At 68.0% G+C, this 228650-nt stretch carries 215 protein-coding genes, 3 pseudogenes and 1 riboswitch (1 of these 219 running past the window's edge); of the genes and pseudogenes, 155 read left to right on the forward strand and 63 right to left on the reverse strand.

Annotated elements, in window-relative coordinates; all coding sequences use genetic code 11:
* On the forward strand, positions 1–667 hold a 667-nt coding region (locus AC37TH_RS08200), incomplete at its 5' end, for a TetR/AcrR family transcriptional regulator C-terminal domain-containing protein (RefSeq protein ID WP_490763877.1).
* A gap of 16 nt (positions 668–683) precedes the next feature.
* Here the strand turns inward: AC37TH_RS08200 and AC37TH_RS08205 are convergent.
* The 3 genes and pseudogenes from AC37TH_RS08205 to AC37TH_RS08215 form a co-directional block, all read right to left on the reverse strand.
* A pseudogene (locus AC37TH_RS08205) lies at positions 684–953 on the reverse strand (DUF3566 domain-containing protein); the annotation flags it as partial.
* Positions 954–1089: 136 nt separating this feature from the next.
* The gene (locus tag AC37TH_RS08210) at positions 1090–1677 is read right to left on the reverse strand and encodes a ScbR family autoregulator-binding transcription factor (protein WP_490763878.1); all 588 of its coding nucleotides are present in this window, start codon (positions 1675–1677) and stop codon (positions 1090–1092) included.
* Positions 1678–1872: 195 nt separating this feature from the next.
* Positions 1873–2220 (reverse strand): VOC family protein, encoded by a 348-nt coding sequence (locus tag AC37TH_RS08215; RefSeq protein WP_490763879.1) that lies wholly within the window; start codon positions 2218–2220, stop codon positions 1873–1875.
* A gap of 137 nt (positions 2221–2357) precedes the next feature.
* On the opposite strand from AC37TH_RS08215, the gene poxB reads away from it, so the two are divergent.
* The gene (gene poxB / locus AC37TH_RS08220) at positions 2358–4091 is read left to right on the forward strand and encodes a ubiquinone-dependent pyruvate dehydrogenase (RefSeq protein ID WP_490763880.1); all 1734 of its coding nucleotides are present in this window, start codon (positions 2358–2360) and stop codon (positions 4089–4091) included.
* Between the two features lie 16 nt (positions 4092–4107).
* On the opposite strand, the gene AC37TH_RS08225 is transcribed toward poxB, so the two are convergent.
* From AC37TH_RS08225 to AC37TH_RS08235, 3 genes are all read right to left on the reverse strand, one after another.
* Positions 4108–5907 carry an LCP family protein gene (locus AC37TH_RS08225; RefSeq protein ID WP_490763881.1) on the reverse strand — a complete coding sequence of 600 codons (1800 nt, stop codon included), beginning with the start codon at positions 5905–5907 and terminating at the stop codon, positions 4108–4110.
* Positions 5908–6008: 101 nt separating this feature from the next.
* A complete protein-coding gene (locus tag AC37TH_RS08230) occupies positions 6009–6575 on the reverse strand; it encodes a MarR family winged helix-turn-helix transcriptional regulator (RefSeq protein ID WP_490763882.1) in 567 nt (188 codons plus the stop codon).
* 43 nt (positions 6576–6618) lie between these two features.
* A complete protein-coding gene (locus AC37TH_RS08235) occupies positions 6619–7158 on the reverse strand; it encodes a hypothetical protein (RefSeq protein WP_490763883.1) in 540 nt (179 codons plus the stop codon).
* Positions 7159–7326: 168 nt separating this feature from the next.
* Between AC37TH_RS08235 and AC37TH_RS08240 the strand changes: the two genes are divergently transcribed.
* Both AC37TH_RS08240 and AC37TH_RS08245 read left to right on the forward strand, forming a co-directional pair.
* Positions 7327–8058, forward strand: a complete 732-nt coding sequence (locus AC37TH_RS08240) for a hypothetical protein (protein WP_490763884.1) — start codon at positions 7327–7329, stop codon at positions 8056–8058.
* Positions 8059–8140: 82 nt separating this feature from the next.
* Positions 8141–8716, forward strand: coding sequence for an NADPH-dependent FMN reductase (locus tag AC37TH_RS08245; protein ID WP_490763885.1), 576 nt, complete (start codon positions 8141–8143; stop codon positions 8714–8716).
* A gap of 95 nt (positions 8717–8811) precedes the next feature.
* Here the strand turns inward: AC37TH_RS08245 and AC37TH_RS08250 are convergent, their stop codons facing one another.
* The 3 genes from AC37TH_RS08250 to AC37TH_RS08260 form a co-directional block, all read right to left on the reverse strand.
* On the reverse strand, positions 8812–9588 hold the full coding sequence (locus AC37TH_RS08250) for a DNA-formamidopyrimidine glycosylase family protein (protein WP_490763886.1): 777 nt from the start codon (positions 9586–9588) through the stop codon (positions 8812–8814).
* Between the two features lie 45 nt (positions 9589–9633).
* A complete protein-coding gene (locus tag AC37TH_RS08255; RefSeq protein ID WP_490763887.1) occupies positions 9634–14382 on the reverse strand; it encodes an Lhr family ATP-dependent helicase in 4749 nt (1582 codons plus the stop codon).
* Between the two features lie 73 nt (positions 14383–14455).
* Positions 14456–15106: an alpha/beta hydrolase gene (locus tag AC37TH_RS08260; protein ID WP_490763888.1), complete on the reverse strand. Its 651-nt coding sequence runs from the start codon at positions 15104–15106 to the stop codon at positions 14456–14458.
* Between the two features lie 118 nt (positions 15107–15224).
* Here AC37TH_RS08260 and AC37TH_RS08265 point away from each other — a divergent pair, with 118 nt between their 5' ends.
* Together AC37TH_RS08265 and AC37TH_RS08270 are read left to right on the forward strand one after the other, a co-directional pair.
* On the forward strand, positions 15225–15800 hold the full coding sequence (locus AC37TH_RS08265; protein WP_490763889.1) for an NUDIX hydrolase family protein: 576 nt from the start codon (positions 15225–15227) through the stop codon (positions 15798–15800).
* A 17-nt stretch (positions 15801–15817) separates the two neighbouring features.
* Positions 15818–16177: a UBP-type zinc finger domain-containing protein gene (locus AC37TH_RS08270; RefSeq protein WP_490763890.1), complete on the forward strand. Its 360-nt coding sequence runs from the start codon at positions 15818–15820 to the stop codon at positions 16175–16177.
* 78 nt (positions 16178–16255) lie between these two features.
* Here AC37TH_RS08270 and AC37TH_RS08275 read toward each other — a convergent pair whose 3' ends face one another.
* From AC37TH_RS08275 to AC37TH_RS08285, 3 genes are all read right to left on the reverse strand, one after another.
* Positions 16256–17077, reverse strand: coding sequence for an alpha/beta fold hydrolase (locus tag AC37TH_RS08275; protein ID WP_490763891.1), 822 nt, complete (start codon positions 17075–17077; stop codon positions 16256–16258).
* 125 nt (positions 17078–17202) lie between these two features.
* Positions 17203–17736, reverse strand: coding sequence for a GNAT family N-acetyltransferase (locus tag AC37TH_RS08280; protein ID WP_490763892.1), 534 nt, complete (start codon positions 17734–17736; stop codon positions 17203–17205).
* A gap of 7 nt (positions 17737–17743) precedes the next feature.
* Positions 17744–18316 carry a M15 family metallopeptidase gene (locus AC37TH_RS08285; RefSeq protein WP_490763893.1) on the reverse strand — a complete coding sequence of 191 codons (573 nt, stop codon included), beginning with the start codon at positions 18314–18316 and terminating at the stop codon, positions 17744–17746.
* 223 nt (positions 18317–18539) lie between these two features.
* Between AC37TH_RS08285 and AC37TH_RS08290 the strand changes: the two genes are divergently transcribed.
* Positions 18540–20009 (forward strand): alpha/beta fold hydrolase, encoded by a 1470-nt coding sequence (locus AC37TH_RS08290; protein ID WP_490763894.1) that lies wholly within the window; start codon positions 18540–18542, stop codon positions 20007–20009.
* A 129-nt stretch (positions 20010–20138) separates the two neighbouring features.
* Here AC37TH_RS08290 and AC37TH_RS08295 read toward each other — a convergent pair whose 3' ends face one another.
* A complete protein-coding gene (locus tag AC37TH_RS08295; RefSeq protein ID WP_490763895.1) occupies positions 20139–21866 on the reverse strand; it encodes a DEAD/DEAH box helicase in 1728 nt (575 codons plus the stop codon).
* 276 nt (positions 21867–22142) lie between these two features.
* Between AC37TH_RS08295 and AC37TH_RS08300 the strand changes: the two genes are divergently transcribed.
* Positions 22143–24365, forward strand: a complete 2223-nt coding sequence (locus AC37TH_RS08300; protein ID WP_490763896.1) for a HelD family protein — start codon at positions 22143–22145, stop codon at positions 24363–24365.
* Between the two features lie 21 nt (positions 24366–24386).
* Here the strand turns inward: AC37TH_RS08300 and AC37TH_RS08305 are convergent, their stop codons facing one another.
* The 4 genes from AC37TH_RS08305 to AC37TH_RS08320 form a co-directional block, all read right to left on the reverse strand.
* Positions 24387–25058 (reverse strand): DUF1684 domain-containing protein, encoded by a 672-nt coding sequence (locus AC37TH_RS08305; RefSeq protein ID WP_490763897.1) that lies wholly within the window; start codon positions 25056–25058, stop codon positions 24387–24389.
* Complete coding sequence (locus tag AC37TH_RS08310; RefSeq protein WP_490763898.1) at positions 25055–25663, reverse strand: hypothetical protein; 609 nt, start codon at positions 25661–25663, stop codon at positions 25055–25057. Before AC37TH_RS08310 ends, AC37TH_RS08305 begins: the two co-directional genes overlap by 4 nt.
* Before the next feature lie 78 nt (positions 25664–25741).
* Positions 25742–27061, reverse strand: coding sequence for an RNA polymerase sigma factor (locus tag AC37TH_RS08315; protein ID WP_490763899.1), 1320 nt, complete (start codon positions 27059–27061; stop codon positions 25742–25744).
* Positions 27062–27064: 3 nt separating this feature from the next.
* Positions 27065–27481: a YciI family protein gene (locus tag AC37TH_RS08320; protein ID WP_490763900.1), complete on the reverse strand. Its 417-nt coding sequence runs from the start codon at positions 27479–27481 to the stop codon at positions 27065–27067.
* 233 nt (positions 27482–27714) lie between these two features.
* Between AC37TH_RS08320 and AC37TH_RS08325 the strand changes: the two genes are divergently transcribed.
* Positions 27715–28215, forward strand: a complete 501-nt coding sequence (locus AC37TH_RS08325; RefSeq protein WP_490763901.1) for an EVE domain-containing protein — start codon at positions 27715–27717, stop codon at positions 28213–28215.
* Positions 28216–28320: 105 nt separating this feature from the next.
* Positions 28321–28884, forward strand: coding sequence for a hypothetical protein (locus tag AC37TH_RS08330; protein ID WP_490763902.1), 564 nt, complete (start codon positions 28321–28323; stop codon positions 28882–28884).
* Positions 28885–28922: 38 nt separating this feature from the next.
* Here the strand turns inward: AC37TH_RS08330 and AC37TH_RS08335 are convergent, their stop codons facing one another.
* Positions 28923–29522, reverse strand: coding sequence for a hypothetical protein (locus AC37TH_RS08335; RefSeq protein WP_490763903.1), 600 nt, complete (start codon positions 29520–29522; stop codon positions 28923–28925).
* A 187-nt stretch (positions 29523–29709) separates the two neighbouring features.
* Between AC37TH_RS08335 and AC37TH_RS08340 the strand changes: the two genes are divergently transcribed.
* The 3 genes from AC37TH_RS08340 (at position 29710) to AC37TH_RS08350 (ending at position 37366) form a co-directional block, all read left to right on the forward strand.
* A complete protein-coding gene (locus AC37TH_RS08340; RefSeq protein WP_490763904.1) occupies positions 29710–30348 on the forward strand; it encodes a 2-phosphosulfolactate phosphatase in 639 nt (212 codons plus the stop codon).
* A gap of 43 nt (positions 30349–30391) precedes the next feature.
* Complete coding sequence (locus AC37TH_RS08345) at positions 30392–30694, forward strand: DUF427 domain-containing protein (RefSeq protein ID WP_490763905.1); 303 nt, start codon at positions 30392–30394, stop codon at positions 30692–30694.
* A gap of 237 nt (positions 30695–30931) precedes the next feature.
* Entirely contained in the window at positions 30932–37366 is a 6435-nt protein-coding gene (locus AC37TH_RS08350) for a DUF5979 domain-containing protein (RefSeq protein ID WP_490763906.1), read from the forward strand.
* A 33-nt stretch (positions 37367–37399) separates the two neighbouring features.
* Here AC37TH_RS08350 and AC37TH_RS08355 read toward each other — a convergent pair whose 3' ends face one another.
* Positions 37400–37624 (reverse strand): hypothetical protein, encoded by a 225-nt coding sequence (locus AC37TH_RS08355; protein WP_490763907.1) that lies wholly within the window; start codon positions 37622–37624, stop codon positions 37400–37402.
* Between the two features lie 65 nt (positions 37625–37689).
* Between AC37TH_RS08355 and AC37TH_RS08360 the strand changes: the two genes are divergently transcribed.
* From AC37TH_RS08360 to AC37TH_RS08370, 3 genes are all read left to right on the forward strand, one after another.
* Positions 37690–38637: a PQQ-dependent sugar dehydrogenase gene (locus AC37TH_RS08360; RefSeq protein ID WP_490763908.1), complete on the forward strand. Its 948-nt coding sequence runs from the start codon at positions 37690–37692 to the stop codon at positions 38635–38637.
* An 82-nt stretch (positions 38638–38719) separates the two neighbouring features.
* Entirely contained in the window at positions 38720–39298 is a 579-nt protein-coding gene (locus tag AC37TH_RS08365) for a hypothetical protein (protein ID WP_490763909.1), read from the forward strand.
* A 129-nt stretch (positions 39299–39427) separates the two neighbouring features.
* Entirely contained in the window at positions 39428–39946 is a 519-nt protein-coding gene (locus tag AC37TH_RS08370; RefSeq protein ID WP_490763910.1) for a SprT-like domain-containing protein, read from the forward strand.
* A gap of 34 nt (positions 39947–39980) precedes the next feature.
* On the opposite strand, the gene AC37TH_RS08375 is transcribed toward AC37TH_RS08370, so the two are convergent.
* Entirely contained in the window at positions 39981–40409 is a 429-nt protein-coding gene (locus AC37TH_RS08375) for a GNAT family N-acetyltransferase (RefSeq protein ID WP_490763911.1), read from the reverse strand.
* Positions 40406–40591 carry a hypothetical protein gene (locus AC37TH_RS08380; RefSeq protein ID WP_490763912.1) on the reverse strand — a complete coding sequence of 62 codons (186 nt, stop codon included), beginning with the start codon at positions 40589–40591 and terminating at the stop codon, positions 40406–40408. Before AC37TH_RS08380 ends, AC37TH_RS08375 begins: the two co-directional genes overlap by 4 nt.
* A 123-nt stretch (positions 40592–40714) precedes the next feature.
* On the opposite strand from AC37TH_RS08380, the gene AC37TH_RS08385 reads away from it, so the two are divergent.
* Complete coding sequence (locus tag AC37TH_RS08385; RefSeq protein WP_490763913.1) at positions 40715–41344, forward strand: CGNR zinc finger domain-containing protein; 630 nt, start codon at positions 40715–40717, stop codon at positions 41342–41344.
* A gap of 33 nt (positions 41345–41377) precedes the next feature.
* Here AC37TH_RS08385 and AC37TH_RS08390 read toward each other — a convergent pair whose 3' ends face one another.
* Positions 41378–42454 (reverse strand): hypothetical protein, encoded by a 1077-nt coding sequence (locus AC37TH_RS08390; protein WP_490763914.1) that lies wholly within the window; start codon positions 42452–42454, stop codon positions 41378–41380.
* A gap of 93 nt (positions 42455–42547) precedes the next feature.
* Here AC37TH_RS08390 and AC37TH_RS08395 point away from each other — a divergent pair, with 93 nt between their 5' ends.
* From AC37TH_RS08395 to AC37TH_RS08410, 4 genes are read left to right on the forward strand one after another with little or no spacing between them, the layout of a single operon-like run.
* Positions 42548–42994: a MarR family winged helix-turn-helix transcriptional regulator gene (locus tag AC37TH_RS08395; RefSeq protein ID WP_490763915.1), complete on the forward strand. Its 447-nt coding sequence runs from the start codon at positions 42548–42550 to the stop codon at positions 42992–42994.
* Positions 42995–43038: 44 nt separating this feature from the next.
* Positions 43039–43788, forward strand: coding sequence for a LamB/YcsF family protein (locus AC37TH_RS08400; RefSeq protein WP_490765089.1), 750 nt, complete (start codon positions 43039–43041; stop codon positions 43786–43788).
* Positions 43785–44402 carry a 5-oxoprolinase subunit PxpB gene (gene pxpB, locus AC37TH_RS08405; protein ID WP_490763916.1) on the forward strand — a complete coding sequence of 206 codons (618 nt, stop codon included), beginning with the start codon at positions 43785–43787 and terminating at the stop codon, positions 44400–44402. Before AC37TH_RS08400 ends, pxpB begins: the two co-directional genes overlap by 4 nt.
* Complete coding sequence (locus AC37TH_RS08410; RefSeq protein ID WP_490763917.1) at positions 44399–45301, forward strand: 5-oxoprolinase subunit C family protein; 903 nt, start codon at positions 44399–44401, stop codon at positions 45299–45301. The genes pxpB and AC37TH_RS08410 overlap by 4 nt, the downstream gene beginning before the upstream one ends.
* 6 nt (positions 45302–45307) lie before the next feature.
* On the opposite strand, the gene AC37TH_RS08415 is transcribed toward AC37TH_RS08410, so the two are convergent.
* Positions 45308–46174 (reverse strand): spermidine synthase, encoded by an 867-nt coding sequence (locus AC37TH_RS08415; RefSeq protein WP_490763918.1) that lies wholly within the window; start codon positions 46172–46174, stop codon positions 45308–45310.
* A gap of 142 nt (positions 46175–46316) precedes the next feature.
* On the opposite strand from AC37TH_RS08415, the gene AC37TH_RS08420 reads away from it, so the two are divergent.
* From AC37TH_RS08420 to AC37TH_RS08515, 20 genes are all read left to right on the forward strand, one after another.
* Positions 46317–46838, forward strand: a complete 522-nt coding sequence (locus tag AC37TH_RS08420) for a hypothetical protein (RefSeq protein WP_490763919.1) — start codon at positions 46317–46319, stop codon at positions 46836–46838.
* Between the two features lie 34 nt (positions 46839–46872).
* Complete coding sequence (locus AC37TH_RS08425; protein ID WP_490763920.1) at positions 46873–48045, forward strand: sensor histidine kinase; 1173 nt, start codon at positions 46873–46875, stop codon at positions 48043–48045.
* Positions 48042–48746, forward strand: a complete 705-nt coding sequence (locus AC37TH_RS08430; RefSeq protein WP_490763921.1) for a response regulator transcription factor — start codon at positions 48042–48044, stop codon at positions 48744–48746. Before AC37TH_RS08425 ends, AC37TH_RS08430 begins: the two co-directional genes overlap by 4 nt.
* 22 nt (positions 48747–48768) lie before the next feature.
* Positions 48769–49794: an SDR family oxidoreductase gene (locus AC37TH_RS08435; RefSeq protein WP_490763922.1), complete on the forward strand. Its 1026-nt coding sequence runs from the start codon at positions 48769–48771 to the stop codon at positions 49792–49794.
* A gap of 298 nt (positions 49795–50092) precedes the next feature.
* Positions 50093–53590, forward strand: coding sequence for a DNA-directed RNA polymerase subunit beta (gene rpoB, locus AC37TH_RS08440; RefSeq protein WP_490763923.1), 3498 nt, complete (start codon positions 50093–50095; stop codon positions 53588–53590).
* A 45-nt stretch (positions 53591–53635) separates the two neighbouring features.
* Positions 53636–57511 carry a DNA-directed RNA polymerase subunit beta' gene (gene rpoC, locus AC37TH_RS08445; protein WP_490763924.1) on the forward strand — a complete coding sequence of 1292 codons (3876 nt, stop codon included), beginning with the start codon at positions 53636–53638 and terminating at the stop codon, positions 57509–57511.
* A 110-nt stretch (positions 57512–57621) separates the two neighbouring features.
* Positions 57622–57852 (forward strand): hypothetical protein, encoded by a 231-nt coding sequence (locus AC37TH_RS08450; protein WP_490763925.1) that lies wholly within the window; start codon positions 57622–57624, stop codon positions 57850–57852.
* 292 nt (positions 57853–58144) lie between these two features.
* A complete protein-coding gene (locus AC37TH_RS08455) occupies positions 58145–59815 on the forward strand; it encodes a GspE/PulE family protein (protein ID WP_490763926.1) in 1671 nt (556 codons plus the stop codon).
* Between the two features lie 8 nt (positions 59816–59823).
* Positions 59824–61461, forward strand: coding sequence for a type IV pilus twitching motility protein PilT (locus AC37TH_RS08460; protein WP_490763927.1), 1638 nt, complete (start codon positions 59824–59826; stop codon positions 61459–61461).
* Positions 61461–62687 (forward strand): type II secretion system F family protein, encoded by a 1227-nt coding sequence (locus AC37TH_RS08465; protein ID WP_490763928.1) that lies wholly within the window; start codon positions 61461–61463, stop codon positions 62685–62687. The genes AC37TH_RS08460 and AC37TH_RS08465 overlap by 1 nt, the downstream gene beginning before the upstream one ends.
* A gap of 173 nt (positions 62688–62860) precedes the next feature.
* Entirely contained in the window at positions 62861–63292 is a 432-nt protein-coding gene (locus AC37TH_RS08470) for a type II secretion system protein (RefSeq protein WP_490763929.1), read from the forward strand.
* Positions 63293–63395: 103 nt separating this feature from the next.
* Positions 63396–64733: a type IV pilus modification PilV family protein gene (locus AC37TH_RS08475; RefSeq protein WP_490763930.1), complete on the forward strand. Its 1338-nt coding sequence runs from the start codon at positions 63396–63398 to the stop codon at positions 64731–64733.
* The gene (locus tag AC37TH_RS08480; protein ID WP_490763931.1) at positions 64730–65410 is read left to right on the forward strand and encodes a PilW family protein; all 681 of its coding nucleotides are present in this window, start codon (positions 64730–64732) and stop codon (positions 65408–65410) included. Before AC37TH_RS08475 ends, AC37TH_RS08480 begins: the two co-directional genes overlap by 4 nt.
* On the forward strand, positions 65410–67170 hold the full coding sequence (locus AC37TH_RS08485) for a hypothetical protein (protein WP_490763932.1): 1761 nt from the start codon (positions 65410–65412) through the stop codon (positions 67168–67170). Before AC37TH_RS08480 ends, AC37TH_RS08485 begins: the two co-directional genes overlap by 1 nt.
* The gene (locus AC37TH_RS08490) at positions 67167–68027 is read left to right on the forward strand and encodes a prepilin peptidase (protein WP_490763933.1); all 861 of its coding nucleotides are present in this window, start codon (positions 67167–67169) and stop codon (positions 68025–68027) included. Before AC37TH_RS08485 ends, AC37TH_RS08490 begins: the two co-directional genes overlap by 4 nt.
* 19 nt (positions 68028–68046) lie before the next feature.
* Positions 68047–69096, forward strand: a complete 1050-nt coding sequence (pilM, locus tag AC37TH_RS08495) for a type IV pilus assembly protein PilM (RefSeq protein ID WP_490763934.1) — start codon at positions 68047–68049, stop codon at positions 69094–69096.
* Positions 69093–69860, forward strand: coding sequence for a hypothetical protein (locus AC37TH_RS08500; protein ID WP_490763935.1), 768 nt, complete (start codon positions 69093–69095; stop codon positions 69858–69860). The genes pilM and AC37TH_RS08500 overlap by 4 nt, the downstream gene beginning before the upstream one ends.
* 2 nt (positions 69861–69862) lie before the next feature.
* Positions 69863–70585, forward strand: a complete 723-nt coding sequence (locus AC37TH_RS08505; protein WP_490763936.1) for a hypothetical protein — start codon at positions 69863–69865, stop codon at positions 70583–70585.
* 105 nt (positions 70586–70690) lie between these two features.
* Positions 70691–71881 carry a hypothetical protein gene (locus AC37TH_RS08510; protein ID WP_490763937.1) on the forward strand — a complete coding sequence of 397 codons (1191 nt, stop codon included), beginning with the start codon at positions 70691–70693 and terminating at the stop codon, positions 71879–71881.
* A 20-nt stretch (positions 71882–71901) separates the two neighbouring features.
* A complete protein-coding gene (locus tag AC37TH_RS08515) occupies positions 71902–72402 on the forward strand; it encodes a DUF6121 family protein (protein ID WP_490763938.1) in 501 nt (166 codons plus the stop codon).
* A 3-nt stretch (positions 72403–72405) separates the two neighbouring features.
* Here AC37TH_RS08515 and AC37TH_RS08520 read toward each other — a convergent pair whose 3' ends face one another.
* A complete protein-coding gene (locus AC37TH_RS08520; RefSeq protein ID WP_490763939.1) occupies positions 72406–76890 on the reverse strand; it encodes a type VII secretion EssC family protein in 4485 nt (1494 codons plus the stop codon).
* Positions 76891–77000: 110 nt separating this feature from the next.
* Between AC37TH_RS08520 and AC37TH_RS08525 the strand changes: the two genes are divergently transcribed.
* The 40 genes from AC37TH_RS08525 to AC37TH_RS08720 all read left to right on the forward strand — a co-directional run bounded on the left by AC37TH_RS08525 (position 77001) and on the right by AC37TH_RS08720 (position 104183).
* The gene (locus tag AC37TH_RS08525; RefSeq protein WP_490763940.1) at positions 77001–77324 is read left to right on the forward strand and encodes a hypothetical protein; all 324 of its coding nucleotides are present in this window, start codon (positions 77001–77003) and stop codon (positions 77322–77324) included.
* 9 nt (positions 77325–77333) lie between these two features.
* Positions 77334–78743: a putative T7SS-secreted protein gene (locus AC37TH_RS08530; RefSeq protein ID WP_490763941.1), complete on the forward strand. Its 1410-nt coding sequence runs from the start codon at positions 77334–77336 to the stop codon at positions 78741–78743.
* Positions 78744–78777: 34 nt separating this feature from the next.
* Positions 78778–79416 (forward strand): hypothetical protein, encoded by a 639-nt coding sequence (locus AC37TH_RS08535; RefSeq protein ID WP_490763942.1) that lies wholly within the window; start codon positions 78778–78780, stop codon positions 79414–79416.
* Entirely contained in the window at positions 79413–80030 is a 618-nt protein-coding gene (locus tag AC37TH_RS08540; RefSeq protein WP_490763943.1) for a hypothetical protein, read from the forward strand. Before AC37TH_RS08535 ends, AC37TH_RS08540 begins: the two co-directional genes overlap by 4 nt.
* Entirely contained in the window at positions 80027–80917 is an 891-nt protein-coding gene (locus AC37TH_RS08545; protein ID WP_490763944.1) for a hypothetical protein, read from the forward strand. The genes AC37TH_RS08540 and AC37TH_RS08545 overlap by 4 nt, the downstream gene beginning before the upstream one ends.
* A gap of 121 nt (positions 80918–81038) precedes the next feature.
* The gene (locus tag AC37TH_RS08550) at positions 81039–81335 is read left to right on the forward strand and encodes a WXG100 family type VII secretion target (RefSeq protein WP_055894741.1); all 297 of its coding nucleotides are present in this window, start codon (positions 81039–81041) and stop codon (positions 81333–81335) included.
* A 388-nt stretch (positions 81336–81723) separates the two neighbouring features.
* Positions 81724–82098: a 30S ribosomal protein S12 gene (gene rpsL, locus AC37TH_RS08555; protein WP_055787040.1), complete on the forward strand. Its 375-nt coding sequence runs from the start codon at positions 81724–81726 to the stop codon at positions 82096–82098.
* Positions 82098–82568, forward strand: a complete 471-nt coding sequence (rpsG, locus tag AC37TH_RS08560) for a 30S ribosomal protein S7 (RefSeq protein ID WP_490763945.1) — start codon at positions 82098–82100, stop codon at positions 82566–82568. Before rpsL ends, rpsG begins: the two co-directional genes overlap by 1 nt.
* Positions 82569–82686: 118 nt before the next feature.
* The gene (gene fusA, locus AC37TH_RS08565) at positions 82687–84801 is read left to right on the forward strand and encodes an elongation factor G (RefSeq protein ID WP_490763946.1); all 2115 of its coding nucleotides are present in this window, start codon (positions 82687–82689) and stop codon (positions 84799–84801) included.
* A gap of 113 nt (positions 84802–84914) precedes the next feature.
* Entirely contained in the window at positions 84915–86108 is a 1194-nt protein-coding gene (gene tuf / locus AC37TH_RS08570) for an elongation factor Tu (RefSeq protein WP_490763947.1), read from the forward strand.
* Between the two features lie 1072 nt (positions 86109–87180).
* Positions 87181–87489 (forward strand): 30S ribosomal protein S10, encoded by a 309-nt coding sequence (gene rpsJ / locus AC37TH_RS08575; RefSeq protein ID WP_005050520.1) that lies wholly within the window; start codon positions 87181–87183, stop codon positions 87487–87489.
* Positions 87490–87500: 11 nt separating this feature from the next.
* Positions 87501–88160, forward strand: coding sequence for a 50S ribosomal protein L3 (gene rplC / locus AC37TH_RS08580; RefSeq protein ID WP_490763948.1), 660 nt, complete (start codon positions 87501–87503; stop codon positions 88158–88160).
* Positions 88161–88164: 4 nt separating this feature from the next.
* Positions 88165–88815 carry a 50S ribosomal protein L4 gene (gene rplD / locus AC37TH_RS08585; RefSeq protein ID WP_490763949.1) on the forward strand — a complete coding sequence of 217 codons (651 nt, stop codon included), beginning with the start codon at positions 88165–88167 and terminating at the stop codon, positions 88813–88815.
* The gene (gene rplW / locus AC37TH_RS08590; protein WP_490763950.1) at positions 88815–89111 is read left to right on the forward strand and encodes a 50S ribosomal protein L23; all 297 of its coding nucleotides are present in this window, start codon (positions 88815–88817) and stop codon (positions 89109–89111) included. Before rplD ends, rplW begins: the two co-directional genes overlap by 1 nt.
* A 26-nt stretch (positions 89112–89137) precedes the next feature.
* Positions 89138–89977 carry a 50S ribosomal protein L2 gene (gene rplB, locus AC37TH_RS08595; RefSeq protein WP_490763951.1) on the forward strand — a complete coding sequence of 280 codons (840 nt, stop codon included), beginning with the start codon at positions 89138–89140 and terminating at the stop codon, positions 89975–89977.
* Between the two features lie 9 nt (positions 89978–89986).
* On the forward strand, positions 89987–90268 hold the full coding sequence (gene rpsS, locus AC37TH_RS08600) for a 30S ribosomal protein S19 (RefSeq protein WP_055894775.1): 282 nt from the start codon (positions 89987–89989) through the stop codon (positions 90266–90268).
* A 24-nt stretch (positions 90269–90292) separates the two neighbouring features.
* Positions 90293–90685 carry a 50S ribosomal protein L22 gene (gene rplV / locus AC37TH_RS08605; protein WP_490763952.1) on the forward strand — a complete coding sequence of 131 codons (393 nt, stop codon included), beginning with the start codon at positions 90293–90295 and terminating at the stop codon, positions 90683–90685.
* Entirely contained in the window at positions 90685–91461 is a 777-nt protein-coding gene (rpsC, locus tag AC37TH_RS08610; protein ID WP_490763953.1) for a 30S ribosomal protein S3, read from the forward strand. The genes rplV and rpsC overlap by 1 nt, the downstream gene beginning before the upstream one ends.
* Before the next feature lie 2 nt (positions 91462–91463).
* Positions 91464–91883, forward strand: a complete 420-nt coding sequence (rplP, locus tag AC37TH_RS08615) for a 50S ribosomal protein L16 (protein WP_490763954.1) — start codon at positions 91464–91466, stop codon at positions 91881–91883.
* A complete protein-coding gene (gene rpmC / locus AC37TH_RS08620; RefSeq protein WP_490763955.1) occupies positions 91883–92212 on the forward strand; it encodes a 50S ribosomal protein L29 in 330 nt (109 codons plus the stop codon). Before rplP ends, rpmC begins: the two co-directional genes overlap by 1 nt.
* On the forward strand, positions 92212–92517 hold the full coding sequence (gene rpsQ, locus AC37TH_RS08625) for a 30S ribosomal protein S17 (RefSeq protein ID WP_490763956.1): 306 nt from the start codon (positions 92212–92214) through the stop codon (positions 92515–92517). The genes rpmC and rpsQ overlap by 1 nt, the downstream gene beginning before the upstream one ends.
* Positions 92514–92882 (forward strand): 50S ribosomal protein L14, encoded by a 369-nt coding sequence (rplN, locus tag AC37TH_RS08630; protein WP_490763957.1) that lies wholly within the window; start codon positions 92514–92516, stop codon positions 92880–92882. The genes rpsQ and rplN overlap by 4 nt, the downstream gene beginning before the upstream one ends.
* 3 nt (positions 92883–92885) lie before the next feature.
* On the forward strand, positions 92886–93245 hold the full coding sequence (gene rplX / locus AC37TH_RS08635) for a 50S ribosomal protein L24 (protein ID WP_490763958.1): 360 nt from the start codon (positions 92886–92888) through the stop codon (positions 93243–93245).
* Positions 93245–93832 (forward strand): 50S ribosomal protein L5, encoded by a 588-nt coding sequence (gene rplE / locus AC37TH_RS08640; protein WP_490763959.1) that lies wholly within the window; start codon positions 93245–93247, stop codon positions 93830–93832. Before rplX ends, rplE begins: the two co-directional genes overlap by 1 nt.
* 103 nt (positions 93833–93935) lie before the next feature.
* A complete protein-coding gene (gene rpsH / locus AC37TH_RS08645; protein WP_490763960.1) occupies positions 93936–94334 on the forward strand; it encodes a 30S ribosomal protein S8 in 399 nt (132 codons plus the stop codon).
* Positions 94335–94340: 6 nt separating this feature from the next.
* Entirely contained in the window at positions 94341–94877 is a 537-nt protein-coding gene (rplF, locus tag AC37TH_RS08650; protein ID WP_490763961.1) for a 50S ribosomal protein L6, read from the forward strand.
* Between the two features lie 3 nt (positions 94878–94880).
* Positions 94881–95252, forward strand: coding sequence for a 50S ribosomal protein L18 (gene rplR, locus AC37TH_RS08655; protein WP_490763962.1), 372 nt, complete (start codon positions 94881–94883; stop codon positions 95250–95252).
* A gap of 29 nt (positions 95253–95281) precedes the next feature.
* On the forward strand, positions 95282–95968 hold the full coding sequence (gene rpsE, locus AC37TH_RS08660; RefSeq protein ID WP_490763963.1) for a 30S ribosomal protein S5: 687 nt from the start codon (positions 95282–95284) through the stop codon (positions 95966–95968).
* Positions 95968–96153 (forward strand): 50S ribosomal protein L30, encoded by a 186-nt coding sequence (gene rpmD / locus AC37TH_RS08665; protein WP_085368811.1) that lies wholly within the window; start codon positions 95968–95970, stop codon positions 96151–96153. Before rpsE ends, rpmD begins: the two co-directional genes overlap by 1 nt.
* Positions 96153–96884 carry a 50S ribosomal protein L15 gene (rplO, locus tag AC37TH_RS08670; RefSeq protein ID WP_490763964.1) on the forward strand — a complete coding sequence of 244 codons (732 nt, stop codon included), beginning with the start codon at positions 96153–96155 and terminating at the stop codon, positions 96882–96884. The genes rpmD and rplO overlap by 1 nt, the downstream gene beginning before the upstream one ends.
* A gap of 84 nt (positions 96885–96968) precedes the next feature.
* Positions 96969–98291, forward strand: a complete 1323-nt coding sequence (secY, locus tag AC37TH_RS08675; protein ID WP_490763965.1) for a preprotein translocase subunit SecY — start codon at positions 96969–96971, stop codon at positions 98289–98291.
* Positions 98288–98896, forward strand: coding sequence for an adenylate kinase (locus AC37TH_RS08680; protein ID WP_490763966.1), 609 nt, complete (start codon positions 98288–98290; stop codon positions 98894–98896). The genes secY and AC37TH_RS08680 overlap by 4 nt, the downstream gene beginning before the upstream one ends.
* 6 nt (positions 98897–98902) lie before the next feature.
* Positions 98903–99733: a type I methionyl aminopeptidase gene (gene map / locus AC37TH_RS08685; RefSeq protein WP_490763967.1), complete on the forward strand. Its 831-nt coding sequence runs from the start codon at positions 98903–98905 to the stop codon at positions 99731–99733.
* Positions 99734–99919: 186 nt separating this feature from the next.
* Positions 99920–100141, forward strand: coding sequence for a translation initiation factor IF-1 (gene infA / locus AC37TH_RS08690; RefSeq protein WP_021759551.1), 222 nt, complete (start codon positions 99920–99922; stop codon positions 100139–100141).
* Between the two features lie 78 nt (positions 100142–100219).
* Positions 100220–100333, forward strand: coding sequence for a 50S ribosomal protein L36 (gene rpmJ, locus AC37TH_RS08695; RefSeq protein WP_021759549.1), 114 nt, complete (start codon positions 100220–100222; stop codon positions 100331–100333).
* 170 nt (positions 100334–100503) lie between these two features.
* On the forward strand, positions 100504–100878 hold the full coding sequence (gene rpsM, locus AC37TH_RS08700; protein ID WP_055894822.1) for a 30S ribosomal protein S13: 375 nt from the start codon (positions 100504–100506) through the stop codon (positions 100876–100878).
* 41 nt (positions 100879–100919) lie between these two features.
* Entirely contained in the window at positions 100920–101318 is a 399-nt protein-coding gene (gene rpsK / locus AC37TH_RS08705; protein ID WP_055821293.1) for a 30S ribosomal protein S11, read from the forward strand.
* A gap of 125 nt (positions 101319–101443) precedes the next feature.
* The gene (locus AC37TH_RS08710; RefSeq protein ID WP_055894825.1) at positions 101444–102439 is read left to right on the forward strand and encodes a DNA-directed RNA polymerase subunit alpha; all 996 of its coding nucleotides are present in this window, start codon (positions 101444–101446) and stop codon (positions 102437–102439) included.
* 69 nt (positions 102440–102508) lie between these two features.
* Positions 102509–103072, forward strand: coding sequence for a 50S ribosomal protein L17 (gene rplQ, locus AC37TH_RS08715; protein ID WP_490763968.1), 564 nt, complete (start codon positions 102509–102511; stop codon positions 103070–103072).
* Between the two features lie 79 nt (positions 103073–103151).
* The gene (locus tag AC37TH_RS08720; protein WP_490763969.1) at positions 103152–104183 is read left to right on the forward strand and encodes a GNAT family N-acetyltransferase; all 1032 of its coding nucleotides are present in this window, start codon (positions 103152–103154) and stop codon (positions 104181–104183) included.
* A gap of 30 nt (positions 104184–104213) precedes the next feature.
* Here AC37TH_RS08720 and AC37TH_RS08725 read toward each other — a convergent pair whose 3' ends face one another.
* The gene (locus AC37TH_RS08725) at positions 104214–106265 is read right to left on the reverse strand and encodes an acyltransferase family protein (protein WP_490763970.1); all 2052 of its coding nucleotides are present in this window, start codon (positions 106263–106265) and stop codon (positions 104214–104216) included.
* A gap of 89 nt (positions 106266–106354) precedes the next feature.
* Here AC37TH_RS08725 and truA point away from each other — a divergent pair, with 89 nt between their 5' ends.
* Complete coding sequence (gene truA, locus AC37TH_RS08730; RefSeq protein ID WP_490763971.1) at positions 106355–107224, forward strand: tRNA pseudouridine(38-40) synthase TruA; 870 nt, start codon at positions 106355–106357, stop codon at positions 107222–107224.
* Between the two features lie 33 nt (positions 107225–107257).
* Here truA and AC37TH_RS08735 read toward each other — a convergent pair whose 3' ends face one another.
* Complete coding sequence (locus AC37TH_RS08735) at positions 107258–107917, reverse strand: response regulator (protein ID WP_490763972.1); 660 nt, start codon at positions 107915–107917, stop codon at positions 107258–107260.
* Positions 107914–109119 carry a sensor histidine kinase gene (locus AC37TH_RS08740; RefSeq protein ID WP_490763973.1) on the reverse strand — a complete coding sequence of 402 codons (1206 nt, stop codon included), beginning with the start codon at positions 109117–109119 and terminating at the stop codon, positions 107914–107916. The genes AC37TH_RS08735 and AC37TH_RS08740 overlap by 4 nt, the downstream gene beginning before the upstream one ends.
* 259 nt (positions 109120–109378) lie before the next feature.
* Between AC37TH_RS08740 and rplM the strand changes: the two genes are divergently transcribed.
* The 3 genes from rplM to glmM are packed head-to-tail and all read left to right on the forward strand — an operon-like array spanning position 109379 to position 111758.
* Complete coding sequence (rplM, locus tag AC37TH_RS08745) at positions 109379–109825, forward strand: 50S ribosomal protein L13 (RefSeq protein WP_460630871.1); 447 nt, start codon at positions 109379–109381, stop codon at positions 109823–109825.
* A 46-nt stretch (positions 109826–109871) separates the two neighbouring features.
* The gene (rpsI, locus tag AC37TH_RS08750; protein WP_490763974.1) at positions 109872–110369 is read left to right on the forward strand and encodes a 30S ribosomal protein S9; all 498 of its coding nucleotides are present in this window, start codon (positions 109872–109874) and stop codon (positions 110367–110369) included.
* A gap of 27 nt (positions 110370–110396) precedes the next feature.
* A complete protein-coding gene (gene glmM / locus AC37TH_RS08755; RefSeq protein ID WP_490763975.1) occupies positions 110397–111758 on the forward strand; it encodes a phosphoglucosamine mutase in 1362 nt (453 codons plus the stop codon).
* Between the two features lie 30 nt (positions 111759–111788).
* Here the strand turns inward: glmM and AC37TH_RS08760 are convergent, their stop codons facing one another.
* From AC37TH_RS08760 to coaA, 3 genes are all read right to left on the reverse strand, one after another.
* Positions 111789–112094 (reverse strand): helix-turn-helix domain-containing protein, encoded by a 306-nt coding sequence (locus tag AC37TH_RS08760; RefSeq protein ID WP_490763976.1) that lies wholly within the window; start codon positions 112092–112094, stop codon positions 111789–111791.
* A 13-nt stretch (positions 112095–112107) separates the two neighbouring features.
* Positions 112108–112371, reverse strand: coding sequence for a helix-turn-helix domain-containing protein (locus tag AC37TH_RS08765; protein WP_490763977.1), 264 nt, complete (start codon positions 112369–112371; stop codon positions 112108–112110).
* Between the two features lie 126 nt (positions 112372–112497).
* Positions 112498–113463, reverse strand: a complete 966-nt coding sequence (gene coaA / locus AC37TH_RS08770) for a type I pantothenate kinase (protein WP_490763978.1) — start codon at positions 113461–113463, stop codon at positions 112498–112500.
* Between the two features lie 43 nt (positions 113464–113506).
* Here coaA and glmS point away from each other — a divergent pair, with 43 nt between their 5' ends.
* From glmS to AC37TH_RS08810, 8 genes are all read left to right on the forward strand, one after another.
* Positions 113507–115357 carry a glutamine--fructose-6-phosphate transaminase (isomerizing) gene (gene glmS, locus AC37TH_RS08775; protein WP_490763979.1) on the forward strand — a complete coding sequence of 617 codons (1851 nt, stop codon included), beginning with the start codon at positions 113507–113509 and terminating at the stop codon, positions 115355–115357.
* Between the two features lie 10 nt (positions 115358–115367).
* Entirely contained in the window at positions 115368–115724 is a 357-nt protein-coding gene (locus AC37TH_RS08780; protein ID WP_490763980.1) for a holo-ACP synthase, read from the forward strand.
* Complete coding sequence (gene alr, locus AC37TH_RS08785) at positions 115721–116899, forward strand: alanine racemase (RefSeq protein WP_490763981.1); 1179 nt, start codon at positions 115721–115723, stop codon at positions 116897–116899. The genes AC37TH_RS08780 and alr overlap by 4 nt, the downstream gene beginning before the upstream one ends.
* Entirely contained in the window at positions 116896–117426 is a 531-nt protein-coding gene (tsaE, locus tag AC37TH_RS08790) for a tRNA (adenosine(37)-N6)-threonylcarbamoyltransferase complex ATPase subunit type 1 TsaE (RefSeq protein ID WP_490763982.1), read from the forward strand. Before alr ends, tsaE begins: the two co-directional genes overlap by 4 nt.
* A gap of 9 nt (positions 117427–117435) precedes the next feature.
* Positions 117436–118056, forward strand: a complete 621-nt coding sequence (tsaB, locus tag AC37TH_RS08795; protein WP_490763983.1) for a tRNA (adenosine(37)-N6)-threonylcarbamoyltransferase complex dimerization subunit type 1 TsaB — start codon at positions 117436–117438, stop codon at positions 118054–118056.
* Positions 118053–118538: a ribosomal protein S18-alanine N-acetyltransferase gene (gene rimI / locus AC37TH_RS08800; protein WP_490763984.1), complete on the forward strand. Its 486-nt coding sequence runs from the start codon at positions 118053–118055 to the stop codon at positions 118536–118538. The genes tsaB and rimI overlap by 4 nt, the downstream gene beginning before the upstream one ends.
* Positions 118535–119605 (forward strand): tRNA (adenosine(37)-N6)-threonylcarbamoyltransferase complex transferase subunit TsaD, encoded by a 1071-nt coding sequence (gene tsaD, locus AC37TH_RS08805; RefSeq protein WP_490763985.1) that lies wholly within the window; start codon positions 118535–118537, stop codon positions 119603–119605. The genes rimI and tsaD overlap by 4 nt, the downstream gene beginning before the upstream one ends.
* Positions 119606–119798: 193 nt before the next feature.
* Positions 119799–120488: a DUF4190 domain-containing protein gene (locus tag AC37TH_RS08810; RefSeq protein WP_490763986.1), complete on the forward strand. Its 690-nt coding sequence runs from the start codon at positions 119799–119801 to the stop codon at positions 120486–120488.
* Positions 120489–120566: 78 nt separating this feature from the next.
* On the opposite strand, the gene AC37TH_RS08815 is transcribed toward AC37TH_RS08810, so the two are convergent.
* Entirely contained in the window at positions 120567–121757 is a 1191-nt protein-coding gene (locus AC37TH_RS08815) for a THUMP-like domain-containing protein (RefSeq protein WP_490763987.1), read from the reverse strand.
* Between the two features lie 150 nt (positions 121758–121907).
* Between AC37TH_RS08815 and groES the strand changes: the two genes are divergently transcribed.
* The 3 genes from groES (at position 121908) to guaB (ending at position 124889) form a co-directional block, all read left to right on the forward strand.
* Positions 121908–122204, forward strand: a complete 297-nt coding sequence (groES, locus tag AC37TH_RS08820) for a co-chaperone GroES (RefSeq protein ID WP_055894868.1) — start codon at positions 121908–121910, stop codon at positions 122202–122204.
* A gap of 107 nt (positions 122205–122311) precedes the next feature.
* Positions 122312–123283: an EamA family transporter RarD gene (rarD, locus tag AC37TH_RS08825; protein ID WP_490763988.1), complete on the forward strand. Its 972-nt coding sequence runs from the start codon at positions 122312–122314 to the stop codon at positions 123281–123283.
* Positions 123284–123386: 103 nt separating this feature from the next.
* A complete protein-coding gene (gene guaB / locus AC37TH_RS08830; protein ID WP_490763989.1) occupies positions 123387–124889 on the forward strand; it encodes an IMP dehydrogenase in 1503 nt (500 codons plus the stop codon).
* A 78-nt stretch (positions 124890–124967) separates the two neighbouring features.
* On the opposite strand, the gene AC37TH_RS08835 is transcribed toward guaB, so the two are convergent.
* Positions 124968–126113 (reverse strand): MalY/PatB family protein, encoded by a 1146-nt coding sequence (locus AC37TH_RS08835; protein WP_490763990.1) that lies wholly within the window; start codon positions 126111–126113, stop codon positions 124968–124970.
* 44 nt (positions 126114–126157) lie between these two features.
* On the opposite strand from AC37TH_RS08835, the gene AC37TH_RS08840 reads away from it, so the two are divergent.
* The 13 genes from AC37TH_RS08840 (at position 126158) to AC37TH_RS08900 (ending at position 140526) form a co-directional block, all read left to right on the forward strand.
* On the forward strand, positions 126158–127276 hold the full coding sequence (locus tag AC37TH_RS08840) for a GuaB3 family IMP dehydrogenase-related protein (protein ID WP_490765090.1): 1119 nt from the start codon (positions 126158–126160) through the stop codon (positions 127274–127276).
* Positions 127277–127312: 36 nt separating this feature from the next.
* A complete protein-coding gene (locus AC37TH_RS08845) occupies positions 127313–129100 on the forward strand; it encodes a glycerol-3-phosphate dehydrogenase/oxidase (RefSeq protein ID WP_490763991.1) in 1788 nt (595 codons plus the stop codon).
* Between the two features lie 87 nt (positions 129101–129187).
* Positions 129188–129718 carry a cation:proton antiporter regulatory subunit gene (locus AC37TH_RS08850; protein WP_490763992.1) on the forward strand — a complete coding sequence of 177 codons (531 nt, stop codon included), beginning with the start codon at positions 129188–129190 and terminating at the stop codon, positions 129716–129718.
* A 2-nt stretch (positions 129719–129720) separates the two neighbouring features.
* Positions 129721–131067 carry a cation:proton antiporter gene (locus AC37TH_RS08855; RefSeq protein WP_490763993.1) on the forward strand — a complete coding sequence of 449 codons (1347 nt, stop codon included), beginning with the start codon at positions 129721–129723 and terminating at the stop codon, positions 131065–131067.
* A gap of 45 nt (positions 131068–131112) precedes the next feature.
* Positions 131113–131907 carry an SURF1 family protein gene (locus AC37TH_RS08860; protein ID WP_490763994.1) on the forward strand — a complete coding sequence of 265 codons (795 nt, stop codon included), beginning with the start codon at positions 131113–131115 and terminating at the stop codon, positions 131905–131907.
* Between the two features lie 4 nt (positions 131908–131911).
* A complete protein-coding gene (locus tag AC37TH_RS08865; protein WP_490763995.1) occupies positions 131912–132361 on the forward strand; it encodes a DUF3817 domain-containing protein in 450 nt (149 codons plus the stop codon).
* Between the two features lie 22 nt (positions 132362–132383).
* On the forward strand, positions 132384–133970 hold the full coding sequence (gene guaA, locus AC37TH_RS08870; RefSeq protein ID WP_490765091.1) for a glutamine-hydrolyzing GMP synthase: 1587 nt from the start codon (positions 132384–132386) through the stop codon (positions 133968–133970).
* Positions 133971–134141: 171 nt separating this feature from the next.
* Complete coding sequence (locus tag AC37TH_RS08875) at positions 134142–136019, forward strand: polysaccharide biosynthesis protein (RefSeq protein ID WP_490763996.1); 1878 nt, start codon at positions 134142–134144, stop codon at positions 136017–136019.
* The gene (locus AC37TH_RS08880) at positions 136016–137377 is read left to right on the forward strand and encodes an aminotransferase class I/II-fold pyridoxal phosphate-dependent enzyme (RefSeq protein ID WP_490763997.1); all 1362 of its coding nucleotides are present in this window, start codon (positions 136016–136018) and stop codon (positions 137375–137377) included. Before AC37TH_RS08875 ends, AC37TH_RS08880 begins: the two co-directional genes overlap by 4 nt.
* A complete protein-coding gene (locus AC37TH_RS08885; protein ID WP_490763998.1) occupies positions 137374–137778 on the forward strand; it encodes a sugar transferase in 405 nt (134 codons plus the stop codon). The genes AC37TH_RS08880 and AC37TH_RS08885 overlap by 4 nt, the downstream gene beginning before the upstream one ends.
* Positions 137775–138434, forward strand: a complete 660-nt coding sequence (locus AC37TH_RS08890) for a NeuD/PglB/VioB family sugar acetyltransferase (RefSeq protein ID WP_490763999.1) — start codon at positions 137775–137777, stop codon at positions 138432–138434. The genes AC37TH_RS08885 and AC37TH_RS08890 overlap by 4 nt, the downstream gene beginning before the upstream one ends.
* A complete protein-coding gene (locus tag AC37TH_RS08895; RefSeq protein WP_490764000.1) occupies positions 138431–139372 on the forward strand; it encodes an NAD-dependent epimerase/dehydratase family protein in 942 nt (313 codons plus the stop codon). Before AC37TH_RS08890 ends, AC37TH_RS08895 begins: the two co-directional genes overlap by 4 nt.
* Positions 139369–140526 (forward strand): glycosyltransferase family 4 protein, encoded by a 1158-nt coding sequence (locus tag AC37TH_RS08900; protein ID WP_490764001.1) that lies wholly within the window; start codon positions 139369–139371, stop codon positions 140524–140526. Before AC37TH_RS08895 ends, AC37TH_RS08900 begins: the two co-directional genes overlap by 4 nt.
* Here AC37TH_RS08900 and AC37TH_RS08905 read toward each other — a convergent pair.
* The 5 genes from AC37TH_RS08905 to AC37TH_RS08925 form a co-directional block, all read right to left on the reverse strand.
* The gene (locus AC37TH_RS08905) at positions 140499–141566 is read right to left on the reverse strand and encodes a glycosyltransferase (RefSeq protein ID WP_490764002.1); all 1068 of its coding nucleotides are present in this window, start codon (positions 141564–141566) and stop codon (positions 140499–140501) included. The two genes, AC37TH_RS08900 and AC37TH_RS08905, sit on opposite strands and share 28 nt — an antisense overlap.
* 8 nt (positions 141567–141574) lie before the next feature.
* On the reverse strand, positions 141575–142780 hold the full coding sequence (locus AC37TH_RS08910; RefSeq protein WP_490764003.1) for a hypothetical protein: 1206 nt from the start codon (positions 142778–142780) through the stop codon (positions 141575–141577).
* Complete coding sequence (locus AC37TH_RS08915) at positions 142780–144192, reverse strand: hypothetical protein (RefSeq protein ID WP_490764004.1); 1413 nt, start codon at positions 144190–144192, stop codon at positions 142780–142782. Before AC37TH_RS08915 ends, AC37TH_RS08910 begins: the two co-directional genes overlap by 1 nt.
* 99 nt (positions 144193–144291) lie before the next feature.
* Positions 144292–145389, reverse strand: a complete 1098-nt coding sequence (locus AC37TH_RS08920) for an acyltransferase family protein (RefSeq protein WP_490764005.1) — start codon at positions 145387–145389, stop codon at positions 144292–144294.
* Positions 145390–145428: 39 nt separating this feature from the next.
* Entirely contained in the window at positions 145429–146697 is a 1269-nt protein-coding gene (locus tag AC37TH_RS08925) for a nucleotide sugar dehydrogenase (RefSeq protein WP_490764006.1), read from the reverse strand.
* A gap of 228 nt (positions 146698–146925) precedes the next feature.
* On the opposite strand from AC37TH_RS08925, the gene AC37TH_RS08930 reads away from it, so the two are divergent.
* Positions 146926–148746 carry a DUF4012 domain-containing protein gene (locus AC37TH_RS08930; protein WP_490764007.1) on the forward strand — a complete coding sequence of 607 codons (1821 nt, stop codon included), beginning with the start codon at positions 146926–146928 and terminating at the stop codon, positions 148744–148746.
* An 83-nt stretch (positions 148747–148829) separates the two neighbouring features.
* Here the strand turns inward: AC37TH_RS08930 and AC37TH_RS08935 are convergent, their stop codons facing one another.
* Positions 148830–149627, reverse strand: a complete 798-nt coding sequence (locus tag AC37TH_RS08935) for a Bax inhibitor-1/YccA family protein (RefSeq protein WP_490764008.1) — start codon at positions 149625–149627, stop codon at positions 148830–148832.
* A 61-nt stretch (positions 149628–149688) separates the two neighbouring features.
* Positions 149689–150222: a hypothetical protein gene (locus AC37TH_RS08940; protein WP_490764009.1), complete on the reverse strand. Its 534-nt coding sequence runs from the start codon at positions 150220–150222 to the stop codon at positions 149689–149691.
* Between the two features lie 64 nt (positions 150223–150286).
* On the opposite strand from AC37TH_RS08940, the gene AC37TH_RS08945 reads away from it, so the two are divergent.
* The 3 genes from AC37TH_RS08945 to AC37TH_RS08955 all read left to right on the forward strand — a co-directional run bounded on the left by AC37TH_RS08945 (position 150287) and on the right by AC37TH_RS08955 (position 154935).
* Positions 150287–151351, forward strand: a complete 1065-nt coding sequence (locus tag AC37TH_RS08945; protein WP_490764010.1) for a glycerophosphodiester phosphodiesterase family protein — start codon at positions 150287–150289, stop codon at positions 151349–151351.
* A 66-nt stretch (positions 151352–151417) separates the two neighbouring features.
* Entirely contained in the window at positions 151418–153904 is a 2487-nt protein-coding gene (locus AC37TH_RS08950) for an ATP-dependent helicase (RefSeq protein WP_490764011.1), read from the forward strand.
* The gene (locus tag AC37TH_RS08955; protein ID WP_490764012.1) at positions 153901–154935 is read left to right on the forward strand and encodes an FUSC family protein; all 1035 of its coding nucleotides are present in this window, start codon (positions 153901–153903) and stop codon (positions 154933–154935) included. Before AC37TH_RS08950 ends, AC37TH_RS08955 begins: the two co-directional genes overlap by 4 nt.
* A gap of 17 nt (positions 154936–154952) precedes the next feature.
* Here the strand turns inward: AC37TH_RS08955 and AC37TH_RS08960 are convergent, their stop codons facing one another.
* Entirely contained in the window at positions 154953–155753 is an 801-nt protein-coding gene (locus AC37TH_RS08960) for an oxygenase MpaB family protein (RefSeq protein WP_490764013.1), read from the reverse strand.
* Between the two features lie 72 nt (positions 155754–155825).
* Entirely contained in the window at positions 155826–157466 is a 1641-nt protein-coding gene (locus AC37TH_RS08965; protein WP_490764014.1) for a hypothetical protein, read from the reverse strand.
* Between the two features lie 262 nt (positions 157467–157728).
* Between AC37TH_RS08965 and sucC the strand changes: the two genes are divergently transcribed.
* The 11 genes from sucC (at position 157729) to AC37TH_RS09020 (ending at position 172627) form a co-directional block, all read left to right on the forward strand.
* Entirely contained in the window at positions 157729–158892 is a 1164-nt protein-coding gene (sucC, locus tag AC37TH_RS08970; RefSeq protein ID WP_490764015.1) for an ADP-forming succinate--CoA ligase subunit beta, read from the forward strand.
* Positions 158893–158906: 14 nt separating this feature from the next.
* On the forward strand, positions 158907–159794 hold the full coding sequence (gene sucD / locus AC37TH_RS08975) for a succinate--CoA ligase subunit alpha (RefSeq protein ID WP_085370209.1): 888 nt from the start codon (positions 158907–158909) through the stop codon (positions 159792–159794).
* Between the two features lie 140 nt (positions 159795–159934).
* Positions 159935–161341 (forward strand): hypothetical protein, encoded by a 1407-nt coding sequence (locus AC37TH_RS08980; protein ID WP_490764016.1) that lies wholly within the window; start codon positions 159935–159937, stop codon positions 161339–161341.
* A 55-nt stretch (positions 161342–161396) separates the two neighbouring features.
* A complete protein-coding gene (locus AC37TH_RS08985; RefSeq protein ID WP_490764017.1) occupies positions 161397–162647 on the forward strand; it encodes a cell division protein PerM in 1251 nt (416 codons plus the stop codon).
* Positions 162644–163966, forward strand: coding sequence for a threonine/serine exporter family protein (locus AC37TH_RS08990; protein WP_490764018.1), 1323 nt, complete (start codon positions 162644–162646; stop codon positions 163964–163966). Before AC37TH_RS08985 ends, AC37TH_RS08990 begins: the two co-directional genes overlap by 4 nt.
* Positions 163967–163997: 31 nt before the next feature.
* A complete protein-coding gene (gene purN, locus AC37TH_RS08995; protein ID WP_490764019.1) occupies positions 163998–164591 on the forward strand; it encodes a phosphoribosylglycinamide formyltransferase in 594 nt (197 codons plus the stop codon).
* On the forward strand, positions 164588–166183 hold the full coding sequence (gene purH / locus AC37TH_RS09000; protein WP_490764020.1) for a bifunctional phosphoribosylaminoimidazolecarboxamide formyltransferase/IMP cyclohydrolase: 1596 nt from the start codon (positions 164588–164590) through the stop codon (positions 166181–166183). The genes purN and purH overlap by 4 nt, the downstream gene beginning before the upstream one ends.
* Before the next feature lie 96 nt (positions 166184–166279).
* Positions 166280–167359: a Glu/Leu/Phe/Val dehydrogenase family protein gene (locus AC37TH_RS09005; RefSeq protein ID WP_490764021.1), complete on the forward strand. Its 1080-nt coding sequence runs from the start codon at positions 166280–166282 to the stop codon at positions 167357–167359.
* A 25-nt stretch (positions 167360–167384) separates the two neighbouring features.
* A complete protein-coding gene (gene ddaH / locus AC37TH_RS09010) occupies positions 167385–168590 on the forward strand; it encodes a dimethylargininase (RefSeq protein WP_490764022.1) in 1206 nt (401 codons plus the stop codon).
* Between the two features lie 381 nt (positions 168591–168971).
* On the forward strand, positions 168972–170816 hold the full coding sequence (locus AC37TH_RS09015; protein WP_490764023.1) for an ABC transporter ATP-binding protein: 1845 nt from the start codon (positions 168972–168974) through the stop codon (positions 170814–170816).
* A complete protein-coding gene (locus AC37TH_RS09020; RefSeq protein ID WP_490764024.1) occupies positions 170813–172627 on the forward strand; it encodes an ABC transporter ATP-binding protein in 1815 nt (604 codons plus the stop codon). The genes AC37TH_RS09015 and AC37TH_RS09020 overlap by 4 nt, the downstream gene beginning before the upstream one ends.
* A gap of 77 nt (positions 172628–172704) precedes the next feature.
* On the opposite strand, the gene AC37TH_RS09025 is transcribed toward AC37TH_RS09020, so the two are convergent.
* Positions 172705–174129, reverse strand: coding sequence for a hypothetical protein (locus tag AC37TH_RS09025; RefSeq protein WP_490764025.1), 1425 nt, complete (start codon positions 174127–174129; stop codon positions 172705–172707).
* Between the two features lie 227 nt (positions 174130–174356).
* On the opposite strand from AC37TH_RS09025, the gene AC37TH_RS09030 reads away from it, so the two are divergent.
* Positions 174357–175760: a sugar transferase gene (locus AC37TH_RS09030; protein WP_490764026.1), complete on the forward strand. Its 1404-nt coding sequence runs from the start codon at positions 174357–174359 to the stop codon at positions 175758–175760.
* A 48-nt stretch (positions 175761–175808) separates the two neighbouring features.
* Positions 175809–176255 carry a DUF3060 domain-containing protein gene (locus tag AC37TH_RS09035; RefSeq protein WP_490764027.1) on the forward strand — a complete coding sequence of 149 codons (447 nt, stop codon included), beginning with the start codon at positions 175809–175811 and terminating at the stop codon, positions 176253–176255.
* Positions 176256–176339: 84 nt separating this feature from the next.
* Here the strand turns inward: AC37TH_RS09035 and AC37TH_RS09040 are convergent, their stop codons facing one another.
* Entirely contained in the window at positions 176340–177437 is a 1098-nt protein-coding gene (locus AC37TH_RS09040; RefSeq protein ID WP_490764028.1) for a type III PLP-dependent enzyme domain-containing protein, read from the reverse strand.
* Between the two features lie 204 nt (positions 177438–177641).
* Here AC37TH_RS09040 and AC37TH_RS09045 point away from each other — a divergent pair, with 204 nt between their 5' ends.
* From AC37TH_RS09045 to AC37TH_RS09055, 3 genes are read left to right on the forward strand one after another with little or no spacing between them, the layout of a single operon-like run.
* Positions 177642–177974: a response regulator transcription factor gene (locus tag AC37TH_RS09045; RefSeq protein ID WP_490764029.1), complete on the forward strand. Its 333-nt coding sequence runs from the start codon at positions 177642–177644 to the stop codon at positions 177972–177974.
* A 4-nt stretch (positions 177975–177978) separates the two neighbouring features.
* Positions 177979–178662 (forward strand): LuxR C-terminal-related transcriptional regulator, encoded by a 684-nt coding sequence (locus AC37TH_RS09050; RefSeq protein ID WP_490764030.1) that lies wholly within the window; start codon positions 177979–177981, stop codon positions 178660–178662.
* A 17-nt stretch (positions 178663–178679) separates the two neighbouring features.
* The gene (locus AC37TH_RS09055; protein WP_490764031.1) at positions 178680–180464 is read left to right on the forward strand and encodes a sensor histidine kinase; all 1785 of its coding nucleotides are present in this window, start codon (positions 178680–178682) and stop codon (positions 180462–180464) included.
* Here the strand turns inward: AC37TH_RS09055 and AC37TH_RS09060 are convergent.
* The 3 genes from AC37TH_RS09060 to AC37TH_RS09070 all read right to left on the reverse strand — a co-directional run bounded on the left by AC37TH_RS09060 (position 180461) and on the right by AC37TH_RS09070 (position 181788).
* Positions 180461–180880 carry a hypothetical protein gene (locus AC37TH_RS09060; RefSeq protein ID WP_490764032.1) on the reverse strand — a complete coding sequence of 140 codons (420 nt, stop codon included), beginning with the start codon at positions 180878–180880 and terminating at the stop codon, positions 180461–180463. The two genes, AC37TH_RS09055 and AC37TH_RS09060, sit on opposite strands and share 4 nt — an antisense overlap.
* Before the next feature lie 85 nt (positions 180881–180965).
* Positions 180966–181352, reverse strand: a complete 387-nt coding sequence (locus AC37TH_RS09065; RefSeq protein WP_490764033.1) for an MGMT family protein — start codon at positions 181350–181352, stop codon at positions 180966–180968.
* Positions 181336–181788 (reverse strand): GNAT family N-acetyltransferase, encoded by a 453-nt coding sequence (locus tag AC37TH_RS09070; protein WP_490764034.1) that lies wholly within the window; start codon positions 181786–181788, stop codon positions 181336–181338. The genes AC37TH_RS09065 and AC37TH_RS09070 overlap by 17 nt, the downstream gene beginning before the upstream one ends.
* A 146-nt stretch (positions 181789–181934) precedes the next feature.
* Between AC37TH_RS09070 and AC37TH_RS09075 the strand changes: the two genes are divergently transcribed.
* Entirely contained in the window at positions 181935–183149 is a 1215-nt protein-coding gene (locus AC37TH_RS09075) for an NADP-dependent isocitrate dehydrogenase (protein ID WP_490764035.1), read from the forward strand.
* A gap of 110 nt (positions 183150–183259) precedes the next feature.
* Positions 183260–183721, forward strand: coding sequence for a hypothetical protein (locus AC37TH_RS09080; protein WP_490764036.1), 462 nt, complete (start codon positions 183260–183262; stop codon positions 183719–183721).
* A gap of 80 nt (positions 183722–183801) precedes the next feature.
* Here AC37TH_RS09080 and AC37TH_RS09085 read toward each other — a convergent pair whose 3' ends face one another.
* Complete coding sequence (locus AC37TH_RS09085) at positions 183802–184980, reverse strand: amidohydrolase (protein WP_490764037.1); 1179 nt, start codon at positions 184978–184980, stop codon at positions 183802–183804.
* Positions 184977–186398, reverse strand: coding sequence for an MFS transporter (locus tag AC37TH_RS09090; protein WP_490764038.1), 1422 nt, complete (start codon positions 186396–186398; stop codon positions 184977–184979). Before AC37TH_RS09090 ends, AC37TH_RS09085 begins: the two co-directional genes overlap by 4 nt.
* Before the next feature lie 101 nt (positions 186399–186499).
* Between AC37TH_RS09090 and AC37TH_RS09095 the strand changes: the two genes are divergently transcribed.
* The 11 genes and pseudogenes from AC37TH_RS09095 to AC37TH_RS09145 all read left to right on the forward strand — a co-directional run bounded on the left by AC37TH_RS09095 (position 186500) and on the right by AC37TH_RS09145 (position 199734).
* Positions 186500–187522, forward strand: a complete 1023-nt coding sequence (locus tag AC37TH_RS09095) for an Lrp/AsnC family transcriptional regulator (protein WP_490764039.1) — start codon at positions 186500–186502, stop codon at positions 187520–187522.
* A gap of 83 nt (positions 187523–187605) precedes the next feature.
* Positions 187606–188816 (forward strand): annotated as a pseudogene (locus tag AC37TH_RS09100) (ROK family transcriptional regulator).
* 102 nt (positions 188817–188918) lie between these two features.
* Positions 188919–189683 carry an extracellular solute-binding protein gene (locus AC37TH_RS09105; RefSeq protein WP_490764040.1) on the forward strand — a complete coding sequence of 255 codons (765 nt, stop codon included), beginning with the start codon at positions 188919–188921 and terminating at the stop codon, positions 189681–189683.
* Between the two features lie 43 nt (positions 189684–189726).
* The gene (locus tag AC37TH_RS09110) at positions 189727–190272 is read left to right on the forward strand and encodes a type 2 periplasmic-binding domain-containing protein (protein ID WP_490764041.1); all 546 of its coding nucleotides are present in this window, start codon (positions 189727–189729) and stop codon (positions 190270–190272) included.
* 94 nt (positions 190273–190366) lie between these two features.
* Complete coding sequence (locus AC37TH_RS09115; protein WP_490764042.1) at positions 190367–191320, forward strand: carbohydrate ABC transporter permease; 954 nt, start codon at positions 190367–190369, stop codon at positions 191318–191320.
* A gap of 50 nt (positions 191321–191370) precedes the next feature.
* On the forward strand, positions 191371–192213 hold the full coding sequence (locus AC37TH_RS09120; RefSeq protein ID WP_490764043.1) for a carbohydrate ABC transporter permease: 843 nt from the start codon (positions 191371–191373) through the stop codon (positions 192211–192213).
* The gene (locus AC37TH_RS09125; protein ID WP_490764044.1) at positions 192210–193763 is read left to right on the forward strand and encodes a glycoside hydrolase family 3 protein; all 1554 of its coding nucleotides are present in this window, start codon (positions 192210–192212) and stop codon (positions 193761–193763) included. Before AC37TH_RS09120 ends, AC37TH_RS09125 begins: the two co-directional genes overlap by 4 nt.
* A complete protein-coding gene (locus tag AC37TH_RS09130; protein ID WP_490764045.1) occupies positions 193760–194656 on the forward strand; it encodes an ROK family protein in 897 nt (298 codons plus the stop codon). The genes AC37TH_RS09125 and AC37TH_RS09130 overlap by 4 nt, the downstream gene beginning before the upstream one ends.
* Complete coding sequence (gene nagB, locus AC37TH_RS09135; RefSeq protein WP_490764046.1) at positions 194657–195442, forward strand: glucosamine-6-phosphate deaminase; 786 nt, start codon at positions 194657–194659, stop codon at positions 195440–195442. It abuts the gene before it with no gap.
* Between the two features lie 315 nt (positions 195443–195757).
* Entirely contained in the window at positions 195758–197872 is a 2115-nt protein-coding gene (locus AC37TH_RS09140) for an Ig-like domain-containing protein (RefSeq protein WP_490764047.1), read from the forward strand.
* A 284-nt stretch (positions 197873–198156) separates the two neighbouring features.
* Positions 198157–199734 (forward strand): Ig-like domain-containing protein, encoded by a 1578-nt coding sequence (locus AC37TH_RS09145; protein ID WP_490764048.1) that lies wholly within the window; start codon positions 198157–198159, stop codon positions 199732–199734.
* Between the two features lie 45 nt (positions 199735–199779).
* Here the strand turns inward: AC37TH_RS09145 and nagA (AC37TH_RS09150) are convergent.
* The 3 genes and pseudogenes from nagA (AC37TH_RS09150) to purU form a co-directional block, all read right to left on the reverse strand.
* Positions 199780–200935: pseudogene (nagA, locus tag AC37TH_RS09150) on the reverse strand (N-acetylglucosamine-6-phosphate deacetylase).
* Positions 200932–201294: a YrdB family protein gene (locus tag AC37TH_RS09155; protein ID WP_490764049.1), complete on the reverse strand. Its 363-nt coding sequence runs from the start codon at positions 201292–201294 to the stop codon at positions 200932–200934. The pseudogene nagA (AC37TH_RS09150) and the gene AC37TH_RS09155 overlap by 4 nt, the downstream one beginning before the upstream one ends.
* A gap of 19 nt (positions 201295–201313) precedes the next feature.
* Positions 201314–202186: a formyltetrahydrofolate deformylase gene (gene purU / locus AC37TH_RS09160; RefSeq protein WP_490764050.1), complete on the reverse strand. Its 873-nt coding sequence runs from the start codon at positions 202184–202186 to the stop codon at positions 201314–201316.
* Positions 202187–202252: 66 nt separating this feature from the next.
* Here purU and AC37TH_RS09165 point away from each other — a divergent pair, with 66 nt between their 5' ends.
* The 4 genes from AC37TH_RS09165 (at position 202253) to AC37TH_RS09180 (ending at position 205878) form a co-directional block, all read left to right on the forward strand.
* Positions 202253–202495 (forward strand): FitA-like ribbon-helix-helix domain-containing protein, encoded by a 243-nt coding sequence (locus AC37TH_RS09165; protein ID WP_490764051.1) that lies wholly within the window; start codon positions 202253–202255, stop codon positions 202493–202495.
* Positions 202492–202926, forward strand: coding sequence for a type II toxin-antitoxin system VapC family toxin (locus AC37TH_RS09170; RefSeq protein ID WP_490764052.1), 435 nt, complete (start codon positions 202492–202494; stop codon positions 202924–202926). Before AC37TH_RS09165 ends, AC37TH_RS09170 begins: the two co-directional genes overlap by 4 nt.
* A 64-nt stretch (positions 202927–202990) precedes the next feature.
* On the forward strand, positions 202991–204463 hold the full coding sequence (locus AC37TH_RS09175) for a purine-cytosine permease family protein (RefSeq protein WP_490764053.1): 1473 nt from the start codon (positions 202991–202993) through the stop codon (positions 204461–204463).
* Between the two features lie 170 nt (positions 204464–204633).
* Positions 204634–205878: an MFS transporter gene (locus AC37TH_RS09180; RefSeq protein ID WP_490764054.1), complete on the forward strand. Its 1245-nt coding sequence runs from the start codon at positions 204634–204636 to the stop codon at positions 205876–205878.
* Here the strand turns inward: AC37TH_RS09180 and AC37TH_RS09185 are convergent.
* The 7 genes from AC37TH_RS09185 to AC37TH_RS09215 form a co-directional block, all read right to left on the reverse strand.
* Entirely contained in the window at positions 205865–208015 is a 2151-nt protein-coding gene (locus tag AC37TH_RS09185; protein ID WP_490764055.1) for a sigma-70 family RNA polymerase sigma factor, read from the reverse strand. The two genes, AC37TH_RS09180 and AC37TH_RS09185, sit on opposite strands and share 14 nt — an antisense overlap.
* 297 nt (positions 208016–208312) lie before the next feature.
* On the reverse strand, positions 208313–209473 hold the full coding sequence (gene nagA, locus AC37TH_RS09190) for an N-acetylglucosamine-6-phosphate deacetylase (RefSeq protein ID WP_490764056.1): 1161 nt from the start codon (positions 209471–209473) through the stop codon (positions 208313–208315).
* A complete protein-coding gene (locus tag AC37TH_RS09195; protein WP_490764057.1) occupies positions 209474–210259 on the reverse strand; it encodes a DeoR/GlpR family DNA-binding transcription regulator in 786 nt (261 codons plus the stop codon).
* Complete coding sequence (locus AC37TH_RS09200) at positions 210256–211125, reverse strand: class II fructose-bisphosphate aldolase (protein ID WP_490764058.1); 870 nt, start codon at positions 211123–211125, stop codon at positions 210256–210258. Before AC37TH_RS09200 ends, AC37TH_RS09195 begins: the two co-directional genes overlap by 4 nt.
* Before the next feature lie 25 nt (positions 211126–211150).
* Positions 211151–212065, reverse strand: a complete 915-nt coding sequence (locus AC37TH_RS09205) for a 1-phosphofructokinase family hexose kinase (protein ID WP_490764059.1) — start codon at positions 212063–212065, stop codon at positions 211151–211153.
* Positions 212062–213063 carry an ROK family protein gene (locus tag AC37TH_RS09210; RefSeq protein ID WP_490764060.1) on the reverse strand — a complete coding sequence of 334 codons (1002 nt, stop codon included), beginning with the start codon at positions 213061–213063 and terminating at the stop codon, positions 212062–212064. The genes AC37TH_RS09205 and AC37TH_RS09210 overlap by 4 nt, the downstream gene beginning before the upstream one ends.
* On the reverse strand, positions 213060–213938 hold the full coding sequence (locus AC37TH_RS09215) for an SIS domain-containing protein (RefSeq protein WP_490765092.1): 879 nt from the start codon (positions 213936–213938) through the stop codon (positions 213060–213062). Before AC37TH_RS09215 ends, AC37TH_RS09210 begins: the two co-directional genes overlap by 4 nt.
* A gap of 349 nt (positions 213939–214287) precedes the next feature.
* Between AC37TH_RS09215 and AC37TH_RS09220 the strand changes: the two genes are divergently transcribed.
* The 4 genes from AC37TH_RS09220 to AC37TH_RS09235 all read left to right on the forward strand — a co-directional run bounded on the left by AC37TH_RS09220 (position 214288) and on the right by AC37TH_RS09235 (position 218793).
* Positions 214288–215532 (forward strand): extracellular solute-binding protein, encoded by a 1245-nt coding sequence (locus AC37TH_RS09220; protein WP_490764061.1) that lies wholly within the window; start codon positions 214288–214290, stop codon positions 215530–215532.
* A 10-nt stretch (positions 215533–215542) separates the two neighbouring features.
* The gene (locus tag AC37TH_RS09225) at positions 215543–216502 is read left to right on the forward strand and encodes a carbohydrate ABC transporter permease (RefSeq protein WP_490764062.1); all 960 of its coding nucleotides are present in this window, start codon (positions 215543–215545) and stop codon (positions 216500–216502) included.
* Positions 216499–217395 (forward strand): carbohydrate ABC transporter permease, encoded by an 897-nt coding sequence (locus tag AC37TH_RS09230; protein ID WP_490764063.1) that lies wholly within the window; start codon positions 216499–216501, stop codon positions 217393–217395. Before AC37TH_RS09225 ends, AC37TH_RS09230 begins: the two co-directional genes overlap by 4 nt.
* Positions 217396–217557: 162 nt before the next feature.
* Positions 217558–218793: a hypothetical protein gene (locus tag AC37TH_RS09235; protein ID WP_490764064.1), complete on the forward strand. Its 1236-nt coding sequence runs from the start codon at positions 217558–217560 to the stop codon at positions 218791–218793.
* Between the two features lie 535 nt (positions 218794–219328).
* On the opposite strand, the gene AC37TH_RS09240 is transcribed toward AC37TH_RS09235, so the two are convergent.
* Positions 219329–220840, reverse strand: coding sequence for a beta-N-acetylhexosaminidase (locus tag AC37TH_RS09240; protein ID WP_490764065.1), 1512 nt, complete (start codon positions 220838–220840; stop codon positions 219329–219331).
* Between the two features lie 145 nt (positions 220841–220985).
* Positions 220986–221081, forward strand: a riboswitch (ZMP/ZTP riboswitch).
* Positions 221082–221156: 75 nt separating this feature from the next.
* Between AC37TH_RS09240 and glyA the strand changes: the two genes are divergently transcribed.
* The 3 genes from glyA to AC37TH_RS09255 all read left to right on the forward strand — a co-directional run bounded on the left by glyA (position 221157) and on the right by AC37TH_RS09255 (position 223945).
* Positions 221157–222482, forward strand: coding sequence for a serine hydroxymethyltransferase (gene glyA, locus AC37TH_RS09245; RefSeq protein WP_490764066.1), 1326 nt, complete (start codon positions 221157–221159; stop codon positions 222480–222482).
* A 108-nt stretch (positions 222483–222590) separates the two neighbouring features.
* On the forward strand, positions 222591–223472 hold the full coding sequence (locus AC37TH_RS09250; protein ID WP_490764067.1) for a bifunctional methylenetetrahydrofolate dehydrogenase/methenyltetrahydrofolate cyclohydrolase: 882 nt from the start codon (positions 222591–222593) through the stop codon (positions 223470–223472).
* On the forward strand, positions 223469–223945 hold the full coding sequence (locus AC37TH_RS09255; protein WP_490764068.1) for a YbaK/EbsC family protein: 477 nt from the start codon (positions 223469–223471) through the stop codon (positions 223943–223945). Before AC37TH_RS09250 ends, AC37TH_RS09255 begins: the two co-directional genes overlap by 4 nt.
* An 18-nt stretch (positions 223946–223963) precedes the next feature.
* Here the strand turns inward: AC37TH_RS09255 and AC37TH_RS09260 are convergent, their stop codons facing one another.
* The 4 genes from AC37TH_RS09260 to galT are packed head-to-tail and all read right to left on the reverse strand — an operon-like array spanning position 223964 to position 227666.
* Positions 223964–224479, reverse strand: coding sequence for a gamma carbonic anhydrase family protein (locus AC37TH_RS09260; RefSeq protein WP_490764069.1), 516 nt, complete (start codon positions 224477–224479; stop codon positions 223964–223966).
* A 38-nt stretch (positions 224480–224517) separates the two neighbouring features.
* Positions 224518–225300 (reverse strand): MBL fold metallo-hydrolase, encoded by a 783-nt coding sequence (locus AC37TH_RS09265; RefSeq protein WP_490764070.1) that lies wholly within the window; start codon positions 225298–225300, stop codon positions 224518–224520.
* A 3-nt stretch (positions 225301–225303) separates the two neighbouring features.
* Positions 225304–226464, reverse strand: coding sequence for a galactokinase (galK, locus tag AC37TH_RS09270; protein WP_490764071.1), 1161 nt, complete (start codon positions 226462–226464; stop codon positions 225304–225306).
* On the reverse strand, positions 226461–227666 hold the full coding sequence (gene galT / locus AC37TH_RS09275) for a galactose-1-phosphate uridylyltransferase (RefSeq protein ID WP_490764072.1): 1206 nt from the start codon (positions 227664–227666) through the stop codon (positions 226461–226463). The genes galK and galT overlap by 4 nt, the downstream gene beginning before the upstream one ends.
* An 84-nt stretch (positions 227667–227750) precedes the next feature.
* On the opposite strand from galT, the gene AC37TH_RS09280 reads away from it, so the two are divergent.
* A complete protein-coding gene (locus tag AC37TH_RS09280) occupies positions 227751–228545 on the forward strand; it encodes a DeoR/GlpR family DNA-binding transcription regulator (RefSeq protein ID WP_490764073.1) in 795 nt (264 codons plus the stop codon).
* 15 nt (positions 228546–228560) lie between these two features.
* On the forward strand, positions 228561–228650 hold the 5' portion of the coding sequence (locus AC37TH_RS09285; protein ID WP_490764074.1) for an aldose 1-epimerase family protein. 825 nt of this gene lie beyond the right edge of the window; the window shows 90 of its 915 coding nt (coding positions 1–90); the start codon lies at positions 228561–228563; its stop codon lies off the right edge, out of view.

Consider the following 228650-nt stretch of genomic DNA (forward strand, 5'->3'; position numbering starts at 1 on the left):
CACCCGCGACGACGTGGCTCGCACCGCCCTGCGCATCCTGGACGACCACGGCCTCCCCGACCTCACCATGCGCCGCCTGGCCGCGGCGCTCGACGTGCAGCCGAGCGCGCTCTACTGGCACTTCCCGAACAAGCGACCCTTCTGCTCGCCGACCTCGCCGACCGCATCGTTGCGCACGGCAGGCCACCCGCCAGTTACCGCATCCGGTCCCGACGCCGCCTCCGACCAGTGGATGCACGCCGTCCGCACCGAGTCCGCCACCCTCCGCGACGCGCTCCTCGCCTACCGCGACGGCGCCGAGGTGGTCTCCAGCACGTTCGCGCTCGGCCTCGGCTCCACCGCCGCCGTCGACCGCCTCGCCGCGGCCGCCGCGCTCGGCGGGTTCGAGCGGAACCAGCAGGAGGCGACAGCGCTGCTGCACTTCGTCCTCGGGCACGTCGCCGAGCAGCAGCGGATGCAGTCCGACGGCAGCGGCGGGCTCGCCGACGACCCGGTGCGGTGTCCCCGCTGGACGAGGACGACCCTGCCGCGGCCTTCGGGTTCGGCGTCGACCTGCTGGTCGGCGGGCTGGAGCTCCGTCGCTCCCGAGACGCCGGCGGTTCCAGAGCGGTCAGTCGCTCCCGAACGTGAGCTTCCCAGCCGCCGACGACTCTGGTGGCGAGGTTGAAGAGCGCGGCGAAGATCGCGCCGAGCGCGGACACGACGATGAGTTCGAGCAGTGCGACCACCAGCGTGAAGGTGATGACGTTGGCGAACGTCAGGTCGGCGACCAGGGCGGACCCCTGCGATCCGGCGATGCTCTCGAGGAACGTGCGCAGCGATCCGATCGCCCCGAGCTTGTCCAGGACGCTCCACGCCAGCAGGGCGATCACGACGGTGATCAGCGCCACGATCAGCGCGACCAGGAACGACATCTTGAGCGCGGACCAGAAGTCGATGTAGACCATGCGCATCACCGCGCGTTTCGCCTTCACCTTGCGTGCTGCCACATCGGCCTCCCCGTGTCACTGGTCGCCCGATGACTCGATGGCGATCCCCCGCAGTCAGTGTAACCGCGAGCGGGGCGCATCCATGGCGTGGCCTGCCGGGCTACTCCGTGACGATCAGCTCCGGCAACTGCGAGAGGGCGTCGTATCTCTGCGGCGGCACGATGCCGGGGAGGAGCACGATCCACATCTCCCTGACCCGCTGCAGCAGGTCAGCGCGGTCGCTGAGCGTCTCGGAGACGAGCTGGACTCCGGTGAAGGTCGGGATGACGAAGTGCGCGAACATCGACGGGTCGAGGGTCGGCACGATGTCCCCCTCGTGGATCGCCCGGACGGTGAGTTCTTCGTAGGTGCGCAGCCAGTCGTCGTAGGGGCCGTCGATCGGCCGCTCGAACCCCGAGCGGTCCGTCGTCAGCCGGATTCCCGCCTTCACGACGGGGTCGGTCAGCAGCTGGTTGGCCAGGCCGGCGCAGAGCAGGACCATGGTCTGCAGGGCGGGCAGGTTCCGGCCGAGCACTTCCGCGCCGGAGATCATGGCGCGCTCGTGCTGGGCCTCGATCACCGCGCGCGCGATGTCGTCTTTGGATTGGAAGTGGAAGTACAGTGCGCCTTTAGTGACCGAGGACGCCGCGGCGATGTCGGCGATGGACGCCAGGCCGTAACCTGACCGCTCGAACGTCTCGGGCGGCACCGCGGATGATGGCGTCTCTGGTTGCTTGGGCTCGCGCCTGTTTGACCATGAGTTGGGGATCTCCTGAGGGGAGGACGACGGCAGAGTCGTGGGGAGAATAACGGGGGTAAGCACACCGTAATCGAGACTTACTTGTAATCTCTGTATGTCCGCGCGGACCGCCTCGTCTAGCGAAACGACCTGTCTGTCGTCTGCTCAGTCGGTGTTGTTGGGCCGCCAGACGGCGAAGCGGTTCCCTGTCGGATCGAGCAGATGGGCGAACTGGATCGACCCGTTGTCGACGAGGGGGAGGGCGACCGTCGCGCCGAGCGCCGTCGCCCGCTCGACGGCAGCGGCCACATCGTCCACGTGCACGTAGAAGACGGCCCACGATCCGCCGCCGATGGCGCTCGTGTCCCACAGTCCGCCCGCGTCGCCGCCGACCATCCGGTACCCCGCGGGAGATGGCGGCCCGATCGGCCAGCCGAACATCCCGGAGTAGAACGCCGTGCTCGCCTCTGGATCGGGCGTGCCGATCTCGAAATAGTCCACTTCGTTGCTCATGCAGCGATTGTCCGCGCATGTGCGCCCAGGGGCAATGGATGCGCGTGAGAGCCTGCACATCGGCTCAGCCCCCTCCCCGCCCCGGCCTCTCCCCGGCGTACGTTGGTCGCATCCGACCGTTTTCGAGGGAGTCCAGCATGCCGACCGTCGCCGACACCATCGTCGAGATCATCAAGGACGCGGGGGTGAAACGCGTCTACGGGCTGCCAGGCGATTCGCTCAACGGGTTCACCGACGCCCTCCGCAAAGACGGCACGGTGGCCTGGTCGCACGTGCGGCACGAGGAGGCTGCCGCCTTCGCCGCGGCGTCCGAGGCCGCGCTGACCGGTGAGCTCGCCGTGTGCGCCGGCAGTTGCGGTCCAGGCAATCTGCACCTCATCAACGGCCTGTTCGACGCGAACAGGAGCAGGGTGCCCGTGCTCGCCATCGCGGCGCAGATCCCCGGCCCGGAGATCGGCAGCACATACTTCCAGGAGACGCACCCGCAGGACCTCTTCCGCGAGGCGGCCGTCTACACGGAGCTGGTGAGCATCCCGGAGCAGCTGCCCCGCGTGCTGGAGATCGCCATGCGCACCGCCATCGAGCGGCGGGGTGTCGCCGTGGTCGTCATCCCCGGCGAGATCTTCCTGAAAGACAGCGCCGGTCGCCGCAAGTCGGCCCCGATCACCTTCTCGCCGCGCGTCACGCGCCCGGAGGACCAGGAGCTGCAGGCGGCAGCCGACCTGCTCAACTCGGCCAAGAAGGTCACCATCCTCGGCGGCGCCGGCGTGGAGGGCGCGCATCCGCAGCTGGTCGCCGTCGCGCAGAAACTGCAGGCTCCCGTCGTCCACGCCCTCCGCGGCAAGGAGTTCATCGAGTACGACAACCCGTACGACGTGGGCATGACCGGCCTGCTCGGCTTCTCGTCCGGCTACCGGGCGATGGAGAGCTGCGACGTGCTGCTGATGCTCGGCACCGACTTCCCGTATCAGCAGTTCTACCCGTCGAAGGCGAAGATCATCCAGGTCGACATCCGCGGCGAGAACCTCGGCAGACGCACCCCCGTCGACCTCGGCCTGGTCGGCAGCGTCCGCGACACCGTGGATGCGCTGCTCCCGCTGCTCAAAGACCGCACGGACACCAAGCACCTCGACTCCTCGACCGCTCACTACCGCAAGACCAGGAAGAGCCTCGACGAGCTGGCGACCAACGATCGCAACCGCACGCCCATCCACCCGCAGTACGTCGCCAAGCTGATCAGTGAACTGGCGACGGACGACGCGGTGTTCATCCCGGATGTCGGCTCGCCCGTGGTGTGGGCGTCGCGCTACTTGGAGATGAACGGGAAGCGCCGCCTGATCGGCTCGTTCTCGCACGGAACCATGGCGAACGCCGTGCCGCACGCCATCGGAGCGCAGTCGGCGTTCCCGGACAGGCAGGTGGTGGCGCTCGCCGGGGACGGCGGACTGGCGATGCTGCTCGGCGAACTGCTCACCCTGCGCCAGATGAAGCTGCCGGTGAAGATCGTGGTGTTCAACAACTCGTCGCTGAACTTCGTCGAGGTGGAGATGAAGGCGGCGGGCTTCGTTAACTTCGGCACAGGGCTCGACAACCCGAACTTCGCCGACGTCGCCACCGCCATCGGCCTGCACGGCCAGCGGGTGGAGAAGCCGGACGACCTGCCCGGCGCCCTGCGCGCCGCGTTCGACCACGACGGGCCCGCCCTGGTGGACGTGGTCACGGCCAGGCAGGAACTGTCGATCCCACCGGCGATCACGGCGGAGCAGGTCAAGGGCTTCACCCTCTATGCGCTCCGCACGATCATGTCCGGCCGGGGCGACGAACTGGTCGATCTCGCGGACACGAACGTGTTCCGGCGGCTGTTCGACTAGAGCCGGGAACCCGGCGTCAGTTGATGCAGACGGTGTCGCTGTAGTTCTTCGCCGGCGATGACGGGGTCGGAGCGGGAGCCCCTCCCGACGCCGGCGCGCCGCCTGCGGCCGGTGCGGCCGGCATGATGCCGTCGTCGCCGAGGACGACCGTGACCCCGGACACCGACGACGTCTCCTGCACCGACGCCCCGGCCAGGTACGCCGCGACGGCCTTGGCCTGCGCCTCCTGGCCGCTCGGGTACTGGATGACCGTGGTCGGGACCGTGCTCGAATCGCCGGGCGTCCCCGTCTTGAAGCCGGCCGCGGCGAGCGTCTGCGTCGCCGTCCCCGCTGCGCCGTTCGAGGAACCGCCGTTCAGGACGGTCACCGTGGTGTCGGCGGGCTTGGCCGCTGTCGCCTTGTCGTAGGCGTCGGGCGTGCCCATCAGGCTCTGCACGAACGCGGGCATCGCCGCGGTGTCCACCTGGACGATCGACACGTCCTGGCCGTCGACCGTGATCGTCGGGGTGCCGGAGATCGGGATGGTCGCCGACTGGATCTTGCCGCCGGTGAGGCCCTGCATCTGTGTCGCGAGGGAGAGGAAGTTGAGGCCGGGGTCGGTCTCCAGGGAGCCGCTCACCGCATCCAGGACCTGCGACAGCTTGCCCGGATTCAGCAGCGTTCCGGCGGAGAGGAACTTGTGCGCCTCCACCGACAGGAAGTACTGCTGCCGCACCACGCGGTCGAGGTCTCCCTGCGGCAGACCGTGACGCTGGCGGACGAAGGCGAGAGCCTGGTGGGCATCCAGTGTCGAGACGCCCGCGGGGAAGTTCGCCTGCGAGTACGGGTCGTCGACCGCGTTGTTCAGGCACACCTGGATGGGGCCCAGCGCCTGGGCGATGTCGTAGAAACCGAGCAGGGAGACGCGAACATAGTGGTCGATCGTCAGCCCGGTGAGGTTCTGCACGGTCTGGATGAGCAGCTTCGCGCCAGCGGTCGGATCGGTCGCGCCGCCGCCGAGCGAGAATGCCGCGTTCAGCTTGTTCATGCCCTGACCTGGCACATTCACCCACGAGTCGCGGGGGAGGGAGATGAGGGTCGCCGACTTCCCGTCCGCCGGGATGTGCAGGATCATCATCGTGTCGGTGTTGGTGCCACCGCCGTCGGAGGTGGTGCCCAGCTGGTCCAGTTCGGCCTGCGATGCGTTGTCCGGCCGGTGGTCGTCTCCGACGAGCAGGATGTTCTGGGCCGAGCCGTCGACGTCGTTCTTCGGCTTGTTCTGCTCCGAGATGACATCGACGTGCTTCACGTTGTTCACGAAGCGGAAGTAGCTGTACGCCGCGTAACCGCCGACGACGATCAGAATCACGGCGAGGCCGAAGGCCGTCCAGCCGATGATGCGCTTGGTGCGGCGCTTGCGCGGGGTGCGCCCGCCAGGGGTGCCGGGGCCGCCGGGCGTGCTGCCGTCGCCGTTTCCACCGTTTCCGCCTGAGCCGTTGCCGCCGCTTCCGCCGGAACCGTTGCGGCCGGAGCCGTTGCCGCCGCTTCCGCCGGAACCGTTGCGGCCGGAGCCGTTGCCCGCTGAGCCGTTGCCTGCGCCGTTGCCGCCGAATAGCTCGTCCATGCCGCTCCCGGCGGCTGCGCCGCTCCCGGCCGCCGCCCCGCTTCCAGCTGCCGCGCCGCCGTACCGGCTGCCCGCCGGTCGCGTCGCACGGACCGGCCGTCGGGGATCCGGCTGCGGCACGCGCCCGAAGACCTCGGTGGCCGGTTCACGGTCATCGGGGTGCTCCCGAGGGTCGCGGGGCTCCTCGGGGCTGGGGAAGGTTGGGCGTCGCACACGGAAACGCTAGGGGTCCAACCCTGCAAGAGCCCTGGCCATCCATGCATTTCTCGACGAATAGTCAGGCTTTCCGGCCTTGTCTCCCAGATCGGAGCCCGTCAGGAGGCGAGGCCGCTGTGAACCTCTTCACGCTGAGGCTCCGGAGGCGCGTCATCGCCTTCGTCCTCCGTGCAGTCCTCCGCACCGCTGTTCTCGGACTCGTTCGCCGCGATCATGCGCTTCGAGATCTCCAGGAACTCCGCCTGCTGGTCGTCGGACAACGCGTCGAACAGCACCCGCCTGATCGTCGCCGTGTGCTCGGGGAGCGCCCGCACCACCACGCGCCGCCCTTCTCCGGTGAGGTGGACGTAGCTGGCGCGCCGGTCCTCCGCGCACTCCTGCCGCTCGACGAAACCGCGCGCCGCCATCCTGGTCACCTGGTGCGATACCCTGCTCTTCTCCCAGCCGGTGACGTCGACGAGGTCGCGCACCCTCAGTCGTCTGCCCGGCGCGCGCACGAGCGCCATGAGCACTTCGAGCTCGGAGATGGAGATGCCGTGGTCCCGCTGGAGCTGCGCATCGAGGGTCCGGTCGAACCCCCTGCGCATCACGTAGAACGCGTTGAAGAGCTCGATCTCCCCGGTGCTCAGCTTCCTCGGGTCTGGCCGCTGGCGGACGTGGGACATGCGGTCATCCTCCCACGCCGTCGCGCCGCCGCGGGAGATCCCGTCAGTGCGCCAGCTGCTCCAGCGCGACGACCACGATCCCGAGCGCGACGATCCCGGCCAGCACCAGGATGCGCTTGACCATCGTGAGCGTGGTCCGCTTCACCGCGAGCCAGGCGATCACGGCGAGAGAGACGATGAGGGCGATGACGGAGACGAGCATCGACGTCCTCACCGAGACCACGTCCGCTGCGGCCAGCAGCAGCATCACCGTCGGAACGCCGAGCACGCTCAGCGCCCGGGAGGCGACGGCCACCAGGTGCCGGAACTCCAGCCCGCTCGGCAGGTTGTTGTGCACGATCATGTGCGACACCAGGTCGGAGGCGAGACCGGCCAGCAGCACGCCGCAGACCGAGATGACCAGGGTGAGCAGCACATCCAGTGGTTCGAGGGCGTCGCCGTGGGCGTACAAGGCCATCAGGATGGCGAGCGCGGTGAACGTGGCGTAGATGCGTTCGCGCAGCCGATCGCCCGCCTGACGGCGTTCGTCGGGGGTGGCGTCGTCCGGGAGCCGGGTGTCGCTCGGTTCGTCTCTCCGGGCCATGCGTCACCTCGCCTCTCCGCGCTACCCGCTCGCGGGACGAGCCTAGCGGGAGGGCGTTCCGCGGACACAGCGGTCGCCCAGCCGTGCACGGAACACTTCTCTGTACAGATTCACATACTCGTGCCGTCCGCGTTCCGATGCGCGGCGCCGCCCCGAACGGAGATCACCATGGGATTCCTCGACCGCCTCTTCGGCCGCGACGAGCAGCCGTCCGCGGCTGCGTCTGCGCCCCGACCCGCCGCTGCGCCCGCGCCCGCCCCTGCGTCCGCGCCTGCCCCTGCTCAGCGTTCGGACGACGAGATCGCGGTCGAACGCTACCGCTACCTGCTGCGCACCGCGCCGCCGGAGACCATCGAGCAGGTGCACGAGGAGGCGTTCTCGAAGCTGACGCCCGAGCAGCGGTCCCTGCTGTTCCAGCAGCTCTCCGAGAACGCCCCGGCCGGCGAGCAGCCGCGTGGCGACGACCCGCGCTCGCTCGCACAGTCGGCCACGCGCGCCGAACTGCGGCAGCCGGGCACCCTGGAGCGTTCGCTCGGCGGCGGCGGCGGCGGTGGCCGCGGTGGCGTCGGGTTCGGCGGGATGTTCGCCAGCTCGCTCCTCGGAAGCGTGGCGGGCTTCGTGATCGGCTCTGCGCTCGTGAGCGCCTTCATGCCCTCTCCTGTCGACCAGCAGGCCGGGGATGGGGGCGCCGGCGACAACGGCGACGCCTCGGGCGACAGCGGCTCGGCCGACGCGGGTTCCGGTGACGCGGGTTCCGGAGACGCCGGTGCCGGTGACGCGGGCGGCTGGGGCGGAGACGCCGGAACCGTGTCCGCGGACGGCGGTGGCTGGGGCGGCGACAGCGGCTTCGGCGATTTCGGCGGCGGAGGGGACTTCGGCGGCGGAGGAGACTTCTTCTAGAGGGTCGCACGGTGCGCGGGAATGTTCCCCGCGCATCCCGGGTTCGTGTTGGGTGACACGTCATCAACACGAAAGGCATGACATGACCACGATCGGGATCATCATCGGCAGCACGCGCCCCGGACGCAACGGCGAGGCCGTCGCCCGCTGGGTTTACGACCACGCCGTCCAGCGCAACGGCGTCGAATACGAGCTCGTCGACCTCAAGGACTGGAACCTCCCGCACCTCGACGAGGCCATGCCCGCCGCGATGGGCCAGTACGCCAACGACCACACCAAGGCGTGGGCGGCCAAGATCGACGAGTTCGACGGCTACATCTTCGTGACCCCCGAGTACAACCACAGCACCTCCGGTGCGCTCAAGAACGCCATCGACTTCGTCGGAGCCGAGTGGAACAACAAGGCGGCCGGTTTCGTCAGCTACGGCGTCTTCGGCGGGGCGCGTGCCGTCGAGCACCTGCGTCTGGTGCTGTCGCAGCTGCAGGTCGCGACCGTCAGCGCGCACGTCGGTCTCAGCCTCGCGCACGACTTCGAGAACTGGTCGCTCAAGCCCACCCCGCAGCAGGACGCCGCCCTCACCCCGCTCTTCGACCAGGTCGAGTCCTGGTCGGAGGCCCTCGCCGCCCTCCGCGCCCCCGCAGCCGCCGTCGCCGCCTAACCCCCTCGCCCAATAATCGAGTCCGGACTTATGCACGCGACACGCCGCGTGCTCCGTGCATAAGTCCGGACTCGATGATCAGGGGACGGGATCGGTCAGGTCTGGCAGGAGGGGCAGAAGTAGGTGACGCGCTCCTCGAGGTCGGTGCGGCCGAGCGCCGACCGGTGGATGCGCGTCCCGCAGCGGCGGCACGGCTCGCCGCGTCGGCCGTAGACCCAGGACGTGCGCCCGCGACGGGTGTCGCCGGTCGTCACTCGCGTCGGCCGGTCGCGGTTGGCGACGATGAGCCGCCGGGCGAGCGACACCGCCGCGGGCAGGTCGGCCTCGGCGACCGGCCGCGTCGGCAGCATCCCGCGCAGGAAGCACAGCTCGTTGACGTATTCGTTGCCGAGTCCGGCGAGGTTGCGCTGGTCGAGCAGTGCCACAGCGATCGGCTGCTCGGGATGCGCTGCCAGCCGTCGCACCGCCTCCTCGGTGTCCCAGTCCGGGCCGAGCAGGTCGGGGCCGAGGTAGCCGACCACGTCGTCCTCCCTGTCGCGCGGGATCACTTCGAGCACGCCGAGCAGGAAGCCGACCGCGCACACGTCCTCCGTGCGCAGGACGGCGCGTGCCTCGAACGCCGGGTGCCTCCACCGCGCCCCCGGGGCGTACAGCTCCCACGACCCCTCCATCTTGAGGTGGCTGTGGATGGTCGCATCGCCCACCCGCATCAGCAGGTGCTTCCCACGGCTGACCACGCCGTCGACCGTCCGGCCGGACAGGTCGACGGTCGCGTACGCGGGCACCCGGAAGTCGGTCTCGGTCAGGACCTTCCCGGCGAGCGCGCCGTCAAGACGCTTCGCGGCACGCCAGACGGTGTCGCCCTCAGGCACGATGGCATCCGCTCACGGCGCGCACCCGGTCACGACCGCAGCCGGTCACGACCGCAGCCGGAGCCCGCGCGGGGTCGGAAGGAAGCCCGCTTCGCTGAGCGCCTCGCCCAGCGGCGTCCCGAGCACGAACGCGCCGTTCACCGTCTCGATCGCGAGCTTGTCGACGCGTCCTCGGGTGATCAGCGCTGCGAGCGCGCGGGCGGCGGCGAGCAACGCGGGCTTCGCCTCGGGCTTCTCCTGGTCGGCGAAGCAGAGCAGGCTCTTGCCTCCGCGCTCCACGTAGATGGTGAGCGCGCCGTCGACGATCACGACGAGCGCCCCGGCCTTGCGTCCAGGGCGGTGCCCGGTGCCCGCATCGCCGGGCACGCCCGGCCAGGGGAGCGCGGCGCCGTAGGCGTTGGCCGGGTCGGTCGCGGCCAGCGCGACCGTGTCGAGCGGCGCATCCTGCGTGTGGTCGCGCACGAACGACCGCAGCCGGTCGACCGTCGCCCCCGTCGCGAACTGCGCGCCGCCGAGCGTCTCCACGAAGTATCCCCGGCGGGCGCGGCCGGTCTCCTCGAAGCCGCTGAGCACCTTGTACGCCAGCGCGAATCCTCCGGGGGACCCCTCGTTCATCACCGAGCCGCGCGTGACGACCCCGTAGCGGTCGAGCAGTGTCTCCGCCTGCCCGTGCGCGCGCACCGTCGACGCCAGGTCGCGCTCCGGCAGCAGCGACCAGCGCCCGGCGACGGTCGGCGGCCCCATCCTGGTGACCATCGCCGACCTGGCGGCCGTGCGCCCGCGGTACATCCGGGAGCGCGGAGCCTGTTTGGGCCGCTTGTGAGCCCCGGATCCGCCGGTCATCGTGCGCAGCGGAGCGAGAGTGTCGTTGGTGATCACCCCGTCCCAGACCAGATCCCAGAGAGCGGTCACGAGGGCGGTGTCGTCCACGGGAGAGCCGGCCGCGGCCCCGAGCGCGTCGGAGAGCTGACGGAAGAAGTACCCGCCGCCTCTGCTGAGCGCTTCCAGGACGGAGCGCTGCAGCTCATCGGTCTCGTGGTCGCCGGGAGGGGCGAGGGTGAGCGGCGCGGAGTCTGCCAGGTGCAGGCTGATCCAGCCGTCGCTGCCGGGAAGGGCGCCGTCTCCGGCCCAGATCACCTCGCCGGTCGCCGTCAGCTCGTCGAGCATCGTCGGGCTGTAGTCGGTGACGCGGCTCGGAAGGATCAGCGACTCCCACGCCGACGCCGGGATGCGCGCCCCCGCGAGCTGTTCGACCACCGACGCGACAGCATCCACGCCGCGCAGCGTGCCGCCGATGTGCTGCCAGTCGGGCAGGAATCGCGCGAACGTCGCGGTGTCGACCGGCTCGACCTCGTGGCGGAGAGCGGCCAGCGACATGCGCCGAAGCCGCCGGAGCACCTCGGCGTCGCACCACTCCGAACCGTGGGCGTGCGGCCGGAACTCGCCGTCGACCACGCGCCTGTCGTGCGAGAGGCGGCGGAGCACATCGTGCACGATGGCGGCGCCCAGCCCGAATCGGTCCGCGACATCGGCCGTCACGAACGGACCGTGCGTGCGGGCGAACCGGCTGACCAGGTCGCCGAGCGGATCGTCGACAGGCTCGATGAAGGCGACGGGCACGCCGATCGGCAGCGGGACCCCCAGCGCGTCGCGCAGCCGCGCGGCGTCTTCGATCGTGGCGAACCGCTGCACGCCCGCGATGTGCACGGACAGCGCGCGCTTGGTCTCGACCAGGGTGGCGAGGTGCGCTGCGGCGGTGCCGAGGTCGGCGGCGGGCGGGGGTGTGGGTTCTTCGTCCGGCTCGGCACCGGCCCCGGCACCGCTACCCGCTCCGGCCTCCGTCGCGACCACGGCGACTGCCGCTCCCTGCAGCCGCTCAGCGACCTCCTCCACCGAAAGCGGGCCGAGCATCCTGAGCAGATCGGCGACGCCCTCGACGCCGCGCACACGCCGCTCCGGCGCGAGACGCTGCAGCTCCCGCTCCACCCGCTCGATCACCGCCGGGTCGAGCAGTTCGCGCAGTTCGGCGCGCCCGAGCAGTTCGGCCAGCAGCCCGGCATCGAGCGACAGCGCGGCAGCGCGACGCTCGGCCAGCGGGCTGTCGCCCTCGTACATGAACGCGGCGACATAGCCGAACAGCAGCGAGCGCGCGAACGGCGACGCTGACTCCGTGCTCGCCTCCACCAACCGGATGCGCCGCTGAGCGATCTGCTGGGTCACGTCGTCCAGCGCCGGCAGATCGTAGACGTCTTGCAGGCACTCCCGGATCGTCTCCAGGATGATCGGGAAGCTCGGGTACTTGCGCGCCACATCCAGCAGCTGCGACGCCTTCTGCCGCTGCTGCCAGAGCGGCGACCGCTTGCCTGGATTGTATTTGGGCAGCAGCAGGGCCCGGGCGGCGCACTCGCGGAATCGTGCGGCGAAGAGTGCGGAGCCTCCCACCTCCTCGGTGACCAGCGCATCCAGTTCCTGCGGCTCGAACACGAACAGCTCGGCGCCGGGCGGCTGGGATTCCGTGTCGGGTATGCGAACGATGATCCCGTCGTCGGCCGCCATGGCGGCGCCGTCGATGCCGTAGCGGTCGCGCACCCGCGACTGCACGGCCAGCGCCCACGGCGAGTGCACTTGCATTCCGTACGGGGAATGCAGCACGACACGCCAGTCGCCCAGTTCGTCCCTGAACCGTTCCACCACGAGCGTGCGGTCGGTCGGGACGTGCCCTGTCGCCGTCTTCTGCTCGCTGAGGAACGCGAGCAGGTTGCCCGTCGCCCAGTTGTCGAGCCCGGCCTCGACGCAGCGCAGTTCGGCATCCGCTGGGGAGGCACTGCTCACCTCGCGGATGAACTCCCCGACGGCGCGTCCCAGCTCGGCGGGCCGGCCGAGCCCGTCGCCCTTCCAGAACGGTAGCCGCCCCGGCTCGCCGAAGGCGGGCGTGACGAGCACGCGGTCGTGCGTGATCTCCTGGATGCGCCAGCTGGTCGACCCGAGCGCGAACACGTCTCCGACGCGCGACTCGTAGACCATCTCCTCGTCCAGCTCGCCGACCCTGCTGGCCTTCTCTCCGACCATGTACACGCCGAAGAGCCCGCGGTCGGGGATCGTTCCTCCGCTCGTCACCGCGAGGCGCTGCGCTCCCGGCCGTCCGGTGAGCGTGCCGGCGTCCCTGTCCCAGACGATGCGCGGCCGCAGCTCGGCGAACTCGTCGGACGGATACCGCCCGGCGAGCAGATCCAGGGTGGCGTCGTACGCGCTCCGCGGCAGCGTCGCGAACGGTGCGCTGCGGCGGACGGTGTCGAACCACTCGTCCGCGTCGATCGGTTCGAGCGCGGTCGCCGCGACGGTCTGCTGCGCCAGAATGTCGAGCGGGTTGGCCGGAACGCGGAGCGTCTCGATGAGCCCGGACACCATCCGCTCGCTGGCGACCGCCGAGTGGATGAGGTCGGCCCTGTGCTTGGGGAACACCACGCCCCTCGACACCTCGCCCACCTGGTGACCTGCGCGGCCGACGCGCTGCAGCCCGCTGGCGACGGACGGCGGAGACTCCACCTGCACCACCAGGTCGACCGCGCCCATGTCGATGCCGAGCTCCAGGCTCGACGTGGCGACGACGCAGCGCAGGCGACCGGCCTTCAGGTCGTCTTCGATGATGGCGCGCTGCTCTTTGCTCACCGAGCCGTGGTGGGCGCGGGCGAGCACGAGCGATCCCGGCTCGTCGGCGACCGACTCGCGCGAGCCGCGGGTCTGACCGGACGCGCCGAGCAGTTCGGCCGGAGGGCGCGCTAGCGGGAGGAAGCCGTCTGCGGGGGCGGAGTCGCCGCTGCCCAGGACGCGCTCCTCATAGATTTCGTTGAGTCGCGCGGTCAGGCGTTCGGCGAGTCGGCGCGAGTTCGTGAACACGATCGACGAACGGTGGTCGAGCACCCTGTCGACGATCGCCTCCTCCACGTGCGGCCAGATCGAGCCGGCCTGCGGGGCGGAGCCGTCGTCGTTGTCGCTGGCGAAGGTGGAGGTGCCGAGCTCGCTCATGTCCTCGACGGGCACCACGACGCGCAGGTCGAAGCGCTTGCCGGACGGCGGCGCGACCACCTCGACCGGGGCGCGACCGCCGAGGAACCGGGCGACCTCCTCCGGCGGGCGGACCGTGGCGGAGAGCCCGATGCGCTGCGCGGGGGAGGCGAGCATCGCATCCAGTCGCTCCAGCGACAGCGCCAGGTGGGCGCCGCGCTTGGTCGCTGCGACCGCGTGCACTTCGTCGATGATGATGGTCTCGACGGAGGACAGCGTCTCGCGCGCCGCCGACGTCAGCATGAGGAACAGCGACTCCGGCGTGGTGATCAGGATGTCCGGCGGCGTCGACACGAGCGCCCGCCGGTCGGCCGAGCTCGTGTCTCCGGAGCGCACGCCGACGGTCACGTGCGGAGGCTCGGCGCCGAGGCGCTTGGCGGTCTGGGTGACGCCGACGAGCGGAGCGCGCAGGTTGCGTTCGACGTCGACGCCGAGTGCCTTCAAAGGCGAGATGTAAAGGACGCGGGTGCCGCGCTTGGCCTGGGTCTTGGCTTTCGTCGACAGTGTTTCGGGGTCGGCATCCGCCGCCCGGTCTGCCGCGGCCAGCCTGTCGATCGCCCAGAGGAACGCGGCCAGCGTCTTGCCCGAACCGGTCGGGGCGATGACCAGAGCGTGACGGCCGCGGGAGATCGCATCCCACGCCCCGATCTGGGCGGGAGTCGGCGCGTCGAACGCCCCGCTGAACCACTCTCGGGTGGCGGGGGAGAACCGGTCGAGCACGTCGCTCATCCCTCCATCCAACACCCGACCGCCGACATCGTCGTCCTGCGCTCTCGCACCATCCGGCCGGTGGATGCGCGGCTCAGCGCCGCAGCCCGCCCCGGATGAACGCGGAGACGTCCGCCAGCTCCGCCGACGAGATGCTGTGCCCCATCCCCTCGTAGATGCGTGCATCCAGTGCGGAATGCTCCGGCAGCCACGTGGACGTGCGGTCGACCGCGTCGGACGAGATCACCTCATCGAGCGTCCCGCGCCCCCAGAACACCGGAACCTGGGCGTCCGCGAGCTGAGTGTCGCCGTCCTGGTCGCCCTGCACGACGAAGCCGGAGAGCTGCACGGCGTAGTCGAAGCGCTCGGGCGCGAGACGGAGCAGCTGCAGCGCCATCGCGCCGCCCTGCGAGAAGCCGAGGAGCCCGGTCGGGGTCTGCGGCTGCTCGTCGAGCCAGTCGAGCACTGCCAGTGCCGCGGCGTCGGCGTTGGCCGCGAGCGGGTCGCCCGGCACGTTCGTGTATCGCGAGAACCACGCGAACCCCTGGCCCTCGGGGATCGGCGCGCGCACAGACGCGATCACCGGCTCCAGTGGCAGGTAGGCGGAGATGCCGAACAGGTCCGCCTCGTCGGAGGCGTAGCCGTGCAGGAGGACGAGCAGCGGGCGGCCGGCTCTGTCGCGCTCCGACGCGGACCACAGCACGGCGTCCCTGTCGATGCGGAGTTCCGGGGTCGGGAAAGGCATCCTTCATTCTGGCGCGCCGTCACGCCGAGTTTCTGCACAGGGCGGCGATCTCCTGCCTTTTCCACAGCATCCGGTCGCAATGGTGTCCGAGCATCCGGCGGTTCCGTAGGATCGTCGCATGAGCGTGCGCACCCCGGACCCAACCCCAGACCCGCTGCCGGACGACGGTCCCCAGCAGGGGCCGGCGTGGCTGAGCGACATCGAACTCGAACAGGTGCGCCGTCGGCTTCCGCTGCTCTACGTCGAGGCGGTGCCCGTGCGGGTGGACGGGCTCGGTCAGGTCACCGAACTCGGCGTGCTGCTGCGCGCGAACGCGGTCGGCGAGATGACCCGCACGCTGGTGTCCGGACGTGTGATGTACGGCGAGACGCTGCGCGAGGCACTGTTCCGGCATCTGGAGAAGGACCTCGGGCCGATGGCGTTCCCGCAGCTGCCCGCCAGCCCCATCCCGTTCCAGGTTGCGGAGTACTTCCCGATGCCCGGAGTCACGCCGTTCACCGACGACAGGCAGCACGCCGTGTCGCTGGCATACGTCGTCCCGGTCACCGGCACCTGCGAACCCAGGCAGGATGCGCTCGAACTCACCTGGATGACACCGCAGGAGGCTGCCTCCCCGTCGGTGTCGGAGGAGATGGAAGGCGGGCGGGGCGTGCTGCTCAAGGCTGCTCTGGCTTCCGTGGGGCGGATCGTCTAGACCGAGAGGGTGTTGCCATGACCGACATCGACCAGAACGTTCCGCCGTCCGGCACCGGATGCGTGGAGTGCGACAGGGACGGAAGCTGGTGGGTGCACCTCCGGCGCTGCGCCGCATGCGGTCACGTCGGCTGCTGCGACGACTCGCTCAACCGGCACGCCACCGCCCACGCCGCGGCAACAGGGCACCGCTACATGCAGAGCTTCGAACCCGGCGAAGACTGGTTCTGGGATTACACGGCTCAGAGGGTCGTCCAGGGGCCGACGCTCGCTGCCCCGACCAGCAGGCCGGAAGACCAGCCGGCGCCGGGGCCGAGCGGGCGGGTGCCGGAGGACTGGCTGGAACTCGTGCAGGCGAACGAGGGCCCGCACACCTGAGACGTGGCGCTGAAAGACGCGCAACCGGCCGGCGTCTCCGCCGACCGGCCGGCGTCTCCGCCGACCGGCCGTCAGGCGTCAGCTCGCGATGAACGCCAGGATGTCCTGGTCGAGTTCCTTCTGGTACGCGCCATAGATCCCGTGCGGGGCGCCGGGGTAGACCTTGAGCGTGCCCTGCGAGACGAGTTCGATGGACTTCTGCGCGGCGTCCGCGATCGGCACGATCTGGTCGTCGTCGCCCTGCGCGATGAAGATCGGGACGTCGAGTGCCTTGAGGTCGTCGGTGAAGTCGGTCTCCGAGAACGCCTTCACGCAGTCGTATGCGGCCTGTAGTCCGACGAGCATCCCCTGGCGCCAGAAGTCGTAGCGAGCGCCGTCCGAGACCTGCGAGCCTTCGCGGTTCGCCCCGAAGAACGCCTTGGACAGGTCGAGGTAGAACTGCGACCGGTCGGCGAGCACTCCGGCGCGGATCCCGTCGAACGCCTCGATCGGCGTGCCATCCGGGTTGCTGTCCGACTTGACCATGATCGGGGGGACGGCGCCGGCCGTGATCACCTTCACCACCCGGCCCTTCCCGTGCTGCGCAGCGTAGCGCACCACCTCGCCGCCGCCGGTGGAGTGGCCGATCACCACCAGGTCGCGCAGGTCGAGCTGTTCGACGAGCTCGGCGAGGTCGCGGGCGTAGGTGTCCATGTCGTTGCCGGTGTACGGCTGCGAGGAGCGGCCGTGGCCGCGGCGGTCGTGCGCGATCGCCCGGTAACCGTTGTCGGCGAGGAGCTTGAGCTCGACCTGCCACGCGTCGGAGCTGAGCGGCCAACCGTGGCTGAGGACCACCGGCTGCCCTTCGCCCTGGTCGGTGTAGTAGATCTGCGTTCCGTCTGACGTGGTGATGTACGGCATGGCTCTCTCCTTGGATTCGGTGCTGTGACGAACTCGGCGCAGGAAGCTGGCGAAGGTGCCGCCAGGGTCGACGCTACGGCCAGGAGCGCTGCTTGGGAACAGCCGTTGTAGAATTCGTGGGATGTTCAGTCCCTGGTGGAGAAGAGCGCGCAGGTCTGGTCGTAGTAGCGGTCGCTGAGACCCTTCGGGTGCATCCCGATGCGGAGGCAGACGCGCTGCGACGCGGTGTTCTCCGCGGCGGTGACGGCGACGACCTCGTCGAGGCCGGAATCGAGGGCGTGCCGCAGCACGGCGGCGGCCGCCTCCGACGCGTAGCCGTGACCCCACGCATCCGGATGGAAGTGCCAGCCGATCTCGGTGTCCTGGACAGCGGCGTCTCCGTGATCCGACCCGGTGGAGAAGGGGATGTGCTTCAGCAGGATCGTCCCGGCGGGTGCGCCGGACTCTCGGACGACGACCACCCAGAACCCGTGCACTGGATGCTCGTGGACGCGCAGGCGGTCGATCAGTGCGACAGCCTGCTCCCGCTCCGTCATCCTCTTCGGTTCGCGGCCGATGTACTGCTGGACCTCCCAGCGGGAGTAGAGGTCGAACGCGAAGTCGGCATCGCCGGGCTCCCATCCGCGGAGGGTGAGGCGGTCGGTCTCGAAGGTGCGCACCGGTCGATTATCCCGCCGACCCGTCGGTCAGCTGTGCCGGGCACGCGCCGGAGCCGTCGCCGAGCAGCTCGAAATGCCACGACTCGTTCGCGTACGTCTGGCAGAGGCCGTACTCGGCTCCGAACCGGCTGAGCCAGTCCATCGCGTCGGCGGTCGCGATGTCGACGGCCTCCCCGCGGACGTGCTTCGACTCGTCTCCGCGTTTCACCCAGCGGCTCGCCTCCTCCTCGCTGCCGTACTTCACGACGGCCTGGTCGAACAGGTACTGCTGGTAGCGCTCGCTGCGCCAGCCGTCGGTGAGAGTGAACGCCACGTCGCGGTCTGCGGCGTCCTCGGCCGCGCGGTCCAGCGCATCCCGGAGGTGCGGGTCGAGCTTGGTGACCGCCGGGACGTCGTCGGTCAGCGCGACCGTGTCGCCGACCGGGATGTAGCCGTCGTCCGGTCCGAGGTCCGCCGGGTTGGTGACCGGCGCGATGGATCCGGGTCCAGCCGCGGAGCCGGGTCCGGCGGCCGTGCATCCGGTGATGGTCACGGCCAGGGCGACGGCGGCGAGGGTGGTGAGGATGGTTCTGCGGGGCACAGCGGTCCTTTCGGTCTGCCTCCAGCCTCGCCCGCCGCGTCCTGGCCGCGAGTCGCCCCAGCGATGCAACCCCGTCCCTCCACAGGATGACCTCGCGCCCTGCGCCACCCACCCCATCGAGTGGTCCCGAATTGCCGCGCGTCACGACCCCGCGCGGCAATTCGGGACCACTCGATAGAATTGGGGGTTGCGGCGCTTGGCTAATGGTATTAGCTTTACGGCTATGAACACTTCCATCGCCAGTGAGGTCCACTTCCTCCAGCGCCCCGAGGGACGCGTGAGCTACACCGTCGAGGGCTCCGGCCCTCTCATCGTCGCCGTGCCCGGCATGGGCGACCTCCGGTCCACCTACCGCGAGCTGGTCGGTCCGCTGGTGCGCGCCGGCTACCGCGTCGCCGTCACCGATCTGCGGGCGCACGGCGACGGCGACACGACGTTCCGCGAGTTCGGCGACATCGAGACCGGTCGTGACGTCATCGCCCTCATCGACGAGCTCGGCGGCCCCGCCGTGCTGCTCGGCAACTCGATGGGAGCCTCCGCGGCCGCCTGGATCGCGGCAGAGCGCCCGGATGCGGTCGCCGGCCTCGCCCTCTACAGCCCGCTGCTGCGCGACCCGGCCATGAGCGCGTTCGCCGTCGCCTCCCTGCACGGGATGTACCGGGTCCTCTTCGCCGGGCCGTGGGGCGCAGGCGCCTGGGCCGGCTACTACCGGAAGTCGCTCAACAAGGGGCACCAGGCGCCCTGGCTCGCCGAGCACGCGGCGGCGATCAAGGCGAACATGAAGGAGCCGGGCAGGCTGCGGTCGTTCCGTCACCTGACGGTGCAGCTCACCCACTCCGTCGTCGAGCCGCGGCTGCCGGAGGTGCACACCCCGATGCTCGCGTTCATCGGCGCACTCGACCCCGACTTCAAGGACCCTGCCGCCGAGCTGGAGTGGGTCGCCTCCCTCGGGGCCGACACGGAGTTCGTCCCGAATCCGGGCACTACCCCCAGGCGCAGCGACCGGACATCATCGTCCCGCGCACGATCGACTTCCTCGCCCGGCTGCGCGACGGATCGGCGGAGGGCGCGAACGACGTCACCGCGACCTGGGCCGCCCGTGCCTAGGGCCGGGCTCACCAGGGCCGCCGTCACCGGGGTCGCGATCGACCTGGTGGATGCGGGGGGAGTGTCGGGGTTCGACCGCCTCACCCTGGCGGCCGTCGCAGGGAGCGCTGGGGTGGCGGTGCCGAGCCTCTACAAGCACGTCTCGTCACTCGACGACCTGCGCCGACTGGTCGCGATCGAGTCGGTCAGTGAGTTGACCAGGGTGCTCGCCGCCGCGACCATCGGCCGTTCAGGGGCGGACGCGCTGCACGAGGCCGCAGACGCGATGCGCGCCTTCGCCCACGCGCATCCCGGCCGGTATACCGCGATTCAGGTCGCGCCGAACCTGGCCGACCCCGGCGACGCGGAGCTCGCAGAGCGGGCGGCGGAGACGATCGCGGTCCTCGCGGGGGCGCTGCGCGCCTTCGATCTGCCGGAGTCGAGCACGGTCGACGCGATCAGGATGCTGCGCAGCGCCATCCACGGTTTCGTGCTCCTGGAGCTGACCGGCGGGTTCGGCCTGCCGGACGACCTCGACCGCAGTTTCCACCTGCTCATCTCCGCCACCATCGCCGGCATCGAGTCCCTCGTCCCCGCCACCCCCTAGCCAGCGGTGCACTCGCGCACCTGGCCCGCGTCCCCACGCAATCGAGCCCAGGCTTCTTCCCGGAATTCCTGTCGGAAACCGGGAGAAAGCCTGGGCTCGATCGTGAGAAGTGCGGGAGAGGCGGAGGGGTCAGCCGCGGGCGCGGCGCGGGCCGTTGCCGCGCTGGGTGCTGCCGCCGACGAGGCTGCCGACGCGGAGGCCGCCGCCGTTGCCGGAGCGCTGGCCGTTGCCGGAGCCGCCGCGCTGGCCGCCGCCGGTGGAACCGGAGCCGGAGCCGTTGCCGTTGCCGCCGCTGCGCTGGCCGCCGGTCGAGCCGGAGCCCGAGCCGTGCGAGGTGGTCGATGCGCCGCCGCGGCCACCGGCCGGGCGACCGGAGCGGTCGCGACGCGGACGCCCGGCCTCACCGGACGCTGCGCCCTGGCCGTCGCGGCCCCGGCCGTCTCCACGACCCTGACCGCCGTTGCCGCCGTCGCGGCCACGGCCGCCGTCTGCACGACCGCCATCTGCACGGGCTGCGTCGCCACCGCGTCCTCCGCGACCGCGACCGCCGCCGCGTCCACCGCGCTGGCCGTCCGCTCCGCCGTCGCGCTGGGCGCGCTTGCGCTGGGCGTTCGCGCCCTGCGACTGCCCGCCGCCGCGCTGCTGCTGCTGCTGCGCGTCCTTCGGAGCCGGCTTCACGTACGCGGCCGTCTCACCGACCAGGGTGACGACAGCAGCGGACTCGGCCGTGACCACCTGCGGGGTGACCGCGATGGCCGCCTTGCGCAGCAGGGTCTTCACGTCCGACTTCTGCGAGGTCAGCATGACCGTCACGACGTCGCCGGAGCTGCCGGCGCGGGCCGTGCGGCCCGAGCGGTGCAGGTATGCCTTGTGCTCCATGGGCGGGTCGACGTGCACGACGAGCTCCACATTGTCGACGTGCACACCGCGGGCGGCCACGTCGGTCGCGACGAGCACGCGCACGTCACCGGCGCCGAACGCCGCGAGGTTGCGGTCGCGGGCGACCTGCGACAGGTTGCCGTGCAGGTCGACAGCCGGGATGCCGGAGGCGGTGAGCTGCTTGGCGAGCTTCTTGGCGTGGTGCTTGGTCCTGGTGAACAGGATGCGGCGGCTCGCGCCGGACGCCAGCTTCTCGACCAGGTCTTTCTTGGCTTCGAGGGAGTCGATCTCGAAGACGTGGTGGGTCATCGCATCCACGTGGCTGGTGGCGTCGTCGACCGAGTGCAGCACCTCGTTGGTGAGGAACTTCTTGACGATCTTGTCCACGCCGTTGTCGAGCGTCGCCGAGAACAGCAGACGCTGACCGTTGGCAGGCGTCTTGTCCAGGATGCGCGTGACAACAGGCAGGAAGCCGAGGTCGGCCATGTGGTCCGCCTCGTCGAGCACGGTGATCTCGACGGCGTCGAGGGAGACGAAACCCTGCTTCATCAGGTCTTCGAGGCGGCCGGGGCAGGCGACGACGATGTCGACGCCGTCCCGGAGCGCTGCGACCTGACGCTGCTGCGAGACGCCGCCGAAGATCGTGGTGGTCTTGAGGCCGTATGCGTCGGCGAGCGGCTGCATCGTCGCGGAGATCTGGGTGGCCAGTTCGCGGGTCGGTGCGAGCACCAGGCCGAGGGGGCGCCCGGCGCGGCGCTTGCCGCCGGCGAGCTTGGTGCCGAGGCGCGCGGCCATCGGCAGGGCGAACGCGATGGTCTTGCCGGAGCCGGTCTTCCCGCGGCCGAGGACGTCGCGACCCGCGAGGGTGTCGGGCAGGGTGTCCGCCTGGATGGGGAACGGATCCGTCTTGCCGTCGGCCGTGAGGACGGCGACGAGGGGAGCCGGCACGCCGAGACCGGCGAAAGTGTTCTGAGACAAAGGTGGTGCCTTTCGGGCATCAGGACCCCGCGCATCCTGGGTGATGCAGGTTCGGGGCAGTAGTGGCGAAGGTGCCGAGCGGCACGATCGTTCGCCGTAGAAAGTGACGCAGGCGGGGCTGATGCCCGGCGCTGTGCGTGGTGCGTTCTGCGACGCAGGGAGTCCGACACGGACTCGCAAGTAATGAAAGCCTACCTGATCAGGCTGTGAACCTGTCGCAAGCGACTTCTCGGCTGGAGGAACTAGACTATCGGACCGAATCGAGAGGTGGTCTGCGTGCAGGAAACGGAACTCGAACGTGAGCGCGCCGTGGTCGCCGGATTGTACGGACGACTGGACGCGCTCCGGGCCGAAACCAAGGAGCTTCTCACCCGTGTGCGGCGCGAAAGTGTGGGCAGCAACCACCAGGCGCGCAGCGAACGGGATGCGTTCGCCCGCCTCTATGAAGACCAGCTGACCCAGCTGCGCGAGGTCGACTCCCGCCTGGTCTTCGGTCGGCTGCTGCTGGAGCATCCCGTGGACGGGTCTGCCCACCGGTACATCGGCCGTATCGGGCTGCGCGACGAGGAGCAGCGGTCGCTGCTCGTCGACTGGCGCGCCCAGCAAGCGAGCGCCTTCTACCAGGCGACCGCGAGCGAGCGCATGGGCGTCCGGGCCCGCCGGCACCTGACGATGACGGGCCGCGAGGTCGTGCGCGTCGACGACGAGGTGTTCGACGAAGCACTTCTCGAGGGCCGCGGCGGAGACACCGAGCAGGTGCAGGGGGAGGGGGCGCTGCTCGCGGCGCTCACCGCGCAGCGCACCGGCCGGATGAACGACATCGTGGCGACGATCCAGGCGGAGCAGGACCGCATCATCCGCTCAGAGCTGCGCGGCGCCCTCGTGGTGCAGGGCGGCCCAGGCACCGGCAAGACGGCCGTCGCGCTGCACAGGGCGGCCTTCCTGCTGTATGCGAACCGCCAGCGGCTGAGCGCATCCGGTGTGCTCGTCGTCGGGCCGTCGACTGCGTTCCTGCGCTACATCGAGGCCGTCCTGCCATCGCTCGGCGAGACCGGCGTGGTGCTGCGGACCCTCGGCGGCATGTATCCGGGCGTCGTAGCGACGGTGGACGACGAGCCGGAGGCGGCGAAGCTGAAGGGGTCGGCGCAGATGGTGCGGCTGCTGGCGCGCGCCGTGCGTTCCCGGCAGACGGCGCCGGACACCGAGCAGACCGTCGTGATCGACAACGAGCGGCTGACGGTGCAGCCCGAGCTGATCGAGCGCGCCATCTCGCGCGCTCAGCGCACAGGCAAGCCGCACAACGTCGCCAGGGTCACCTTCGTGAAGCACGCGCTCGGCGAGCTGGTCGAGCTGCTCGCGGCGCAGTTGCGTGCCGGCGGTTCGACCATCGACGAGGCGGACCTGAAGGTGCTCCGCGAAGACCTGCGCACCTCGTACGACGTGCGCGTGCTGCTCAACACGGCGTGGCTGCCCCTCACGCCGGAGAAGTTCCTCCAGGACCTGTACTCGCGTCCGGCGTGGTTCGCCGAGCTGACGACACGTTGGTCGGACGCGCAGCGGGCGGCGCTGTACCGCGAGAGGACGGAGCCGTTCACGGTCTCCGATGTGCCTCTGCTCGACGAGGCCGCCGAGCTGCTCGGCGAGTTCCCCGGCCGTCCGGACGCCGGCGCCAGGGAGCGCGACCGTCAGCGCAAGCGCGACGTCGAGAACGCCAAGGCCGCCATCCGGAACATGGGCGTGCAGGGGCTGGTGAACGCCGAGCAGCTCGCCGACGGGTTCGCCGAGCGCGAGGACACCGGAACGACCGCCGAGCGTGCCGAGGCGGACCGGCAGTGGACGTACGGCCACGTGGTGGTGGACGAGGCGCAGGAGCTGTCCGCGATGCAGTGGAGGATGCTGGTGCGCCGCTGCCCGATGAAGTCGTTCACGATCGTCGGCGACATCGCCCAGGTGGCGTCCGCCGCCGGTGCGACCAGCTGGGACGAGGCGCTCGGCCCGATCTTCAAGGACGCCTGGCGGCTGGAGGAGCTGACGGTCAATTACCGCACCCCCGCCCAGATCACGCGGGAGGCGGAGCAGCTCGCGAAGGCGGCCGGTCTCCCGATCACGCCGACCAGGGCCGTGCGCGAGGGCGACTGGCCCATCCGGAGGGTCTCCGCGGTGGCCGAGCTGCTTCCGGAGGCGGTCGCGGAGGCGGTCGGGCACGACCGCGGCGTCGACGCGTCTGGCACGGTGGCCGTGATCGCAGCGTCGGCGACAGTGGACGCGGTGGCCGCGGCGGTCACCCGTCGTTTCGGCGACGACGCGGCTCGCGGCGCTGCCGGGTTGTCGCGGCCGATCGCGGTGCTGACGGGCTACGAGGCGAAAGGCCTGGAGTTCGACGCGGTGGTGCTCGCCGATCCGGATGCTTTGGCCGGCGAGTCGCCGCGCGGTGCGGCGTCGCTGTACGTCGCGATGACCCGGCCGACGCAGCGGCTCACGCTGGTGACGCGGGCGTAGCGCCGGTCAGCGCGCGTGTTCTCAGTGCGCGCCCTGGTAGCGCTCGCCGACCGGCACGTCGACGGGCAGGGTGTTGCCCGCTTGCGCGAGCGGGCACGCCCAGGCCGGGTCGTATGCGCAGGACGGGTTGTACGCGAAGTTGAAGTCGAGCACGATGGTCGCCTCGCCGTCCGCGTCCCCGTCGGCGTCGAGGCCGAGGTCGGCGCCTTTGATCGTGTCGATCAGGTAGCGGCCGCCGCCGTACGTCCCGCCCGGCTTGCCGGCCAGTGCGTCCTTCACGGGGACGAAGATCCCGCCGCCGTAGGAGGACAGCCTCCACACGTCGAGGGACCCGGCGAACGGCACTCGCACCACGCCGAGGAGCTGGAACGGGACGACGCCGTCTGTGCCGGTCTCGACATCCATGCGCCGCGGTTCGGTCGGCGGGATGATCGGCAGCTCGAACCGCCAGTCCGGGTCGTAGCCGACCACGGGGAGGCCGGTGAACGTGTCTCTGTCCTCCGGGAGCAGTGGGGTGGCCGGGTGCGAGGAGAACAGGTCGTTGCGGCAGGAGATCCAGTGGGCGTGCGCTGTCGCCGGGTCGGTCGCCGCCATCCGCCGCACGGACGCGTACATCCCGAACACGCGCCGTCGCCAGTCCGCGGTCTGCACGGCGGACACGGCCAGCGCTGCCTGCGGTGTGTCGATCGTCATGGCTGTACCTCCTGCTCGGGAACCGGTGGTTCCGACGCCTCATCATCTCGCGCCGGAGGGTCGTATGCCCAGGTCGGCGCAAGCTGACGCAACCGCAGGCCGCGCCACTGCCAGAACGCCCACATCGTGTACCAGGCGAGCGGGGTGAGGACGCCGGCCTTCACGATCAGCTGATCCCGGTACAGGGTCCGCAGCTTCCCGTCCGCGTCCGGCCCAGCGGGGTCCGGCGCGATCGCCATCCGGTGGTCGAGGTGCGGCATCGCGGCCAGCAGGCCGCCCGTCCCTCCGCCGGTGTCTCTCAGGATGCGGACGCGCCCCTGCGCGCGCTCCTGCCCGCGCCCCAGACCGGGCTCCTGACTGTGCCGCGGCTCGCGCACCTCGCTGGAGCTGAGCCTGATCGCCTGCGTGCCGACCGTGAACGCCCCGAAGGCCCGCACGCCCACCCGGTGCTCGCCGCTACCCCACACGGTGGGGAACCCGGCCGGTTCGTCCGACCGGAAGTCGACCCAGGGCAGCGCGACCTCCCTGAACGCCGTCGGGCTCTGCAGCGCTCGCCAGGCGGCATCCGGATCGCAGTCGAGGAGGAACTTCAGGAGGACCCTCATCCACCCAGTGTCGCACTCACCCCGCTGTCCTCGTCACACCTTTCCCGCCCGCGCCCCACTGCCGTCGGCGCCCCCGATTCAGCACTCCGCCGCCCGCGCGAGCAGCAGGGCGCGCTCCCTCTCGTTGCCCGTGAGCGCCGCCGCCCGCTGGAACTCCTGCTTCGCCTCCGCGAGTCGTCCCAGCCGGACGAGCAGGTCTGCCCGCACCGTCGGCAGCAGGTGGTAGGTGCTGAGTGCCCCGTCGATGACCAGCCGGTCCACAACGTCGAGCCCGGCTTCCGGGCCATACGCCATCGACAGCGCCACCGCCCTGTTCAGTTCGACGATCGCGTTCGGCTGAAGTTCGGCGAGTGCGCCGTAGAGGGCGACGATCTCCTCCCAGTCGGTCGCCGCGGCCGTCGGCGCCGTCGCGTGGCACGCTGCGATGGCCGCCTGCAGCGCGTACGGCCCGCGCCCCCGATCCAAACGCTCCGAGCGCTGCAGAGCGGCAACACCCCGGCCGATCAGGATGCGGTCCCACCTCGACCTGTCCTGGTCCTGCAGCAGCACGGGCTCACCTTCGGGGGTCGTGCGCGCCCCGAGCCTGGACGCCTGGAACTCCATCAGCGCCACCAGCCCGTGCACCTCGGGTTCGCGTGGCGTGAGCTCGGCGAGCACACGGCCGAGTCGCAGCGCCTCCTGGCAGAGGCTCGGGCGCATCCAGTCGTCGCCGGCGGTCGCTGCGTATCCCTCGTTGAAGATCAGGTAGATCACTTCGAGGACCGATCCGAGTCTGGCGGGGAACTCCGACCGGTCAGGCACCTCGAAGGGGACCCTCGCCGCGCTGAGAGTGCGTTTGGCGCGGACGATCCGTTGCGCGATCGTCGGGGGAGGGACGAGGAACGCCCGCGCGATCTCCTCGGTCGACAGCCCGCCGAGGAGTTTGAGGGTGAGCGCCACCCTCGACGGCTTGGTGAGCACGGGGTGGCAGGAGATGAAGACGAGCCGCAGCAGGTCGTCGTCGATGGTCTCCTCGGCGATCAGGGCAGGGTCGTCGACTCCGCGTTCTGTCTCCAGGTCGTGGGCGAGCTGGGTGTACCGGTCACCCAACCTCTCCTGGCGCCGCCAGCCGTCGATCGCCTTGCGCTTGGCGACGGCCGTGAGCCAGGCTCCCGCGTTGCGGGGGACTCCGGACTCCGGCCACTGCTCGAGAGCGGCGACGAGGGCATCCTGAGCCAGTTCCTCGGCCAAGCCGACATCGCCGACCATCCGGGCGAGCACCGCCACCAGCTTGCCGGACTCGATGCGCCACACCGCCTCGACGGTGCGTGCAGCCTCGCTGCCTCCGGCCTCCGCGCTCACAACAGCCGCCGCGCGCCCACCGGCCGCATCACGAGCCCCGCCCTCGACCGCCGCCATCCGTTACGCCGTCCGCGGCTCTCCGCCGGCCTCGCGCCAGGCCTTCTCCTTCTGCACGTATACGTTGTCCTGGTCGAACTCGGCGATGTCGACCACCTTGCGCACCTGCACGCTGCCGGAGGTGAGCGGGATGCGGCGCGCCCACTCGAGCGCTTCCTCCCTGCTGGCGGTCTGGATGATCCAGAATCCTGCGATCAGCTCCTTGGTCTCGGTGAACGGGCCGTCGACGACCGTGCGCTCGTCGCCCGCGAACTCGACGCGCGCGCCCTCCGAGCTGGGGTGCAGGCCCTCTCCGGCGAGGATCACGCCGGCCTTGATCAATTCGTCGTTGTATGCGCCCATCGCGTTGAGGTCGTCTTCGCTGGGCGTTCCGCCCGCTTCGGTGTTCTCGTCTGCGGTGAGGATGAGCATGAACTTCATTGCTGTCTCTTTCTGTGACCGGCGCTTCGACGCCGTTTCTGCTGCCAGGGGCAGTGGGCGATTCCGCCCTTCACCTCCACGTCGAACGACCGGGCCCGGAATCGACATCGGCGGAGCTTTTCATCTGTGCCAGTCTCGCGGGAGGGGTGCCCGCCCGTCGATAACCGCCGCCAATCTGTGGATAAGTCACAGTGTGGCGCGGTTGTGACGGAGGTGTGCGCTAGAACTGGTGCATGGCGATCCGGTACTGGCTGGGAGTGGTGCAGCAGGACCATGTGCTGCGCGGGGTCGCTGCGGGCATCGCGCAGGTCAACCACGGCGCGAAAGCCCCGCTCGAACGCATGAATGCGGCGGACGGCTTCGTGTACTACTCGCCCAAGACGACCTACCCGGACGGCGACCCGCTCAAACAGTTCACCGCGATCGGCCGCATCGCTGACGACGACATCTACCAGACAACGCAGGGCCCGTCGATGCGCGGCCCGGCCGCCGACTTCAAGCCGTGGCGCCGCCGCGTCGACTGGGAGCACGAGGCGGAGGCGACGCCGATCAGGCCACTGCTTCCCGTGCTCGACTTCACCAGGGACAAGCCGGACTGGGGCTACCAGCTGCGCAGGGGGCTCATCGAGATCACCCGCCACGACTTCGAGCTGATCCGCCGCCAGATGCGCCGTCCGTCACCGGACGACCCACACGCCAAGCCGCTCCCGCGCCGGGCTACGATGGCCCGGTGACCCAGCCAGCCACGGCCGAGGCGATGGCGCGCCGCCCCAATCCCGCATCTAATATGTAACCTGGATGATGCCGCGACCGTATAGCGGCGTGTCGTTGGGAGCGGAATGTTCTTTGAAGATCGCTATGAGACCCCCGGCTGGCCCCGGGACATGATCATTCGCGTCTCGACTGGGTCGAACCTGCTGGAACTCCTCTGGCTCCGCCATCATGGGCTCGCGAACACTGAGCCCGCCCTGCCGCAGGCCGATCTTCCCGGCGAACCGGTCCCGTCAACGGACGCCGTCCTCCTCGGGATCTGGGAGAGGCTGTGGAAGGAGTCCCTCGACCATGCCCGCGTTCTACACGAGACCGACTCGGCGTCGATAGCGGATCATGCAGAGTTGTGGACTCCTCCGCGAAGCGCGGTACTCGTCGATGCGCTCGGCCTCGATCCCGCCGAGGGTGTTCGCGACTGGGAGGCGACTCGACCGACGTATCCGGACGCGGAACGTGCTGTAGTCGACGACGTCAGGCGCGCCTGGCTGGCAGGCCTGCGCGTCGTCATCGAGATTCCCCTGCAAGCGCACTACTTCCGCGCCCTCTCTCCGTCGACCATGTTGGTGTCGGCCAGAACCCGACGCGACCGCACGAGTTACATCGACGCCCTGGCCGGTCTCGGCTTGCGGTGACCTTGCGCTGACCCGCCGTGAACTCGCGCCGGCGTCGGTCAGGAGTGGAAATTCTCGCCGGGCGAGCCGGACACGCAGACGGCACCGTTGTTCATGACGACATTGGATCCGGGGAGGACGTTCGCGAAGTCCCCGCCCGACAGCGAGAAGGACCAGCTGCTGCTCCATGATGGCCCGCTTCCGCCCGCCCAGGTGAAGGCAGGAAGCCCACTCCAGCCCCAGACCTGGACGGTCCACGTTTTGGCGATCACGGGTCTCGGGACGACGAAGCCCGTTGAGATGGTTTTCGAGTTGCCCCGCGAGACCGCGTTGATCCAGGAATTTCCACATGGCCCTTGAACCCATGTCGTCCGGGACTGGGCACTGGAGTCCTGCTTCAGCCGGCGTTCGAATTCGACGGCGTCGGCGCTCACGGGAATCGAGTGTTGCCCGCCATGGCCGTCGGCGACGATCGCGTAGCCGTTTGCCTCGGCGACCACGCGATCGAATCCGGCTGGCACAAGTGCCGTCGCGTTCATCAGGGTGGTCGATTCGGTTTCGACTGTCGCGGCCTGGGCCGCTGCTCCGCCTGTCAGGATGAGAGCGGCTGTTACGGCGATTGTCAGGGCCGAGCGCATGCTCCGGTTTCCGCGTTTCATCAGGGGGTCCTTTCGACAGTGAAGTGAGGTACGGGTGGTCGACACATGGTGCGCGCAATCCGATCCACCACAATGTTCGCAGATAAATCAAGAATCTAAAACGCTGACATTTTCAATGGTCGGTGCGCCGCCCGTCACCGGACGACCCACACGCCAAGCCGCTCCCGCGCCGGGCTACGATGGCCCGGTGACCCAGCCAGCCACCACTCCCGTCCCCGCAGCCACCACTCCTGTCCCCGCCCACGCGCAGACCAAATACCAGGTCCGCTTCGACTGGGCAGCCGAGGGCGCAGTCACCGTCGCCTCCGACGCGGACATCGTCGTCTGGGTCGACGTCCTGCCGCCCGTCGACAACGAGAACGCCACAGCCGCGCCCGCCACCCCCGCCACCCCGCAGGATGCACTCCACCTCCTCCCGCAGACCCCAGCCGTCGTTCTCGGCGGCCTGACCACCGCCTCCGCTGTCGCCGCCTGGGTCCTCGCGGAGCAGGTGCGCCTCGGCCGCCGCGCCATGGTGTCCATCGTCGCGGCGGGCGGGACCACCGCGTCCGGTGCTGTGCGGTTCGCGGTGGAGGATCAGCTCGCCGCCGGCGCGATCGTGGATGCGCTCGCCGGGGTCGGCATCGACTACAGCTCGCCGGAGGCGGCCGCCGCGTGTGCAGCGTTCACCGGGCTGCGCGGTGCGGTCGCCCACCTGCTGACGGCGTCCGCGTCCGGTCAGGAGCACGTCGCCGCCGGTCGCACTCCGGCCGAGATCGCCCCGTCCGGGCGAGTGGACAGTGAGTCGACCGTGATCGTTCTGCGAGGCGCAGAAGACACGGAATGATCCACGGAGCCTTCGTGTTCCGCTCAGCAGGAGGTTTGAAACCATGAAAGCTGTTCTGAACGACACGGTGATCGCCGAGGCCCCGGAGTCCGAGCTCGTGCGCATCGAAGGCAACTGGTATTTCCCGCCGGCGAGCGTCAATGCCGACCTGCTGGTTGCGAGTGACACGCCGTACACCTGTCCGTGGAAGGGCGAGTGCCAGTACTTCTCGGTGAAGGACGGCGACGCGCTGCTGCAGGATCGTGCGTGGAGCTACCCGACGCCGTACCCGAGCGCGTTCGACCGGGTCGGGTCGGATTTCAGCAACTACGTCGCGTTCTGGAAGGACGTGCAGGTCGTCGACTGATCGACTCGCCGCACTGAGACACCGCCGGGCCTGTACCCCGGCGGTGTCCTTTTTTTGGGGGACTGTCACCTGAAAGTGGGGTACAACGGTCCTTCCACTCCGCTGTCTGAACGGATATACATGAAGGGCGGAGGAAACTCCCGGAACCCGAACCGGGAGTCGCGCCGCCTGAGCTGACCCGAATCGGCTCGACCGCGCGCGCTTACCCGGCTTCCGCGTACTCAGGAACCCGATTCTGTGACCCGTCGCGTCTTTCGTCGTGCCCTCTTTCCGTTCAGCAACACAGCAAAGCATCGAGACAGCAGTGCTCTCGCCCTCGGGCGACTGAAGCGTCTCGGTGTCGTCGCCGCAGCTCTCGTCGTCGCCCTGGTGGGGGGCAGTGTGCTCGCGGGGCCCGCGTTCGCGGCGACTGCCTCCCTCTCCGTCGACAAGACCGTCGACGGGAAGGGGGCGGTCACCGTGGCGAACGGCGCCGAGTTCACGTACACGGTGATGGTCGGCTGCGACGACAACGACTGCGTCGACGCGAAGCTGGTGGATGCGCTCCCCGCGCAGTTCGCCGGGTTCAGCATCCTGGAGACCAGCGTCTCCCCGAGCTCGAAGCCGTTCACCAAGAACCTGACCGGATGTACGACCACCGTCACCGCGTCCTGCGAGCTCACCGTGCTCTTCACCGACACGGTCGCCGGCGGCGTCGGGATCCCCGCGGGTGGGACCTACCGCGTCACCGTCACGCTAAAGGCCCCGCAGAACCTCGCACCCGACTGGGCGTACAACGGCGTGGCCGTCACGAACACGGCATACGGCACGTCAACGACGGCTCCGGATGCGCACAGCTCGGCCGACGTGACCGTGAACATCCCGATCTCGGTGGACGAGAAGGTCGGCAAGACCTGGGCTCCGGCGAACCAGCAGTTCGCTCCGGGGGCGGCATCGACCATCACGCTCTCCAGCCAGAACACGTCCAACGTCCCCGCCGACTCCCTCTCCGTGCAGGACCCGGCCGTCGCGACCGACGGCGCGACCACTCTCGATGCGGCCAACCCGTTCGCGATCGTCGACTTCGCCGGCTTCGGGGCCGTCGCACTGCCTGCTGGCGCCGACCTGGTCCAGGTCGACGCGTACGTGTACGACAGCGGGTCGAACGCGTGGAAGTGGCAGACAGGTCCTCCGACCGCAGCAGCCGACATCCAGCTCCCCGCCGGTGTCCTCCCGGCCGATGTCGCCGGACTCCGCTTCACATACAGCAGCAGCACCGGCACGACCATCGCCGCGAACGGTGCAGCGGGCAGCATCGCCCTCTCGGTCGCGCAGCGCGCGACTAACCGGATCACCTCCGCGTCGCTCGTCAGCGGCGCGACCGTGACCAACAAGGTCACCGGCACGGTCACCGTCCCCGGTCAGCCGCCGGTCTCGAAGACGGCGCAGGCCCCGTTCACCATCGGCGGCCTCAACGTGGTGGTCAGCGCCGGCAAGACGATCGCCCCCAGCCGCATCCCGGCCGGAACGACGGCCACGGCTGCGATCACCGGCAAGAACGACTCCAACGGGCCCCTCACCTCGCTCACCCTGAGCGACCGCGGTTTTTTCACCGCGTCGCTCGGCTTCGGCGGTTTCGCCGCCCCTCTCGCCTATCCGACCGGCGCGACCGGCGCCTCCGTCGTCTGGTACTTCTCCGACGGAAGCAGTGCCGTTGTGCCGTTCGCCGATGGTGCGACCCCCGTCGCTCCCGCCGCACCGCCCGGTGCGCACCTCACCGGACTCGACCTCACATACACCGGTTCCGTGGCGATCGGCGCCATCGCGGGCGCGCAGTTCCTGATCGCCCCCGCCGCCGATTACGTCGCGGAGACCGACAGCCCGGCCGATGTCAGCAACACCGTGACGGTGACCGGCACCAACCCCGCCGGCACCGCGAGCAAGCCGGCGACGGCGCCGCTGAAGATCTTCTACCCGGAGATCTCCCTGAAGCTGTCCAAGTCGATCTCGCCGTCCGGCGCCGTATCTCCCGGCTCGACAGTCGTGGCGAAGATCCCGGCGACGACCTCCACCGACTCCGCATACGTCCGGCCGCACACCATCGTGGTCGAGGACGTCTGGCGCTCCGGGAAGGCCAACGACTTCTTCAACGCGTTCAACCCGATCGCGATCGCTCCCACCCAGGTTCCGCTCGGTTCGACGATGACGGTCGAGTACTCGACGGACGGCGGAGTGACGTACACCGTCTTCGACACCGTCGATGCGACTGCTGCAGCGCAGAACTACCGCGCGAACCTGCCGGCGGCCATTGTCGGCAGCATCACCGGTCTGCGCTTCACGTTCGCCGACCCGGGCGGCTTCGCCCAGGGCACCACGGTGAGCCCCAACGTCACGGCGCAGGCGCGTTCCGCCCTGCGCGACGGCAGCGGACAGACCTCCGTCGCCGACGCGGGCGCGAGCACCTACCAGAACGAGGCGAAGTCGCACGCGTCCGGCACCATCACCGGAGCGCCGCCGGTCGTGAGCGACGAGCTGACCGCTCACGCCAACGCCTCCATTCAGAGCCACAGCGGCACCGGCTCGCTCAGTGCGGCCAAGAAGTGGACGAAGCCGGACCTCACCGGCGACCTCACCGAACTGCCGTCGCAGTCCGGCCAGCAGGCGGGCACCGTCCTCTCCTGGGGTGTGACGGACACCGGGTACAGCTCGGTGGTCGTCACCGATCCGGCGACGAACGCCACCGATCCGTCGCAGACGGTCTTCCAGGCGTTCGACCTCGTGCGCGTCGCGCCCATCACCTTCGCGGCACAGCCGCTCCTCCAGTGGGACACGGTCAGCCAGGTCCAGCTGTTCCACGACGGCGTGTGGAACACCGTCGCAGCACCCGGCGGCACATGGATGAACGCGACCGGCTTCAAGGGATACACCCTGACCCCGGCCGAGCTGCGCGACACCACCGGCGTCCGCTTCGTCGTCGAGCCGAATGACACCGCTCGCGCGGCGACGACCGACCCGACGGCCCCGCCCGTCGACTCCGGCATCGCGACCGTCGCCGTCAACCAGTCGCGGAGCTTCGGCCTGGTCTGGCAGCTGCGCAACCTGCAGCGCGTGCCCGCCGACGCCACGAACCCGTGGGCGACCGCCGACACCGTGTTCAACGACTCCACCCCCGGCACCATCTGGAACCGCAGCGGCGTCTCAGGCGTGCAGAACGGCACGGCCGTCGGCCCGGTGACCGCCTCGGACAACATCGCGCTGATCGACCAGCCGCCGCTGGTGGACGTGACCAAGACGAGCGAGCGTTCCACCCTGGTGGTGCCGAAGGCGGGCGACGTCGACCCGTCCGGCTATCCGACCAACGACTTCACTATCACGGCGAAGAACGCGGCCGCCGCCCGCGCCTCGTACATCAGGGTGACGGACCCGTCTCCGTGCGACACCGCATCCATCGGCGACTGTCTGTCGGCGGCGAACGCCTGGACGGCCGACCCGTTCGCGGGCAAGACGTACACCACCGCCAGCCCGTTCGAGCGGCTGAACCTGACCAGGATCGCATTCACCGTTCCGGCGACGCAGGTCGACCAGGCGGTCTCGCGGGTCACGCTCTGGCACCGCGACGCCACCGGCGCGCTCAGCACGACGACCGTGTCGATGGCCCAGGCCGCGCTCCTGCTGCCCGCCGATCTGCTCGACGTCGTCGGCGTCAGCGTCGTCTACCAGGGCACGAACCCTGCGGCGAACGGCGGCTCGATCGTGAGCGGCCAGAACCTCGTGATGAAGCTGAGCACGCAGGTCCGCGTGACGCAGCGCAGTGATGCGACGGCGGAGGTGAAGGCCTTCCGGGTCGACAACTACGCGTTCGCGCAGGGCTACGACCCCGTGCTCTACCCCACGGGTCAGGGCTCCCAGCCGAGCGACAGCGACAACGCGAGCCTGACGCTCACGACCGCGACTCTCGATGTGAAGGCCGCGAAGAGCTTCTCCACCCCGTCCATCCTCGAGAAAGACCGCCACGCGCCCGTTGCCGTGACCCTGAGCGCGAACCAGGGGCAGGCGACGGCGGCGACCCACCAGGTGACGCTCACCGACGTGGATCCGGCGTTCTGGAACGACTTCGCGCTCACCGGCCTGGCAGCCGGCGACGTCGCGCTCCCGGCCGGAGCCGACCAGGTGAGGGTCGACGTGCAGACGGGTGGGACCTCCACCTGGATCACCGGCACCACCGGCGCCACGGCGACGCTGCCGACCATCGCCGTCGACCAGATCACGGGCATCCGGTTCGTGTTCAGTCGCGCGGACGGCGGACTGTTCAGCCGCACTGCGGTCCCGGCCGACTTCACCGCCACCGCCGTGCTGCGCGTGCAGCTGCGGGATGCGGCCCGTGACGGTTCCGCCATCGTCTTCCCGAGCTCGGTGGCCGACACGGTGACCGCTCTGACGCACCGGACGGACAACCCGGCGGTCTACGCGGACAGGACGGACGACGCCGGGGCGAGCATCGGCCTCCTACCTGGCACGCGCAGCCTCGACGTCTCGAAGACGCCGCAGAACGGCGTGCACACGGTGAGCATCGGCGACCCGAACCTGTGGACGCTGACCTTCGCGAACACCGGCACGGGATTCATCGACGTGACCGACCTCGTCGACACCCTCCCGAGCGCGCTGGAGTGGGACGGCGAGACGCCGACATACACGACGACGCCGGGCGGGACGCTCTCCGTCACCCCGACGACCGCGTTCGATGCCACGAGCGGGAAGCTCACGCTCACCTGGCCGGCCGGCGGCGCGCGGATGTCGCCAGGCGAGAAGTTCACCGTGCAGCTGAACCTCGTGCTGCAGCCCGGCCTCACCGGCTCGCAGCAGGCGGTCAACCAGTTCGTGGTCGACACGGCGCAGACTCTGACGGCGTGCACGAACACCTCCGGCAACGGTCAGGGCATCCTCTCCGGACTCCCCGCGACCGCCTGCGGCACGAGCAACTACGTTCAGCCGATCTCCGGTCCCTCCCTCTACACGTCCAAGGGCGTGCAGGGCGATGTCGTCGACGGCCTCGTCTCCGGAGCGGTCAACGTGACCAACCCGGCCGCCACCTGCGTCCCGGACGCCGCCGGGTACTACAGCTCGCCGTGCGCGGCGAACACCGTCGTCGGCGGAACGGACCAGTGGCGCCTGCGCGCGACCAACAGCGGAACGGTGACGTACGACGCCCTCGTCTTCGTCGACCCGCTGCCGACCCCCGGCGACCGGATGCTCGCGACCGGTTCCAGCCGCGGCTCCACCTTCCGTCCGGTGTTCGACCAGACGTACGGCCTCACCATGGACGCGCCGGCCGGGACGACCGCCACCTGGGAGGTCACCACGTCGCCGGACGTCTGCGTCGGCGCCGGAGCGACCGCGTGGCCGAGCGACCCGACCTGTTCGGCGAACCCGGTCGCGGCCGAGTGGACCCCGTCGACCGCGTACACCGGCGACTGGACCGCGGTGACGGGCGTCCGGGTGACGCTCGACTTCACCACCACCACTGCTGGCACCCTCGCTCCCGGCGCGACCGTGGGCGTCACGTACCGCACGGTCGACCGTCCGGCGACGACGACCGCACCGGATGGGGCTCCGGTCTCGATCGCGTCGGCCGCGTCGTACGCCTGGAACCAGTTCGGCGCGACCGCCGTGCTGACCGGCGGGGGAACGGTCCGTCGCGCTCCGGTCAAGGCCGGCGTCACGATCGCGACCGGCCCGCTGCAGGTCGACAAGGTCGTCACGGGCTCTGCAGCCTCCGCGGCTCCCACCGAGTTCCAGGCCGACGTGACGTGCTCGGTCGCCGGAACCCCGGTCGATCTGGGCCCGTCCGCGCTGCTCACGCTCGCCAGCGCGAGCGGACTGACCGCCCGCATCGACGGCATCCCGCTCGGAGCGGACTGCACGATCGCCGAGCACGGCGCAGCAGGCAGCTACGGCGAGGCCGACCGCTCGATCTCGGCGGGCACCGTCCGGATCCTGTCGTCCGAGCAGGCGGGCGCCGTCCCGGCCGACCAGACGACGACGATCACGAACACGTACGAGTTCGGCGCGCTGTCCATTGCCAAGACGGCCAAGGCGCTGAGCGTCTCGGAGAAGGAGGCGGTCCAGTACACGATCACCGTCACCAACCAGGGGGCGCTCGATGCGACCGCCTTCACCGTGACGGACACGCTGCCGACAGGGTCGACCTTCGTCTCGGCCGATGCGTCCGGCACGGAGAGCGGGGGCGTCGTGACCTGGCCGATCGCGTTGCTGAAGAAGGGCGCATCCATCGACCTGCACGTCACGCTCACCTTCGCGAAGGCGGGGGCGTACGACAACATCGCGAACGTCAGCACGCCCCCGGTCGGACCGTGGAAGCCGCCGACGACCGGAGGCACGTGCACGGGCCAGCCGACGGCCGCCTGTGTGCAGGTCGTCGTGAACAAGCCGGTGGATCCTGCTGGCCCCGGCGAGCCGACCGGCCCTGGCACGACGCCGACACCGAAGCCGACACTCGACCCCGCTCCCGCACCGGGTCCCGGCCCCAGCTCCGGCCCCGGCTCGAGCCAGGCGGCAGGCGGCCTCGCGGCGACCGGCTCGGCCGGCGACTACCTCCTCGTCGCCGGATGGGCTGCCGTCCTGATGCTGATCGGCGCTGCCCTCATCGCACGCCGTCGGCGCGGGCAGGCATAGCGCGCAGTCTGGACGACTGCTCGGACCGTTGGGTTAATCTGACCCAACGGTCCGAGCGGCCGAAGGGGGAGGCGGCGCGATGAGCCGAGTCGTCGGCGTCAGGCGGAGTGCCTCCGCGTTGGCCGCCATCGCAGCGCTCGCCGTCGGCACGGCGCTCGCCGCCTGCACCGGCCCCTCTCCCGAGCCGTCGCCGACCGAGACCAGGACGCCCACCCAACGGCCGACGCCGAGCGCGAGCGCCCCGGCCGTCGCGGCCATCCCGTGGCAGCCGTCCGGTCAGACCACGGTTCTCGAAGACCGGTCTCGACGCCCCCTGGTCGGTCGTGCCGCTGCCGAGCGGTTCGGCTCTGATCAGCGAGCGCGACAGCGGAACGATCCTCGAACGTCTTCCGCAGGGCGGGATGCGCACCGTCGGCACCGTGCCGGGCGTCGTGCAGTCCGGGGAGGGCGGCCTGCTCGGTCTCGCCGTGGAGAAGGCGTCGGCCCCTGCCTACCTCTACGCCTACGAGACGACCTCGGTCGACAACCGCGTCGTCAGGATGCCGCTGACCGGCGTGCCGGGCAGTTACGCGATCGGCGACCCGGAGAACGTCGTCACCGGCATCCCGAAGGCGTCGAACCACGACGGCGGCCGCCTCGCCTTCGGCCCGGACGGGATGCTCTACATCACCGCCGGCGACGCCTCGGACACCGCCAACGCACAGAACCTCGCCTCCCTCGGCGGCAAGATCCTGCGCGTGACGCCGGAGGGCGGCGTCCCCGGAGACAACCCCTTCCCCGGCTCACCGGTCTGGTCGTACGGGCACCGCAACCCGCAGGGCATCGCCTGGGACGCGCACGGCACGATGTGGGCCAGCGAGTTCGGCCAGAACACCTGGGACGAGCTCAACATCATCACGCCGGGGTCGAACTACGGCTGGCCGGCCGTGGAGGGCATCGGCCATGACCCGAAGTACACGGATCCCGTCCACCAGTGGCCGACCGATCAGGCGAGCCCGAGCGGGCTCGCGATCGTCGGAGACACACTGTTTCTGGCCGGGCTCGGCGGCGAGCGGCTCTGGACGATCTGGTCGACGGCCGGCCACGCCCCGGTGACCGTCGCGCCGTTCTTCGACGGCGACTTCGGCCGGATCCGGGATGCGGTGGTCCAGGGCGACACGCTGTGGCTGCTCACCAACAACACCGACGGCCGGGGAACCCCGCGCTCCGGCGACGACAAGCTGGTGCAGGTCGCGCTCACCCCTGCGCAATCGGCCAAGCTGCCCGGCTGAACCATCAGTCGGGCTAGTCTGGGAGGGTCACACGACCTGGAGCAGAACCCTGAGCATCATCCTCGGCTACGACCCGACCACCTTGCGCGAGCGCGTCGACCTGCGAGCGGCGGGCTTGCGGCTCGACGAACTCGGCGGCCTGCGCAGCCTGAGCGCCCTCAACGAGAAGACCGTGCTGCTCCGGCTGCTCGACCGGCTCGACGAGGCGATGCAGGTCGGCAACGAGGCCGTGCGCCAGGCCAGGTTCACGGGAGACAGAGAACAGCTCGTCGGCGCGCGCGTCCGCCGGGCGCAGGTTCTGCAGTTCCAGGGCAAGCTCGACGAGGCGATCACCGAGCTCACCGGATGCGTCGACGAGGCCCACTCGCGCGAGTGGACGGCACTCGAAGCCTTCGCCACCCAGAATCGCGGCAAGGCATACTTCGACGCCGCCGACTACGACAATGCGCTCGCCGACCTGACCGCCGCCGTCTTCCTCCGGGAGAAGCTGGGGGCGTCGCCGAGCGACATCGAGAGCTCGCTGATCGCGGTCGCCGTCGTCAAGTCGTTCGCCGACGCCAACCGCGGCGCGAAAGACGAGGCGGCGGCAGCGGCGTCGGAGCGACGCGGCCCTGATGCGGCCAACCGTGCGCCGGAGCCGCCGGCCGACGACGCGTCCTGAGCGGCGCATCCAATGCGGTGGTCGACGGCCCCGTGCGGTCTGATCGCCCTCGACCGACGGCGGAACGCGCGTAGGATTCTGGCATGAGTCGTCCGGTCGTCGAGCGCATCCACCCCCCGGTGGGCGCTGATGGCTGATCTCGAACGCGTCAGACGCTGGGCGAACGCGCTGATCGCCCTGCATCTCGATCCCTCGGTGTGGTCGTTCGATTTCGACAACGCGAAGACCAGGGCAGGGCTCTGCAACTACACGGCCAAGCGCATCACGGTGTCCCGTTACCTCGCCGCCCGCTACGACGACGACGAGATCCACCAGATCCTGCTTCACGAGGTCGCTCACGCGCTCGCCGGGTCGCGCGCCGGTCACGGCCCGCGCTGGCGGTCCACCGCGATCGAGCTCGGCTACGAAGGCAAACGGCTCCACGGCGGGGCGATCGCCGACGACCTCGCTCCCTGGGTGGGCACCTGCCCGCGCGGGCACACGCACTACCGCTACCGCAAACCGGCCAGGGCGCTCGCCTGCGGCGCGTGCTCGCGCCGGTTCGACGCGGCCAATCTCATCTCGTGGCAGCACCGCGAGGTCTCGCAGGCTCAGCGGCGCATGGCGGCCTCGGCCGCGAGCGAGCAGGGGATGACCGGCCGAGCCTGAGCGGCACGACGCCCGGCGACGTCAGCCGGCGACGTCAGCCGGCGACGGACCCGAGCCGCGCATCCAGACCGGCGCGCACCTCCGGCCACTCGTCGCGCAGGATGGAGTAGACCGCGGTGTCCCGCCAGGTGCCGTCCGCGCGCAGCTGGACGTGCCGCAGGATGCCTTCCGGCTTCGCCCCCAGACGCTGAATGGCGGCGCGCGAGCGCGTGTTGAGGACGTCTGCCTGCAGCTTGATGCGCTCGAAGCCGTTGTCGAACGCCGTCCCGAGCAGCAGACGCTTGGTCTCGGCGTTGACGCGTGTGCCCCAGACCTCCGGCGCGTATGCCGTCCAGCCGATATGCGCCGACCCGTTCACCAGGTCGAAGTCGCCGAGCGTCGTGGTGCCGACCACGCGGTCGCCTTCTTCGCGCAGGCAGACGACGGTCACGTTGCCCGTGCCCCACTGCAGGTAGGTCATCATGAACGCGTGCCATTCGTCGTAGGTGTCGCGGTACGCCGCTGGTCCGCCTCCCAGCCGCCGGCGAAGACCTCGGGGTGTCCGATCGCGTCGAAGAGGTCGGGCAGATCTTCGCGGGTGAGCGCGCGCAGCCGCACGACGCTGCCGTCGATGATGTGGGTCGGGTCGGGTCGCGTCGCGGACATCCGCTCAGTATCGCATCCGGATCGGGTGGTCCCGAATTGCCGTGCGCCCACATGCGCACGCGGCGATTCGGGACCACTCGATGCCTGGAATCCGGGTGCGCGGTAACCGACTATATTGGTTACATGGCGATCGACGCGATAGTGAGCAAGGGCACCGGGCAGTGGATGGATTCGGCCGACGGTCAGCACTGGTGGTTCGACTCAGGGTCGCTCGCGCTCGACTTCTCCTACACCGGCGGTCTCGACCGCGATGGCGGCGAATGGCAGACAGTCCATAATGCCAAAGAACTGAACGACTGGCTGACCGACCGCTTTCCGGAGGTCGCGCCGACCGTCGGCGACCGCGAGTACCGGGATGCGTCCGGCCTCGGCTCCGCGATCGGACGCCTGGCCAGACTGCAGAGCCAGGGTGAGGCGCTCCGCCCGGACGACGTCGACGTCGTCAACCTCTTCGCAGCCACCCCGGACATCCCTCCGGTGCTCGCCGGGGGAGGGCGCCAGGCCGGTCGCACCAACGCCCGCCCGCACCAGGCGCTCGCCACCATCGCACGGGATGCGGTCCGCCTGTTCTCCGCGGAGGCCGACGGCCGCATCCGCGAGTGCTCCGCCGACGACTGCGATCTCGTCTACCTCGACACCTCCCGCTCCGGAAACCGCCGCTGGTGCTCCATGCAGCGCTGCGGCAACCGCTCCAAGGTCCGCGCCCACCGCGCCCGCGCCGCCGCCACCCCCGCATCCACCCCGGCCCCCTGATCATCGAGTCCGGGCGACGCGGGGCGGGACGGGTCAGGCGGCGATGACGGACTCCTCCTCGGCGGGTGTGACGAGGCGCTGCTCGTCGGCGAGGCGACGGCGGCGCGCGCTCCAGAGGTGGGTCACGGCGATCAGCGCGATACCCGCCACGGCCCACAGGGCGAGGCGCAGCCCGTCGAAGCCGAACGGCTGGCCGGGGAAGTAGGTCAGGGCCTTCGCCGCGTCCAGCCAGGCTGCGCCGTTCCAGAAGGTGTTGAGGCCTGCGAAGAGCGCCGGAGACAGCGAGGCGGCGAAGATCCCGCCCGAGCTGGTGAAGTTGAGCATCACGAACAGCATGGTGAGCACCGGCGTCGTCCACTTGCCGAGCACCGGATGCAGTCCGATGCCGATCGTGACGATGCCGAACACGTACAGCGCGCCGAGCAGCCAGATGCTCCACTCATTGCCGGAGAGGACGCCGTACACCGGCCCGGCCACAACCACGCCGATCCCGGCGACCACGAGGGCTACGCCGGCGGCGATCCCGATCCGCCACCCCATCCCGAGTTTGGCGGTCACCGCGGCGACGGCGATCGCGCTGGCGTACGAGCCGACGCTGAGCGCGACGAGGAGGAAGAAGAGCCCCTGCCCGGTGCCGTCTTTCACGGCGGCCGGGCGGACGTCGTCGATGGTGACGGGCAGGTGCTGCTGGTACGCGATGGGCAGGAACAGCTTCGTCGCCGCCTCCGCCGTGGTCGCCGAGGCGGCCGTCGACACGATGATCGTGGCGTGCGTCGCGTCCGTCTGGTAGGCCGCAGCGAGCTCCTGACGCTCGACCTTCGCGCGCGCCGTCGCCGCATCGGCGACTGTCGTCACGTCGAGTTGTGCGGCAGCCTTGTCGTTGAGGGTCTGGGCGAACACCTCGGACGATGGCCCCGTGCCGACGATGGCGACGGGGAGGTCGTGCGGTTCCGGCTGGTGGAACGCGCCGAGGTAGGCCAGCGCCATGCCGCCGGCGAGGAACAGCGGGATGAGCAGGTGCGACCCGAGCGCCTTCCAGAAGGCGGCCGGCGGCCAGGCGGAGCGGCGGGGCGTGGGGACGGGCATGGGGGAGATGCGGTGGGTGGACATGCGGGGGCTGTCTCGTTTCAGGTGGGAGCGGAAGATACATAGTTGCGCTATGCAACACCTATTGTTGCATAGTGCAACCGATAGGCTGAAACGATGAGCGCACACCAGGACCAGCCCGCCGCGCGCGATGACGTCATCGCACGCATCGGCTCCGAGCTGACCACCGTCGCCCGTCGCGGCACTGCCAGGGTCCGCCGCCAGAACGAGGCCCTCTCCTTCGTCGACCAGTCGCTCCTGTCGTACATCGGGGCCAACCCCGGCTGCCGCGCCGTCGACATCGCGGCGCACTTCCAGCTGAACCGGTCCACTGTCTCCCGCCAGCTCGGCACGCTCGCCGAATTCGGGCTCGTCAGCGCCACCGAACTGGATGCGGCCCGCGGCCAGGCCCTCGGCCTCACCGAAGCAGGTGTCGCGGCCCTGCACGATGCCGCGACCGCTCTGCAGGCAGCGCTCACCGCGCGCCTGTCCACCTGGTCGGCGGACGAGCTGGGGGCCTTCGCCGCCATGCTGTCCCGCTTCAACGACGAACAGGACGCGTGACGCGCACGGCGGAGAGCCGACACAATGGAGGGGTGGAACGTTCGATCGACCTCAACAGCGACCTCGGCGAGTCGTTCGGCGCGTGGACCATGGGCGACGACGCCGCGATGCTGCGGCTGGTGTCGAGCGCGAACGTCGCGTGCGGCTTCCACGCGGGCGACGCCTCCACGATGCTCGCCACCTGCCGGCTCGCCGCCGAGAACGGCGTCGCGGTCGGTGCGCACGTCTCGTACCGCGATCTGGCCGGCTTCGGCCGCCGCAGAATGGATGTTCCGCCCGACACGCTGCACGACGAGGTGCTCTACCAGCTCGCCGCGCTGAGCGGCATGGCGCGCGTCGCTGGCACGGCCGTCTCGTACGTGAAGCCGCACGGCGCCCTGTACAACCGCATCGTCACCGACCGCGAGCAGGCGGAGGCGGTCGCCAGCGCGGTCGCGGCGTTCGACCGAGGGCTGCCCCTGCTCGGTCTCGCCGGTTCCGCCATCGCCGACGCCGCTCAGGATGCCGGCCTCCGCTTCGTGAACGAGGCCTTCGTCGACCGCGGCTACTTGCCGGACGGCTCGCTCGTACCGCGCACCAGCCCCGGCGCCGTGCTGTCCGGCGACGCTGTCATCGCCCAGCGCGCCGTGCGGATGGCGCTCGACGGCCGCGTCCTCGCCGTGGACGGCACCGACCTCCCGGTCACGGTCGACTCGCTCTGCGTGCACGGAGACACCCCCGGCGCCGTCGCCATGGCCGCTGCGGTCCGCTCCGCGCTCGCCGACGCGGGGGTGCGCGTGGAGGCGTGGCGGTGACCGCCCGCATCCTCCCGAACGGAGACAGGGCGCTCCTCGCCGAGGTCGACGACCTGGACGCGGTGCTCGCCCTCTACCGCGCCCTGGAACACACCCGCCCGGCGGGAGTGGTCGACCTCGTCCCGGCCGCACGCACCATCGGCGTCTCCGTCGACACTTCCGTCCTCCCGCTCAGCGTGGCCACGGCCTGGTTGGCGCACGCCGAACCCGAGCCGCCGAGCGCCGATGCGCAGCGCACGGTCACGGTGCCTGTCCGCTACGACGGCGACGACCTGGCCGAGGTGGCGACGCTGCTCGGGATGCGGCCGGCCGAGGTCGTGAAGCTGCACACCGCATCCCCCTGGCGGGTCGCGTTCTGCGGGTTCGCGCCGGGCTTCGGCTACCTGGTCACCGACCACGACCGCCTCGCCGTGCCGCGGCGCGCGACCCCGCGCACCGCCGTCCCCGCCGGAGCGGTCGGCCTCGCGGGCGCCTTCAGCGGCGTCTACCCGCGGTCGAGCCCGGGCGGCTGGCAGCTGATCGGGCGCACGAGCGCGACGATCTGGGATGCGGCGGCCGACACCCCTGCGCTCCTCGCGCCCGGCAACGTGGTGCGGTTCGTGGAGGAGTCGTGAGCGTCGTCATCCACGATCCTGGACCGCTCGCGGTCGTCCAGGATCGTGGACGACCCGGTTTCGCGCACCTCGGCGTCAGCCCGTCCGGTGCGCTCGACCGGGCGGCGCTCGCCCTCGGCAACCGCCTGCTCGGCAACGACAGTGGATGCGCGGGGCTCGAACTCCTCTTCGGCGGGTTCGCCGCGCGGTTCGACACCCCCGCCTGGTTCGCCGTGACCGGAGCAGCGGGCCCGATCACCCTCGACGACCGGCCCGTCGACCCGCACCGTGCGCAGCACGCGGACGCAGGCGCGATCCTCCGCATCGCCCCGCCCTCGGTCGGAGCGCGCAGCTATCTCACCGTGCGCGGCGGGTTCACCGCCGAGCGGGTGCTCGGGTCGCGCTCGTCCGACCTGCTCTCCGGACTCGGCCCCGCACCGCTGCTGGCCGGCGACGTGCTGGCGTTCGGCGCGCATCCGGAGCTGGAGGTGCCGCTGCTCGACTTCGTGCCGGTCGCCGAGCCCGAACCCGGTGTCGTGGAAGTGCGCGCGCATCCGGGGCCGCGCGCCGACTGGTTCACGGCGGCGGCACTCGACGCGTTCTACACGGTGGAGTGGACGGTCAGCGCGTCCAGCAACCGGGTCGGGGCGAGGCTCGAGCCGCCGCGCAGGCCGGCGCACGCCGTGGGCGTCGATCCGCGTTCCGCGCCGCTGCTCGAACGCGCGAACGAGGCGGAGCTGCCGAGCGAGCCGATGGTCGCCGGTTCCGTGCAGGTGTCCCCGGACGGCAGGCCGACCGTGCTGCTGGCCGACCATCCTGTCACCGGGGGATACCCGGTGATCGCCGTGGTGGCGGAGGTGTCACTGGACGCGTTCGCCCAGCTGCGGCCGGGTCAGGCTGTCACCTTCCGGCACGCCTGAGCGTGCTCAGTCTCGCCGGTTCCCGGTCTGGAAGATGCTGCGCGCTGGCGGCGGGGACGGGACGCTGGTCGCGTCCGTGACGATCGGCGCTTTGCCTGCGAACGTCTTCAGTTCTGCACCGGCCACGGCCTTCGCCGGGTGGGGGCCGCTCGCGAGCAGCCGCGGCAGCCAGTCGAGCGGCAGCGACGCGTTCGACCCGACCAGGACGACGTTGCCGAACCTCCGCCCCTTGAGCACCTGCGTCTCCGCCAGCGCCGCCACGTTCTGCACCACGGAGCCGAGCGTCGCGACCTGGCTGCGCGCGAACGCCAGCGGCGGCCCGTCCGCGACGTTGACGAGCACGATCCCGTCCGGAGCCAGCAGCGAAACTGCCGAGCGGTAGAACTCCACGCTCGTGACGTGCGCGGGCGTCCGCGCACCGCTGAAAATGTCGATGACGAGCAGGTCGACGGATCCGCGCAGCCCGGCCGGCAGCTTCCCGACCACCTCGCGGGCGTCTCCGTGCCGGATGCGCACCTGCGCGTAGCGGGGGAGCGGCAGGTTCTCGCGCACCAGATCCACGAGGTCGCTCTCCAGCTCCACCACCTGCTGGCGAGAACCGGGCCGGGTGTACGCGACGTAGCGCGGCAGCGTCAGCGCGCCGGCGCCGAGGTGCACGGCCGTGATCGGCTGACCAGGGTCGCCGATCAGGTCGATGACGTTCCCCATCCGCTGCACGTACTCGAAGAACAGCTGGGACGGGTCGTCGAGGTTGACGTGCGACTGCGGCGTCCCGTCGACGACCAGCTGGTACGAGCCAGGCACGAACCGGTCCGGCTCGATGGTGGCCAGATAGCCGCTCTCCTTGAGGACGACGGACGGGTTCACTGGCACGGCCTCCACCCTAGTCCGGCCGGGTGGACGCGGGATCTCCACCCGCATCTCCACCCCTGGGCTGTGCCGGATGCGCGCCGCCCGCTGCACGCTGGAACAGTGCCGGAACCGCCCGGCGCCGCACGGACACGAAAGGCCCGCCATGACGCTCCAGACGCTCGGGAACGCTCTCCTCATCATCATCGCGATCGGCTGGATCGGCATCAGGCAGATGGCCTGGCGGCCCGTGTCCATCGGCCGGATGTGGCGGATGCCCGCGATCCTCGGCATCGTCGGGCTCGTCCTGATCGTGCAGACCACGAAACCGGCCGCGCTGACCGCCCTCGACATCGGCGTGCTCGTCGTCGAGCTGGTGATCTCGCTCGGTATCGGAGCCTGGATGGGCGCCATCGGCCACTTCCGCGCCCTGTCGGAGCCCATCGAGGTCCGCGGCCGCGACCGCACCGAGCTCGCGACCTACGAGTCGCGCACGGGCGCGTGGGGCCTCGCGCTCTGGGTGCTGGTGATCGTGGTGCGCGTCGGCATCGACGTGCTCGCCGGAATGGCCGGATCGCACCTCGCCGCCTCCACCGGGGTCATCCTGCTGATGCTCGCGGCCAACCGTGCGGCCCGCACGGCGGTCTTCGCCAGCAGGCTCGGCCGCCACGCTGCGGTGACGGTGTGAGCCAGACAGGCCCCGTTCGCAGCATGATGGGATCGTGAACTCGTCCCCACGGCAGAGCCCCCTGGTCTTCGCGCTCAATCTGTTCGGAGCGCTCGCCATCGGCTTCTCGCTGCTCGCCTCGCATCTGGGGGAGCGACCGACCTGGGTGATCGTCGTGGCGCTGGTGTCCGTCGCCGCCTGGATCGCCCGCGCTGCCTTCGCCTACGCCGGGGTGCGCAGGGCCGAGCCGATCGTCCTGGCGATCACCGCCCTGAGCGGAGGACTCGTCGCCGCACCCACCGACGGGCTCTCCGTCGTCCCCGCAGCCATCGCGATCCTCGCCGCGGTCGCAGCTCCCCGCATCCCGGTGCTGGCGGGCTACGGACTGGCGGCCGTGACGCTGGCGCTCGTCGCGATCGGCGCCGTGCCGTTCGGGATCGACCCCGCCGCGGTCCTTGCGATGATGGGCGGCGTCGTGCTCGCGGTCTTCGCCGGTCTCAGCAGGCGGCAGTTCCGCCAGGCGGAGGAGCAGGCGATCCTGCTGCAGCAGCGCGACCTCGAAATGAGGGAGGAGGCGGCCAGGGTCGCCGTCGCTCGCGACCTGCACGACGTGCTCGCCCACAGCCTCGGCGGCCTGGTCATCCAGCTCGACGCCGTCGAGGCGCTGCTCGAAGCGGGGGAGACGGACGCGGCGTCCACCAGAGTCGCGGATGCGCGGGCGCTCGCCGCGAGCGGTCTGAGCGAGGCCAGGCGCGCGGTCGCCGCCCTGCGCGATCCGGACGGCGGCGAAACAGCCCGGAGCGGCGCATCCGGGATGGTCGACACCGCCGCGTTCACGGCGACCGTCGACGACTTGATCGCCGTGCATAGGTCGCTCGGCGGCGTGGTCGACCTGACGGTGCGCGGAGAAGCTGTCGCCCTCACCACCGCGCAGGCCGCGGCACTGCAACGGGCGCTGCAGGAGTCCCTCAGCAATGCGCGGAAGCACGCGCGCGGAGAGCCGGTGCGGGCGGAGCTCGACTGGCAGACTGAGCGCGTGCGACTCACCGTCTCCAACCCGCTCGCCGACGATGCCGCGCTCGCGGCACCAGCGCTCGCCGCAACAGGGGGAGGCCACGGTCTCGCCGGGATGCGCGAACGCTTCGCAGCACTCCCGGTCGGCGGAGCGGCCACGTCAGGTGCCGTCGGCGACCGGTTCACGGTGACGGCCGAGGCGAGGCTCTCATGACGCCGGCGGACACCCGGGCCGGCACGGAAGCGACCCAGCCGGCTATCCGGGTCGTCGTCGCCGACGACCAGGCGATCATCCGGGATGGGCTGGTCACCGTGCTCGGCCTGCTCCCCGACGTCGAGGTGGTCGGGGCGGCGGAGGACGGGGAGCGTGCCGTCGCGCTCGCCGTGGCCGAGCATCCGGATGTCGTGCTGATGGATCTGCGGATGCCCGTGCTCGACGGCGTCGGGGCCACCGAGCGGATCGTGCGCGAGGCGCCGGGCACGGCGATCCTCGTGCTCACGACGTACGCGGACGACGAGTCGATCCTCGGCGCCCTCCGCGCCGGGGCGCGCGGCTACCTCACCAAAGACGCGGGCCGCGCCGAACTCGCCGCCGCCGTGCGCGCCGTGGCCAGCGGCCAGTCGACCTTCGCGCCGGAGGTCGGCGCGCTGCTGGTCAGCACCCTGACCGGAGCAGGTGCGACCCCGGCGACGGCTGCGGTTCCTGCGCAGGAGTCGTCGCTCGCCGCCCGGTTCCCGTCGCTCACCCGCCGCGAGGTGGACGTGCTCGCTCTCGTCGCCGACGGTCTCAGCAACGGCGAGATCGCCTCCGCTCTGTTCGTCAGCGTCGCCACGGTGAAGACCCACATCAACGCGATCTTCGCCAAGCTCGCCGTGCGAGACCGCGCCCAGGCGATCGCCCTCGTCCGCTCCTGATTTCAGGAGGAGGATGGGCCGCATGACACAACGAGTGCTCGTCACCGGCGGCTCCGGGTTCGTCGGTGCGAACTGCGTCCTGCAGGCTCTGCAGGCCGGATACGACGTCCGCGCGACCATCCGCACCCCTGGCCGTGCCGCCGACGTCCGCTCCCAGCTGGTCGCGGGCGGCTTGGAGGACGCGGGAGGCGACCGGCTCACCTTCGCCGTCGCCGACCTCGTCTCGGATATCGGCTGGGACGACGCGGTGGCAGGGTGCGACCTCGTGCTGCACGTCGCCTCCCCGTTCCCCTCCACGCAGCCGAAGGACGAGAACGACCTGATCGTGCCCGCCCGCGACGGCGCGCTCCGGGTGCTGCGGGCCGCACGGGATGCGGGGGTCGCCAGGGTCGTGCTCACCTCCTCGTTCGCGGCGATCGGCTACGGCCATCCGCCGACCGACCGCCCGTTCACCGAGGAGGACTGGACCGACCTCGACAGCGGAATCCCGGTGAGCGCGTACCCGAAGTCGAAAACGCTGGCCGAGCGCGCCGCGTGGGACTTCATCGCCAGAGAGGGAGGAGCGATGCAGCTGGCGACGGTCAACCCCGTCGGCATCCTCGGCCCGGTGCTCGGCCACGACTACTCCAGCTCCGTGCAGCTGATCAAGGCCGTCCGGGATGCTCGGCTCCCTCGCCTGCCCCGTGTCAGTTTCGGCATCGTCGACGTCCGCGACGTCGCGGCTCTGCACCTGCTCGCCCTGACCAGGCCGGAGGCGGCCGGGCAGCGCTTCCTCGCCATCTCGGGGGATGTGATGAGCGCGCAGGAGGTCGCCCTGCTCATCCGGGGTCATCTGGGCGAAGCGGGCGCGCGGATCACGACCAAGACGATGCCGGACGGCGTGCTGAAGGCGCTCGCGCCGTTCAGCAGAGCGGTGCGCGGGTCGCTGCCGGACCTCGGCGCGGTGCGACGGGCGTCCTCTGCGAAGGCCGAGAGGGTTCTCGGGTGGTCTCCGCGGTCACGCGAGGAGGCGATTCTCGCCACAGTCGACTCGCTTCCGACGGGCTGAATCCGCGTCTTTCCGCGGAAATAACGGAGGGTCGTCGCGGGTTATACCGCAAGGATGCGCGTCGGGTCAAGAAAAGAGTGGACACGGCGCGCCCATTTGACATATAGTTGTCTTTTGCGCTCCCAGACAAACATCTGCCTTCATATTGCGGTCGGCCTTGCTTATCTTCCGTGCGCGCCTGGGCCTGATTCACAGGTCAGATGGGCGCCAGCACGATCCCCTGGGAGTTCTCGTCCATACAGTACACACACTGACAGACAGTAACTGAGGCCCGACGGGGCCCACGGAGGTTATTTCCTTGGCTGCTGCGCGCAACGCAACCAACACTGACAAGACACCCAAGAACGGACGAAACGCATCTCGTCTCTCGTTCGCCAAGATCACTGACACCCTCACCGTTCCCGATCTGCTCGCACTGCAGACCGAGAGCTTCGACTGGCTGGTCGGCAACGACGCGTGGAAGACGCGCGTCGCCGAAGCACAGGAGCAGGGGCGCCAGGATCTGCCGAGCAACACCGGGCTCGAGGAGATCTTCGAAGAGATCTCTCCGATCGAAGACCTCGGTGAGACGATGCAGCTCTCCTTCACCAACCCCTTCCTCGAAGAGAAGAAGTACTCGATCGACGAGTGCAAGGAGAAGGGCAAGACCTACTCCGCTCCGCTCTACGTCGAAGCCGAGTTCATGAATCACCTCACCGGTGAGATCAAGACGCAGACCGTCTTCATGGGCGATTTCCCCCTGATGACCGAAAAGGGCACCTTCGTCATCAACGGCACCGAGCGTGTCGTCGTGTCGCAGCTCGTCCGCAGCCCGGGCGTCTACTTCGAGCGCACGCCGGAGAAGACGTCCGACAAGGACATCTACTCGGCACGCGTCATCCCGAGCCGTGGAGCATGGCTCGAGTTCGAGATCGACAAGCGCGACCAGGTCGGCGTTCGCATCGACCGCAAGCGCAAGCAGTCCGTCACCGTGTTCCTCAAGGCGCTCGGTCTGACCTCCGAGGAGATCCTCTCGGAGTTCGCCGGCTACCAGTCGATCGAGCTGACCCTCGAGAAGGACGCCATCCTCACCAAGGAGGAGGCGCTCAAGGACATCTACCGCAAGCTGCGTCCGGGCGAGCAGGTCGCTGCCGAGGCCGCGCGTGCGCTCCTCGACAACTTCTACTTCAACTCGAAGCGCTACGACCTCGCCAAGGTCGGTCGTTACAAGATCAACCGCAAGCTCGGTCTCGACGCCCCGCTGAGCGACTCCGTGCTGACCGTCCAGGACATCCTGGCCACGATCAAGTACCTCGTCGCCCTGCACGACGGCCGCACGACCTTCAACGGCATCCGCAACGGCGAGCCGGTCGAGATCCGTCTCGACGTCGACGACATCGACCACTTCGGCAACCGTCGCATCCGCGCCGTCGGCGAGCTCATCCAGAACCAGGTCCGCACCGGCCTGTCCCGCATGGAGCGCGTCGTCCGCGAGCGCATGACCACGCAGGACATCGAGGCGATCACGCCGCAGACCCTGATCAACGTGCGCCCCGTCGTCGCCGCGATCAAGGAGTTCTTCGGAACGTCGCAGCTGTCGCAGTTCATGGACCAGAACAACCCGCTCGCGGGTCTGACCCACAAGCGCCGCCTCTCGGCCCTCGGCCCGGGTGGTCTGAGCCGTGAGCGCGCCGGTGTCGAGGTCCGTGACGTCCACCCGTCGCACTATGGCCGCATGTGCCCGATCGAGACCCCGGAAGGCCCGAACATCGGCCTGATCGGTTCGCTCGCGTCGTTCGCGCGGATCAACTCGTTCGGCTTCATCGAGACGCCGTACCGCAAGGTCATCGGCGGCAAGGTCACCGAGCAGATCGACTACCTCACGGCGAGCGAGGAGGACGACTACATCGTCGCCCAGGCCAACGCTCCGCTGACCGCCGACAGCCACTTCGCAGAAGACCGCGTCCTGGCACGTCAGAAGGGTGGAGAGGTCGACCTGATCCCGGCCGACGAGATCGGCTACATGGATGTCTCGCCGCGCCAGATGGTGTCGGTCGCGACCTCGCTCATCCCGTTCCTCGAGCACGACGACGCGAACCGCGCGCTCATGGGCGCCAACATGCAGCGTCAGGCTGTTCCGCTGGTGCGCTCGGAGAGCCCGCTGGTCGGAACCGGTATGGAGGGCTACGCGGCGATCGACGCCGGAGACGTCCTCATCAACGACAAGGCCGGCGTTGTGACGGAGGTGTCGGCTGAGGCCGTCACCATCCAGCTCGACGAGGGTGGGACGAAGACCTACTACCTGCGCAAGTTCGACCGCTCCAACCAGGGAACGTCGTACAACCACCGCGTGATCGTCAGCGAAGGCGACCGGATCGAAGAGGGCGAGGTCATCGCCGATGGTCCCGCCACCGAGAACGGCGAGCTCGCGCTCGGCAAGAACCTGCTCGTCGCGTTCATGCCGTGGGAGGGTCACAACTACGAGGACGCGATCATCCTCAGCCAGAACCTGGTGAAGGACGACACCCTCTCCTCGATCCACATCGAGGAGTACGAGGTCGACGCCCGCGACACCAAGCTGGGCAAGGAAGAGATCACCCGCGACCTGCCGAACGTCAGCCCGGACCTCCTGGCCGACCTCGACGAGCGTGGCATCATCCGAATCGGCGCCGAGGTCCGCCCCGGCGACATCCTGGTCGGAAAGGTCACGCCGAAGGGCGAGACCGAGCTTTCGGCCGAGGAGCGCCTGCTCCGCGCGATCTTCAACGAGAAGAGCCGCGAGGTGCGCGACACCTCGCTCAAGGTTCCCCACGGTGAAGAGGGCACGATCATCGGTGTCAAGGTCTTCGACTCGCAGGACGGCGACGACGAGCTCGGCTCTGGCGTCAACCAGCGCGTCGTGGTCTACATCGCCCAGAAGCGCAAGATCACCGCTGGTGACAAGCTCGCCGGCCGTCACGGCAACAAGGGTGTCATCTCCAAGATCCTGCCGGTGGAGGACATGCCGTTCCTCGCGGACGGAACCCCGGTCGACGTCATCCTCAACCCGCTGGGTGTCCCTGGACGAATGAACTTCGGTCAGGTCCTCGAGATCCACCTCGGCTGGATCGCCAAGAACGGCTGGGAGGTCAAGGGCAAGCCGAAGTGGGCTGCAGAGCTCCCGACGGCCGCTTTCTCCGCCGCTCCGAACACCAAGGTCGCGACCCCGGTGTTCGACGGCGCCAAGGAGGAGGAGATCGCCGGTCTGCTCGACTCGACCACCGTCACCCGTGACGGCGACCGCCTCATCGGAAGCTCGGGCAAGACCCAGCTGTTCGACGGCCGCTCCGGCGAGCCGTACCCGGACCCGGTGTCTGTCGGATACATGTACATCCTGAAGCTGCACCACCTGGTCGACGACAAGATCCACGCGCGTTCGACCGGTCCGTACTCGATGATCACCCAGCAGCCGCTCGGTGGTAAGGCGCAGTTCGGTGGGCAGCGTTTCGGTGAGATGGAGGTGTGGGCGCTCGAGGCATACGGTGCCGCGTACGCCCTGCAGGAGCTCCTGACCATCAAGTCGGATGACATCATCGGCCGCGTCAAGGTCTACGAGGCCATCGTCAAGGGTGAGAACATCCAGGAGCCGGGCATCCCGGAGTCCTTCAAGGTCCTCATCAAGGAAATGCAGTCGCTCTGCCTGAACGTCGAGGTCCTCTCGGCCGATGGCCAGCAGGTCAGCCTGCGCGACGCAGACGACGAAGCGTTCCGCGCTGCGGAAGAGCTCGGCATCAACATTTCCTCGCGCTTCGAGTCGTCGTCGATCGACGAAATCTAAGCCGCCAGACCTCACTGACACACTTTTTCCAGGAAAGAAGGAAAATTGATCGACGCAACCACGTTCGATGAACTGCGTATCGGCCTGGCCACCGCTGACGACATCCGTCGTTGGTCATACGGCGAGGTCAAGAAGCCCGAGACCATCAACTACCGCACGCTGAAGCCTGAGAAGGACGGCCTCTTCGGAGAGCAGATCTTCGGGCCGAGCCGTGACTGGGAGTGCTCCTGCGGCAAGTACAAGCGGGTGCGATTCAAGGGCATCGTCTGCGAGCGCTGCGGCGTGGAGGTCACCAAGTCCTCCGTCCGCCGCGAGCGCATGGGACACATCGAGCTCGCCGCTCCCGTGACCCACATCTGGTACTTCAAGGGTGTTCCGTCGCGTCTCGGCTACCTGCTGGACATGGCGCCGAAGGACCTCGAGAAGGTCATCTACTTCGCCGCATACATGGTGATCGAGGTCGACGAAGACGGCCGCCACGCCGACATGCCAGGCCTTGAGAACGAGCTCCGGCTCGAGATCAAGACTCTGTCCGATCAGCGCGACAGCCGGATCGCCGACCGCCTCCAGCGTCTCGAGACCGATCTCGCCGCGCTTGAAGAAGAAGGCGCCAAGGCCGACCAGAAGCGTCGCGTCAAGGACACGGCCGAGAAGGAAATGGGCCAGATCCGCAAGTCCTACGACGAGGACATCGCCCGTCTGGAGCGCGTGTGGGAGTCCTTCCGCACCCTCAAGGTCGGCGACCTCAAGCCGGAGGACGCGGACTTCAACGAGCTCGTCGACCGCTTCGGGCTGTACTTCGAGGCGTACATGGGCGCTGAGGCGATCAAGCGCCGCCTGCTCGCGTTCGACCTGGCCGCTGAAGCCGAGCTGCTCCGCGACCAGATCGCGAACGGCAAGGGACAGAAGAAGATCCGCGCGATCAAGCGTCTGCGCGTCGTCTCCTCGTTCCTCGCCACCGGCAACTCGCCGGCAGCGATGGTCCTGGACGTCGTCCCGGTCATCCCGCCGGAGCTGCGCCCGATGGTCCAGCTCGACGGTGGCCGCTTCGCGACCTCCGACCTGAACGACCTGTACCGCCGCGTGATCAACCGCAACAACCGTCTGCGCCGCCTGCTCGACCTCGGGGCTCCCGAGATCATCGTGAACAACGAGAAGCGCATGCTGCAGGAGGCCGTCGACGCACTGTTCGACAACGGTCGTCGTGGACGCCCCGTCACGGGTACCGGCAACCGCGCCCTCAAGTCCCTCAGCGACATGCTGAAGGGCAAGCAGGGTCGTTTCCGCCAGAACCTGCTCGGAAAGCGCGTCGACTACTCCGGCCGTTCGGTCATCATCGTCGGCCCGCAGCTCAAGCTGCACCAGTGCGGTCTGCCCAAGCAGATGGCTCTGGAGCTGTTCAAGCCGTTCGTGATCAAGCGCCTGATCGACCTGAGCCACGCTCAGAACATCAAGGCGGCCAAGCGCATGGTCGAGCGTTCGCGTCCGCAGGTCTGGGACGTGCTCGAGGAGATCATCCGCGAGCGCCCCGTGCTGCTGAACCGTGCACCAACCCTGCACCGTCTCGGCATCCAGGCGTTCGAGCCTCAGCTCGTCGAGGGCAAGGCCATCCAGCTGCACCCGCTCGTGTGTGCCGCGTTCAACGCGGACTTCGACGGCGACCAGATGGCTGTCCACCTCCCGCTCTCCGTCGAGGCCCAGGCCGAGGCCCGCATCCTGATGCTGGCGTCGAACAACATCCTGAAGCCGTCCGATGGACGCCCGGTCACCCTGCCTTCGCAGGACATGATCATCGGTCTGCACCACCTCACCACCGTTCGCGAGGGTGGGGAAGGTGAAGGCCGCGCGTTCTCGTCGGTCTCCGAGGCGATCCTCGCCAAGGACCAGGGTTCGCTGCACCTCAACTCCATGGTCAAGATCCGCCTGGAGGACTACGTTCCTTCCGACGCGCCCGAGACCGGAACAGAGGGTGTCACGGCCATCGTCGAGACGACCCTCGGCCGCGCCCTCTTCAACGAGGCGCTGCCGGCGGACTACCCGTTCGTCGACGAGGTCGCTGACAAGACGGTCATCTCCGCCATCGTCAACGCTCTCGCGGAGCGTTACCCGAAGGTGGAGGTCGCTGCAGCTCTGGACCGCATCAAGGACGCCGGTTTCTACTGGGCCACCCGGTCCGGTGTGACGGTGTCGCTGAGCGACATCCTGACGCCGCCGAACAAGCCGCAGATCGTTGCCGGCTACGAGAAGAAGGCCGCCAAGGTCACTGCCGAGTTCGAGAAGGGTCTCACGACCGACCTCGAGCGTCGTCAGGAACTGGTGAAGATCTGGACCGAAGCGACCAACGAGGTCGCCGAGGCCATGCGCGCCAACTTCCCGGCAGACAACACCATCAACCGGATGGTCACCTCCGGTGCTCGTGGTAACTGGCTGCAGGTCCGCAACATCGCCGGTATGCGTGGTCTGGTGAACAACCCGAAGGGTGAGATCATCCCCCGTCCGATCATTTCCTCGTACCGCGAGGGTCTGTCGGTGGCGGAGTACTTCATCGCGACGCACGGTGCCCGCAAGGGTCTGGCCGACACGGCCCTCCGTACCGCCGACTCGGGCTACCTGACGCGTCGTCTCGTCGACGTCTCGCAGGATGTCATCATCCGTGAGGACGACTGCGGTACGACCAAGGGTCTCGACCTGCCGATCGCCGAGGCCGGCGCCGACGGCGTGCTGGTGCGCGACTCGAACGTGGAGAACTCCGTGTTCGCCCGGTCGCTCGCCGCCGACGCTGTCGCACCGGACGGCACCGTTGTGGCCAAGGCTCGTGAGGACGTCGGAGACATCCTCATCGACAAGCTGGTCGCCGCCGGTGTCACCGACATCAAGGTGCGCTCCGTGCTCACCTGCGAGTCGGCCGTCGGTGTGTGTGCTGCCTGCTACGGCCGTTCGCTCGCGACCGGCAAGCTCGTGGACATCGGTGAGGCCGTCGGCATCATCGCGGCCCAGTCGATCGGTGAGCCGGGAACCCAGCTCACCATGCGTACCTTCCACACCGGTGGTTCCGCTTCCGCTGACGACATCACGCAGGGTCTTCCCCGCGTGCAGGAGCTGTTCGAGGCTCGCACCCCCAAGGGCGCGTCCCCGATCGCCGAGGCAGCCGGACGCATCACCATCGAGGACACGGACCGCAGCCGCAAGGTGATCCTGACCCCGGACAACGGCGACGAGCCGCACGTCTACCCGGTGCTCAAGCGTTCGACCCTCCTCGTCGAGGACGGTCAGCACGTCGAGCTCGGAACGCAGATCATCATCGGCGCCGTCGACCCGAAGGAAGTTCTTCGCGTCAAAGGTGTCCGTGAGGTGCAGAAGCACCTCGTCGGTGGTGTGCAGGGCGTCTACCGGTCGCAGGGTGTGCCGATTCACGACAAGCACATCGAGGTCATCGTCCGCCAGATGCTGCGCAAGGTCACCGTCGTCGAGCACGGCGACACCGACCTGCTGCCCGGCGAGCTGGTCGACCGCTCGAAGTACAACGAGGTCAACCGCGCCACTCTCACCGAGGGCAAGAAGACCGCGTCGGCTCGCCAGGAGGTCATGGGTATCACCAAGGCATCCCTCGCGACCGAGTCGTGGCTGTCGGCCGCGTCCTTCCAGGAGACCACCCGCGTTCTGACGCAGGCGGCCATGGAGGGCAAGTCCGACCCGCTGATCGGCCTCAAGGAGAACGTCATCATCGGAAAGCTGATCCCGGCCGGTACCGGCCTGGCTCGCTACCGCAACGTGACGGTCGAGGCCACCGAAGAGGCGAAGGCGGAGCGGTACCCCAACCGCATCTTCGCCGACGACTCGGCCTTCAGCGAGAACGACCTGAGCTTCGTCGACTTCGACAGCTTCAGCTCGGACGACTACACCCCGGGAACGTACAACTAAGCGATTCCGTACGACGGACGGCCCCCGGTGCTTCGGCACCGGGGGCCTTCCTCGTTGTGCCTGGATCTGCGGTGGACTGCCGACGACTCCGGATGCGCGACAATGGAAGCATGTGGCGTCACCTCCTCGAATACACGGACTCGACCGGCCGCGCGATGGTCGGTGTCGCCGTGGCGCTGCTGGTGGTCGCTGTCGGCAGCTTCCTGGTAGGCATCGTCCAGGCCACGACCGGTCATGCGGCGAGCACGCTTCCGTTCTGGATCACGACGATGGGCTCCGCCGTCATCGCGGGCGTCCTCGTCTACCTGGCCTCGCGGCGCGCCGACATCCGCCGCCGCTGACGCCGCGCGCACCCGCTGCGCACCCGCTGACGCCGACGCGATCCGTCCCGTAAGTGCGCTCCGCGCCCGCTCGGCTCGTGCCAAAAGTGCGGTCCAGGCGCGCCGCACCGCACTTTTCGCACGAGAACGCGCGGTGACCCCTGTGCGCGTGGCACTCGGATGCGGGAGTGGTGGGGGATGTATGCGTGCGAATAGTGTGACATCGCTTCACCCGAAGAAGTGATATTGCAGTACCGCCGCATCTGCCGAGACCCCCGACCCGCCCCGGCATCATCCTTGCGAGGAGGCTCCCGTGGCGTCGATGACGGAAATCCTGATCCTGCACGGCCACTTGCCGATCGAGTATCTCGACACAGTGACCAGCGAACCCACAGCCGACGAGGCCGCCGTGCGCGACCTGCTGGCACGCGGCGCGATCAACGCCGTGCAACTGGCGCGCGCCCGCGCCGCCCAGACCGGGCTCCCGTTCGTGGAGCTCGCCGACTACCCCGTCGACCGCACAGCCGTGTCGCTGGTGCCCGGTGCGATCTGCCGCCGCCACTCGGTGCTGCCCATCGGCTCGGCCGACGGCACCGTGATCCTGGCGATGGCCGACCCCGGCAACGTGTTCGCGATCGACGACGTGCGCGCCGCCGCCCGGATGAACGTGGCCCCGGCCGTCGCCGAGCTCGGCGAGCTGCTCACCGCCATCGACCGGTACATCCGCGCCGACGACGAGCTGAGCGACCTGACCACCACGCTCGAGGAGGAGTCGGCCACCCCGGACGACTCCAGTCTCACCATCGCGGAGTCGAGCGACGACGACGCCCCCATCGTCCGCTTCGTGAACCTGCTGGTCAGCCAGGCCATCCAGGATCACGCCTCCGACATCCACATCGAGCCCGCCGAGCATGACGTGCGCGTCCGCTACCGCATCGACGGCGTGCTGCACGCCATGCAGAGCGCCCCCAAGAGCATCCAGAACGGTGTCATCTCGCGACTCAAGATCATGAGCGACATCGACATCGCCGAGCGACGCAAACCGCAGGACGGCCGCATGTCGGTCGTGCACGGAGGCCGCCAGATCGACCTCCGCGTCGCAACGCTGCCGACGGTGTGGGGCGAGAAGGTCGTCATGCGCATCCTGGACAACACGAACACCGGGATGACGCTCCGCGACCTGAACCTGCTGGAGCGCAACTTCGAGACCTACCGCACCTCGTACTCCAAGCCGTACGGGATGATCCTGGTCACCGGCCCGACCGGCTCCGGCAAGTCGACGACGCTCTACACGACCCTCAACGCGGTCGCGCGGCCCGAGATCAACGTCATCACGGTCGAGGACCCTGTCGAGTACCGGATGGCGGGCATCAACCAGGTGCAGGTGAACCCCAAGGCCGGCTTGACGTTCGCGAGCGCGCTCCGCAGCATCCTGCGCAGCGACCCGGATGTGGTGCTGCTCGGCGAGATCCGCGACCACGAGACGGCGCAGATCGCCATCGAGGCGTCGCTGACCGGCCACCTCGTGCTCTCCACCCTGCACACGAACGACGCCCCGAGCGCCGTCACCCGGCTCACAGAGATGGACATCGAGCCGTTCCTCGTCGGCTCCGCCCTCGACTGCGTCGTCGCCCAGCGCCTCGCGCGCCGGCTCTGCGACCGCTGCAAGCAGCCGGCGACGTATTCGGCAGCCGACCTGCACCGTCTCCGCTTCCCCGTCTCCGGCGACGACGAGCAGCCGGTGGTGTTCGTGCCCGTCGGCTGCCCGACCTGTTCGAACACCGGATACCGCGGCCGCATCGCCGTGCACGAGGTGATGGCGGTGAGCGAGGAGATCGAGCGCCTCGCCGTCGGCCGCGCCTCCAGTGCGGAGATCGGCAGGGCGGCGAGGGAGCAAGGGATGCTCACGCTGCGTGAAGACGGCTGGGAGAAGGCCAAACTCGGCCTGACCTCGGTGGAAGAGATCCTGCGAGTGGTGGCCTAGGAGGGCTCATGGCATCGGATGCGAGCGACGACACCAGCTGGGGCGGATTCCCTCCGCCAGAGGCGAAGCCGGTCTACGAGATAACAGAGGCGAAGCCGGTCTACGAGATAACAGAGGCGAAGCCGGTCTACGAGATCCCGGTGACGCCGCCGGGATCCACCGCGGGCGGATGGGCGCCGGGGGAGGGGGTTCCGTTGCTCCCGCCGCCCGTGCTGCAGCCGGCGCCGCCGGTGCAGGCCGCGCCGCCGGTGTTCCCGCAGCCGCAGCCGCAGCAGCAGGTGCTCCCGCCGACGCTTCCCGTTCCGGTGTCCGCACCCGTGCAGCTCCCGCCACCCGCGCCCGCGGTCGACGACCTGTATCCGGTTCAGCGGATCATCCCCGCCGGCCGCCGCGCTGCGGAACCCGCGCCGGAGCCGGAGTTCGCCGCCGTGCCGCACCACCACGACCCTGAGCCCATCGACGAGACGCTCACCACGGTGGAGCGCGAGGCCCTCGCCCGCGCAGACGCCGAACTCGTCGCTGCGCTGCACGAGGTCGTCTACCAGGGCGCGTCCGACCTGCACGTGACTGTCGGCACCGCGCCGATGGTCCGTGTCGACGGCAGTCTCCGTCCGGCCGGCGCGACGACCCCGTGGAACCATGACCGCACCAGGGCCGCGCTCGTCAGTCTGCTGACCGACCGGCAGCAGGAGATCTTCGATCGGGAGCTGGAACTCGACTTCGCGTTCACCATCTCGGCCAACTCCCGTTTCCGCGTGAACGTGTACCAGCAGCGCGGCTCCGTCGGTGCAGCGTTCCGTCTCATCCCGACCGAGATCAAGCAGCTGCACGAACTCGGCGTCCCGGATGCGGTCGGCGCGTTCTCTCAGCTGCCGCGTGGTCTCGTCCTGGTCACCGGCCCCACCGGTTCCGGCAAGTCGACGACCCTCGCCGCGCTGATCGACCTCGTGAACACGACCCGTGCCGATCACATCGTCACAGTCGAGGACCCGATCGAGTTCATGCACACGCACAAGAAGTCGATCGTCAACCAGCGTGAGGTCGGGCACGACACGCACAGCTTCGGCGCGGCGCTCAAGCATGTTCTGCGCCAGGACCCCGACGTCATCCTGATCGGCGAGCTGCGCGACTTGGAGACGATCTCCGTCGCCCTCACCGCCGCCGAGACCGGCCACCTGGTCTTCGCCACCCTGCACACCCAGGATGCGCCGCAGACGATCGACCGTGTGATCGACGTCTTCCCGCCGCACCAGCAGGACCAGGTGCGCGCACAGCTCGCCGCGACGCTCCAGGGCGTCGTCTGCCAGACCCTCGTGAAGCGCGCGAACGGCCGCGGCCGCGTGGTGGCGACCGAGATCCTGATGATGACCCCCGCCGTCGCCAACCTCATCCGCGAGGGCAAGACCTACCAGATCGCCTCCATGATGCAGGCCGGCCGCGACTCCGGGATGCGCACGATGGACCAGCACCTGGCCGACCTCGTCAACTCCGGCCAGATCACCCGCAAAGCCGCAATGGACAAGGCACACGACCTGGAGGGGATCACCCGGCTGATCCAGCGGGCGGAGGTTCCGTCGGACGCGTCAGCGATGGCGATCGTGTCCAACGGGCCCGATTTCGGCGACAACTACTCGGGAGTTCACTGATGGCGACGACGCTGGCATACGCATACACCGGCAGGGACTCTGCGGGCAAGGTCGTGAAGGGACGCCTGGACGCCGCAGGCGAGGCCTCCGCCGTCGCCCGGTTGAAGGCGATGGGGCTGTCGCCGATCTCCCTAAAGGAGGCTCCGGCCGGCACAGGACTCAACCGCGAGGTCTCGCTGTCGTTCGGCAGCGGAGTGAAGCTGAAGGATCTCGCCATTCTGAGCCGTCAGATGGCGACGATGATCGGCTCGGGACTCTCTCTGCTGCGAACGCTGAACATCCTGGCCGAGCAGACGGAGAACAAGAAGCTGGCTTCGATCATCGAGGGGGTCCGCGATGACGTGGAGACCGGTGTCTCTGTCTCGGATGCGCTGAAGAAGCGAGGCGATGTCTTTCCGCCCCTCATGATCAATATGATCAAAGCGGGCGAGACGGGTGGTTTCCTCGACGACGCTCTGGAGTCGATTGCGGCGACCTTCGAGAAGGAAGTGAAGCTCAAAGGCACGATCAAATCCGCCCTGACCTACCCGGTGATCGTGTTGATCATGTCGATCGTCGCGGTGATCGCCATGCTCCTCTTCATCGTGCCGGTCTTCGAGAACATGTTCAAAGGCCTCGGGGGACAGCTCCCCTTGCCGACGGAGATCCTCGTGGTGGCTTCGCATGCGATGGTCTGGGTGGCGCCCGTTCTCGTCGTGGGGGGCGTCGTGTTCGGGGTGTGGTGGGGGCGGAACAAGAACAACGAGTCCGTGCGTCGACGCGTGGACCCCATCAAGCTCCGAATACCGGTGTTCGGGTCGCTGCTCAGGAAGATCGCAGTGGCCCGGTTCAGCAGGAACTTCGCCAACATGATCTCGGCCGGTGTCCCGATTTTGCAAGCGCTCCGCATCGTGGGGGAGACGAGCGGGAACTGGGTCATCGAGAACGCGCTCGTCGAGGTGGCGGAGTCCGTCCGGCAGGGCGAATCGATCGCGAAGCCGCTCGCCGCGCAACCGGTGTTCCCCGCGATGGTCACCCAGATGATCGCTGTCGGCGAGGATGCCGGCTCGCTGGAGACGATGCTCGACAAAATCGCCGACTTCTACGAGCAGGAGGTCGAGGCCGCGACCGAACAGCTCACAGCGATGATCGAGCCGCTCATGATCGCGTTCCTCGGGGTCGTGATCGGCGGGATGGTCATCGCGCTTTACATGCCGATCTTCCAGATCGCAACCCTGGTGAAATAACGCGACCGACACGTATCTTTCATGTTTTCTCCCCTGAACTGGGGTGATAAATGAGTGATATTGCCCCCATTCGTGGGATTCTGCCGTGAGTTTTCTCGGAATTACCATCAAGCACCGGACGGAACTCGCACCCGTTCGAACCGAACGATTCACCCGACCGAATGGACACTGCAATGTACTTCCGACTCATGGGCAAACTGAACGCCCGCCGCCAGGGCCTCCTCGAAGAGGACGAAAAGGGCTTCACGCTCATCGAACTCCTCGTGGTCGTCATCATCATTGGCATCCTCGCCGCCATCGCAATCCCGGTGTACCTGGGCATCCAGAACAACGCGAAGGACAGCGCGGCAAAGTCCGACCTGACCAACGCGAAGACTGCGGTGGTCGCGTTCCAGACGACCAACAGCACCCTTCCGCTCACCATCTCGAGCGGCACGCTTGGCACCTTCGGATACAGCGGGACCAGCGTGGCGTGGAGCCCCGCAGCCCCCGCGGCGACCGCGACCTCGTACTGCCTGGTCGCGACCAGCGCCGGCGGGAACAAGTTCTACACGACCGACAACTCGGGCGTCTCCGCGGCGAACACGCCGCCGGCCGGCTGCTGATCCTCCTGACACGCAGCAACTGAGGCGGCGGGCGGAGACCGAAACGGTTCTCCGCCCACCGTCGCCCCGAGTCTCTCCGATACAACCCGATGAGGAGGTGACCGTGACTCGAACAACCCCCGCACCGGACGACGAATCCGGCCTGACCCTCATCGAGGTGATGGTCGCAATGTTCATCTTCGCGCTCATCTCGATCGGGATCGCGCTCTCCATCTCCAGCTCGCTCCTTCTCACGAACGACACGCGAGCACGGGAGACCGCGGCCAACCTCGCAGCACAGGAGATCGACCTCGATCGGTCGGCCAGCAATGTCTTCGCGGTGACCGACACCTCCTGGACCACCGTCGTCAACGGGACGACCTTCACGGTCTCTCGCGGCACTGACTGGGTGTCCACGAACAACAGCTCCGTCGCCTGCGGGGCCGGCGGCGGCACCCTCCAGTACAAGAAGGTCAACATCAGCGTCACCTGGGCCGGTATGCGCGCAGCAACGCAGCCGGTGCGCGCCGACACCTTGATCGCGCCGAACAACCGCATCAACGACCCGGCGCTGGGAACGATCATCGTCTCGGTGAAGTCGGCGTCCGGCGCCGGAACGCCGGGAGTCGTCGTCTCGGTGGCGCCGTCGAGTGTTCCCAATGGTGCGACGGCCCTCACGACGACTCCGGCCGTCACAGACAGCGATGGATGCACGTACGCGTTGAAAGTCACCCCGGGCAACTACGACGTGACTCTGTCGAACACCAACTACCTCGACATCAACCAGAACCCCACTCCGGTTCTCAGCACACTCCAGGTCACGGCAGGAACGGCGGCATCGGCCCCGTTCACCTATGACAACAGCGGAATCTACACACTTCAATACGCGAACCCCACGGCCGTGCGGCCGACGAACCTGAATCTCACGTTCGTCAACTCCGTCGGTGGCGCATACGTGCAGGCGATCGGATCGGCAGCGACGACGCGGCTGTTTCCGTTCTCTGACGGGTATGCGACGCTCGCTGGCCGGTACGTTGCGCCGATCGGAAGCGCGCCCAGTTGCACGAATGTGGACCCCGCGACCTGGACCACCCCCGCACCCGATGGTGCGATCGGAAAACCGGTCCAGGCCGCGTCCCCGACCCTGCCGATCGGCATGGGTGTCGTCACAGTGACGGGCCTTGCGAGCAACAGCTATCTCACGGCTGTATCGCAAGCGCCGATCTCAGGAACGGGAGACCCGGGATGCACAACGTCGAATACCTACACCTTCCCCAAGCTCACCTCGGGATCGTCGATGACGATCGCGCTGCCGTTTGGAGCATGGAAGATCTACACCGGGTCCTCCTCCGGCAGCACGGCGACGACTGTCGCGACAACCTCGATGACCTTCGTCACCCGGGGGGTCGCATCCCCGGCACAGTGGACGATCACGCTCGACCCGCGGACGGTCGGACCGTGAACGGGCTTCGACGCCTGCGCGAGGATGCGGCGGGTTTCACCATCGCCGAGTTCATCGTCGCGATCGCCGTCTTCAGCATCGTGCTCGCCGCCGTCGGTGGCTTCTTCGTCACCGCGACGAAGTCGTTCACCCTCAACCAGTCCGTCGGCACGAACTCCAAGACGGCATCGAACGGGATGAACGAGATCTCGCGGATCCTGCGCGCTGCGACAGAGAATCCCGTGAGCGGTCAAGCGATCAACGATCCCGCCTTCACCACTGCAGCGCCGGAGTCGGTGACGGTCTACGCGTATGTGAACCTTGCATCGTCGGCCGAACAGCCGGTCAAGGTCACCTTCACCGTGGACTCCAATCGCAACCTGATCGAGACCAAGTACAGCGCATACGCGCTGAGCGCCGGCTACTGGGGCTTCTCGTCCACTGCGAGCTCCACACGCAACCTGGGCGGCAAGGTCGTCAACCAGACGGGATCGAACCCGTCTCTCTTCACCTACCTCGGTGTTGACAACCAGCCCCTGCCGATCCCGTCCGGGGGATACACCACGGCGAATCTGCGCAGCATCGCGGCGGTCAGAGTCACCCTGACGTTGAGCGCGACCGCTGCGGGGAACAGTTCGAACGTCACGTTGCAGAACACGGTCGGCATGCCCAACCTGCCCCTGTCGAGGTCGCTGTGATGGGCGTGGGCGGCCGGGCGCAGGCAGGTCGCAGCGGGGCAGCACGCGGCGACGACGGCATGGCGCTCGCGATGGTGATCGGCATCGGAGCGGCACTGATGCTCCTCGTCTCTGTCATGCTCGCATCGTCCCTCGGCGGATTTCAGAAGGCAGACGGCGACCAGGATTGGAACGCGGCGATGTCGGCCGCGTACGCGGGTGTCGAGGATTATCAGGCGAAGTTGGCCAACGACAACACCTACCAGCAGTACGGCACCTCCACGGCGGCCTTCAGCACGACGAGCTCCTTCACCGGGACGAACGGGAACCTGGCGTTCGGAACGGGCGTGAACGGCTCCTGGGCGACCGTCGCCGGAAGCGATGGCCGCGCGAGCTACCGATACGAGGTGGACAACTCCCAATACTCCACCAAAGGCACACTGCGCATCCGGTCGACGGGGAAGGTCGGCCAGACGACGCGTTCGATCGTCGCCGACCTGAAGCAATCGGGCTTCATCGACTTCCTCTACTTCACCGACTACGAGATCCAGGACCCCGCGACGTCGTCGATCTCCTGTGTCCCCGCATACGCATGGGCGGTCGCAAGCCGGCCGAACTGCACGGCGATCCAATTCGCGGCGGCCGATACCATCAACGGCCCCGTCCATTCGAATGACACATTGCAGATCTGCGGCACCACCTTCAACAACATCGTCACGACGGGATACAACCCGTCGTCCGGGCAGGCATACGTGACGCCGAACGGCTGCTCAGCAGGCAACTTCGCGATCTCCGGTTATCCGAGGTACAGCCCCGTCGTCCCCATGCCGTCGACGAACACACAGCTGAAGCAGGAGACGCGAAGCGACCTCACGTCGGTGCCTCGCCCCGGCTGCCTATATACGGGTCCGACCACGATCACGTTCAACGCCGGGGGAACCATGACGGTTCGGAGCCCGTGGACGCGAGCCACCAACGTCGCAGGCGACCCGCCGTCGAGCGGATCGGTGAGCCCACAATGCGGGACGCCGGGGTATGCGGCCACAGGAACCCTCGGGAGCCCGGCAGGGCAGACGATCTCTGTTCCCAGCAACAACCTGATCTTCGTCCAGGGAGTGCCCGGCACCGTCGGCGATCCGAACTATTGGGCTGCCGGCGCGTTCCCGGCGAACTTCACCTGCGCGAACGCGTCGGGCAGCACGGGCACGAGCAACGGACTCGGTTATCCCGCTCCGTCCGAAAAGGCCCCGTCATCGACGACGGCCGCACCGTCGTATGGCTGCAGGAACGGCGACGCCTTCGTGAAAGGGAGTGTGCACGCGGCGGAGACGGTCGCGGCCGACAACTACATCTACGTCGTCGGGCCGGTCACCTACGTCGACCCTCAGACGGACATGCTCGGGTTGGTCGGTCAGAACGCGGTCTGGGTGTACAACCCGGTGGACAGCAACGGCAACCTGCTCGACTCGTCGACGACCGGTCTGGAAATCGATGCGGCGATCCTCTCGGTCGCCCACACGTTCCAGGTGCAGAACTACACGGCAGGCAAGAAGGGGACCTTGACGATCAAGGGGGCCATCGCCCAGAAGTTCCGTGGTCCCGTCGCGCAGTCGTCGGGGACGACGATCTCGACAGGGTACGCGAAGAACTACCAGTACGATGCGCGGCTCCAATACACCGCTCCGCCGAAGTTCCTCTCGCCCGTGTCGACGACCTACGGCACGAGCGCCGTCGTCGAGGTCAAGACGGCCTATGCGCCGAGTGGGGCGGCGATCCCGTGACCTCCGCACAGCTCTCCCTGTCGACCGCGGTCTTCGTGCTCGGAGCGACCGCCGTGTTCGGCCTGCTGATCGGTTCGTTCCTCAACGTCGTCGTGTATCGCGTGCCCGCCGGCCGATCGATCGTGTCGCCGCCGAGCGCCTGCGGGAGCTGCGGGACGGAGATAAAGCCATACGACAACATCCCGGTGCTCTCCTGGCTCGTCCTCGCCGGAAAGTGCCGCTCCTGCCGCAGCGGGATCTCCGTGCGATACCCGCTCGTCGAAGGCGCGACAGGCGTGGTATTCGCCTTCGTCGGCTGGTGGTTCTGGGTGGGTCCCGGAGCAGCGCATCCGCAGGGCGGCGCCGCCACCGTGGCCGCCGTGCTTGTCGTGATCGCGTTCCTCTTCCTCGCTGCGGTCAGCATCGCCCTCGCACTCATCGACGTGGACACGCATCGCCTGCCGAACGCCATCGTTCTCCCGTCTTACGCCGTGGGTGTCGTCCTGCTCAGTGCCGCTGCGCTGCTGAACGGCGACCCGACCGCGCTGGTCAGGGCAGTCGTCGGTGCGGCTTGCCTGTTCGCGCTGTATCTGATCCTCGCCATGATCCGACCGGGCGGCATGGGACTCGGCGACGTGAAGCTCGCGGGCGTCCTCGGACTATTCCTCGGTTACCTCGGCTGGGGTGCGCTCGTCGTCGGCGCCTTCGCCGCCTTCCTGCTCGGCGGTTTGTTCGCCGTCGTCCTCCTGATCACGCGGCGTGCGCGGCGCGGCTCTGGCATCCCGTTCGGCCCCTGGATGCTCGCGGGCGCCTGGGTCGGCGTGCTCGTGGGGAACTCAGTGTGGAGCGCCTACCTGGCGCTTCTCGGAATCGCATAGAAGAACCCAAGGAGATCGAATGGCTACGAGCATCGTCGGCATCGACGTCGGAAGTTCGAGCATTCGTGCTGTGGAAGTCGCAGACCCCGCCAAGGCGCGGCCGACGCTTCTTCGACACTACGAGGTGCCGTTACCGGACGGCGCCGTCAGCCGAGGAGAGGTGATGGAGCCCAACACGGTCGCCGCGAGCCTCAGACGGCTCTGGCATCAGGGCGGCTTCAAAAGCAAGGACGTGGTGCTCGGGATGGGCAACCAGCGCGTGCTCGCCCGTGACCTCACCGTCCCGCGGATGTCGCGCGCACGCATCAGGGAGGCGTTGCCCTTCCAAGTGCAGGACATGCTTCCCGTGCCGGTTGCCGAGGCGCTCCTCGACTTCTATCCCGTGTCCGAGGGGATGAGTGACAACGGGCCCGTCGTCAACGGGCTGCTTGTTGCGGCGGTGAAGGAGGCGGTCCTCGGCAACGTGAAGGCGACGCAGCTCGCCGGACTCACCACCGTGGATGTCGACCTCATCCCCTTCGCGCTGAGCAGGGTGCTGATCAGCAGGGCTCGCGTCGCGGGAACCGTCGCACTCATCGAGATCGGCGCGAACACGACGAGTGTGGTCGTGGCGACCGACGGCATCCCGCAGTTCGTGCGCATCATCCCGGCCGGAGGATCCGAACTCACCCAGGCGCTCCGCGAAGGCCTCGACGTCGAGCTCGGAGAGGCGGAGCGCATCAAGGCCACGATCGGACTCGCCAAACAGGTGACCACCGTGGAGGAGCAGCAGGCGGTCGAGATCATCTACCGTGTCACGAGCGACCTCCTCACCAGCCTCAGGAACACGGTCAGCTATTTCGTCAACACCCGCCCCAACAGCCCGGTCAGCGGAATCGTCGTGACAGGAGGGGGAGCGCAGCTTCCCGGACTGCTCGACGCCCTGAGCGAGATGACCAGACTTCCCGTCACGGTCGGGGACCCCTTTCACGCCGTCGCACTCTCGCGCAGTCTCAACGCGGACGTGCTTCGGCAGAACCGGTCGGCGCTCACCGTGGCGCTCGGCCTTGCACTCGGGAGCGCAGCATGAGCATCACGACCAGGCGTGCGGACGCCCAGGAAACCGAGCAGTTGCCGACCGTCACTCCTGCGACGAAGGGGCGCAAGACCCCGAAGCAGCAGAAGACGCAGAAGCCGGTCGGAAGGGTGGAGAGCCTCGACATCGGCGTCGAGCCTCGCGTCGACCTGCTCCCGCCCGAGGTCAGAGGGGAGCGGAAGAACAAGCGCACCAGGAGGGGCTTCGGCTGGGGCGTTCTCGCCGTGTTGCTCGTCGTCGTCCTCGGCGTCGGCGCGGCATTCGCCTTCAACGTCGCTGCGCAAGCCCGACTGCTGGGAGCACAATTGACGACGGCCGACCTGCTTTCCCAGCAGCAGAAGTTCGCGGGCGTGAGGGCTGTGCAGAACCAGGTCGCGATCGCACGGACGGCGCAGCGAGTGGGGGCATCCACCGAGGTCGACTGGAAGGCCCTGCTCGACGAGATCGGCGCCGTTCAGCCTGCGGGCGTCGCTATCGAGACAGTCGCTGCAGACTCTGCCTCTCCCATCAAGGCCTATGACCAGTCGCCAGATCCCCTGCAGGCGCCAAGGATCGGAACGGTCACTACGGTCAGCCTCAGCCCGACCGTCCCTGACATCACCGCGTGGGTGCGTGCGCTCGCGAAGATCCCTGGCGTGGCTGACGTGGTGCCGAGTGCTCTGACCTTGGACCCGGTGACTGGTCAGAACAAGGTCACCATCACGCTCCATATCGACCAGTCGCGTTACGCGAAGCGCTTCGAGCAGAAGGACAAGTGATCATGGACAAGACCAGACTGTGGATGATCGGCTCCGTAATGGCGATGGTTGCCATCGTCGCGCTCGGTTGGGTTGTCGGCGTGCAGCCGCAACTCGACCAGGCGGCCGCTGCCGACGCCCAGACGACTCAGGCGAATGAGGCGATCGCATCGAACAGAGCCGTTCTCGCCCGCTTGACGAAAGACTCTGCCAACCTGCCTGCCTTGAACAAGGAAGTGGCATCGCTTGCGGCCTCCATGCCCGACCAGTCGGCGAATCCGGCGTTTGTGGACGAACTCAACGGTTTCGCCGTAGCGAACGGGGTCCAGATCTCGGCATGGGCGATACAGGATGCGAAGCCGTATGTCGCCCCAGAGGCGCCAGCATCAGCCGCCGCATCGTCTGGTTCTGGCGGGGGATCGACAGCCGCCCCGTCGCCGACGGCGGCTCCCACGTCCGTTCCAACCCCAGCGCCGACCACTGCCGTTCGCTCGGCCGGAATTCCTCCGGTGATCAGTCCTCTGATCACCGCGAAGAACTTCACCGTCGTCCCTGTCAGTTTCACCGTGACGGGCGCGTATCCGAACGTCGTCTCCTTCCTGCACGCCGCGCAGACCGGCCAAAGGCTGTTTCTGGTCAACAACTTCACCACCGAACCATCGCCCAGCGGCGTCGGCGTCGACGGCAAAGTCAGCGGCTACACCTACGTCCTCACCGTCCCGGAGGCCCCAGCAGCCAAGAAGTGACCTCTCCGCCCGTTCGCCGCCAGCCCTCCCTGGACTTCGACCACCCCGTTGCTACAGTGGGCACCATTGACGGACGCCCGTTGGGGCCGATCGAGGAGTGGCATCATGAGCGAGACGACGCCGGGTTCTGTGCCGGACAACGGCACAGCCGCGGAGCCCGCGGAGGAGAACGCGCCGACGACGGCAGCGACCGCTCCGGCCACGGCGCCCGCCCAGAGCGCAGCGGCCGAGCCTGCTGACACCGACCCCGAGGTCGTCGACCCGCCGTCGAGCCCGGTCTCGGCGCGTGGTCACATCAACCGGCCGGATGCGCCTGCCGCCGACGCGCAGAGCGCTGGGGGCCGGGCCGCAGCAGCACCGTCCACTGCAGCCTCCGAGGTCCCCGCGACACCTGCTCCCGCCGCTCCTGCCAAGGTCACGGAGCCGGAGCCGGTCGTCGCGACCGACGACGACATCGCAGCCGCCGTCGCCCGCTCGAACACGGGTGACGTGCCCGCCGCCGCTGCGGCAGGCACCGCCACCGTCGACACCGCGTCGCCCGCCCAGTCGGCGACGCCCGTCATCGTCGCCGCCGAGGCAGCGACCGCAGCGACCGCCGCGAACGACGCGCAAGCGACGACGGCGTACGCCGCCCAGCCCGCCGCCGGCGAGGCGACCTGGGCTCCAGAGGCCGGCGCCGCGGCGACCACCGCGTACGCTCAGCCGGTCACGCCCATCTACGTCCAGCGTCCCGAGCCGCCCAAGAAGAAGAGCAACAGGGGCTTCGGCATCCTGATCGCGCTCGTGGGCACGGTCGTGTTCGCGGCCCTCTGGGTGCTCGCCGTGCTGGTCGTCGGTTACGCGCTGACGCCGAGCGCGCAGTTCCTCGACTCGCTCGCGACGTTCTTCACCACGCAGATCGCCAGCTGGGTCCCGGTCGTGGCGTTCTTCGTCGGCATGGTCGTGCTGATCCAGATCATCAACCGTGCTCGCTGGTGGGCGTACATCCTGGGTGGCCTGTTCGTCGCCGTCTTCGTCTACGCCGCCTATGTCGGCGCGTCCCTGGTCGACGTGAAGGTCTGGAACCTCACGCCGAACGAGGCGAGCATCGTCCTGCAGCGCCTCTGGGTCGCGCCGTTCGCCGTCCTGGCGGGTGTGATCGCCCGCGAGATCTCGATGTGGACCGGCGCCTGGCTGGCCGCTCGCGGCCGCAAGCTCAAGGTGCGGAACGCCGAGGCGCAGGCCGCGTACGACCAGGCGCTGGCCGACGCGCAGAACCAGGCCGTCGCCGCATACGCCACGCCGCAGGGGTACTGACTGAAGCTCGTGGACCATGCGTGACTCTGACCATGCGTGAGTATCGCGCATACGCGGCCGTCCTCGCGGCCTTTGCCACGTTCCTCTATCTGGCGCTGGTGGTCGCCGCCTTCGGGCTGATCTCCCTGGCGACGAACACCGACGTCATCGCCGACCCGGACATCGGCCCGCTGGTCGGTCCGATCATGACCGGATGCGCGGTCCTGATGCTGTTCGTGTTCCTCCTGGTGATCGGCACGCGCGTCCCGGCGGAGAAGCAGCGGATCTCGCCCGGCGTCGCTCTGGCCGTCGGTTTCGCCTGCTACTTCGTGTTCATCGTCGCCGGTGGTGTCGCCGGGGCCGCAGGCGACCCGTCGCAGCCGTTCGCGTACTTCCTGTTCGCGGTCGGGCAGCTGGGCAGCATCTACGCGATCACCGTCGGCATCGGCGGGTTCGTCGTCACGCTCCTCTACCAGCTCGTGCTCGTCGGGCGCTTCCAGCAGCGCGGGCGTCCGCGCTGGCCGTGGGAGAAGGAGAAGTAGCGATCACGCGTCGACCAGCGGAACCTGCACCCTGGCGAAGCGGCCCTTCGCGATGTACATCCCGCGTCCGGGCGGGAACTCCGAGCGGTTGAGTCTCGGCAGCGGTGTCTTGAGCAGCAGGTCGCCCTCCACCGAGTCCGGCTGCAGCAGCAGGCCGCGGCGACCGTTCTTCACCTCGCCGAGCAGCGGCCACGACGACCCCCAGGCGCTCGTCTCCGCCTCGGCGACCAGCAGGTGGTCGCTGCGGCGCACCGCGCGCACCAACTCGACGATGGGGGAGTCGGCGGGCGTCTGCAGGAAGTCGCCGATGCTCTCGACGATCACGGCGATGCGGCCGTCGGTGTCCGGATCGGCGATGGCGGCGACGAGGTCTTTGGCGAGTGCCGCGGCGGTCTCCGGCGTGGTGGCGGTGTCGGTCCAGTGGGAGGCACGCCCGAGCGGGGAGCGCGGGTTGCCCAGGTAGTAGAGCCGTGCCTGCGGGTCGAATCGGATGACGGACGCGGCCAGCGCGGCGAGCGTCGTCGACCGTCCGCTCGCCGGAGGGCCGGCCACCAGCAGTGTCCCGGTGGGCTCGAACCCGAACGGGCCGAGGTCGAGGTCGCTGACCCCGAGCACCGGGGATCCGTCGTGCGACGACGGCAGCGACTCGATCGCGAACTCCTTCGGCAGCGAACCGATCGGCGGCGTCTGACGCACTCCGGCGCGCACCATCGCCTCGGCGAGCCGCGTCGTCGCGGCCGACTGCTCCGACACCGAGGCGCTCCCGCCGAGCACGGCGAGCTGTGTCTTGTAGCCGTCGACGATCGCACGGCCGGGAGGGGAGGTCGGCCCGAGGATGTCGCTCGGCACGTCGAGCATCCCGTAGCCGTCGTCGGCGAGGCGCAGCACGACTTTGCGCTGCACCAGCGAGCCGATGGAGGTGGGCACGGCTCCCGCCCGGTCGCCGGTGAGCGCGACGTGCATCCCGAGCTGGCGACCGTCGCTGAGGACATCCTTGAACACGTCGTACCACTGCGAGCGTCCGGCGGGGATCTCGAAGTCCTCGCGGAAGTTCGGGAAGCCATCGATCAGCAGCAGGATGCGCGCCTCGTCCTGGCGTCCCGTCAGCCGCCGGTACTCGGTGATGCTGGAGGCGTTGGCCTCGGCGAACCGGGGGCCGCGGTCGTCGAGCTCTTCCTTCAGCATGCGGAACAACCGGATGATGCGCTCCGCGTCGTCGCCAGGAATGATCGAGCCGACGTGCGGCATCTTCTCCAGCATCCTGAGGCTGCCCGCGCCGAAATCGAGCCCGTAGACGCGCACCGGCCCACCGCGGGGCGTGATCGCGGCCGACGATGCCAGAGTGCGGAGGGCCGCCGACTTGCCGGAGCCTCCCGTGCCGTAGATGGCGATGTTGCCGTCGACGTCCGGCTGGAAGTACACCGGCGACTGCTGCTGCCTGTCCGGCACGTCGCTCACGCCGAGCAGCAGCTCGGCGTCCGTGCGCTGGCGCAGCAGCCCGAGATCGTAGACGCTCGCCAGCTCGTCCAGCCACGGCCGCCGCGGCGACGGGATGCGCGCCTCGCCCTGGGCGCGCACGATGGAGGAGACGAGTCGCTGCTGGTCGGTCGGCCCGAGGTCTCGCTCCTCGTCGCCGCCTGTCCCTTCCTCTTCCCAGCGGATCTCTCCACCGAAGCGGAGCTCGGCGACCTCGACGCCCGCGCGCTCCGGTTCGCGGCTGGTCCAGCCTCCCGCGTATGCGGACTGGAACGGCGCGAGCCTGCCCGGCCCGGTCTTCGCCATTCCTCGTCCGGGGATCGCCTGGTCGAAGTGGGCGGCATCCGAGACGCCGACTACGTCCTGGCTGTCCGACTCGTCCGCCATCCGGAGTGCGATGCGCAGGTTGGTGTTCGCGCGCAGGTTGTCCTTGATGACGCCCGCGGGACGCTGCGTCGCCATGATCAGGTGGATGCCAAGGGAGCGTCCACGCTGGGCGATGTCGACGACGCCGTCCACGAACTCCGGCACTTCGCCGACCAGGGCGGCGAACTCGTCGATCACGAGCACCAAGGCGGGAGGACACTCCGGGTCGCCGCGCTTCTCCAGTTCGAGCAGGTCTTTCGCCTTCTTGCGGTTGAGCAGGTGCTCGCGGTGGTGCAGTTCGGCGCGCAGGCTGGTGAGGGCGCGGCGCACCAGGTGCGGGCTGAGGTCGGTGACGAGTCCGACGCAGTGCGGCAGGCTCACGCAGTCGGCGAACGCCGACCCTCCCTTGTAGTCGATGAACAGGAAAGTGACCCTGTCCGGGCTGTATTCTGCGGCCATCCCGAGCACCCACGCCTGCAGGAATTCGCTCTTGCCCGCTCCTGTCGTGCCGCCGACGAGGGCGTGCGGCCCCTGGCTGCGCAGGTCGAGGTGCATCGCATCCACCCCGGCGGAGCCGATGATCGCGCGCAGGCTGCCCGCGCGGCGTTTCACCGGACGCGCGCCCGAACGATCATGGATGGACGCGTTCTGCCGCCAGCGGTCGATCACCGCCCCGGACGACTCGGCCAGGTCGTGCCCGAGCAGACTGACCAGCGAGATGGTGCGCGGCAGGTCGCTCGCGTCGGCGACGAGCGCCCCCGCGTCGACCACCGGAGCCATCCGCTTGGCGTAGTCGAGCGCGGTGACCCGGTCGACCGGTTCGGTGACGACGTCCTCGATGGTCTCGCCGATGCGCACGAAGCCGACCGTCGCGCGGTCGTCGCTTTCGGTGTGGGCGATGTATGTGCGGCACGCGGCAGGGAGGGCTGCGACGTCGGCGTCCAGCCAGATCGGGAAGACCCCGGCATCGGCCGCGGCCTCCACGAGCTGCACGAGCCTCGGCCGGTCGAGCGGTACGTCGCCCGAGATGACGACGACCACCGCGGGGACGGGGGACTGCGTCCCGTCGACGGTCTGCGACTTCCCGACCTCGGCGCCGCGTTCGATGGCCGCGCGCTCCTGCTCCATCGCGCCGCGGCGCTGCGGACCTTTCGCCCGCGCCAGCCGTTCCTCCACGAGTCCTTCCAGTGCGCTGAGCACAGTGGATGCGCTCGACGCGCTGTCCGCGAGGTGGCCCCCGGAGAGCGGACTGTGCGGAGACGACGTGTGCGGCATCCACTTGAGCCATTCCAACTCCCGCGACCAGCGCGGAGACACGAGGGCGGCGACGACGAGCTCTGCGGGGGAGTGCAGGGCGGTGAGCTGCACGAGCGTGGAGTTCACCGAGCCCGCGATGTGCTCGGCGGGGCCAGCGATGCCGAGGGCTCCTGACTCGAACAGGTTGTCGAGCACCGGGACGCCGTCAACCCGTTCGTTGGCGTCGATGACGGCGTCGAGACGCTCCTGGAACTCGACGATCATCTCGCCGCGGTCGGTGCTCGCGATGGTGTTGCGCGACCTCATCGACCCGATGCCGAGCTGCAGGTTCAGGAACGACCAATGCTCCGGCCGCCTGGTCCAGAGCAGTGGTCCGCGCTGGACGGCCTCCGCGAGCGCGGCGTGCGTCGTCGGGGACTCCGCGCGGCGCAGTTCGACCTCGCGGACACGCTCGGCGTCGAGCTTGGCGGTGAGCGCATCCAGTCGTTTGTCGAAGACCGCGATGGCCTTCTTGAGTTTGCGTTTTCCGCGGGTCCGGCCGGTCAGATAGTTGCCGATCAGCATGAGCGGGGAGAGCAGCACGAACAGCAGCGTGGTGGGCTGGTGGGTGAGGGCGAACATCGCGCCGCCGAGCAGCAGCGGCGTGATCATGGCGAGCAGGGGGAAGGGCGGATCGTCCTTCTCGGTCGGCACCTCGGGCGCCTGGAAGACCTGCCCGGCGTAGCGCTGTTCGACGCGAGGGGATCGGTTGAAGAACACCGGACCGGCCTTCGGGGCGGCGACGGGGATGCCGCTGAGCCCGGACACGGCGATGCGCACCTCGGTGTCCCCGATCAGCAGCGTCTCCGCGCGACGCACGGTGAGGCGTGTGACGATGCCGCCGTCGACCACGACGCCGTTGGCGGAGCCGAGGTCGACCACCTCCACTCCGTCTCCGGCCTCCAGACGCACGTGTCTCTTCGACACCAGGGGATCGTGCAGGACGATGTCGCAGTCGTCGTCGCGGCCGATCGTGGTCGTGCCCGGACGCAGGGGGAATTCGCGTCCGGCGTCCGGACCGGTGAGAACCTGGGCGGTGGCGACGGCCGGCGCGTCCCCGAGGTCGTTCGGTGCGTAGTAGACGCCGGCGTCGGCGAGGCTGACTGTCGCGCCGCTGCCGATCCAGGCTTCGCCGATGGGCGCATCCGGTGGCAGCACGAGGGTGTCGGCCTGGCCGGGGATCGCGGCACGCAGTGTCAGCGCCCGGTCGTCGGTGAGCGGGGCTCCGCCGCGCGGGTCGATGCGGCGGATCGTCGCGGCGACCTCCGAGATGCTGGCGGCCGCGTCGGCGGTGACCACGATGTCGTCGCCGGCTCCGGATGGGCGGGCGAGCGTGAGTTTGAGGCGCACGCAAGAACGATACCTATATACCGGTGGGTCCCCGCATGGGGACCGCTCCCCATCGCCTCCCCGCACGGTGCTCGATAGGTTGGCTACAGCCTGAAACGGAGGGGACCGCCATGACCGACCTGAAGCTCGACCTGGATCTGCTCGGACAGTTGAAGTCCGACCTCGAGGCGATCGTCGGCGAGTTCAAGGGCGCCGACGATTTCAGCGATGCCGTGGCGGACGCGACCGGCCACGACGGACTCTCCGGCCATGTGCGTGACTTCGCCCACAAGTGGAACGACAAGCGCAAGAAGATGACCGAATCGGTGGAGAGCCTCTCGAAGTCCGTCGCGGGTGTGACGGACGACTTCACCAAGGTCGACGCAGGACTCGCCACGGCGCTCGAAGACGCGGCGAAGTCGCAGGACTACCCGGCAGCGCCGGCCAAGAACTAGGGGACGCAGATGAGTGACGTCGAATACCAGCCGCTCACGGGCGATCCGGACCTGCTGCTCTCCAAAGCGCGCCACTACGCCGAGATCGCCGACGCCATCCAGCGCTCGGTCACCACACTCAAGAAGATCGGCGACGTGGATGAGATGGTCAGCAAGGCTGTCGACGCGTTCCGCGACTCCGCCAAGGAGGTGGCGGGCGACATCGACAAGGCCCAGGACCGCTACCGGAAGACCGCGGATGCGCTGATCACGTACTCGTCGTCCCTCCGATCCGCTCAGGATGCGGCGACCACTGCCATCGCGCACATCGAGAGCAAGCAGGAGGCCGCGACCACGGCCGCCCACGCGGCGACGACAGCCCAGCACACCGCAGACTCCGCGACCGCCGCCGACAAGGCCACGGCGGCGACCGCCGCCACCAAATCACAGGACGCCTCTGACGCGGCGAACGCCGACCTGCGCGCCGCCCACGCCGAATGGCACACCGCACTGGATGCGAAGAACACAGCAGCAGAGACCGCCATCACCGCGATCGTCAACGTCGTCGACAAGAACAACCACGGACTCCAGGACTCGTTCTGGGACGACTGGGGCGCGACTGTCTTCAGCATCTTCAAGACCATCTGCAAGTGGGCGGGCGTGCTCGCGATCTTCTTCGCCTGGGTGCCGATCCTCGGTCAGATCCTCATCGTGCTCGGTGCGATCGGCGCGATCATCGACCTGGTCGAGTCCATCGTCAAGGTGATCAACGGCGACGGCTCGTGGTGGGATGTCGCGTTCGCGGCGGTCGGCTGCGTGCTCACCCTTTTCGGCGGCAAGATCTTCGCCATGGTCGCCAAGAACCTCCGCGCCACCGCGGTCATCCGCACCGGCATCACCGACAGCCGCCAGCTCGCAGCGCTGCAGGGCGTCGGCGCCCACAGCGAGGACTTCATGAGCGCCACCAAGGCGAGCGAGGCGCTCAGCAAGCCGCTCTCCGACGCCTTCAAGTCCCCCTTCATCCGCACGGACGCCCAGAAGGCGGCGCTCACCGCGTTCCAGTCCGGCACCAAATCCGGGCCGGAGCTCATCAAGGAAGCCGCCCGCGAAGCGTTCCCCGGGCTCAACCTCAGCATCAGCAAAGGTTTCGGCATCAACAAGGACCTCGTCGGTCTCTACAACCTGGCGAAGGCCGACCCGAGCCTTCTCACCAACGGCATGAAGTTCACTGCAGGAGCCGCGACGCTCTACCAGGTGCAGAACACAGTCAAGGTGGTCACCGGCGCCGTCACCGGCTTCAGTTCCAACCCGGTCGGTCAAGCCATCGACACCGGGTCGTCGTTCGTGCCTGGCGACTACGACAAGATCGGCGGAGCGACCAGCAGCACGGTCGGCGTGGTCAAGGACGTCTGGAACGTCGCCAACAACGGCACGAAGTAGCGGGTATGGTTTCGGTGGGCGAAGGGGAGGCTCAGTGACGGCGGACGGAACACGGCGCGACATCGTCGACTTCGGCATCGGCATGCCGGAGCGCTGCTACCCGATTCCGCTCGCGGCGGGGTCGGACCCCGAGTGGGCGACCGCGCTCGCCGCTTCCGTCGTCGCCGACCAGGAGATGCGCGCCAAGCTCGCCGGCGAACTCGCGTTCGCACGCTCCCGCTTCCGCGAGCTGCGCAACCCCGCCTTGACGGCGGCCGTCTGGATCCCCTATCCCGAGATCGGTAGGGCCGGTGCTGCACTCGTCTTCTCGCTGGCCCCGCTCGACGTCGTGGGCACGCCCGACCAGTACCAGGATGCGCTCGCCTCTCCCATCGTCGAACCGGACTCCGGACAAAGCTACTTCGCCGTACAGACCTGGCGCTCGGCGGTCGACGCCGGCGAGCTGGTCGGCTCGCACAACCTCATCGCGCACGCCCTTCCGGACGGAAGCGCCGAGCTGGAGGAGCGCGTCGTTGCCGTCGTCTACCCTCCGGAGGCGGCGCAGGTCGTGCAGTTCGTCGCCTCGGCGGAGAACCTCGGCGTCTTCATCGACATGGCCTCTGACGTCCAAGCGCTGGTCGCGACCCTCAACATCACGCTTGCAGACGCCGCGGTCTCGGAGCGCAGCGCATGACGTTCACCGCCAGGTCTCCGCAGGGCTCGTACTCGATCATCCTGCCCGGCACCTGGGCCGAGATCCCGCTCGCCGACGAGGAGGCCATGCGGGAACGCATCCGGTCGCTCGTGCTGCAACAGGTCGGGCGCAACGACCGGCTGGCCCGAACGCGCAGAGATGCACGGGAAGAACTGGTGAGCACGGCGGAGCGCGCGCGGGCGGCCGGTGCCACCGCGTTCTGGATGTCGCTCGAAGTGCTGCCGGGCATCCCGCTTCCCGCCGCTCTCATCGCCCGCGACCGTGCGTGGCCCGAAGGCGCGGTCGCTGAGGGACTGGGCGGTGCTCGTCCGTTGGCCGAACGGCTGGCCGCAGCGACCCCGGGAGCCGAGATCATCGAGCAGCGCACCGGCCCGGTCGCGCGCCTCCGCGAGATCGGCGATGACGCCATCGGCGAGACGCGCGAGCCGTCCCTTTATCTCGAGTACTCCGTGCCGTATCCGGACGAAGCCGGCTTGCTCACCGTGAGCGTCTCGGCGCCGACCGCTCACGACCCGGAGCTGTATACGCTCTTCTTCGACGCCATCGTCGACTCGCTCACCTGGGCGGAACGGCAGACACAGGAGGCCAAGTGACCGACGGACTGACAGGGGACGCGCTCGCCGCGCGCCGGGAGCGGGTCGCCGCCTCCAACCGGGCGTTCGGAAAGGTGCTCAGCGTCCTCGGCGGAGTGCTCGCCGCAATCGCGTTCGTGCTGCTCGTCGGCGGCGGTCTCGTCATGACCGCCATCGCGAACGGGCAGGACGACGGATCGCTCGACGGCGTCCGCGGCCTCGCGGCGGTCGCGATGGGCGCGACGCCCGGCGTTCTCCTGCTCCTCGCCATGTGCGGACTCGTCGCGGGCGAGCAGTTGCGCAGGGGTGCGATGAAGCGCAACCCTGCGCCACCGGACACGGTGCTCCCGTCGGCGAGCATGGTCTCCCGTTTCCGGGTGCTGCCGATCGGCTGGCACGTCTTCTGGATCGTCATCGGCCTGCTCGTCTCGCTGCTCCTGGTCGGACTTCCGGTGATCTCCTGGTTCACCAGCGGCTGGCCGTCGAGCGTCGGCGACGAGAACGACTTCGCGCGCTACTGGCTCATCTACGGATCCATCGGGTTCGGCGTGACCGTCGCGGCGATCACCTCGCTGATCAAGAAGCTCTCCTTCTATCGAGCCCAGGGCGCAGGGAAGGTGCAGCCAGGGGTGGATGCGCCCGGCCGGAAGTTCTGGCGCTTCTTCGACTACCGCTGGCGCTTCGACCTGTGGCTCGCCGGCCTCGGCGGCGTCATCCTGGTGCTCGCGCTCACGCCGCTGTCGTCCGCGGTCGGCCCGACCGCCTCCGGCACCGAGGCCGCCGACGCCCTCCCGTGGGTCGTCGCATTCGGCGTGCTGGGCGTCGTGATGATCGTCGCAGGCATCGTCTGCGCAACCAATTTCTGGCGCGCCGGCGAGGAATTGGGCTCGGGGGAGTCCGCCGCGTAGCCGGTCACGGGCACCGTATGGGGAGTGCTCCCCATTCCCCTGGCCCACCGTCCGCGGATAGTTTGAAACCACTGGCCGCCCGAGGGGTTGGCCTCTCGGACTACACGAAGGGAACGACCTCATGGCGAACATGAACGTCACGTACGGCGAGATGACCGATGCGGCGAACCGCCTCATCTCCGGCAAGGACGACATCACCGCGAAGCTCCACGAGCTGCAGAACCTGGTCAACGGACTGGTCAACGGCGGCTTCGTCACCGACCAGGCCTCCGGCGCGTTCCACAGCTCGTACGAGCAGTTCACCAAGGGCACCACGGATGCGGTGAACGGCCTCGACGGGATGTCGCAGTTCCTCACCAAGGCGGCGGACGCCCTCCAGAACGTCGACAGCGAGCTCGCCAAGGGCATCGGCGGCTGAGACCCGCTCCTCAGTCTCCGCGAAGCGCGGGCATCCAGCCGGATGCCCGCGCTTCGCCGTATACTCCCAGCCGAGAGGATGCGGTCGGCAGGCGCGCCGGGCATCCCCGCATCCATTTGACCGGGCGCTGCCCGCGAGCTAAGATTTATCGGGTGTGCGCTCTGTCGCGCGCTCGTCTGGTGCCCAGAAATGGCTGCCGCGAGCGGGCAGGCACGTACTCATCCGATGGGCAGGACAACCGCACGGAAGTCCAGCCCCCACGGCATATCGATGACGAACACTTCTGAACGTCGATCGATCCCCCCAAGAACAGACACGCCCAGCAGGGTGTGCGTGGGCTCGGGGAAGCAACACCTGTCACCGTGCAGTCCAAATAAGGAGAAGTTCAGTGCCAACTATTCAGCAGTTGGTTCGGAAGGGCCGCAGCCCCAAGGTCACAAAGACCAAGGCGCCCGCCCTGAAGGCCAACCCCCAGCAGCGCGGCGTGTGCACCCGCGTCTACACCACCACCCCGAAGAAGCCGAACTCGGCTCTCCGCAAGGTGGCTCGCGTCAAGCTTTCGAACGGGACAGAGGTCACGGCCTACATCCCCGGTGAGGGTCACAACCTGCAGGAGCACTCGATGGTGCTCGTCCGCGGCGGTCGTGTGAAGGACCTCCCCGGTGTTCGCTACAAGATCGTCCGTGGCGCACTGGACACCCAGGCCGTCAAGAACCGCAAGCAGGCTCGCAGCCGCTACGGCGCGAAGATGGAGAAGAAGTAATGCCTCGCAAGGGTCCAGCCCCGAAGCGCCCCGTCGTCGCCGATCCGGTATACGGCGCGCCGATCGTCAGCCAGCTCGTCAACAAGATCCTCCTCGACGGCAAGAAGGGCCTCGCAGAGCGCATCGTGTATGACGCGCTCGAAGGCGTCTCCACCAAGTCCGGTCAGGATGCCGTCGTCACGCTCAAGAAGGCGCTCGACAACGTCCGCCCGACCCTCGAGGTCCGCAGCCGCCGCGTCGGTGGCTCGACCTACCAGGTCCCCGTCGAGGTCAAGCCGCACCGCGCGAACACGCTCGCGCTGCGCTGGCTCACCAGCTACGCCAAGGGTCGTCGCGAGAAGACGATGACCGAGCGTCTCACCAACGAGATCCTCGACGCGTCGAACGGTCTCGGCGCCGCTGTCAAGCGTCGCGAGGACACGCACAAGATGGCCGAGTCGAACAAGGCCTTCGCGCACTACCGCTGGTAATCCCGGCTCGCAGGTAATCCCGGTTTCGGGCATTACCGCGCCGGTCCGGGTGTTGCACTCTGCGGAGTGCCCCACCCGGGCCGGCACCCCTCACATTTCTACTTTTCGGAGGAACCCTGTGGCACAGGACGTGCTCACCGACCTGAACAAGGTCCGCAACATCGGCATCATGGCCCACATCGATGCCGGCAAGACCACTACGACCGAGCGCATCCTGTTCTACACGGGCGTCAACCACAAGATCGGCGAGACCCACGACGGCGCTTCGACGACCGACTGGATGGAGCAGGAGAAGGAGCGCGGAATCACCATCACGTCCGCTGCTGTCACCTGTTTCTGGAACAAGAACCAGATCAACATCATCGACACCCCGGGCCACGTGGACTTCACCGTCGAGGTGGAGCGTTCGCTCCGCGTCCTCGACGGCGCCGTCGCCGTCTTCGACGGCAAGGAGGGCGTCGAGCCCCAGTCCGAGACCGTCTGGCGTCAGGCCGACAAGTACAACGTCCCGCGCATCTGCTTCGTCAACAAGATGGACAAGCTCGGCGCCGACTTCTACTACACGGTCGACACCATCGTCAGCCGCCTCGGCGCCAAGCCGCTGGTGCTGCAGCTCCCGATCGGCTCCGAGTCGAACTTCGAGGGCGTCGTCGACCTCATCGAGATGCGCGCGCTGACCTGGCGTGGAGACGCCAAGGGTGACGTGCAGATGGGCGCCAAGTACGCCGTCGAGGAGATCCCGGCCGACCTGGTCGAGAAGGCTCAGGAGTACCGTCAGGCACTGCTCGAGACCGTCGCCGAGACCGACGACGCGCTGCTCGAGAAGTTCTTCGGTGGCGAGGAGCTCACGATCGCCGAGATCAAGGGCGCCATCCGCAAGCTCACGATCAACAGCGAGATCTACCCGGTCCTCTGCGGTTCCGCGTTCAAGAACCGTGGTGTCCAACCGATGCTCGACGCCGTGATCGACTTCCTTCCGTCGCCGCTCGACGTTCCGGCCATCGAGGCCCACGACCCGCGCGACGAAGAGAAGGTCATCCTGCGTCACGCCGACGCCTCGGAGCCGTTCTCGGCTCTCGCGTTCAAGGTCGCCGTGCACCCGTTCTTCGGTCGTCTCACCTACGTTCGCGTCTACTCCGGTCACGTCAACAGCGGTGCAGGCGTCGTCAACTCGACCAAGGGCAAGAAGGAGCGCATCGGGAAGATCTTCCAGATGCACGCCAACAAGGAGAACCCGGTCGACTTCGTCACCGCCGGCAACATCTACGCCGTGATCGGCCTCAAGGACACCACCACCGGCGACACCCTGTGCGACCCGGACAACCAGGTCGTCCTCGAGTCGATGACGTTCCCCGAGCCCGTCATCGAGGTCGCGATCGAGCCGAAGACCAAGGCCGACCAGGAGAAGCTGGGCACCGCGATCCAGAAGCTCGCCGAGGAAGACCCGACATTCCGCACCGAGCAGAACCAGGAGACCGGTCAGACGGTCATCAAGGGAATGGGCGAGCTCCACCTCGATATCCTGGTCGACCGCATGAAGCGCGAGTTCAACGTCGAGGCGAACGTCGGCAAGCCCCAGGTGGCCTACCGCGAGACGATCCGCCGCGCGGTGGAGAAGTACGACTACACGCACAAGAAGCAGACCGGTGGTTCTGGCCAGTTCGCCAAGATCCAGATCACGATCGAGCCGATGGACGTCACCCCGGAGACGAGCTACGAGTTCGTCAACGCCGTGAGCGGTGGACGCGTTCCCCGCGAGTACATCCCGTCGGTCGACCACGGTATCCAGGACGCGATGCAGGTGGGTGTTCTCGCCGGCTTCCCGACCGTGGGTGTCAAGGCCACCCTCGTGGATGGAGCTTCGCACGACGTCGACTCCTCGGAGATGGCGTTCAAGATCGCCGGCTCGATGGCCTACAAAGAGGCTGCGCGCAAGGCGAACCCTGTGCTCCTCGAACCGCTCATGGCGGTCGAGGTTCGCACGCCGGAAGAGTACATGGGCGATGTGATCGGTGACCTCAACTCACGACGTGGTCAGATCCAGTCGATGGAGGACGCGAGCGGGGTCAAGGTGATCCGCGCGAACGTTCCGCTGTCGGAGATGTTCGGGTACATCGGCGACCTGCGGTCGAAGACCTCGGGCCGTGCGGTCTACTCGATGACCTTCGACAGCTACGCGGAGGTTCCCAAGGCTGTTGCCGACGAGATCGTCCAGAAGAACAAGGGCGAGTGACCTCGGTCACCCTCCCGAAGCAGTATCCCGTAACATAGGTAAACAATCCCGTAGAGTTGCCGGCCGAAAACCATCGGCCGGGGCTTCTACATGAGAGTCCTGAGGAGGACCCAGTGGCTAAGGCCAAGTTCGAGCGGACTAAGCCGCACGTCAACATCGGAACCATCGGTCACGTCGACCACGGAAAGACGACGCTCACCGCGGCGATCTCCAAGGTGCTTGCGGACAAGTACCCGTCGGCGACCAACGTTCAGCGCGACTTCGCGTCGATCGACTCGGCTCCGGAAGAGCGTCAGCGCGGTATCACGATCAACATCTCGCACGTCGAGTACGAGACTCCGAAGCGCCACTACGCGCACGTTGACGCCCCTGGGCACGCCGACTACATCAAGAACATGATCACCGGTGCCGCTCAGATGGACGGCGCGATCCTCGTGGTCGCCGCCACCGACGGCCCGATGGCTCAGACCCGTGAGCACGTTCTGCTCGCCAAGCAGGTCGGCGTGCCGTACCTGCTCGTCGCGCTGAACAAGTCCGACATGGTCGACGACGAGGAGATCCTGGAGCTCGTCGAGCTCGAGGTTCGCGAGCTTCTGTCGAGCCAGGACTTCGATGGCGACAACGCCCCCGTCGTTCGCGTCTCGGGCCTCAAGGCTCTCGAGGGCGACGAGAAGTGGGTCGAGTCGATCGTCGAGCTCATGGAAGCCGTCGACAACTCCATCCCGGACCCGATCCGCGACAAGGACAAGCCGTTCCTGATGCCGATCGAGGACGTCTTCACGATCACCGGTCGTGGAACCGTCGTCACGGGCCGCGCCGAGCGTGGAACCCTCGCCATCAACTCCGAGGTCGAGATCGTCGGCATCCGCCCGACGCAGAAGACCACGGTCACTGGTATCGAGATGTTCCACAAGCAGCTCGACGAGGCATGGGCCGGCGAGAACTGTGGTCTGCTCCTCCGTGGAACCAAGCGTGAGGACGTCGAGCGCGGTCAGGTCGTCGTCAAGCCGGGTTCGGTTACGCCGCACACCAACTTCGAGGGCACCGCGTACATCCTGTCCAAGGATGAGGGTGGGCGTCACAACCCGTTCTACGCGAACTACCGTCCGCAGTTCTACTTCCGCACCACCGACGTCACCGGCGTCATCACGCTGCCCGAGGGCACCGAGATGGTCATGCCCGGCGACACCACCGACATGACGGTCGAGCTGATCCAGCCGATCGCCATGGAGGAGGGCCTCGGCTTCGCCATCCGTGAGGGTGGCCGCACCGTGGGCGCTGGTACGGTCACGAAGATCATCAAGTAGTCTTCTCCGACTGCTCGGAAAGGGGCTGGACCGAAAGGTCCGGCCCCTTTCTGCGTTCGCAGGCGCCGCCGCTCCGGCGAATGCCGCCGAGCCGGCGCCCACTGGTCCGGACACGACGACTACGTACCCGTGCCGGCCGACTGGGCGAACGGTCAGACCATCTCCGGCACGCAGCTGTGGCCGGGAGCGGGCGTTGACGCATCCGGTCGGGGCAACGCCTGGCCGGGCTGGCGTCAGCTCGGTGACGGCACGTGGGTGCTCGATCCCGCCGCCCCGTTCTACCCCTGTGGTCGGGGGAGCGGCACTGGTGGCACTCGGACTGGCCTTCGTGCTCTGGATGCGCCGACGTCGGGGAGAGGTTGCCTGAGCCCGGCGCCGATGAGCCCCCTGGACGTTTGCTCCAGGGGGTTTACCTCCCGCTGACCGAAGCGCAGAATTGGGTAACCGTTTCAACCGGACGGTTCCGTCGATGAAGGGAGTGCGTATGGATATCCATCACCTCGCAAACCAGGCCAACCCGCAGACAGGCAATCGGACGGACAGTTCGGGAGCCGCGTAAGCGGTCCCATTGGCGCCAGCAAGGGGCGACGGCGCGAGGCGTCGCCCGAGCGGGGCACCGGCGTTCAGCCGGGCCCCGCTCCTCGTGTTTAAGGGGCCGATCGTCCCCCGGCAGGTGCCCGTCGTGCGCCAACGCCACGCCCGCGACACGCCCGGGTTGCAGATGTGCCGAGAGTCTGGCAAACTTGTCTAGTTCAACATTTCGGAACGAGTGCGCTCATGTGCGCTCCGAACGGATCACTGCCAGGCAGTGCATAGCCCACCGCGAGGCCGTCAGACGGCTTCCGGAAGATGGTTAGGCCGCGGGTAGAAGAAAAGCTTAATCGACAACCTCGAGGACAAGGGGTCACCCATGTCCTCAGTGCGGGCTATACGCCCAAGCGTGGAAGTCGATGAGTTGACAGAAGAATAGTGGCGTTCCCCAACAAGCGTTCGTCGCATCCGCGTCCAATGCGAGTCAGGTTCTCTCGGGAGCCGGTCTCGTACGACGCCATAACAAGAGAGTGAGTCAGACATGGCGGGACAGAAGATCCGCATTCGGCTTAAGTCGTATGACCACGAGGTCATCGACACCTCGGCGCGCAAGATCGTCGACACGGTTACCCGTGCAGGCGCGACCGTGGTCGGCCCCGTGCCCCTTCCCACCGAGAAGAACGTGGTGTGTGTCATCCGTTCTCCCCACAAGTACAAGGACAGCCGTGAGCACTTCGAGATGCGCACGCACAAGCGTCTGATCGACATCATCGACCCGACGCCCAAGGCCGTCGACTCGCTCATGCGTCTCGACCTGCCTGCCGACGTCAACATCGAGATCAAGCTCTAAGGGGGAGTGCCATGTCGAACATTGAAACCAAGACCTCCCGTGGCCTCCTCGGCAAGAAGCTCGGAATGACCCAGGTCTGGGACGAGAACAACAAGCTCATCCCCGTGACCGTCATCGAGATCACGCCGAACGTCGTGACGCAGATCCGCACCCCCGAGGTCGACGGATACAACGCCGTCCAGATCGCCTACGGCCAGATCGACCCGCGCAAGGTCAACAAGCCGTCCGCCGGTCACTTCGACAAGGCCGGCGTCACGCCGCGCCGTCACCTCACCGAGGTTCGCACCGCCAACGCCGCCGAGTACTCGGCCGGCCAGGAGCTCACCGTCGACGCGACCTTCGAGGCCGGCCAGCTGGTCGACGTCGTCGGAACGTCCAAGGGTAAGGGCTTCGCCGGTGTCATGAAGCGTCACAACTTCAAGGGTGTCTCCGCCTCGCACGGTTCGCACCGCAACCACCGCAAGCCGGGTTCCATCGGCGCCTCCTCGACCCCGAGCCGTGTCTTCAAGGGCATGCGCATGGCCGGTCGTATGGGTGGCGAGCGCGTGACCGTCCTGAACCTCAAGGTCCAGGCCGTCGACGCCGAGAAGGGCCTCCTGCTGGTCAAGGGCGCCGTTCCCGGCGCACGCGGCCGCATCGTTTTCGTCCGCAACGCAGTGAAGGGGGCCTAGTCGTATGGCTACCTCGATTGACGTTCTCGATGTCAAGGGCAAGAAGGCAGGCTCTGTCGAGCTTCCCGCCGAGCTCTTCGACGTCCAGACCAACATCCCGCTGATCCACCAGGTCGTCGTCGCGCAGCTCGCTGCGGCGCGTCAGGGAACTCACAAGACCAAGCGTCGTGGTGAGGTCTCCGGTGCCGGTCGCAAGCCGTTCAAGCAGAAGGGAACCGGTCGCGCTCGTCAGGGCTCGATCCGCGCCCCTCAGATGACCGGTGGTGGCATCGTCCACGGACCGGTGCCCCGCAGCTACGCGCAGCGCACCCCCAAGAAGATGATCGCCGCTGCTCTGCTCGGTGCTCTCTCGGACCGCGCACGCGGCAGCCGTCTGCACGCCGTCGAGTCGCTCGCCCTCGGTGAGACCCCGTCGACCAAGGCCGTCGCCGAGTACCTCGCCTCCGTCGCCACCTCGAAGCACGTTCTCATCGTGCTCGAGCGCGACGACCAGGTGAGCCTCAAGAGCGTTCGCAACCTGCCCACCGTCCACACGCTGACCTTCGACCAGCTGAACGCATACGACGTGCTCGTCAGTGACGACATCGTCTTCACCAAGGGTGCGCTCGAAGGCTTCATCGCTTCGAAGTCCAACAAGGAAGAGGTGAACGCGTAATGGCCGTCAACAAGGACCCGCGCGACATCATCATCGCCCCGGTCGTCTCTGAGAAGAGCTACGGCCTGATCGACGAAGGCAAGTACACCTTCCTCGTCGACCCGCGTTCGAACAAGACCGAGATCAAGCTCGCCATCGAGAAGATCTTCAAGGTCGAGGTCGCTTCGATCAACACCCTGAACCGTCAGGGCAAGACCCGTCGCACCAAGTTCGGTGCCGGAAAGCGCAAGGACACCAAGCGTGCCATCGTCACGCTGAAGTCCGGTTCCATCGACATCTTCACGGCAGTTGGCTAAGGCCGGGATCTAGAGGAAAACAGACAATGGCTATTCGTAAGTACAAGCCCACGACCCCCGGTCGTCGCGGTTCGAGCGTTGCCGACTTCGCCGAGATCACCCGATCGACGCCTGAGAAGTCCCTGCTCCGTCCGCTGTCGAAGACCGGTGGCCGCAACAACCAGGGCCGCATCACCACCCGTCACATCGGTGGTGGCCACAAGCGTCAGTACCGCGTCATCGACTTCCGTCGCAACGACAAAGACGGCATCAACGCGAAGGTCGCTCACATCGAGTACGACCCCAACCGCACCGCACGTATCGCGCTGCTCCACTTCGTGGACGGCACCAAGCGCTACATCCTGGCCCCGAACAAGCTGTCGCAGGGCGACATCGTCGAGTCGGGTGCAGGCGCGGACATCAAGCCGGGCAACAACCTGCCGCTGCGCAACATCCCGACCGGTACCGTGATCCACGCGATCGAGCTCAAGCCGGGCGGTGGCGCCAAGCTCGCCCGTTCGGCCGGCGCGTCCGTGCGTCTGGTCGCCAAGGACGGCCCGTACGCGCAGCTCCGTCTGCCGTCCGGTGAGATCCGCAACGTGGATGCACGCTGCCGCGCGACGATCGGCGAGGTCGGCAACGCCGAGCAGTCGAACATCAACTGGGGCAAGGCAGGCCGCATGCGCTGGAAGGGCGTTCGCCCGACCGTCCGCGGTGTCGCGATGAACCCGATCGACCACCCGCACGGTGGTGGTGAGGGCAAGACCTCCGGTGGTCGTCACCCGGTCAGCCCCTGGGGTCAGAAGGAAGGCCGCACCCGCCACCCGAACAAGGAAAGCGACAAGCTCATCGTGCGTCGTCGTACTGTCGGCAAGAAGCGTAAGTAGGAGTAGAAGATGCCACGCAGTCTCAAAAAGGGCCCCTTCGTCGACGACCACCTGCTTCGCAAGGTTGTCGCCGCGAACGAGGCCAACAGCAAGAACGTGATCAAGACCTGGTCGCGCCGCTCGATGATCGTCCCCGCCATGTTGGGTCACACCATCGCGGTGCACGACGGTCGCAAGCACATCCCGGTGTTCGTCACCGAGACCATGGTTGGGCACAAGCTCGGTGAGTTTGCTCCCACCCGCACCTTCCGTGGACACGTGAAGGACGACAAGAAGGGTCGTCGCCGCTAACGCGGTGACGTAAGGAGGAGAGAAATGGTGGAGTCGATCGCACGCGTGCGTCACATCCGCGTGACCCCCCAGAAGGCTCGTCGCGTCGTCAACCTGATTCGCGGCAAGCAGGCACAGGAGGCCCTGGCCATCCTGAAGTTCGCCCCGCAGGGTGCGAGCGAGCCGGTGTACAAGCTCGTCGCCTCGGCGATCGCCAACGCGCGAGTCAAGGCCGACCAGTCGAACACTTACCTGGACGAGCAGGACCTGTACGTGAGCAGCGCATTCGTTGACGAGGGCACGACCCTCAAGCGTTTCCAGCCGCGTGCACAGGGCCGGGCCTTCCGCATCAACAAGCGCACCAGCCACATCACGGTCGTCCTCACGACGCCGGATGAGGCCGCAGCTGCCAAGGCTACGAAGAAGGCGAGCAAGTAATGGGTCAGAAAGTCAATCCATACGGCTTCCGTCTGGGCATCACCACCGACCACGTGTCGCGGTGGTTCTCGGACAGCACCAAGCCGGGTCAGCGTTACAGCGACTACCTCGCCGAGGACGTCAAGATCCGTCGTCTGCTGCAGACGTCGCTCGACCGCGCGGGTGTTTCGCGCATCGAGATCGAGCGCACCCGTGACCGCGTCCGCGTCGACATCCACACCGCCCGCCCGGGCATCGTGATCGGTCGTCGTGGAGCAGAGGCCGAGCGCATCCGCGCCGACCTCGAGAAGCTCTCGGGCAAGCAGATCCAGCTGAACATCCTCGAGGTCAAGAACCCCGAGGCCGACGCTCAGCTCGTCGCTCAGGGCATCGCCGAGCAGCTCTCTGCACGTGTGGCGTTCCGCCGCGCGATGCGCAAGGGTCTGCAGGGCGCCCAGCGCGCCGGCGCCAAGGGTGTCCGCATCCAGGTGTCCGGCCGTCTCGGCGGCGCTGAGATGAGCCGCTCGGAGTTCTACCGCGAGGGCCGCGTGCCCCTGCACACGCTCCGCGCCAACATCGACTACGGCTTCTACGAGGCCAAGACGACGTTCGGCCGTATCGGTGTCAAGGTCTGGATCTACAAGGGCGACATCACGAACAAGGAGCTTGCTCGCGAGCAGGCCAACCAGAAGCCGTCGCGCGAGCGCAACGACCGTGACCGTCCGCGTCGCGGCGGTGGCCGGGGCAACGCCCCTGCCGCCGAGAGCGCGCCGGCCGCAGCAGGAGTTGAGGCATAACCATGTTGATCCCACGTAGAGTCAAGCACCGCAAGCAGCACCACCCCGGCCGTTCCGGCCAGGCCACTGGTGGCACGAAGGTCTCCTTCGGCGAGTTCGGTATCCAGGCCCTGACCCCCGCGTACGTGACGAACCGTCAGATCGAGGCAGCTCGTATCGCGATGACCCGTCACATCAAGCGTGGCGGCAAGGTGTGGATCAACATCTACCCCGACCGTCCGCTCACGAAGAAGCCGGCCGAAACCCGCATGGGTTCCGGTAAGGGTTCGCCGGAGTGGTGGGTCGCCAACGTCAAGCCGGGTCGAGTCCTCTTCGAGGTCTCTGGTGTCGAGGAGCAGCTCGCTCGCGAGGCCATGACCCGTGCAATTCACAAGCTGCCGCTCAAGGCACGCATCATCAAGCGCGAGGAGGGCGACGCGTAATGGCGATCGGATCTAAGGAGCTCGCACCCGCGGAGCTCGACACTTTCGAAGACGAGCGTCTCGTCGACGAGCTGAAGAAGGCCAAGGAAGAGCTGTTCAACCTGCGCTTCCAGTCGGCCACCGGCCAGCTCGAGAGCCACGGCCGCCTGCGCGCCGTGAAGCGCGACATCGCTCGTATCTACACGGTCATCCGTGAGCGTGAGCTCGGTATCAGGGCCACCCCGGCCCCCGCCGAGGTCGCCGACGCGAAGGCCGAGAAGAAGACCAAGGCGAAGAAGGCAGCTCCGGCAGCCGAGGCCGCCGAGACTGAGACTGAGGAGGCCAAGTAATGGCTGAGACCACCAAGGCTGCGGCCGCGGAGTCGGCGGCCGACGAGGCCCTCGTCCGTGGTTACCGCAAGGCCCGTCGCGGTTACGTCGTCAGCGACAAGATGGACAAGACCATCGTCGTCGAGGTCGAAGACCGCGTGAAGCACCCCCTGTACGGCAAGGTCATCCGCCGCACCTCCAAGGTGAAGGCGCACGATGAGAACAACGCCGCCGGCATCGGCGACCTCGTTCTCATCAACGAGACCCGTCCGCTGAGCGCCTCCAAGCGGTGGCGCCTGGTTGAGATTCTGGAGAAGGCCAAGTGATTCAGCAGGAATCCCGCGTCAAGGTCGCCGACAACACGGGAGCCAAGGAGCTCCTCACGATTCGTGTTCTCGGTGGATCCGGTCGTCGCTACGCCGGCCTGGGCGACACGATCGTCGCCACGGTCAAGGACGCGATCCCTGGCGGCAACGTCAAGAAGGGCGACGTCGTCAAGGCTGTCATCGTGCGCGTGGTGAAGAACACCCGCCGCGCGGACGGCTCATACATCAAGTTCGATGAGAACGCCGCAGTGATCTTGAAGAACGACGGGGACCCCCGCGGTACCCGCATCTTCGGACCGGTCGGTCGCGAACTCCGCGACAAGAAGTTCATGAAGATCATCTCGCTGGCTCCGGAGGTGCTGTAACACATGGCGAACATCAAGAAGGGCGACCTGGTCCAGGTCATCTCGGGTGCGTCACAGGCGCGCGGAGGCGACAAGGGCAAGCAGGGTCGCGTGATCGAGGTCCTCGTCGAGAGGAACCGCGTCATCGTCGAGGGCGTCAACTTCGTCACCAAGCACGTTCGCGTCGGACAGACGCAGCGTGGCACGAAGACCGGCGGCATCGAGACGCACGAGGCTCCCATCCACGTCTCCAACGTGGCGCTCGTCGACCCCGAGACCAAGAAGCCGACCCGCGTCGGCTTCCGCAACGAGACTGTCACGAAGGACGGCGTCACCAAGACGGTCCGCGTTCGTTACGCCAAGAAGTCAGGTAAGGACCTGTAATGACCGACACTGCAACCGCTGCTGGCAAAATCCAGCCGCGTCTCAAGCAGAAGTACAAGAACGAGATCGCAGCCCAGCTGTCGTCCGAGCTCGGCTTCACCAACCCGCACCAGGTGCCGACGCTCGTCAAGATCGTCGTCAACATGGGTGTCGGCGAGGCTGCTCGTGATGGCAAGGTCATGGACGGTGCGGTCGCAGACCTCACCAAGATCACCGGTCAGAAGCCGCAGGTCACCAAGGCCCGCAAGTCCATCGCGCAGTTCAAGCTGCGCGAGGGTCAGCCGATCGGCGCGCACGTCACGCTGCGCGGCGACCGCATGTGGGAGTTCCTCGACCGCCTGCTCTCTCTTGCGCTTCCCCGTATCCGCGACTTCCGCGGTCTGTCGGACAAGCAGTTCGACGGCACGGGCAACTACACGTTCGGTCTCACGGAGCAGGCGATGTTCCACGAGATCGATCAGGACCGCATCGACCGCGTCCGCGGAATGGACATCACTGTGGTGACCACCGCGAAGAACGACGAAGAGGGCCGCGCGCTGCTCAAGCAGCTCGGCTTCCCCTTCCGTTCCAACGAGACCGCGAACTAGTCCTCACCCTGTCGGGCCGGCCGATCCGGCCGGCCCGCTTCCACCACAGGTCGTCAGTCGTGTAACGGCTGAACGAAACCTGGTGAACAAAGGAAACACTGCAATGACAATGACAGATCCGGTCGCAGACATGCTGACCAGACTGCGCAACGCGAACTCGGCGCACCACGACACCGTGTCCATGCCGCACTCGAAGCTCAAGGCGCACATCGCCGACATCCTCAAGTCCGAGGGTTACATCGCGAATTGGGAGGTCAGCGACGCCCGCGTCGGCCAGACCCTCACGCTTGGCCTCAAGTTCGGTCCGAACCGCGAGCGTTCCATCGCCGGCATCAAGCGCGTCTCGAAGCCCGGACTCCGCGTCTACGCGAAGTCCACGGAGATCCCGAAGGTCCTCGGCGGGCTCGGCGTCGCCATCCTGTCCACCTCCTCCGGTCTGCTCACCGACCGTCAGGCTGAGAAGAAGGGCGTGGGTGGGGAAGTCCTCGCCTACGTGTGGTAGTTCGTCATGTCGCGTATTGGAAGACTGCCCATCGTCATCCCTACCGGGGTCGATGTGAAGATCGACGGCCAGGCCGTCACCGTCAAGGGGCCGAAGGGTGAGCTCAGCCTCACCGTCGCCACCCCGATCGAGGTCAAGCTGGAAGAGGGACAGGTGCTCGTCACCCGTCCGGACGACGAGCGCGCATCGCGTTCGCTCCACGGCCTGACCCGCACCCTGATCAACAACCAGATCATCGGCGTCACCGAGGGCTACTCCAAGGGACTCGAGATCGTCGGCACCGGTTACCGCGTCGCGCAGAAGGGCGCGGGCGTCGAGTTCGCGCTCGGCTTCTCGCACCCGGTGAGCGTCGAGCCGCCCGCGGGCATCACGTTCACGGTCGAGGGCAACAACAAGCTCACGGTCAGCGGCATCGACAAGCAGGCCGTCGGTGAGGTCGCCGCCAACATCCGCAAGATCCGCAAGCCCGAGCCCTACAAGGGCAAGGGTGTGCGCTACGCCGGCGAGGTTGTCCGCCGCAAGGCCGGAAAGGCTGGTAAGTAAACCATGGCTCTCGGAACCAGAGGAAAGAGCAAGTCCGCAGCGCGTGGACGCCGTCACACCCGCCTTCGCAAGAAGGTCGAGGGCACCGCGGTCCGTCCCCGCCTGGTCGTCAACCGCTCGGCTCGTCACGTCTTCGTGCAGATCGTCGACGACAGCAAGGGTCACACCCTCGCGTCGGCTTCGACGATGGAGGCGGACCTCCGCAGCTTCGACGGCGACAAGACCGCCAAGGCGCGCAAGGTCGGCGAGCTCGTCGCCGAGCGCGCGAAGAGCGCGGGCGTCGAGGCCGTCGTATTCGACCGTGGTGGCAGCAAGTACGCGGGTCGCGTCGCAGCTGTCGCCGAAGGAGCTCGAGAGGGTGGATTGAACCTGTGAGCGACGAACAGAACAACAAGGAGCAAACCGTGGCCTCTGAGCAGACGACCGACGCGCAGGCGCCGGTTGAGACTGCGGCATCGACCACCAGCACCCAGAGCGAGCCCCGTGAGGCACGCCGTGGTGGTCGCGAGCGCAACCCCAACCGTGATCGCGGCAGCCGCGACCAGGACAAGAGCCAGTTCCTCGAGCGCGTTGTGACCATCAACCGCGTCTCGAAGGTCGTCAAGGGTGGACGTCGCTTCAGCTTCACCGCCCTCGTCGTCGTCGGAGACGGCAACGGACTGGTCGGTGTCGGCTACGGCAAGGCCCGTGAGGTGCCGCTGGCGATCTCGAAGGGCGTCGAAGAGGCGAAGAAGAACTTCTTCCGCGTCCCGCGCGTCGGCAACACCATCCCGCACCCCGTGCAGGGTGAGGCCGCCGCCGGTGTGGTGCTCCTGCGCCCCGCCGCACCAGGTACCGGTGTTATCGCCGGTGGTCCTGTCCGCGCCGTCCTCGAGTGCGCCGGCATCCACGACGTCCTGAGCAAGTCGCTCGGTTCGTCCAACACGATCAACATCGTGCACGCGACCGTCGAGGCGCTGCAGCAGCTCGAGGAACCTCGTGCCGTTGCCGCTCGCCGCGGACTCGACTACGACCAGGTGGCTCCGGCTCACCTGCTGCGTGCCGAGGCCCAGGCGGCCGAGGCCGCCGCGACCGCGAAGGCAGGTGCCTGATGGCTGCGCGTCTGAAGATCACGCAGATCAAGTCCAAAGTAAGTGAGAAGCAGTACCAGCGCGACACCCTTCGCAGCCTGGGACTCAAGCGCATCGGTGACGTCGTCGTTCGCGAGGACAACTCGCAGAACCGCGGGTACGTCAAGACCGTCGCTCACCTGGTTAAGGTCGAGGAGATTGACTAATGGCTGACGAAAAGGAAGCAACCACCAAGGCTGCCGCCAAGCCGGCCGCCGAGAAGAAGACCGCTGCCAAGGCTCCGGCCAAGGCAGCAGCCGACAAGGCTCCGGCCAAGAAGGCTCCGGCGAAGGCCGCTGCCGACAAGCCGGCCGCTGAGAAGAAGACCGCCGAGAAGAAGGCTCCGGCTGCCAAGGCTCCGGCCAAGGCAGCAGCCTCTTCGAAGGACGAGACCGTCGCCAAGGCTGAAAAGCCGGCCGCGAAGGCCCCGGCCAAGAAGGCAGCCCCTGCTGAGACCCGCGAGCACGTGCTCAAGGTCCACCACCTGCGCCCCGCCGCCGGATCCAAGAAAGACCGGACCCGCGTCGGACGCGGTGAGGGTTCCAAGGGTAAGACGGCCGGTCGCGGTACCAAGGGAACGAAGGCGCGCTACTCGGTGCGCCCCGGCTTCCAGGGTGGCCAGCTGCCGTTCCACATGCGGGCTCCGAAGCTTCGCGGCTTCAAGAACCCGTTCCGCGTCGAGTACCAGGTCGTGAACCTGGAGAAGCTCGCCGAGCTCTACCCGTCGGGTGGTGACGTCACGGTCATCGACCTCGTCGCCAAGGGCGCCGTTCGTAAGAACGAGAAGGTCAAGGTTCTCGGTAACGGGGACATTGCGGTTAAGCTGAACGTTGCGGTCGACAAGGTCTCCGGCTCTGCCGAGCAGAAGATCGTCGCCGCGGGTGGCTCGGTCAAGTAGCCACACCGTAAAGCTGTACAGTCGGGTGACCGGTATTTCTTCCGGTCACCCGGCTGACTCCTTACAGGAAAGCAGGACGCACTTTTGTTTAGCGCCGTTGCGCGGATCTTCCGCACACCAGATCTTCGCCGGAAGATCGCCTTCACCTTGGGCGTCATCGCCCTGTTCCGCCTTGGCTCGTTCATCCCGGCGCCGTTCGTCGATTTCGGCAATGTGCAGACCTGTCTCAACGCCAACCAGGACACTTCTGGTCTCTACTCGCTCGTCAACCTGTTCTCGGGTGGCGCGCTCCTCAAACTCTCGATCTTCGCGCTCGGCATCATGCCGTACATCACCGCGTCGATCATCGTGCAGCTGTTGCGCGTGGTCATTCCGCGCTTCGAGACGCTCTACAAAGAGGGTCAGGCCGGTCAGGCCAAGCTCACGCAGTACACGCGTTACCTCACGATCGCGCTCGGCGTCCTCCAGTCGACCACGCTGATCACCGTCGCCCGCAGCGGCGCGCTCTTCGGCACCACCGCCGTCTCGCAGTGCACCCAGCTCATCACGGACGACTCCTGGTACGCGATCATGCTCATGGTCATCACCATGACCGCCGGAACCGGCCTCATCATGTGGATGGGCGAGCTCGTGACCGAGCGCGGCATCGGCAACGGCATGTCCCTCCTCATCTTCACCTCGATCGCGGCTCAGTTCCCGAGCTCGCTGTGGGCCATCGCCCAGTCGCAGAGCATCGAGACGCTGCTGATCGTGATCGCGATCGGGTTGCTGATCGTGATGGCCGTCGTCTTCGTCGAGCAATCGCAGCGGCGCATCCCGGTGCAATACGCCAAACGGATGGTCGGCAGGCGCACCTACGGCGGAAACAACACGTACATCCCGATCAAGGTCAACATGGCGGGCGTCGTGCCCGTGATCTTCGCGTCGTCGCTGTTGTATCTGCCCGCGCTGATCGCACAGTTCAATCAGCCCGCCGCAGGCAAAGCCCCGGCTCCCTGGGTGACCTGGATCACGAACTATCTCACCAAGGGCGACCACCCGCTCTATATGCTGCTCTACTTCCTGCTGATCGTCGGCTTCACGTACTTCTACGTCGCCATCACGTTCAACCCGGAAGAGGTTGCGGACAACATGAAGAAGTACGGCGGCTTCATCCCCGGCATCCGTGCAGGGCGTCCGACCGCGGAGTACCTCGACTACGTGCTCACACGCGTCACCCTCCCCGGATCGATCTATCTGGGTTTGATCGCGCTGATCCCCTTGGTGGCGTTTGCGATAATCGGAGCCAGTCAGAACTTCATGTTCGGCGGCACATCCATCCTGATCATCGTCGGTGTCGGATTGGAGACGGTCAAGCAGATCGACTCCCAGCTCCAGCAGCGGCACTACGAAGGGCTTCTGCGTTGACCCGTATGCTGATCGTCGGACCTCCCGGAGCGGGCAAGGGCACTCAGGCCTCTCGCATCACCACCGCGTACGGGATCCCCGACATCTCCACGGGCGACATCTTCAGGGCCAACATCAAGAACAAGACGCCGCTCGGCCTGCAGGTCAAAGCGATCGTCGACGCGGGCGACTACGTTCCGGACAGCCTCACCAACGAGCTCGTCACCAACCGCATCGCGGAGGACGACGCCAAGGCGGGCTTCCTGCTCGATGGCTACCCGCGCACGCTCGACCAGGTCGCATACCTGGACGAGCTGCTCGAGAAGAACGGCCAGAAGCTCGACGCGGTCATCCAGCTGGTCGCCGACCAGGATGAGATCGTGGCACGCCTCACGAAGCGCGCGCAGGAGCAGGGTCGTGCAGACGACTCCGAGGAGGCCATCCGGCATCGCCAGGAGGTCTATGTGCGCGAGACGTCCCCGCTGATCGACGTGTACCGTTCCCGCGGCCTGCTGGTCGAGGTCGACGGACTCGGCGACATGGACGAGGTCGCGGCCCGCATCAAGTCCGCGCTGGCCGACAGGGGCATCCTTCCCGTCTCCGAGCGCGACCAGTCTGTGGCATAGGGTCCGTTGGTCTTCAAGCGTTCGATCTACAAGTCGCCGGCGCAACTCCGGCTGATGGTCGCCCCGGGGCTCGCGACAGCGGCCTCCCTCGACGCCGTACGGGATGCTCTGGTTGCCGGGGTCACGACCCTGCAGCTGGATGAGGTGGCAGAGGCCGCGATCGTCGCCGCCGGCGGCCAGCCGAATTTCAAGCTCGAGCATGGCTATCACCACACGATCTGCTCGTCCGTCAACGACGAAGTCGTGCACGGCATCCCCGGCTCGCGCATCGTGCAGCCGGGAGACATCGTCTCCATCGACAGCGGCGCGATCCTGGCCGGGTGGAACGGAGACTCCGCCCGCACCTTCGTCGTTCCCGATCCGGCCAGGCCGGAGGTCGTCGCCGAGCGCCAGAAGCTCGCCGACGTCACGGAGCAATCGCTGTGGCACGGTATCGCCAGGCTCGCGACGGCTACTCACCTCAATGAGGTAGGCGAAGCGGTGGAGGACTACATCCTCTCGCAGGGGGCGTACGGCATCCTCACCGACTACATCGGCCACGGCATCGGGCGCAAGATGCACGAGGAGCCCCCGGTCTTCAACTATCGCGTGCGCGCCAAGGGTCCTGAAGTGAAGCCCGGGCTCGTCGTCGCGATCGAGCCGATGGTCGTCGTCGGCGACCCGGAGACCTACGTCAAGGACGACGGCTGGACCGTCGCCACCGAGGACGGCACTGCTGCCGCCCACTGGGAGCACAGTGTCGCGGTGCACAAAGACGGCATCTGGGTGCTGACCGCCGCCGACGGCGGCGCAGCGGGCCTCGCCCCCTTCGGGATCACGCCGACGCCGTTCGCCTGACCGCACGCCGAATGGCGCTGTGACCGGCCCGTTCGCGCAGAGCGTGCACGGATCATACACAAGGATTGGCGAAACGCCAGACAATCCCATAAGATTGATCCTTGGTGTCTTAGGCACGTTTCTTGCGTGCCGTCACCACAATCAACGCACGACCAGCAAACCACGACTTTTAGCGACAGTGAGGCTATGGCCAAAAAAGACGGCGTCATCGAGATCGAAGGATCTGTTGTCGAAGCTCTCCCCAATGCGATGTTCCGCGTTGAGTTGACCAACGGCCACAAGGTTCTTGCCCACATCTCCGGCAAAATGCGCCAGCACTACATCCGCATCCTCCCCGAGGACCGCGTGATCGTGGAGCTGAGCCCATACGACCTGACCCGTGGCCGGATCGTCTACCGCTACAAGTAAAGGTCTGCTGTAAGTAACGGCCCCGCCACCGGGTTGCCCCTGGCGAGGTACGAGGACAGCGAACAAAGGTAAAGAAATATGAAGGTCAAGCCCTCCGTCAAGAAGATCTGCGACAAGTGCAAGGTCATCCGTCGCAACGGCCGGGTCATGGTCATCTGCGAGAACCCGCGCCACAAGCAGCGCCAGGGTTAATCGCGGTTCCGGCCGGTGGGATGCATTTCCCGCCGGCCACCCATAACTCAATATCGAAATATGGCAGTTCCAGATCCTGCGGTGCGTGAGCACGGCGGGGGACACCCCCGGTTGGAGGCCGGGGCACCGGAACTGCTGCAGACCTCCACTCACTCACAGGAGAAGCCACAATGGCACGTCTAGCAGGCGTTGACATCCCGCGCGAGAAGCGCGTGGAAGTCGCACTCACTTACATCTACGGCGTCGGCCGCACGCGGGCTCTGAAGACCCTCGCCGACACCGCGATCGACGGCAACATCCGCGTCAAGGATCTGTCCGACGACCAGCTCGTCGCGCTCCGCGACTACATCGAAGGCAACTTCAAGGTCGAGGGTGACCTCCGCCGCGAGGTCGCGGCCGACATCCGACGCAAGGTCGAGATCGGCAGCTACGAGGGAATCCGCCACCGCAAGGGCCTCCCGGTCCGCGGCCAGCGCACCAAGACCAACGCTCGCACCCGCAAGGGCCCGAAGCGCACCGTGGCCGGCAAGAAGAAGGCTCGCTAGGCCCTCGCCAGCAGCCTCGCCCATAGGATTCAGGAGAAATCATGGCAGCACCCAAGTCGGCCGTTCGCAAGCCGCGCAAGAAAGAGAAGAAGAACATCGCCGTGGGCCAGGCCCACATCAAGTCGACGTTCAACAACACCATCGTTTCGATCACCGACACCACCGGTGCGGTCATCAGCTGGGCATCGTCCGGCGGCGTCGGCTTCAAGGGTTCGCGCAAGTCGACCCCGTTCGCCGCTCAGCTCGCCGCCGAGTCTGCTGCGCGTCAGGCGCAGGAGCACGGCATGAAGAAGGTCGACGTCTTCGTCAAGGGACCGGGCTCCGGCCGCGAGACCGCGATCCGTTCGCTTCAGGCCGCCGGCCTCGAGGTCGGTTCGATCAACGACGTGACCCCGCAGGCGCACAACGGTTGCCGCCCGCCGAAGCGTCGCCGCGTCTAAGCAGTAGTAGTTCTCTCAGTATCCATTTTCGCGCAGGCGGGGATCGGTGGCGGATGACCGTCATCGATCCCGGCGCGCAAATCGCAAGTGTCATATAGCGGACACTTAGCCGAAAGGAATCAACAGTGCTCATTGCACAGCGTCCTACGCTCGCCGAAGAGAACATTTCCGAGTTCCGCTCGCGGTTCGTGATCGAGCCCCTCGAGCCCGGCTTCGGTTACACCCTCGGCAACTCGCTTCGCCGCACCCTGCTGTCCTCGATCCCCGGCGCGGCTGTCACCAGCATCCGCATCGATGGCGTGCTGCACGAGTTCAGCACGGTCCCGGGTGTCAAGGAAGACGTCACCGAGATCATCCTGAACATCAAGGGACTCGTCGTCTCCAGCGAGCACGACGAGCCGATCACGGCCTACCTTCGCAAGACCGGCTCCGGCCAGGTCACCGCTGCGGACATCTCGGCTCCGGCCGGTGTGGAGATCCACAACCCGGAGCTCGTCATCGCGACGCTCAACGACAAGGCGAAGTTCGAGGTCGAGCTCACGATCGAGCGCGGCCGCGGCTACGTGTCGGCCACGCAGAACCGCAACGAGTACAGCGAAGCCGGTCAGATCCCGATCGACTCGATCTACTCGCCCGTCCTCAAGGTCACCTACCGCGTCGAGGCGACGCGTGCCGGTGAGCGCACCGACTTCGACCGCCTGGTGGTCGACGTCGAGACCAAGCCGGCGATCAGCCCGCGCGACGCCATCGCTTCGGCGGGTCGCACGCTGACCGAGCTGTTCGGTCTGGCTCGCGAGCTCAACACCGCTGCCGAGGGCATCGAGATCGGCCCCGCGCCGGTCGACGCCGTCCTCAGCTCCGAGCTGTCGATGCCGATCGAAGACCTCGACCTGTCGGTCCGGTCGTACAACTGCCTCAAGCGCGAGGGCATCAACACCGTGAGCGAGCTCGTCTCGCTCTCGGAGACGCAGCTGATGAACATCCGCAACTTCGGTCAGAAGTCGGTGGATGAGGTCAAGGACAAGCTGACCGAGATGGGCCTTTCGCTCAAGGACTCGGTCCCCGGCTTCGACGGCGCCCACTTCTACAGCGGCTACGAAGAAGACGAGACCACCATCTGAGGCTTGTCTTCCGACGACGCCACCTGATTCATCGACACTGTCGACTTTTACAACTGGAGATAACCGATCATGCCTAAGCCCACCAAGGGCCCCCGCCTCGGAGGCGGTCCCGCGCACGAGCGCCTGATGCTCGCCAACCTGGCCGCTGCGCTCTTCACCCACAAGAGCATCAAGACCACGGAGACCAAGGCGAAGCGCCTGCGTCCGATCGCCGAGCGTCTCATCACGTTCGCGAAGCGCGGCGACCTGCACGCCCGCCGTCGCGTGCTCGCCACCATCCACGACAAGGGTGTGGTGCACGAGCTGTTCACCGAGATCGCTCCGCTGGTCGCCGAGCGTGATGGCGGATACACCCGCATCACCAAGCTGGGCTTCCGCAAGGGTGACAACGCCTCGATGGTGCAGATCGAGCTCGTGCTCGAGCCCGTCACCCCGAAGGTGAAGTCGACCAAGTCGTCGAAGGCTGCGGCTCCGAAGGCTGCTCCGGCCGCCGACGAGGCTCCGGCCGAGGCAGCCTCCACCGAGGCCGCAGAGGCTGAGGTCGCGGCGGCTGAGGTCGTCGAGGAGACCACCGCCGACGCCGAGGTCACCCCCGAGGAGACCACCGCCGAGGCTGAGGCCGAGAAGGCGTAACCTCCCACGGTTCTCGAAGGCCCCGCATCCACTGGATGCGGGGCCTTCGTCGTTCTCCGCCCGTCGTTAGGCTGAAAGCATGACCGACCTCGCCGACGATCTCCTGCCCGTGAACGAGCGCATGACGGCCCCGCCGTCGCACCGTCCAGCGCATCCACTGGTCGCCGAGTGGTGTCCCGCCACGGAGGCCGACATCGACGCCGTGACGGAGGCGCAGCGCGCGATGGATGCGGTGGACCACCCCGAATGGCTGCACACCCGCGAGGAGGTGGAGGAGCTGTTCGGTTACTCGTTCATCGATCTTGCGACGGACACCATCCTCGGATTCGGCGGCGACGGTCGGCTGCTTGCGGTCGGCGTGACGACCATGCCGCCGCTGCAGGAGTCGCTCGTACGCGTCTTCCTGGAGGGCGGCGTGCATCCAAAGGTGCGTGGCCGCGGCATCGGGCGGGAGCTGCTCGCCTGGTCGCGGGCTCGCGCGGAGCAGAAGGTCGCCGCGTCGACCAAGCGTCTCCCCGCCTGGATCCTGGCGTACGCCGACGAGCGCTCGGAGGACGCCGTTCGGTTGTTCCATCGCGACGGCTTCGAGACCGTGCGCTACTTCTTCAACCTGGAACGCGACCTGGCCGACTCGATCCCCGCCGTCGAGCCGGCGGACGGCTTCCGGATCGTGCCGTACAGCGACGAACTCTCCGCCGACGCCCTGGTCGCCCACAACGATTCGTTCCGGGATCACTGGGGGAGCCAGCCGATGAGCGAGGAGCAGTGGGCGGCCTGGATCGGCGGCACGTTCCGCCCGGACGTCTCGTTCCTCGCCCTGCGGGGAGACGAGGTCGTCGGGTTCGTGCTCAACCAGGTGAACGAGGAGGACTGGCAGCATCAGGGCTTCACCGGAGCGTACATCGGCATGGTCGGCACCGTGCGCAGCGCCCGCGGCAATCGAATCGCCCCGGCGCTGCTCGGGCGGGCGATGGAGGCGTGCAAGGCGCTCGGCTGGGAGAAGGTGACGTTGTCGGTGGATGCGGAGAACCCGTCGGGAGCGCTCGGCCTGTACACCGGTATGGGGTTCGTGCGCACGACCGCCGAGGTCAGCCTGGTGAGGGAGTACTGACGGGTCGCGTAGCGGCCGCTACTGTGGCCGCTACTGTGGCCGCGGCCCGGCCTGGTCCCACGGGTCGGCCACGCCGGGGGAGCGGTCGGCCAGGGTGAGCAGTGCATCCTGGAGCGCGTCGGCGTAGACGAGGCCGCCGCGGTGGCCCGGGTGGATCTGGTCGTCGGCGAGGAGGTCGAGCTTGCCGGTGATGTCCTCCCGCCAGGGCATGACGGCGACCTGGCTGGCGTGGGTCGCCGCGAAACCGGCGATGGTGGTGTTGACGCCGTCCGTCCAGGAGCGCGGGGCCTGCACGGTGACGAGGACGAGCTTTCTGCGCGGCCCGATCGCGTCGGTGATCGCGGAGAGCGTGTCGTCGCTGATCGACCCGTTGGTGCCGAGTCCGACGAGGACCACGGGGCGGAGCTCGCCCGCCGCGGCCGCGGTGCGGAGCAGGTCGGGAGCCGCGCTCATCTGCCGCGAGACCACCGCATCGATCCGGATGCCGGGAAAGCGTTCCTGCAGTGCGGGAGCCGACGCGAGCATCACCGAGTCGCCGAACGCGGAGATATCGGCACCGGTGGCGACCGGATGCGGGTCGGGCGGGACGCGCAGGTGCGGCCGGTCGTGCGGGGTGCCGTCGCCTGGCCGGTACCGGTCGCCCGTCCGGTGGTCGCCGGAGGGCTGGCCGCCGAGGGATGCCGTCCCGTTCTCGATGTAGCGCTGCGCGCCCGTGGCGGACGGAGCGACAATCATCGCTGCGACGGTCGCGGCCGAGAGGGCCGCTGCGACGGACGCGACGACGATGCCGCGCGCTCTCGCTGCCCGGGAGGCGCGCATCCGGGAGCGGATGGCGGCGGTCGTGCCGCGCATCCCGTGCCGGCGGATAGGTTGCTCTACCCAGCGGTAGGACAGGAACGCTGCGGCGGAGGCGATCGCGAGCGCGCCGAAGCCGACGATCGGCGCCATGGCCGGATCGTGTTCATCCGGGACGATGGCGCAGACGAGGACGAACACCGGCCAGTGCCACAGGTACAGGCCGTATGAACGCCGGCCCACGGCCTGCAGCGGGCGACCGTCGAGGAGGCGTCCGAGCCGTGAGCCCGGTGCGACAGCCGCCCAGATGGCGAACGCGCTGAGGACGCTCACGAGCACCAGGCCACCGCGGTACGTGAACGCCGCTTCGTCGCGCAGCAGCACGCAGGCGCCGACTAGTCCCGCCAGCGACAGCAGCCCGAGCGGGGGCAGCCAGCGCCGGACGAACACCTGCATCGCCGTCTCTCCCGCGTCGAGGTCGAGCGGGCGCGTCCTGGCGAGCAGGATGGCGAGCGCGGCGCCGATGGCCAGCCCGAAACTGTGGGTGTCCGAGCCGAAGTAGACGCGGGTCGCGTCGCCGTCCGCCGGGAAGAGCAGGAACATCGACGCGGCCGACGCGGCCGCGACCGCAGAGACGACGGCGAGGCGCGCCCACCACTGTCGCAGCAGTGCGATGGCGACGATGACCAGCGGCCAGACCAGGTAGAACTGCTCCTCGACGGCGAGCGACCAGAGGTTGCGGTACAGCTCCGGCGCATCCTGGGAGAAGTAGCTGCTGTCCGCCGCGATGGAGAGCCAGTTGGCGCTGAACGTCGCAGCGCCGAGGATCTGCCGGGGCAGGCCCACCAGCACGTCGCCGCCGACGGCCAGCGCCGCCGCCGAGCACACCACGACCAGCAGCACGATGGCCGGAACGAGGCGTCTCGCCCTCCTGACCCAGAATCCACGCAGGTCGATGCGACCCGTCGTGCCGCGCTCGCGCATCAGGAGGCTGGTGATCAGGAAGCCGCTCACCACGAAGAAGACGTCGACGCCGATGAACCCGCCTGGCAGGATGCCGGGGAACAGGTGGTAGACGAGCACAGCGGCCACGGCGAACGCACGCAGCCCGTCGAGCCCCGCGTAGCGGCGGGCAGATCGTTCGGCTCTGCCGGCGAACGGCGGGTGCCCGAGCGGACGGACGGTGACGGAGGGCCGGACGGTCAGCCGGGGTCGCGGGCCGGGATGCGACGGGAGTGTTCTGGTGGGCGAGGTGCTGGGGGCGCGGGAGGAAGTCTGTGGTGTCATAGCTGGTCGGGGATTGCGAAGGCACCACGATAGCAACGGCTTCTGACAGTCGGCGCCGCACGCCCGAAGCGCTTCCCTAAAATGGGAAGGTGACTGACCTGGCGACGACCCGTTTCCGGCTCGACATCGCATACCAGGGCACCGACTTCAACGGCTGGGGGCGCCAGCCCGGGCTGCGGACGGTGCAGGGCGAGCTCGAGTCCGCTCTCGCGACCATCTTCCGCAGGCACGGTGACGCGCCAACGCTCACGGTCGCCGGTCGTACGGACGCCGGAGTGCACGCGACGGGCCAGGTCGCCCATGTCGATCTGGGGCAGAAGCAGGTGGCGAGCCTGGAGCGTCGCCGGGGCACGCATCCGGTGTACCCGACGGGCGTCACGCTCGCGCGCAGGGTCAACGGCGTGCTGGGGCCGGTCTCCGATGTGATCGTCTCGTCCGCGAGCGTCGCGCCGCCGGGTTTCGACGCACGCTTCTCGGCGATCTGGCGGCGCTACGAGTACCGGATCGCCGACCCGTCCGCTGTCCGCGACCCGCTCCAGCGTCACCGCACCGCGTGGGTCTCCGCCCCGCTCGATGTCGACGCGATGGATGCGGCCGCCGTCGGGCTGCTCGGACTCCACGACTTCGCAAGCTACTGCAAGCCGCGCGACGGCGCGACGACCATCCGGACGCTGCAGAACTTCGGCTGGCGCAGGGACGAGGACGGCGTGCTGGTCGCCGAGGTGAAGGCCGACGCGTTCTGCCACAGCATGGTGCGCGCGCTCGTCGGAGCGTGCGTGACCGTCGGAGACGGCAAGCTGACGCCGGAGGACCTCGTGTCGCTGCGCGAGGACCGGCTGCGCACCAATGCATTCGCCGTGATGCCCGCGCGCGGACTCACGCTGAAGCAGGTGGGATACCCGGACGATGTCGGGCTCGCCATCCGGGCGGAGCAGACGAGGGCGCGGCGGAGCCTCTGAGCCCGGCCGTCCTGTCGGTGCGCAGGCGCCGGTTCAGCGCACGAGGCCGTTCTCGTAGGCGAACGCGACCAGCTGCACGCGCGAGGAGAGCCCCAGCTTGGCGAGGATGCTCCGCATGTGACTCTTCACCGTCGCCTCGCTGATGAAGGACGTCTGGCCGACCTCGGCGTTGCTGAGACCGCGAGCGGCGAGGAGGAACACCTCCTTCTCGCGGGCGGACAGACCGGCGATGGCATCCGGTGACGGTGGGCGTCGCTCGGCGCCGAAGAGGTCGGCAACGTCCTTGGGCGCGATCACGGCGTGCCCGGCGTCGACCGTTCGGATGGCCGCGAGCACGAACTCGGGCGTCGTGTCCTTCATGATGAATCCGGAGGCGCCCGCGCGCACCGCCCGCGCGACGGCTTCGTCCCGCTGGAACGTGGTGAGGACGATGATCCTCGGGGCGTCGTTCCGCTCGGTGGACGCCGCCGCTTCCGCCAGGATGCGCTCGGTCGCCGCGATGCCGTCGAGGACGGGCATCCGCACATCCATCAGCACCACATCCGGCTTCTCCCGCGCGACCAGGGCGACCGCCGCCTCCCCGTCGTGCGCAGACCCGGCGAATTCGAGGTCCGGCTGCGACTCGATCAGCATGGCGAGACCGGAGCAGAACAGGACCTGGTCGTCGACGACCGCCACCCGGATGACGCTCACGACGCCTGCTCGACGATAGCGGTGGTGGGGATGAACGCGGTGACGAGGTAGCCGGAGGTCGCGTCGTCGTCCTCTCCGGCCGTCAGCCAGCCGCCGGCCAGTCTGGCGCGTTCGTGCATCCCGTACAGGCCCCGTGCGGTCGTGCTGCGCGCTGGCCGCTCGCCCGCCGTGCCCCGCGAGGAGACGGCGATGGCGAGACCCTGGCCGCGCCAGTCGAGCGAGACGCGGGCTGACGGCTCGGCCCCGGCGTGCTTCAGGGCGTTCGTCAGGCTTTCCTGCACGATGCGGTAGACCGCAAGCTCCTGCGCCCCGGTGAGCGGCTCGGCGGCGCCGAACTGGTCGAGCTGGACGTCGAGCCCGGCGGTGCGCATCCGTTCGACCAGCTCGTCGATGTCCCGGATGGTCGGGGTCGAGTGGCCGACCGGGTCGGCGACGAGGGTCTGGATGAGCATCCGCACCTCGGTGAGCGATGTGCGGGCGGACGCCGCGATGTTCTCCAGCGACTCGGCTACTGCCTCGGGGCGGGCGGGCGCCACGAACCGGGCGCCGTCCGCCTGGGCGATGATCACCGAGAGCGAGTGCGCCATGATGTCGTGCACATCCTGGGCGATGCGGTCGCGCTCCTGGGACACCAGCAGGTCCACTTCGGCGCTGCGGAGGTCGTCGGAGGTCTTTGCGAGGAGCGCGTCGCTCCGGAGCTTCTGCTGCCACGCTCGGCCGAAGAACCCGAGCAGCCAGGCGCTGACAAACGCCAGAATTGAGCTGCCGAAGACGCCGACGATGTCGAGCCCGATCGGCCTGTTGACGAAGGCTGTTGCGATGGCAAGCGCGATTGCAAAGACAAATGACAGCGCTCGGAACCGTTCGCGGACGCGCGCACTCACGCCGATGACCACGAGAATGTATCCCAGCACCATGGTCCAGTCCGTCGACCCGTAGTCCGCCCCGAACGCCGCAGCCGGAACGAACAACTGACCGGCCACGACGCCGATCGAGAGGGCCATGGCGATCATCGGCCAGATCCGGCAGATTGCGATGGCCAGAGAGACGCCGAGGAGCGCAGCCCACCACGGGAGCGTGTACCTGAGGGAGCCGGCGACGAGCTGGTGGCGACCGACCTCTGCGAACGTCCAGAACGTGAAGAACGCGATCGCGATCACCGGTTCGATGTACCGTTGCACGGCGGGAAGAAGCTTGACCATGGGCATCACGCTAGGGGGCGGCGGACCTCACCGCATCGGATTCGGCCCGATTTCAGCCCTGAGGGTGAGAGCATCCCGCCCGCGGTTTGACCGGCATCCCGCCTGTCGCGTACTATTGATCTTTGGTGTCCGCGCCTCTGCGGTGCGACACACGAACGTGAGCCCTCCGAAGGGCAGGTTCTCTCCTCATCCAGGAGCGGAACAGCCAGGGAGTGGGATTCACGAACACCTCCGTTCGATACAGAAAGCAGCCACTACTGTGACGCGCACTTACACCCCGAAGGCAGACGAGATCCAGCGCGACTGGCTCATCATCGACGCGACTGACGTCGTGCTCGGCCGTCTCGCCAGCCACACCGCCGCTCTCCTCCGTGGAAAGCACAAGGCGACCTTCGCCCCCCACATGGACTCCGGCGACTTCGTCATCATCGTGAACGCCGACAAGGTCGCCCTCACCGGCGCCAAGGCGGCTCAGAAGAAGGCGTACCGCCACTCCGGTTACCCGGGCGGCCTCTCGGCTGTCACCTACGCCGAGCTCCTCGAGAAGAACCCGATCCGCGCTGTGGAGAAGGCCGTTCGCGGAATGCTCCCCAAGAACTCGATCGGCCGCGCTCAGCTCCGCAAGCTGAAGGTCTACACGGGCAGCGAGCACCCCCACGCCGCCCAGCAGCCGAAGCCGTACACCCTCGGCCAGGTCGCTCAGTAGCGCCCGACAGACCCTTCAGACTCAGAGATAAAGGATTATCACCATCGTGGCGAAGATCGCAGACAGCATCGAGTCGGCTCAGGCCGACAACGTCGAGTCCTACTCGACCGAAACCCCGGCCTCCGAGGCCCCCCAGACGCAGCGCCCCGTCCTCACCGTTCCCGGTGCGGCCGTCGGCCGTCGCAAGCAGGCCATCGCCCGCGCGCGCCTCGTCCCGGGCTCCGGCAGCATCACGGTCAACGGCCGTGAGTTCGCCGACTACTTCCCGAACAAGCTGCACCAGCAGCTGATCACCGACCCGTTCAAGGTCCTCGACCTCATCGGCGGCTACGACGTCATCGCACGCATCACCGGCGGCGGCCCTTCCGGCCAGGCCGGCGCACTGCGCCTCGCGATCGCTCGTGCCCTCAACGAGATCGACCGCGAGAACAACCGTGCCACCCTCAAGAAGGCGGGCTTCCTCACTCGTGACGCTCGCGTCATCGAGCGCAAGAAGGCCGGTCTCAAGAAGGCCCGCAAGGCGTCGCAGTTCTCCAAGCGCTAAGCGTCGACAGCGCTTAGGCTTCGGTTTATGCCACGCCTCTTCGGAACCGACGGAGTCCGCGGACTCGCGAACGGTAGTCTCACCGCCGACCTCGCGCTCGGCCTTGCTCAGGCAGCTGCTGCTGTCCTGACGCAAGGCCGCAGCGCGGAGGCGCGGCGTGCCGAGGGCAAACGCCCGAAGGCGATCGTCGCCCGTGACCCCCGGGTCTCCGGCGAGTTCATTTCTGCGGCTGTGTCGGCCGGACTCGCGAGCTCCGGCATCGACGTCTACGACGCCGGGGTCATCCCGACGCCGGCGGCCGCCTTCCTGATCGCGGACTTCGACGCCGACTTCGGTGTCATGGTCTCCGCGTCGCACAACCCGGCGCCGGACAACGGCATCAAGATCTTCGCTCGCGGCGGCACCAAGCTGCCCGACATCGTCGAGAACAGGATCGAAGAGCACCTCTCCCTCGAGAAGCTCGCCCCCACCGGAGCCGCCGTCGGCCGCATCCGCCGGTTCGCCGACGCGGAGGACCGCTACGTCCTCCACCTGCTGGCGAGCCTTCCGTACCGCCTCGACGGCATCCACGTCGTGCTCGACTGCGCCCACGGCGCGGCGGCCGGCGTCTCACCGGAGGTGTTCACGGACGCCGGCGCCCGCGTCACCGTCATCGGCGACGCGCCGGACGGCATGAACATCAACGACGGAGTCGGATCCACGCACCTCGACAAGCTCGCCGAGGCCGTCCTCGCGGCGGGTGCCGACGTCGGCATCGCCCACGACGGAGACGCGGACCGGTGTCTCGCGATCGACGCCAACGGCAACATCGTCGACGGCGACCAGATCATGGCGATCCTCGCGGTCGGCATGAAGCAGCGCGGCAAGCTCCGCGATGACACCCTCGTCGCCACGGTGATGAGCAACCTCGGGCTGAAGCTCGCGATGCGCGACAACGGCATCCGGGTGGTCGAGACCGCGGTCGGCGACCGCTACGTGCTCGAAGAAATGAACAAGAACGACTACTCCCTCGGCGGGGAGCAGTCCGGGCACGTCATCATGCGTCAGTTCGCGACGACGGGCGACGGCATCCTGACCGGCCTGCACCTGCTGAGCGAGATGGCGCGTCAGGGCAAGTCCCTCGCCGAGCTCGCCCAGGTGATGACCGTCTACCCGCAGGTGATGGTGAACGTCAAGAACGTCGACCACCACGCCGTGCACACGGACGACGGCCTCAAGGCGGCCGTGCAGACCGCGGAGGCCACACTCGGCGACACCGGCCGGGTGCTGCTGCGCCCCTCCGGCACGGAGCCGTTGGTGCGCGTCATGGTCGAGGCGGCTGACATCCACACGGCGGAGCGCCTCGCCGAAGAGCTCGCGACGGTCGTGCGCGAGCGGCTGTCGCTCTAGCGGACCGGTCTTCTCACCGCGGCGATCTCGCTAGCGGGTTCGGCGGCCGCGGGCTTCGATGAAGTCCGCGGCCGTGAACACCCGCTCGGACGGCGGGAGCATGTCCTCGCCACTCAGGCCGGCGGTGACCGCTCCGAGGTCGACGCCCAGCACGGTCGCCACCTGCACGAGCGTCTCCAGGGTGGGGTTGCTCTGGCCGCGTTCGAGCTTGCCGTAGTTGGCGACGTCCATTCCGGCCAGGTGGGCGATATCGCTCTGCGGCAGGCCGAGGGAGATCCGCGCCTCCCGGATGCGGTCGCCGAGGATCGCTGCGGCGTTCGAGCGGTGTGCTGGCATGTTTCCTGGCGGCTCAGCGGCCGTCCTCCGCCTTCCTGGATGCGATGAAATCGGCGACGGTGTACGAGCGCGTCCGCTTCGGCAGCAGTTCGTCGCCGTAGAGGCCGGCGAGCAGTTCGCCAGGGTCGACGTTGAGCGCGGTCGCCAGGCGCACGATCGTGTGCAGTTCGGCGTTCGCCTCTCCCCGCTCGATGCGTCCGTAGTTCGTCGAGTGCATGTCGGCGAGTTGGGCGACGTCTTCCTGGCTGAGGCCGAGGGCGATTCTGGCGGTGCGCACGCGTGCGCCGAAGAGTTCAGCGGCGCGGGAGTGAGGAGCGGCCATACCTCATGATGGAATAACACGCGCTTTGAATACCAGAGCGCACAGGCCCCGGTGATTTACGACTGGGGCGTAGAAACCCGGTTACAGCTTCCGCAGCAGCACGGAACTCACCGTGTGATCCGCGCCCTTGCGCAGCACCAGCTTGGCGCGCGAGCGCGTCGGCCGGATGTTCTGCGTGAGATTGGGCTCGTTGATCGACTCCCAGATACTGGATGCGCGCGCTCTGGCCTGCTCCTCGGTGAGCTCGGCGAAGCGGTGGAAGTACGACTTGGGATTCGTGAACGCGCCGCGCTGCAGCTTGAGGAAGCGCTCCTCGTACCAGTGCGCGATGTCGCGGGTGCGCGCATCCACGTAGACGGAGAAGTCGAAGAGGTCGCTGACGGCGAGACGGTTGCCTCCACCGGCCGGTTGCAGCACGTTGAGGCCCTCGACGATGAGCACGTCCGGGCGGCGGACGACGATTTCCGCGTCCGGCACGATGTCGTAGCTGAGGTGCGAGTAGAACGGTGCCCGCACCTCGGCCGCCCCGCTCTTGACCGCGGTGACGAAGCGCAGCAGCGCTCGGCGGTCGTACGACTCGGGGAAGCCTTTCCTGTCCATCAGGCCGCGGCGTTCCAGTTCGGCGTTGGGCAGCAGGAACCCGTCGGTGGTGACCAGTTCGACCCTGGGAGTGTCGTCCCAGCGCGACAGCAATTCGCGCAGAAGACGGGCGATGGTCGACTTGCCGACGGCGACGGAACCCGCGACGCCGATCACGAACGGCGTGCTCGCCGCCCGCTCGCCGAGAAACTGGCTGGTCACCCTGTGCAGCTGCTTGGCGCCGCCGACGTACAGGTTCAGCAGCCTGCTGAGCGGCAGATAGACCTCTTCGACCTCGCGCATGTCGAGCGGATCGCCGAGTCCGCGCAGCTGCACGATCTCAGTCTCCTTGAGCGGGAGCCGCGTGCTCTGTGCGAGGTCGGCCCAGTCGGCCCTGCCCAGCTCGACGAACGGGGACGAGTCGCCGTTGCCTGTGGATACGCCCTGTGCTGCGCCGTTCACCGCCATAGGCGACAAGTCTAGGGTGTCGCGCCAGGCTAAAATCGGCAGCATGTGTGGAATCGTGGGGTACGTCGGTACCGACAAGAGTGTTGAGGTCCTGCTCGGCGGCCTGAAGCGGCTGGAGTACCGGGGATACGACTCGGCCGGTATCGCGGTCATCGGCCCGGACGGCCAGCTCGGCACGGCGAAGAAGGCTGGCAAGCTGTCCGCGCTCGCCGGTGAGCTGGAGGCGCACCCGATCCCGAACGGCGGCACCGGCATCGGCCACACCCGCTGGGCGACCCACGGTGGACCGACCGACCGCAACGCGCACCCGCACCTCGGGGATGACGGCAAGCTCGCCGTCATCCACAACGGCATCATCGAGAACTTCGCCACCCTGCGCGACGAACTGCTCGCAGACGGTTTCACCTTCGAGTCGGAGACCGACACCGAGGTCGCCGCCGTGCTCCTCGGCCGCGAGTACCGCACCACCGGCGATCTGAACGAGGCGTTCCAGCGCGTGGTCTCCCGCCTGGAGGGCGCGTTCACGCTGCTCGCCCTGCATAAGGACCAGCCGCACGTGGTCGTCGGCGCGCGCCGCAACTCGCCGCTGGTGATCGGCCTGGGCGAGGGGGAGAACTTCCTCGGCTCCGACGTCGCCGCGTTCGTCGAGCACACCCGCAACGCCCTCGCCATCGGCCAGGACCAGATCGTCACCATCACCCCGGACGCCGTCACGGTCACCGACTTCTCCGGTGCCCCGGTCGAGGTCGAGCCGTTCGAGATCGCCTGGGACGCCTCCGCCGCCGAGAAGGGCGGCTGGTCGTCGTTCATGGCCAAGGAGATCGCCGAGGAGCCGGACGCCGTCGCGAACACTCTGCGCGGCCGGATCGTCGACGGCACCGTGCACATCCCGGAGCTGGACGTGCTCGACGATGGCAAGCTCGCCGGGATCGACCGCATCACCATCATCGCCTGCGGCACGGCGGCGTACGCCGGCATGGTCGGCAGTTACGCCATCGAGAAGTGGGCGCGCGTTCCCGTCACAGTGGAGCTCAGCCACGAGTTCCGTTACCGCGAGCCGGTCATCACTGATGGCACCCTGGTCATCTCGATCAGCCAGTCGGGCGAGACGATGGACACCCTGATGGCCGTCAAGTACGCCCGTGAGGCCGGCGCGACCGCCATCTCGGTCTGCAACACCCAGGGCGCGACCATCCCGCGTGAGTCGGACGCGGCGCTCTACACGCACGCCGGGCCGGAGGTCGCCGTCGCGTCGACCAAGGCGTTCGTCGCCCAGATCACGGCGCTCTACCTGTTCGGTCTGCACCTGGCGCGTGTGCGCGGCACGCTCACGGAGGTCCAGCAGCACGATGCCATCGCCGAGCTGCAGGCCGTTCCGGAGAAGATCGCGTCCGTCCTCGAGTCGCACGACGCCATCGCCCAGCTGGCCAGGTGGATGTCCGACACCCGTTCGGTGCTCTTCCTCGGCCGTCACGTCGGGTACCCGATCGCTCTGGAGGGTGCGCTGAAGCTCAAGGAGCTCGCGTACATCCACGCGGAGGGCTTCGCCGCCGGCGAGCTCAAGCACGGCCCGATCGCGCTGATCGAGCCGGGTCAGCCGGTCTTCGTCGTCGTCCCGTCCCCGCGCTGGTCGGACGAGATGCACAAGAAGGTCGTGTCGAACATCCAGGAGATCCGCGCCCGCGGCGCCCGCGTCATCGCGATCGCCGAGGCAGGGGACGCCGCCGTTCTCCCGTTCGCGGACGAGGTCATCCGCATCCCGCTCGCCGCGCCGCTGTTCGAGCCGCTGCTGGCCGTGGTCCCGCTGCAGATCTTCGCCATGGAGCTGTCCGCGGCCAAGGGTCTCGACGTTGACCAGCCGCGCAACCTGGCCAAGTCCGTCACCGTCGAGTGACGGAGGCGCCGTGATCGCCGGGATCGGGGTCGACGTCGTCGACCTGGAACGCTTCGCCCGCTCCATGGAGCGGACGCCGCGCCTGCGGGAACGGCTCTTCACCGAGGCGGAGCGCGCGCTCCCCGTGCACTCGCTGGCGGCCCGGTTCGCGGCCAAGGAGGCGCTGATCAAGGCGCTCGGCGGCTCGGAGGGCGTGCGCTGGCACGACATGGAGATCGTCGCGGACGACGAACGGAACCCGGGCTTCGTACTGCACAACGTCGTTGCGCGGGATGTGCGTGACAGGGGCATTGCGCACATCCACGTGTCGATGACGCACGACGCGGGGGTCGCGACGGCGTTCGTCGTGACGGAGAGGGACAGTTGACGAGCGGGCACCAGATCGGGGAGCACCAGACGGCCGGCCACGCGGAATTCCGCGAGGCCGTGATCGACCTGGATGCGCTCAGTGCGAACGTCGCCCACCTGCGCGACGTGGTCGGCACCGAGCACGTGATGGCCGTGGTCAAGGCGAACGCCTACGGACACGGGGCGGTGCAGTGCGCCCGCGCGGCGCTCGCCGGAGGCGCCGACTGGCTCGGTGTCGCCGATCTCACCGAGGCGATGCAGCTGCGCGACGCGGGGGTCGACGCCCCGGTGCTCGCCTGGCTGCACGACCCGGATGCGGACTTCGCACCGGCCATCGCCGCCGGCGTCGACATCGGCGTCTCCTCGATCGCCCAGCTCGACGCGGTCGCGGCGGCCCGGCGCGCCCTGGTGGAGCGCGGAGAGCTGCACGGGCAGGCGTTCGTGCAGCTGAAGCTGGAGACCGGGCTCAGCCGCAATGGCATCTCCGAGCCCCAGTGGGACGCGGCCTTCGCCCGCGCCCGCGACCTGGAGCACGCGGGCGACATCGTCGTGCGCGGCGTGTTCAGCCACGTCTCGAACGCGTCGCCGGAGGACGACCGCGCTGCCGTCGCCGTCTTCACGCGCGGCCTCGAGCGGGCAGCGGCGGCGGGGCTGAAGCCGGAGCTGCGGCACCTTGCGGCGTCGGCCGCGGCCCTGAACATACCGGAGGCGCGGTTCGACATGGTGCGCCTCGGTATCGCCGTCTACGGTCTGTCGCCGCTGGCCGGCCGCTCGAGCGCCGACCTGGGTCTCCGCCCGGTGATGACGCTGCGCGGCAGCGTCGCCGCCGTGCGCCGGGTCCCCGCCGGAACGGGCGTCTCCTACGACTACACGTACCGCACCTCCGGCGACACCACGCTGGCGCTCGTTCCCCTCGGCTACGCGGAAGGCATCCCGCGGCACGCCTCCAACCGGGCCCCGGTGTCGATCGCGGGGGGCACCTTCCGGGTCTGCGGCCGCATCGCGATGGACCAGTTCGTGGTCGACGTCGACGATCAGGACGTGCAGGTCGGCGACGACGTCGTGCTGTTCGGCGATCCGGCGGCCGGTGTCCCGTCCGCAGACGACTGGGCGGAGGCGGCCGGCACCATCAACTACGAGATCGTGACCCGCATCGGAGCCAGGGTGCGGCGCCGCTACCTGGGGACGCCGTGACCGGCTACCTCTGGCCGCCGGCGACGCGGGTCGTGCCGACGTCGGCGGACATGCACACGCTCGGCATCGAACTGGCCGCGATCCTGCGCGCAGGAGACCTGGTGGTGCTGAGCGGGCCGCTCGGCGCAGGGAAGACCACGCTGACCCGCGGCATCGGCGACGGACTGCAGGTGCGCGGCCCTGTGACGAGCCCGACGTTCGTGCTGGCGAGGACGCATCCGAGTGTCGTCGGAGGCGCACCCCTCGTCCACGTGGACGCCTACCGGCTCGGCAGCGCACTGGAGCTCGACGACCTCGACATCGACTTCGCCCGCTCGGTCGTGGTGGTGGAGTGGGGTTCCGGGATGCTCGACGGGGTCGCAGAGTCGTGGCTCGACGTCACGATCGCACGGCCGACGGGCGCGGGAGCCGTAGTCGCCGCCGACAGCGCCACCGAAGACGAACTGGACGCGGACGAGCCGCGCACGGTCACGGTGACCGGGTACGGCCCGCGCTGGGCCGCCGTCGCTGCCACGGAAGCCGTTTAGGCTGGATCCATGCTCCTCGCCATCGACACCTCCGCCGGAACGAGCGTCGCCGTCGTCGACCTGGCGGGCGGAGTCCTGGCCGAGCGCACGGAGGCGGACACGATGCGGCACGCCGAGGTCATCGGCGAGCTGATCGAAGCCGTCCTGGCCAAGTCCGGCGTGGCGGTCGCCGCACTGTCCGGCGTCGTCGCGGGGATGGGGCCGGGGCCGTTCACCGGCCTGCGGGTCGGTATCGCCGCGGCGAAGGCATTCGCGTTCGGCGCAGGAAAGCCCCTCGTGCCGGTCGTCAGCCACGACGCCGTCGCGTTCGACTGGTACGGCGCGGGGGGCGCGGGCGAACTGCTCGTGGTCACGGACGCCCGCCGCAAAGAGCTGTACTGGTCCGCGTACTCCGGGGTCGGCGAGCACGGCCTGCCGGTGCGGCTCGACGGGCCCGGCCTGACGAAACCGGACGACCTGCCGCACGCCGGGATGGCCAGGCTCGACGCATCCACTGTTTCAGCGGGGGCGCTCGGGATGATCGCCGAGCTGCGCTACGCCAACCGGCTGCCGTTCGACGCGGACGAGCCGCTCTACCTGCGTTCGCCGGACGTGACGCTGTCCAACGGACCGAAGCGGGTGAGCGCGTGACCGCCTGGCAGCTCAGGCGCGCCGCGGACACCGACGTGGAGGCGATCATGGCACTCGAGCGCGCCACATTCGTCTCCGATGCGTGGTCGGAGCACTCGATGCGTTCGGAGGTGGCGAGCGAGCACGGCTACTACCTCGTCGCGTTCGAGCCGGAACATCCGGAGCGGATCGACGGATACGCCGGACTGCTCGCGCCGCACGGAGCGGCCGAGGGGGACATCCAGACCATCGCGGTCGCGCCGCACGCGCGCCGCAAGGGACTCGGCAGGGTGCTGATGCTCTCGCTGATCGGCGAAGCCCGCAAGCGGGGAGCCCGCGAGGTGTTCCTCGAAGTGCGCGCGGACAACCCCGGCGCCCAAATCCTGTACCGGGAACTCGGTTTCGAGGAGATCGGCGTGCGGCCCCGCTACTACCAGCCGGACGGCGTCGACGCGATCGTGATGCGCCTCACCGTCCCGACCCCGGAGACGACGACAGCATGAACAGGGACAACCCGCTCGTCCTCGGCATCGAGACCTCCTGCGACGAGACCGGGATCGGCATCGTGCGGGGGACGACCCTGCTCGCCAACACCATCGCGTCGTCGATGGACGAGCACGCCCGCTACGGCGGCGTCGTGCCGGAGGTGGCCGCGCGCGCCCACCTGGAGGCGCTCACGCCGACGCTGCGCACGGCCGTCGCGGACGCCGGCATCGACCTGGCCGACATCGACGCGGTCTCCGTGACCAGCGGCCCCGGCCTCTCCGGTGCCCTGATGGTCGGCGTCGGGGCGGCGAAGGCGCTCGCGCTGTCGCTCGGCAAGCCGCTGTACGCCGTGAACCACCTGGTCGGCCACGTGGGCGCCGACCTGCTCGACGCGCACGGCGGCCCAGGGCACCCCGTGGAGCTGCCGACGATCGCGCTCCTGGTGTCCGGAGGCCACACGTCCCTGCTGCTCGTGCGCGACCTGGTCAGCGACGTCGAGCTGCTCGGCGAGACGATCGACGACGCGGCGGGCGAGGCGTTCGACAAAGTGGCGCGCGTGCTCGGGCTCCCGTACCCCGGCGGCCCGCAGATCGACAGGGTCGCCGTCGACGGAGACCCGAAGGCCATCCGGTTCCCGCGCGGCCTCACCAAGCCGAAAGACCTCGAACACCACCGCTACGACTTCTCCTTCTCCGGGCTGAAGACCGCCGTCGCCCGCTGGGTCGAACAGCGACAGGATGCGGGGGAGCCCGTGCCGGTCGCCGACGTCGCCGCGTCCTTCCGCGAGGCCGTCGTCGACGTGCTCCTCACGAAGGCGCTCGCCGCGTGCGCAGACAACGGCGTGCCTCGGCTGCTGCTCGGCGGCGGGGTCGTCGCGAACGCGCGGGTGCGGCAGGTGGCGCAGGAGCGGTGCGACGCAGCGGGGGTCGCGTTGCGCATCCCGGCCCTGTCGTTGTGCACGGACAACGGGGCGATGATCGCCGCCCTCGGCGCCCAACTGATCATGGCGGGGCACGCGCCGAGCGCGCTCAGCTTCTCCGCCGATTCCACGCTTCCCGTCACGGACATCCAGGTCGCGCGCTGAGCGTACGGCCCTGGTGCCGCAACGCGTGGTACCGGGGTCCCCAATCGTGTGCGGACGCTCACGATCGCGCATCCGGATGGATATGGTTGTTCTCGGGGGGCGCGATGGGGGACCGTCGTTGACACCCCTGTGCACGCACTGCCAGCATTGGCAGCGTTACAGCGATTTCTCAGGATTGAAGGAGATGGGTCTCATGACCGATCCGAACGTGCCGGCGGAGCCGGTGGACCCCAACGCGCAGAACGGCGATGCCGTCCCGGCTGCTGACGCGCAGACCGCCGCCGTTCCCCCGGTGCCGCCCGAAGCCGCCCCGGCGGCAGCGGCACCCGTCCCGCCCACAGCGCCCGTGCCTCCTGCGCCGCCCGTGCAGCCGGCCGGGTACGGCCAGCAGCCGGCGGCACCAGGGCAGCAGCCGTACGGTGCGCAGCAGCCGTATGGGCAGCAGCCGTACGGTGCGCAGCAGCCCTACGGCCAGCAGCCAAACGGCCAGCAGCAGCCGTACGGGCAGCAGCAGCCATACGCGCAGCAGCCGTACGGCCAGCAGCCGGGCTACGGCGCCCCCGCCTACGGCCAGCCCGCCCCCGGATACGCGCAGCCGTACGCGGCGCCCGCTAAGTCGCCGACGCTGAGCATCCTGTCGATGGTCGGCGGCATCATCGGCGTCGTGCTCGGCTGGGTCTACGGCATCGGCTTCCCGTTCGGCGTCGCCGCGATCATCCTCGGCTTCATCGGCAAGAAGAAGGAGCCAGCGGCGAAGGGCTTCTGGCTCACCGGCATCATCACCGGTTTCGTCAGTGTCGGGCTCTCGCTGCTCGTCTGGATCGTCATCATCATCGCGATCATCGCCTTCAGCTCCTCGTACAGCTCGTACAACGGATATTGATCCGCTGAACGTCAGACGGCCGGGATGCGCACGAGCGCGTCCCGGCCGTCGTCGTTCACCCGGCCTTCGCCGAGCCGATCAGGAGAGGCGTTCCACCAGCAGCGCCGTGTGCTTGCCCGCAACGCGGGTGAGGAGCAGGGTCGCCGACGCCGAGCCGCTGAGCGATAAGCGCTTGCGGAGCGTCGCGGGGTCCACATCCACGCCGCGCTTTTTGATCTCGAGCGTGCCGATGCCGCGCTGCTTGAGGGCCCGCTTCAGGTCCCGTTCGTTGAACGGGAGCGTCTCGACCACGCGGAACCCGGTGGCGAACGGCGTCTCGGCGCGGGTGTCCGACGTGATGTACGCGATCCCGTCGGCGAGCATCCGGCCGTCGATGCTGCGCGCGAGGTCGCCGATCAGGCGTGCGCGGATGACGGCGCCGTCCGGTTCGTAGAGGTATTCGCCGATCGGCCCGGTCTCGGCGTCGTCGCTGTCGGAGCGGGCGGTGAGTTCTGCGGCGTCGTCGCCGCGCACGACGAGAGCCGCGCGGCCGATGCCCGGCCGCCGGAGCACGCCGAACCAGAGTCCCATCTCGACCACCTGGCCGTCGACGGAGACCCACTGCGCTTCGGCGCTGGACGGAATGAGGTCGCGGTCGAGTCCAGGTCCGAGCTTCACGCCGACGGATCGGCCAGTGGCGAGTTCGAAAGCGAACCCGAGCGACGGAGAGTACTCGTCCGGGTCGGTCAGGCGGGAGGTCTGCCCGTGGCCGGCCGTGCGTCTGGCCGGGTCGAGGAAGACGCCGTCGAACGAGCGCAGATCGACGTCCTCCGCCTTCCTGTGCTCGACGGTCGTCCGAGGGAACGGCGCGAGGTTGTAGCTCGCGATGGCCGCGGTGACCTCGTCGGCGTCGACCGCGAGCACCTCGATGTCCAGCGCGGAAACCGCCAGCGCGTCGCCGCCGATGCCGCAACCGAGGTCGGCGACGCGCTCGAGGCCGGCGGAGTGGAAGCGCCCGGCGTGCCTGGCGGCGACGGGCAGTCTGGTGGCCTGTTCGAGTCCCGCCTCGGTGAACAGCATCCGCTCGGCGAACGGGCCGAACTTGGCCTGCGCCTTCGAGCGCAGCTTGGCCTGGGTGAGGACGGCGGCGACCAGGCCGGGGGAGTGGCCGGCTTTGCGCAGGTCGCTGACCATCCGGAGCACATCCCGCTCGGAATGGTACGGCGGCAGGGAGTCGAGCAGCCGCAGCCCCTCGGCGGAGAGCAGCTCGACGAGTTCCGACCGATCCATGCTGCAACGGTACCGTCTCTTCGCCACCCTCTTGGCACTCACGTTGCGTGACTGCTAACGCACCCCCTAAACTCGTGTTAGCACTCTCGGTATGAGTTTGCTAACTCACGTCTTTGTTCAAGCCTGTGTTTGTAGGAAAGAGGGTCAAACGTGTCGGTCTCCATCAAGCCGCTCGAGGATCGCATCGTCATCAAGCAGGTCGAGGCTGAGCAGACCACTGCATCTGGTCTGGTCATTCCCGACACTGCCAAGGAGAAGCCGCAGGAGGGCGAAGTCGTCGCCGTCGGCCCCGGTCGCATCGACGACAACGGCAACCGCGTTCCGCTCGACGTCGCCGTCGGCGACAAGGTGATCTACTCCAAGTACGGCGGAACCGAAGTCAAGTTCGGTGGCGAGGACTACCTCGTCCTCTCCGCTCGCGACGTTCTGGCCGTCGTCGTCCGCTGACGACCGGCTGTTCGAGGGCCCGGATGCGCACTGCGCATCCGGGCCCTTTCGCGTCCGGGCGCTGCTCGGTGCGTCTGGGCGTCACGGGTCGCGCGTAAGATCGCTCCGTGGCCCAGAACGAGACGACCCCAAGCGTGACCGGCGCAGCGAAACCGTTGTCCGAGCACCGTCGCTCGGGCCTCGTCTACGCCATCTCCGCGTATGTCCTGTGGGGCATCCTGCCCATCTACTTCCTGTCCCTCGTCCCGGCGAGCGCCTGGGAGATCGTCGCCTGGCGGGTGCTGTTCTCGCTGGTCTTCTGCGCGATCCTGCTCACCGTCACCAGGAAGTGGCGCGCGTTCGGCGCCCTGCTGCTGAACAAGCGCGTGGTGTTCACGATGGGCGTCGCCGGCGCGCTGATCTACGTCAACTGGCAGACCTACGTGCTCGCGACGATCAGCGGCCACGTGGTCGAGGCCGCGCTCGGCTACTTCATCAACCCGATCGTCACCGTCTTCCTCGGCGTGATCGTGCAGAGGGAGAAGCTGCGGGTCGCGCAGTGGGTCGCCGTTGGCGTCAGCATCATCGCGGTGGTCGTGCTGGCGGTCGGCTACGGCTCATTGCCCTGGATCGCGCTCATCCTGGCGTTCTCGTTCGGACTGTACGGGCTGATCAAGAAGCGCGTCGGAGGGGAAGTGGATGCGGTCGCCGGCCTCACGCTGGAGACCATGTGGCTGACGCCTGTCGCCATCGTGCAGCTCGTCGTGGTCGGCGCGACGGTGGGGATCACTTTCGGAACGATCAACGTCTGGCACACGGTCGCGCTGGTCGGCGCCGGGGTGATCACGGCTGTCCCTCTGCTGTTCTTCGCGGCGGCGTCGAGGAGGCTGCCGTTGGTCTACATGGGGTTCATCCAGTACTTCGCGCCGTTCATCCAGTTCCTCGTCGGCGTGGTCGTGCTGCACGAGGCGATGCCGCCGGAGCGCTGGTTCGGGTTCGCGATCGTGTGGCTCGCGCTGCTCATCCTGTGCGTCGACATGATCATTGCCAGCCGGTCGGGCAGGAAAGCCGTGGAGCTCGACGTCGCGACGGTGGAATAACCCTCAGCGGAATAAACCCCCAGGGTTCTGCCGTTACGATTGAATATCCGCAGGCGCTGGTGGCGGCGGACATCTCCCATCTCCGCTACGAATAAGGGGTGAAATGGATCAGTCGGATCCGTTCGGTTTCATCGGTTTGACCTACGACGACGTGATGCTGCTTCCCGGGTACACGGACGTCATCCCGAGTGAGGTCGACACCTCCTCGCGGCTCACCAAGCGCATCTCGGTGTCCGCTCCGCTCCTGTCGAGCGCCATGGACACCGTCACCGAGTCCCGCATGGCTGTCGCCATGGCGCGGCAGGGCGGCATCGGCATCCTGCACCGCAACCTCTCGATCGAAGACCAGGCGGCGCACGTCGACAAGGTCAAGCGGTCAGAGTCCGGCATGATCACCAACCCCGTCACCACGACCCCTGATGCCACCGTCGAGGAAGTGGACGCGCTGTGCGGCCAGTTCCGCGTCAGCGGCCTCCCGGTGGTCGAGGGCGACGGCAGGCTCGTCGGCATCATCACCAACCGCGACATGCGCTTCGTGTCGCCGTTCGAGCGCACGACGACCTACGTGCGCGACGTCATGACGAAGATGCCGCTCATCACGGCCCCGGTCGGCATCGACCCGGACTCCGCGGTCGCGATCTTCGCCCAGCACAAGATCGAGAAGCTTCCGCTGGTCGACGCCGACGGTCGCCTGCGCGGGCTCATCACGGTCAAGGACTTCGACAAGAGCGAGAAGTACCCGAACGCCACCAAGGACGACGAGGGCCGGCTGCGCGTCGGTGCGGCCATCGGCTTCTTCGGCGACGGCTGGGAGCGCGCGATGACCCTGATCGACGCCGGTGTCGACGTGATCGTCGTCGACACGGCCAACGGCGAGAGCCGAGGCGTCCTCGACATCATCAGCAGGCTCAAGAACGAGCCGCGCGCCAAGCACGTCGACGTGATCGGCGGCCAGGCGGCCACACGCTCCGGTGCCCAGGCGCTGATCGACGCGGGCGCTGACGCGATCAAGGTCGGCGTCGGTCCCGGCTCCATCTGCACCACGCGCGTCGTCGCCGGTGTCGGCGTTCCCCAGGTGACCGCCGTCTACGAGTCGTCGCTCGCCGCCCGCCCGGCCGGTGTCCCGCTGATCGCCGACGGAGGCCTACAGTATTCGGGCGACATCGCGAAGGCGCTCGTCGCCGGTGCGGACACCGTCATGCTCGGTTCTCTGCTCGCCGGAACGGCCGAGTCGCCCGGAGACCTCGTCTTCGTCAACGGCAAGCAGTTCAAGAACTACCGCGGCATGGGGTCGCTCGGCGCGATGCAGACCCGCGGCAAGAAGACCTCGTACTCGCGCGACCGCTACTTCCAGGCGGACGTCCCGAGCGACGAGCAGCTGATCGCCGAGGGCATCGAGGGCCAGGTGCCGTACCGCGGCCCGCTCTCGGCCGTGGCGTACCAGCTCCTCGGTGGTCTGCGCCAGTCGATGTTCTACGTCGGCGCCCGCACCATTCCCGAGCTCAAGGAGCGCGGCAAGTTCGTCCGCATCACGCCGGCCGGGCTCAAGGAGTCGCACCCGCACGACATCCAGATGGTCGTAGAGTCGCCCAACTACACGCGCTGAGTTCCACTCAGGCACGCGAGATGCCAGTAACTGCGCCGAAAACAGCTCGATTCGGCACAGTTACTGGCATCTCGCGTTTCAGCGCGCCTGCTGGATGCGCGTGATCGCCTCCCGCAGCACCTCGGGCGAGCAGGCGAAGTTGAGCCGCACGTGCCCGGCGCCCTGGCGCCCGAAGTCGGTTCCAGGGTTGAGCGCGACCCTGGCGCGCTCCAGCGCGACAGTGCTCGGGTCGTCTCCCCAGCCGAGCCCGCTCAGGTCCACCCAGGCGAGGTAGCTCGCGTGCGGTTCGCGGTAGCGCGCCTCCGGCAGCTGCTCTGTCAGCAGGGTGGTCAGCAGAGACCGGTTCGCCTGGATCGAGACCAGCGCCTCCGCCAGCCACTCGCGGCTGTCGCGGTAGGCGGCCTCGGTGGCGATTCTGCCGAAGTGACTCGTCCGCACCTCGACCTCCACCGGCAGCGACCGGATGCGGTCGGTCATCCGGTCGTCGGCCGTCACGAACAGCGCGCACTTGAGTCCGGCGAGGTTCCAGGCTTTGCTGGCCGCGTGGGCGGCGATGCCGTGGCTCCGCGCCTCCTGCGACACCGACAGGAACGGCGTGAACGTCGCGTCGGTGTGCGTCAGCGGAGCGTGCACCTCGTCGCTCACCACGATCGCGTCATAGCGTGCGGCGATGGCGGCCAGGGCCGCCAACTGCTCCGGTGGATGCACGAGGCCGAGCGGGTTGTGCGGGTTGCAGAGCAGGAACGCCCTGGCGCCACCGGCGAACGCGCGCTCGATGCCGTCGAGGTCGAGCGACCAGCCGTCCGACTCCGACGACAGCAGCGGAACCTCCTCGAGCACCCCTCCCGCCTCCGGGATGAACTCGAAGAACGGCGGATACACCGGCGGCGTGATGACCACGCGTTCGCCCGGCCGGATCGCCAGGCGCAGCGCCTCGACGATCACCACACTCACGTCCGTGGTGGTCAGCGTGCGGGCGGCCTCGACCTCCCACCCCCAGGAGTCTGCGGCGAAACCGGCGAACGCGCGCTTCACCGCGTCGTCCGGACCGATGTACCCCGTGTCGGAGCGCGCGACGGCCGCGTGCAGGGCATCCGCGATCGGTTCGGCGAGGGGATAGTCCATCTCGGCCACGAACAGCGGGAGCACATCGTCCGGATACGCGCGCCACTTCTCGCTGGTGCGCGTCCTGAGCTGGGAGAGCGGGGAGGCTTCGACAGTCATGAGACCACTCTGCCAGCCCCTCGCCATAGACTGAACGGGTGAGTATGGAGATTGAGATCGGGCGCGCCAAGCGCGCTCGCCGCGTTTACGCCTTTGATGACATCGCTGTGGTTCCGAGCCGTCGCACCCGCGACCCCGAGGATGTGTCGGTGTCCTGGTCGATTGACGCGTACCAGTTCTCCATCCCGTTCCTCGCTGCCCCCATGGACTCGGTGGTCTCGCCGACGACCGCGATCATGATGGGACAGCTCGGCGGCCTCGGCGTCCTCGACCTCGAAGGTCTCTGGACGCGCTACGAAGACCCGGAGCCCCTGCTCGCCGAGATCCGCAACCTCCCGGCCGCGAACGCCACGGCCAGGATGCAGGAGATCTACGCGGAGCCGATCAAGCCGGAGCTCGTCACCGCCCGTCTCGCTGAGATCCGCGAGGGCGGCGTCACCGTCGCCGGTGCTCTCTCGCCGCAGCGCACTCAGGAGCTCTACGAAACCGTCGTCGCGGCCGGCGTCGACCTGTTCGTGATCCGCGGCACCACCGTGTCGGCCGAGCATGTCTCCAAGAGCGTCGAACCGCTCAACCTCAAGAAGTTCATCTACGAGCTGGATGTCCCCGTCATCGTCGGAGGCGCGGCCACGTACACCGCGGCCCTGCACCTGATGCGCACCGGCGCGGCCGGCGTGCTCGTCGGGTTCGGCGGAGGCGCAGCGTCGACCACCCGCTCCACCCTGGGCATCCACGCGCCGATGGCCACGGCCGTCGCCGACGTCGCCGGCGCTCGCCGCGACTACATGGACGAGTCCGGCGGACGCTACGTGCACGTCATCGCCGACGGCGGCCTCGGCAGCTCTGGCGACATCGTCAAGGCCATCGCGTGCGGCGCAGACGCCGTGATGCTCGGCTCGACGCTCGCCCGCGCGACCGACGCCCCGGGCGGCGGCTGGCACTGGGGTGCTGAGGCGCACCACTCGCAGCTTCCGCGCGGCAACCGCGTCGCTGTCGGCCAGGTCGCCCCGCTCGAGGAGATCCTGTACGGACCGGCCCCGGTCGCCGAGGGCACTGCGAATCTGGTGGGAGCCCTGCGACGCTCGATGGCAACCACGGGATACTCGGACTTGAAGGAGTTCCAGCGCGTCGAGGTCGTCGTCGCACCGTATCAAGCGCAGTAACGTTCGGCCGATGGCGGCCGAGACAGGGAGAAAACGATGGTCACACAAGGATCGACGTCCAACCCCGCCGTGACGTATCCGTCACGGCTCGGCCCGGCAGAGCGAGCTGATGCGATCGCGGCGCTCAAAGACACGGAACTCGACATCCTCGTGGTCGGCGGCGGCATCGTCGGCACCGGCAGTGCAGTGGATGCGGTCACCCGCGGTCTCAGCGTCGGTCTCGTCGAAGCGCGCGACTTCGCATCGGGGACGTCGAGCAGGTCGTCGAAGCTGGTGCACGGCGGCATCCGGTATCTGGAGCAGCTCGACTTCCGGCTGGTGCGCGAGGCCCTGATCGAGCGTGGTCTTCTGCTCCAGCGCATCGCGCCGCACCTGGTGAAGCCGGTGCGGTTCCTGTACCCGCTGAAGAAGCGCGTCGTGGAGCGCGCGTACGTCGGCGCCGGCATGATGCTCTACGACATCTTCTCCTACACCGGACTGCGTCCCCCGGGCGTCCCGCACCACCGCCACCTGTCCAAGCGGCAGGTGCAGCGGGCCATCCCGAGCCTCGCGAGCGACGCGCTCGTCGGCGGCATCACGTACTACGACGCGCAGGTGGACGACGCACGCTACGTCGCCAACCTCGCCCGCACCGCGGCGCACTACGGCGCCCACGTCGCCACCCGCGTGCGGGTCGAGGGCTTCGTCAAAGTGGGGGAGCGCGTGGTCGGCGTGCAGGCGCACGACCTGGAGACCGACGAGCGGTTCGAGATCCGCGCCAAGCAGGTCGTGAACGCGACCGGCGTGTGGACGGACGACACCCAGGCGATGGTGGGGGAGCGCGGCCAGTTCAAGGTGCGCGCGTCCAAGGGCATCCACCTGGTGGTGCCGCGCGACAGGTTCCAGTCCAAGATGGGCCTGCTGCTGCGCACCGAGAAGAGCGTGCTGTTCGTGATCCCGTGGGGTCGCCACTGGCTGATCGGCACGACAGACACCGACTGGCACCTCGACAAGGCGCACCCGGCGGCCACCGCGGCCGACATCGACTATCTGCTCGCGCACGTGAACGCCGTGCTCGGCATCCCGTTGACCAGGGAAGACGTGGAGGGCGTTTACGCCGGTCTGCGCCCGCTGCTGGCCGGGGAGTCCGACCAGACCTCCAAGCTGTCCCGCGAACACCTCGTTGCGCACTCCGTGCCCGGCCTCGTCGTGATCGCCGGAGGCAAGTGGACCACCTACCGCATCATGGCGAAGGACGCGATCGATGCGGCAGTGGATGCACTCGACGGCCGCATCCCGAAGAGCGCGACGATGGACATCGCCCTCGTCGGAGCGGAGGGCTACCAGGCGGCCTGGAACAGGCGTGCGCGCATCGCGGCCGACAGCGGCCTGCACGTCGCTCGCATCGAACACCTGCTGAACCGTTACGGAACGATGGCGGAGGACATCCTCGATCTGGTGCGCGACGACGCCGAGCTCGGCAACCCGCTGCCCGGCGCCGACGACTACATCGGCGCAGAGGTGGTCTACGCGGCCACGCACGAGGGTGCCCTGCACCTGGAGGACGTGCTGGCCAGGCGCACCCGCATCTCGATCGAGGCGTGGGACCGCGGCGTGTCAGCGGCTCCCGTCGCTGCGCGTCTCCTGGCCGGCGTGCTCGGCTGGGACACGGCGCGCGAGGAGCGCGAGGTGCGCACCTATCTCGAACGGGTCGCTGCGGAGCGTTCGAGTCAGTTGCAGCCGGATGACGAGTCGGCCGACCGCATCCGGTTGGAGGCGCCGGACATCGTCGATGTCGACGCCGCAGCGCTGAAGGCCGAGAAGGCGCCGAAGACGGCGAAATAGGGCCTGTACACCATTCAGCCCGGAGCCACCTTCAGGTGGCTCCGGTATTCTTGGTGCACCTGCCCCCAAAACAATTGGAGACGGAACATGGTTGACGTTCGACGGGTCAAGTTGCCCGGGGTCGGGGTGCTGCACACCTTCGTCACAGACGATGGCGGGAAGGTCGGCGTGATCGCCCACCGTTCCGGGCACAGCGACCTCATCACCTTCTCCGACCACGAAGACGGCGCGGATGTGACGAAGGTGTCGCTGCGCCTGAACGACGACGAGGCCCACACGCTCGCCGAGTTGCTGGGCGGCACGCAGATCACCGAATCACTCACCGCGCTCGACCAGATCCCCGGTCTCAGCATCGACTGGTTCAGTGTCGATTACGAAGACCACATCGCCGGGCAGCAGCTCGGCAGCCCGGCCGACCGCGGCATCGCGGGACTGACCGTCGTCGCCGTCGTGCGCGGCGACTCCGCCAACCCGGCGCCCGCACCCGACTTCAAGGTGTTCCCCGGCGACACGCTCGTCGTCGCAGGATCACCGGAGAAGGTCGCCAAAGCGTTCGCCTTCTTCCGCTCCGGTGAGCTGCCCGTGCGCGCCACCGCCGACGCACCGCCTGGGGGGTAACCATGCATCTCGGCGAAGACCTCATCATTCTCGGCGTCCTCCTGCTCGTGGCATACGTGCTCGGGCGTCTCGGCAAGCTGGTGGGTCTCCCCGCGATACCCATCTACATGATCGTGGGGCTGCTGGCCAGCCCGCACACCGGCTGGTTCCCGCTCAACCTCGAGTCGAACTACATCGAGCTGATCGCGATCTTCGGCCTGATCCTGCTGCTGTTCAATCTGGGGCTGGAGTTCGACCAGGACGAGTTCTTCGGCAACTTCGGCAAGCTGATCATCTCCGGCGGTTCGTACATCGTCGTCAACATGGGCGTCGGCCTCATCTTCGGCTTCATGGTCGGCTGGGGCACCCGCGAGGCGCTGATCATCGCCGGGATGACGGCCACCTCGTCCAGCGCGATCGTCACCAAACTGCTCATCGAGCTGAAGCGCCTGGCGAACACCGAGACCCCGATGATCCTCGGCGTCACGGTCGTCGAAGACATCTTCATCGCGATCTACCTCGCGATCGTCTCGGTCGTGCTGAGCGGAGAGACCGACTTCTGGCCGATCGTCGCCAAACTCGGGATCGCGTTCACCTTCCTCGTGGTGATGTTCACGATCGCGCGCTGGGGCGGCCGCTACGTCTCCAAGCTGTTCCACACCAAGGACGACGAGCTCTTCACCATCCTGTTCTTCGGCTTCGCCGTGCTGTTCGCCGGGATCGGCGAAGTCCTCGGCGTGACCGATGCGATCGGCGCCTTCCTGATCGGGCTCGTGCTCGGCGCGACGAAGTACCGCAACAAGATCGAGCACATCGCCATCCCGTTGCGTGACGTGTTCGCGGCGTTCTTCTTCCTCAACTTCGGTCTGGCGCTGAACGCCGCCCAATTCCCGTCCGTCGTCGTCCCTGTACTGCTCGCGGTGCTCCTGACGATCGTCCTGAACATCTTCGCAGGGCAGTTCGTCGCCTGGATCAACGGGATGGGCGTGCAGGCCGGCATCAACACCACGGTCATCCTGCAGAACCGCGGCGAGTTCGCGCTGATCCTCGCCACCCTGTCGCTGAGTGCCGGTCTGGATGAACGCATCCAGCCGTTCGCCGGTCTGTACGTGCTCATCATGGCGGTCATCGGGCCGATCCTCGCAGCAAACTCCGAGAAGATCGGTGGGATGATTCTCCGGACCGGCAAACGTCCGAAGAAGCGTGCCAAACCCAAACGCGATCCGATGCTCGACGAGGAGATCGCGCTGGTGGAGGCGGCGACAGCCGACCTCGACCCGGAGGCGCGCTCGGACGACACCCGGGAGGCCATCGACCGCGTCGTCGATCAGGCCATGCAGCAAGACAGCAGCGACCGAAAGCGGGACTGAGCCATTAGCACGACCACCGGCAGTGGAGAGACCACGCTGTTCAAGATGATGCTGCGCCCGCGATGGATCGGCGCGCTCCTCTTCGCTCTCCTCCTGGCCGGTGGCTTCGCCTGGCTGGGTCAGTGGCAGCTGTCACGCGCCATCGACGCAGGGACGGTCGTCGACACCCCGAGTGAGACGGTCCTGCCGCTCGCGAAGGTCGCCGCACCGAACGGCCCCATCGCGGACACGGCCACCGGGCAGCTCGTCACACTGACCGGCTCGTTCGTCCCCGGCGACTACCAGCTGCTGCAGGGACGCCTGAACCACGGAACGGCCGGCTGGTGGGTCGTCGGTCATGTGACCGTCCCCGGCTCCGGCGATGGCGCGAAGCCGGTGGCGCTCGCGGTCGCGCGTGGCTGGGCGGCCGATGAGGCGACGGCGAAGTCCGTGGTGTCGCGTCTCGCCGATGAGCCCGCCGCGCAGCAGGAGATCGTCGGCCGCCTGGTTCCGACGGAGGCACCGGAGGTCCCGGCGGACAAGAAGCACCCGACGGTGATGACCACGATGTCGGTCGCGGCCCTGTACAACCTCTGGTCGGGCGTCGACGGCGTCGACGTGTACTCGGCCTATGTCGTGGCGGGGACGCCGCCGGCCGGGCTGGCGAAGATCGACTCGCCCCCGCCCATCCAGGAGCGCACGCTCAACTGGCTCAACATCTTCTATGCGGCGGAGTGGATCATCTTCGCCGGTTTCGCAATCTTCCTCTGGTATCGCCTGGTGAAGGACGCGAAGGAGAAGGAAGACGAACTGCGCGAGCTCGACGCCGAAACGGCGGCGGTTCTCGGGAAAGTAGAATAGACCCATGCCCCTCGCTCCCAAACTCGCGGATTTCCCGAAGATCCGCGGGGCGCTCCGGTTCTACCAGGTGTTCGCGTACATCACCGGCATCATGCTGCTGCTGCTCTGCGTCGAGATGGTCATCAAATACGGCATGGGCTACCAGCTGTTCGCGTTCGGCAACCACGGCGTCTTCGCCCTGGTCCCGGTGAACGACCCTGTGACGCCGACCGGTGTCGACTTGAGCACGGGCATCCTGATCGCACACGGCTGGCTGTACGTCGTGTACCTGTTCTCCGACTTCCGCCTGTGGAGCCTGATGCGGTGGAACTTCACCCGGTTCGTCGCGATCGCCCTCGGTGGCGTCGTGCCGTTCCTCTCATTCTTCGTCGAAGCACGCATCACCAAGCAGGTGAAGTCTTATCTGGCCGGCCGTGAGGCCGAGGAAGCGACCCTCGTGGAGGCATCAAATTAGCACCGACCCAGCATTCGCCGACCTGCTCGGAGGGGCCGACTCGGCCAACCCGTCCGGCCCTGTCCTCGTCGTCGACTTCGGTGCGCAGTACGCGCAGCTGATCGCGCGCAGGGTCCGCGAGGCCAACGTCTACTCGGAGATCGTGCCGCACACCGTGACGGCGGCGGAGGTCGCGGCCAAGCGGCCGTCCGGCATCGTCCTCTCCGGTGGCCCCTCCAGCGTCTACGAAGAGGGTGCGCCGCGGCTCGACGAGGCGATCTTCGACCTCGGCGTCCCCGTGCTCGGCATCTGCTACGGCTTCCAGGTCATGGCCACGGCGCTCGGCGGCGAGGTCGCGCACACCGGTCAGCGCGAGTACGGCTCGACGGCCGTGCGCATCAGCGAGGCGGGCGTCCTGCTCGACGGCCAGCCGGAGGAGCAGACCGCCTGGATGAGCCACGGCGACTCCGTCGCCCGCGCACCGGAGGGCTTCGATGTCCTCGCCTCCACCGACTCCACCCCCGTTGCCGCCTTCGCTAATGACGAGCGCAAGCTTTACGGCGTGCAGTGGCACCCCGAGGTGAAGCACTCCACCTTCGGTCAGGCCGTGCTGGAGAACTTCCTGCACCGCGCCGCGGGCATCCCGGCCGACTGGAACAGCGGCAACGTCATCGCCGACCAGGTCGCCGCCATTCGCGCGCAGGTCGGCTCCGGCCGCGTGATCTGCGGGCTGTCCGGCGGCGTCGACTCCGCCGTCGCCGCAGCCATCGTGCACAAAGCCGTCGGCGACCAGCTGGTGTGCGTGTTCGTCGACCACGGCCTGCTCCGCAAGGACGAGCGTCGCCAGGTCGAGGAGGACTACGTCACGGCCACCGGCGTTCGCCTGATCACCATCGACGCCGAAGACCAGTTCCTGGAGGCGCTGGCCGGTGTCAGCGACCCGGAGACCAAGCGCAAGATCATCGGCCGCGAGTTCATCCGCACCTTCGAGCAGGCGCAGGCCGACCTGATCGCCGAGGCGGCCAGCGAGGGCGACCCGATCCGCTTCCTGGTGCAGGGCACCCTGTACCCGGACGTCGTCGAGTCCGGTGGAGGCTCCGGCACGGCCAACATCAAGAGCCACCACAACGTCGGCGGTCTTCCGGAAGACCTGCAGTTCGAGCTGGTCGAGCCGCTGCGCACCCTCTTCAAAGACGAGGTGCGCGCCATCGGCCGCGAGCTGGGGCTGCCCGAGGTCATCGTCGGCCGCCAGCCGTTCCCCGGACCCGGCCTCGGCATCCGGATCGTCGGCGATGTCACGCGCGAGCGTCTCGACCTCCTCCGCGACGCCGACGCGATCGTGCGCGCCGAGCTGACCGCCGCCGGCCTCGACAACGAGATCTGGCAGTGCCCGGTCGTGCTCCTCGCGGACGTGCGCTCGGTCGGCGTCCAGGGCGACGGCCGCACCTACGGTCACCCGATCGTCCTGCGCCCCGTCTCCAGCGAAGACGCGATGACGGCCGACTGGACCAGGCTGCCGTACGACGTGCTCGCGAAGATCTCGAACCGCATCACCAACGAGGTGAACGGCGTCAACCGCGTCGTGCTCGACGTCACGTCGAAGCCGCCGGGAACCATCGAATGGGAGTAGGCGGAACGGCTCGGCCGCCGCCTGAAAAGGGCCGGGACGCGAACGCGTCCCGGCCCTTAAACGCATGGTAAATACCGTGAGGTACGAAAAGCGCTGCGATGTGTGGGAAAATGTCCACTGCAGTTGTGCCCACCGATGCTGCTACCCGATGAAAGCGAGTCCGCACCACCGATGTCCGTGAAGAACTGGCTCTGGAGCACTCACGTCCAAGACGAGACGAGAGCGCGCGGTGAGTCGATCTTCCTCCGCTTCGGCGTCCAATACTTCACGGATGCGTTCGCCTGGGTCATCGCCATCGTCGCGGCCGTCGTGTTCCGCTACGACTTCGTGCTTTCCCGGGTCCATTGGGCACCCGTGCTGTTCCTCTGCCTGGTCGTCGTCATCCTCCAACTGCTGCTCGGCTGGACCTTCGGCGTGTATCGGGGTCGCTTCACCTATGGGAGTTTCGAGGAGGCGCGCGCGGTCGCGTACACGGTGGTGACGATCGCCCTCTTCTCCTCCGTGCCTGTGGTGATCTTCTCCGGTGTGATCGGCGTCCCGCGCAGTGCCATGCTCATCGCCGGCTTCATCGCATACGGGCTGATGGGGGCGGTGCGCTACCTCAAGCGCATGTACGTGACCCAGCGGATGCGACCGGACAACGCTCAGCCTGTCCTGCTCCTCGGTGCCGGCTTCATGGGAAGTCTCATGGTGCGTAGGATGCTCACCGATCGCGAGTCCGAGTTCATCCCGGTCGGCTTCCTCGACGACGACAGGAGCAAGCGCAACCTGCACCTGATGGGCGTGCCGGTGCTCGGCCGGTTCAAAGACATCGTCAAGGTCGCGAACGCGACCGGGGCGACCGCCCTCATCGTGTGCGTCGCGCGTGCGGACTCCAACCTGCTCCAGCGGGTGACCACGATCGCAGACTCCGTCGGGCTCAAGGTCAAGGTCCTCCCGGAGCTCGACGACGTGAACGACGGCCGCACCACCCTCAAAGACGTGCGCGACCTGTCGATCGAAGACCTCATCGGGCGGCACCCGGTCGACACCGACGTCGCATCCATCGCCGACTACCTCTCGAACAAGCGCATCCTGGTGACGGGCGCAGGCGGTTCCATCGGCTCCGAACTGTCCCGCCAGATCGCCAAGTTCGGCCCGGCGGAGCTGATGATGCTCGACCGCGACAAGACAGGGCTCCAGCAGACGCAGCTCCAGATCTCCGGTCACGGACTGCTCGACTCGACAGACGTCATCCTCGCCGACATCCGCGACGCGGATGCCCTCACCCGGATCTTCCAGGCGCGTCGTCCGGAGGTCGTGTTCCACGCCGCAGCGCTCAAGCACCTGCCGATGCTGGAGCAGTACCCGGATGAGGCCTGGAAGACCAACGTCCTCGGCACCCTCAACGTGCTTCGGGCCGCGATGGCGATCGACGTGGAGACCTTCGTCAACATCTCCACCGACAAGGCGGCCAACCCCACGAGCATCCTCGGCCACTCCAAGCGGGCGGCGGAACGATTGACAGCCTGGGCAGGCAAGGAGGCCGGCCACAGCTACCTGTCGGTCCGCTTCGGCAACGTGCTCGGCAGCAGGGGCTCGCTCCTTCCGACGTTCCAGGCGCTGATCTCGGCGGACAAGCCGCTCACGGTCACGCACCCGGATGCGACCCGCTACTTCATGACCATTCCAGAGGCCTGCCAGCTCGTGATGCAGGCGGGTGCGATTGGCTCGCCCGGAGAGGTGCTGATCCTCGACATGGGCAAGCCGGTGCGCATCCTGGACATCGCCAGGCGCATGATCGCGCAGTCGGGCAAAAGCCTCGAGATCATCTACACGGGCCTGCGCGACGGCGAGAAGCTGCACGAAGAGCTGACCGGCGCCGGAGAGAAGGGGTCGCACCGCACCCACGCGCTCATCTCGCACGCGCGTGTCCTCCCCATCGACCCCGCCAGGCTCGACCGCTCGGAGTGGCAGCGTCGCTGGGATGCCGACGAAGCGGAGACGACCGTCGTCGGAATCGAACGCGGAAGCATCGAACGCGGAAGCGTCGAGGGAGTGAAGCGGTGAGTTCCAAGATCTACATGTCTTCGCCCGACGTCGGAGACCTCGAGCAGGAGTACGTCCTCAACGCGATGCGCTCCGGCTGGATCGCTCCGCTCGGGCCGGATGTCGACGGCTTCGAGCGCGAGATCGCCGAGCGCGTCGGCGTCGCGCACGCCGTCGCCCTGTCGTCGGGTACCGCAGCTCTCCACCTCGCCCTCCTCGGGCTGGGCGTCGGGGCAGGCGACACGGTCGTCACGGCGACGATGACGTTCGCGGCGACCGCCAACGCCATCGCGTACACCGGAGCAGCACCGTTCTTCGTCGACGCCGACCCCGTGACCGGCAACATCTCTCCCGTGCTGCTGGAGCAGGCGCTCGCGCAGCTCGCCGCGGAGGGCCGGAAGGTCGCCGCCATCATCCCCGTCGACCTCCTCGGCCGCTCGGCCGACTACGACGCGATCCTTCCTCTGGCGGAGCGCTACGGCATCCCCGTCCTAGCCGACGCCGCCGAGTCGCTCGGCGCGAGCTACCACGGAAGGCCGGCCGGTTCGTTCGGCGTCGCGGCCGCCCTCTCCTTCAACGGCAACAAGATCCTCACGACCTCCGGCGGCGGAATGCTGCTGACCGACGACGAGGCGCTCTCCTCCCGCGCACGCTATCTGGCGACCCAGGCGCGCCAGCCCGTCGTGCACTACGAGCACGTCGACGTCGGATACAACTACCGGATGAGCAACCTGCTCGCCGCTCTCGGGCGCGCCCAGCTGTCCCGTCTCGACGGGATGATCGCCCGCCGTGCCGCGGTCCGTGAGCTCTACCGCGGGCTGTTCGCGACGGTGCCGGGCGTCTCGATCTTCCAGGGCGAGGGAGACGAGGCAGACAACAAGTGGCTGACGTCCATCCTGGTCGAGCCCGCCGAGGCAGGCTGGACGGCGGAGGCGCTGCGCGAGTGGCTGAACGCCGACCAGATCGAGAGTCGTCCGCTCTGGAAGCCGATGCACCTGCAACCCGCGTTCGCGGACGCAGGCGCGATCGTCGACGGAAGCGCGGAGCACCTGTTCGAGGTCGGCATCACCCTCCCGAGCGGCTCCGTCCTCGACGGCGAGCAGCTCCGTCGCGTGCAGGAACGCATCGAAGACCTTCCTCGGAGCCCATTCGTGAGCAGGCGAGGGTATGACGGCGGCAAACGGGCGCTGGATGCTGTCGCATCCGGCGTCATGCTCGTCGTGCTCTCGCCGGTCATCGGTGTGGTCGCGGTGCTCGTCGCCGTCAAGCTCGGTCGTCCCGTCATCTTCACGCAGCCGCGGCCCGGCCGCGACGGCAAGGTCTTCACTCTCCGCAAGTTCCGGAGCATGAAGTCCGTCGACGTCGAGGCGGACTCGTGACCGACGAGGATCGGCTCACCCGGTTCGGGAAGACGCTCCGCGCCTCCAGCCTGGACGAGCTGCCGAGCCTCGTGAACGTGCTGCGCGGCGACATGAGCTTCGTTGGTCCGCGCCCGCTGCTCGTCTCCTACCTGGAGCGCTACACGCCCAGACAGGCGAGGAGGCACGAAGTGCGGCCGGGCATCACCGGCCTGGCGCAGTCGAGCGGTCGCAACGACGTGCCGTGGGACCGCAGGCTGGAGCTCGACGTCGAGTACGTCGACACCCGCAGCTTCCGGCTGGATGCGCTGATCCTGCTCCGCACGGTCCGTTCCGTGTTCGTCCGCGAAGGCATCTCGCACGACGGCCACGCCACCATGCCCGAGTTCGGCGCGGCGGAGCCGTCGGGAGGCGGCGCGTGACCGTTCCGCTCGTCGTCGTCGGCGGCGGCGGGTTCGGGCGGGAGGCGCTGGACGTCGCGGAGGCCGTGAACGCTGCGACGCCGGGAACCTTCGACATCCTGGGTGTGCTCGACGACCGCGCAGACGAGGTCGTCTCCGATCGGCTGCGTGCACGCGCGGTTCCGCTGCTCGGCCCGATCGGCGCCTGGCTCGCATCCGGAGCCTCTGCGCAGTACGTCGTCGCCATCGGCGACCCGGCGGTCAGGGCGCGCATCGACGCCAGGCTGAGCGCTGCCGGGCTCGAACCGGCGACGCTCATCCACCCCGCCGCTGTCGTCGGCTCCGTCCCGCAGCTCGGCGCTGGGGCCGTGATCTGCTCCGGCGTGCAGGTGTCCACCAACGTCCGGCTTGGTAGGGGAGTCCACCTGAACCCCGGCGCCATCGTCGGTCACGACGCGGTGCTCGAGGATTTCGTCTCCGTGAACCCCGGCGCCATCGTCTCCGGCGAGGTCCGTGTCGGTGCGTCCACCCTGATCGGAGCAGGTAGCGTTGTGCTGCAGGGCCTCCGCGTCGGAGCGGGCAGCGTCGTCGGCGCTGCGGCCTGCGTCACCAGAGATGTCCCAGACGGCAGCACCGTGATCGGTGTTCCCGCACGCGAATATTCGAAAGTCCCATGAAACTTCTGATCACAGGAGGAGCCGGGTTCATCGGCTCCAACCTCGCACGCTACGTCACCTCGCACGTCCCCGGCGCGGAGGTCCGCGTCATCGACGACCTCAGCACCGGTCGGCTGGACAACCTGGACGGCGTCGATGTGCGCTTCATCGAGGCGTCGATCCTCGACGAAGGCGCCATGAACGACGCCGTCGCCGGTGTCGACTCCGTCGTGCACCTCGCCGCGCTCGGCAGCGTCCCGCGCTCGGTCGCAGCGCCGCTGCCGTCGCACCACGCGAACGCGACGGGCACCCTGCACGTCCTCGAAGCCGCGCGTCTCGCCGGTGTCGAGCACGTGGTCGTCGCGTCGTCGAGCTCGGTGTACGGGAGCAACACCAAGCTGCCGAAGTCGGAGTTCGACTGGACCCGCCCGATGAGCCCGTACGCCGTCACCAAGCACGCGACAGAGGGCTACACGATCGCGTACAACTACTCGTACGGGATGCGCACCCTCGCGTTCCGCTTCTTCAACGTCTTCGGCCCCTACCAGGCCGCAGACCACGTCTACGCGGCCGTCATCCCCAAGTTCCTCGACGCCGCACTGAACGGACAGCCGCTGAGCGTGCACGGCGACGGCCTGCAGTCCCGCGACTTCACCTATGTCGAGACGGTCTGCGCCGCCCTGCTGGACGCCGTCCAGCGCAAGGTCAGCTCCCTCGACCCCGTCAACCTCGCGTTCGGCACCAGCACCCCGCTGCTGCGCGTCATCGAGCTGATGAACGAGCACCTGGGCATCGAGGCCGAGGTCGAGCACGTCGAGCCCCGCGTCGGCGACGTGCGAGCCTCCCAGGCGGACGGCATCCGCATCAGGGAACTGTTCCCGGATGTGACGCCGACGGACTTCGAGACGGCGCTCGGTCAGACCATCGACTGGTACCGCGAGCGGCACACGGGCCGATGACCGCCCGCGCGCCGCGCATCGTCCTGGGTGTGACGGTCGACCTGTCTCTGCGGCTGATGGCCGGCTTCCCGCAGTTCCTCGCCGAACGCGGCTGGGACGTGCACGTCGTCTGCTCACCCGGTGCGCGACTGGAGGCGCTGGATGGCGTCCCCGGGGTGACCGTCCACGCGCTCACGATGGCGCGCGAGCCGTCGCCCTTCTCGGACCTGCGCTCGCTCCTCGCCTGGGTGCGGCTGCTGCGCAGACTGCGCCCCGACGTCATCTCCGTCGGCACGCCCAAGGCGGGGCTGCTCGGCGGGATCGCCGGCCGCCTGACGCGCGTCCCTGGCCGGGTCTACTTGCTCCGCGGTCTGCGGCTGGAGACCTCGACGGGGCTGAGCAGGCGCATCTTCACCGCGCTCGAACGCCTCTCGATCCGGTCGGCCACGAAGACCCTCGTCGTCAGCAGGAGCCTCGCATCCCGAGCGGTGGAGTTGAAGCTGGGCGCCCCTGACCGGTTCACCGTCCTCGGCGACGGGAGCTCCAACGGCATCGACGTCGACGCTTTCGAGCGCTCCCTGCCGACGGCAGAGAAACTCGCCGCGCTGCGCGCCGAACTCGCCCTGTCGAGCGCGATTCCCGTGGTCGGCTTCGTCGGACGGCTCACGGAAGACAAGGGGCTCCTCGTCCTCCGAGCAGCGGTGGACCGTCTCGCCGCGGACGGCACGACGTTCCAGCTCCTCGTCGTCGGGGGAGCGGAGGGCGATGCGTCCGCCTCCGAGCAGATCGGGTCGTCGAGCGAGATCACGACGGTGGCCACCGGCTTCGTGAACGACCCGGAGAAGTACTATCCGCTGATGGATGTGCTCTGCCTGCCGACGCTGCGGGAAGGCTTCCCGAACGTGGTCCTGGAAGCCGCGGCGGCCAGCGTGCCCACGGTGACCACCACCGCGACCGGCGCCGTCGACTCCGTCGTGGACGGCGAGACGGGCGTGATCGTGCCGGTGGGGGATGCCGAGGCGCTGGCGGATGGACTCCACCGTCTGATCGCCGACCCTGAGCTGCGGCAGCGTTACGGGGCGGCGGCGAAGGTTCGGGCGCGCGAGCGGTTCGACCGCTCGGTGGTGTGGGAGTCGCAGGAGCGCTTCTACCGCGCGCTCGCGATCCGTCCGTAGAGGTCGAGGTATGCCCGTGCAGTGTCCGAGGCGCGGAAGCGCTCGGCGTTCTGCGCTGCTCCGTCGGACAGCACAGCGTACACGTCTGCGCTCCGGGTGACCTCGCTGATCGCCTGGCGGATGCCGTCGACGCCATCGTCCTGGGCGAACAGGATGCCGGACTCGCCGTCGATCACCGAGTCGCGGAAGCCGTCGACGTCCGGGCCGACGACGGGAAGACCCATCGCCATCGCCTCGGCAGCGACCAAGGAGAACCCTTCGAAGCGGGACGTCGAGATCAACAGGTCGTGCTCATCCATGAGCCGGCCGACGTCATCCGACTGTCCGGCGAGGGAGACGCGGTCGGCCACACCCAGCTCCGCGATGAGCTGTTCGAGAACCGCCCGTTGCTCGCCTTCGCCGACGATCGTCAACAATGCGCCAGGGATGCCCGCGACAGCGGAGATGGCGTCGGAGAAGTTCTTGCGCGCATCCAGATTGCCGACGGCGATGAGCCTGACGTTCGCGCCGAGGGTGCGTGCCCTGCGCCGATCGAAGAACGTGTCGGAGATCCCGTTGGCGACGACCGGGATCTCGCGCTCTATGCCAAGCCGTCCGAGGTAGGTGCCCAGGGTGTCTTTGACGCCGGCGCTGATCGCGACGATGCTTGCGTATCTGCGGTAGAAGAAGCGATCGGCGAGGCGGAACAGCCGGGAGCCTCGCCTCCTGTTCCAGGTGGAGTGCTCGGTGTACAGCAACGGTAGGCGGCGACCGGCGAGCGGAACGAAGTACAGGGCAGGGAACAGATGGACATGGGCGACGTCAGCAGACCGCAGGTGGGTTCGGAGCCCGAAGACGGAGCGCGGGTCGTACGGGGAGCTGCCGAGTGCGACCACCTGGAGGCCCCGTCGACGTGCCGCATCGAGGGGGATGCCCTCGGACCGGCCGATCGTCAGGATCGTGACATCGTGCCCAGCGGCGTGCATGGTTGCGGAGAGGTCGACGACGAGCGTCTCTGCGCCGCCGGTCGCGAGCGAATTGATGACGTGGACGATGCGCACCGACGACCTCAGATGACCTCGACCGTCTCGGGTGCGACGGTCGTCGTGGCGGTGTCCGCCTGGCGGAAGAGGAGGACGATCCAGACGATCGCGATGAGGACGGTCGCCGCGGTGACCATCGCGATGGCGCCGGCCACGCCGAACAGCAGACCGCCGGCCAGCGGCATCACGATTCCGGCGATGGACGTGATCGCCCGAGCGGTGAGGAGGCGCCTGCGCACGAAATGCGTGCGGGCGAGAAGGTAGTAGATGCCGTTCAGGAAGGTGGCGGCGACGAAGATCCCGGACTCCCAGGCGTAGTCGGTGAGCGCGGTCAGCGTCCCGATCTGGAGATCGCTCAGTTTCAGGAGCGAGATCGCGGCGAAGCAGACGGCCCCGATGATCAGCGACAAGCCGACGAAGAGCGAGACCGACTTGAGGGTGGCGAACCGTTTGGCGTCGACGCCGGCGAACAATGGGCGGACGGGCGTCAAGAGCAGTTTGACCGGACCGGAGACATTCGAGAGCGCCCGATAGACACCGAATCCGGTCACGCCGAGAATCGGGATGAGCGCGTACGGCGTGCCGATCCCGGAAGCGTCGAGCAATACAGAGTCGCTGAGCAGCGTCTTGATCTCATGGTTGTGGGTGCGCAGCCACGACGGGATGAGGGAGGGCGCGAAGCCGGTCGCCGGTTTGGACAGCACGGCACTGAGGAACGAGCCGACAGCCCACACGATCATCACCGTCAGAAGCGAGAAGGTGTCCCTGGCGAACAGGAAGAGGCACCAGCCGATGGCGAAGACCACCACGTTCGCGAAGTCGGCCGGGACCACCCAGCGGTACTCGCGGTGGTGGATGGCGTAGTACCTGGCGCCGGTGCGATACGTCGCGAAGCCGACGGCGAGGCCGCCGAGGATGGCCAGGTTGCCATAGCCCGGGATGAAGAAGAAGACGACGATCGTGACGATGGTCGAGAGGATGGAGTGCGTCAGCAGCGGGGCGCTGAATTGCTTCCACGTCGCCGCGGGCTGCACACGCTGCCACGCCTCGCAGACCACCGACAGCAGCACGGACGACGCGAGCGCGAATGCCAGGTAGATAGCCGAGAAGCGCCCGAATGTCGCGGGGTCGAGGCTGACCAGCGCGAGGATCTGCAGGAGAACGATGGCGGCCGAGTAGAAGACGGTGCCGAGCGAGATCCAGTACAGGTGCGGCCGTGAAGCCAGCGCCATCACCTCACCTGCTCTGCCAGTTCGCGCGGAGACGGCTCCTCCGCGCGCGAGCGGGTCGCCAGAATGGTGCTGGCGATCATTAGCGGCAGGAACACAGGCCACATGTGCCCTGGGGCCTGCAGATACGGGTTGGTCGCATTCGCGGCGAGTGCGGCCAGAGCTCCCGCCGAGCTGACGTACAGCGACGCCCGCAGGGGATCATCGACGCGGAACGCCTTGCGGACGACCCGGAGCGATGTGAGGAAGACCGCCAGGATCAGCAGAATGCCGATAATGCCCGTCCAGTAGAAGATCGCGTGGTACTGGAGTTCGGTCTGCCACGGCTTCATGTCGCGGATCACGCCCCCGCGATCGATCGTCGCCCCGAAACCACGCCCCACGATCAGGTCGGCGGCCGATTGCGGCGTGAGCATGTTCTGGCTCTCGTTCTTGCGGATCTCGTCGGCGAGAGCATCATCCGCTGAGATGGTCAGCGACTTGTCGTTGATGGAAGGCAGGTCTTTGGTGGGGAGAACAGCCTTCTGGCCCTCGACGATGGTGGTGGATGCCCCGACCGCCCCTCCGAGCATCGAGGTGAAGTGCGGCTGCCCAAGAAAGCTGACCGCGACCGCGATCACGGCGACGACGCCAACTCTCAGCACTGCGCGACCGGAGAACCGGGGGCTTTCGGTCTTGGCGTTGCGAACCTTGAGGGCGACGAGCATGACGACTGCGATGACCGGCGAGATCAGGAGGATCAGCACGACAGCCCTGCGCCACGACACGACGGCACCGGCGATGGCGAGGGAAGCTGCCAGGGTGCGGAGCCAGACGGGCGGGAGGTACGGGTCTTTGGAAGCGCAGAACAGCGAGGCGATCCACATCGCACCCCACCAGATCAGCGGAGGCAGGGAACTCGACGACAGCGAGACCATCCCGTGCGCGTCGGTGACCCCGCGCAGAAGAAGCGGCGATGTCAGCCAGGTCGGGAGGCTGAACGGCAGGTGGCCTGTGATGACCAGGGCGTCGATCAGGAAGAGGACGCCGATGAAAACGGTCACCCAGGCGCCGACCAGAAAGAGAGGGCGCACCACTCGGCGGTCGAATCCGACGACGATCACGCTGAAGACCGCAGGCCAGACCAGGAAGAAAACGAGAGTCCGCTGCCACGATTCGGCGTCGCGCGCGACGGCGGTGACGATCCCGAGCACGAGGAAGACGAGCCAGAGAGCCGCCGGCAGCAGGAACGCCTTATCCGGTCGCAGCTTCCGCTTCAGGATGTTGACGCCGGCAAGGAGCGCGAATGAGAGGAGCAGCGGGTACAGCAGAAGGTTGTTGCCGACGGGAATGAGGAACACGTATGCCATGGCGACCGCCGACCAGACGATGGCGGCGAGTGCCCACGGGTCGCGCTTGAGCGTGGCAAGAGGCATAGACGGGTTCCTTAGACGAATGGCTCGATAAAACTACACTACGGGCACCCCGGGGCCTGACCGTTGCCTGACGTCGGCCGGTCCACCATGAGGACTTGTTCAGGCGTTCTGGTCGACCTTGGAGCGATCGAACGTCCGCTCGATGAGCGCGCGCATCGGTGAGGCGAACGGTCGCTCCACGAAACGGTTCACGAGCCACGCGAGCGTGATCGCGACGGCGACCGCCAGCGCGAGTGCGCCCCAGACGCCGAGCAGGTCCTGTGTGAACTGGATGACGATCAGGCCGGGGTACACATGCACGAGGTACAGCGGGTAGGTGAGTCGCCCCAGTGACGTTCCGACGGAGCCCGTCCAGACGCGGGCGGGGGTCAGCGTTGCGAGCGCCACGAGGGCGAAGAAGGCGATGATCAGACAGAACGCCACAACGGACGAGAGGTGAGCGCCTGTGCTGGCCCGCACAGGAGCCACCGTCAGCGCGGCATTGTTGGCAGCGAACACCGCGTTGGCGGCGAGGATGATCCAGTGCAGCAACGTGTGCCCGTATGCGTAGATGAGGTAGAGCGCAATCCCGCCGGCGAACAGCGGGGCGAAGGTGGGCTGCAGGATCTCGGCGAACTGCTTGTTGCCCGCTTGGACGAGGACGGCCACGAGCGGCCAGAGCGCGGCGAGGGCGAGCACCTTCTTGTAGGTCAAACCTGTGACGATGAGAACGCCCACGATGAGGTAGAAGCAGAGCTCCACCCAGAGCGTCCAGTACACCCCGTCAACGTATGGGACACCGAAGGGCTTGTTCAGCATCGTCATGTTGACGGCGGTGTTCCTCAGATTCTCCGAGGTGACTCTGCCCATGAGGATGAACATGGCGACCACCCCGGCGAGTGGGACGGCGACCCAGTATGCGGGGAACAGCCTCGCCATCCGCGATGCGACGAACTGCCCTGGCGTGCGACCCCACGCGGACATCATGATTACGAAGCCGGAGATGATGAAGAACAGGTAGACGCCGAGATAGCCGTATCCGGTCACGGAGGTCAGCGGTCCGAAGATCGTGACTGGTCGAGCATCCCATCCCCAGGGGTACGGGTACGTCGTGAAGTGGTATGCCACCACGGCGATCGCGGCGGCGAAACGCAACGCGTCGAGAAGGTTGAGGCGCGCCTGACGAGCCGCTCGAGGCGCGAGGTCGGGTGAGAGCACCGGTCTATCCCCGCACAGCCGCTTCGGCGAGTCGGTCGCTCACAGTCGCTCGACGGTCGGGCCGGTGACGCGGTTCTTGGTGTCGAGCACCGGAGCCGATGTCTCTGCGAGCAGTGCGAGGTCGAACTCCTCGTGATCCGTCAGGAGCACGACGGCGTCGGCGGCGTCAAGGGTCTCGGCCGAGTACGACGCCCGCTCGACTCCTGCGGGCCAGCGGTGGTCCTCCACGCGGTCGTCGATGCCGACGATCTCGGCGCCGAGCTCGCGCAGGACGTCGATCAGCCGGAGGGAGGGCGATTCGCGGATGTCGCCGGTGTTCCTCTTGTATGAGAGCCCGACGAGCACGACTCGTGCGCCATTCAGAGCTTTGCCCGCGCGGTTGAGAAGCACCATGAGGCGCTGGGCGACGTAGTCGGGCATGTGGTCGTTGATGTCGTTCGCGAGCTCGACGAACCGGAACGACTGGCCGAGTTTGCGGCGCACCTGCCAGGAGAGGTAACTCGGGTCGACGGGAAGGCAGTGGCCGCCGACGCCGGGACCCGGCGTGAACTTCATGTAACCGAACGGCTTCGAGGACGCCGCCTCGATGGACTCCCAGACGTCGACGCCGAGCTGGTGGCCGAAGATGGCAAGTTCGTTCACGAGAGCGATGTTGACGTGCCGGAAGGTGTTCTCGAGCAGCTTGGTGAGTTCGGCCTCCTTCGTGCCGCTGACCGGCACGGTCGTCTCGACCAGGTCGTCGTAGAACCCCTGGACCCGCTCGAGCGAGGCCGCGTCAATGCCGGAGACGACCTTCGGAGTGTTGGCGAAGCCCCAGGTCTTGTTGCCGGGATCAATGCGCTCCGGGCTGTAGCCGACGAAGAAGTCCTGACCGGCGGTGAGGCCCGACCCTTCTTCCAGCAACGGGACGAGCAGCTCCTGCGTCGTGCCGGGGTATGTGGTCGACTCGAGGATGACGGTGGCACCGGCAGTGAGACGGCTGGAGAGGGCCTTGGCCGAGTCCTCGATGTAGCTGAGGTCGGGGATGCCCTCGCTCAGCGGCGTCGGAACGGTGATGACGGCGACGTCGAACCCCGCGGCTTCGTCGTAGTCCTTGCTCGCCTTGTACTTGCCGGAGGCGAGCGCGGCGGAGAGCACGCTGGAGGGGATGTCGTCGACGTACGATTCGCCTCGCTGGAGGCCGGCGATCCGGCGGTCGTCGACGTCGAGTCCGACGACGTCGTACCCCGCATCGACAGCTCGCATGGCGACGGGCAGGCCGACGTAGCCCTGCCCCACGATGACGGCGCGCTTGTTGTGTGAACTCATGATCCCCGGTCCGGATGCGACAGTGTCCCGTGCGGAATGCTGACGGGACAGTCGGGCGCGGCTGCGCGCCCCGGATGACAAATTATCAGACGACTCTCAGAGCTTCGGCAGGGAGGAACGCCAGCCCACGGAAATCGGGCAGGAAATGCCCCTCGAGTGGGGGTTATCCATGTATTCCCCCACGAGGATGTTCAGGTTCGGCGGGCGCTGGTCTGCTCTAATGGTCCAATGCCCGACTCCCTCCCTACGCGCGCCGCAATTTCGCACGCCAGGCAGAATCGCCCGCGCCGACGGTGGTGGTATCTGGGAGCCGGACTCGCCCTCGTCATCGTCTTCTGCGGACTCTGGATCGGGTTGCGTGCGCTCGACGCGAAATCCTCTCTCGAAGCGTCGATCCCGCTGGTCAACACGCTCAAGTCGCAGATCGTCGCGATGGACGTCTCCGGTGCTCAGGCGACGATGGCAAAGCTGGAGCCGAAGGTGAGCGCCGCTCGCGGCGACACGAGCGATCCGATCTGGCGTGGGGCAGAGGTCATTCCGTTCATCGGTCCCAACCTGTCGGCCGTGCGGACGTTGGCGTCCTCGACGGACGATGTCGTGACGCAGTCCATCAAACCGCTCGTCGGGGTGCTCGACACGGTCTCACCGGCAAGCCTCAAGCCTGTCAACGGCGCTCTCAACCTCACGCCGATCGTCAAAGCCACCCCGACGGTCGACCGTGCCGCGGCGGCGCTCGAGAAGGCCCACGCCCAGGTTGCCGCGATCGACACTTCCGGAACGATCGGACCAGTCCGGTCGGCGACGACTCAGCTCTCCACAATGCTCGGCAAAGTCTCGACGCAGATGCAGCAAGCGAAGGAAGCGGTGCACACGCTTCCCGCGGCACTGGGTGCGAAGGGCGTCCGCAACTACCTGGTCGTCTTCGAGAACAGTGGCGAACTGCTTCCGAACGGTGGAACGACCGGGTCGATGGCGCTTCTTCAACTCGACAACGGCAAGATCAGCCTGGTCAAGCAATCGTCGGCCTCCATCCGCGACTTCCCGCGATTCAGCGACTACATCATTCCGCTGCCGGAGGACGTGAAGAAGCTATACCCGTACGGCCTCGGCAAGCAGGTGCAGGACCTGACGATCACTCCGCGCTTCTCGCTGACCTTCGACGTCGCCAAGGCGATGTGGAAGTCGGCGAAGGGAGACGATATCGACGGCATCATCGCCATGGACACCGTCACGCTCGGCAAGCTCCTCAAGGCAACGGGACCGATAACCGTTCTCCCTGGTCTCACGCTGACACCGGAGAACGCTGCGCGCATCCTGCTCATCGACGTCTACACGATGTATCCGGATCCAGTGACCGTTGACAAGATCAACGAGGCGATTGCGATCAACGCGTTCACCAAGGTGCTCGGCGGCGGCGCCGACCCCAAGCTCCTCCTCAGCACACTGCTCTCGATGGGGCAGGAGGGGCGCGTGAAGATCTGGACGAATGACAAGGCAGAGCAAGACCTCATCAAGTTGACCCCGTTCTACTCGGAGCCACCTGTCAGCACAAAGGACACGGATGCGTTCGGCGTCTACTTCATGGATCAGACGCCGTCGAAGATGGACTACTTCCTCAAGGTGAAGGTGGGCATCAGCCAGGCGGTGTGCGGCGACAAGCACCGTTACGTCTTCGCTCGCATCGCCCTCAACAGCACGGCCCCGGCCAACGCGGCGCAGGTGCTTCCTCAGTATGTGATGGGCAACGGCGTGCTCGTCGCCCAGGGGTATGTGCAGATCGGCACCTCGGTCTACGCGCCGAAGGGATACAAAGTCCTCGGCACCGCCATCGACGCGCAGCTGTCTGCTACGCCGATGATCGGGACGGACGGCGAGTACCCGGTCGCGCAGGGAATCCAGCAGATGGGCCCCGGGCAGACGATGATCCTCGATGTGCTCTTCGATGCGGGCACGACCCCGATCAAGAAGCTCACGGCAGCGGTCACGCCGACGGTGAACCCGACGGTCACCTCGTACGGCACCCTCTCCTGCGCGGCGATCGGCAAGTAGGGCGCCGCGGCCGCAGCCGCAACCGCAACGCAAAGGGCGGGCAGGGAGCGTCTGCTCCCTGCCCGCCCTTTCGGCGACGCGCGCTAGTTGCGCGAGAGGGCGAAGATGCGGAGCAGCTCCAGGTAGAGCCAGATGACGGTCACCATGATGCCGAAGGCTCCGGCCCAGCCGAAGACGCGCGGTGCGCGGTTCTTCACGCCCTGCTGGATGGCGTCGAAGTCGAGCACCAGCGAGTACGCGCACATGATGACGACGAGGACGCCGATCACGACGCCGAGCGGGATGCCGAAGATCTTCAGATCGCCTCGGAGGCCCCATGGGTCGTCAGTGACATTGGTGAGGATGAGGACGAAGTTGACGACTGAGAAGAGCAGGTAGCCGACCATCGCGATGAGGAAGACCTTGGTGGCCTTCGCAGACGCGCGGATCTTGCCGCTCGCGAAGAGGGCGAGGGTCACTCCGACGACCACGATGGTGCCGATGACGGCCTGGAGAACCACGCCAGCCCACTGGGTCTCGTAGAACAGCGAGATGCCGCCGATGAAGATGCCCTGCACGCCGGCGTATGCCAGGGTGAGCGCGGGGGACGGCTTCTTGCGGTTCTTGAAGATGTTGACGAAGGCCAGGACGAGGCCGACGATTGCGGCCGGAATCCAGAGGACGGGGACAACCCAGCCGATGACGGCTCCGACGAGGAGCACGCCGAAGCTGACCGCGGTCTTGACGATCGTGTCCTCGACCGTCATGCGGTCGGTCTCTGCCGACCCCGCGGACGGCGAGTTGTACATCTCCTGCAGGTTCTCGGCGCTGAGTGTCGTAGCCGCCGTCGACCCGTTCTGGAAGGCCGGGCTCTGTGAGAATGCCGGGTTGGAGGTAGCCATGATTCCTCTGCTTGCGAGTGGGGTCCGGTCAAGCCGGATCGGTGCAATCAAACCTACTGATTTATCGTCTGAAAGTTCTGACAGATTGCCTTGAATCGACTGCTTCTGCGACCCATCGTGCGAGCCACGCGGACCCCACGATGACCACTGTGCTCACCGCGATCGACACCCAGCCCTGTGAGTATTCATGGATGGTGCTCGCCAGCACGATGCTGGATGCGATCGGGAGCAGCAGGACCACGTAGCTCAGCAGGGGGCGCAGCCGGATGAGCAACCAGGCGGCGAGCGGCACGCAGAAGCACCAGGCGAACCCTGCACCGCCGAGCATCAGCCAGGTGAAGCCGAGGACGGGGACGGCGACGGCGACTCTCCGCCCGATCGTCGAGGGGAGCACGACCCAGCCTGCCGGCTGCAGGAGCGAGCCGACGAGCAGGAAGGGGAGGCTGTACGCGCTGGTCATCAGGATGAAGCCGGTGCCGGCCACGAGCATCCCGAGGCCGATGACGAGTCGTTGACGGTAGACGCCCCAGTGCAGTTGAAGGAGGCTGGCAGGCTCGCGCCAGCCGCTCGGACGGGTCGGTTCCGCTGCGGACACCGCTTGATTGTGTCACCCGGATGCGTGCCTGAGAACCCCCCAAGGTGCGGGCTAGGATCTCACCATGCGCGCTCGGACGACCCCTCTGGTGATCGGTCACCGGGGTGCGCCCGGGTACCGCCCGGAGCACACGAGGGCGGCATACGATCTGGCGTTCGCACTCGGAGCGGACGCAGTCGAGCCCGACATCGTCGCCACCAAGGACGGGGTGCTCGTCCTTCGGCACGAGAACGAGATATCGGGGACGACGGACGTCGCCGCTCGCTCGGAGTTCTCCGGGCGGCGGACGACCAAGGAGATCGACGGCGAACCGCTGACCGGATGGTTCACGGAGGACTTCACTTGGGCGGAGCTCGCGACCCTTCGGGCGAAGGAGCGGCTGCCGGCGATGCGCCAGGCGAGCGCGACGTTCGATGGCCGCTACCCCCTGCTGAGGCTGCGCGACCTGTTCGAGATCGTCGATGCGGCATCCGACGATGCGGCGCGACGGCTCGGTGTCGTCGCAGAGGTCAAGCACGCCACGTACTTCGATTCGATCGGGCTCCCTCTCGCCGAGCTTCTCCTGTCTGAACTGGCCGACACCGGGTGGGGCGACAACCCTGGGCTGGTCGTCGAGAGCTTCGAGAAGACGGCGCTCGGACAGTTGCGCAGGAACGGCTTCCGTGGCCGGTGCGTGTATCTGCTCGAGGATTCGGGTGTTCCGGCCGACCGCGCGGCTGCTTTGGGGTCGGCAGCGCCGGGATACGCGGAGGATCTGACCGCGCGCGGGCTGTACGCGCTCGGCGCGGCCGGGGCGCCTGATCGAGTCGACGGGATCAGCGTCGAGGTGTCGCAGGTGCTCGCCTCCGGGTCGGTGTCGATGGCCCTGTTCGAGGACGATCCGTCCGGCATCGACATCGGCGCCGTGACCTCTGACCTGGTCGACACCGCCCATTCGGCCGGGCTCGGCGTCTACTGCTGGACGCTCAGGCCGGAGAACGCTTTGATGCCGGCCGATTTCCGCACGCCGGGACGCGATGATCAGTGGGGCGACTGGCGGCGGCTGTACTCGATCCTGCTGCACTCGGGTGTCGACGGCGTGTTCGCGGATCATCCGGATCTCGCGGTCGCCGCGCGCGACGAACGGTGACCTGAGCGGGCCACCCGACCTCTCCGGGGCGGGATGACAGTGGTGAAGGCTAAAATCGTTGGAGACATGACGAGCCTCCCCGACGCCTCTCCCTCCGCCACCCCGATCATCCTCGACGGCCGATCCGGTTACGGAGGCCCCGGCGACGGCGCAGACTCCGAAGGCGACCGCCTCTTCGCCGGCCTGAATCCCCAGCAGCGGGTGGCCGCCGAGTATCGCGGGGCCGCGCTTCTCATCGTCGCGGGCGCTGGATCGGGCAAGACGAGCGTGCTGACCCGCCGGATCGCCGGACTGATCGAGAGCCGGGAGGCGTGGCCGAGCCAGATCCTCGCCATCACGTTCACCAACAAGGCGGCGGCCGAGATGCGCGAGCGGGTCGAGGTGCTGCTGGGCGGCAAGTCGCAGGGCATGTGGATCTCCACGTTCCACTCGGCCTGCGTGCGCATCCTGCGCCGCGAGGCGGAGACGATCGGCAAGACCCAGAGCTTCACGATCTACGACTCGGGTGACACCCGTGCCCTCCTCAAGCGCATCATCAAGGGTCTCGATGCGGACACCCTCGGGTTCACGGTCGCCGGGGCGTCCGGGCGCATCTCCAAGCTCAAGAACGAGCTCACCGACATCGAGACCTATGCCCGCTCGGCCAATCTGAGCGACCCGCAGGAGGTGATGTTCCTTGAGATCTTCCGTCAGTACACGCGCGCACTGCGCACGGCGAACGCGTTCGACTTCGACGACCTCATCGCCGAGACGGTCTTCCTGTTTCGGGCGTTCCCCAAGGTCGCCGCCCTGTATCAGCGGCGCTTCCGCCACATCCTGGTCGACGAATATCAGGACACGAACCACGCGCAGTACTCGCTCATCCGCGAGCTGACCATGCCGATCGCCCCGGCCATCGCCGACGAGCTGGAGGCGCAGGGCCACCACGTCGAGTCGATGCGGGATGCGGTCGGTGTGATCCCCGGAGCGTCGCTGACCGTTGTCGGCGACTCCGACCAGTCGATCTACGCGTTCCGCGGCGCGGACATCCGCAACATCGTGGAGTTCGAGCGCGACTTCCCGGGTGCGAAGGTCGTGCTGCTCGAACAGAACTACCGGTCGACCCAGAACATCCTGAGCGCGGCCAACGCGGTGATCGCCAACAACTTCGATCGCAAAGACAAGAAACTGTGGACGGCCGTCGGAGACGGCGACAAGATCATCGGCTTCACCGGCTATTCGGGTCACGACGAGGCGCAGTTCGTGGCCGACGAGATCGAGAAGCTGCACAGCGCCGGCATGGACTACAAAGACATCGCCGTGTTCTACCGCACCAACGCGCAGACGCGAGCTCTGGAGGAGATCTTCATCCGCTCCGCTCTGCCGTACCGAATCATGGGTGGCACCAAGTTCTACGAGCGGGCCGAGATCAAGGACTCGATGGCGTATCTGATCGCCGTGGCGAACCCGGATGACACGTTGGCGCTTCGGCGCATCCTGAACACTCCGAAGCGCGGGATCGGCCCGGCGACGGAGACGCAGTTGGCGAGCTACGCGGAGGACAACGGGATCAACTTCCGCCAGGCGATGCGCGATGCGGGCTCGCTGGGGCTCGGACCCAAGGTCACCGCGGCGATCCTGCAGCTCGCCACGCTGCTCGACGACGCCACGGCGAAGATCGATCCGGAGAACCCGGCCGGTGTCTCGTCGGTCTCCGACGTGCTCACCTTCCTGCTCGACGGCAGCGGCTACCTGGACGTGCTCCGCAACAGCAGAGACCCGCAAGACGAGGCGCGTGCGGAGAACGTCGACGAACTCGTCGCGGTGACCCGCGAGTTCGCCCGCAACAACCCGGACGGCGGGCTCGTCGACTTCCTCACCGAGGTGTCGCTCGTGGCGGCTGCCGACGAGATCGACGACTCCAGCGGCACAGTCTCCCTGATGACCCTGCACACCGCCAAGGGCCTCGAATACGACGCCGTCTTCCTGACCGGCATCGAGGAGGACCTCCTTCCGCACAGGATGTCCGCGAACGAGCCTGGAGGACCAGCCGAGGAACGCCGGCTGTTCTACGTCGGCATCACGCGTGCGAAGAAGCGGCTGTTCTTGTCGCTGGCCATGACACGCGCGCAGTTCGGTGAGACCGCTGTGGCGATGCCGAGCCGCTACCTGCAAGAGATCCCCGCCGATCTGATCGAATGGAAGCAGTCGCCGGGAACGGCGAACGGCCGCGGCGGGAGCCAGTCGCGCGCACTGAACGCTCGGCGTCCTGGCCTGTCGGCGGGGTCGAGCGGGTCCCGCTGGAACGAGAGCCTCACCTCCGGCGGGTTCTCCGCGAGCGGTCGCCCGTCGGACCGTCCGAAGACGGAGTGGCCGAACCGCGTCACCGGCCAGGTGCGCGACAACGGTGACCTGGAACTCGCGTCAGGCGACCGCATCCGGCACACCGATTTCGGCGACGGCAGGGTCACCCAGGTGACCGGTGAGGGTGCCAAGCGCGTCGCGCATGTGCAGTTCGAGAAGGTGGGAGCGAAGAAGCTGCTCATCAAGATCGCCCCTATCGAAAAGCTGTGAAGCGCCCCAGGCTCACCACGCTGAGCGTCGAGGTCGGCCTGCGGGCGGCGACAGCGATCGCCGTTCCCCTGCTGATCCTCTTGGCCGTCGACCGGCTCGACCTTGCGGCATACGCGACGTTCGGAGCTTTCACCGCTCTGTACGGCAGGAACGAGCCGTACCGCCTGCGCATCCGGAGCGTCTCGGTCGCGGCTGTCGCCCTCGTGGCGACGATCGCCCTCGGCACACTGGTCGCGGTGCTCGGCGAACCAATCGCCCTGCTTGTTCCGCTGCTCATCCTGATCGTGGCCGGCGGAACGCTGCTCGCGACCACGTTCCAGCTGATGCCGCCCACCCCGCTGTTCTTCGTGTTCGCTCTGCTCGTCTGCGCCGCGGTTCCGACCCCGGCGAACGAGCTGTGGCTCCGGGTCGGCGTCGCCCTGGCGTCCGCCGCGTTCTCGTGGGTGTTGACCATGTCCGGTTGGCTGCTCAGGCGCATGGCCGGCTCCGCGTCGAACGCGGTCCTCCTCAAAGACCTGCGGCGCAGGCCGGTGCTCGACACCACCGCGATCAGGGATGCGCGCGTCTGGCTGACGGTGGCGCAGAACGTCGCAGGGGTGCTCATCGCGGGCGGGATCGCCCTCGCCTTCGGCCTCGGCCACGCCTATTGGGCCGTCGTCAGTCTTGTGGCCGTCATCCCTCCCGCGCGCGCCGCCCACTCGATCTCCCGCTCGGTGCATCGGGTGGTCGGGACCATCGTCGGCGTCGGCCTGACTGTCGTCCTTCTGTTCTGGTCCCCGTCTCCGCTCTTCGTCATCGGCGTGATCGTGGTGTGCCAAGTCTTCGCGGAGGCGTTCATCGGCGCCCACTACGGAACAGCCCTGGTGTTCGTCACCCCGATGGCGCTCTCCGTCTCGTATCTCGCGGCGCCGGTCGCGCTCTCGACCCTCGCCGTTGATCGCGTGCTCGAGACCGCGTTGGGTGCGGCCGTCGGAGTCCTGCTCGTCCTGACTGCGCGCTGGTTCGAGCGGACGCGCGGCTTGGCCGTCTGAGCGGTGCTGGGCGCGGTTCAGGCGAGAGAGGCCCGGAGCCGCCTCAAGTAAGCGTCGCGGGGGCTGTGGCGGAGCCGAGCAGGGAGGCGGGGATAGACGAGCGCCGCCCAGCGCATCCACCTGTCGAAGCGGCGCTGCAGTCGGTCGTTCCAGGCGAGACCGAAGGCGCGACGCAGGTCGGGGGACAGCAGGCCGACCGTCACGAGGCGGGCCTGCGGGAAGATCGCCCGCATCCACCAGGGAAGGGCGGACGGATAGAGGATCTGTCGCGCGACCCGCTTGGTGTCCTTCGTCGGGCGAAGGCAGGCGACCGTGTCGCGCCAGTACAGGTCGAATTCCGCTCTCGTCTGCGGCCAGGCGTCGGGCGGCACCTGGAGTGCGGAGCCGAGCACGGTGAACTCGCGATAGATCCGCTCCGCGTCGGCGTGGGGAAGCTGTCCGAAGAACCGTTCGTAAAGGTCGATCATCGTCGCGTAGAGCGTCGCAGCCACCCACAGCTGCAATTGCGGGTCGAAGGCGTTGTACGAGGGGGCGTCCCCGGCCGCGGCCGCCCTGACAGGTGCGTGCGCCCGATTCACCGACCGTCGCACGGCGGCGAACTCCTCCGGAGTCGCGTACACCGACGCGTAGACGAAGGTCATTGTGGCGTGGAGTCTGTCCATCATCCGGGTGGCGAAGTCGCTGTGCTCCACCACGCCCCGCCCGACGGCCGGATGTGCGATCTGGAGCAGCAGGGCCCTGCCGCCACCCGCCAGGTAAATGGCCTCGCCCGCGATGTCCTTGGCAGTGAGACCGGCCGGAGCCTGACGGGTTCGCATACCACCATCCTGTCGCGACAGTCTGCGAAGGTCCGGGATGCGATTCCGCACGAGGAAATCCGTCGCGGCGGCTCATCGCGCAGTCCTCACCGGGCGGCGCTCGCCGCGCCGCAGCACGAATCCGAACAGGCCCAGTCCGAGTGAGAGCATCGCGCCTCCGGCGCAGACGACCGGAATCAGACCGGTGGCGTTCGATCCTGTCTCGGCCAGTTCCGGTTCGCGCACACCGGCCGTCTCGACGCGGTGGGACTCCGGCTTCGGCTCCTCGGGCACCTCAGAGAGCTCGGGCACCTCGGGAACCTCCGGAACCTCGGGAACCTCCGGAACCTCCGGAACCTCCGGAACCTCCGGTTCCTCTGGTACGACGGGCTTCTCGGGCTTCTCGGGCTTCTCGGGCTTCTCGGGAGTCGACGGCTTCTCCGGCTCCATCACCCGCGTGATCTCCGACGCGACGCCGAACGGCGACCGCCAGGGACGCAGGCGTCCCCCGCTCTCGCTCGCCGCGGTGTCCTCCGGTGCGATCGACTCCACCCACACGTAATGACCGGCGGACGGCAGCGTGCACGCTGGGGTCTCGTACTCGCCCGTCCCTTGGACGAGCAGTTCGACCTCGCAGACGACCGGCGCGTCGACCGGTGCGTCCGGCGCCTCGACGATCGGATCGGCGAAGGGGCCGAGGAGCCGGCTGCGGATGGTCGCACTGACTGGCGCGAGCCCGTCGGGCGACATCCACACTCCCCAGGTGGGGAGCAGGCCGTCCTGCTGAGCGATGCCGACGATCAGCCGGTCGAAGACACTCGCACCCTGCTCGGCGACCGCGGCGCTGGTGACCGTGGAGACCGTCGGCTGGAACGGGAGGGGGGAGATGCCTGTCGCCCCGGCTTCGGCGGACGCCTCGGTATCCGCTGGCAGCGCGATCAGGAGTGCTTGCGCGTCTCCGTGCGGAATGGCGACGGTCAACCGGTCACCGTATGGCAGGCCGACGAAGGCGGCCTCAGCGGTGACGGTGACCGTGGCGTCCGGTCCGGTCGGCAGGATGGCGATGTCGACGCCGTTCTGGATGTCTGCGGTCGTCGACCCGTCGTCGAAGGTGGCGCCCGAGATGGTCGCCTTCCCCCAGTGCTTGCGCGGAGGGAGGACCTCCGGCCCCGTCAGCCGGTCGACGGTCAGCTCGACCCTGAGGCGGCCGTCGCCGTCGTCGCCGAGTTCGACGACCGACGTCGCTTCGACCGAGCGGGAGCCCAGCCTCCCCGCCTCGGCGACCATCGAGTGCGCCCACTCCAGGACGGTCGCGGCGTCGGAACCCGCTCTGGCCGCGTACGAAGCGGCGGTCGCTCCGTCGAGGCCCGCGACCATCCATGTGGCCAGCTGGCCGGCCGCAGCGGTGCCGCGGTCGCCTGTCCCCGCCCAGGATCGCGAGATGAAGGCGAGTTTCGCGGCCTGCTCCGGCGTGTACCAGTCGAGCGCCGAGCCTGCCACGAGATCGACCTCGTGGCCGGTCGGGCTCTTCTTGCCCGCCTGCAGGCAGAAGCCGCGCGATCCGTCGTCGAGTGCGTACGTTCCGAGCCACCACCCGTCTGCGGAGAGATAGCCGGGTCCATGGCCGCTGGCGGAGAGGGCCTGCGCTCCCGTCGCGAAGTGGACCGCCGAGAAGAAGAACAGCAGCCCGGCTACCGCGAACGAGGTGATGAGAGTGGTTATTCGGTGTGTCATGGCATCCACCGTCGTCGTTCAGGACGCGGCGAGGTTGCCCGTGACGAAAGCTGTGGAGAAGCGGGTGCACGCCTCCGGCTGTGCAGGGAGCATCAGGAACCGCTGTGGATTTCGCGGCTCGTTTCGCGGGCGTTCAGCAGGACGCGCTAGAGTGCTTTTGGCGAAATTTATCTCGGCGTCGAGCTATTCTCCCGCCGAAACTGCCTAGGAGAAATCGGCCGGCAGCGCCACGAGCGCGCCGGAACCAGCGGATTGGATAACCGTGGATCTATACGAGTATCAGGCCAGAGACCTGTTTGAGCAGTACGGTGTCCCGGTCCTTCCGGGCATCGTCGCGGACACCCCCGAGGAGGTGCGCGCAGCGGCGGAGAAGCTCGGTGGAGTGGTCGTCGTCAAGGCGCAGGTCAAGGTCGGTGGTCGTGGCAAGGCGGGCGGCGTCAAGGTCGCCAAGAACCCGGACGAGGCGGAGGAAGCGGCGAAGGCCATCCTCGGGCTCGACATCAAGGGTCACATCGTCCGTCGCGTGATGGTCGCCGGTGGCGCCCGCATCGCGAAGGAGTTCTACTTCTCGGTCCTGCTCGACCGGGCCAACCGTTCATACCTGTCCCTCACGAGCGTCGAGGGCGGCATGGAGATCGAGGTCCTCGCCGTCGAGAAGCCCGAGGCGCTCGCGCGCATCGAGGTCGACCCGATCTCGGGTGTCGACGCAGCGAAGGCCGCCGAGATCGCAAAGGCCGCCGGGTTCCCGGATGAGCTCTCCGCCAAGGTCGCCGACGTCTTCGTGAAGCTGTACGACGTCTACAAGGGTGAGGACGCGACGCTCGTCGAGGTCAACCCGCTCGTGCTCACCGAGGAGGGCGACATCATCGCCCTCGACGGCAAGGTCACGCTCGACGAGAACGCCGGATTCCGTCACCCGAACCACGAGGCGCTCGAGGACAAGGCAGCAGCCGACCCGCTCGAGGCCAAGGCCAAGGCCAGCGACCTCAACTACGTCAAGCTCGACGGAGAGGTCGGCATCATCGGCAACGGTGCTGGTCTCGTCATGAGCACACTCGACGTCGTCGCTTACGCCGGAGAGAAGCACAAGGGCGTCAAGCCGGCCAACTTCCTCGACATCGGAGGCGGAGCATCCGCTGCCGTCATGGCCGCCGGACTGGACGTGATCCTGAACGACCCGCAGGTCAAGAGCGTGTTCGTGAACGTGTTCGGCGGCATCACCGCGTGCGACGCGGTCGCCAACGGTATCGTCAAGGCGCTCGAGATCCTCGGCGACGAGGCGAACAAGCCGCTCGTCGTCCGTCTCGACGGCAACAACGTCGACGAGGGTCGCCGCATCCTCACCGAAGCCGCTCACCCGTTGGTGACGCTGGCTCTCACCATGGACGAAGGCGCCGACAAGGCCGCCGAACTGGCTGCGAAGTAAGGGCGCGACGAACAATGTCTATCTTCCTCAACAAGGATTCCAAGGTCATCGTGCAGGGCATCACCGGCGGTGAGGGCACCAAGCACACCGCCCTCATGCTGAAGGCCGGCACCCAGGTGGTCGGCGGCGTGAACGCCCGCAAGGCCGGGACGACCGTCACCCACGGCGATGTCGAGCTCCCCGTCTTCGGAACGGTCGCAGAGGCCATCGAGAAGACCGGCGCCGACGTGTCGATCGCCTTCGTCCCGCCCGCCTTCACCAAGGATGCGGTCATCGAGGCCATCGACGCCGAGATCCCGCTGCTCGTCATCATCACCGAGGGCGTGCCTGTGCAGGACTCGGCCGAGTTCTGGGCGTACGCGCAGGAGAAGGGCAACAAGACCAGGATCATCGGTCCGAACTGCCCCGGCATCATCACCCCCGGTGAGTCGCTCGTCGGCATCACCCCGGCGAACATCACCGGCAAGGGCCCGATCGGTCTCGTCTCGAAGTCCGGGACGCTCACCTACCAGATGATGTACGAGCTGCGCGATCTCGGCTTCTCGACGGCCATCGGCATCGGCGGAGACCCGATCATCGGCACCACCCACATCGACGCGCTCGCCGCGTTCGAGGCCGACCCCGAGACCAAGGCGATCGTCATGATCGGCGAGATCGGCGGAGACGCCGAGGAGCGGGCAGCCGACTTCATCAAGGCGAACGTGACCAAGCCGGTCGTCGGTTACGTCGCAGGGTTCACGGCTCCGGAGGGCAAGACCATGGGCCACGCAGGCGCCATCGTCTCCGGCTCGGCCGGCACCGCGCAGGCGAAGAAGGAGGCCCTCGAGGCCGCCGGCGTCAAGGTCGGCAAGACGCCGTCCGAGACCGCCGCCCTGCTCCGCGAGGTATACGCGGCGCTGTAAGCAGGCAACAACATCGGAGAGCGCGAGTTCTCCACACACGACGGACCCCGTGGAGTTCTCCACGGGGTCCGTTTTTGTCCCTGTGCCAGATGTTGGCCGAGCGATACAGTGAGCACCATTGGGGAGCGAAGGGGTCGGACATGGCGCGGATCACGAACAGCGAGCTGCTACAGCGCGTCGCGCAGCTCGAGAGCGAGAACGCTTCACTGCGCGAGACGATCGAGAGCACCGGGACGCCCATCCCTCCGCTCGATGGCTCTGCTGCCGGAGCGCCGGGCGCCGGCGGGCGCTCGCCGCACAAGCGCAGCTGGGCCTGGACGCTGCTCGCAACGGTGCTCATCCTGATCGGCGCGATCCTTGCTCCGGTCGCTGTCGTCGCATCCTGGGCGAAGGTGCAGCTCACCGACACGGACGCCTTCGTCGCGGCGTACGCACCGTTGGCCAAAGATCCAGCCGTGCAGTCGTTCGTCACCGACCAGACCATGCAGGTGATCCAGGAGAACGTCGACGTGCCGGCGATCACGTCCCAGGTGGTCGACGGGATCACCTCGCTCGGCACCGGGCCGGCCGCGACCAGGGCTCTCGAAGCACTCAAGGGCCCGGCCGCCCAGGGCATCGTGTCGCTGATGCGGTCGACCGTTGACAGTTTCGTCCGCTCCGACGCGTTCGCACAGGTCTGGCAGGAGGCGCTGCGCGCGAGTCACACGCAACTCGTCGCGACGATGCAGAACGACTCGAATGCGGCCATCGCCGTTGGCGCGAACGGCTCGATCGGCGTGCAGCTCGGACCGATCATCGACAGGGTGAAAGCGATCCTGGTGAAGCAGGGACTCACCTTCGCCTCGCAGATCCCGACGGTGGAGCGCACGATCACCGTCGCGCAGAGCTCCTCGCTCCCCACCATCCAGCTGTTCTACGGGATCGCCGTCGCGGCGGGCGCGTGGCTGCCCTGGGTGGCGCTCCTGCTGCTCGCCGTCGGTGTGGTCGTCGCCCGCAGGAGGGCGCTCGCGCTGGTCTGGGCAGCGGTCGCCCTGGCCCTCTCGATGGTGATCATCGTGGCGGGAATCGCCATCGGACGCCTGGTCTTCATCGGCTCGGTGTCGCCGTCGCTGATCCCGTCCGGGGTCGCACGAACGGTGTTCGACACGCTCACCTCGGCGATGCGCGACACGGGCGTCGCTGTGCTCGTGCTCGCGATCGTTGTCGCCGTCGTCGCCTGGTACTCGGGGCCGTTCGTCGTGCCGAGACGGTTGCGGGGGTTCTTCGGCTCCGGGGTCACCTGGGCGAGGAACGCCGCGGATCGGCACGGTGTCGGCACGGGTCGCACAGGGGAGTGGCTGTACGCGCAGCGGGCACTGCTCCGCGCGGCCGTCGCGGTCATCGCCGCCGCCATCGTCTTGTTCGTCCGTCCGTTGACACCAGGGCTCATCATCTGGACCCTCGTCATCGCCGCCGTGGTGATCGGCGTGCTCGAACTGCTGCAGCGCCCTGTCATCACCGTGCCGGAGAACTCCGACGACGAGACGCCGATCATGACCGTCTCCTGACCGTCGAAGTGTCGGCGGTCGGCCGTGGGAGCGGGCCGGTAGGCTCCATTCGGTCATGAATCGCACAACCGTCGCCCTGCTCGCCGCTCTGGAGGCGGCCATCGTGGTCGCGATCGGTCTCGCGATCTCGCTCGTCCCGCTCACGGTTCTCTGGGCAGCCCAGTACCATCTCGCGGCCGATTGGTTCGCGTTCTGGCGAGCGTCGGCGGACATCTGGCTGGTCGGGCACGGCGTCAACCTCACTGTGACCCTCGACGCGCAGAGCGCGGCGACGCTCGGCCTTCCTGGCGCCGTCATCCCGTTCCAGGTGACGATCGCGGCACTCGGCTTCGCCGTCCTCACCGCCGGCCTCGGGGTGCGTACAGGTCTCCGCGCCTCGGAGACGCCGTTCCGGCTGACCGGTGCGGTCAGCGCCGTCGTCGCGTTCGCCGTTCTCTCGACGATCGTGACCTTCACGGCGGGGAGCGCCCCCGTGCATCCATCGGTCTGGCAAGGGATCATCCTGCCGCCGTTCGTCTACGCCGTCGGGGTGCTGTGCGGGTTCGGTTTCGCCGCCGCGCGGGCCGAGCGGGCCGCCGGCGACGCGCCTGACGTACGCGACGGCCAGGCCGTGCGCGCCCGAGTGGCCGCGCTCACCGCCTGGACGGAGCGCATCCCGCCGATGCTCAAGGATGCTTCGGCCGCCGCCCTCCGAGCGGGCACAGGGGCCGCGTCCCTGGTGATCGCGGGCGCCGCCCTCGTGCTCACCGTCCTGGTCTTCGGGAACTACGGCGGCATCGTCAGCCTCTACGAGCAACTGCAGGCGGGCGCCCTCGGAGGAGCCGCCCTCACCATCGCGCAGCTCGCGTTCCTTCCGAACCTGGTGATCTGGCTCGCCTCGTGGATGATCGGCCCTGGATTCGCGATCGGCACCGGTTCGTCGGTCAGCCCGATCGGCACGGAGCTCGGACCGCTGCCAGGTCTGCCGCTGTTCGGCGTGATCCCGTCCGGTGGATTCTCCTTCGGCCTGGTCGGCATCCTGGTGCCGATCGTCGCCGGATTCCTTGCCGCAGCACTCCTCCGCTCCCGAGCGACGCGACTGCGCGACCTGCATGGGACGCCCGGGCTCTTGGTGGCCGCCATCGGCATCGGTATCGTTGCGGGCATCGAACTCGGCCTCCTGGCCTGGTGGTCGTCCGGAGCCCTCGGCCCTGGACGGCTGCATGACGTCGGCCCGAATCCGTGGCTGGTCGGTTCGATCGCGGCGGCGGAGATCGCTGTCGCGGCCATCATCGGTCTGTTGGCGGGAGGTCGGGCGAGACGATGAGCCGCTGGAACCTGCCGTTGCGCTTTCCGAAGCTGGAGATCCACCGCCGTTCGGTGGACGCGAAGCAGCTCGTGGAGAACCCTTCGGATCAGCTCCAGGAGTTCCTCGTCAAGCTTGGCAGCGCCCTCCTCTCCGTCGGAACGGCGGCGACGGACATCCAGCGAACGCTCAAACGCGTCGCCGTGGCGCTCGGCTCGCCGAACGCGGCGCTCATCGTTTTCCCGACCCTGATCTTCGTCGGTATGCCGGACGAGACGCAGACTCGATTCGAGGTCGCGGAGTCGACGGGCGGAGAGGTACGGTTCGACAGGGCTGCGCGCATCTACACGGTGGTCGACCACGCGCTCGCCGGAACGATCACGGCGGCGGAGGGCATCGCTGCGATCGAGGGGATCACCGCGGCGAAGCCTCGCTTCAACACTGCACTGCGCGTGCTCGGTCACGGGTTGGCCGCCGCGGGCGTCGGGCTCGTGCTGCTCGGCGCCGAACCGCTCAGCATGGTCTACGCCTTCGTGCTCGGCGTGCTGGTCGGCGTCGCGAAACTGCTCGTCCGGCCGGGGACGTACGCCGCGATCCTGTTGCCGGTGATCACCGCGTTCGCGCTCGCCCTCATTGTCTTCGCCGCAGCGCGCACCGCGGTCGTCCCCGAGCCGCTGCAGGTCCTTGTTCCGCCGCTGGTCACGCTGCTCCCTGGCGCCGTGCTCACGACGGGCATCCAGGAACTCGCGGCCGGCGACATGGTGGCGGGCGCAAGCAGGCTCGTCTCCGGGATCGCCCAGCTGCTGTTCCTCTCGTTCGGGATCCTGGCAGCGCTGACGATCACGGGTGTCCCCGCATCCATTGCTCTGCTGACGACCCACCCTGCCCTCGGCGCGTTCCAGCCGTGGGTGGGCGTCCTGCTGTTCTCGCTCGGGATCTTCTTCTATTACTGCGGACCGCGGAGCTCTCTGTACTTCCTGACCCTGGTGCTGCTCGTGGCGTATGGCGCACAACTGCTCGGCGCCGTGCTCATGGGCAGCCAGTTCAGCGGCTTCTTCGGGGCGTTGGCGCTGACCATCGTCGCCTATCTCGTGCAGTCGATCAGAGGAGCGCCACCGGCCGTGGTCTGCTTCCTTCCGGCGTTCTGGCTGCTGGTCCCGGGGGCGACGGGGCTGATCGGACTGACCCAGAGCGCCTCCGGTGTCAACTTCGATTCGAGCAGCTTCCTGACCATCGTCGGGTCGATCGTCGCCATCGCGCTCGGCGTGCTCGTCGGCACGGCGGTCTACCGCCAGATCTACAGCGTGGCGCCCGCGGCCTGGAAACTGCGGCTGGTCTGAGCCGGCGCGGCCCGGCCGCTAGGCTGGTGGCGTGCTCTCGATTGTGGTGCTGATCTCCGGCGGCGGGTCCAACCTGCGTGCTCTTCTCGAAGCGTCGCAGGATGCGGAATTCCCCGCTCGCGTCGTCGCCGTCGGCGCCGACCGTGACGCGGACGGCCTCGCCCACGCCGAAGAGTTCGGCATCCCATCGTTCACCGTCCCGTTCTCGTCGTTCGACGACAGGGATGCGTGGGGCGACGAGCTGTTGAAGCAGATCGTGCAGTGGGAGCCGGACCTGGTGATCCTCTCCGGCTTCATGCGCCTGGTTCCGCCGCGGGTGGTCGCGGCGTTCTCGCCCAATCTCATCAACACCCACCCCGCCTATCTGCCCGAGTTCCCCGGAGCCCACGGGGTCCGGGATGCACTCGCGGCCGGCGCCACCCAGACCGGCGCCAGTCTCATCGTGGTCGACAACGGCGTGGACGCCGGGCCGATCATCAGCCAGGAGCGTGTGCCCGTCCACCCGGACGATACGGAGGCCGCTCTCCACGAACGCATCAAACCTGTGGAGCGACGGCTGCTCATCGACGCCGTCCTCGACATCGCCAACGGACACATCGACCTCAAGGAGCTTGCACGAGCATGAGTGGACCCCGCCACGACGCCAGCCTCTACCGCGAGAGGGACATCGTCCCGATCCGCCGCGCGCTGATCTCGGTCAGCGACAAGACCGGGCTCCTCGAGCTCGCCAAGACGCTCGCAGACGCGGGCGTCGAGATCGTGTCGACGGGGACGACCGCGTCCACGATCCGGGATGCGGGACACGAGGTCACCGACGTGGCCAGCGTCACCGGATTCCCCGAGTCGCTCGACGGGCGCGTGAAGACGTTGCACCCCGCCATCCATTCCGGCCTTCTCGCCGACTTGCGGCTCGCCTCCCACGAGGAGCAGCTCAAGGAGCTGGAGATCAAGCCGTTCGAGCTCGTGGTCGTGAACCTGTACCCGTTCGTCGAGACGGTGGCGTCCGGGGCGGTCGGCAACGATGTGGTCGAGCAGATCGACATCGGCGGCCCCGCGATGGTCCGTGCGTCCGCGAAGAACCACGCGAACGTCGCGATCGTCGTCTCGCCGGAGCATTACGGCGCCATCGCCGACGCGATCGCCGCGGGAGGCACCACGTTCGACCAACGCCGTGAGTTCGCAGCGCAGGCGTTCGCGCACACGGCCGCATACGACGGTGCGGTCGCCGCCTGGTTCGCTGGGGATGCGCCGAGCACCGACGACTTCCCCGAGCGCTTCGAGGTGACGGTCGAGCTGAAGCAGACGCTGCGCTACGGCGAGAACGCGCACCAGGCCGCGGCCCTCTACGCAGACCCGGCCGGAACCGGCATCGCGCAGGCCACTCAGCTCGGCGGCAAGGAGATGTCGTACAACAACTTCGTGGATGCGGATGCCGCCCTCCGCAGCGCATACGACTTCGACCAGCCCGCCGTCGCGATCATCAAGCACGCCAACCCGTGCGGCATCGCGGTCGCCGACGACATCGCCGATGCACACCGTAAGGCGCACGAGTGCGACCCGGTGTCGGCGTACGGCGGCGTGATCGCGGCCAACGGCATCGTCACGCTCGCGATGGCAGAGGCCGTGAAGGGCATCTTCACCGAGGTGCTGATCGCGCCGGGCTTCGAACCCGCCGCGCTCGAACTGCTGCAGACCAAGAAGAACCTGCGCATCCTGCAGTTGCCGGACGGGTATGCGCGAAAGGTCACCGAGTTCCGTCAGATCTCGGGTGGCGTGCTGGTGCAGGATGCTGACCGCTTCGACGCCGCGTCCACCTCATTCGGCTCGTCCGCCGGATGGACGCTCGTCTCTGGCGAGGAGGCGGACGCTGCGACGCGGGCCGACCTCGAGTTCGCCTGGAAGGCCTGCCGCGCTGTCAAGTCGAACGCGATCCTGCTGGCGAACGACGGCGCATCCGTCGGCGTCGGCATGGGACAGGTGAACAGGGTCGACTCGTGCAACCTGGCCGTGACCCGTGCGGGCGAGCGCGCATCCGGTGCTGTCGCCGCTTCGGATGCCTTCTTCCCGTTCGCAGACGGCGCAGAGATCCTGATCGCCGCCGGTGTTCGGGCGATCGTGCAGCCCGGCGGCTCCATCCGCGACGAGGACGTGATCGCGGCCGCCAAGGCTGCCGGAGTCACCATGTACTTCACCGGAGAGCGTCACTTCTTCCACTGAGCTTCCACTTTGGTGCGGGCGGGACTCGTGGGAGAATTGTCGGCGGCCCAGAAGGCCGCTGAAACAGCACAACCGCGATCCCACAAGGAGACACCGATGTCCGTCCTGCCCGCTGACCTGGTCGAAACGACCGGAGTGAACCTGCCGCACGAAACGCTGCACGTCGTGAAGGGGAGGCGGAGCGGACTGACCATCAGTGTCGCCGTGCACTCCACCGTCCTCGGCCCTGCCCTCGGCGGATGTCGAGTCTGGACGTACGACTCCTGGGCGGAGGCCGTCGCGGACTCCCTCCGTCTCGCCGAGGGGATGACCCTCAAGAACGCCGCGGCCGGCCTCAACCGCGGCGGGGGCAAGACGGTCGTCTACCTTCCACGCGGGACGGTGCTCACGAACGAGCAGCGTTACGAGCTGATGCTCGACCTCGGCGACGCCGTCGAGAGCCTCGGCGGGGCGTACATGACCGCTGAGGACGTCGGAACGTCGGCGGAGGACATGTCGATCGTCGCGTCGCGCACCGAGCACGTGTGCGGCTTGCCGTCGTCGGAGGGCGGCGTCGGCGAACCGAGCGACGCGACCGCCGCCGGCGTGTACGCGGGCCTCCTCTCGACGCTCGAGCGCGCGGTCGGCACCCGCTCGGTGGCGGGTCGTCGCGTCACGGTCCTCGGCCTCGGCCATGTCGGTTCGATCATCGCGATGCGCCTGGCGAGCGAGGGCGCCGTGCTGACTGTCACCGACGTCAACCCGGCGAAGCGGGCGCTGGCGGATGCGCTGGGCGCGCGTTGGGTCGAGCCCGCTGAGGCGCACACGGTCGAGGGCGACCTGTTCGTCCCCGCCGGTGTCGGGGGAGTCCTCACGGATGCCGTGATCGACGAGCTGCGTGTCAAGGCCGTCGTCGGACCAGCGAACAACCAGCTGGCGCACCGCTCTGGCGCCGAGCGTCTGGCTGCCCGCGGCATCCTCTGGGCGCCTGACTTCGTGGTGAATGCCGGTGGAGTGATCTTCCTGTCGATGATGAACGAAGACGCCCCGTCTGCTGAGGCGACGCAGGAGCGCGTCGAGCGCATCGGCGACACCGTCACGGAGATCTTCACCGTCGCGGAGCAGCGGGGGATCACCACGCTTGACGCCGCGGAGGAGATCGCTCTCGCTCGCCTGCGCGAACCAGCGAACGCATAGAAACGCTCCGATAGGGTTGGGTCCCATGACGACTTCGTGGGGCCGCCGGCTCATCGCTTCCGTTTCCGCTGCCGTCGCGGTGGGCGCAATTGCGTTCATCGCGGCGACGTTCGTTCTGGTGACGGCCAACCAGCTGAGCGCCGCAGCGCTCGGAGGCATGACGCCATACGTGATCTACAACGCGCTGGTCGCGCTGGTGCTCACCTTCGCCGCAGCACTGCTCGGCGGACTCGCGCGCCGCTGGGTCGCGGTCGTCACGGGTATCGTCATCGCGCTGGTGAGCACGCTGATCGGCACACTGGTGCTGTTCACCACCCTGAACGTGGGCTTCAGCGCCGCTGCGTGGGCCCAGGTCTTCCAGTCGTACATCGGCCTGAACCTGCCGTTCTGGCTGGCGGTCGCCATCGTGGTCCCGACCGCGGGATACGCCGTGTACAACGCGCTCGACGACGGCTCGCTGTTCGGGGCCGGCACCAAGATCGCGCTGGTGCGCATCCCGGCCACGAACCTGGCCGACGGCCTGGTGACCCACATCGACCGTGAGGCGATCGACGCCGAGCTCGCCGACAAGCAGTGGGATGCGTACGTCGCCGCCCTCTCTCAGGCCGGTTGGCAGACCGTCGAGGTCACCAGCGCCGACACCCTCGCAGACTCCGTGTTCGTCGAGGACACCGCCATCGTCTTCGGCGACACCGCCGTCATCAGCCTCCCCGGCGCCGACTCCCGCCGCGCGGAGACGCCGGGCACCGAGGCGGCGCTGCGCGCTCAGGGCCTGCACATCGAACGCATCGAGGAGCCGGGCACGCTCGACGGGGGCGACGTCCTCAAGGTCGGGTCGACGGTCTACGTGGGCCGCGGCGGACGCACGAACGCAGAGGGCATCCGTCAGCTGCGCGCACTGGTCGCGCCCCTCGGTTACACCGTCGTCGGCGTCCCGGTGACCAAGGCGTTGCACCTCAAGACCGCCGTGACCGCTCTGCCGGACGGCACCGTGATCGGCTACGAGCCCCTCGTCGACAACACCAGCGTGTTCGAGCGCTTCCTGCCGGTTCCGGAGGCGCACGGCACGGCCGTCGTCGTCCTCGCCGAGGACACGGTGCTCATGTCGTCGTCGGCTCCCGGGTCCGTCGCGCTCGTCGAGAGCCTTGGATACACGGTGGTTCAGGTCGACATCAGCGAGTTCGAGAAGCTCGAGGGATGCGTGACCTGCCTCTCGATCCGCATCCGGTAGTCGCGCCAGTCAACGACTTTTCCTTCCCCTCTTGTGGTTTTGCTGTGAGCGGTCATAGGCTGTAGGGCTGCCTAGGCGGCATTTACGTGAACGCATCGGGCTAGGGAGGACGCCATGACAACGACAGAGAACACACGAACCAAGACCGGGTTCGGACTCGTCGCCGCCGTCGCTTATGCGTCCCCGGAGCCAGCCCCCGCCTGGTAGGTCCCAGGCGAGAAGTGCTTCCCGGCTGACCGTCGTCGGCACGTCGCGCGGACCATCCCTGGTTCGCGGAGTCCACCTCCCGGTGGAACGCTCTCTTTGACGACCTCTCAGCACGCTCAGAATCGGGTCAACGATCGACCCTCGAAGCAATCACTACAAGAAAACGGATTCATAATGTCTGTCGCTGAAACCAATCAGCACCCACCCCAAAAAGAAACGAAAGCACGGGTCGGCACTGTGCGGACACTGCTGCGCATCCTGCCGTTCGCGAAGTCGGCTGCCCCGCGCATCCTGCTCGGCATGGTCGCCGCCCTTCTCGCCAGCCTCGTCGCGCTGAGCATCCCCCAGGTGCTCCGCGGGCTGGTCGACGGCCCGCTGTCGACGGGCGATTCGAGTGCTGTGTGGCCCGCCGCGCTGCTCGTGGTCGGCCTCGGTGCGGCCGAAGCCGTGTTCATCTCGCTTCGCCGCTGGTTCGTGCTGACCCCTGGCACGCACGTCGAGGCGAAGATGCGCAACGGCCTGTACGAGAAGCTGCAAGACCTGCCTGTCGGATTCCACGACCGCTGGCCAAGCGGTCAGTTGCTGTCGCGCGCCGTCAGCGACCTCGGGTTGATCCGCCGCTGGCTGTCGTTCGGCATCGTGCTGCTCGTGGTCAACGTCGTCACGATCGTCGTCGGCTTCGGGATCCTGATCAGCTGGAACTGGATCCTCGGACTCATCTTCCTGGTCTGCTCGATCCCGCTGTGGATCTACGGGTTCATCTTCGAGGGCAAGTACTCGGTGATCGCCCGTCGCAGCCAGGACCAGGCAGGCGACCTGGCAACGGCTGTCGAGGAGTCGGTGCACGGCATCCGCGTCCTCAAGGCCTTCGGCCGGGGCAAGCACGCGCTCAAGCGCTTCGAGTCGCAGGCGGAAGAACTGCGCGGCACGGAGATCGAGAAGGCGAAGGCCATCGCGGGCATCTGGCTCTGGCTGCTGCTGGTTCCGGATGTGGCATTCGGCATCTGCCTGGTCGTCGGCGTGTGGCTCTCCGCGCAGGGTCAGCTGTCCGTCGGCGAGCTCGTTGCGTTCTTCGCGACGGCGACTGTGCTGCGGTTCCCCGTCGAGTCGATCGGCTTCCTGCTCTCGATGACGTTCGACACCCGCACGGCTGCCGACCGCTTCTTCGAGGTGATGGACGAGATCAACGCGATCGAGGACCCTGCGTCGCCGAAGAAGATCGTCAACCCGCGTGGTGAGCTCGTCTTCGACGACGTGCACTTCCGCTACCAGGACTCGCCTGAGCGCTTCCCTGACCTGCTCGACGGAATCGACCTCACGGTCGAGCCGGGGGAGACGATGGCGCTGGTCGGCCTGACCGGATGCGGGAAGTCGACGCTGACGGCGCTGACCACCCGTCTTTACGACGTGACCGGCGGTTCGGTGCGCGTCGACGGCGTGGATGTGCGCGACCTCACCAGGTACGACCTGCGGAAGAGCATCGCGATGGCGTTCGAGGACGCCACGCTGTTCTCCGCGTCGGTCAGGGAGAACGTGCTGCTCGGCCGCGACGACCTCGACCCGGATTCGGCAGAGGCGGAACGCGTGCTCGCCGAGGCGGTCGAGATCGCCCAGGCCGGCTTCGTCTACGACCTCCCGGAGGGCGTGGAGACGAAGGTCGGCGAGGAGGGGCTCAGCCTCTCCGGCGGCCAGCGTCAGCGCTTGGCGCTGGCGCGCGCCGTCGCAGCCAACCCGTCCATCCTGGTGCTCGACGACCCGCTGTCCGCGCTCGACGTGGACACCGAGGCACTCGTCGAGGCCGCGCTCCGGCGCGTCCTCGCTGCCACCACGGCGCTCGTCGTCGCTCACCGTCCATCGACGGTGATGCTCGCCGACCGGGTCGCCCTGCTGGAGAACGGCCGCATCACGGCGGTCGGCACCCATCACGAGCTCTTGGAGACGAACGAGCACTACAAGTTCGTCATCTCGAGCCTCGAAGACGACGAGAACGAAGAGATCCTTCAGGAGGTGAACCTGTGAGCACCGCATCCGTGGTGGGAGTCGAAGGCGAAGAGCGCAACGATTTCACGAAAGAGGAGAGCAAGCAGATCCGCAAGCGCTCGCTGCGCCTGCTCGGCTCGCTGATGCGTCCGCTGCGCCTGCGGCTGATCCTGACGGCTGCGGTCGTCGTGGTCAGCACCGCAGGTCAGGTGGCTGGACCCGCGATCATCGCCTTCGGTATCGACAACGGCCTGCCCGCCCTCCTCAAGGAGGATTGGTTCCCGTTGGCCGCAGCCGGTATCGCGTACCTGTTCACCGGCATCATCGGTGCCGTCTTGATCGCCTGGTACACGGTGCTGAGCGCTCGGATCAGTCAGGCCATCCTGATCGACCTGCGCAAGCGGGTGTTCCTGCACACGCAGAAGCTCTCGCTCGAGTTCCACGAGTCGTACACGTCCGGCAGGATCATCTCCCGCCAGACGAGCGACCTCGACTCGATTCGCGAACTGCTCGACTCCGGCATCAATCAGCTCGTGCAGGGCTTCCTGTACATGCTGTTCATCGCCATCGCGCTGTTCACCCTCGACTGGGTGAGCGGTGTGGTGCTGCTGTGCTCGCTGGTGCCGCTGTACTTCCTGACGCGCTGGTTCCAGAAGCGCTCGCAGTCGCTGTTCCGCATCTCGCGGGTGGCGTCGGCGAAGCTGATCGTGCAGTTCGTCGAGACGATGACGGGCATCCGCGCCGTCAAGGCGTTCCGCAAGGAGAAGCGCAACGAGAAGGAGTTCGGCGGTCTCGTCGAGGACTACCGCGACGTCAACGCCCGCGTCATCCAGCTGTTCGGAATCTTCGATCCGGGACTCGTGATGATCGGCAACGTCACCGTGGGTGTCGTGCTGCTCGTCGGCGGCTTCCGGGTCGCAGACGGTCAGCTCGCCATCGGTGTGCTGCTCGCAACGCTGCTCTACACCCGCCGGTTCTTCGACCCGATGGAGGAGATGGCGATGTTCTACAACTCCTACCAGTCGGCAGCGGCGGCGTTGGAGAAGATCTCGGGCGTGCTGGAGGAGGAACCGTCGGTTCCCGATCCTGTCCAGGCGGTCGACCTGTGGGATGCGGACGGCCACGTCCACTTCGACGGTGTCACGTTCGCATACAAGAGGGACAGGGTGATCCTGCCCAACTTCAGCCTGGACATCCCGGCGGGGCAGACGATCGCACTCGTGGGCTCGACCGGCGCGGGCAAGTCGACGCTGGCGAAGCTGATCTCGCGGTTCTACGACCCGAGTGACGGCTCCGTCACGCTCGACGGCGTCGACCTGCGCGATCTGCATCCGAAGGATCTGCGCAGGGCGATCGTGATGGTGACGCAGGAGGCGTACCTGTTCAGTGGGTCCGTCGCCGACAACATCGCGCTCGGCAAGCCGGATGCGACGCGAGACGAGATCGTCTCCGCTGCGCGGGCGGTCGGCGCCGACGAGTTCATCGAGGGTCTGCCGAACGGCTACGACACCGACGTGAACAAGCGTGGTGGCCGGGTCTCGGCCGGTCAGCGGCAGTTGATCTCGTTCGCGAGGGCGTTCCTCGCCAACCCGGCCGTGCTCATCCTGGACGAGGCGACGAGCTCGCTCGACATCCCGAGCGAGCGACTGGTCCAGGAGGCGCTGCAGACGCTGCTCGCCGACCGGACCGCCGTCATCATCGCCCACCGTCTGTCGACGGTCGCGATCGCCGACAGGGTGCTGGTGATGGAGCACGGCGCAATCGTCGAAGACGGGACGCCGGCGGACCTCATCGCGGGAACGGGACGGTTCGCACAGCTGCACGCCGCCTGGCGCGACTCGCTGGTGTGATCGCGCGGTTCTGAGCGGGTGCCGAAAGGGCGGCCGGGTCGAAAGACCCGGCCGCCCTTTCGGCTGTGCGGCGCCGGTTACTTGGACGTGACGCCGAAGGTGAGCGGGACGGAGCTCGTCAGACTGTCCCAGCTGACGTTGGCCGATCCGACCACCGTCATGCCGGAGAGTGCGGCGGGGATCTGGCCGGTGTATGCCGTGGATGGGCGCTTGCTCGTTCCGGAGAGCACGACGTAGAGGTCGGTGTCGTACGGCAGTCTGTCGATCGTGTACGAGCCGAGGAGCGACGGCGTCTTCACGCTGGAGACGACCGTTCCGTCGGCTGTGTAGACCGTGAGGGTCACTGCCTCTGCAAGGTCGAACGTGTCCTTCTTGCCGTTGCCGTTGCTGTCGTTGAACACCGTTCCGGTGATGCTGACGGGCTTGCGGATTCCGAACAGGAAGTCGTTCGTCTTCGCGAGCGTGAGGCCGGTCAGCGACCAGCCCTGACCGCGACGGTCGACAGCGGCGAAGTGCATCGCCGGGACGGCGTCGACGAGCTGGGCGACCGCTCGAACGGTGCCGCCGACCGCGACGCCCGCGGAGAACTCTCCACCGAGGAATCCGTCGAGGTCTGCGGAGTCGATGGTGTTCGCAACCGTCGAGAGGACGGTCGCGAGCTTCTTGATGTACTCGTTGTCCGGTGTCGTGCTGATGTCGGAGGTCATCAGGAGCGACGGGTCGTCGAGAAGCGCGGCGGGGTCGCCGGAGCTGATGACGTCGATGAGCGCTGTGATGCGCGACGTGTTCTTGAGTGCGTCACCGATCGTCAGGTTGAACGGGGAGCGCATCATCACGTACGCGCCCGCGTCCAGGCCGGAGAATGAGATCGGGGCGCCCTTGGACGAGGTGCGGAAGTGGATCGCGTCGCCGATGTCCAGGTTGCCGCTGATGGCGCCCGCGACGGCGGTTCCCACGTCGAGGTCGCCGATGCTGCCGCTGTCGACCATCTCGATCGTCTTCGCCACGTCGATGAGGATGATGGTCTGATCGTTCAGGTTCGACTCCGAGGCGTCTTTGACGCCGTTGCCGTTCAGGTCGGCGAACACGGTGGCGGTCAGCGCACCGGTCGGCGATGCCGAGATGTCGGCCGTCCCGATCAGAGCGATGCCTCCGACAGTGACGGGAACGACGGCGGCGCCGGCCACGTCGGCGGAGACGTAGTACGTTCCGCCGGTCAGGGCGCTGGCGCGGTAGACACCGAGGGCACTGGTGGTGGTCGTGGTCACCGGGGCCCTTCGTGCCTGTGCGTCCTCGGCCGAGCTGTACACGGACACCGTCGCGTTCGGCAGGAGGGGTTCGCCGAAGGACAGGGTGCCGTCGGCGTTAGCGTCGGCGAAGACCGATCCGGCGATGGTGTAGATCGACGGCGCGGAAATGGTGGCCGGTGCGAATCCGGCGGTCGGGATGACCACGGCGGCAGCGGTCGCTACGGCGATGGTGGTTCTCTGCAAATATTTCACATGACAAAAGCGTAGAGAAAAAACTCCTGATGGGCAATTCACAGAGAAATTCAAGGTCTCAGCGGTGGTATTTCGTACGTGAGTAATCGTATACTCGATATGCATGGCGCGCTCCTGAACTGCTCCATGCACTTCAATCCCGACTGGAAGTGCCCCACACCATGACCGCGCTCGAACAGCGGCGGACGTTTCCGCCATCCACCCGCCACTCAGCCAACGCACGGTTGGTGGCTCCTCGCAGAGGTCTGTGGATCACCGACTCTCTGATCGTGGCGGTCGCCGTTCACGTCGCCCAGCTCTTCCGTTTCACCTCGAATGCGAGTGTGCTCACCGTCGAAGGCGTCGCCCTCGACTACTTCGTGGTGTCCGCGGCGCTGGTGATCGTCTGGCTGGGCTCCCTGATCGCCTTCCACTCGTACGACCCGCGAATCATGGGCGTCGGCGACGACGAGTACCGCAGAGTGCTGCTTTCGAGTCTCTCGGCGTTCGGCGCGACAGCGATCATCGCGTTCATGTTCCAGATCGACATCGCGCGCGGCTATCTGGTGATCGCGCTCCCGCTCGGTGCGCTCGCCCTCTGTGTGAACCGAAAGCTCTGGAGGCGGTGGCTCGCGAGGCGACGTGCAGACGGAGCGTACCTTTCGCCGGTGCTTCTCGTCGGCAGCATCGACGACGTCGCGTTCACCGCAGAAGCGCTGCGCGCAGCCCCGAGTGCCGGATTCACAGCCGCGGCGGTCGCGACGGACGCGGAGGCGTCGCTGCGCGGAGTGAACCCGTGGCTCCCTCCCCGGGTTTCCGGGATCGAGGGTGCGGCGGAGGCGGCGGCCCGGTTAGGCGTCGACGCCGTCGTCATCGCAGGAGAGCTGCCGGGGGGCCGGATGGCTGTTCGCACGCTCGGTTGGGATCTGGAGCGTGTCGGCATCGAACTGGTCGTGTCGTCGCCGCTCGTCGGCGTCGATCAGCTGCGCGTCCGTCATCGGCCGGTCGACACCCTTCCCCTCATGCACGTCGGCCTCCCGGAGTACTTCGGCGCCCGCAGGTCGATCAAGCGCGTGTTCGACGCCATCGCCGCCGCCGTCGGACTGATCGTGCTCCTGCCGGTGTTCGCGGTGATCGCCTGTTTGATCAGAGCGGAGGATCACGGACCCGTCTTCTTCAGACAGACGCGGGTCGGCCACAACGGCTCGACGTTCTCGATCGTCAAGTTCCGCACCATGAATGTCCGAGCGGAAGCCATGAAGGCCGACCTCGTCGAGCAGAACGAGGGTTCAGGGCCCCTCTTCAAGCTCAAGGAGGACCCGCGGGTCACCCCCGTCGGCCGTGTGCTCCGCCGATTCTCCCTCGATGAGCTGCCACAGCTCTGGAACGTCCTCGTCGGCGACATGAGTCTGGTCGGACCCCGTCCGGCCCTCCCCGACGAGACCAGTGAATACGAACGCCACGAAGATCGTCGGCTACTCGTCCGCCCTGGGATCACGGGACTGTGGCAGGTGAGCGGACGCTCCGACCTCTCCTGGGAGAAGGGCGTCGGGCTCGACCTCGACTACGTCGAGAACTGGACGCTGTTCCGCGACCTCGTCATCCTCGTCCGCACAGCGTCGGCGGTCTTCCGCTCGCACGGTGCGTACTGAACGCGCCGCCTCCGGCGGCACTCACCTGAAACACCAGATAGGAACACCATGAAGCACCTCATCCGACGGACCGCCGTCGTCGCCTCGATCGCACTGGCCGCTGCCGCACTCGCCGGCTGTGCCGAGGCAAGCACGCCCACGTCGAGCACCACGCCGAAGCCGACAGCGACCTCGACTCCGTCGACGATCGACCCGAGTGACCTGCCGGAGATCCCTAAGGCCGACGCAGCCTGCACAGACGGCACGGCGACGATCACGGAGAACAACGAGGATGTGACCATCCCCGGTGACTGCGCGACCGTGATCGTGAACGCGTCCAACACGCTGGTGACCGTCGGCGCCGTGCAGACGCTGACCGTCAACGGCTCGATCAACAAGGTCACCGCGACGTCGATCGAGTCGGTCGTGTTCACGGCAGACGGCAACATCGTCGAGTCGGGCACCGAGCCGAAGGTCGACGACCAGGGCAAGTCCAACGAGGTCAACGTCGGGTAGCACCGCACACGCAGAAGTTCCGGTGGGGGAGGCGGCGTTTGCCGCATCCCCCACCGCCGTTCGCGGCGGGAGAGGGGTTGAAGTTCAGCCCGTCGTCGACCCGGTCGAGGTTCCGCGCTGGGCGCTCCGGAGGATGCGGTGCCCGCTCTGTGCGACCGCGCGGAAGAAGGGGAAGCGAAGCAGCGGATGCGGCGGCTGGTCGCCATCGACCAGGATCGCGACCTCCGCTCCGGCATCGATGCACTCGCTCGCGGTGAACGGGTCGACATCGCGTTCGACCGTCCCGCCGATGATCGTGATGCATCCGGCGGTCACGGCCTGCCCCGCCGAAGCGGTGATCGTGATCCGGGAGCTTCCCGGAGCGATGATCGCGCGGATCGCCCTCGCCAGTTCGACGCGTTCGCCCGGTCGTCTGGCCGCGCGACCGGGGAAGCCGTCGCCGAGGTCGAGGACGTCGAAGCGTGCCCCCGTCGCCGCCTGGACGTCGGCGATCACACCGGCCGTTCGTGCGATGGCGGCCACGTAGTCCGAGCAGGTCGCGCCGGGTCCCGCGCTCAGCGAGAATCCCGCAATGCGCACGCCGATTCCCGCGGCGTCTCTGACGAGGCGGTGCGCATCCCGTGCTGCCACCCCGCGCGGCGCAGCGTGCGCAGCCCGCGGGGGAGTGTGCGGCTGCAACCGTACGACGAGGTCGAGATCATGCGGTGCGGACGCGAATTTCTCCACGTCCGCCGGTCCGTCGACGACGAACCGGCGGACGCCGGCGTTGTACGCGGCGAGCACCTCGTGCGGGTGCGTCTCCGCCGTCGCATGGAGCACCCGCCGCAGATCCGCCTGCGACGCGGTCAGCGCTGCGAGCGCTCCGTCGTGCGCCGCGACGAACGAGCCGCCGGAGTCCGCAACGGCGGCGATGAGCGCGGGATGCGCGAGCGCGCTGACGTCATAGTGGACGTCGACACTCGGGAACGCGGCCCGGAGAGCACGATACTGCCGCGCGGCGCGGGAGACGTCGATCACGACCAGCGGAAGGCCGTGCCGCGCCACGAGCTCGTCGACGTCGAGGCCATCCTCGACGGCGACGCTCTCGATGGCGACGCGCATGTCCATGTTCGCCCCCGCAGCCTGCGGCGCACCTTCGGGTGATGCGCCGTTCGGCCGTGCGGGTCGGGTTGCGGTGAACATGGCCTTTCTCCTCGCTCTGTGTGCCGGCCAGTGGGAGCCGCTCGTCGGGTCGAGCGGCATCCCTCGGTTCTGGTCGGCGTCTTCACATGCTGGCCCTGGCCGGGTTGGCCCGCATCCGGGGGGCCACCCCATTCGTTTGCGTGGAGGCACGGATGCGTCACAGGGGCCGGTTCGGCGATGATTGTCGGCATGTGCCTCCGTGTTGTGATCGTCGACGACCACGCGCGTTTCCGTGCCCAGGCGGCCGAGCTGCTGAAGCTTGAGAAGTTCGCGGTCGTCGGGGATGCGGGGACGGGGGCTCTCGGCGTTGAGCTGAGCCGCAGGCTGAACCCCGATCTGGTGCTGCTCGACATCGCGCTGCCCGACACGAACGGCTTCGAACTGGTGTCGGCGATGCACGCGACAGGGGCAGCCGTCGTGCTCACTTCCAGTCGTTCCGTCCGTGACTACGGGCGCCGGGTCGCCGACAGCGGCGCCGAAGGGTTCATCAGCAAAGAAGAGCTGACCGGCGAGGCGATTCGCAGCCTGCTAAGGTAAGCGCGTGGTCGCGGGAAACAGCATCGAGACGCGCTCGTTGCGCGTCGCCGTCGCCGATGACGCGGTACTTCTCCGCGAAGGGATCGGGCAGATTCTGCGCGCCGGTGGACTGGACATCGTCGCGTCCGTCGACACCGCTGAAGAACTTCTCGCCGTGGTCGACGGTGACGACGACATCGATGCCGTCGTGCTCGATATCAAGATGCCGCCGACGCACACCGACGAGGGGCTTCGAGCGCTGGAGCAGCTGCGTGCCTCCGGGTCTCAGGTGGGCGTCCTGCTGCTGTCGATGTACACGACGGCCTCGTACGCGATCCGTGCGATGAGCGCGGGCAGCGGCACCGGATACCTGCTGAAAGATCGCGTCGCCGACGCGGAAACCCTGGTGAACGCCGTGCGGAGCGTCGCAGCAGGCGGCTCCGTCGTCGACCCGGAGGTCGTGCAGCTGCTCGTGTCTGCGCGGTCGGCCGGGGTGGCGCTCGACACGCTGTCGTCCCGCGAGCGGGACGTCATCCGGCTGATGGCGGAGGGCAAGTCGAACGCCGGGATCGCGACCGACCTCCACCTCAGCCTGCGCACCGTGGAGTCGCACATCGGCCACATCATGTCGAAGCTCGACGTCGAGGACTCCGCGGAGGGTCACCGCCGTGTGCTCGCCGTGCTGCGCTTTCTCGGCCGGGACGTCTGAGGCAGAGGCCGTCCCGCATGAGGGCCGCGCGCATCTGGCTCCGTTCACTCGCCGTCGTCCTCGCTGTCGCGGCGAACGTACTCGCGCAGGTGGGGAGCGCACTCACCGGCGACTACGGACCGAGGCCACAGGGACTCGGCTGGGCGATCGTGTTCGTGCTGGTCGCGCTCGTCTACGCCGGATGCGCGATCGTCGCGTGGAAGGTGGTGCGCAGCCCCATCGCCGGGTGGCTGATGGTGGGCGCATCCCTGTTCTGGGCGGCGGGCGCGTGGTATCCGCTCGTGAGGGACATCGGCTGGCTCTGGCCGCTGGTGGCCGGTGTCACCGACCTGTGGGCCGTGCTGGTGGGCATCCTGGTGCTGTCGTATCCGACGGGCAGGATCGTGTCCCGCTTCGACCGCTGGCTCGTCATCGCCGTCTCCAGCGCCTTCCTCATCCGGTTCGTCGGCGTCCTGCTGTTCTCGTCGCCGTCCGAGGCCTCATGCGGCTGCGTCACGAACGTGTACGCGGTCGTCCCGAGCGAAGACGCCGACTTCTGGTTCGGGGTCGGCTGGCGGGTTGCAGGGTTGACGCTGCTGCTCACGGTCGCCGTCCGGCTCGCGATGCGCTGGTTCCAGTCGACGCTGCCCGCCAGGAGGGTCGCGTTCGTGATGCCCCTGGCGCTGCTGCTCTGGTGCTACGGAACGGTGCAGGACTCGGTCAGCTTCACCCTCGGCTGGAACAGCGGGTGGCTCCAGTTCGTGCCTCCCATCGCGATCGCCCTCATCCCTCCCTCCTACGTCGGCGGCGTGCTCTACGCCCGCGGCCTGCGCTCGCGCGTCGCCGATCTCGTGATCGTCGCCCGCGACAAGGTCGACAGGTCGCTGTGGGAGTCGAGTCTTGCGCGCACCCTGCACGACAGCTCGTTGCGCGTGTACTGGTGGGACGAGCACCTGGAGGGCTTCGAGACGAGCGACGGAGAGCGCATGGCGGACGGCGGAGGCCCGCAGCGGCCGGGTCGCTCGACCCTCACGATCGACTCCGACCAGGGTCCGATCGCGCTCATCGAGCACGATGTCGCGCTGAGTCAGGACGACAGGCTGCTGGATGCGGTCTCCTCGGCCCTCCTGCTGTCCGTCGACAACGACAGGCTCAGGCAGAAATTGGAGCGCACGCTGCAGGAGGTCCGCGAATCACGTCTCCGCATCGTCGAAGAGGGCTACCTCGCCAGGCGCCGGCTCGAACGCGACCTGCACGACGGGTCGCAGCAGCAGCTCGTCTCGCTCGCGATCAGCCTGCGGATCGCGACAGCCAAGGCAGAAGCAGCGGGGAGCACCGAGCTCGTCCGAGACCTGGAACGCGCATCCACCCAGTTGGGTGACGCGCTGCGCGAACTGCGCGAGCTGGCCAGGGGCATCCACCCGACGGTCCTCACCGACGGCGACCTCGGATCGGCCATCGACGAGCTCGCGAACCGCAGCCACTTGCCGGTGGAGGTCCACGTCGACATGCCGGAACGACTCTCGGACGTGATCGAGGAGACGATCTACTTCTGCGTCTCGGAGGGCCTCGCCAATGCGGCGAAGCACTCGATGGCCCGGAACTGCTCCGTGAGTGTGACCCGCACGGACGGCACCGTGACGGTCATCGTCAAGGACGACGGCCAGGGCGGGGCCCGTGTCGAACCGGGCGGAGGGCTCGGAGGCATCCGAGACAGGGTCGAAGCGGTCGACGGTCATGCCGACGTGCAATCCGTCGCCGGGCTCGGGACGATCATCGAGCTGACCATCCCGACTCCGCACACGGGAGTGGGGATCGCCTAGTTCTTCGGGGTGGACGCGTAGACCTGATCGCCGATCAGGAACGCCGACCAGCCGCCGGGGCAGCTCACGCCCTGGGCGGGGACTCCATCTACCGGCCACCAGCTGTCCTGCACGGTCGGCTTCGGGATGGGGGCCGCCTTCGTGCAGGTGCCGGGGGCGAAATGCGTCTTCGACGCGTAGGTGAGGATCGCTCCCTCACCCTTGGTGTCGTAGTCGACCCTGATGATCGTCGCGTCTTCCGGAATGAACGTCGGCGAGCCGTACGCAGCGGTCGACGACGCCTTGAACTCCTTGACGGAGTCGTAGATGGCCGAGTCCACGTGCGGCACGAATGCGGCGACCACAGAGCATCCGGTGAGGGTCACGGCGATGGCGGAAGCGGACACGGCGAGACCGACGAGACGAATACGGTGCACGGAGACTCCTGAAGGTGCGGGCAGACAGACTCCTCCAGTCAACACGATGAAACTGGAGAGTTCATCGGTCGTTGGGATGATCCTGCTATGGAGTGTACCGGGCGGTCTTCAGGTCGACTCTGTACGCGGTCGTCCCTCCGCCGAGCAGGGGAGTGCCCTCCGCCCGGTAGTACTGCAGTGCGATGTGCTCGTGATTCGCCGGTGGATGCCCGCTTGCGCGCACGACCCTCCACCACGGGTAATCGCTGCCGTAGTAGGCCATGATTTGGCCCACCATGCGCGCCGCCCGCGACCCGATGGAGGCGGCGACGTCGCCGTAAGTCATCACGCGACCGGGCGGAATGGACTCCACGACGGAGAGCACGCGCTCGACGAACGAATCCTGATCGCCCGAACCCGCGTCAGAGCCCGAACCCGCGTCAGAGCCCGAACCCGCGTCAGAGCCCGAACCCGCGTCAGAGTTCGAGGGCACCGACCGTCTCGCCGTACTGCGTCTCGCCGACGGGCTGGAAGCCGCTGCGGAGGAAGAACTGCTCAGGGCCGAGCTCGCCCTGCTCCCAGATCACGTAGAGGCGGGAGAGCCCACGGGCGCGTGCCTCGTCGGCGAGCGAGCGGACGGCGAACGTGCCGATTCCTCTGCCCTGGTCGTCCGCGTCCACGTTGATGCGCCAGAGGATCGCCTTGAATTCTTCGTGCTCGGCCTCCGGGTCGAAGTTGCCCATGATGAAGCCGACGACGTCCTCGCCGTCTGTGACGACGCGCTGCCACGAGGTCTGCGGGTTGGTCACCGCTGCCGCGGCCGAGTACGAGACGGGAGCGACGAACTGCTCCTGGCCCGGTTTCAGCGTGAGAGCGTTCGCCGCCACCACGTTCGACGCGCTCAACTCTTCAAGTCTCAACTCAGCCATATCGAAAGGGTAACGTGCGCGGGCGATACTGGCATAGTCGCGCATCCTGCCGATCCGCTGAGGGAATTTGTCTCGATGTCAAGATAGTTGCACGGCTCCGGTAAGCTGTCGACGGCTGAAAAACGGCACAGACCACAGGAGATCCATTGGACAAGATCAAGGTTGAAGGCACCGTCGTCGAACTCGACGGCGACGAGATGACTCGCATCATCTGGCAGGCGATCAAAGACTCCCTCATCCACCCGTACCTCGATGTGAACCTCGAGTACTACGACCTCGGCATCGAGAAGCGCGACGAGACGGACGATCAGATCACGATCGACGCCGCGAACGCCATCCTCAAGCACGGCGTCGGCGTCAAGTGCGCAACCATCACCCCCGACGAGGCCCGCGTCGAGGAGTTCGGCCTGAAGAAGATGTGGCGGAGCCCGAACGGCACCATCCGCAACATCCTCGGCGGCGTCGTCTTCCGCGAGCCGATCATCATCTCGAACATCCCGCGCCTGGTGCCCGGCTGGAACAAGCCCATCGTCATCGGCCGTCACGCCTTCGGCGACCAGTACCGCGCCACCGACTTCACCTTCGACGGCCCCGGAACGCTCACCATGAGCTTCCAGCCGGCCGACGGCGGCGAGGCCAAGTCGTTCGAGATCTACCAGGCGCCGGGCGCCGGTGTCGCGATGGGCATGTACAACCAGGATGCGTCCATCCGCGACTTCGCCCGTGCGTCGTTCAACTACGGTCTCGACCGTCAGTACCCGGTGTACCTTTCGACCAAGAACACCATCCTGAAGGCCTATGACGGCCGCTTCAAGGACCTCTTCCAGGAGGTCTTCGACGCCGAGTACAAGGAGAAGTTCGACGCGGCCGGTCTCACCTACGAGCACCGCCTGATCGACGACATGGTCGCCTCCAGCCTCAAGTGGGAGGGCGGCTACGTCTGGGCGTGCAAGAACTACGACGGCGACGTGCAGTCCGACACCGTCGCGCAGGGCTTCGGCTCGCTCGGCCTGATGACCAGTGTGCTGACCACGCCGGACGGCAAGGTCGTCGAGGCTGAGGCCGCACACGGCACGGTCACGCGCCACTACCGTCAGCACCAGCAGGGCAAGCCGACGTCGACCAACCCGATCGCCTCGATCTACGCCTGGACGCGCGGCCTCGCGCACCGCGGCAAGCTCGACGGCAACCAGGAGCTCATCGACTTCACGCACACTCTCGAGGACGTCGTCATCAAGACGGTCGAGTCGGGCAAGATGACGAAGGACCTCGCGCTCCTCGTCGGCCCGGAGCAGCCGTACCAGACCACCGAGGAGTTCCTCGCGACCCTCGGCGAGAACCTGAAGGCCCGCCTGGCCTAAGGTCCGAAAGCACGGCGAAGGCCCGGTGGATGCGTGCATCCACCGGGCCTTTCTGTATCGTGGTGTCGCGCTCAGCCATCGTGGGGGAGCGAAACCATCGAGGGGGAACCGTGGGAAAGAACGCACTCAGGTCGGCGCTGGTCGTCTCGGCCGTCGTCGCCGTGGCAGCACTGACCGGATGCACGTCAGGTCCGGCCCCGAGCGCCGCCCCGACAGCTTCGCCGACGAGGACCGCACAGGCGTCGACGCAGACGCACGATGAGGCCTGCGCCATCGTCACGGCCGGCTTGAAGGACGTCGCCACCCTGCAGGGCGAAGTGTCTGCAGACAACCCGGCCAAGTCGATCGAAGTCCTCGGCGAGGCCGACACGAAGGTCGCGGCCATCGACGCGAAGGTCACCAACGAGAAGGTCAAAGCGCTCACCAGCGATGCGGCGGCGTCGATCCACGCGTACTCGAAATACCTCAAGGGCGTCATGCAGAACCCGGCCAGCCTGGACGTGAACGAGATCACGGCGAAGGCACAGGCGCTGGCGGCCAAGTTCACGGCCGCGCAGAAGGAGTGCGCGTAGCGCGGCGCCCTCCCAAGTAATCGAGCCCAGACTTTCTCCCGGTTACGGTCGCGAACAGTGGGAGGAAGTCGGGGCTCGATTCAGGGTGTGCGCGACGATACGGGCCGGAGCAGGCGCTCGCGCTGGACAGGGTCGATGGCGACCGACGCCGCCGCGGCCGCCAAGCCGTAAGCGGCGTCCAGGAGAGCGGTGTCCGCGTGCGGGGTGGCCGCTGCTGCCGCGAATCCGGCCGTGTGGTGCACGGCGCCCGCAACGTCGAAGCCGATCATCGGGTGGATGCTCGGGATGACGTGGGAGACGTTGCCCATGTCCGTCGATCCAGAGGGCGGACCGTCGAGGTCGACTTCGCGCCCGACCTCGGCCAACGCAGCGGCGTATGCTCGGCCGAGGTCGGCATCCTGGCGCAGATCGGCGAACGGATGCCCGACAGGCTCGATGGACAGCGAGCATCCTGTCGCGAGCGCGCCGGCCTCGTAGCAACGCTGCACGCGCTCCCAGAGGTCGTCGAGCTGCTCTTTGCGGGGTGCGCGGAGTTCGATCCTCACGGTCGTGCGGGCGGGGATCACGTTGGGGGCGGTGCCGCCGTCCAGCACGATGGACGACACGATGACGTCGTTCGGCAGCTGCTGGCGGGCCAGCGCCGTCGCGGTCTGGGCGATCACGAGCGCGTCCAGGGCGTTGACGCCCTCGGTCGGGGCCGCAGCGGCGTGCGCAGCGCGACCGTGGAACGTCATGTCCCAGCACCCGAGCGCAAGGGAGGACGCACCGACGCTGTCCTCACCGGCGGCGTGCGCCATCATCGCGATGGCTGCGCCGTCGAAGAATCCGTCGTTCAGGAGGTCGACCTTACCGCCCCATGACTCTTCGGCGGGGGTGCCGAGCACGAGCACGGTGATGCCCATCCGGTCGGCGAGCGGTGCGAGAGCGACGGCGGCGCCGACGGCGGAGGCCGCGTTGACGTTATGCCCGCAGGCGTGACCGATCTCGGGGAGGGCGTCGTACTCGACGCAGATCGCCACGACGAACTCGCCCATCCCCGACGACGCAGCGAACGCGGTCGGCTGCGCCGGCTGCTCGCGCGCGAACGAGAAACCGGCGTCCCGCAGCACCTCCGTGATCCGACCGACCGAACGGAACTCCGCGCCGCCGAGTTCCGGATCGGCGTGGATGGCGTGGCTCAGACCGATCAGCGTGTCCCGGCTCGCCGCAATGGACGCCAGCACCTCGTCGCGGATGACGGTCTCGGTCTGTGTGCTCACGCCGGTACCTCCGAGCGGATCGTGCGGCGGGGGTACCGCAGGGCGACCACTCCGGCGAGGATCGCGGCCACGAGGAGGGTCAGCCAGATACCGACGATTCCTCCGAGCGCGATATGCCCGTCGGACGACACGAACGCCGTCGATAGGAGCTTGACGGCCGCAGCTCCGATGGCGATGCCGACGGACAGCGCCAGTTCGTTGAGCCCGGCCGCCGTCGCGGTCTCCTCGACAGGCACCCCCTCGACGCTCAGGGTGCGGGTCGCCGCCTGATAGGCGCCGATGCCGAGATAGAACACGCTGAAGCCCGCGATATACCCGGCGGCAGTGGCGTGCAGTGCCGCCATGACGACGAAGCCGAGGACGAGCACGCCGGCGGCGGTCGCCAGGGCCGCGCGCTCGCCCACCCGCTGCATGAAGCGCGGCAGTGCGAGCGACGAGGCGAACGCGAGCACGGACGTCGCCGCGAGGACGATGGCGATGTCCAGCGGGTTCATCCCGAACCCGTACGACGATGCAGCAGCGTCGGCGTGCAAGAAGATTCCGTTCGTCCCGAAGTAGCTGATGGAGGCGAAGCCGAACAAGAACGTCACGATGGTGACGGTGCGGACGCGGGGGATCGAAAGCATCCGCAGGTCGATGAACCGCGTGGCGTGCTCCCGCCGGTCGGCGCGCCACCACAGGACGAGGAGGGCGAGGCCGCCGATCCCGGTCACGAGGGTCAGCGGGGAGGTCCAGCCCCAGTCCCCGCCCATCGAGAGCGCTGTGACGAAGCCGATCAGCCCGAGCGTGCAGAGCACGAGGGGGAGAGCGGCGATGGGTTCTCGAGTACCCGCGAGCCCCCGGGGAAGGAAGAACGAGGCGACGAGACCGATGATGGCGAACGGAACAGCTACCCAGAACCCGAGCGTCGGGCGCTGTGCGCCGACGACGCCGGCGAGCAGGCCGCCGATCCCGACGGTGATCATCAATGTGCCGATCATCACGCCCACCCCGCTACGGGTCGCTGCGGCATCCGTCGCGCGCAGGATCCCCATCATCAGCGGGATGAACCCGACGACGCAGGTGAGCAGCACGACGCCGACCGTCACGGAGAGCAGCGTCGGCCACAGTGCCATCAGGAGAACGCCAGCCGCGACGATGGCGGCGGTTACGCGCAGGACGGGACGGCAGCCGAGGCTGTCACCGAGACGCGAGATCACCGGCGTCATCACGGCGAACGCCACCGACGAGATGAGGAACAGCCCGTTGATCGTCGGATCGTCGATCTTCAGCTCCGGACCGAGCGCGGGAAGGATCGGGTTGAGGTAGCCCTGGGTGATTCCAGAAAGGGCTTCGACGAGGGCCATCGCGACGATGACGCCGGTCATCGTCGTTCGGATGCGCGGCGTCGCTGTGGGCGGGGATGGAAGGGAAGACATGGCGCGGACTCCTTCGGTGGAGCGGGGGTGAACACGGCTCTGTGAACGGGCTTACGATATGCAGGGCCAAGGAAGTGCCGGACAGAATGCAGGAATCGGACATGAGCACAGGCTTGACGCAGGAATCCGCCGATCCTTCCGAGGTGGACCTCGCTGTGATCGGTGCACTCGAGGTGAACCCTCGCGCCGAGTGGCGTGCCGTCGGCGAGGCGCTGGACCTGGCACCGACCACGGTTGCACGTCGATGGTCGGCGCTGTCGGCCGAGGGCGACGTCTGGGTGACCGTCGCCCCTGGCCACACCTTCGTGGCCGACGCAGGCTGCGCCTTCCTATTCATCGCCGTCGATCCCCGTGAACTCGAACAGGCGATCGCGGCACTGTCCGTGCATCCTGTCTTCGCCACGATCTCGCGGATCACCGGCGAGTACGACCTCATGATCGACTGCTTCGCGGAGTCGCTGTCGTCGCTGCCCGATGCCGTGAGCACCGGGCTGGCGGCCGTCAAAGGCATCCAGCGCAAGGAGCTGCTCGTGACGACCCAGGTGCTGCGGCACGGCACGGAGTGGCGGTCCGGGGCGATCGCGCGTGATCAGGCGCTGAGCCTGCGTCCGGAGGACAGGAAGGCTCCGACCGGGCGGCGGCGCGTCGAGGCGAGACTCGTCGACGCTCTCACGCGCGACGGACGGATGACCTGGGAGCAGCTCGGCCTCGAACTGGGCCTCTCCTCCCAGACAGCGCGTCGGCACACCAACGCGCTCCTGGATCGCGGCGTCGCCACTCTCCGTTGCGACCGTGCGCGCCGGTTCGACGCCGCGCACAGGGAGGCATCTCTCGCGGTGAGCGTCCCCGCTCCGCGATTGTCCGAGGCCGCCCGGTTCGTCGCCGAGCAACGCTCGTGCCGGCTGAGCGCCGAGGTGATCGGCTCGTTCAACCTGCTGGCGACGCTGTGGGTGCGCGATCTCTCCGAGCTGCAGCGAGTCGAGGCGGACCTCGTTCTGCACATCCCAGATGCCGTTGTGCACCACCGCACGCTGTCGACGCGCACGGATAAACGGTTGGGCCACCTCCTGGATGCGGAGGGCCGGTCGGTCGGCGCGGTGCCGATCGAGTTCCCGTCGTTGTAATCGTTTGTTACGAGTGGGTAAACACGAAACGAAATGGCGTTGAAGACTTGCGCGTCTTTTGTTCGTAAGCTTTACTAACAAACATGAACACGTCGGATGTGCAGCGAAGCACCGCGGTCGGGACCGCGGATGGGGCTGCGCTGCCGACGCCGGCGGGCCGCGGATTCGCGCCGGGCCGGGCGCTCCGGCCGAGTGCCAAGGTCCTCCCGGAGCACGCCCGGACCCACAACCGTTCCTTGGTACTGCAGACGCTGTACCGTGCGGGGGAGCGCAGCCGCGCCGACATCGCCCGCGAGACCGGACTGACCCGCGTCACCGTCTCCGACCTCGTCGCCGAACTGCTGGCGGAGGGGCTCGTCGTCGAGCTCGGGCAGCGCGAGGCCGCACGCCCTGGCAAGCCCGCCGTGCTCCTCGACATCAACCGGAGCGCATACCAGATCGTCGGCGTCGACCTCAGCGACCACGCGATGTTCCGCGGCGCGGTCCTCGACATCGACGGCGGCATCCTCGACAGGGCGGACGTGCCTCTCGACGGCGCGACGGGCGAGGCGGCGTACGACAAGGTCGCGCAGCTGGTCGACCGGCTCGTCGCCGCGGCGACCGCCCCCATCCTGGGCATCGGCGTCGGGTCTCCGGTGTCGTCGACCTGAGCGGGACCGTGCTCACGGCGCCGAACCTCGGCTGGGTCGACGAGCGCGTTCAGCAGCGTCTGCACGAGCGCACCGGGCTTCCCGTGGTCGTCGCCAACGACGCGAATGTCGCCGTCCTCGCCGAGCACGGCTACGGCGACGCGGCGGGCGACCTCATGCTGATCACCGTCGGGCACGGCATCGGCGCGGGCCTCATCGTCGCCGGTGCGCTCGTCTACGGCAGCCGTTTCGCGGCAGGCGAGATCGGCCAGGTCATGGTCGGCACCGACCTGGGGCTGGAGACGACGTACAACCGCGACCAGGTGCTCGAGCACTGGCTCAGCGTTCCGCGACTGCAGGAGCGCATCAGCGAGGCCGAGGCGGCCGGATCGGATGCGACCCCCATCCTGCGAGAAGCGGGGCAACGCCTCGGAATCGCGCTCGCGCCTGTCGTCGGCGCGCTCAATCTGTCGGAGATCGTGCTCAGCGGCCCGACCCACCTGCTTGACGGCCCTCTCGCAGAGGCGACCGTCGACACGCTCCGGAACAGGACGATGGCAGAGAACCACGCCACGCTCACGCTCCGGATGACCACGCTCGGGCAGGACATCGTCCTGCGCGGCGCGGCCGTACTCGTCCTCTCCGGACAACTCGGGGTCTCGTAACACAGCACCGCCCGATCACGCACAACGACCCCAGCACCACGGTGTGGCAATCGCACACACTGACCACCCAAGAAAGCCCCATTCACTACGAAAGGAACAGCAATGAAGAGAAAGCTCGTCGGCCTCGCCGCTGTGGCTACGGCTTCCGCTCTCGTGCTCGCGGGATGCGCCTCCGGCGGAGGAACCGCCCCGAGCACGGACGGCAAAGGCAAGACGGTCACCCTGTGGCTCGTCGGCCCTGACACTCCTGACGCTCTCCGTACCTACCTGAAGAGCGAGTTCAAGAAGGAAACAGGCGCCACCCTCAACATCCAGCAGCAGGACTGGGGAGACATCGTCACCAAGCTGACGACCTCGCTCCCCGACGCGAACAACACGCCGGACGTGACCGAGATCGGCAACACCCAGTCGCCGACCTTCACCAACGTGGGCGCCTTCCTCGACGTCTCCGACATGTACAAGGACCTCGGCGGCTCCGACCTCCTCCAGTCCTTCGTCGAGGCCGGAAAGGTGGACGGCAAGAACTACACGCTGCCGTACTACTTCGGTTCGCGCTACGCGTTCTACCGCAAGGACGTCTGGTCGGCCGCCGGAGTCTCTGTGCCGACCACGCTCGACCAGTTCAACACCGACGTCGCGACCATCACGGCCAAGAACCCGAAGGGGATCGCGGACTTCTCCGGCTTCTTCCTCGGCGGTCAGGACTGGCGCAACGGCATCTCGTGGATCTTCGCCAACGGCGGGGACATTGCGAAGAAGCAGGACGGCAAGTGGGTCGGGACGCTCGACTCCGAAGGGTTCGCTCAAGGGTCTGCAGCAGCTTCAGGACATCTACAAGAACGCATCCAAGGCGCCGAACGACGCTAAGGACTCGAACCAGTACATCTACCTGAACGACAGCGACCAGACCGTGGACGCCAACGGCAACAAGACCGGTGACACCTCGCTCGCAGCCGCGACGATCATGGCACCGGGCTGGGCGCACTGGTCGATCGGCGATGCCTCCACCAAGGACGGCAAGGTCGTCCGCACCTGGAACGACAACACGTTCGGAACGTTCGTGCTGCCGGGCAACGACGGCAAGCCGGCTCCGGTGTTCGCCGGTGGCTCCAACATCGGGATCTCGGCGAAGACCAAGAACCCCGGCCTGTCGAAGACGCTCCTGAAGATCATCTTCTCCAAGGACTACCAGGAGATGCTCGGCAAGAACGGCCTCGGCCCTGCGAACAGCAAGTACACCTCCTCGCTCGGCGACGACCAGTTCGCGAAGGCTCTCATCGAGTCGGCGTCGAACTCGAAGCTGACCCCGGCGGCGCCTGGTTGGGCGTCCGTCGAGGCGGCCAACGTGATGGAGGAGTTCTTCAGCAAGATCAAGGACTCCACCGACCTCAAGGGCCTCGCCCAGGAGTACAACACCAAGCTCAACGCTCTGATGAACGTCAAGACTGGTAAGTAACACCGAACACGCACCATGAGCAGGACGGGGGCGCGGAAAGACCTTCCGCGCCCCGGGCCTGCCCCCAGACACTCTCTCAGGAAGGAGGACAGACGTGACAACGACACAGGATGCCGCCCAGGCCACCTCCCGGCCGGAGCGTCCCGCTGCGCAGCCGCGCAGACGAAAGCGCCAGTTCACCCCGTACGTCCTGCTCATCCCCTCCGTCGCGATCCTCATCCTCGCGCTCGGCTACCCGATCGTGTGGCAGCTCATCACGTCGATGCAGAGCTTCGGGCTCGCGCAGCAGTTCGGCCAGCCGGCGCCGTTCGTGTGGTTCGACAACTACGTCACCCTCTTCTCCGACCCGTACATGTGGACGGTCGTCGCACGATCCATCGCGTTCTGTCTCGTCACGGCCGCCGTGACCGTGATCATCGGCGTCGGAATGGCCCTGCTGATGAACGCCGTCAACAAGGGCGTGCGCATCGTCATCCAGATCTCGATGCTGCTCGCCTGGGCCATGCCCGTCGTCGCGGCGATGACGGTCTGGAACTGGCTGTTCGACTGGCGCCGCGGCATCGTGAACTACACGCTCACCTCGTGGGGTCTCGACTACCAGAACCACAACTGGCTGCAGAACCCGCTCTCCTTCTTCTTCGTCGCGATGATCATCGTGGTCTGGATGAGCGTGCCGTTCGTGGCGTTCTCCGTCTTCGCCGGGCTCACCCAGGTCTCCGGCGAGGTGCTCGAAGCCGCCCAGATGGATGGCGCGAAGGGCTACCAGCGCCTCCGGTACATCATCCTGCCGATCATCCGGCCGGTGCTCGGAATCGTGCTGCTGCTGCAGGTCATCTGGGACCTCCGGGTCTTCGCCCAGATCAAACTGCTGCAGGACAAAGGCTCGATCGCCAGCGAGACCAACCTGCTCGGCACATACATCTACCAGCTCGGCGTCGGATCGAGCGACTTCGCGATGGCCAGCGCCGTCAGCGTCTTCGTGCTCATCCTGACCATCGCGATCAGCTGGTTCTACGTGCGCAACCTGCTCAAGGAGGACGAATCGTGACCAGTACATCGGCAACGCGTGAGGCGCCAGCCGAACGCTTGGCAGCCGGGATGAAACACAGGATCAAGCCGTCTCGCGTCATTCTCGGGATCGTCGGCGTCGTCATCTCGTTGATCTGGGTGTTCCCCGTCTACTGGATGGTCAACTCGTCCCTCTTGCCGAACGTCGTCCTGCAGAACACCACGCCCACCTGGCTGCCGTTCGGCGGATCGTTCGACAACTTCGCCGAGGTCATCAACGGCGGCACCTTCTTCCCCGCACTCGGGATGAGCGTCATCATCGCCGTGGTCACCGTCGTGTTCTGCATCCTGTTCGCGTTCCTCGCGGCGCTCGCGATCAGCCGCTTCAAGTTCCGCGGCCGCAAGTCGTTCGTGCTGGCCGTGCTGCTCATCCAGATGCTGCCGGCCGAAGGTCTCTTCATCGCGCAGTACAAGCTGATGGGCAGCCTTAATCTGCTGAACACGGTCGTCGGCGTCAGCATCATCTACATCGCCGCCGTCGTGCCGTTCACGATCTGGATGCTCCGCGGCTTCGTCGCCGGCATCCCCGCCGACCTCGAAGAGGCGGCGATGGTCGACGGCCTCAGCCGCACGCAGGCGTTCATGCGCATCACGTTCCCACTGCTCGCACCCGGGCTCATCGCCTCCGGAGTGTACGCGTTCCTGCAGGCGTGGAACGAGTTCACGGTCGCGCTCGTGATCCTTCAGGAGAACTCCAGCCAGACGCTCCCGCTCTGGCTGCGCGGCTTCATCCAGCAGTCGGCGTCCCGCGCGACGGACTGGGGTCAGGTCATGGCGGCGTCGACCCTCGTCGCCGTTCCTGTCATCATCTTCTTCCTCTTCGTGCAGGGCAGGATGACGAGTGGCCTGGTCAGCGGGGCGGTGAAGGGGTGAGCGGCCCCGGCACAACAGAACAGCAGATCACCACAGAACCGGGAGACGCGTCAGGCGGCCTCCGCCGCCGGATCGCGGCGACCCTCCTTCCGGGTTTCGTGGGGACGACGCTGCCCGACTGGCTCGAAGCCCGGCTGCGTGACGGCCTCGGCGGCGTGTGCGTGTTCGGCCCGAACGTGGTCTCTGTGGCGCAGCTGCGCGAACTCACCGATGCGATCTACGCGGCCAACCCGGATGCGGTGGTCGCCATCGACGAGGAGGGCGGAGACGTCACCCGCCTCTACTACGAGACGGGTTCGCCGTATCCCGGCAACGCCGTGCTCGGACGCCTCGGGAACCCCGGGTACACCGAGCAGGTCGCGCGCCGGGTCGGCTGGGAGCTGCGCCAGGCGGGGTGCAATCTCGACTTCGCGCCGGATGTGGACATCAACTCCAACCCGGACAATCCCGTCATCGGCGTGCGCAGCTTCGGCTCGTCTCCGGAGCTGGTGGCCGAGCAGAGCGCCGCGTGGACCCGCGGGCTGCAGTCGGCCGGTGTCGCCGTGTGTGCCAAGCATTTCCCCGGCCACGGCGACACCGCGCAGGACTCGCACCTCGTGCTTCCGGAGGTCGACCTCACCGTCGAGCAACTCCGCGACCGTGAGCTGCGGCCGTTCCGTGCCGTGATCGAGGCAGGCGCCCGCACGATCATGACCTCGCACATCCTGTTGCCGCAGCTCGACGCCGAACGCCCGGCGACGTTCAGTCCGACCATCATCGAGCGGCTGCTGCGCGGCGAACTCGGCTTCGGCGGAGTCGTCGTCAGCGACGCCCTCGACATGAAGGGCGCGAGCGGCGAGCGAGGCATCCCGGAGGCGGCCGTCCTGGCGCTCGCCGCCGGCTGCGACCTGCTCTGCATCGGCACGGAGAACACCGACGAGCAGCTCTCCGAGATCGAGGACGCGATCCTCGCGGCGATCGACGACGGACGGCTTTCCGCCGCCAGGGTCGACGAGGCTGCAGCACGCGTGCTCTCCCTGACGGCAGAGCTCCGTGCCGAGCAGGCCGCGGTGCCTGTTCCCGTCGACGCTCCCGCCGGCAGGCTCGACCCGTCCGATGTGGTGGTCGCGCTCAGTACGTTCGACATCTCCGAGCGTGCAGCAGAGTGGATGCGCAGCCACACCGGACCGTATTCGGTCGTCCGCATCGACACCGTCGCGAACATCGCCGTCGGCGTCGCTCCGTGGGGGCCGTTCGCCGAGGTGGCCGCCGAGCCCGGCTCGCAGTTCGCCGCGGCGTTCTCGGCGAACCCCACCGTCGAGTTCACCGAGGGAGACCATCCCGACCTGGTGCTCGCTGCGCAGTCTCCTGTGCTCGTCATCGGCAAGGACAACCACCGGCACGCCTTCGCCAGGGAAGCCATCGACCGGCTGCGGGCGGAGCGGGACAGCGTGCTCGTCGTCGACATGGGCTGGCCGAGCGACGACCGTGCATATGCGGACATCGCGACGTTCGGCGCTTCGAGGCTCGTCGGACGGGCGCTCCTCGACCTGCTCGGCCCCGGCTCGTGAGACTCGGGATCGACATCGGCGGGACGAAGACGGACGCGGTCGCCGTCGACGAGTCCGGCGCTCTCGCTCAGCGCATCCGGCTCGCCACCGGTTTCGGTTCGATCGCCGTCGTCGAGACGGCCGTCTCCGCCGTGGCCAGGATCGGTGAGCTCACCGGGCTCCCCGTCACCGGTTTCGACTCGATCGGCATCGGCATCCCCGGGCTCGTCGACAGTGCGTCCGGGCAGGTCGCCCACGCGGTCAACCTCGGGCTGGAGCGGCTGGAGCTCGGCGGCGAGCTCGCCGGACGGCTCGGCGTCGGCGTCCGCGTCGAGAACGACGTCAAAGCGGCGGCGCTCGGCGCGTACCACCTGCTCGGGCTCGCCGGTACGATGGCATACCTCAACCTCGGCACGGGGATGGCCGCAGGGATCGTCGTCGACGGCAGGCTGTGGAGGGGGAGGAACGGCATCGCAGGCGAGATCGGCCACATCCCCGTCGACCCGAACGGCGCCCTCTGCGCCTGCGGTCAGCGGGGGTGCCTCGAAACGGTCGCGAGCGGGTCCGGTGTCGCCCGGCAGTGGAGCACCGGCGATCCACTTCCCGTTCGCTCGTTGTTCGCCGCAGCGGCGGATGGCGACCGGAACGCCAGGGCCATCAAGGCTAGGCTGGCGGAGGGCATCGCAGCTGCTGTGCGTGTTCTCGTGCTGACCGTCGACGTCGACTCCGTCGTGATCGGCGGTGGACTCAGTCATCTCGGGGACCGCCTGCTTTGCGACGTCCACGAAGTGCTCGAGTCCTGGGCGAAGAGCTCGCCGTTCCTGGCGTCGCTCTCCCTGCCGGACCGCGTGCGCCTCGTCCCGGAAGATTCACCCGTCGCGGCGCTCGGCGCCGCACTCGTAGGAGAGAACTAAGTGGCTGAAATCGTCGTCGTCCCCGATCAGGCAGCAGCGGGAGAGCTCGCAGCGCAGAGCATTCTCGATCTGATCTCCGCCAAGCCGGATGCTGTGCTCGGCCTGGCAACCGGATCGACGCCGCTCGCGCTGTACCGCGCCCTCGCGGCGAAGGTGCAGACGTCCGGCGTCGACGTCTCGCACGTTCGCGGGTACGCCCTGGACGAGTATGTCGGCCTCCCGGCAGGGCACCCGGAAAGCTACCGCTCGGTGATCAGCCGCGAGGTCGTCGAGCCGCTCGGGCTCACGCCGTCGCTCATCCACGTGCCGAACGGTGCGATCGACACGATCGAGCACGCCGGAGCGGATTACGAGAAGGCCATCGCCGAGTCAGGCGGGGTGGATGTGCAGATCCTCGGCATCGGGACGGACGGGCACATCGGCTTCAACGAGCCGGGTTCCTCGTTCGCCTCCGTCACGCGCGTCAAGACGCTGACCGAGCAGACCCGCAGAGACAACGCACGCTTCTTCGACTCCGAGGCCGACGTCCCGATGCACTGCATCACGCAGGGGCTGTCGACCATCCTTCGGGCGCGTCACCTGCTGCTGCTCGCCTTCGGCGAAGGCAAGGCCGACGCGGTCGCCGGCGCCGTCGAGGGGCCCGTCTCCGCGAGCAACCCGGGGTCGGCTGTCCAGTTGCACCCGCACGTGACCGTTCTGGTGGACGAGGCGGCGGCATCCCGGCTGAAGAACATCGACTACTACCGGTACGCGTACGCGAACAAGCCGGCCTGGCAGAAGCTGTAGTCGCAGACTCTCCCCAGAACTCACGAAGCGTGGCGCACCCGAGCGGGTGCGCCACGCTTCGTTGTTTCTGGAATATTGAATCTCAAACCTGAGAGTTGATTGGATAAGTGCGACATTACAGACGCGGAAGACAATATATGTGTCAGGATACTCATATCGGCGAGCGAAACCCCACTCACCGAAACCCCCGGAAAGCGCCCGGGCCGCACGGCCCGATCCCGCCGCTTTCTGAAACCCCTGAGGCATGACGCCTCGTCCCGAATAGTTTGAGCCGGCACCCTAGGTCGGCCAAGCGCCGAAAGGAATCGCTTTCACATGCGAAAGAACACCCCGAAGCCCAGCCCGCAGCAGGGCCTGGCATTCCGTGCGGCCCGCGCAGGCGTCGCCACGGCGACAGCCGTTCTGGTCACCGCGACCGGACTCGCGCTCGCCGCTCCGGCCTCGGCCGACGTGATCGACAAGCCGGCAATCGAAATGCTCGGCTGGTCCGAGCAGATGTCCACATACAGCGACGAGTGGCGTGCCGACTTCACCGTCCGCGTGCCGGCCGGCACCGTCCCGCGGCTGGTCGAGTTCAACTCCTTGCCGGCCGACCCCCTCTTCTGGACCCCTCTGACGAAGCTCGCCAACGCTCAGGTGTCCTTCGACCAGGCGTACTCGATCATGCACACGATGCACGACGGCGACGAAGACGTGCTCTACATCGGCGCACGCGGCGACTCTACTGTCCCCGCGGTGACGACGTCGGTCGCATACCCGATGGCCGTGCGGGTCACGCTGGCCGACGGCTCCGTCGTGACCGCTAAGCACACGGTCACCAACGTCGGCAGGAACGCCGCGACGGGCGTTCCGGCCGCCGTGCAGGCCTGGGACCTCACCACGGTGGGCCTTGCAGGCTACGTCGGTCCCAACTCGCAGGCCGGCTGGGGCAACGTGGTCACGGAGAACAGCTCCGGTGAGCTCGACGGCAGGCTCTTCCACGTGGATGCGATCAACTCGGGCCGTTCCGCGGCCACTGGCTGCAACGTGACCGACTCGGTCTACTACCAATTCGTCCGTGGCGACAACGGAGAAGCGGCCTCCGTCACGCCGGCGCCGAAGCAGATCGCCATTCCCGACCACGCGGCTGGCGTGATGGGTGTTGTGCTCGCGGCAGAAGGAAAGTTCGCCCTCGACGCCCCTGGCTACTACAAGCTCATGATCTGGCCGCAGGCGACCAGCTCGAGCCCGGCAGCTCCGCAGGACTGCTCGCTCGTCTCATACAACCCCGCAATTCTGAGTGAGGGCGTGCAGGTCGGCAGCGTGCTCTGGAAGGCTCCCGCCACCGCGCCGGTGGTCGTGGCACCCGTGACCGTTGACGCACTGTCCGATGGCGCCGCTCTTGCGGTCACGAAGCCGACCTTCTCCGGCACGGGACACCCCGACGCCGCGATCGAGGCACGCACCGCCGACGGCGCTCTGCACGGCGCGGCCACGGTCGGCGCTGACGGTACCTGGTCGCTGGTGTCCTCCATCGAGCACGCCAACGGCGACCACACGGTCACGATCACGCAGACCAGCGGAACCGACGTGAGCACGGCATCAGCCGCGTACTCGGTCGACGTCGAGATCCCGGTGACGCCCGTCTCCATCGTCTCGCCGGCCACCAACGGAGTCATCGCGGAGATCAACCCGGTCTACTCGGGTGTCGGACACCCCGGCGCAACTATCACCGTCCGTGGAAGCACCGGCAGGGTGCTCGCGACGACGACCGTCGACGAGAACGGAAAGTGGTCGGCTACGTCCAGCATCGCTCTCATCAACGGCCTCTACATCGGCACCGTCGAGCAGACCTTCGGCGAATCCTCCACGAAGGATGCTCTGCGCTACACGGTCGCCATCGCCGAGGCGGCCCCTGTCATCGAGTTCGCGGTCGCCAAGCCGGTGCACAACGGCCTGTTCGTGAGCAAGACCCCGACGTACTTCGGCACCGGCACCCCGGGCGCAGACATTCAGGTCACGGGCAGCACCGGCCGCATCGTTGCAACCGCAACGGTCGATGCAGAGGGCAACTGGTCGGCGACGTCCACGCTCACCCTCCCCGCAGGGCGCTACATCGGAACGGTCTCGCAGGCGATCGGCGGCGACGTCAAGATCGAGGCGCTCGACTACCGCATCGCGAAGAACGCCACGGTGACCAGCCCGGCGATCGAGCAGATCGTGTCCGGCCCGCGTCCCACATACACCGGAACCGGTGAGCCGGACGCGACCGTTCAGATCGTCGGAAACTCGGGACGCGTGGTCGCTTCGACCGTCGTCGGTGCCGACGGAACGTGGTCTGTGGAGGCGAGCTTCGACTTCGTCGTGAACTGGTACCTCGGAACGATGGTCCACTCGTACGAGGGCGAGACCATCAACGTGGTGAGCATGGATTACACCATTCTCGACTAAGCGATGAACATGTGGCCCGGCTCCCATCGGGGGCCGGGCCACACGTTTGCCCCTCAACGCTCGGGCCTCAGCCGATGGCTTGAACGCTTCGAAATTTTGCGCTGAAGATACATGCATGTAACAATCAGTACGCCAAACGTGGCATATTAAATGCACGGAACGGGCAGCGAAGGTCGGACACGATCTGGACGCGCTCAACCCACACCGGGGAACGATCCCCAGCCCGACCGCTCGCGTCGTCACCCTAGGACGATCGCCGGCATCGAAAGGAATACCGCATCTCCATGCGCAAAAACACCCAGCACGGCAGCGTCCCGAGGGGCGCCGCCTTCCGTGTCGCCCGTTCCAGCGTCGCCGCAGCGTCGGCCATCTTCGTCACCGCGACCGGACTGGCCCTGTCGGCTCCCGCGTCGGCGGAGGTGCCGGCGACGGCAGAGGTGCCGGCGATCACCTCGCCGGCCGACTCGTCCACGATCAGCCGGGAGGCCGATTTCCCGTTCGCCGTCACAGCTCCCGGATACGGCGCGACGGTCGACACCCACCGTCCGGTCTTCCAGGGCACCGGCCAGCCGGACTCGGTCGTCCGTGTCTTCGAAAACGGCGCTCTCATCGCCCAGGCCAGCAGTGACGCAGCCGGCACCTGGTCCGTCGCCTCGTCCGTCGACCTCAGCAACGGTCCACACGCCGTCCGGTTCGACTACACCGGGCCGAACGGTGCAAGCACCACCTCGGTCAACCACTACTTCGGCGTAAACGTCGGAGCCTCGCCGATTCCGGTGAGCGTGATGGCTCCGGTCTCCGGCTCGACGGTGACCGTGGCGAAGCCGGTGTTCTCCGGCACGGGCGAGACCGGCGCATCCATTGTCGTGAAGGCCGCGAACGGCGCTGAGCTCGCCACCACCACGGTCGCGGCAGACGGCACCTGGACGGTCGCGTCGCATGCGACTCTCGTCAACGGCGCTGTGACCGCGACCGTGTCGCAGTCGGTCGCCGGCGTGTCCGCCGTGACAACCTCAGCGGTCACCTTCAGGATCGCCATCGCCGCGCAGATTGCGGCGGCCGTGGTCGTGACGTCGCCGGCGCTCGAGTCCGAAGTCGACTCGGCGAGTCCGGTCTTCACAGGAACGGGTGAGCCCGGCGCGGTCATCCACGTCCGGGGCAGCAGCGGAAAGCTGCTCGCGGCGACCACAGTCGACGCCTCCGGAGCCTGGTCGGTCGTATCGACGGTCGAGCTCGAAAACGCCCACTACGCCGGCACCGTCACGCAGACAGTACCCGGTGGAGCCACCACCCACGCCGCCCTGTCGTACACCGTGTACGTGGTCCCGGCTCAGAAGTTCAGTGTGACCTCGCCGGCGACGGGCGCCTTGGTCGCCACGAACACCCCGGTGTTCACCGGTGTCGGCACGCCAGGAGCCACCGTTGAGATCCGTGGAAACAGCGGCCGCATGGTCGCGTCCACCACGATCGCAGCCGACGGCACCTGGTCCGCCACGTCGCAGCTTCAGCTCGGCGCCGGTCGCTACGTCGCATCGGCGACGCACACGCACAACGATGAGCGCGCCCAGGTGGCAGACATCGACTACACCATCGCGCAGGGTCTGGTCGTGACCAGCCCGCGGATCGGCGCGGACGCAGACGGCCCGAAGGTGGTCTACACCGGTTCCGGCCAGGCCGGCGCCACCGTGACGATCACGGGGAGCTCCGGCCGCACCGTCGCCTCGGCGGTCGTCGGCGCGAACGGACAGTGGACCGCCACGGCCGACTTCGACCTCGCGACCGGTCGCTACGTCGGAACCGCGGTCCAGTTGCTCGACGGTGTGAACCTCGGCAGCGTCGCGATGGACTACTACGTCAACTGAGCGCTGAGCGCGGTACGAGTGGCCCGACCCCTGCCGGGGGTCGGGTCATTCGTGCGTTCGGCCGTCGGCGATGACGCGTGTGACCGTCCAGTCGTGGTCGAGGAGCACGAGGTCGGCCGCGTATCCGGCGCGAAGCCGGCCGAACCGGTGCGCCTCGCCGAGCACCCGCGCGGGTGTGAGGGTGAGGGCTTCAACCGCCCGAGCAGGATCCAGCCCAACCAGGGTGACGGCGTTCCTGAGCGCGATGTCCTGAGTGAGTGTCGAGCCGGCGATCGTCTCGGTGCCGGACAGCACGGCCAGCCCGTGGCGGACGGAGACGTTGAGTCCACCGAGCCGGTAATCGCCGTCGGTCGCCCCGGCCGCGGCCATCGCATCCGTGACAAGGGCGACCCGGCCCGGTGCTTCGTCGAAAGCGAGCTTGGCAACCAGTGGATGCACGTGCAGGCCGTCGAAGGATGAGCTCCAGGGTGACTTCAGGGTTCTCGAATGCTGCGACGACAGGACCAGGCGCACGGTGGTGGATGCCGTTCATCGCGTTGAAGGCGTGGGTGAGGAGGCGCGCGCCGACGTCGAAGGCCTTCGCCGCCTCCACGTAGTCAGCCGCGGTGTGACCGACGCCGACGACGACGCCGGCTTCGATGAGCACCCCGATCGACTCGAGGGCGTTCGGCAGTTCCGGAGCGATGGTGGCGACGCGCATGGTGCCGCGGGCCGCTCCGATGAGCTCCTCGACCATCTCCGGGCCCGGCTCGCGGAGAAATGCTGCGTCGTGTGCTCCGCGACGCTCCGGCGCGAGGAACGGGCCTTCGAGGTGCGAGCCGAGCACCAGTGGGTCGTCAGCGGCGAGGTCGGCGACGATCGAGAGGCTTTCGCGTAGCGAGGCGAGCGGGTTCGCGACGTGCGAGACGAGCGAGCGCGTCGTGCCGTGAGCGCGGTGCGTCGCGAGCCCCGCGAGCATCTCCTCCGGTCCGTCGTCGAACGGGTGACCTCCTCCGCCGTGGCAGTGCAGGTCGATGAAGCCTGGCGTGAGCCAGTGCCCTCGTGCATCGACGACCTCGCGGCCGCTTGCCTGTGCTGCGGTGTGCCAGCCGGTTCCCGACCCCGTGGCGACGATCGTGTCGCCGTCGGCGACCAGCCAGAACGCGTCGACCAGCCCGTCCGCATCCACTTTGCGGGCGTTGTGGACGACGAAGTCGGTCATGAGAACTCTTTGCGCCCGCTGACGATGCCGCTCGCGGTCGCGACGACGGCGAACACGGCCGCGACGATCGGCTGGCCGAGGTCCCACCAGGCCAGCGCCGCCGAACCCATGACCACGATCTCGACGACGGCCTTCACGAACGGATCGACGTGCAGCACGGCTTTCGGAGACCGGAACAGCGCCCACAGCACGATGGCGATGGCGGGCGCGAGGATGCCCACGACGATGTTCCACGGCAGCGGCCAGGCCACGAAGCCCCAGAAGCCGAGCGAGAAGATCGCGAACAGCTCGAGCACGAACCGGAGGACGTCGTTCGGTCCGACCTTGATGTCGTTCTGCTGGGGCTGTGCGGAGGTCACGGGAGTCATTCTATTGCGGCTACCGGAAGATGATCGTCCTGGCGCCGTCGAGGAGCACGCGGTCCTCCGCGAACCATTTGACCGCCTGGGTGAGCGTGCGGCTCTCCTCGTCCTGGCCGATCGCGACCAGTTCCTGCACGGTGCGCGAGTGGTCGACCCTGACCACGTTCTGCTCGATGATCGGGCCCTCGTCGAGGTCGCTCGTGACGAAATGGGCTGTCGCACCGATCAGTTTGACTCCGCGGGCGTGCGCCTGGCGGTACGGGTTCGCGCCCTTGAAGCCGGGGAGGAACGAGTGGTGGATGTTGATGGCGCGCCCGGTCAGGCGCTCGCACAACTCGGGGGAGATGATCTGCATGTAGCGGGCGAGGACGACCAGTTCGATGTCGTGCTCGTCCACGGCCTCGATCACGCGGGCCTCGAATGCCGCCTTGCTCGCCGCGTCCGTCACGGGCCGAGACTCGAAGGGGACGCCGTAGAAGCCGGCGAGGTCGCGGAGCGTGCCGTGGTTGGAGAGCACGAGCGGGATGTCGATCGGCAGCTGTCCGGCGCGCTGGCGGAACAGCAGGTCGTTGAGGCAGTGTGCGGCCGTGGATGCGAGGACGAGCGTGCGCAGGGGGCGGCCGACGTTGTCGACGCGGTGCTGCATCCCGAACTGCTCGATGACGGGAGCAAGGGCGCGCTCGAATTCGGCCCTGTCGGCCGCCGACTCGACCTGCAGGCGCATGAAGAAGCGACCGGTGTCTGTGCTGGCGAACTGCTGACTCTCGGTGATGTTGCCCCGTGCGGCGACGATCGCGCCGCTGACCGCGTGCACGATCCCCGGCTTGTCTGCGCAACTGAAGGTGAGGACCCAGTGGTTGGGCTGCTGGGCGGCGGCGGAGGGGTTCACGTGTTCAGGGTAGCGAAGGTACAGTGCTAGCGTTATGCTAGCACCGTAGGGGGAGAAGAGAGAGGGATGGCCACCATTACTGTTCGCAACCTCGACGAGGGCACCAAAGACGCCCTCGCCGCGCGCGCCGCCGAACACGGGCGGTCTATGGAGGCGGAGGCCAGGGTCATTCTGGCTGCCGCAGTCAGTTCGCAGCTGGAGTACGGGACCGGGTTGCTCGGGTCGCGTATCCGCGCACGATTCAGCGGTCTGGACTGGGAGCCGGTCGAGAGGTCGCAGGAGGCGCCCCGCGGCGCTGAGTTCTGGTGATCGTGCTCGACACGAACGTGGTGTCGGAGTTGATGAAACGCGAAGCCGACCAGAACGTCATCGACTGGCTCGACGGGCAGATCACTGACGGCGTGTTCATCACTTCTGTCACCGCCGCCGAACTGCTGCACGGCGTGCAGCGCTTGCCGAACGGGCAGCGCAAGGCGCGTCTCGCCCACGCGGTGGGAGAACTGCTCGACATCGAGTTCGGCGGGCGGATCCTGCCGTTCGATGCGCTCGCCGCTGTGGAGTACGCCAGGGTGCTCGTCGATCGCTCGGAGCGAGGGCTGCCCGTGAGCATGGCGGACGCGATGATCGCCGCGACCGCGCTCGCCTCCGGGGTCGCTGCCGTCGCGACCCGCAACACGGCCGACTTCGACCACACCGGCGTCGAGGTCGTCGACCCGTGGACGGCGCCCCCGATGTACTGAACCGTTGGATGCGCGTCCAATGAAGACATTGACGCGACAGGCCGCCGTGCCGTTGGATCGGTGCATGACCACCACCGGCGAAGACACCCCCGACGTCCCGACGGCACCGGCGTCCGGCCTCGGGGTGGAACTGAACGGGCTCAACACCATCCACGAGAGCGAGCGGAAGGGACGCCCTCGCGACCTGTTCTGGCCGTGGTTCGGCGCGAACGTCTCGGTGTTCGGACTCAGCTACGGATCGTTCCTGCTCGGGTTCGGCATCTCGTTCTGGCAGGCGACCATCGTCGGGATCGTCGGCATCGTCATCTCGTTCCTGTTCTGTGGGTTCATCGCCCTCGCAGGCAAGCGCGGATCGGCGCCGACGATGGTGCTCAGCCGGGCGGTGTTCGGCGTCGAGGGCAACAGAGTGCCCTCCGTGCTGTCCTGGTTGCTCACCGTCGGCTGGGAGACGGTGCTCACGGCGCTCGCCGTTCTTGCCACGGCGACAGTGTTCACGCAGCTCGGCTGGGAGGGCGGCGTCGTGACCAAGGTGGTCGCGCTCATCGTGGTCGCTGCGCTGATCATCGCTGGCGGGGTCATCGGCTTCCACCTGATCATGCGGATGCAGATGGTCATCACCATCGTGACCGGCGTCCTGACCGTGCTGTACATCGTCCTGGTACTCGGCCACATCGACCTCGGCGCGATCTCCGCCCTCCCGGCCGGGGACGCTCCGCATGTGGTGGGCGGATTCGTGTTCATGCTCACCGGGTTCGGTCTCGGCTGGGTGAACGCCGCCGCCGACTACTCGCGGTATCTGCCGCGTTCCGCGCGCAGCGCAGGCGTGGTCGGCTGGACGACGTTCGGCTCGTCGCTCGCTCCGATCATCCTGCTGGTGTTCGGGATCCTGCTCGCCGGGTCGTCGGAGAAGCTCAGCACGGCCATCGCCGCCGACCCGATCGGCGCGCTCGCGTCGCTGCTGCCGACCTGGTTCCTGGTGCCGTTCGTGATCGTCGCCGTACTCGGTCTGGTCGGTGGCGCAGTGCTCGACATCTACTCGTCGGGCCTGGCGCTGCTGAGCGCCGGCCTGCGGGCGCCGCGCTACGTCGCCGCCGGGATCGACGGCGTGATCATGACGGCCGGCGCCGTCTACGTCGTGTTCTTCGCCAACGACTTCCTCGGGCCGTTCCAGGGCTTCCTGATCACGCTCGGCGTGCCGATCGCCGCCTGGTGCGGGATCTTCATCGCGGACATCAGCGTGCGGAAGCGCGACTACGCGGAGGCCGACCTCTACGACCGGCGGGGACGATACGGCAGCGTCCGCTGGCTGCCCATCGCCCTCATCGTGATCGGTACGGCCATCGGCTGGGGGCTCGTGACGAACGCGTCGGCGACCTGGCTCGCCTGGCAGGGCTACCTCCTCGGGCCGCTCGGACTCGGCGGCACGTCGGGGGACTGGGCGTACGCGAACCTCGGCGTGCTGGTCGCGCTGGTGATCGGCTTCCTCGGCACCGTGCTCTTCTCCCGCGCGGCGATTCGCCGCCAGGAGGAACGGTGACGGCCAGAGTCGTCCCGGCGCTCATCGGGTAGACTCGTCCGTGGCCGGTGGCTCGAATCACCTGCCCTGGGCGCGCACATCGGCGCGTAGTCGACCCGCCATCCGAAGTCCTGCCGCATCGGCGACCGGAATGGGCGGGGAACGCCGTTCGTTGGATAGTACGTCTGCCAATGAATACTTCACAGAGATTCCCCTGGGCTGGGCTGCTCGCCCTCGCCGCGGCCGTCTTCCTGTCCGTCACCAGCGAGATGATCCCGACAGGACTCCTGCCGGACATGAGCGCGTCACTCGGGGTGAGCGAGGCCCAGATCGGCCTGCTCGTCACCGTCTTCGCGTTCACCGTCGTCGTCACCAGCACGCCGCTCACCGCGCTGACCAAGCGCTGGCCGCGCCACGCGATGATCGTCGGCATCCTCATCGCCCTCGGGCTGTCGAACGTGCTCACCGCGGTGGCGCCCGACTACGCGTTCGTCGTGGCCTCGCGCATCCTGGGCGGGGTCGCGCACGGTCTGTTCTGGTCGATCGTCGGTGCGTACGCAGGCCACCTCGTGCCGAAGGAGCAGATCGGTCGCGCCGTGTCGATCACGCTCGGCGGCGGCACGCTCGCGTTCGTCTTCGGCGTTCCGCTCGGCACGTTCGCCGGACACGCGTTCGGGTGGCGACTGTCGTTCGCGTTCCTCGCAGTCCTCATGCTGGTCGGGGCGCTGCTCGTGTGGAAGCTGCTTCCGAAGGTGGAGCGCGAGGTGGACGCGCGACCGCGCCGTGCGCGCGGCGTCCCGCGTTCCGAACGCCCGGCACGACCCAGGGATGCGACGATCGTCGCCGTCGTGATGGTGTGTCTGGTCGCCGCGGTCACGATGGTCGGGCACTACACGTTCTACACGTTCGTCGTCCCGTTCCTGACCGGACCGATGGGCGTCGCCTCCGGCGATGTGGGCGGGCTGCTGTTCTTCTACGGCATCGCGGGCGCGGCCGGTCTGGTGCTCGCCGGCTCGGTGCTCGGCCGCACGCCGCAGTTCGGGCTGATCATCGCGCTGGTGGTCACGGGCGTTGCCGTCGCCGCGCTCGCCGCGTTCGCTGCGCAGCCGGTGATCGCGCTGATCGCGTTCGTCGTCTGGGGTCTCGCGTTCGGCGCTCTGCCTCCGCTGCTGCAGACCAGGCTGCTGCACTCGTCGTCCGCGGCGTTCCGCGATACGGCGAGTGCGCTGTACACGACATCGTTCAATATCGGAATCGGCGGCGGTGCGCTGATCGGTGCGCTGATCTTCGACGCCGGTGGTTTGATGGTGCTCCCGTACGTCTACATCGGGCTGCTCGCAATGTCGCTCGTGCTCGTGATCGTGATCGGACGGATGACCCGTCCAGCACGGACAGCGGATGCGCGGGCCCAGACGGAGGACGTCAGAACAGCGTGACCGGCTGGTCGACGAGAACGCCACGTCGGTCGCCGACGAAATAGGCCGTCCCGAACCGGTGCGCGAGCGTGTCGTCCAGGCCCCAGCGGAGCAGCTCGGAGGTGTGCCCGTACGGATCGAGCCGGAAGACGTTCGACGCCCTTTTCCCGTCCGCGAACAGCCTGACTTCCGCACCAGGAACACCGGTGACCGTGAGCAGGAACCGCCGGTTGGGCAGCGGCTCGATCGTGACCTGCGGCACGGCGACGGAGCCGGCGACCGGCGCTGACGACACCGAGACGTTTCCGAGTCTGTCCGTCTGCCGTGCGCTCACCGAGAAGTCCGGCTGCACCCCGGTGAGCTGGTCTGTGGTCCACGTTCCGTCGGCGGCTGCGGTGACCGTGGCCTGCACGATCCCGTGGTCGGAGACCTCGACCGTCGCCCCCGGTTCCGCCGTGCCGGACAGGACGGGGGAGAGGAGCCCGGCGTACGCGCCGGAGCCGGTGTCGGGCGCGGCCAGCACGGGTGCCAGCGCCGTGCGGTCGATCGTGACGATGGAACTCGCCGCCGTGGACGTGCCGGCAGCGGTCGCCTGGACGAAGCCGAGCGACCACGCGCCGTCGCCGAGCGTGGAGAGATCGAGGGTGAGGGTCCAGGCTCCCGTTGCATCCGCGCTGGTGGAGCCGACCACGATCGATGCCGTAGCAGAGGACGAGGCGGATGCAGTCGCAACCGATGTCCCCGCCGATGTCGACGCCGACACCGCCGAGACGACGATCTTCGCCTTCGGAGCGGCTGTGCCGGACGCGGGGAGGGTGGTCGCGGCGGTCTCTGTCTGCCCGAGCGGCGCGTTCACGGTCGGCGCGGTGGGGGGACGCGTAGCGGGCGGAGTGGGTGCTGGAGTCGGGGTGATCGTCGGTACCGGAGTCGCCGGATACGTCGGAGCTGAAGGAGCCGCCGGAGTAGCAGGGCCGGTCACGACCGGCGCGGCCGTCGGCTCGCCGGCCCCGGGATCGGTGAGCACGGGGGTCACGGGGTCGGGCGGGGCCGGTTGCGGGATGGTAGCGGATTGGGGGTCCGTCGACGACGGCGCGGACGAATCGGCCGGCGGCTCCTGGCTTTGCACGGCACGATCGGCGGAGACGGATCTGGACGTGTCTGCGAACAGCAGGGGGCCGAAGACGAACCCGGCGGCGACTGACGCAGCGACGAGCACACCCGTGATCGCGAGACCGATGCCGAGCACTCCACCAGATCCTGCGCTCGATCCAGCGCTCGCGCCCGCGCCGGCGGACCCACCCGTGCCCGGCGTCGGCGCTGCGGAACCGGGAGCGACAGCACCGGACGCGCCCAAAGCGTATGCGGCGGTGCCGGCCCCCGACTGCAGCCAGGCGGAGTACGCGGCGGCCCCGCCGATGCCCAGCGTCAGTGGAAGGAGCACCAGCGAGAGCCTGGAGCCGACCTCGGAGGCCTCTGACGCCACGATCGTGCACTTCGCGCATTCGCGGAGGTGCGCCTCGACGGCGGCGGTGTCCCGCTTGCCGAGTCCGTGGCGCGCGTACGAGCCGAGACGTTCCGTGGTCCAGCGGCAGTCGGACCCCTCCGGGAGCGTCGCGAGATGCGCCTGGATCCAGGCCTGTCGGAGCCCTTCCCTGGCACGGTATGCGAGGGCGGCGACTGCGTTGGGTGTCATCCCGAAGAGCGGTGCGACCTGCTGCGGGGTCAGGCTCTCGACTTCGCAGTACCAGAGCACCTCCTGCCAGCGGGTCGGCAGCGAGTGGAACGCTTTCGCCGTCAGTGACCGGTCGAGCGCCTCCATCGTCGCGCTCTCGCTGAAGGCGGGATCTTCGACCGCCTCCATCTCGTCGTACGCCATCTCGTGCCTGGACCTGCCCCACGACGCCGCGAGGTTGCGGACTGTGGTGAAGAGGTAAGGGCGGAAGGCCGCGGTCGGGCCGCCCCCCGCGGCGATGGCCTGGTAGATCTTGACGTACGCCTCGGAGATGAGGTCGTCTGCGTCGAAGGTCGACGTCTGCGAGCGAGCGACGGCGCGGGCGGCGCGGGAGTGCCGCCTCCACAGCTCGGCGAACGCCTCCGCGTCTCCGCCCCTGGTCAGCTCGACGAGCGCAGAGTCCGGCTGCTCGGTCACGGGGGGCATCCCGCCATTCTGGCGGAGGCGGCTGAGAGAAGTCCGATATATCTTCCAGAAGGAGACACGGAAGGACTTCGAGAAAGTTCTTTCAGAATCAGCGTCATAATCGCCGGGAGTCTGCGTCTCTTCTCATGAGGCCGTCAGAGCTGGACGGCCGATCACCGCGCGGGGTGCTCTCTATTCGGTCCACTCCGTCGCCGTTTGATGGTCGACCCGAACGTCCGTCAAACCTGGGGGATCCGCGCATCGCGGAACGTCGGTGGGTCGGGCGTGCGCCCGGCCCACCGCCCGGCTCAGTGCGGATCAGCGCGCCAGCGGCGCTCCCGCCGTGAAGACCTGCAGTACGTGGAAGTCGTCGTCGAGGAGCACAGCATCCGCCGCATACCCGGCCGAGAGCCTGCCGAGGTCGTCTCCGCGACCGATCGCGGCGGCGGGGGTCTCGGTGAGCGCGAACACCGCATCCTCGACCCGGAGGCCGACCTCGGTGACGGCACGCCGCAGCGCGGAGTCCAGTGTGAGCGTCGACCCGGCGATCGAGCCGCCCTCCGCCAGGCGAGCGACGCCGTCGCGCACCTCGACGGCCAGGGAGCCGAGGATGTAGTCGCCGTCGCTCGATCCTGCCGCGGCCATCGCGTCGGTGATCAGGGCCACGCGTCGCGGAGCGGAGGCGAACGCCATCCGCACGACCTCCGGATGCACGTGGACGCCGTCGTTGATGATCTCCAGCGTGACACCGGAGGTGTGCGTCGCGGCGGCCACCGGACCCGGAGCGCGATGGTGGATGCCGTCCATCCCGTTGAAGGCGTGCGTCAGAATGCTCGCCCCCGCATCGAACGCCGCGAGCGTCTGTTCGTAGTCGGCGCCCGTGTGGCCGACGGCGACCGCGACGCCGGCGGCTGTGAAGGCGCGGATCGCGTCCTGGCCGCCCGGAAGTTCGGGGGCGATGGTGATCTGCCTCAGTGTGCCACCCGCTGCGGCGAGAAGGACCTCGATGTCGGCGGCGGTCGGCGGTCGCAGGAGGGCAGGGTCGTGGGCGCCCTTGTGCCCGACATCCAGGAACGGGCCTTCGAGGTGCGAGCCGAGGATGCGCTGGTCATCGCGCATCAGCGCTGCGACACCGGCCACCCGCACCGCCAGGTCCTCCACCGGAGCGGTGACGAGAGAGAGGACGAACCTTGTCGTGCCGTGCTTCTGGTGCAGTGCGAGCGCGGTGAGAATGCTGTCATCGCCGTCGTCGAACGACGCTCCGCCTCCGCCGTGGTTGTGGATGTCGACGAATCCGGGGGTGAGCCACGCGCCGTCCGCGTCGGTGACCGCATCCGATTGGTCGCCGGCGACGGAGACGCGCCAGTCGTCGCCGGTGCCCACCTCGGCGATCGTGTCGCCCTCGAAACGGACCCAGCCGTTGTGCAGGATGCGGCCCTCGCTGACGAGGCGGGCGGAGTGGATGACGTGCGCGGCCATTTAAGCGACGATAACCTCGAAGCCCGCCTCGGCGAAGGCGGCTCGCTGCTCGGGGGTGATGCCGTCGTCGGTGATGAGCGTGTTCATCACCTTCGGGCCGCCGAGCGTCGCGAACGCCTTCCGCCCGATCTTGCTGGAGTCGGCGACGACGACCGCGCGTGTTGCGCGGCGGGCCATCAGCGAGTTCACGCTCGCCTCGCCCTCGTCGTGGACGGTGGCGCCGATGAGCGGGTCGATCCCGTTCACGCCGATGAAGGCGATGTCCATCGTGATCTTCTCCAGCACCACGTCACTGTACGGCCCGACCAGCTCGTAGGAGCGGGCGTGCACGACGCCGCCGGTGACGACCGTCTTGATCTGGGGCCGCATCACGAGCTGGGCGGCGATGTTGATGGCGTTCGTCACCACGGTGAGGTTGGGGTGCGGGGACGGCTCCATCAGGTCGGGACGCGAACCGAGCACCGTGGCGACAGCGGTGCTCGTCGTCCCCCCGCAGAGGCCGACGACGGCACCGCGCGGCACGAGCGCGCTCGCCGCCTGCGCGATCCTCAGCTTCTCCGGAGCGTGCTGCTCCTTCTTGTACCTGATCGGGAGGTCGTATGCGACCGATTGCCCGACGGCTCCGCCGCGCGTGCGGGTGAGCAATTGCTGGGACGCCAGGGCGTCGAGGTCGCGACGGGCCGTCGCCGCGGAGATGTCGAGTTTCGCCACGAGGTCGTCGACCTCGAGCTGACCCGTCTCCGCGAGCAGGTCGAGCACCGTGTTCAGCCGCTCAGCTCTGTTCATGGCCGTTCAGTCTCCGTTCGGGTGGGCGACTGCTCGACAGCGAACAGCGCAAGAAGACGTGCCGCTTCGCCAGCCACCGCGGTGCGCCCTTCGCGCAGGTATTTGCGCGAGTCCACGACCTCCGGATGCGCGGAGAGGTAGCCGCGCACAGCCTCCGTGAAGAAGCGGTTGAGGTGGGTGGAGACGTTGACCTTGGTGATGCCGGAGTGGATCGCTGAGACGATCGTCTCATCCGACACGCCCGACGAGCCGTGCAACACGAGGGGAACGGGCACAGCCGCGTGCAGTCTGCCGATCAGGTCGAGGTCGAGGGAGGCCGTCCGCTCGGTCATCGCGTGCGAGCTGCCGACCGCGACGGCCAGGGCGTCGACGCCGGTCTCCGACACGAACCGGCGCGCTTCGTCAGGGTCGGTGCGCACGCCTGGCGCGTGCGCGCCGTCCTTCCCGCCGATCTCGCCGAGTTCGGCCTCGACGAACACATCGTTCGCGTGCGCATAGTCGACCACCCGGATGGTGGCCTCGACGTTGCGGTCGTAGTCGAGCTTCGCGCCGTCGAACATGACGGAGCCGAAACCGAGGTCGATGGCCTGGCGGGTGAGCTCTTCGTCTTCCGCGTGATCGAGGTGCACGGCCACGTGCGCCTGAGAGCTCGCCGCGACGGCGATGGTGGCCCTGGCGATCGGTTCGAGGCCGCCGTGGTAGCTGACGCAGTTCTGCGAGATCTGCAGGATGACGGGCAGCCGCGTCTCCTCGGCGGCGGCGACGAGCGCCTCCGCCGTCTCCAGGTGGATGACGTTGAAAGCGCCGATCCCTGTCCGCCTGGCGGCGGCGGAGTGCATCAGGTCGGCGGTGGAGACGAGCGGCATGGCTTCCTTCTGGGTCAGCGGTGAATCAGCGGGTGATGATGATGCGGTCTTCGAGTTGCGGATACGACGGGTCGAGCTCACCGGCGAGCGGGGCGAGCACGGCGGCGGCCGACCACGCGGTCGCCAGGCGCAGGATGTGCTCCGGCTCGGTGTCGTGCGCGGCGAGGCAGCTGGCGACGGCCGCGACGGCGGCGTCGCCTGCGCCGGTGGCGTTGCCGTGCAACGGCTCTGCGATGCGCGCGTGGACGGGGTCGGCGGACGGGCCGACGGCGAGCATCCCGTCGGCGCCGAGGGAGACGAGCACGAGCCCTGCTCCCCGCTCCAGCAGGAGGCGTGCGCCGGTGACCGGGTCGCTCTCGCCGGTGCTCTCCACCAGCTCCCTGCGGTTCGGCTTGAGGACGGAGGCACCGGCCTCCGCGGCGCGCAGCAGTCCCGGACCGGTCGCATCCACGATGCTCGGGATGCCCATGGTCGCTGCGAGCGCGGCAAGCTCTGCATAGAAGTCGTCCGGTGCGCCGGGCGGCAGACTGCCGGAGCCGACGACGCAGGTGGCGGGCACGGCGAGGCGCGCGATGGCGGCCCGCAGCGCCGTCCACTCGGCGTCGGACAGGGGCTCACCTGTCTCGTTGAAGATCGTCGTGAGCCCGGTGCTCCCGTCGACGATGGCGACGCTGCTGCGGGTCTGGGCGGAGACGGCGACGACCTCGTGCGGGAGACCGCTCGTCGAGAGGTCGTCCGCCAGGCGCAGCCCGGCCGCACCGCCGGCCGTGGTCAGCGCGAAGGCGCGTCCGCCGGTCTGCGCGACGACGCGTGCGACGTTGATGCCCTTGCCGCCGGCGCGGGAGGCGGGGGCCGCGACCCGGTGGCTCTCGCCGACGTCGAGCTCGTCGACCGTGTACGTCAGGTCGATGGCGGGGTTGGGGGTGACGGTCAGGATCATGCGGGCTGCTCCTGCGCGCTCGGTGCCGCATTGCTCAGCTCATGCTCTGTCAGCAGATCCCTGGCACGGAGCGCCGCGCCGATGACCCCGGCGTTCTCCCCGATGCTCGCAGGGAGCAAGATGGGGCGGCGCTGGAAGGTGAGGATCGCATCCAGCCGGGCGGCCAGCGGCTCGAACAGGGCAGGACCAGCCTGCGCGAGTCCACCGCCGATCACGATGGCCTCCGGTGCGAGCAGGGCGACGGTGTGCGAGAGGTCGAGGGCGAGCGCATCCAGTGCGGACTCCCACACGGCCTGCGCGTGTGCGTCGCCCGCTGCGGCCAGCTCGAGCACCTCCTTCGCGCCGGGGACAGCGACTCCGGAGAGTGCGGTGTACCGGCGCGCGATGGCTGCGGCGGACGCGACGGCTTCGAGGCAGCCGCGGCTGCCGCACGCGCACTCCGGCCCGTCGGCGACGCGAGAGTGCCCCATCTCGCCAGCCATGCCGCCGCCGGTGTGCAACCGGCCGTCGACGAAGATCGCCCCGGCGATACCGGTGCCGATGGCCATCACGACCACGTCGCGGAACGGGGCGGCCGCGCCGATCCTGTGCTCGGCCTCACCGGCTCCGCGCACGTCGTGGCTGAAGGTGACAGGCAGGCCGACCGCCTCCTCGACGCTCGCGCGGAACGGGAAGTCGTGCCAGCCGAGGTTCTCCGAGAGGACGCCGACACCTGCCTCGTCGTCCACGTGCCCAGGCACGAGCAGCCCCAGCGCCTGCGGTCGAACGTCCTGGTGCTGTGCGCGGAACCGCGCCGACAGCTCGGCGACGGCTGCGACGACGGCCTCGGCCGTCCGGTCGCCGTCGTGCTGCGTCGCGAGACGTTCGAGCGCGACGATCCTGCCGGCGTCGTCGATCAGCGCGGCCTTCATGTCCGTGCCGCCGACGTCGAAGGCGAGCACGGCCCGGCCGGCGCCGAGAGGCGCAGACCGGGACGGGAGCGACGGGTGCCCTGTCACGGCGCCAGGATGACGGAGCGGGTCAGGTTGCGCGGGTGGTCGGGGTCGAGCTCGAAGCGACGAGCCCTGGCGAGGGCGACCCGCTGAGCGCGGACGAGGTCGGCCAGGCCGTCCAGTTCGCTGTTCTCGAAGCGTGCGCCCGTGACGGCGACGTCGTCGGCGAGGCCGGCGGGAGCCGAGCCGAACATCCAGGTGACGCGGCCGGGGGCTGCGATGGCGATCGGGCCGTGGCGGTACTCCTTGGCGGGGTACGACTCCGTCCACGACTGCGAGGCCTCACGCATCTTCAGCGCCGCCTCGTGCGCCAGCCCGACGGTCCAGTTGGAGCCGAGGAAGGAGTACTGGTCGGCGGAGATCAGGGCGTCGTCGAGGTCCTCGTCGACCGCGGTCTGCGCATCCTGGATCGCGGAGTCCAGGTTCTCGCCGAGCGCGGCGCGGATGAAGGCGAGGGAGGTGGTGGCGAAGCGCGTCTGCACGACCGACTTCTCGTCGGCGAAGGGAAGCTTGATCACGTCGTCGACGAGGTCGACCAGGGGAGTGTTCGGGTCTCCGACGACGCCGACGGTCTTGGCGGTGCTTCCGGATGCGCGGAGCTGCTCGAGCAGTTCGAGCACTTCGGTGGTCGTTCCGGAGCGGGTGAGCGCGACGACAGCGTCGTAGTCCCTGTCGACGAACGCCTCGGAGGCGGCGAACGCGTCGGTCACGCCCAGCCCGGCGGTCTCGCGGAGGGCTGCGTACGACTGCGCCATGAACCAGGAGGTCCCGCAGCCGACGACGGCGATGCGCTGACCGGCGGACGGCAGAAGGCCCTGTTCGGCGCGCAGGTCGACGGCGCGCGCCCAGGTCTCCGGCTGCGAACGGAGTTCGGCCTCCATGTCGGCACCGAGCGTGGTTGCTTGCGTCACTGCTACGTCTCCTAATCTGTCGTGAAGTTGTTCCTCCACAATGATCGCTTATGAGCGATAAGTCTGTCTAGTAATCATCTTCAATCGCTTCTGACGGAGATGGCCGGAATCTCGCGGTTCTATGTAAACGCCGTGTAACGATCTGAACAGAATTCCTTGACGACTGGTCGCTGAAGAGGCAGGATTCGAGCATCCAGTGAATACATGTGATTGTTTCTGGTTGAAACAAATCACAAAGGATCAATTACTGACGCACCGTCGCGTACACAGTTCCACCTCGCACCAAGACGGTTCGTTCCCTTCGAGAGTGAGGAAGTCAATGAAGAAGTCACTGCGGTGGGGTGCAGCAGTCGCCATGGCGACGGCAGCCACCATGACGCTCGCGTCCTGTGGATTCAGCAGCGGCTCCGGCGGCGGATCGTCCAGCGGAGCGCAAAGTCTCGACCTCATGGTGGCGAGCTACTCGGACAACACCAAGGCCGAGTGGCAGCAGATCATCAAAGACTTCGAGGCCAAGAACAGCGGCATCACGGTCAACCTCGACGTCGAGTCGTGGACGGACATCAACAACGTCATCAAGACCCGCGTCCAGGCCGGCAAGCAGCCGGACATCCTGAACATCGACGCGTTCGCCGGCTTTGCCGCCGACGACCTGCTCTATCCCGCGAAGGACATCGTGTCGTCGAAGACGCTCGACGACTTCCAGCCCGCGTTCTCCAAGAACGCGTCGATCGACGGCACGCAGTACGGTCTGCCGTTCATCGCCTCCGCTCGCGCACTGTTCTACAACAAGGACCTGTTCGCCAAGGCCGGCATCACCGACCCGCCCAAGACGTGGGCCGAGTTCGAGGCTGACGCCGCGAAGCTCAAGGCCTCCGGTGCGACGGCATACGGAATGCCGCTCGGCAGCGAGGAAGCCCAGGCGGAGACCGCTATCTGGTTCTACGGTGCAGGCGGAGGCTACGGCGACGCGAAGAAGCTGACCATCGACAGCGCGGAGAACACCGCCGGCGCCACCGAGATGCAGAAGATCATCACCCAGGGCCTGACGGAAGCGAACCCCGGTTCGACCAACCGCACCCCGCTGATGAACGTCTTCATCCAGGGCCAGATCGGCATGCAGATCGGCCTCCCGCCGATCGTCGGCCAGATCAAGAAGAGCAACCCGAGCCTCAACTACGGCATCGCACCGATCCCCACCAAGGACGGCTCGGCCTTCACACTCGGCGTCGCCGACCACCTGATGGCGTTCAAGAGCAAGACGGACAAGACGGCCTCGATCAAGAAGTTCCTCGACTACTTCTACAGTGCGGACGTCTACACCAAGTGGGTCGGCGCGGAGGGCTTCCTGCCCACCACGAAGACCGGCGCGGACGCGATGGCCTCCGATGCGACCATCAAGCCGTTCCTCGACCTGCTGCCGAACGCCAAGTTCTACCCGTCCACCAACCCCAACTGGGCGGCAGCGCAGGGTGCGATCCAGAGCCAGATCGGTCAGCTCGGCCAGGGTGCGAACCCGGCCGACCTGCTCAAGTCGATCCAGGCGAAGGCCGACGGACAGTAGAAACGACGGCATGAGTCAGACCATCGACACGACCCGGACGGGGGCGGCCACCGGCCGTCCCCGTCGCGGGGCGCCGCACAGGCGGCCGGGCGGCAGTGCCGTCGACCTGTGGCACGCCGTCCCGTGGACGCTTCCCGCCCTCATCCTGATCTTCGGCGTCGTGCTGTTCCCGGCCGGCTACATGATCTACAACTCCACCCGCAAGATCTCGGTGGCCGGCGTCGACCACGGATCGGTCGGCTTCCAGAACTACCTCACGGTGCTCGCGCGCCCTGAGCTGCCCGGCATCCTGTTCAACACGCTGCTCTGGGTGGTCTCGGTCGTGGTGATCTGCGTGGTGATCTCGCTCGCCCTGGCGCAGTTCCTCAACAAGAACTTCCCCGGCCGCCAGTGGGTCAGGATGGCCATCCTCATCCCGTGGGCGGCCAGCGTCGTGATGACCACCACAGTGTTCGTCTACGGCCTCGACCCGTTCTACGGCATCATCAACAAGTTCCTGGTAGACGTCCACCTGCTCGCCGAACCGTTCGGCTTCACCAAGCAGCCCGTCCCCGCCTTCCTCTCCTCCATCGCCATCGCGGTGTTCGTGTCACTCCCATTCACGACGTACACGCTGCTCGCCGGCCTGGCGGGCATCCCTGGCGACATGCTGGAGGCGGCGAAAGTGGATGGGGCAGGCGCCGTCCGCACCTACTTCGGCGTGACACTGCCCAACCTCCGCAACGCGGTCGCGCTCGCGAGCCTCATCAACATCATCAACGTCTTCAACTCGCTGCCGATCCTCAAGCTGATGACAGGGTCGATACCCGGGTACAAGGCGGACACGACGACCACCTATGTGTTCAAGCTGTTGCAGAACGAGCAGAGGATCGACCTGTCGAGCGCGCTCAGCGTGATCAACTTCCTGATCGTGCTCGTCGTCGTCGCGCTCTACCTCTGGATCGTCAAACCCATGAAGGATGTCTCATGAGCGCGCCGGCCTCGACCATCGCAGCGCCCGTCCGGCCGCCGCGGAAACGGCGCCCGAGCGAGAAACGAATCACGGGCAGGGTCGTCGGCCGCATGGTCGCCGGCCTGATCATCGTGCTCATCTTCGTGATGCCGTACCTGATCATGCTCGTCGGCTCGTTCAAGAGCCGCAACAACATCCTCACGGTGCCGCCGACCTACCTGCCGACGACGTGGCATCCGGAGAACTACATCACGATGTGGTCCACCCCGGAGACGCCGCTGCCGGAGAACCTCATCTCGACCATCGTCATCTCGGTGTTCGCGACAGTCCTGGTGCTGCTGGTCTGCGTGCCAGCCGCGTACTACACGGCCCGGTTCCGGTTCCCCGGGCGCGGAGTGTTCCTGTTCCTGGTCATCGTCACGCAGATGCTGCAGCCGACAGTGCTCGCGACCGGACTCTTCAAAGAGATGATCGCGCTCGGGATCAACGACACCTGGCTCGCGATGATCCTCATCAACGCGGCGTTCAACCTGGCATTCGCGATCTGGATCATGCACAACTTCTTCGCGGGCGTGCCCAAAGAAGTGGACGAGGCTGCGCAGCTCGACGGGGCAGGCAAGTGGACTGTGCTCTTTCGGGTGCAGCTTCCCCTGGTCTGGCCAGGCATCGTCACCGCCATCATCTACACGTTCGTCGCATCCTGGAACGAGTTCGCCGCCAGCCTGGTGATCCTATCGACGGACGCGAACCAGCCGCTGTCGGTAGCGCTCACCAAATTCGTCGGCCAGTACGACGCGGCCTGGCAGTACGTGTTCGCGGTGTCCATCGTGGCGGTCATCCCCGTGGTGGTGCTGTTCATGCTGATCGAGAAGCGACTCGTCGGAGGACTGACGCAGGGCAGCGTCAAGTAGGGCAGGCGGGGAGAGCCGGCGCGTGTGGCGCGATGCCGGCGCTCCCCGCCCGATTTCTTCCGGCCCGATTCTTCGCGCTCGAAGGCCGTACGGTCCGGACGAAGTGTGCAAAAAATGTACGAACGCGGTGACTATTCAGACCGAGATCGGCAGACTGGGTCTATGAGCGTGAGAGAGCGGCTCGGCGTGCTCGCCGACGGGGGAGTCTCGTCGTCCCTGCGCATCCGTGTGGCGGGGCGTGAGTGCAGCTGGTGGGTCGTCATTCTCGCGGTGTACGTCGCGTCCCGGGTGTTCACCACGACCCTGATGGTGTCGCTGTACATCGCTGCGACGGTCGGCGACTGGCACTTCGCGAGCTCGCGCACCGAGCCGACCTTTTGGACTTTCTCAGGTTCGTGGGACGCCTCGTACTACCGGCAGATCGCGGAGGGCGGATACCCGACCACGATCCCGACGGACGGCGCCGGAAACGTCCAGCAGAACTCGTGGGCGTTCCTCCCGCTGTTCCCCTGGATCGCGCGCGGGCTCATGTTCATCACCGGGCTCGGGTTCTACCCGGCGGCGGTGATCGTCGCCACCCTGTTCGGCGCAGCGGCGACGCTCGTGCTCTACCGGCTCGTCGCATCCAGAGTCGGAGCGTCGAACGCGTTGTGGGCGGCCGTGCTGTTCTGCTTCGGGCCGCTGTCGTTCGTCCTGCAGATCGCGTACGCGGAGAGCCTGTTCTTCTTCCTGATGTTCGCCGCGCTCTGGGCGATGATGGCGAAACGGTACTGGCTCACGATTCCGCTCGGGGTCGCCGCCGCGTTCACGAAACCGGGCGAGCTCGCGCTGCCACTCGCCCTCGGGATCGTGTTCATCGTCAGGTTGGTCGCCGAGCGGCGCAGGCGGGACGGGTTCCCCTGGCGGGACCGCATCGCGATGATCGTCGCCGGGGGAGTGACCGCGCTCGCCGGATTGGCCTGGCCGCTCGTCGCATCCACTGTCACCGGTATGGCGAACGCGTATGTGGAGACGGAGCTGTCCTGGTGGACGGGCTTCATCGGGCGGGTGGCGTTCGTGCCTCTGACGCCGTGGTTCCTGTTCACCTGGAAGTACGCCAGCTTCATCGGCGCCATCCTCGTCGTCGCGGCGATCGCCGGCTACGCGTGGCTGCTCAGCAGACCGAGCGTGCGGGCCCTCGGAACGGAGGTCGTCGCGTTCGCTGCGAGCTACGGGCTCTACCTGTTCGCGGTGTTCCTGCCCCAGCAGAGCCTGTTCCGGCTGCTGATGCCTCTCGCGCCGCTCGCCGGGGCGCCGGCGCTCGCCGCGAACAAGCGCGTGAGGATGATCGTGCTGATCTGCGGGATCGCCCTGCAGCCCGTCGCACTGCTGCTGCTGTGGTTCATCGGGTACCCGTAAAAGCCCGACCTGAAATGTGGAGCGCACCATATGTGATGGTGCGCGGCGATAGGCTTGTCCTATCGGCCTGACGCGCGGGTGGGGCCGGTTGCGAGGGTTAAAGACGAAACCCCCAGTTCACAGCTGGGGGCTGGTCCGCCTTCAAAAGAGGCTTGGTGGCCGGGAGATCGTGTCCCAGCGAGTACTTCGCTTCGATGATAACTCGTTCTGTGGTGATTCCGAAACCTGCCTGTAAAGAGGATGAGGGTCACCGCAAACGAGTGGTGCGACTCACGCGGGGCGACCTGTTGTCTCGTGTGAGTTGGGCTCCTGGTTTTCCGGCTTCCTTTCGCTCCCGTGTTGGCGAAAGGAGACCAGATGAGTACCCCACAGGGTAAGCAGAAGGTCGACGCGGAGAAGATCCTTCGATGCGCCTCGACGATCATTCTTGTGATCGTCAGGGTGGCGTCTCTCGTATGGATCTGCTTCCACGGATAACCCACAAGGCGGTGGTCGGTCTCACCGAGACTGGCCACCGTCGTGCCGAGGCGTCTGTTCAGGAGGTGACGCGCTCGCGCCAGCGCACCTCGGGGACACGGCGGAAGTTCGTCCCGGCGGCCTCCCAGTGCTCTGCGAGCCCGGCGATGCGCTCGGCGAAGTCGTCGAAGTCGCGCACCGTCTCGACGGCGTCCGTGTCGGCGGGCGCCGGCGACCAGCCGATCTCGGCCACGGCGGCGAGGCGGGGGAACGTCATCTCCTCGATGTCGGCGACCGTTTCGACGGTTTCCGTCCAGAGTGGGGCCTCGACGCCCAGGATGTGCGCATCCGCGAGTCCGGGCACGATCCGGGCGGGATCCCACTCGTACGCCTGGCGCAGTGAGGTCGGTCCGTCTGCCCAGTCCTGGCCGAGGCGGTCGCCCTCCTCGTAGACGATGTCGAGGTACGCGACATCCGCTGGTGACATGATGACGGAGCCGCCCTGCCGCACGAAGGAAAGGGTCTCGTCGGCAGCCCCGCCGCGCGGAGTCAGGAAGTCCCAATACTGGCCGATCGTGCCATCCGGGAGTTCATCGCTCTTGCCCATCTCGTGCCAGCCGGCCGGGATCTTGCCGTGGCGGGCGACAGCTGCTGCGGCGTCGGCGATGAAGCGGAGGAAGTCGGCAGGATCGGTGCTCTGGCACTCGTCGCCGCCGATGTGCAGGTACGGGCCCGGCGTGATGGCAGCAACCTCGCGCACAACGTCGTCGACGAAACGCGCCGTGGTGTCGTCGCCGGAAAGCAAGGTGCTGAACCCCACCTTCGACCCCGTGTAGAGCGCGGGGGCGACCCCGTCGGCGTTCAGCTCCGCATACGACGCGAGCGCCGCGTTCGTGTGCCCTGGCATGTCGAGTTCGGGGACGATCGTGACGAACCGCTCCGCCGCGTACGCGACCAGGTCGCGGAACTCGTCCTGGGTGTAGAAGCCGCCTGCGCTGCCGTCGGAGCCGGTCGAACCACCGTGAGCCGTCAGGTTCGGCCAGCTCTCGATCTGGATGCGCCAGCCCTGGTCGTCGGTGAGGTGCAGGTGCAGGTGGTTGACCTTGAGCAGCACGATCGCGTCGATGAAGCGCTTGACCGCATCCGGGGAGAAGAAATGCCGGGCGACGTCGAGCATCGCGCCGCGGTATGCGTAGCGGGGGTGGTCGACGATCCGGATGGCGTCGACGGTGAGCGGGTCCGTCGCGCACTCGACCGGGACCAGCTGGCGGAGGGTCTGCACTCCCCAGAACGCGCCGGCAGCGGTCGCGGCGCCGATCCTGACACCCTCGGCGGCGATGTCGAGCGTGTAGCCTTCCGCGTCATGGCCGGACGGCGCCTCGTCGTCGGCGATGACGATCGCGATGTCGCCGAACTCCGGCGGCTCGTGCACCACGGTGAGGCGTCGGCTGCAGTCGGAGGCGAGCTCGGCGCGGAGCAGCTCGGCGACGCCGGAGGCTCCGTTTCCCGCGACGCTGATCCGCGCATCCGGTGCGAGGGTGAATGGCGCGGAGTCGAGAGTTTCGAGCGTCGCTGGGCGGGGGATGACCACGCGTTCTCCTTCAGCTGGGTAAGAAGCTGGGGTGCTGGGTGCTTGACGGCCGACACCGCCCTCCCCGCCGGTCGGCCACCTGCGAGTATTGCAGGCGTCCTAACAAACGGCAAGGGTTCGCTGTCCGGTCGCCCTTTGCTATGCTTGCTCGCGTCGCGACTGGCGCTCAAATGGTCACCATTGGGGAGCGACGAATGCCTGGTTGGAACGGGCGGATCGGCCGCGCGCCTGGGTCGATACGGGATATTCCCACCCGTCTGTATTCATCCCATCTGTGACACGTGCATAGAAGCATTCACTGCTAAAGGAGCCGGTTTTGACTGACACACTCCCTTCGACCTTCACTGCCCCGCTGAGCGAGGTCGACCCCGAGATCGCCGAGGTGCTCCAGCTGGAGCTCGGCCGCCAGCGCGACTACCTCGAGATGATCGCGTCGGAGAATTTCGTTCCGCGCGCCGTCCTCGAGTCCGTCGGCTCTGTCCTCACCAACAAGTACGCCGAGGGCTACCCCGGCCGCCGCTACTACGGTGGCTGCGAATACGTCGACATCGCAGAGCAGCTCGCGATCGACCGTGCCAAGAGCCTGTTCAAGGCCGAGTACGCCAACGTCCAGCCGCACTCCGGCGCGAGCGCGAACGCGGCGGTGCTGTCCGCCATCGCGACGCCGGGCGACACCATCCTGGGTCTGGAGCTGTCCCACGGCGGGCACCTCACCCACGGCATGAAGCTCAACTTCTCCGGCAAGCTCTACAACGCCGTCTCCTATGGCGTCGACCCTGAGACATTCCTGGTCGACATGAACGTCGTGCGCGATAAGGCGCTGGAGCACAAGCCGCAGGTCATCATCGCCGGCTGGTCTGCGTACCCGCGTCACCTCGACTTCGCCGCGTTCCGTGCCATCGCCGACGAGGTCGGCGCCAAGCTCTGGGTCGACATGGCGCACTTCGCCGGGCTGGTCGCCGCCGGGGTCCACCCGTCGCCCGTCCCGTTCGCCGACGTCGTGTCGTCCACGGTGCACAAGACCATCGGCGGACCGCGCTCCGGCTTCATCGTCGCCCGCGACATGGAGCTCGCCAAGAAGCTCAACTCGAACGTCTTCCCCGGCCAGCAGGGCGGCCCGCTGATGCACGTGATCGCCGCCAAGGCGACCGCGTTCAAGCTCGCGGCGACCGACGAGTTCCGCGACCGCCAGGAGCGCACCATCCGTGGGGCGCAGATCCTGGCCGACCGCCTGACCGCCGAGGACTCGCGCGCCGGCGGCGTCGACGTGCTCACCGGCGGCACCGACGTGCACCTGGTGCTCGCCGACCTCCGCAACTCGCAGCTCGACGGCCAGCAGGCGGAGGACGTGCTGCACGAGGTGGGCATCACCGTCAACCGCAACGCCGTTCCGTTCGACCCGCGCCCGCCGATGGTGACCTCCGGTCTGCGCATCGGCACCCCGGCGCTGGCGACCCGCGGCTTCGGAGACGTGCAGTTCACCGAGGTGGCAGAGATCATCGCCGCCGCGCTGCAGCCGGGCGCGGACACCAAGGCTCTCCGCAGCCGTGTCGACGCCCTCACCGCCGCCTTCCCGCTCTACCCCGGCCTGACCCCGTCCGGCCAGGACGCCTTCAACGTCGAGCTCCCCTCCTCGATCTAGCCCGTCCCCGACTTCCCAAGCCATCGAGCCCGGGGTTCACCTCGCTGAAACGCGCAGTTGAACGGACAAAGCCTGGGCTCGGTGGCGACCGAACGTGAAGGAGCGCGCATGAGCGCACAGATTCTGGATGGAAAGAAGACGGCCGGCGAGATCAAGGCCGAGTTGAAGGAGCGCGTCAGCGCCCTGCGCGAGCGCGGGGTCGTCCCCGGACTCGGCACGATCCTGGTCGGCGACGACCCGGGATCGCAGTGGTACGTCGCCGGCAAGCACCGCGACTGCGCGGAGGTGGGCATCTCGTCCATCCGGCGCGACCTGCCGACCGACATCTCGCAGGCGGAGCTCGAAGCCGTGATCGAGGAGCTGAACGGCGACCCGGACTGCACCGGCTTCATCGTGCAGCTCCCGCTCCCGTCGCACATCGACACCGACGCGATCCTGGAGCTGGTGGACCCGGCCAAGGATGCGGACGGCCTGCACCCGACCAATCTCGGCAGGCTCGTCCTCAACGTCAACCGCCCGATCACCACCCCGCTGCCGTGCACGCCGCGCGGCGTGATCGAGCTGATGCAGCGTCACGGCATCGACCTGGCCGGGAAAGACGTGGTGGTCGTCGGCCGCGGCGTCACGGTCGGGCGGGCGATCGGGTCGCTGCTCACCCGCCGCGAGATCAACGCGACGGTCACCCTCACCCACACCGGCACCGTCGATCTGGATGCGCACCTCCGGCGTGCCGACGTGATCGTCGCCGCCGCTGGCGTGGCCGGGCTGGTGACCGCCGACAACGTCAAGCCGGGAGCGATCGTCCTCGACGTCGGCGTGAGCCGCATCGAGGATCCGGAGACCGGCAAGAGCCGCGTCGCCGGAGACGTGGCGCCCGAGGTCGCCGAGGTCGCGTCCTGGGTGTCGCCGAACCCCGGAGGGGTCGGCCCGATGACGCGTGCGCTGCTGCTGCAGAACGTGGTGGAGTCCGCGGAGCGGTCGCTGCGGTGAGCGATAGGACGCATCCGGCTGTCGAGCGGGTGGAGGCGGCATTGCTCGCCGCCGGTGTCGAGCCGCGCGTCCGCTGGTTCGAGTCGGCGACGCCGACGGCCGTTTCTGCTGCGGCGGAACTGGGCGTCGAGGTCGGTGCCATCGCGAACTCCCTGGTGTTCACGATCGACGACGAGCCATTGCTGGTGATGACGTCCGGCGCGCACCGCGTCGACACCGCGTTCCTCGGCGAGAAGCTGGGAGGGCGCATCCGGAGGGCGGACGCGGACACCGTGAAGGCGGCGACCGGCCAGACCATCGGCGGCGTAGCGCCCGTCGGCCACCCGGCGCCGCTGCGCACGGTGGTGGATGTGGCGCTCGCCGGCTATCCGGAGGTCTGGGCGGCCGCCGGCCACGCCCACACGGTCTTCCCGACCACGTTCGAGGAGCTCGTGCGTCTCACCGGAGGAACCCCCGGTCCCGTCACCGAGTAGCGCTTCCGCCACTCTCGATCATGAGGCGGGGCGGTGGGCGGCGACGTGGTCGAGGTAGGCGGACGCGTTATGGAGGAGGCCGGCGCGTTCGTCATCGGTGAGGGGGCGGCGGACCTTGCCGGGGACGCCTGCGACGAGTGAGCCCGGCGGGATCTGCGCGCCCTCGAGGACGACGGTGCCCGCGGCGAGGAGCGAGCCCGCGCCGACGACAGCACCGTTGAGCACGGTGGCGTGCATCCCGACCAGGACGCCGTCCTCGATCGTGCAGCCGTGCAGCACCGCGTTGTGGCCGACAGAGACGTCGGTGCCGAGCGTGAGCGGGAAGCCGGTGTCGACGTGGCAGGACACGTTGTCCTGCAGGTTGCTGCGCTCGCCGATCCGGATGTCCTCCGCCTCGGCGCGCAGGACGGCGTTGTACCAGACGCTGGAGTCCGCTGCGAGGTGCACGCGGCCGGCGAGCACGGCTCCGGCGGCGACGAAAGCGGTCTCGTGCACCTCGGGGGAGGAGCCGTCTGCGAGGGTGATGCGTGTCATGCGGCCAGCCTAGCCAGCGCCTCGTGGGACAACAGCGGTCATCGCGGCTCGTCCACGACGATGAAGCGGTCGCGCACCACGCGCGGTCCCGGCTCGTCGAGCGCGGCCCGCACCTCGTCCAGGATGCGCGGCTTCAGGGCGAGCGGCGCCTCGTCCGGCTGGTCGACGGTTCCGGGCGGATAGTCGACGCCCGGGGTGTTCGACATCTCCACGTGCGCGCCGAGCACCGTCTTGATGCGCGGTTTCGTCGCCTCCCGGAACCGAAGGAGCCTGTCGATGGTCTGGACGAACTCGGTGCGGTCCCGCACGTAGAGGTTGCCTGGGCACACGGTGTCGCCGGTGAACAGGATGCGCGTGGCCGCGTCGTAGAACACCACGGCCGACGGCTCGTGCCCGGGGGCGCCGATCACGTCGATCACGCGGCCGCCGAGGTCGAACGAGACGACCGCATCCGGCCAGGTGGGGAAGCCGTAGAAGGCGATCACTTCGGCGGGGGTGGTGCCGACCACGGTCGTGCCTGGTCGGACGGCGAGCAGGGCGTCTCCGGCGATGTGGTCGCGGTGGGCGTGCGTGTGCGCCACCACCAGCTCGTACGGCCGGGCGAACCGGGCGGGATGCGCGCGCAGCCAGGTCTCGATCAGCCCGTCGACGGTTCCGCGCAGCGGGAAGACCCGCTCGTCGCCGGTCGCGCCGGTGTCGAACAGGATCGCTCGATCACGGCCGAACAGGAGGAACAGGAACGGCGCCTCCCAGTGCGACGACTTGGGTTGGCGGAGTTGGACGGTGTCGGAGTCGAGCCAGGTGACGTCGGCAGCGGTCATCTGTCAATTCTCGCGCTTCGCGCCCTCCGACGCACTGACCGTGAACAGATCGGGCTGGCCGAATCCGTGCTCGGCGAACGCTCCATCGAGGGCGACGAGCACGCGGCTGAGCGCGTCGGACGGCACAAGGGCGATGGCGGAGCCGCCGAAACCGCCTCCGGTCATGCGTGCGCCGACCGCGCCGTTGGACTGCGCGGTCTCGACGGCGAGGTCGAGCTCGGGGACGGAGATCTCGAAGTCGTCACGCATCGACCGGTGAGAGGCGTCGAGCAGTTCGCCGATTGCGGACGGGCCATGCTCGCGCAGCGTGCGGACCGTGTCGAGGACGCGCTGGTTCTCGGTGACCACGTGGCGGACGCGGCGGAAGGTCACGTCGTCGAGCAATTCGCGGGCGCGGTCGAGGTCGGCGACGGACACGTCGCGCAGCGACGAGACGCCGAGGGCTGCTGCACCGGCCTCGCAGGAGGCGCGGCGGTCGGCGTAGCCGCCGGTGGCGTGGGAGTGCTCCACGCCGGTGTCGATGATCAGCATTTCCAGCCCGGCAGCTTCGAGGCCGAGTGGAACGACCTGCGCTTCGAGTGAGCGGCAGTCGAGGAAGACGACGGAGTCATGCTCGCCGAGCAGCGAGGCCGACTGGTCCATGATCCCGGTGGGGGCGCCGACCGCGACGTTCTCGGCGCGCTGGCCGACCTTCGCGAGCGTCTGCCTATCGAGTCCGAGGTGCCAGACCTCGTTGAGGGCGACGGCGACGGCGCTCTCGATGGCGGCCGACGACGACAGGCCGGCGCCGACCGGCACGTTGGAGTCGATGAGCACGTCGAAGCCGGGGACGGCATCCAAGTCGGCGCCGAACTCGCCGAGCGCCCAGGCGACGCCGAGCGGGTACGCCGACCAGCCGGAGAGCACGTCGGGGCTGAGGGCGCCGAGGTCGACCTCGACGAGTTCGTCGGCGAACGAGCTGCCGACGCGCACGACGCGATCGTCGCGGAGGCCGAGGGCCGCGACGGTGCGGCGGTTGATCGCGAGCGGCAGCACGAAGCCCTCGTTGTAGTCGGTGTGCTCGCCGATCAGGTTGACGCGGCCGGGGGCCGACCAGACGCCGTCCGCTTCCCTGCCGAAGATCTCGGCGAAACTGTCACGGGTGTCCTGGCGGAGGTCGGTCATCGTGCGGCCCTTCTGGGTGATGCTGGCGAAACAGTGGATGCGGCGGTGTCGGCGATCCCGGTGATCCCGGCAGGCAGGTCACCGGTCGGGTTCTCGCGGTCGGCGCGGGCGACCGCCTCACGGAGCCGCTCAGCGGCCTGCTCCGGCGGGATGTCGCCGATCCAGGCACCCATCGCGGATTCCGACCCTGCCAGGTACTTCAGCTTATCCGCGGCCCGGCGCGGCGAGGTGATCTGCAGCATCAGCCGGATCTCGTCGCGGCGGATGCCGACGGGCGCCTGGTGCCAGGCGGCGATGTACGGCGTCGGGCTGTCGTAGAGCGCATCCACCCCGCGGAGGACGCGGAGGTAGAGCGTGGCGAGCTCGTCCCGTTCCGCGGCGGACGTCTCGGTGAAGTCGGCGACGTGGCGGTGCGGGAGGACGTGGATCTCGATCGGCCAGCGGGCGGCGAACGGCACGAACGCGGTCCAGTGCTCGCCGGAGAGGATGACGCGCTCGGAGTTCCGCTCGCGCTCCAGGATGTCGGCGAACAGCGTAGGGCCGTAGGCGTCGAGCGAGCGGAGGAGGGCCGTCGTGCGCGGCGTGATGTACGGGTACGAGTAGATCTGCCCGTGCGGGTGGTGCAGGGTGACGCCGATCGCCTCGCCGCGGTTCTCGAACGGGAACACCTGCTGCACTCCCGGCATCGCGGAGAGTGCCGCGGTGCGATCGGCCCATGCCTCGATCACCGTGCGCGCGCGCGACGGGGTGAGGCTGCCGAATGATCCGGTGGATTCGGGGCTGAAGCACACGACCTCGCAGCGGCCGATGGAGGTGCGGGTGCGGCCGAGACCGACCGCGGTGAGGTCGTCGATGCCCTGCGGGGCGTTCTCGTCGGTGAGCAGGGGCCCGAACGACGGCGACTTGTTCTCGAACACCGCGACGTCGTAGCGGCTCGGCACCTCGGAGAGGTTGGCCGGTGTTGCGGGCGCCAGCGGGTCGAGCTCCGCCGGGGGCAGGAAGACGCGGTTCTGGCGGGCGGCGGCGATGGAGATCCACTCGCCGGTCAGCGGGTCCTGGCGCATCGTGGCCGTGGCAGGGCGCTCCGTCGGTTCGCGCAGGTCGGGGCCGCGCTCGGGGGAGAGCGTCGTGTCCGCGTCGTCGAAGTAGATGAGCTCCCGGCCGTCGGCGAGACGGTGGACCTGTTTGGTGATTGCTGGCACGAAGCATCCCTTTCGGTTTCGAAAGCAAATCTAGCCAGTTGCTTTCGTATTGACAAGTAAACGCAAACGCCGGACGATAGCTGCATGGCCGAACAGCTGCCCGCCTCCCTCCGCCGCGAACGGATGCTCGAACTCATCGGGCGTGCCGGGTTCGTGCGCGTCGGCGACCTCAGCGCGGCCTTCCAGGTCTCCGACGTCACGATCCGCAGCGACCTCGACCAGCTGGACGAGCAGCAGAGCATCCGTCGCGTCCACGGCGGGGCCGTCCTCCGCACCGACGGGATGCGCGAGGCCAGCTTCGAGGAGGCGCTGCAGACCTCCGCGGACGAGAAGCGACGGATCGCGGCAGCGGCGGCGGCGATGGTCGTCTCCGGCAGCAGCGTGCTCCTCGACGTCGGGACGACCACCGCCGCCATCGCGCTGGCCATCGTCGACCGCGTGGAGCGCGACGAGCTCACCGACGTCACCGTCATCACGAACGGCCTCACCATCGCGCTCTCGCTGGAGCGCGTCATCCCGCGCATCCAGGTGGTCGTCACCGGGGGCACGCTGCGGCCCTTGCAGCACTCGCTGGTCGAGCCGCTCGCCTCCGCCCTGCTCGACCGGATGCACGCCGATCTGGCGTTCATCGGGTGCACGGGCGTGCATCCACTGGGCGGCATCACCAACGTGAACCTGCCGGAAGCCGACCTGAAACGCGTGATGGTCGGGGCCGCAGGACGCGCCGTCGTGGTCGCGGACGGCTCGAAACTCGGGCGGACCCACCTCGGACGGATCGCGGACGTGACGGAGGTCGGTGAGCTGATCACCGGCGAGAGCGCGCCGGCCGCCGAGGTCGACGCGTTGCGAGCCGCGGGGCTCGCGGTCGTCGTCGCCTGACAATACGCTGGCCGTATGCACGCGCCGACAGAAGCCCAGTACGAGATCGCCCACGGCGACGTGGCCGCGGTCGTCACCCAGGTGGCGGCGGGGCTCCGCTCGCTC

Source organism: Leifsonia sp. McL0627 (assembly GCF_058244615.1).

What these genes read in the sequence shown, in the direction of transcription:
- AC37TH_RS08215 (WP_490763879.1), bottom strand. Translation starts at nt 2,220, where the DNA reads ATGAGCAACGAAGTGGACTATTTCGAGATCGGCACGCCCGATCCAGAG.
- poxB (WP_490763880.1), top strand. Translation starts at nt 2,358, where the DNA reads ATGCCGACCGTCGCCGACACCATCGTCGAGATCATCAAGGACGCGGGG.
- AC37TH_RS08230 (WP_490763882.1), bottom strand. Translation starts at nt 6,575, where the DNA reads ATGTCCCACGTCCGCCAGCGGCCAGACCCGAGGAAGCTGAGCACCGGG.
- AC37TH_RS08235 (WP_490763883.1), bottom strand. Translation starts at nt 7,158, where the DNA reads ATGGCCCGGAGAGACGAACCGAGCGACACCCGGCTCCCGGACGACGCC.
- AC37TH_RS08240 (WP_490763884.1), top strand. Translation starts at nt 7,327, where the DNA reads ATGGGATTCCTCGACCGCCTCTTCGGCCGCGACGAGCAGCCGTCCGCG.
- AC37TH_RS08245 (WP_490763885.1), top strand. Translation starts at nt 8,141, where the DNA reads ATGACCACGATCGGGATCATCATCGGCAGCACGCGCCCCGGACGCAAC.
- AC37TH_RS08255 (WP_490763887.1), bottom strand. Translation starts at nt 14,382, where the DNA reads ATGAGCGACGTGCTCGACCGGTTCTCCCCCGCCACCCGAGAGTGGTTC.
- AC37TH_RS08260 (WP_490763888.1), bottom strand. Translation starts at nt 15,106, where the DNA reads ATGCCTTTCCCGACCCCGGAACTCCGCATCGACAGGGACGCCGTGCTG.
- AC37TH_RS08265 (WP_490763889.1), top strand. Translation starts at nt 15,225, where the DNA reads ATGAGCGTGCGCACCCCGGACCCAACCCCAGACCCGCTGCCGGACGAC.
- AC37TH_RS08270 (WP_490763890.1), top strand. Translation starts at nt 15,818, where the DNA reads ATGACCGACATCGACCAGAACGTTCCGCCGTCCGGCACCGGATGCGTG.
- AC37TH_RS08275 (WP_490763891.1), bottom strand. Translation starts at nt 17,077, where the DNA reads ATGCCGTACATCACCACGTCAGACGGAACGCAGATCTACTACACCGAC.
- AC37TH_RS08290 (WP_490763894.1), top strand. Translation starts at nt 18,540, where the DNA reads ATGAACACTTCCATCGCCAGTGAGGTCCACTTCCTCCAGCGCCCCGAG.
- AC37TH_RS08305 (WP_490763897.1), bottom strand. Translation starts at nt 25,058, where the DNA reads ATGACGATCGACACACCGCAGGCAGCGCTGGCCGTGTCCGCCGTGCAG.
- AC37TH_RS08310 (WP_490763898.1), bottom strand. Translation starts at nt 25,663, where the DNA reads ATGAGGGTCCTCCTGAAGTTCCTCCTCGACTGCGATCCGGATGCCGCC.
- AC37TH_RS08315 (WP_490763899.1), bottom strand. Translation starts at nt 27,061, where the DNA reads ATGGCGGCGGTCGAGGGCGGGGCTCGTGATGCGGCCGGTGGGCGCGCG.
- AC37TH_RS08320 (WP_490763900.1), bottom strand. Translation starts at nt 27,481, where the DNA reads ATGAAGTTCATGCTCATCCTCACCGCAGACGAGAACACCGAAGCGGGC.
- AC37TH_RS08325 (WP_490763901.1), top strand. Translation starts at nt 27,715, where the DNA reads ATGGCGATCCGGTACTGGCTGGGAGTGGTGCAGCAGGACCATGTGCTG.
- AC37TH_RS08330 (WP_490763902.1), top strand. Translation starts at nt 28,321, where the DNA reads ATGTTCTTTGAAGATCGCTATGAGACCCCCGGCTGGCCCCGGGACATG.
- AC37TH_RS08335 (WP_490763903.1), bottom strand. Translation starts at nt 29,522, where the DNA reads ATGAAACGCGGAAACCGGAGCATGCGCTCGGCCCTGACAATCGCCGTA.
- AC37TH_RS08345 (WP_490763905.1), top strand. Translation starts at nt 30,392, where the DNA reads ATGAAAGCTGTTCTGAACGACACGGTGATCGCCGAGGCCCCGGAGTCC.
- AC37TH_RS08355 (WP_490763907.1), bottom strand. Translation starts at nt 37,624, where the DNA reads ATGGCCGCGACGGCCGGGGCGCTCGCGCTCGGCGTCGGCCGTTGGGTG.
- AC37TH_RS08370 (WP_490763910.1), top strand. Translation starts at nt 39,428, where the DNA reads ATGGCTGATCTCGAACGCGTCAGACGCTGGGCGAACGCGCTGATCGCC.
- AC37TH_RS08375 (WP_490763911.1), bottom strand. Translation starts at nt 40,409, where the DNA reads ATGATGACCTACCTGCAGTGGGGCACGGGCAACGTGACCGTCGTCTGC.
- AC37TH_RS08380 (WP_490763912.1), bottom strand. Translation starts at nt 40,591, where the DNA reads ATGTCCGCGACGCGACCCGACCCGACCCACATCATCGACGGCAGCGTC.
- AC37TH_RS08385 (WP_490763913.1), top strand. Translation starts at nt 40,715, where the DNA reads ATGGCGATCGACGCGATAGTGAGCAAGGGCACCGGGCAGTGGATGGAT.
- AC37TH_RS08390 (WP_490763914.1), bottom strand. Translation starts at nt 42,454, where the DNA reads ATGTCCACCCACCGCATCTCCCCCATGCCCGTCCCCACGCCCCGCCGC.
- AC37TH_RS08395 (WP_490763915.1), top strand. Translation starts at nt 42,548, where the DNA reads ATGAGCGCACACCAGGACCAGCCCGCCGCGCGCGATGACGTCATCGCA.
- AC37TH_RS08420 (WP_490763919.1), top strand. Translation starts at nt 46,317, where the DNA reads ATGACGCTCCAGACGCTCGGGAACGCTCTCCTCATCATCATCGCGATC.
- AC37TH_RS08430 (WP_490763921.1), top strand. Translation starts at nt 48,042, where the DNA reads ATGACGCCGGCGGACACCCGGGCCGGCACGGAAGCGACCCAGCCGGCT.
- AC37TH_RS08435 (WP_490763922.1), top strand. Translation starts at nt 48,769, where the DNA reads ATGACACAACGAGTGCTCGTCACCGGCGGCTCCGGGTTCGTCGGTGCG.
- AC37TH_RS08450 (WP_490763925.1), top strand. Translation starts at nt 57,622, where the DNA reads ATGTGGCGTCACCTCCTCGAATACACGGACTCGACCGGCCGCGCGATG.
- AC37TH_RS08460 (WP_490763927.1), top strand. Translation starts at nt 59,824, where the DNA reads ATGGCATCGGATGCGAGCGACGACACCAGCTGGGGCGGATTCCCTCCG.
- AC37TH_RS08465 (WP_490763928.1), top strand. Translation starts at nt 61,461, where the DNA reads ATGGCGACGACGCTGGCATACGCATACACCGGCAGGGACTCTGCGGGC.
- AC37TH_RS08470 (WP_490763929.1), top strand. Translation starts at nt 62,861, where the DNA reads ATGTACTTCCGACTCATGGGCAAACTGAACGCCCGCCGCCAGGGCCTC.
- AC37TH_RS08485 (WP_490763932.1), top strand. Translation starts at nt 65,410, where the DNA reads ATGGGCGTGGGCGGCCGGGCGCAGGCAGGTCGCAGCGGGGCAGCACGC.
- pilM (WP_490763934.1), top strand. Translation starts at nt 68,047, where the DNA reads ATGGCTACGAGCATCGTCGGCATCGACGTCGGAAGTTCGAGCATTCGT.
- AC37TH_RS08500 (WP_490763935.1), top strand. Translation starts at nt 69,093, where the DNA reads ATGAGCATCACGACCAGGCGTGCGGACGCCCAGGAAACCGAGCAGTTG.
- AC37TH_RS08505 (WP_490763936.1), top strand. Translation starts at nt 69,863, where the DNA reads ATGGACAAGACCAGACTGTGGATGATCGGCTCCGTAATGGCGATGGTT.
- AC37TH_RS08510 (WP_490763937.1), top strand. Translation starts at nt 70,691, where the DNA reads ATGAGCGAGACGACGCCGGGTTCTGTGCCGGACAACGGCACAGCCGCG.
- AC37TH_RS08525 (WP_490763940.1), top strand. Translation starts at nt 77,001, where the DNA reads ATGACCGACCTGAAGCTCGACCTGGATCTGCTCGGACAGTTGAAGTCC.
- AC37TH_RS08530 (WP_490763941.1), top strand. Translation starts at nt 77,334, where the DNA reads ATGAGTGACGTCGAATACCAGCCGCTCACGGGCGATCCGGACCTGCTG.
- AC37TH_RS08540 (WP_490763943.1), top strand. Translation starts at nt 79,413, where the DNA reads ATGACGTTCACCGCCAGGTCTCCGCAGGGCTCGTACTCGATCATCCTG.
- AC37TH_RS08550 (WP_055894741.1), top strand. Translation starts at nt 81,039, where the DNA reads ATGGCGAACATGAACGTCACGTACGGCGAGATGACCGATGCGGCGAAC.
- rpsG (WP_490763945.1), top strand. Translation starts at nt 82,098, where the DNA reads ATGCCTCGCAAGGGTCCAGCCCCGAAGCGCCCCGTCGTCGCCGATCCG.
- rpsJ (WP_005050520.1), top strand. Translation starts at nt 87,181, where the DNA reads ATGGCGGGACAGAAGATCCGCATTCGGCTTAAGTCGTATGACCACGAG.
- rplC (WP_490763948.1), top strand. Translation starts at nt 87,501, where the DNA reads ATGTCGAACATTGAAACCAAGACCTCCCGTGGCCTCCTCGGCAAGAAG.
- rplD (WP_490763949.1), top strand. Translation starts at nt 88,165, where the DNA reads ATGGCTACCTCGATTGACGTTCTCGATGTCAAGGGCAAGAAGGCAGGC.
- rplW (WP_490763950.1), top strand. Translation starts at nt 88,815, where the DNA reads ATGGCCGTCAACAAGGACCCGCGCGACATCATCATCGCCCCGGTCGTC.
- rplB (WP_490763951.1), top strand. Translation starts at nt 89,138, where the DNA reads ATGGCTATTCGTAAGTACAAGCCCACGACCCCCGGTCGTCGCGGTTCG.
- rpsS (WP_055894775.1), top strand. Translation starts at nt 89,987, where the DNA reads ATGCCACGCAGTCTCAAAAAGGGCCCCTTCGTCGACGACCACCTGCTT.
- rplV (WP_490763952.1), top strand. Translation starts at nt 90,293, where the DNA reads ATGGTGGAGTCGATCGCACGCGTGCGTCACATCCGCGTGACCCCCCAG.
- rpsC (WP_490763953.1), top strand. Translation starts at nt 90,685, where the DNA reads ATGGGTCAGAAAGTCAATCCATACGGCTTCCGTCTGGGCATCACCACC.
- rplP (WP_490763954.1), top strand. Translation starts at nt 91,464, where the DNA reads ATGTTGATCCCACGTAGAGTCAAGCACCGCAAGCAGCACCACCCCGGC.
- rpmC (WP_490763955.1), top strand. Translation starts at nt 91,883, where the DNA reads ATGGCGATCGGATCTAAGGAGCTCGCACCCGCGGAGCTCGACACTTTC.
- rpsQ (WP_490763956.1), top strand. Translation starts at nt 92,212, where the DNA reads ATGGCTGAGACCACCAAGGCTGCGGCCGCGGAGTCGGCGGCCGACGAG.
- rplX (WP_490763958.1), top strand. Translation starts at nt 92,886, where the DNA reads ATGGCGAACATCAAGAAGGGCGACCTGGTCCAGGTCATCTCGGGTGCG.
- rplE (WP_490763959.1), top strand. Translation starts at nt 93,245, where the DNA reads ATGACCGACACTGCAACCGCTGCTGGCAAAATCCAGCCGCGTCTCAAG.
- rpsH (WP_490763960.1), top strand. Translation starts at nt 93,936, where the DNA reads ATGACAATGACAGATCCGGTCGCAGACATGCTGACCAGACTGCGCAAC.
- rplF (WP_490763961.1), top strand. Translation starts at nt 94,341, where the DNA reads ATGTCGCGTATTGGAAGACTGCCCATCGTCATCCCTACCGGGGTCGAT.
- rplR (WP_490763962.1), top strand. Translation starts at nt 94,881, where the DNA reads ATGGCTCTCGGAACCAGAGGAAAGAGCAAGTCCGCAGCGCGTGGACGC.
- rpmD (WP_085368811.1), top strand. Translation starts at nt 95,968, where the DNA reads ATGGCTGCGCGTCTGAAGATCACGCAGATCAAGTCCAAAGTAAGTGAG.
- rplO (WP_490763964.1), top strand. Translation starts at nt 96,153, where the DNA reads ATGGCTGACGAAAAGGAAGCAACCACCAAGGCTGCCGCCAAGCCGGCC.
- infA (WP_021759551.1), top strand. Translation starts at nt 99,920, where the DNA reads ATGGCCAAAAAAGACGGCGTCATCGAGATCGAAGGATCTGTTGTCGAA.
- rpmJ (WP_021759549.1), top strand. Translation starts at nt 100,220, where the DNA reads ATGAAGGTCAAGCCCTCCGTCAAGAAGATCTGCGACAAGTGCAAGGTC.
- rpsM (WP_055894822.1), top strand. Translation starts at nt 100,504, where the DNA reads ATGGCACGTCTAGCAGGCGTTGACATCCCGCGCGAGAAGCGCGTGGAA.
- rpsK (WP_055821293.1), top strand. Translation starts at nt 100,920, where the DNA reads ATGGCAGCACCCAAGTCGGCCGTTCGCAAGCCGCGCAAGAAAGAGAAG.
- rplQ (WP_490763968.1), top strand. Translation starts at nt 102,509, where the DNA reads ATGCCTAAGCCCACCAAGGGCCCCCGCCTCGGAGGCGGTCCCGCGCAC.
- AC37TH_RS08720 (WP_490763969.1), top strand. Translation starts at nt 103,152, where the DNA reads ATGACCGACCTCGCCGACGATCTCCTGCCCGTGAACGAGCGCATGACG.
- AC37TH_RS08725 (WP_490763970.1), bottom strand. Translation starts at nt 106,265, where the DNA reads ATGACACCACAGACTTCCTCCCGCGCCCCCAGCACCTCGCCCACCAGA.
- AC37TH_RS08740 (WP_490763973.1), bottom strand. Translation starts at nt 109,119, where the DNA reads ATGGTCAAGCTTCTTCCCGCCGTGCAACGGTACATCGAACCGGTGATC.
- glmM (WP_490763975.1), top strand. Translation starts at nt 110,397, where the DNA reads ATGCCACGCCTCTTCGGAACCGACGGAGTCCGCGGACTCGCGAACGGT.
- AC37TH_RS08760 (WP_490763976.1), bottom strand. Translation starts at nt 112,094, where the DNA reads ATGCCAGCACACCGCTCGAACGCCGCAGCGATCCTCGGCGACCGCATC.
- coaA (WP_490763978.1), bottom strand. Translation starts at nt 113,463, where the DNA reads ATGGCGGTGAACGGCGCAGCACAGGGCGTATCCACAGGCAACGGCGAC.
- glmS (WP_490763979.1), top strand. Translation starts at nt 113,507, where the DNA reads ATGTGTGGAATCGTGGGGTACGTCGGTACCGACAAGAGTGTTGAGGTC.
- tsaB (WP_490763983.1), top strand. Translation starts at nt 117,436, where the DNA reads ATGCTCCTCGCCATCGACACCTCCGCCGGAACGAGCGTCGCCGTCGTC.
- tsaD (WP_490763985.1), top strand. Translation starts at nt 118,535, where the DNA reads ATGAACAGGGACAACCCGCTCGTCCTCGGCATCGAGACCTCCTGCGAC.
- AC37TH_RS08810 (WP_490763986.1), top strand. Translation starts at nt 119,799, where the DNA reads ATGACCGATCCGAACGTGCCGGCGGAGCCGGTGGACCCCAACGCGCAG.
- AC37TH_RS08815 (WP_490763987.1), bottom strand. Translation starts at nt 121,757, where the DNA reads ATGGATCGGTCGGAACTCGTCGAGCTGCTCTCCGCCGAGGGGCTGCGG.
- guaB (WP_490763989.1), top strand. Translation starts at nt 123,387, where the DNA reads ATGGATCAGTCGGATCCGTTCGGTTTCATCGGTTTGACCTACGACGAC.
- AC37TH_RS08835 (WP_490763990.1), bottom strand. Translation starts at nt 126,113, where the DNA reads ATGACTGTCGAAGCCTCCCCGCTCTCCCAGCTCAGGACGCGCACCAGC.
- AC37TH_RS08840 (WP_490765090.1), top strand. Translation starts at nt 126,158, where the DNA reads ATGGAGATTGAGATCGGGCGCGCCAAGCGCGCTCGCCGCGTTTACGCC.
- AC37TH_RS08845 (WP_490763991.1), top strand. Translation starts at nt 127,313, where the DNA reads ATGGTCACACAAGGATCGACGTCCAACCCCGCCGTGACGTATCCGTCA.
- AC37TH_RS08850 (WP_490763992.1), top strand. Translation starts at nt 129,188, where the DNA reads ATGGTTGACGTTCGACGGGTCAAGTTGCCCGGGGTCGGGGTGCTGCAC.
- AC37TH_RS08855 (WP_490763993.1), top strand. Translation starts at nt 129,721, where the DNA reads ATGCATCTCGGCGAAGACCTCATCATTCTCGGCGTCCTCCTGCTCGTG.
- AC37TH_RS08860 (WP_490763994.1), top strand. Translation starts at nt 131,113, where the DNA reads ATGATGCTGCGCCCGCGATGGATCGGCGCGCTCCTCTTCGCTCTCCTC.
- AC37TH_RS08865 (WP_490763995.1), top strand. Translation starts at nt 131,912, where the DNA reads ATGCCCCTCGCTCCCAAACTCGCGGATTTCCCGAAGATCCGCGGGGCG.
- AC37TH_RS08875 (WP_490763996.1), top strand. Translation starts at nt 134,142, where the DNA reads ATGTCCGTGAAGAACTGGCTCTGGAGCACTCACGTCCAAGACGAGACG.
- AC37TH_RS08895 (WP_490764000.1), top strand. Translation starts at nt 138,431, where the DNA reads ATGAAACTTCTGATCACAGGAGGAGCCGGGTTCATCGGCTCCAACCTC.
- AC37TH_RS08900 (WP_490764001.1), top strand. Translation starts at nt 139,369, where the DNA reads ATGACCGCCCGCGCGCCGCGCATCGTCCTGGGTGTGACGGTCGACCTG.
- AC37TH_RS08910 (WP_490764003.1), bottom strand. Translation starts at nt 142,780, where the DNA reads ATGGCGCTGGCTTCACGGCCGCACCTGTACTGGATCTCGCTCGGCACC.
- AC37TH_RS08915 (WP_490764004.1), bottom strand. Translation starts at nt 144,192, where the DNA reads ATGCCTCTTGCCACGCTCAAGCGCGACCCGTGGGCACTCGCCGCCATC.
- AC37TH_RS08925 (WP_490764006.1), bottom strand. Translation starts at nt 146,697, where the DNA reads ATGAGTTCACACAACAAGCGCGCCGTCATCGTGGGGCAGGGCTACGTC.
- AC37TH_RS08930 (WP_490764007.1), top strand. Translation starts at nt 146,926, where the DNA reads ATGCCCGACTCCCTCCCTACGCGCGCCGCAATTTCGCACGCCAGGCAG.
- AC37TH_RS08935 (WP_490764008.1), bottom strand. Translation starts at nt 149,627, where the DNA reads ATGGCTACCTCCAACCCGGCATTCTCACAGAGCCCGGCCTTCCAGAAC.
- AC37TH_RS08945 (WP_490764010.1), top strand. Translation starts at nt 150,287, where the DNA reads ATGCGCGCTCGGACGACCCCTCTGGTGATCGGTCACCGGGGTGCGCCC.
- AC37TH_RS08950 (WP_490764011.1), top strand. Translation starts at nt 151,418, where the DNA reads ATGACGAGCCTCCCCGACGCCTCTCCCTCCGCCACCCCGATCATCCTC.
- AC37TH_RS08960 (WP_490764013.1), bottom strand. Translation starts at nt 155,753, where the DNA reads ATGCGAACCCGTCAGGCTCCGGCCGGTCTCACTGCCAAGGACATCGCG.
- AC37TH_RS08965 (WP_490764014.1), bottom strand. Translation starts at nt 157,466, where the DNA reads ATGACACACCGAATAACCACTCTCATCACCTCGTTCGCGGTAGCCGGG.
- sucD (WP_085370209.1), top strand. Translation starts at nt 158,907, where the DNA reads ATGTCTATCTTCCTCAACAAGGATTCCAAGGTCATCGTGCAGGGCATC.
- AC37TH_RS08980 (WP_490764016.1), top strand. Translation starts at nt 159,935, where the DNA reads ATGGCGCGGATCACGAACAGCGAGCTGCTACAGCGCGTCGCGCAGCTC.
- AC37TH_RS08985 (WP_490764017.1), top strand. Translation starts at nt 161,397, where the DNA reads ATGAATCGCACAACCGTCGCCCTGCTCGCCGCTCTGGAGGCGGCCATC.
- AC37TH_RS08990 (WP_490764018.1), top strand. Translation starts at nt 162,644, where the DNA reads ATGAGCCGCTGGAACCTGCCGTTGCGCTTTCCGAAGCTGGAGATCCAC.
- purH (WP_490764020.1), top strand. Translation starts at nt 164,588, where the DNA reads ATGAGTGGACCCCGCCACGACGCCAGCCTCTACCGCGAGAGGGACATC.
- AC37TH_RS09005 (WP_490764021.1), top strand. Translation starts at nt 166,280, where the DNA reads ATGTCCGTCCTGCCCGCTGACCTGGTCGAAACGACCGGAGTGAACCTG.
- ddaH (WP_490764022.1), top strand. Translation starts at nt 167,385, where the DNA reads ATGACGACTTCGTGGGGCCGCCGGCTCATCGCTTCCGTTTCCGCTGCC.
- AC37TH_RS09015 (WP_490764023.1), top strand. Translation starts at nt 168,972, where the DNA reads ATGTCTGTCGCTGAAACCAATCAGCACCCACCCCAAAAAGAAACGAAA.
- AC37TH_RS09035 (WP_490764027.1), top strand. Translation starts at nt 175,809, where the DNA reads ATGAAGCACCTCATCCGACGGACCGCCGTCGTCGCCTCGATCGCACTG.
- AC37TH_RS09040 (WP_490764028.1), bottom strand. Translation starts at nt 177,437, where the DNA reads ATGTTCACCGCAACCCGACCCGCACGGCCGAACGGCGCATCACCCGAA.
- AC37TH_RS09055 (WP_490764031.1), top strand. Translation starts at nt 178,680, where the DNA reads ATGAGGGCCGCGCGCATCTGGCTCCGTTCACTCGCCGTCGTCCTCGCT.
- AC37TH_RS09070 (WP_490764034.1), bottom strand. Translation starts at nt 181,788, where the DNA reads ATGGCTGAGTTGAGACTTGAAGAGTTGAGCGCGTCGAACGTGGTGGCG.
- AC37TH_RS09090 (WP_490764038.1), bottom strand. Translation starts at nt 186,398, where the DNA reads ATGTCTTCCCTTCCATCCCCGCCCACAGCGACGCCGCGCATCCGAACG.
- AC37TH_RS09095 (WP_490764039.1), top strand. Translation starts at nt 186,500, where the DNA reads ATGAGCACAGGCTTGACGCAGGAATCCGCCGATCCTTCCGAGGTGGAC.
- AC37TH_RS09105 (WP_490764040.1), top strand. Translation starts at nt 188,919, where the DNA reads ATGAAGAGAAAGCTCGTCGGCCTCGCCGCTGTGGCTACGGCTTCCGCT.
- AC37TH_RS09120 (WP_490764043.1), top strand. Translation starts at nt 191,371, where the DNA reads ATGAAACACAGGATCAAGCCGTCTCGCGTCATTCTCGGGATCGTCGGC.
- AC37TH_RS09140 (WP_490764047.1), top strand. Translation starts at nt 195,758, where the DNA reads ATGCGAAAGAACACCCCGAAGCCCAGCCCGCAGCAGGGCCTGGCATTC.
- AC37TH_RS09145 (WP_490764048.1), top strand. Translation starts at nt 198,157, where the DNA reads ATGCGCAAAAACACCCAGCACGGCAGCGTCCCGAGGGGCGCCGCCTTC.
- AC37TH_RS09165 (WP_490764051.1), top strand. Translation starts at nt 202,253, where the DNA reads ATGGCCACCATTACTGTTCGCAACCTCGACGAGGGCACCAAAGACGCC.
- AC37TH_RS09175 (WP_490764053.1), top strand. Translation starts at nt 202,991, where the DNA reads ATGACCACCACCGGCGAAGACACCCCCGACGTCCCGACGGCACCGGCG.
- AC37TH_RS09180 (WP_490764054.1), top strand. Translation starts at nt 204,634, where the DNA reads ATGAATACTTCACAGAGATTCCCCTGGGCTGGGCTGCTCGCCCTCGCC.
- AC37TH_RS09185 (WP_490764055.1), bottom strand. Translation starts at nt 208,015, where the DNA reads ATGCCCCCCGTGACCGAGCAGCCGGACTCTGCGCTCGTCGAGCTGACC.
- nagA (WP_490764056.1), bottom strand. Translation starts at nt 209,473, where the DNA reads ATGGCCGCGCACGTCATCCACTCCGCCCGCCTCGTCAGCGAGGGCCGC.
- AC37TH_RS09195 (WP_490764057.1), bottom strand. Translation starts at nt 210,259, where the DNA reads ATGAACAGAGCTGAGCGGCTGAACACGGTGCTCGACCTGCTCGCGGAG.
- AC37TH_RS09200 (WP_490764058.1), bottom strand. Translation starts at nt 211,125, where the DNA reads ATGCCGCTCGTCTCCACCGCCGACCTGATGCACTCCGCCGCCGCCAGG.
- AC37TH_RS09205 (WP_490764059.1), bottom strand. Translation starts at nt 212,065, where the DNA reads ATGATCCTGACCGTCACCCCCAACCCCGCCATCGACCTGACGTACACG.
- AC37TH_RS09215 (WP_490765092.1), bottom strand. Translation starts at nt 213,938, where the DNA reads ATGGAGGCCGAACTCCGTTCGCAGCCGGAGACCTGGGCGCGCGCCGTC.
- AC37TH_RS09220 (WP_490764061.1), top strand. Translation starts at nt 214,288, where the DNA reads ATGAAGAAGTCACTGCGGTGGGGTGCAGCAGTCGCCATGGCGACGGCA.
- AC37TH_RS09225 (WP_490764062.1), top strand. Translation starts at nt 215,543, where the DNA reads ATGAGTCAGACCATCGACACGACCCGGACGGGGGCGGCCACCGGCCGT.
- AC37TH_RS09230 (WP_490764063.1), top strand. Translation starts at nt 216,499, where the DNA reads ATGAGCGCGCCGGCCTCGACCATCGCAGCGCCCGTCCGGCCGCCGCGG.
- AC37TH_RS09235 (WP_490764064.1), top strand. Translation starts at nt 217,558, where the DNA reads ATGAGCGTGAGAGAGCGGCTCGGCGTGCTCGCCGACGGGGGAGTCTCG.
- AC37TH_RS09250 (WP_490764067.1), top strand. Translation starts at nt 222,591, where the DNA reads ATGAGCGCACAGATTCTGGATGGAAAGAAGACGGCCGGCGAGATCAAG.
- AC37TH_RS09260 (WP_490764069.1), bottom strand. Translation starts at nt 224,479, where the DNA reads ATGACACGCATCACCCTCGCAGACGGCTCCTCCCCCGAGGTGCACGAG.
- AC37TH_RS09265 (WP_490764070.1), bottom strand. Translation starts at nt 225,300, where the DNA reads ATGACCGCTGCCGACGTCACCTGGCTCGACTCCGACACCGTCCAACTC.
- galK (WP_490764071.1), bottom strand. Translation starts at nt 226,464, where the DNA reads ATGACCGACCTCCGCCAGGACACCCGTGACAGTTTCGCCGAGATCTTC.
- AC37TH_RS09280 (WP_490764073.1), top strand. Translation starts at nt 227,751, where the DNA reads ATGGCCGAACAGCTGCCCGCCTCCCTCCGCCGCGAACGGATGCTCGAA.